Here is a 224,494-nt window from a genome sequence, read left to right as displayed (position 1 = left end):
AGGCGCTCGCGCTCATCGTTCAGCCGCTCGGTGAGCTCGCGCAGCTGGGTCACGTCCCAGTTGGTGCCGATCATCCGGGTCGGCTTGCCCTCGGCGTCGAGGGCCAGGCTACCGTGCCCGCGCAAGGCACGCGCCTCACCGTTGGGCAGGAAGATGCGGAACTCGACATCCAGCCGCGCCAGGCCTTCGCGCACCCGCTGCAGTTCGCGGTGCAGGGCTTCGGCGTCGGCCGGGTGGACGAAGCGCGACCACTCCGCGTAGCTCACCGGGCGCCCCAGGGGCTGCATGCCGTAGAGGCGGAACAGGCTGTCGTCCCAGATCATGTCGTCGCTGACCAGGTCCCACTCCCAGACGCCCACGCCGCTGGCGCCGGTGGCGAGGGAGTAACGCTCGGCCAGCTCGGCCAGCTCGGCTTCGGCGCGCTTGCGCCGGTCGATGTCCTCGATCTGCGCGATGAAGTACAGCGGCCGCCCTTCCGCATCGCGCACCAGCGACACCGCCAGCAGCGCCCAGACCGCGGAGCCGTCGCGGCGCAGGTAGCGCTTCTCCAGCCGATAGTTGTCGCGACGGCCGGCGAGTGCGTCCTGTACCAGCTCCAGGTCGCCGGAGAGGTCCTCGGCATGGGTGATGCCCTGGAAGCTCTTCGCGCTCAGCTCGTCCGGCGAGTAGCCGAGCATCTCGCACAGGGCGCGGTTGACGCGCTGCAAGCGACCATCCAGCCCTACCAGGGCCATGCCGATGGCCGAGTGCTCCATGGCGTCGCGAAAGCGCGCTTCGCTGGCGGCCAGTTCGCGCTGGCGTCGCCGGCCCTGCTCCACGGCGGCGGCCAGCAGCAACGGTGGCAGCAACGACAGCAGCAGCGGCAGGTAGAGCGTGATTTCCTGCCACAACGGCGTTACCGGCGGCAGCTGCAGCCCGCCCATGGCGACCATCAGGCCGCCGCTGAAGGACGTCAGGGTCACCAGCAGGGCGGTGCCGGCGAAGGGCAGCCGCACCGCCGCCAGCAGCAGCGGCAACGACAGGTAGACGAAGGGCGAAGGCAGCAGGCGCAAGGCCACAAGGGTCACCAGCAGCACCAGCGGCACATAGAAGAGCAGTTCGTGGGGGCGCTTCGGCGAGCGCAGGGACTGCAGGCCATGCTGCTGCAACTGCACCGTCAGCGGCAGGATCGACAGGGTGCCGAGCACCGCGCCTTCGTACCAGGACAGCCAGACCCGGCCGAAGCCGGCGTAACCGATGCTCTGCACGATCAGCGCACCCAGGGTGGAGCTGACCAGCGGCGGCACCATGGCCCCAAGCAGGATGAAGCGGAGAAAGGCCGACGGGCTGCGGCTCATGTTCAGCGCCACGCCGGTGCGGCGCAGCAGGAAGGCGGCGAGGGTCATCTCCAGCATGTTGGCCGGCAGGAAGCTGGCGGACATCGCGAGGGTGTCGCCCATCACCTGCCCGGCCAACATGTTGGCCACCAGCATCACGCCGAGCAGCGCCGGCCAGCGACGCAGCGGCTGGTTCCAGAGGAAGGTGATGCCGAAGGCGTTGGCGTACCAGAGGGTGGCGATGGTGCCCGGCTGGCGCGCCAGCCAGACGGCGCCCAGGGCGAGCACCAGGTAGCCGAAGAAGACCAGCGCCAGGGTCGGGCCGAGGCGCGCCGGAGCGGGCGGCAGGGCGTTCACGACCATGCGCGTCGACACGGGCAAGGGGCTGGACGACTGGGGATCACGGCTCATCTCCAGGGCTGGACGGCGGATAGGTGGGCTCGCCCTAGCAACAATAGCGAATGACGCGGCCCGCACAACAGCTGGCTGTGACGCTCAGCGCACTAGCCGGGCCACGCCCTCCCAGGGCGCGCCGACCAGCAGCTCGCCGCAACGCTGGCGAAGGAACTCGCGCAGCAGGTTCACCGGCTTGCTCAACTGGGCGCGATGGGGGCAGATCAGGTTCAGCGGCGTGGGCTCGCCCAGGTGATCCTCCAGCGCCAGCTGCAGGCGCCCGGCCCGTACATCGGCGGCGACGTCCAGCCAGGACTTGTACACCAGCCCCTGCCCGGCCACCGCCCAGCGGCGCACCACGTCGGCGTCATCGCAGACCCGGTCGCCGGCCACGGTGACGGTCTGGCTGCGCCGGCCCTCGTGGAATGTCCACTGGTCGTGCACGCGGCCACCCAGCACATAGAGCAGGCAGTTGTGCCGGTGCAGCTCCTCCGGCGTGCGCGGTTGGCCATGCCGGGCGAAGTAGCTCGGTGCGCCGCAGAGCACGCGTCGGTTGCCGGGAGCCAGGGGCAGCGCCACCAGGCTCGAGTCCTCCGGCTCGCCGGAGCGGATGGCGATGTCCACCGGCTGGCGGAACAGGTCGGCCACCTGGTCACTGAGGAACAGACGGACGGCGAGGCGCGGGTGCTCGGCCTGGAACTCGTCCAGCCAGGGCAGCAACACGTTGCGGCCGAAGTCCGAGGGTGCCGACAGCTGCAGCAGGCCGCCGATATCGCTCTTGCCGCCGGCCAGCTGCCGGCGGCCTTCGTCCAGGCTCTGCAACGCGGCACGGGCATGCGCCAGGTACTGCTCGCCCTCGGCGGTCAGGCGCAGGCTGCGAGTGGAGCGCGCGAACAGCCGCGCATCGAGACGCTGCTCCAGGCGCTTGAGCGCCGCGCTGGCCACCGCCGGGGAGATCTCCAGCTCGCGCGCGGCGGCCGAGAGGCTGCCACGGTCGGCGGTACGGACGAAGACGGTGAGGTCGTCGAGGCGCAGCATTTTCAAAATTCCTTTGAAAGACTGTCGCCTTCTAGCTGATTTTTCTGCGCCGCGAAATAGCCCAACCTATGCGCCATCTTTCCCGGAGAACCACCATGACCACGCCGCTGCACCTGATCGCCCACATCGACGCCCAGCCCGGCCAGGCCGAGGCGGTGGAAGCCGCCCTGCGCGAGCTGGTCGCCGCCAGCCGCAGCGAACCCGGCTGCCTGCAATACGACCTGCACCGCGACCGCGCCGACACCCTGCGCTTCGTCATGCTGGAGACCTGGCGCGACGCAGCCGCCCTCGAGGCGCACAAGGCCACCGCCCACTACCGCCACTTCGGCGACGCCCATGGCAGCCGCCTCAACGGCGTCACCCTCACCCTTCTCGATCGCCTCGCCTGAGCCCAGGAGCCCCCGATGAAAGCCATCGCCTATTACCAGTCCCTGCCCATCGACCACGCCGACTCGCTGCAGGACGTCGAACTGCCCGCCCCCACCCCGGGGCCCCGTGACCTGCTGGTGGAAGTCCGCGCCATCTCGGTGAACCCGGTGGACACCAAGATCCGCCGCAACGTGCAGCCGGAGAACGGCCAGGCCAAGGTGCTGGGCTGGGACGTGGCCGGCGTGGTCAAGGCCGTGGGCAGCGACGTGACCCTGTTCCAGCCGGGCGACGAGGTGTTCTACGCCGGCGCCCTGACCCGCCCGGGCGGCAACGCCGAGCTGCACCTCGTTGACGAGCGCATCGTCGGCAAGCGCCCGCAGAGCCTGGACTTCGCCCAGTCCGCCGCCCTGCCGCTGACCGCCATCACCGCCTGGGAGCTGCTGTTCGACCGCCTGGGCATCGCCGAAGGCAAGGCCGACCAGGGCCAGAGCCTGCTCATCGTCGGCGCGGCCGGCGGCGTGGGCTCCATCCTCGTGCAACTGGCCCGCCAGCTCACCGGCCTGACCGTGATCGGCACCGCCTCGCGCCCGGAAACCCAGGCCTGGGTCCGCGAGCTGGGCGCCCACCACGTCATCGACCACAGCCAGCCGCTGGCGGCCGAACTCAAGCGCATCGGCATCGACAGCGTCACCCACGTCGCCAGCCTGACCCAGACCGACCAGCACCTGGAGCAACTGGTGGAAGCCCTCGCGCCCCAGGGCAAGCTCGCCCTGATCGACGACCCGGCCGGCCTCGACGTGCTCAAGCTCAAGCGCAAGAGCATCTCGCTGCACTGGGAGTTCATGTACACCCGCTCGATGTTCGAGACCTGCGACATGATCGAGCAGCACAAGCTGCTGGACCGCGTCAGCGAACTGATCGACGCCGGCGTGCTGAAGACCACCGTCGGCGAACACTTCGGCCGCATCGACGCCGCCAACCTCAAGCGCGCCCATGCGCTGCTGGAAAGCGGCAAGGCCAAGGGCAAGATCGTGCTCGAAGGGTTCTGAGATTCGTCCGTCGCTGGGGTGTCCTCCCGGGCGCCCCAGCGCGAATGAATTCCCACGACGGCGACCCCATGCGCGGACATGACCACTGCGTAGGGTGGAGGTCGCTTTTTACCTCCACCAAGCGAGGCCGGGAATGGCATATCGTTTTGCCTGAAGCTCTGCACCGATGGGTTTCGCCGGGCTCTACCCATCCTACGAATACGCCGAGCCCACGTGGGAGAGAGCGAGGCGAACCCCGTGCTGGCAGGGTGCACTTTGTGGGCCCAGCGCCCTCCGTCGACGGGCAAGGCACCACCAGTCGGCCACTTGACCCGGATCATTTTCTGTCATCTAACCGGGTCTACACTGGGGGCTCACTTTCTCAGGGAGAGGGCACCATGAAAATCATCGTCCGACCGCTCCGTACCACCCAGGGCAACAGCTGGCAGGTCTGCATGGACCAGCACGCGGTGAGTTTCCGCAGCGAGGCCGAGGCCCGGCGCTTCGTCGCCACCCTGGAGGCGCGGCTCAAGGCGCCTCATGTCCTGCCGGAACCGGCACGACGGGCCGCGAGCTAGCCGAGCACCGACGGCTGGCCCCGGGTCAGCCGCCAGGTGACCAGCGACGCACACACGGCTCCGGCGCCGCACAGGCAGATCACCATCGCCATCGGCATCGCCGAGCCATCGTGCAACACCCCGACCAGCGCGGCGGCGCCCGCCGCCACGCTGAACTGCAGGCTGCCCATCAGCGCCGACGCACTGCCGGCATGGCGGCCCTGGCCGGCCATGGCGCTGGCCGAGGCGTTGGGAATGATGATGCCCAGGCTGGCGATGCAGCCGAACAGCGGCACCAGCAATGGCCACAGCGCCTCGGTATGCGCGTTGGCCACCGCCAGCAGCGCCAGTGCGCACCCCAGGTAGAACCACACCACCCGCCGCATCCAGTAGGCCGGCCCGCCGAAGCGCATCAGCCAGGCGTTGACCTGGGCCACCAGGATGAAGCCCAGGGCGTTGCCGCCGAACAGCCAGCCGTAGTGCTCCGCCGGCACGCCGTAGAGTTCGATGAAGACGAAGGGCGAGCCGGCGATGTAGGCGAACATCCCGGCCATCGACAGGCCGCCGGTCAGGGCATAGCCGATGAACACCCCGTCCCCCAGCAACCGCTTGTACTGGCCCAGGGCACCGCGTAGCGGCGGGCGCTCGTCGCCAGTGGTCAGGGTCTCCGGCAGCCACAGGTAGACGCCGGTGAGCACCAGGGCGCTGAACAGGGTCAGCCCGAAGAAGATCGACGGCCAGCCGAACAGGTCCAGCAGCAACCCGCCGCCCAGGGGCGCGAGGATGGGCGCCAGGCCCATCACCAGCATCAGCTGCGAGAACACCTTGGCCGAGGCGATGGGGTCGCAGAGATCGCGCACCACCGCCCTTGAGACCACCATGCCCGCGCAACCGCCCAGGGCCTGGACGAAGCGCGCGCCGATCAGCCACTCCAGGCTCGGCGCCATCGCGCAGGCCACCGACGCCAGGGTGAACAGGCTCACCCCCACCAGCAGCGGCAGGCGCCGGCCAAAGCGGTCGGCGATGGGGCCGTAGAGCAACTGCCCGATGGCCAGGCCGATGAAGTAGGACGCCAGGCTCAGCTGCACGTGCTCCACGTCGGTGGAGAAGGCCAGGGCCAGCGCCGGGAAGCTCGGCAGGTAGAAATCGATGGCCATCGGGCCGAAGGCACTGAGCGACCCGAGGATCAGCAGGATGCGGAAATTCATGGTTCACCTGAAAACAGGGCGCCGCCCCGAAGGCGGCGCCGTGGACTGCAAAAAAGACCGTGAAGCGGGCATGCGGTTCGATGTTCAAGGGCGTCCCGCGCTGGCGGGAATGGCGCCGGGCGTCACTCGGCGACCGGTGCCTTCTTCTTGCGCCCCAACCTGTCGGCGGCGGATTCCACCAGCAGATAGAACATCGGGATGAGGAAGGTTGCCAGCAACGTGGCGGCAAGCATACCGCCAATCACGCCGGTACCGATCGAATGTCGGCTCGCCGAGCCGGCGCCGCTGCTGATGGCCAGCGGCACGCACCCGAGGATGAAGGCCAGCGAGGTCATGACGATGGGTCGGAAGCGCAGCTTGGCCGCCTCCAGCGCCGACTCGAAGATGCCCATGCCCTCTTCGCGGCAGAGCACCGCGAACTCGATGATGAGGATGGCGTTCTTCGCCGCCAGGCCGATCAGGGTCACCAGCCCGACCTGGAAGTACACGTCGTTGGACAGACCGCGCAGCCACACCGCGAGGATGGCGCCGAACACCGCGAAAGGCACGGCGGTGACCACGGCGATGGGCAGGGTCCAGCGCTCGTACTGGGCGGCGAGGATGAGGAACACCAGCACCAGGCCGAAGATGAAGGCCTTGCTGCCCGAGCCCTGGGTGGCCAGTTCCTGGTAGGCCGAGCCGATCCAGCCGATGCTGTAGTCCTCGCCCAGCACCTCGTCCGCCACCTCCTGCATCGCCGCCAGGGCCTGGCCGGAGCTGTAGCCCGGCGCCGGGCCGCCGAGGATCTTGGCCGCCGGGTAGACGTTGAAGCGTGCATAGGAGTCCGGCCCGAGGATGCGCTGCACACGCACCAGGGACGACAGCGGCACCAGGTCGCCGGAGGCCGAGCGCACGTACACCTGGCTCAGGTCCTCGGGCTTGCGGCGGAACTCGGATTCGGCCTGCAGGCTCACCTGCCAGGTGCGCCCGTAGAGGGTGAAGTCGTTGACGTAGTAGCTGCCGAAGGTGGACTGCATGGCGGTGAACACATCGTTCACCGCCACCCCCAGCGCGCGGGCCTTGGTGCGGTCCAGGTCGACGTAGTACTGCGGCACGTTGGCGTTGAAGGTGGTGTTGACCCCCACCAGCTCCGGGCGCTTGGAGATGGCGCCGATGAACTTGGTGACCGTCTCCTCCAGCTGCGCGACGCTGCCGCCGGAGCGGTCCTGGATGTACGCCTCGAAGCCGCCGGTGGTGCTCATGCCGGTGATCGGCGGCGGGTTGAAGGTCATCACCACGCCGTCTTTCTGCCCGGCGCCCATGGCCATGAAGGCCGGCGGCAGGTTGCGCGCATCCAGCTCGTCGGTGGTGCGCTCCTTCCAGTCCTTCAATGGCACGAAGGACACCCCGGCGTTGCTGCGGGTGCCGAAGGTGAGCACGTCGAAGCCGGCGAAGGTGACCACGTCCTGCACCGCCGGGTGCTTCATCAACTGCTGGGTCACCGCGCTGGTGACCTCCTCGGTGCGGGTCAGGGAGGCGGCCGGCGGCAGGAAGTAGGCGTTGATCACGTAACCCTGGTCCTCATCCGGCACCAGCGAGCCGGGCACCCGGCCGAACAGCATGACCATCAGCGCGATCATCCCGCCGAACAGCAGCAGGCCGATGACGCTGCGCTTGAGGAAGAAGCGCACGCCGGCGGTGTAGCCGTCGGTGGCGCGATCGAAGAAGCGGTTGAACCAGCGGAACGGCGCCGCCGGCTCCTCGTGGGTGGGCTTGAGCAGCAGGGCGCAGAGCGCCGGCGACAGGGTCAGCGCGACGATGCCGGAGATCACCACCGACACCGCGATGGTGATCGCGAACTGCTTGTACATCTGCCCCGCCAGGCCGCCGAGGAAACCCACCGGGATGAACACCGCGCACAGCACCAGCACGATGGCGACGATGGGACCGGTGACCTCCTCCATGGCCTTGATCGAGGCCTCGCGCGGGCCGAGCTTCTCGGTGCGCATCACCCGCTCGACGTTCTCCAGCACCACGATGGCATCGTCCACCACGATGCCGATGGCCAGCACCATGCCGAACAGGGTCAGCAGGTTGATCGAGAACCCGAGCATGTACATGCCGGCGAAGGTGCCGATCAGCGACACCGGGATGGCCAGCACCGGAATCAGCGTGGCACGCCAGTTCTGCAGGAAGATGAAGACCACCAGCATCACCAGCACCAGGGCCTCGACGAAGGTATGGATCACCTCCTCGATGGAGACCTTGACGAACTTGGTGGTGTCGTAGGGGATCTTGTAGGCGATGCCGTCGGGGAAGCGCTTCTCCAGGCGCTTCATGGTGTTCTCCACCGCCTCGGCGGTGTCCAGGGCGTTGGCACCGGGTTGCAGGTAGATGCCGAAGGCGGCGTTCTGCTGGCCATTCAGCGAGGTCATCAGCGAATAGTCCTGGGCGCCCAGTTCCACCCGCGCCACGTCCTTGAGCAGCAGGCTGGCACCGGTGGAGTCGGTACGCAGGATGACGCTCTCGAACTCCTTCGGCTCGGTGAAGCGGCCCTTGGTGGTGACGGTGTAGGTGAAGTCCTGGGGCTGGTTCAGGGGCTGCTTGCCGAAGCTGCCGGCGGCGAACTGGGAGTTCTGCTCCTGGATGGCCTTGACCACGTCGGTGGGGGTCAGGTCGTACTGCGCCAGCTTGTCCGGCCGCAGCCAGATGCGCATGGAGTAGTCCTTGGAGCCGAACTGGCTGGCATCGCCCACGCCGGGGATGCGCTTGAGCTCGTCGATCACGTTGATCAGCGCGTAGTTGCTGATGTAGATCGGGTCGCGGGAGTCGTCCGGGGAGAACAGCGTCACCACCTGGAGGATGTCGGAGGATTTCTTCTCCACCTTCACGCCCTGCCGGCGTACTTCCTCGGGCAGCTTGGCCAGCGCGGCCTGCACCTTGTTGTTGACGTCGATGGTGGCCTGGTCCGGATCGGTGCCCACCTGGAAGTACACGGTCAGGCTCATGGCGCCGTTGCTGTCGGAGTTGGACAGCTGGTAGATCATGCCCTGGACCCCGTTGATCTCCTGCTCCAGCGGCGCCGCCACGGTCTCGGCGATGACCTGGGAGCTGGCGCCCGGGTAGCTGGCGGAGACCGACACCTGGGGCGGCAGGATCTCCGGGTACTGGGCGATGGGCAGCGCACGCATGGCCGCGAGGCCGCCCAGGATGATGACGATGGAGATGACTGCGGCGAACACCGGGCGGTCGATGAAGAAGCGTGAGATCACGGCGGACGCTCCTCAGGACTGTTTCGGCTGGTCGGCGGGCTTGTCCTGCGCTTCGACGGCCTTGACGGGCGAGTCGGGCCGCACCTTCGGCAAGCCCTCGACGATGACCCGGTCGCCTTCGGCGACGCCGGACTCTATGACCCAACGCCCCTCGGAGGTGTCGCCGGTCTTCACCTCGCGCACCCGTGCGACACCGTCCTTGTCCACCACGTAGACGAAGGTGCCGCGCGGCCCCTGGGCCAGGGCTCGCTCGGGCACGGTGATCGCCCTGGGCCGGCTCAGGCCCTTGACCAGCACCCGCACGAACTGCCCCGGCAACAGCTTCTGCTCGGGGTTGGGCACCACGGCGCGGGCGCTGACGGTGCCGGTGCCGGTGTTGACGAAGCTGTCGGTGAAATCGACGCGCCCCTCCAGCGGGTAGGTGGAGCCGTCGCCGAACTTGAGCACGGCGGCCATCTTGCCGCCCTCGGGCAGGGTCAGCTTGCCGGTCTGCACGTCCTCGCGGATGCGCTCGGCCTCGGTGTCCGGGTAGCCGAAGTTGACGTAGATGGGGTCGAGCTGGGTGAGCTGGGTCAGCAGGCTGGAATTGGGGTCGCCGGCCACCACCAGGCTGCCTTCGGAGCGGGTCTCCTTGCTGGTCATGCCGGTGATGGGCGCCTCCACCGTGGTGTAGTCGAGGTCGATCTGCTTGGCCTGTACGTTGGCCTCGGCGGCCTGCACGTTGGCCTTGCTCTGCTCGAAGTTGGAGACGGCGTTGTCCAGCTCGCTCTCGCTGGCGAAGCCCTTCTTCTGCAGCTCGCGGATGCGCTTGAGGTCACGCTCGGTCTGGCGGTAGCGCGCCTGCTCCTGGGCCAGCGCGCCCTTGGCGCTGGCCAGGGCGGCCTGGTAGGTGCGCGGGTCGATGCGGAACAGCACCTGGCCCTTCTGCACCTTGCTGCCTTCCTGGTAGGTGCGTTCCTGGAGGATGCCGCTGACCTGGGCACGGACCTCCACCTCGCGGTAGCCGGCGGTACGCCCGGCGTATTCCAGGGTCATCGGCAGGGGCGCCGCCTTCACCGTTTCCACCAGCACTTCCGGGGGCGGCGGGGCCGCCTTGGCCGGAGCCTCGGCCGCCTTGGCGACCAGGCTCAGCGAGGCCAGGGCGAACGCGCAAAGCCGCAGGGAAAAGGCGAAAGAGGGTAATAGCGGCATCGTGCGTCTCCATTCCATGACAGCGCCTGGTTGGCAAAAACAGGAATCAGGTCAAGGCTGGATACATGCATTCACGTTGGTAAAAGCAGTATCCGACTGCAAAATCGGTAAACTCTGGCCCCCGAGCAAGAAGCCTAGACAGTATTCGTCCAACTGCTATGCGCAGAACCAAAGAAGAAGCGGAAAAGACCCGCACCGATATCCTGGCCGCCGCCGAGGTCCTGTTCCTCGAGAACGGCGTCGCCCACACGTCCCTCGAGCAGATCGCCCGGGCGGCGGGCGTCACCCGTGGCGCCGTCTACTGGCACTTCCAGAACAAGGCCCACCTGTTCCACGAGATGCTCAACCAGGTGCGCCTGCCGCCGGAGCAGATGGCCCAGCGCCTGCACGGCGCCGAAGGTCGCGACCTGCTGCAGTCGTTGCTGGAACTGTGCGTCGAGGCCATCACCAGCCTGGCGCTCGACCAGCAGCGCCATCGCATCTTCACCATCCTCCTGCACCGCTGCGAGTTCACCGAGGAACTGCGCGAGGCGGAGGATCGCCATAACGCCTTCGTCAACCAGTTCATCGACCTGTGCGAGGCGCTGTTCGCCCGCCCGGGCTGCGTCGAGCGCCTGCTGGACGGGCTCACCCCGCGCCTGGCATCGCGCGCCTTGCACGCGCAGATGATCGGGTTGTTCACCGACTGGACGCGCGACCCCGAGCTTTTCGACCCGCAGCGCGAGGCCGGCGTGCTGGTGGGCACCCTGTTCCGCGGGTTGTTCCGCGACTGGGACCAGGACGCCTGACCGGTCCTCAGGCCGCTTCGGCCGCGTAGCCTTCCTCGCGGATGGCCGCCAGCACCTCGTCCAGGGGCAGCCGGCTGGCCACGCGCACCTCGCCCGCGCCCAGGTCGACCTGGACCTCGGCCGCCGGGTCGCGGCTCTGCACCGACCGGGTGATGGCGCGGACGCAGTGGCCGCAGGACATGCCGCTTACCTTGAGAATCTGCATGATCGACTCCTTGCTCGATGGGACTGGAACCAGTCTCGGGCTTGCCACCGTGGCAAGGTCAAGCGTGCGGCGATCCCCTACACTCGATGCATGCCGTCCCGGAGTCGCCGCCATGTCCCCCACCCGCCTCTGCCTGATCGCCCTGCTCGCCCTCACCGGCTCTGCCCAGGCCCAATCCCCCATCGACTACGGCGTGCTGATCGTCAGCCGCGAACGCGTCGAACTGCCCACCAGCTGCGACGTCGGCCTCTACCTGCAGGACCAGCTCGCCGCGCGCCTGGTGCAGGGCGAAAGCATCGCCTTCAACCTGCCGCCAGGCCCGGTCGCCATCCGCCTCGGCCTGCTCGGCCCCGGCCGCTGCAAGCCCGGCATCGAGCAGCAGCGCCTGCAGTCCATCAGCCTGGAAGCCGGCGAAGTGCGCAGATACCGCCTGGCGATGAACACCGCCGGCCTGTACCTGACCCCGGCGCTGGCCAATCCCTGACCGACAGCGCCCGCCCAAGCGGGGCCTCCCGGCTCGCGAGGATGCAGATGAACGCACCGTCATTCCCGCGAACGCGGGAACCCACTGGGAAGGGGTGCCGGGCCATCGCGGATGAATCCGCTCCCACAAAGAAGCACGTGCTCATAAGGACGCCGTGCGCGCCGGGTAGATCGCCGGGCGAATGAATTCGCCCCTACAGATGGAGCGCTGCGACAACTCGCCGCTTGACCTTGCCCTCGTGTCAAGGTCGATCCTGTGGGCAATCCACGAGGAATTGCCCCATGAGCCCATCCGTTTCGTTCGACCTGCCGATTGCCGGGATGACCTGCGCCAGCTGCGCCGGGCGTGTAGAGCGTGCCCTGGCCAAGGTGCCGGGTGTAGAGAGCGCCAGCGTCAACCTCGCCACCGAGCGGGCCCGCGTGCAAGCGCCGGGCGACAGCCTGCCGGCCCTGCGCGCGGCGGTGGAGGCCGCCGGCTACGACGTGCCGGGCCAGCGCCTGGAACTGGCCATCGACGGCATGACCTGCGCCAGTTGCGTGGGCCGTGTCGAGCGCGCCCTGGCCAAGGTGCCGGGCGTCGGCGAGGTGGCGGTGAACCTCGCCACCGAGCGCGCCCACCTGCTGCTGCTCGGCGAGGTGGAACGCAGCACGCTGCTGCAGGCCGTCGAACGCGCCGGCTACCACGCCCGCGCCCTGGATACGGATGCGCCGCGCAGCGATGACAACGCCAGCCGCCTGCGTCGCGAACGCTGGGCGCTGCTCGTCGCCCTCGCCCTGGCGCTGCCCCTGGTGCTGCCGATGCTGGTGGCGCCCTTCGGCCTGCACTGGATGCTGCCGGCCTGGGCGCAGTTCGCCCTGGCCACGCCGGTGCAATTCATCCTCGGCGCGCGCTTCTACCGCGCCGCCTGGAAGGCCGTGCGCGCCGGCGCCGGCAACATGGACCTGCTGGTGGCCATCGGCACCAGCGCCGGCTACGGCCTGAGCCTCTACCAGTGGGCCACCGCCCACCCCGGCCACATGCCGCACCTGTACTTCGAAGCCTCTGCCGTGGTCATCGCCCTGGTGCTGCTGGGCAAGTACCTGGAAAGCCGCGCCAAGCGCCAGACCAGCGCCGCCATCCGCGCCCTCGAAGCGCTGCGCCCGGAACGGGCCATCCGCCTGCGCGACGGCCGTGAGGAAGAAGTGGCCATCGCCGAACTGCGCCTGGGCGACGAGGTGCTGGTGAAGCCGGGCGAGCGCTTCCCGGTGGACGGCGAGGTGCTGGAAGGCCAGAGCCACGCCGACGAGGCGCTGATCAGCGGCGAGAGCCTGCCGGTGCCCAAGCGCCCCGGCGACAGCGTCACTGGCGGAGCCATCAACGGCGAAGGCCGCCTGCGGGTACGCACCAGCGCTATCGGCGGCGAAACCGTGCTGGCACGCATCATTCGCCTGGTGGAAGACGCCCAGGCGGCCAAGGCGCCGATCCAGAAGCTGGTGGACCGGGTCAGCCAGGTGTTCGTCCCGGCAGTGCTGCTGATCGCCCTGGCCACCCTCGGCGGCTGGCTGCTGGCCGGCGCGCCTCTGGAAACCGCGCTGATCAACGCCGTCGCCGTGCTGGTGATCGCCTGCCCCTGCGCCCTCGGCCTGGCCACGCCGACGGCGATCATGGCCGGCACCGGCGTGGCGGCCCGCCACGGCATCCTGATCAAGGACGCCGAGGCCCTGGAGGTGGCCCACGCGGTCACAGCCGTGGCCTTCGACAAGACCGGCACCCTCACCTCCGGCACCCCGCGCATCACCAACCTGGCCGCCGCCGATGGCGACGAAGCCGCCCTGCTGCAATGGGCCGGTGCCCTGCAACGCGGTAGCGAACACCCGCTGGCCAAGGCGGTGCTCGATGCCTGCGACGAGCGCGGGCTGACGGTGCCGGAGGTGCACGACAGCCAGTCCCTGACCGGGCGCGGCATCCAGGGCGTGGTCGAGGACCGCCTGCTGGCACTGGGCAACCGTCGGCTGCTGGACGAACAGGGGCTCGATGGCGGCGCACTGCTGGAATCGGCCACGGCCTGGGAAGCCCAGGGCCGTACCCTGTCCTGGCTGCTGGCGCTGCAACCCCAGGCCCGGGTGCTCGGGCTCTTCGCCTTCGGCGACAGCCTCAAGGACGGTGCCCGCGAGGCCCTCCAGGCCCTGCGCGAGCGCCACATCGCCAGCCACCTGATCACCGGCGACAACCGTGGCAGCGCCCGGGTGGTGGCCGAGGCGCTGGGCATCGACGACGTGCACGCCGAAGTGCTGCCGGCGGACAAGGCCGCCGAGGTGGCCCGGCTCAAGGCCGGCGGCGCGGTGGTGGCGATGGTCGGCGACGGCATCAACGACGCCCCCGCCCTGGCCGCCGCCGATGTCGGCATCGCCATGGGCGGGGGGACCGACGTGGCCATGCACGCGGCCGGCATCACCCTGATGCGCGGCGACCCGCGCCTGGTCCCCGCCGCCCTGGAGATCGCCCGGCGCACCTATGGCAAGATCCGCCAGAACCTGTTCTGGGCCTTCATCTACAACCTGGTGGGCATCCCGCTCGCCGCCGCCGGCCTGCTCAACCCGGTGGTCGCCGGCGCGGCGATGGCGCTCTCCAGCGTCAGCGTGGTGAGCAACGCCCTGCTGCTGAAGACCTGGAAACCGGCCGGGGAGAAAACCAGGCGAGACTGAAACGGGAGGCTGTCTTCGAGTGGTCCCCCCGCGTTCGCGAGGGTGACGGTGCCGATGGACAGCCCGCCGCCTCCCGTCATCCCCGCGAACGCGGGGACCCACTGAACAGCTGCACGGGCCCAACCACGAGGAGCACCCCATGAACATCGGCCAGGCCGCGAAGAAGAGCGGGCTCACCGCGAAGATGATCCGCTACTACGAATCCATCGGCCTGCTGCCGGAGGCCGGTCGCAGCGACAGCGGCTACCGCCAGTACAGCCAGCAGGACCTGCACAGCCTGGCGTTCATCCGCCGCTCGCGGGACCTGGGCTTCTCCCTGGAGGAGGTCGGCAAGCTGCTGCAGCTATGGCAGGACCGGGGCCGCGCCAGCGCCGACGTCAAGGCACTGGCCCGCGACCATATCGAAGAACTTAACCGCAAGATCGCCGAGCTGGCGGGGCTGCGCGACACCCTGCAGGAACTGGTGGATCACTGCCAGGGCGATCACCGCCCCGACTGCCCGATCCTCAAGGACCTGGAGTCGGGTGGCTGCTGCCACTGAGCAGGCGGCCGAACAGCCCCTTGGGCAGCACGGTGATCGCCAGGCCGACGAAGACGATGACGCAAGCCAGCCAGCCCGCCGGGCTCAGCGCCTCGTCCAGCAGCAACCAGCCGGACAGCAGCCCGGAGATCGGCACCGCCAGGGCGAAGGGGGTGACCAGGCTCGCCGGGTGACGACTGAGGAGGAAGCTCCAGATGGCGAAGCCCAGGGTGGTGGCGCCGAAGGCCACGAACAGCAGCGAACCGTAGCCCACCAGGGTCGCGTGCTCGAACGCCGCGGCCATCGCCTGCGGCCCCTCGAACACCCAGGACAGCGCCAGCAGCGGCAAGGGCGGCACCAGGCTCACCCAGCAGATCAGCCGCAGCATGTCGCTGGCGCCCGCGCGCTTGGTGGCGATGTTGGCGAAGGCCCAGGCGAGGGCCGCCACCAGCACCAGCGCGAAGGCCAGCAGGCTGTCACCCATGGGCCGCTCCAGGCCGATCAGCACCAGGCCGGACGCCGCCAGCGCCAGGCCCAGCACGCCGCGCCGGCTGGGGCGCTCGCCCAGCAGCAGGGCGGCGATGAGGATGGTGAAGAACACCTGGCTCTGCAGCACGAGCGAGGTCAGCCCCGCCGGCATGCCGATCTTCATGCCGATGAACAGCACGCCGAACTTGAACACCCCCAGCAGCAGGCCGATCTGCACGATCCGCCACAGCGGCGCCGGCATCGGCCCGCGCAGGAACAGCAGCGGCGTCGCCGCCAGGGCGAAGCGCAGGGCGCAGAACAGCAGCGGCGGGAATTCCGCGAGGCCGAGCTTGATGACGACGAAGTTGACGCCCCAGACCAGGGTGACCAGCAGGGCGAGGAGGATGTGTGGCAAGGGCATGGCGTGCACTCGTAGGGCGAGCAGGCAACGCTAGCAGGTCATCGGACACCTGTATGGATACAGATGCCCGCAAATGGCGGAGTACAGGGATGCGCCCATGAAAAAGCCCCCGGAGGCGCGCCTACCTGGGTAGGCACCCCTCCGGGGGCTCGGCGTGAGCCGGTGCGGGCGCGATCAGGCCTGGGATTGCAGGTAGTTCTCCAGGCCCACGCGGTCGATCAGGCCCAGTTGCTGTTCCAGCCAGTAGGCGTGGTCTTCCTCGGTGTCCTGCAACTGCAGGGCGAGGATGTCGCGGCTGACATAGTCCTTGTGCTTCTCGCACAGGGTGATGCCCTTGCTCAGCGCGGCACGTACTTCGTATTCGAGATTGAGGTCCGAGCGCAGCATCTCCGGCACGGTGGCACCGGGGTGGATGGCCTTGGGCGTCATGTCCGGGGTGCTTTCGAGGAAGAGGATGCGCTTGAGCAGGGCATCGGCGTGCTCGGTCTCCTCCTCCATCTCGTGGTTGATGCGCTCGAAGAGCTTGGTGAAGCCCCAGTCCGCGTACATCCGCGAATGCAGGAAGTACTGGTCGCGAGCGGCCAGCTCGCCGCGCAGCAGATCCTTCAGGTATTCGACGACTTCGAGTTGCCCTTGCATGCGTGTTCTCCCCTGCAAACGCGGTGATCCGAGGGCGCAATGGTCCTGCGCGGATCGGCCCCGGTCAAGCGAGCCGATGCCGCAGTGTCAATTCTGCATCCAGGGCGGGGGTGGCGGCTCGTCGCGGGCCTTGTCCTCGTCCTCGTTGAGCAGCGCCTGGCGCCGGGCTTCCTCGGCCAATGCGGCCTTGATCTCGCGCATCACCGCGTCGACGTCGGCGGTGTCCTCCGGCTCGGCGAACTCGCCGGTGAGCTTCGCATCCGGAGTCAGCTTGCCGTCCTCGTAGAGCGCCCACATTTCCTTGGCGTAACGGGTGTAGAGCAACTCGGGGGCGAACTGGCCGAAATAGGACGCCATGTTGCCGACATCACGCTCCAGCATGCGGAAGGCGTGGTTGTTGCCGGCGGCATCCACCGCCTGCGGCAGGTCGATGATCACCGGGCCGTACGGATCGAGCAGGACGTTGAACTCCGACAGGTCGCCATGGACCAGGCCGGCGCAGAGCATCTTGACGATCTCGCCGATCATGAAGGCGTGGAATTCGCGGGCATCCTCGGGCGTCAGGTCGACGTCGTTGAGGCGCGGCGCGGCGTCCCCGTAGCCGTCGGTGACCAGCTCCATCAGCAGCACGCCATCGAGGAAGTCGTAGGGCTTGGGCACGCGCACGCCCGCCGCGGCCAGGCGGAACAGGGCCGCGACCTCGGCGTTCTGCCAGTTCTCCTCCTGCTCCTTGCGCCCGTACTTCGAGCCCTTGGCCATGGCCCGGGCGTCACGGCTGTTACGGACCTTGCGACCCTCCTGGTACTCGGCAGCCTGGCGGAACCCGCGCTTGTTGGCCTCCTTGTAGACCTTCGCGCACCGCAACTCGCCGCCACAACGCACAACGTAGACCGATGCTTCCTTGCCACTCATCAGGGGCCTGACCACTTCGTCGATCAGGCCGTCTTCCACCAACGGTTCAATGCGTTTTGGAGTCTTCATGCTGCTTTGTAGCCAATCCTCTGTTTGCGGGCGGACATCGTCCGACTTTATACGGCATGCGGGCCCGCGCGACTATCCGCGACGCGCCAGACTGTGGCGCAACGCATCCATGGCGTAACGCACCTTGGCCGGCTGGGCGTCGCGGCGCGGGGTGACGATGTAGAGCCCCATGGGGCCGGGCTGCCAGTCCGGCAGCACGCGCAGCAGGCGACCGCTGGTCAGCTCCTCGGTGATCTCCGGTTCCGGCTGCAGCGAGAGGCCGAAGCCGGCCAGGGTGAAGCTGCGGGTGGACAGGATGTTGTTGCACACCACCCGGCTCTCGATGCGCAGGCGCTGCACCTCGCCGCCCGGCCCGTGCAGGGTCAGCGGCCCCTGGTGGCGGTCGCTGCCGAGGGTCACCCAGTCCAGCGCCAGCAGTTGCTCCGGCCGCCGGATGTCGGGGTGTCGGGCCAGGTAGGCCGGCGCACAGCACAGCAGCATCGGCCAGTCGCCGACATGCCGCGCCACCAGGCTGGAGTCCTCCAGGGTGCCGACGCGGATGGCCAGGTCGATGCGCTGCTCCACCAGGTCGATCTGCTCGTCGTGGAAGAACAGCCGCAGGCTCAGCCCCGGGTGCGCCTCCAGCAGGGGCGCCAGGGCCTCGGTCACCACGCGGCCGGAGAAGCCCACGGGCGCGGCGATGCGCAACTCCCCCACCGGCGCGTCGCGCAGCTCCGCCAGGCGCTGCTCGGCCTGCTGCGCCAGCTCCAGCACCTGGGCGCAGCTGCGGTAGAACAGGCTGCCGGCCTCGGTCAGGGTCAGCTTGCGGGTGGTGCGATGGAGCAGGCTGACCCGGGTCGACTCCTCCAGCCGGCGGATCTGCTGGCTGACCGCCGAGGCACTCATGCCCAGCGCCTCGCCTGCGGCGACCATCGAGCCCTTCTCCACGACCATGGCGAACACCGCCATGCGTTTGAGCTGCTCCATTCGTAAGCCCTGCTTAATTGTGAAAGCGCTTTCTGCCACTTTTTCTGCCGATTATCCAGAAGTCATGATTCATCACCTCGAATCACCCACCTCGATCACTGGAGAACAGCATGAAGATCGCCCTCATCGGTGCCACCGGTTTCGTCGGCTCCGCCGTGGTCACCGAAGCCCTGCAACGTGGCCACCAGGTCACCGCCCTGGTCCGTCACCCGGAAAAGCTCCCCACCCACGAACGCCTGAGCGCGCTGCGGGCCGATATCCACGACAGCACCGCCACCGCGCGGCAACTGGCCGGCCATGACGCGGTGATCCACGCCTTCAATCCGGGCTGGGGCCGCGACGACATCCGCGAGCAATTCATCGCCGGCACCCGCTCGATCTTCGAAGCCGTCAACCGGTCCGGGGTCCGCCGCCTGCTGGTGGTCGGCGGGGCCGGCAGCCTCTATGTCGCCCCCGGCCTGCAATTGATCGATACCCCGGATTTCCCCGCCGAATACAAGGAAGGCGCCGAGGGTGCGCGCCAGGCGCTCAACCTGATCCAGGCCGAAACCGCGCTGGACTGGAGCTTCATCTCGCCGCCCGCCCTGCTGCAGCCCGGCGAGCGCACCGGCCGCTTCCGCCTCGGCGGCAACGAACTGCTGATGGACGGCGACCACCCGGCGAGCCTCTCAGTGGCCGACCTGGCCGTGGCCATCGTCGACGAACTGGAAAACCCGCAGCACATCCGCCAGCGCTTCACCGTGGGTTATTGACGGTTTCCAGTGGGTCCCCGCCTGGCGGGGATGACGGACTGCGCATGCGCGGGGCTCTCCAGCCGTACCGTCACCCTCGCGAAAGCGGGGGCCACTGAACGACCCGCCCGCTCCACACGACGAACAGGAACCCAGCATGAGCCTCACCGCCTCCGCCCATGTCGCCACCGACACCCCGGCGCGCTACATCAGCCGCCTGTGCAAGCACTTCGCCCACCGCATCCCGGTCAGCTTCGACGAGCACCAGGGGCGCATCGAGTTCGACTTCGGCCTCGGCACGCTGCACGCCGAAGCCGGCGGCCTGACCCTCAGGGTCGAAGCCGCCGACGACGAGAAACTGGAACAGATGAAGAACGTGATCGCCAGCCACTTCGAACGCTTCGCCTGGCAGGAAGCCCTGCAGCTCGACTGGCGCTGAACGGCGCCAAGGCGCTCACTCCGGCAACGTCAGCTCGATGCTCTCGGCGATGGAATCCTCCAGGCGCTGCAGCTCGCCCTCGATGGCGCTGCGGCTGTCGGCATGGCGTTCCGCGATGCGGGCGAAGCCATCGGCCACTTCGAGGAAGGCCAGCACCACCAGCGGGTCGAACTCGCTGCCGCTGCCGGCGCTGATGCGCATCACCGCCTCGTCGCCGCTCAGGCGGCTGCGGTAGGGGTGGTAGCGGGTGAGCTCGTCGTAGCAGTCGACCAGGGCCATCAGGCGTGCGGACAGCGGGATCTGGTCGCCACGCAGGCCCTGTGGATAACCCGAGCCGTCCCAGCGCTCGTGGTGGCCGTACTGGATCTCCTTGGCATAGGTGAGGAAGCTCTGCCCCACCCCACCCAGGCGCGCCTCGGCGCGCTCCAGCGCTTCGCGGCCGAGCCGGGTATGGCTCTGCATGAGGCGCAGGTCGTCGCCCTCCAGTTGCCCCGGGTTGAGCAGCACGCGATCGGGCAGCGCCACCTTGCCGATGTCGTGCAGCAGTGCCGACTTGGCCATCAGCGCGATGCGCTCCTCGGTCAGCTCGTCCGCCATGCCCGGCTGCTGCCGCGCCAGCGCGCCGCCCAGCAGGCGCATGTACAGCTCGACACGCAGCAGGTGATTGCCGTCGGGGTTGTCGCGCAGGTCGGCCAGGCCCGCCAGGGCTTCGATCGTGGCGTAGTGCAGGTGGTGGATCTCGCGGGTGCGGCGGCGCACTTCCAGTTCCAGGTACTCGCTCTTGTCGCGCAGGAAGTCGGCCGTGGCCTTGAGCTGCAACTGGGCCTGCACCCGCGCCAGGACGATGGGCGGGCTGATCGGCTTGGTGATGTAGTCCACCGCGCCCAGGTCGAAGCCCTTCTGCTCGTCCGCCATCTCGCTGCGGGCAGTGAGGAAGATCACCGGGATATCGCGGGTGGCGGCATCGGCCTTGAGCCGCGCACAGACTTCGTAGCCGTCCATCTCCGGCATCATCACATCCAGCAGGATCAGGTCCGGGCGCATGTTCCCGGCGGCGATCCTCAGCGCCTTGGCACCACTGCCGGCGACCTTGACCCGATAGCGGTCCATCAGCAGCTCGCTCATGAGCTCGAGGTTGTCCGGGGTGTCGTCCACCACCAGGATCACCTCGCGATCCGGTCTGTCCAGCATGCCGACCATGTGGCGCACCTCGTCAGAGTGAAATGTCGCGTTGCCCCGCCATCTCCCGCAGCACCGCCAGGGCGGTCTCGAAGTCGTAACCCCGCACCGCCGCCTCCAGGGGGCCATAGCCTTCATTGAAGGCGCTGCGCAGCAATTGCGCCTGTTCTTCGAAGAGCTTTCCGGCGCGCGGATCGTCGTCCTCGAAGAGCTGCGCCAGGCGCTTGCACAGGGGCGCCAGGTGCGCCGGGTCGCAGGGGGCGGCATCGGGCTCCGGGCGCTGCTCGCGCAGGAGCTCGTCGATGGCTCCGACCAGCGCCAGCAACGGCGGTTCCAGCTCCAGCAACTGGCGCTCCAGCTGGGCCAGGCGCGCGCCCTGGCCGATGCCGCGCTCCAGCGCCTCGGCCTGGGCCTGCAACTGCGCCGCCCCCAGGTTGCCGGCCAGCCCACGCAGGCTGTGGGCCAGGCGCTCGGCGCGCTCGCGGTCGCCATCGCCGAGGGCCTGGCGCAATTCGGCGGCGAACTGCCGCTGGCCCTTGGCGAACTTGCCCAGCAGTCCCAGGTAGGCCTGCTGCTTGCCCAGCACCCGGCGCAGGCCATTGGCGAGGTCGATGCCCGGCAGCCGCCAGTCCGGCAGGCCGACGGCGGCGGCCGTCTTCACCTCGCCCCGCGGCCCCTCGCTGCGCAGCCAGCGGCGCAGGGTGGCCCACAGCTCCAGGGGCTCGATAGGCTTGCCGACGTGGTCGTTCATGCCTGCCTGGAGGCAGCGCTCGCGGTCACCGGGCAGGGCGTTGGCGGTCATGGCGATGATCGGCAGGTCGCGCAGGCGCGGGTCGCGGCGCAGCTCGCGGGTGGCTTCCAGGCCGTCCATCTCCGGCATCTGCATGTCCATCAGCACCAGCGCGTAGTAGTCCGGCGGCTGCCAGCGCAGGCGGTCGATGGCATCCAGCCCGTTCTCCGCCTGGTCGATGCGCAGCCCGCTGTCCTCCAGCAACGCAGTGGCCACCTCGCGGTTCAGCGCGTGGTCCTCGACCAGCAGCACGCGCTGGTTCTCGAAGCGCGGCATGGCCTCCAGCAGCGCGGCGGTGCCGGTCGGCTCGGGGCTGCGCCGCCGACCCAGGCTGCTGAGGGAGGCCTCCAGCAGCACCGACGGGTTGAGGGGCTTGTGCAGCACCTCGTCGATGCCGGCCTTGCCGGTGTCGCCCAGGTCGTCGAAGCCATGGGCGGTGACCAGCAGCAGGCGCGGTGGCTTGGCCAGGCCCAGCAGTCGCAGGCGGCGGGCGGTCTCGACACCATCAAGCCCAGGCATCTGCCAATCGATGAAGACGATCTCGAACGGGTCTCCCTCGCGCTCGGCCTCGGCGACCCGCAGCAGCGCCTCCTCGCCGGACGGCACCGCATCGACCCGCAACGCCAGGCTGGCGAGCATGTCGTTGATCACCTGGCGCGCGGCGTCGTTGTCGTCCACCACCAGCACCCGGCGATCGAGCAGGTCGGGCTGCAGCAGCAATTCGTGGGGCTGGCGCGCGGAAACCTGCACCGGCAGCCGGCACCAGAACAGGCTGCCGACGCCCACCCGGCTGTCGACGCCGACCTCGCCGCCCATGGCCTCGGCCAGGCGCCGGCAGATGGCCAGGCCCAGGCCGGAGCCGCCATAGCGCCGGGTGGTGGAGTTGTCCGCCTGCTGGAAGGACTCGAACAGGCGCCCCTGCTGCTCGGCGTCGAGGCCGATGCCGGTGTCGCGCACCGCCAGGTACAACTCCAGCTCGCGCCCGCCGCGCGGCTCGCCCCGCACGATGACCTCCACCTCGCCCTGCTCGGTGAACTTGACCGCGTTGTTGGCGTAGTTGATGAGGATCTGGCCGATGCGCAGCGGGTCGCCCACCAGTTGCAGGGGCAGTTGCGGGTCGACGTTGAACACCAGTTCCAGGTGCTTGCAGGCGGCCTTCTCGCTGACCAGCCCGGAGAGGTTCTCCAGCACCAGCTGCAGGTCGAAGTCGATGCGCTCGATGTTCAGCTTGCCGGCCTCGATGCGGGAGAAGTCGAGGATGTCGTTGATCACCCCCATCAGGTGCTGGCTGGCCTGCTGGATCTTGCCCAGGTACTCGCGCTGCCGGGGTTCGGGGCCCGCCCGCAGGGCCAGGTGGGTCATGCCGATGATGGCGTTCATCGGGGTGCGGATCTCGTGGCTCATGTTGGCGAGGAAGTCGGCCTTCGTCCGCGCCGCTTCCTCGGCCAGTTCCTTGGCCTGGGCCAGGGCCTCCTCGCTGTGCTTGCGCGCGGTCACGTCGCGGCTGACGCCGACCAGGCCCAGCAACTGGCCCTTGTCGTCCTGGAAGGTGGCGCGGAGGGTGTCGAACAGCACCTTGCGTCCATCGCGCTGCACCACCCAGTCCTCGCTTTCGAACGGCAGGCTCAGGGCCAGCGCCGCCTGGTCCTGGATCAGCCGCATGCGCGCCCGTTCGGTGGGCAGCAGTTCGGCGTCGGTACGCCCCTGCAGCGCCTCGCGGCTCTGGCCGATGAGATCGGCGAAGGCCTGGTTGGCGCCCAGGTAGCGGCCCTCGGCGTCCTTGAACCAGATCGGATCGGGGATGGCGTTGACCAGTGCCAGCAGGGTGCTGCGCTGGCGTTCCGCCTCGGCCTCGGCGCGGCGGCGCTCCTCCACCTGCACCGCCAGCCGGCGGTTCCACAGCAGCACGAAGCCCACCAGGGCGATCACCCCCAGCGCATAGGGCCAGCCCACCTCCGCGGCCTTGCGCCAGTTGAACTCGGTGAGCGGCGGCAGCCAGCGATCCATGATCGCCTCGCGTTCCTCGCGGTCGATGCTGCCCAGGGCGTGATCGATCAGCCCGGCCAGTTGCTGCCAGTCGCGGCGGACCGCGAAGTGCAGCTGGCTGCTGCCCAGGCCGGACTCGCCACGCAGCTCCAGGTTGCTCAGGTTGAACTGTCGGATCAGGTAGCTGGCGACGATCATGTTGCCCACGTAGGCATCGGCGCGCCCGGACGACACGGCGCGCAGCGCCGCCTCGGTGTCGGCCGTCTCCACCAGCAACAGCCCCGGGGCACGCTTGCGCAGCTTGCCCTGCACCGCGTAGCCACGCTCCACCGCGACACGCTTGCCGGCCAGGTCGCCCAGCCCCTGCAACGCACTCTCGCGACGGGTGAAGAGCAGGCTGGTACTGACCAGGTAGGGCTCGCTGAAGGCCGCCCAGGATTCCCGCGAGGCCACCTTGGCCATGGACGGCAGGACATCGACCCGGCGCTCGCGCAGCGCATCCTGGGCCTGCTGCCAGTCATCGAAGAGCACCGGCTCGATGCCCAGGCCGAGGCGCTCCCCCACCAGGCGCAGGAAATCGGCACTGATGCCCTGGTAGCTGCCATCGGCGTCGACCAGGTCGAACGGCGGCCAGCCATGGCGCGGCACGCCGACGCGCACGCGCGGGTGGTCCTGCAGCCAGGCCGCCTCGCCCGCATCGAAGTCGAGCCGCTCGGACCCGCCCAGCACCAGGGGCGCCAGCAGCATCAGCACCAGCCAAACAGAGGCACGCAACATGGGTCGGTCCTTGCGCTCGTCCACCGCCGTTCAGCTTAGCCAGCGGCCGGCGGTTGGAAAGGCGGGGCCCGGCGTTCGATGGAGTCGAGCGCCCGAGTGCGCCTGCAACTTCGCAGGGTGGTCCGGTGAAGCGGGGTCCACCCTACAAGCCACCAGCCAGCCGGAGAGCCCCGAACAGGGGGGAGGCGTTGAGCCTCAGCGGAACAGCTCCCCCGGCGTCACGCCGAACAAGCCCTTGAAGGCGGCGATGAAGGCCGAGGGCGAGTCGTAGCCGCTGCCCAGGGCGACCCGGGTGACGCTGTCGCCCTGCTCCAGCGGTTGCAGGGCGGCGAGCAGGCGCAAGCGCTGGCGCCATTGGCGGAAGCTGAGGCCGGTCTCGCGCTGGAAGGCGCGCATCAGGGTCTTTTCCGAGGTGGCGAGCAGGCCGGCCCATTCGCTCAGGGGACGGGCCAGGTCGGGCTGGGCCACCAGTTCGTTGCACAGGCGCAGCAGGCGCGGCTCGCTGGGCATGGGCAGGGAGAAGCCCGCCTCCGGCAGGGCGCGCAGCTGGTCCAGCAGTACCGCCACCAGCCGGGCTTCGGGGCTGTCGCCCTCGGGGTACTCCACCGGCAGTTCGCAGAAGCCCTTGATCAGTTCACGCGCCAGTGGCGTCACCTCCAGCACCCGGCAGTGATCCGGCGCCCAGGTGCAGGCGTCGCGGCGTACATAGAGGCTGCGCATCTCGGCATGCATGGAGGTGACCACCTCGTGCTCCAGGCCCGCCGGCACCCAGATCGCCCAGTGCGGCGGGGCGAAGAAGCTGCCGGCGGCGGTGTGCACCCCGAGCACGCCGCTGATGGCGTAGGAGAGCTGCACCCAGTCATGGCTGTGGCGCGCCGTCCAGGAGCCGGCGCGCAGGCTTTCCGCACGGGCGTAGAGGGGCCTGGGCAGCGCGTCGAGGCTGGGGATGCTGCGCTGCAGGTCGAGCTGTCCGTTTGGCGACATCTTCTGATCCGCTGTCGTTAGACGGCCGGATTGTGCGCCCGTTAACCTGCCGCCTCAATCCCATCGGCCGCCCGGAGGTTCCATGTCGGCACTCAAACCCCTCAAGCGCCTGGTCACCGACTGGTTCCTCGGCGGCATGCTGCTGGCCGTGGCGCTGGCCTGGCTGTTCCCGGACATCGGCCGCCACGGCGGCACGCTGCACGCCGAGAGCCTGATCAACGCCGGGGTGTTCCTGGTGTTCTTCCTGCACGGCATCAACCTGTCCACCGAGCAGATCCGCAAGGGCCTGAGCAACTGGCGCCTGCACATCATGGTGCAGGTGTTCACCTTCGCCCTGTTCCCGCTGGTATGGCTGGCGGTGGACAGGCTGTTCGGCACGCACCTGCCGCCGGCGCTGATGCTGGGCTTCTTCTACCTCTGCGCCCTGCCCTCGACCATTTCCTCCTCGGTGGCGCTGACCGGCAGCGCGGGCGGCAACGTACCGGCGGCGATCCTCAACGCCAGCCTGTCGAGCCTCCTGGGGGTGTTCCTCACGCCCTGGCTGATCAGCCTGGTAGCCGACGCCAACGGCGGCATCGACCTGGGCGAGACGCTGATCGACCTGAGCCTGCTGCTGCTCCTGCCGCTGGTGCTGGGCCAGGCGCTGCGCCCGCTGTGGGGCCGCTTCTTCGCCCGCTACAAACGCTACACGGCAGTGTTCGACAAACTGGTGATCCTGCTGCTGGTGTTCGCCTCGTTCAGCGATTCGGTGGCCGGCGGCATCTGGCAACAGCAGGGGCCGGCAACCCTGGTCATCGCCTTCGTCGGCAGCGCCCTGCTGCTGGCGGCGATGCTCTGGGCCACCACCCGTTCGGCACGGGCACTGGGCTTCAACCATGAGGACGAGATCGCGGCGGTGTTCTGTGCCACCAAGAAATCCCTGGCGGCCGGCGCGCCCATGGCGGCGATCATCTTCGGCGCCAACCCGGCGCTGGGCCTGATCCTGCTGCCGATCATGCTCTACCACCAGATGCAGCTGATCGTCTGCTCGGTGATGGCCGAGCGCTACGCCAACCGCGGCCACGAGCTGGCCAGGGCGCAGGCAAGCGCCGCCTGATGCAGGTGGTCGCGCCGCGAGGCGCTCGGCGCCGCCCCGCAGCGCGCGTCACACCCGCGAAAAACGGGCGAAAAAAAGGGCGGCCCAACCAGTGGGCCGCCCTAAATCACGGAGTTGCTTACATCGCGCGGCCAGCGATGAATTGCGGCCACGGGTATTGGATTACTTTTCGAGGATCGCGGTCACACCTTGGCCGCCTGCGGCGCAGATCGAGATCAGCCCGCGGCCCTTTTCCGCCACCGAAAGCAGCTTCGCCAGGTTGGCGACGATGCGCCCGCCGGTGGCCGCGAAGGGGTGGCCGGCGGCCAGGGAGCTGCCCTTGACGTTCATCTTGCTGCGGTCGATCGAGCCCAGCGGCTGGTCGAGGCCGAGGCGGGTCTTGCAGTAGTCGGCGTCTTCCCAGGCCTTGAGGGTGCAGAGCACCTGGGCGGCGAAGGCCTCGTGGATCTCGTAGTAGTCGAAGTCCTGCAGGGTCAGGCCGTTGCGTGCCAGCAGGCGCGGCACGGCGTAGACCGGCGCCATCAGCAGCCCTTCCTTGCCACCGACGAAATCCACCGCCGCCGCTTCGCCGTCCTTGAAGTAGGCGAGGATCGGCAGCCCGCGCGCCTTGGCCCACTCCTCGCTGGCCAGCAGCACCACGGAAGCGCCATCGGTGAGCGGGGTGGAGTTGGCGGCGGTCAGGGTGCCGCGCGGGCCCTTGTCGAACACCGGCTTGAGGGTGGCGAGCTTCTCCGGGTTGATGTCCGCGCGCAGGTTCTGGTCGCGGGTCAGGCCGAGGAAGGGGGTCAGCAGGTCGTTCTGCCAGCTTTCGGCATAGGCCGTGGCGAGCTTCTGGTGGCTGGCCACGGCCAGGGCGTCCTGCTCGTCACGGGGAATGGACCAGGTCTGCGCCATCAGCTCGCAGGACTCGCCCATGGACAGCCCGGTGCGCGGCTCGCCATTGCGCGGGATATGCGGCGCCAGGTGGCGCGGGCGCACCTTGAGCAGGCTCTTGATCTTGTCGCCGGTGGTCTTGCCGCGGTTGGCCTCCAGGAGGATCTTGCGCAGCTCCTCGTGCACGCCGATGGGCGCGTCGGAGGTGGTGTCGACGCCGCCGGCGATGCCGCTGTCGATCTGCCCGAGGGCGATCTTGTTGGCCACCAGGATGGCGGCCTCCAGGCCGGTGCCGCAGGCCTGCTGGATGTCGTAGGCGCTGGTCTCCGGCGCCAGGCGCGAGCCCAGCACGCATTCGCGGGCCAGGTTGAAGTCGCGGGAATGCTTGAGCACGGCACCGGCGACGAACTCGCCGATGCGCTCGCCGTGCAGGTTGTAGCGCTCCACCAGGCCTTCCAGCGCGCTGGTGAGCATCTGCTGGTTGGTGGCGGTGGCGTACACCGTGTTGGAACGGGCGAACGGAATGCGATTGCCGCCGACGATGGCGACCCGGCGCAGCTGGGTCATGGGTGACTCCTTGCCTGGGGAATGGATTGCGGTGCGCAACGTTGGCCACAAGACTAGCCGCCCGCCTGGCCGTCGCATTGGCCGCCTTGCCAACAGAGTGGTCAACACGGTCAATTGCGCGATTGTGTTGTCTGCGTAGAGTGAGCCCCACTTCCTTATGCGTGCAGGAGCCTGCCCCCATGTCCGACCGTTATCTCGCCTTCGCCAACTCCAACGCCGGCCGACGCCTGGTCGGCGCCCTCGGGCTGCCCGCGCCGATGCGCCTGGAGCGCTGGATGGCGGGCCGCACCCGGCCGGTGGATGGCGCCCTGCTGCTGGGCGGTGAAGGGGCCCTGGCCGAAGCCGCCAGCACCGTGCTGAACAAGCTCACCGACCAGTCCTTCGCCACCGAGGAGGGCCGCTTCGGCCTGGCCCGCTGGACCGCCGAGCACGGCCCCAAACTCAAGGCGCTGGTGTTCGACGCCAGCGGCCTGACCCGTTTCGAGCAGCTGATCGAGCTGCGCAACTTCTTCCAGCCGGCCTTCAAGGGCCTGGGCAAGTGCCCGCGCGTGGTGGTCCTGGGCCGCCCGCCGGAGTCGCTGAAGGACACCGTGGCCGCCGCCGTGCAGCGCTCGCTGGAAGGCTTCACCCGCTCCCTGGGCAAGGAGATCCGCCGCGGCGGCAACGTGCAGCTGGTGTACGTCGGCAAGGGTGCCGAGGACCAGCTCGAAGGCGCCCTGCGCTTCTTCCTCTCGCCCAAGAGCGCCTACGTTTCCGGCCAGGTGCTGCGCCTCTCGGCCAGCAGCGCCCAGGTCAAGGACTGGAGCCGCCCGCTCAATGGCCTGAGGGCGCTGGTCACCGGCGCCTCCCGCGGCATCGGCGCGGCCATCGCCGAAACCCTCGCCCGCGATGGCGCCGAGGTGGTGCTGCTGGACGTGCCCCAGGCCAGGGAATCCCTCGACGCCCTGGCCGCACGCCTGGGCGGGCGCGGCATCGCCCTGGACATCTGCGCCGCCGACGCCGCCGCGCAGCTGGTTGAAGCGCTGCCGGACGGCCTCGACATCGTGGTGCACAACGCCGGCATCACCCGCGACAAGACCCTGGCGAAGATGAGCGACGCCTTCTGGGACTCGGTGATCAACGTCAACCTCAACGCCCCGCAGGTGCTGACCCAGGCCCTGCTCGACGCCGGCAAGCTGCATGACAACGGCCGCGTGGTGCTGATCGCCTCCATCAGCGGCATCGCCGGCAACATGGGCCAGACCAACTACGCGGTGAGCAAGGCCGGCGTGATCGGCCTGGCACAAGCCTGGGCCCCGGCCCTGGCCAAGCGCGGCATCACCATCAACGCCGTGGCGCCGGGCTTCATCGAAACCCAGATGACCGCCGCCATCCCGCTGACCATCCGCGAAGCCGGCCGCCGCATGAACTCCATGAGCCAGGGCGGCCTGCCCCAGGACGTCGCCGAAGCCGTGGCCTGGTTCGCCCAGCCCAGCTCGGGGTCGCTGACCGGGCAGGTGATGCGCGTGTGTGGGCAAAGTCTGTTGGGGGCCTAAAGGCAGCTGCAAGCTTCAAGTTGCAAGCGGCAAGTAAGAGCTCGGAGTGGCTGGGAGTGGGTGGCCCAGCCTGTGCATTTGAAGGGCTCGGATAGCTGGAAGCTGGAAGCTGGAAGCTGGAAGAAAGAGCGTTGGGGGCTGGGAGCGGGTTGTCACTTGTAGGGTGGGCTTCAGCCCACCAGCGATGTAACCGGTGGGCTGAAGCCCACCCTACGCGCAGAACCCTGCTTCCAGCTTCAGGCTTCTAGCTTCTAGCTTCTAGCTTCTAGCTTCCAGCTAGTTTCCTGCTGGCTTCCCCCGCCTGCGGAATTCCACCGGCGTCTCCCCCACCCAGCGTTTGAACGCACGGTAGAAGGTGCTCGGTTCGGAGAAGCCGGTGCGCTCGACTATCACTTCGATGCGCTCGTCGGTCTTGAGCAACAGTTCCTTGGCCAGGCGGCAGCGGTAGTCGGTGACCAGGTCGTTGAAGCGCACGCCGGCCATGGCCAGGCGTTCGCGCAGGCGGCGGGCGGGCATGTTCAGGCGCGCGGCGACCTGTTCCAGGGTGGCGCCGCCGTCCACCAGCAGTTCGCCGATCAGCTCGCGCACCTTGCGCACCAGGTCCAGGCGCTCCACTTCGGCCAGTTGGCGGCGGGCCAGGGATTCGTGCATGCGCAGCAGTTCCGGGGCGGCGTGGCGCGAGGGTTTGTCCAGCACCGCGGCGTCGAACACCAGCGCGTAGCGCTCGGCGCCCAGGCGCGCGGGGCAGCCGTACACCGCCAGGTAGCGCTCGGCGGCCGCGCCCTCGGTGTGCATCAGCTGCACTTCGCAGGCCTTGAAATCACCCTCGGTGAGGGCATCGAACAGGCGGATCACCGCGCCGGCGAGCATCTCCGGGAAATGGCGGTTGATGCTGGCGTCCTGGCCGAGGGAAAGCACGGCGCGCTCGCCCTCGACCTCCAGGCGCGCGTTGAGGGTGTCGGACAGCAGGCGCACGTAGCGCAGGGCGTGGCGCAGGCCTTCGCCGAAGGTCTCGCTGGAGAGGAAGAGGTATTCGAGCAGCAGCCCGTGGAAGGCCGGCAGGTGCCCGGCCAGGTGCAGGCCGACGTGTTCCTCGGCGCATTCCTCGGCGGCGGCCTTCCAGAACTGGGTCTGCGCCGCATGGGGGAAGCGGCCGGCGGGCAGCCCGCCCGGCGGCAGGCCGACACGCACCAGCACCTTGTCAGGGTCGGCACCGCTGGCTCGCAGGGCGTCGATCACCGGGCGCATCAGCGCCACGTCGTCGGTCAGATCACGCATCATTTTCGGAATGTTCTTGTTATGCGGGGCGGGGGCCATCTTATGCATCTTCAGGCCCCCCGCTCAAGGCGCGGATAGCGATTGCAGACGGATTGACTCGCCTGCCAGCGCCCCCTGCCCCACGGCCAATGCACCCCGCCTGCGGGCGGCTAAGCTGCACCGGTCCGCAACGAGGAGACTGCCCATGGCCACCGACTGGCTCGACCTGCCTGCCCCCCCCGCCCTGCCCGGCCTGTTCGCCCGCGCGGCCCTGCGCCGAGGCACCACCGGCCGCACCCTGCCGGACCTCGGCCTGCGCAGCCAGGTGGACGTGGACGCCCGGCACCTGGCGCGCTACCGGCAGGTCTGCGGCTTCAAGGACAACGGCCAGCTGCCGCCCACCTACCCGCACATCCTCGCGTTCCCGCTGCAGATGCAGCTGCTCACCGACAAGCGCTTCCCCTTCCCGCTGCTGGGCCTGGTGCACCTGGAGAATCGTATCCGCGTATTGCGCACACTCGGCGGCCTCGGGCCCTTCCGCGTCAGCGTCGCGGTGGAGGGCCTGCGCCCCCATGACAAGGGCGTGACCTTCAGCCTGATCACCCGCCTGGAAGACCAGCTCGGCCTGCTCTGGGAAGGTGACAGCCGCATCCTCTTCCGTGGCATGCGCCTGGACGGCAATGCCCCCGAGCGCGCGGAAAGCGAAGCGCTGGCGCTGGAGGAGATCGACCACTGGCGCGCCCCGGCGGACATCGGCCGGCGCTATGCCAAGGTCGCCGGCGACTACAACCCGATCCACCTCTCGGCGCCCACCGCCAAGCTGTTCGGCTTCCCCCGCGCCATCGCCCATGGCCTGTGGAACAAGGCGCGCACCCTGGCCGCCCTCGCCCCGCGCCTGCCCGATGCCGGCTACGAAGTGGAGGTGCGCTTCCAGAAGCCGGTGCTGCTGCCCGCCGAGGTGCGCCTGCTGGCCAGCGCGCCCGCCGCCGAGGGCCAGTTCGCCCTGCGCGGCAAGGACGACCTGCCGCACATGGCCGGCAGCTGGGGCCCGCTGCAGGGCTGACGGCCGACGCTTGCGCGGCGCCAGCCGCCGCACCAAGCTATGCGGCTCCAGGAGAGCCGCATGAACCTCGCAGAACTGACCCAACGCCTGCACGCCATCCGTGACCACAACGATTGGCGGCCATTCCACAGCCCGAAGAACCTGGCCATGGCCGCCAGCGTCGAGATGGCCGAGCTGGTGGAGATCTTCCAGTGGCTGAGCGAGGACCAGTCCCGCCAGCTGCCCGCCGACACGCTCGAACACGCCGGCCAGGAAGTGGGCGACATCGTCCTCTACCTGCTGCTGATGTGCAGCGAACTGGGCATCGACATGGAGCAGGCGGTCCGCGCCAAGCTGGCCGACAGCGAGAGGCGCTTCGTCCGATGAGCGCACCGACCCCCGACGACCGCCACTTCGACGAACTCGCCACGCGCTTCGCCGAGAAGATCTACGGCGGCGCCAAGGGCGCCATCCGCCTGGCGGTGCTCCAGGCCGACCTCGCCGAGGCCCTGCCCGAGCGCCCGCTGCGGGTGCTGGATGTGGGCGCCGGCCTCGGCCACATGAGCCTGTGGCTGGCCCAGCGCGGCCACCAGGTGACCCTCGCCGAACCCGCCGAGCCCATGCTCGAAGGCGCCCGCGCGCGCTTCGCCGAGGCCGGCGTCGAGGCCACCTTCATCCAGGCGCCCTGGCAGGACCTGCTCGGCCAGCTCACCGAGCCCTACGACCTGGTGCTCTGCCACGCCGTGCTGGAATGGCTCGCCGAGCCCCACGCCATCCTCCCCGTGCTGCACCAGCTGACGGCGCCGGGCGGCTGGTTGTCCCTGGCGTTCTACAATCGGGATGCGCTGATCTACCGCAACCTGCTCAAGGGCCATTTCCGCAAGCTCCGGCGCAACCGCTTCGCCGGCGAAGGCCAGAGCCTGACCCCGCAGCAACCGCTGGACCCACGGGAGCTGGCCGGGCAACTCGACGGCCTGTGGCAGGTCGAAACCCGGAGCGGCGTGCGGGTCTTCCATGACTACATGCCGAGTGAATTCCAGGCCAAGGCCGAGCTGGTCGACCTCCTGGAAATGGAGCTGGCCCACCGTCGTCACCCGAGCTTCATGGGGCTGGGACGGTACCTGCACTGGATCTGCAGACCCCAATAAGAGAGCCCCCACGGGCTCGCCTCGACGGAGGCCCCATGAAACGCACTGCCCCTGCTGCCCGCAACGCCCTTGCCGCCCTCGCCCTGCTGGCCCTCGCCGCCTGCCAGAGCCCCAACCCCTACAAGGCCGAATCCAGGCCGATGCCGCCGGCCCCGCCGGAAGCGGCCACCACCTTCGACCGCTCCGCCTACCCGGCACCGCCGCGCGACTTCGGCCGCTACCGCAACTGGACCTGGCTCAATGGCCGCCTGCCCGCCGGCAACAGCTGGGCGACGCCGGAGCAGATGGTCGACATCGTCAACGCCGGGCTCGACCAGCACGGCCTGCGCCAATCCCGCGAGCCCGCCGCCGCCGACCTCAAGGTCGCGGCCAGCCTGCGTTTCGAGAAGCGCCTGCGCCAGTACGACGACTCCAGCGGCGCCTACTACGGCAACGGCCCCTACCGCGACCAGTACGGCGCCTGGGCCACCGTGCCCCTGGTGCGCACCTACGAGCAGGAAGTGGCGGTGGTCTACCTGGAGTTCTACGACGCCCGCGACAACCAGCCGGTGTGGAGCGGCAGCGCCGAGAGCGACGCCAGCGGCAGCCGCAGCGACCGCACCAGCGCGCTGCGCGAAGCCATCAGGGAAGCCCTGGAAAACTACCCGCCGCGCTGAGCCCTCACGGCGACGCGCCCCCCGCTTCGCGGCCCGAAAAGCGGAACCGCCGCACGCCGTCACGATCCACATGCACGCCATTGCCGGCTTGCACGAAATCTTCTTGCCGGCCGCTCTGGCTTGCGCTTGGATAGTGATTCCGGCAGAGGAGATCCAACCATGTTCCGCCGTCTGTTCATCGCTTCCACCCTCCTGCTCCTGGCCGCCTGCCAGAGCTACGAGATCAACCGCGACTACGACCGCAACCGCGACTTCGCCGCCTACCGCAGCTGGAGCTGGAAGGAGCCCGCGCTGCAATACAGCCCCGACGACCCGCGCATCAAGAGCGACCTGACCGAGCAGCGCATCCGCGAGGCCGTGGCCCAGCAGCTCGACCAGCGCGGCCTGCGTCCCGCCGCCCATGGCGCGAGCGGGGACCTCAAGGTGCAGAGCTGGCTGATCGTCGACGATCGCCAGCAGCAGGTGACCACCGGCTACGGCGGCTACTGGGGGGGTTACTGGGGCAACTACTGGGGCGGCCCGGCGATGACCGAGACCCGCACCTACGACTACAAGGTCGCCACGATCCAGGTCGACCTCTATGACGGCAAGGACGGCAAGCTGGTCTGGCGTGGCAGCGCCGGGCAGATCATGCGTACCGATCCGCCGACCCCGGCCGAACGCGAAGCCGCGATCCGCGAGACCGTCGCCAAGGTCCTCGCCCAATACCCACCCCACTGACGGCCCCCGATGACAGCACCCAGCCCCGCCCTCAGCCACCGCCCCGCCCAGGCCGCCGATCTCGACGAGGTCGTCGGCTTCCCCCAGGACCGCGACGAACTCTTCTTCTGCTACCCCAAGGGCATCTGGCCGCTCACCGTCGGCCAGCTCGCCGCCGTGATGGCCGAGCGCCGCGACAACACCGTGGTGCTGCTGGAGGGCCGCGTGGCCGGCTTCGCCAACTTCTACCAGTGGCAGCACAACGATTTCTGCGCCCTCGGCAACCTCATGGTCGCGCCCTGGGCGCGGGGCCATGGCGTCGCCCAGTACCTGGTCGGCGTCATGGAGAACCTCGCCCGCGAGCACTACCACGCCACCCGCCTGCGCATCTCCTGCTTCAACGCCAACGCCGCCGGGCTGCTGCTCTATGCCCGCCTGGGCTACCAGCTCAACGGCATCGCCGAACGCCAGGACCCGGACGGCCGCCGCGTCGCCCTGGTACTGATGGACCGCGCACTGACCACGAGCGACTGACCGCCATGCCAGGAACAGGGATGACCCCGCCAGCCGATGAGCCCACCTTCGATGACACCCGCTGGAGCAATGCCGACAGCGACCGCATCGAGGTGGTCGACCCGGACCCCGACTGGCCCCGCCGCTACCGCGAGGAAGCCACCGCCATCAGCGAAGCGCTGGCGATCCCGGGCCTGCGCCTGGAGCACTTCGGCAGCACCTCGGTCCCCGGCCTGGCCGCCAAGCCGGTGATCGACATCCTCCTGCTGCCCCCGCCCGACTATGACTGGCAGCGCCTGGTCGCCCCGCTGGAAGCCCTCGGCTACCAGTTCTGGCACGACAACCCGGCCACCGACCGCCTGTTCTTCGTCAAGGGCATGCCACTCAAGGGCACAGGCCGTACCCACCACGTGCACGTGATGACCCAGGCCAACGCCGTGCGCCACCTGCTGTTCCGCGACCACCTGCGCTCCCACCCCGAGGACGCCGCCGAATACGCCCGGGTCAAACGCCAGCTCGCCGAGCGCTACCCCACCGACCGCGACGCCTACACCGCCGGCAAGGACGAGGTGGTCGGCGCCATCCTCGGCCGCGCCACGGCGGCCATGCATGAAGCGGGCGGGATTCAGGGTGGCGATGAAGGTGGGCCGGTGAGGGGCTGAGATCGAAAGCCAAGTGAGGTGCTGACGCAGAAAAAAATGAATCGGTGCCGCGACATCACCTATGATCCGCTGCCCTCTCAGGATCGTGGCCATGCTGGAATGGAATTCCCTCAACCTCAGTCAGCGCGTCTCGGTGCTCTGCCTTCTCGGCTTCGCCCTGACCTACGCGCTGATCACCCTGCCGTCCATCGCCGCCCTCGAAAGCCCGTCCAGGGTGGCGCGCAGCCTCTGTGAATGGCTGGCCATCATCGCCCTGTTCAGCGCCATCGCACTCGACCCGATGTTCGTCAGGGGGCACCTGCTGCAACTCCGCCCACGCCGCTTCCCGTTCGTCTGCAAATGCCTGTGGGTGGCGGTCATCCTGCTGTTCGGGCTGGGGAACATTGTCCGGCTCCTCGCCGGATGAGTGCGGAGGCCTCCGCCAGCCCAATCCAATCAGGGGCGCGAGCCAATCGGGGCATCGACGAGATCATCCGCTACCACCTGAGTGAAGACGCCGGGCATAGCCACCCTTGACCGAAATGCCCGGCGATGCCGTCAGCCGGGCCGTTCACCGCGCCTGCGCATCTTTCTATGGTGAGGGTCCGTTCCCCTTCCACGACGGCGCCCCATGCACAGCCCATCGCCCTACCCGCATCTGCTGTCCCCCCTCGATCTCGGCTTCGTCCAGCTGCGCAACCGCGTGGTGATGGGCTCGATGCACACCGGGCTGGAAGACCGCCTGTGGGACTTCGGCAAGCTCGCCGCCTACTACCGCGAGCGCGCCCGGGGCGGCGTGGGGCTGATCATCACCGGCGGTTTCGCCCCCAACCGCGAGGGCTGGTTGCTGCCCCTGGGCAGCAGCCTCACCGGCGGCATGGAAGTGCCCGCGCACCGGCGCCTGACCCAGGCGGTGCACGCGGAAGGTGGACGCATCCTGCTGCAGATCCTCCATGCCGGGCGCTACGGCTATCACCCGCTGGTGGTCTCCGCCTCGCCGGTCAAGTCGCCCATCAGCTGGTTCGCCCCGCGGGAGCTGAGCGAGCGCGGCATCGAGAAGACCATCCGCGCCTTCGTGCGCTGCGCACGCTTGGCCAAGGCGGCGGCCTATGACGGCGTCGAGGTGATGGGCAGCGAGGGCTACCTGCTCAACCAGTTCCTCTGCCCGCGCACCAACCAGCGCCGCGACCGCTGGGGCGGCAGCCTGGAGAACCGCATGCGCCTGGCGCTGGAGATCGTCCGGCGCATCCGCCGCATGGCCGGCGAGCGCTTCATCCTCGGCTACCGCCTGTCGCTGCTGGACCTGGTGGAAGGCGGCAACACCTGGGAGGAGGTGCGCGCGATCGCCCTCGCCCTGCAGGACGCCGGCCTCACCCTGCTCAACACCGGCATCGGCTGGCACGAATCGCGGGTGCCGACCATCGTCACCTCGGTGCCCCGCGGCGCCTTCGTCGAGGTCACCGCGCGGCTGCGCAAGGAGCTGCGTATCCCGCTGATCGCCAGCAACCGCATCAACACCCCGGAGCTGGCCGAGGCCATCGTCGCAAGCGGCCAGGCGGACCTGGTGTCCATGGCCCGCCCGCTGCTGGCCGACCCGCAGTTCGTGGCCAAGGCCGCCGCCGGCAGGAGCGAGGAGATCAACACCTGCATCGCCTGCAACCAGGCCTGCCTCGACCACGCCTTCGCCAATCGCCGCGCCAGCTGCCTGGTCAACCCGCGCGCCGCCCACGAGACCGAGCTGCGCTATTCCCGCGCCCGCCAGCACAAGCGCATCGCCGTGGTCGGTGCCGGCCCGGCGGGGCTCTCCGCCGCCTGCGTGGCCGCCGAGCGCGGGCACCGGGTCACCCTGTTCGAGGCTGCCGACACCATCGGCGGGCAGTTCGACCTGGCCCGACGCATTCCCGGCAAGGAGGAATTCGCCGAGACCCTGCGCTACTTCCGCACCCGCCTGCAGCGCCTGGGCGTGGAGCTGGTGCTGGGCCGGCGCATCGCCCCCGGCGAGCTCAGCGGCCACTACGACGACGTGATAGTCGCCACCGGCGTGCGCCCACGCCTGCCGGCCATCGAGGGCATCCACCATGCCAAGGTGCTGAGCTACCTGCAGGTGCTGCAGGGCGCCCCGGTGGGCCACCGGGTGGCGCTGATCGGCGCGGGTGGCATCGGCTTCGACCTCGCCGCCTACCTGCTTCACGGGCGCAGCCCCAGCCCGGAACAGTGGCGCGCTGAGTGGGGCATCGACCTCGGCGGCAGCACGCCGGGCGGCCTGGTGGCCGCCGAGCCAGCCACGCCACAGCGGGAAATCTGGCTGCTGCAACGCACGTCCGGCGCCCTCGGCAGCGGCCTGGGCAAGACCAGCGGCTGGGTGCACCGCGCCCACCTGGCGCGCAACGGCGTGCACATGCTCGGCGGGGTCGCCTACCGGCGCATCGACAATGACGGCCTGCATATCGAGATCGAGGGCCGGGAACAGGTGCTGCCTGTGGATAACGTGGTGATCTGCGCCGGCCAGGAGCCGCTGTGCGAGCTGCAACCGGTGCAGGGCTCCGACCACCTGCGCCTGCACCTGATCGGCGGCGCCCGCCGCGCTGGCGAGCTGGACGCCAAGCGGGCGATACGCGAAGGCGCGGAGTTGGCGGCGCGGCTCTAGGGGCAGCCTGCCACTCCGCTCGATGGGTTTCGCTTCGCTCTACGCCATCCTACGAGAGCCGCCATCAGCAGCATGCAGGTCGAGTGCAACCGGCAACGCCTTTCGCGGATGAATCCGCTCCCACAAGAGCCCGCTGCCAATGGCCATGTAGCACGGGCTCACAAATCCCAGTCGGGGTCGTCCTGCAGGCGTTCGGCCAGGTGGTCGAGCAGCAGACGCAGGGCGGCGGGCATCTGCCGGCGGGTGCCGTAGAGGGCGTAGATGCCCAGCTCCTGGGGCTCGTAGCCCGGCAGCAGGGGCACCAGGGCGCCGGAGCGCAGGTGCGCGGCCACCGAGTAGCGCGGCTGCAGGCTGATGCCCTGGTCGGCCAGGGTAGCCTCCAGCAGCACCATGGACTCATTGGCGCTGAGGCTGCCGTCCACCGGCACCGCGCAGGGTTCGCCGTCGCGGAAGAAGGCCCAGAGGCTGCGGCCGAAGAAGGAGTAGGTCAGGCAGTTGTGCCGGGCGAGGTCCTCAGGGCTGCGCGGCAAGCCGTGGCGGGCGAGGTAGGCCGGGGTGGCGCAGACCACCGAGCGGCAGGTGGCGAGCTTACGGGCCACCAGGTTGGGGTCGAGCTGGTTGGTGATGCGCAGGGCCAGGTCCACGCGCTCCTCGATCAGGTTCACCGCCTGGCTGCTGACCAGCAGGTCGACGCTCACGCCCGGGCAGCGCACCTGGAAGCGGCCGATCTCGTGCACCAGCCAGGCCTGCGCGAAGGACTGGCTGCAGGTGACGCGCAAGCGACCGCGCGGCGCCTCGCGGCTGTCCCGGCCCAGGTGCTGCATGGCCTCGGCCAGGGCACAGAGCTCACGACACTGCGGCAGCATCTGCTCGCCGGTGCCGGTCAGGCTGAGGCGCCGGGTGCTGCGGTGCAGGAGCCGCGCGCCGGCCCACTCCTCGAGTGCGGCGAGATGGCGCGAGACCATCGCCCGTGACATTTCCAGGGCTTCGGCGGCGGCGGTCTGGCTGCCCCGCTCCACCACCTCGACGAAGACCCGCATGGCGGTTATCCGGTCCATAGGAACGCTCGGAATGTGCAACAAACAAGTGCGGATTATGGCGTTTTTAGCTGCATTCCGAGCAACTATCCTGAGCGCCTCTTCCATCGAGGATTTCGCAATGGCCCCCTTCGCTTCCCTGCGCCGCCTGCTGGCCGGCGCCGCCCTGATCGCCGCCACCGGCAGCGCCCTGGCCCAGCCCCTGCAACTGCAGGTCTACAACCCCGGCGACAAGGCCGTGTTCCCGGTCACCTCGTCGCTGATCCTCGGCGAGCACGACGCCCTGCTGGTGGACGCGCAGTTCTCCAGCCACGAGGCCGACGAACTGGTGCGCCGCATCCAGGCCAGCGGCAAGCGCCTGACCACCATCTTCATCAGCCACGGCGACCCGGACTTCTACTTCGGCCTGGACACCCTGGTGCGCGCCTTCCCCGAGGCCGAGGTGCTGGCCACCGCGCCGACCATCGAGCACATCCAGGCCACCAAGGACCTGAAGCTCGCCTACTGGGGCCCGATCCTCAAGGACGGCGCGCCCAAGACCCTGGTGGTGCCGAAGCCGCTGGAAGGCGACAGCCTGGAGCTGGAAGGCCAGCGCATCGAAGTGATCGGCCTGGACAGCGCCGACCCGGCCCACACCAGCCTGTGGGTGCCCTCGCTGCGCACCCAGCTGGGCGGCGTACTGGTGAGCGGCAACATGCACGTGTGGACCGCCGACTCGCAGAGCGTCGAATCGCGCCGCAACTGGGTCGCCGCGCTGGATCGCATCGAAGCGCTCAAACCCGAGCAGGTGATCCCCGGCCACTACCTGGGCGAGCGCGCCGCCGGTCTCGGCGACCTGCACTTCACCCGCGACTACCTGAAGGCGCTGGAGCAGGAACTGCCCAAGGCCAAGGACGCCGCCGCGCTGATCACCGCCATGAAGAAGCGCTACCCGGGCCTGGCCGGCGAGGCCGACCTGGAGCTCAGCGCCAAGGTGCTCAAGGGCGAGATGCAGTGGCCCTGATGCGCTGACGGGCGACAGCCCGGGGGGCGGGCGGCATACTGTGCGCCCCCCGAGAACAGGAGATACCCATGCCCAGTGCCTGGTGGCTGCTTGCCCTGCCCTTCATCGCCGGTGCCTTCCTGCCGTTGCAGGCCGGTATCAACGGCCTGCTGTCGAAGCAGGTGTCCAGCGTCATGAGCGCCGCGCTGATTTCCTTCCTGGTGGGCACGGTGGCGCTCTTCGCCGTGGCCACGGTGCAGCGCGAGCTGCCCAGCTTCGCGGCACTGAAGGGGCTCACCTGGTGGCACTGGAGCGGTGGCCTGCTGGGCGCCGTGTTCATCGCCACCGCCGCCTTCGCCGGCCCCCGCATCGGCGCCATGCTGTTCATGGCCCTGGTCCTCGCCGGCCAGCTGAGCATGGCCCTGGTGCTCGATCACTACGGCTGGGTCGGCTACCGCGAGGCGCCCATCAGCCTCGGCAAGATCGCCGGGATGGTGCTGATCATCGGCGGCGTGTGGATGATCCGCCGCGGCTGACGAACTGCGATAGCCATGTGCTGCTATCGGCCGAGGAACGCGATAAGCTCTGCCGACCCAGCCGTATTTGTGATCACAGCACATGACTGACGCAGAGCTGCCGCAACACCCCGAGGGTTTCGCCCTCTGGCGCGAGATCCAGGACACCCGCATCCGCACGCGCCTCGGTGGCCTCTACTACCTGCTGGCCTGGGTGCTGGCCTGGCTGTTCAGCGCGACGCCCCTGCACGACCTCGGCCTCGGCCTCGCCGGCACCCTGTTCTTCGGCCTGATGCTGGCCGCGCGCGTCCTCCACGTACCGCCGAAGAACGGCTCGGAGCTGGAGCTGCTGGGCTGGCTCAACCGCCACTGGACGCTGATCCTCGCCACCTGCCTGGCCTGGGGCCTGGCCCACGCCTGGGTGCTGCTGACCCCCGACTTCGCCGACTCGCGGATCATCGCCACCCTCAGCACCATCGCCTTCAGCACCGCCATGGCCTTCAACTTCGCCATGCGCCGGCGCCGCGCCGTGGTCGCCATCCTGCTGCTCTACCTGCCGGGCCTGATCGCCCTGGGCATCCACCCCGAGCCGCAGCGGGCCGAGCTGGTGACCCTGGCCTTCTACCTCAGCTACCTGGTGCTGGCGCTGTCGCGCAGCCACCGCGAATACCTGGGCACCGTGAAGCTGGAGCTGCAACTGCTGGAACAGCGCCAGCGCCTGGACGCCCTGAGCCGCACCGACGGTCTCACCCAGCTGGGCAACCGCTACCAGTTCAACAACCTGTTCCCGGCCATGGTCGCCACCGCCTCGCGCCAGGACTCGCCGCTGTCGCTGGTGCTGCTGGACATCGACTTCTTCAAGCGCATCAACGACGAGCACGGCCACGCCATGGGTGACCAGTGCCTGCAGCAGTTCGCCGAGCGCATGCGCGAGGTGTTCCGCCGCGACAGCGATGCGCTGCTGCGCCTGGGGGGCGAGGAGTTCGGCGTGCTGATGCCCGACACCGGGCTGAAGCAGGCGTCCAAGCTGGCCGAGGATTTCCGCCGCGACCTGGCGGCCAAGGGCCTGGTGCTCAAGGGCGAGCGCTTGCCGCTCACCGCCAGCCTCGGCGTCGGCTGCTACGACGCGCAGCGCGACGGCGATGCCGAAGCCTTCTTCAAGCGCGTGGACGACGCGCTGTACCAGGCCAAGGAAAAGGGCCGCGACCGCCTGGAAACGGCCTGACCCTCCCCACCGGGCGGCCCGTCAGAGACGGAAGCTGCCCATCTGCCGGGCCAGGTCGTCGGCCAGGCGGCTGAGCACCTGGCAATCCTCGCGGCAGGCGCGTACCTCGCCTGCGGTGGCGCTGGCCAGGTCGGCGATGCCCTGGACGTTGCGGTTGATCTCCTCGGTGACCGAGGACTGCTCCTCGGTGGCGGCCGCCACCTGGTGGTTCATGTCGCTGATCTTCTCCACCTGCTCGGTGATCGCCGCCAGGGACGTGCCGGTGCGCTGGCTGGCCTCGACGCCGGTGCCGGTGGCCGACTGCCCGGCGTGCATGGAGGTCACCGCCGTCTCGGCGCCCGACTTCAGGCGCTGGATCATCTGCTGGATCTCGTCGGTGGAGGACTGGGTGCGGCTGGCGAGCGTGCGCACCTCGTCCGCCACCACGGCGAAGCCACGGCCCATCTCGCCGGCGCGTGCCGCCTCGATCGCCGCGTTCAGCGCCAGCAGGTTGGTCTGCTCGGAGATGCCGCGGATCACCGCCAGCACCTGGTCGATGGACGCCACCTGGTTGGCCAGCTCGGTGACGGCGCCCGCCGCGCCGCCGATCTCCCCGGACATCTTCTCGATATGGCCGATGGACTCGCCCACCACCTTGCGCGCCTGCAGGGCCTCGTCGCGGGCCTGCTGCGAACTGAGGGCGGCGTTGCCGGCATTGCGGGCGATCTCCTGCACCGTCAGGCCCATCTCGTGGACGGCGGTGGCGACCATGTCGGTCATCTCCTGCTGCTGCCCGGCGCGCCCGGCGGTGTTCTCCACCACCGTGGTCACCTGGCCGACGGCGGTGCGCAGGCTCTGGCTGGTGGCCAGCACCTCGCCGATCAGGCTGCGCTGGCCTTCGAGGAAACGGTTGAAGCCACGGGCCAGGTCGCCCAGTTCGTCGGCGCGGTTGTCGTCCAGGCGGCGGGTCAGGTCGCCGCCGCCACCGCCGATCTCCACCAGCGCGGAGGTCACCTGGCGGATCGGCCGCACCAGCCCCCGGGCGAGGAACACCACCAGCACCAGGAACAGCAGCGCCACGCCGATGCCCACCAGGCTGGTCATCACCAGGGCCTGGCGCGCGTCGCCGTAGATTTCCGCCTCGGGCACCTCGCTCACCAGCACCCAGTCGATGGACTGCAGCGGCTGGGCCAGGGCCAGGAAGACCTCGCCGTCACGCTCGAAGGTCACGGCCTTGCCTTCGCCGGCCAGCAACTGGCGGGCCGCGTCGGCGCTGGTCAGCTCCTGCAGCGTGCGGGTGTCGTTGAACTCGGATTGCGGGTGGATCTTCACCTTGCCGTCGGCGCTGGCCAGGTAGACGCGGCCGTTCTCGCCGAAGCGGAAGTTGCGGATCAGGTCGCTCATGCCGCTGAGGCTGTAGCCCAGCCCGGCGACGCCCAGGGTCTTGCCACCGGCGGAGACGCGCTGGTTGATGAACAGGGTCGGCTGGTGGGTGCTGGCGTCGACGTCGATGTCCAGCGAGCGGTCCTTGCTGCCGTCGACGAAGCCATAGAACCAGTTGTTCTCCTGGGGCCCGCGGGTGAGCGTGCGGTTGAGGCCCTTGTCGGTGTAGTAGTTGCCCGAGTCCAGCCCCACCAGGAAGGTGGTCAGCGCCTTCTGCTGCGCTTGCACGCCGGACAGATAGCGGACGAAGTCCTGTTGCCGGGCCGGGTCCTCGCCGGCGCCCAGCCAGTCGTGAACCAGGCTGTTCCGGGCGATGCCCTGGGCGGCGGTGAGCGGCTCGGCCAGTACCCGCTCGAGGTCGTTGCGGATCGCCAGCGTGCTCTTGGGCAGCGCTTCCCCCACCAGGTAGCGGTCGGTGAGGCGGTTGACCACGGCGGAGTAGATCCCCACCACGATGAGGATGCTGGCCAGCAGGGCCGCGCCCATGCTGAGGATCAGCTGCCACTGAATGCTGCGTTGCCAGAGGCGCATGGAGTTGTCTCCTGGAATTTTTATAGGGGCTCGGTGAAGGCGGCGGCAGATTGTATACAGAGAAGCGGACAATTCATCTTGTTGAAATGTACAAGCTCTTATCGCCCAAGGCCTATTCCTACTTGAGTCCAAACTCATTCGATCACGCTGAACTCCAGACGAGCGGTAGCGCCCGCCTCGTCAAGCAGGCTCAGCTGGTGCCGGCCGACCTCGTCGAGCACCTGGTCGAACGCCGCGTCCGCCGCCGTCTCGCCCAGGGGCCGGCCATCCAGGAACCACCAGCGCCGGCCGCTGCCGCCCAGCGCCGAGAGGCGTACCCGAAGCGGCCCGGCACTGGCGGCGGGGCGGCGCAACTGGTCGCCGGCGCGCAGGCCGACGATGGACAGCGCAGCGGCCGCCGGCGGCAAGGGTGGCGGGCAGTCCGGCGCGACCGCCGGCAGCCGCGCCGACCGACGCTCGCGACGGGGCAGCCAGGGCTCCAGCGGTGCCGGCCACAACGCCAGCTCATGGGCGCTGGCGCCCGGGCAGCCGGGGGCGGTGCGCAACCCGCGCGCATCCAGCCACACGCTCTGGCGCAGGCCGAGGCCCAGCGGCTGGTCGGCCGCCTGCAGGGTCGGCGGAACGGTGCCATCGAGGGTCCAGGCCAGGCGCTGGCGACGGCAATTGGCGTCATCGCGAGGCAGCGACTGGCCCAGGGGCCAGCAGATGGCGGCGATGCCCACCGAGTCGGGCTTGTCGTCCAGTGGCTGGGCGCTGCCGCGCTGGGCGTCGCGGTTGACCAGCACGTCGTGCACCTGCACCAGCAGCGGCGCCGCCGAGGCCAGGCCGAACTGGCCAGGCACCGGCGTGCCGTCGGGGCGGCCGATCCACACGCCGACCAGGTAGCGCGGCCCCACGCCTATGGCCCAGGCGTCACGGAAGCCGTAGCTGGTGCCGGTCTTCACCGCCAGCGCCGGGCGCAGCGGCGGCAGCGCCTGCGGGTCGCGGTCCGGGCGCGACTGGCCGGACAGGATGCGCCGCACGATCCAGGCCGCGCCGGGGGACAGCAGGCGCTTCTCACGCAGGGCGTCGTCGGGTTGCAGGCGCGGCGCCGCAGCGCGGCCCTGGCGGGCGAAGGCGGCGTAGGCCCCCACCAGGTCCTCCAGCCGCGCACCGGCGCCGCCGAGGATCAGCGCCAGGCTGGGCTCGGCGCCGACCGGCAGCACCAGCGGCAGGCCCGCACTGCGCAGTTCGCCGGCGAAGCGCTTCGGCCCGTAGGCTTCCAGCAGTTGCACGGCGGGCAGGTTGAGGGAGGTGGCCAGCGCCTCGCTGGCCGCCACCGGGCCGCTGAAGCCCGTGGAGAAGTTGCCGGGGCGGTAGTCGCCATAGCGACGCGGCACGTCCTGCAGCAGGGATTCGGAGTGGATCAGCCCGGCGTCCAGGGCCATGCCATAGAGGAAGGGCTTGAGGGTGGAGCCCGGCGAGCGCAGGGAACCGACCATGTCGACATGGCCGAAGCGACGGGCGTCGTCCATCTCCACGGAGCCGAGGTAGGCACGCACCGCCATGCTCGAGTGCTCCACCACCAGGATCGCCGCCGAGGTGCGCTCCGGCAGGCGCACGCGCCAGCCCAGCAGCAGGTCTTCCAGGCGCCGCTGCAGGTTGGCGTCGAGGGTGGTGCGGATCAGCTGCGGGCTGCCGGGGCGGTTGAGGCGGCGCGCCAGCAGGGGCGCAAGGCGCGGCTCCTGGCGCGGCGCCAGCAGCACCGGCTCCTCCAGCGCCTCGTCCACCGCCGCCTGGGGCCATACCCCGTATTCGGCGAGTCGGCGCAGCACCTTGTCCCGGGCGGCGGTGGCGCGTTGCGGGTGGCGGTCCGGGCGCAGCCGGCTCGGCGCCTGGGGCAACACCGCGAGAAGCGCCGCTTCGGCGCGAGTCAGCGTCGAGGGCGGCTTGCCCAGGTAACTCCAGCTCGCCGCCGCCACGCCCTGCAGGGTGCCGCCGAAGGGCGCGCGGTCGAGGTAGAGGGTGAGGATCTCGTCCTTGGACAGGTGCCACTCCAGCTGCAGGGTGCGCCACAGCTGGCGCAGCTTGCCGCCGAGGGTGCGCGGGTGCGGGTCGAGCAGGCGCGCCACCTGCATCGACAGGGTGCTGCCGCCGGACAGCACGCGCCCACCGGCGAGGTTCTGCCAGGCGGCGCGGCCGAGGGCCAGCGGGTTGACCCCGGGATGGCGGTAGAACCAGCGATCCTCGTAGGTGAGCAGCGCCTCCAGGTAGTAGGGCGAGACCTGTCGCGGCGTGATCGGGTAGCGCCACACGCCCTCGGCATCGGCGAAGCGCCACAGCGGCGTGCCGTCCTCCGCCAGCACCACCCGCGCCCGGTCGTCCGCCGGCAGGGGCAGCGGGAACAGCCGGTCGGCGCACCCGAGCAGCACCAGGAGCAGCAGCGGCAACGCGACCCAGCGGCGCTTCAGCAGGCGGCGGGCACGGTGCAAGGTGGAGGGGAACGACAAGAATGAGGGCTCCGAAGTGGGACGGTGCGACAGGTCGCTTCGAGGCGGCCTGGTGATGGGTTTCGCTTCGCGCTACCCATCCTGCGAATAAGCGGCGCGTTCGCGGGAATGACGGCACCTGACCGTCACCCTCGCGAACACCGCCCTGCTGGAAGCGCTTCAGCGGGCCTTGATCACCATCTCCTCCGGCGCATCGCCCAGCGCCTGCCATTGCGGGCGGTACATGGACTCCACCTGGGGCGGCGGCACGCGGTAGCGGCCGGGGGTGACGGCGCGGGCCAGGTAGAGCAGGTGGGTGCGGTCGTACTCGTTGATGTCCACCGCGGCCACGTAGCGGTCGTCACGGAACTCCTGGTGCTTGATCGCGGCGTTCTGCATCGCTTCCTGCCACTCCTTCACCTGGCTGCCGGCATCCTCCAGGCTCGCGGCGCCCTGCGCCAGGTTCTGGTTCTCCGGCTCCAGGCCGGCGGGCAGCAGGTCGATCACCAGGGCGTCGGGGGCACGTACCTTGGCCTCCACGCCCAGGTGCACCAGCACCAGCTGGCCGCTTTCCAGGTTGCGGATGTCCAGCGGCTTGCCGTCCATGCCCAGGTACTCGCGGTGGATGACGAAGTTCTCGCCACCCGCCTTCGGCGCCTCGGCCGGGTAGCCGGACAGGGTCAGGCGCTGGTACAGCGGCGCCTTGGTCTGGCTGGACAGGGTCAGGGGCTCGGCCACCTGGCTCTCGTCGAGCCTGACGCCGCCGTGGTCCTGGTCGAGGGCGCGCGCCTTCCCACCGACATCCAGGCTCGCCTGCCAGGCGGCTTCGGGCTTGCCCAGCAGGCCGCGCCCGGCGAGGAACAGCGCGTTGCGCTCCTGGGTCGACAGCCCGTTGTCCGAGCCCAGCAGATCGGCGAGGTCGAACAGGCGTGCTTCGCGGCGGTCGGCGGCGAGGTCGTTCTCTTCCAGCAGGGCGAGGATCATCGCCTGGTCACGCAGGCGGCTGCCGTAGTCGCCGAGCCAGAAGGTGTCGTCGCGCTGCACCGCCAGCCCGGCTTCCAGGGCCAGGTCGGCGCGGGGCTGGTCGCCCATGGCCCTGAGGGCCACGGCCAGTTGCACCAGGGGCAGGCCGGAGCGGGACTCGGCGCGGCGCTCGAACAGGCTGCGCAGGGCGCCCAGGGGTGCCTGCTGGCTGCGGGCGAGCACGTAGCCGGCATAGGCCTGCACGGCGAAGCGGCTGTGGTCGCTGTACTGGCTGTAGCTCACTTCGATCAGGTCGCGGTCCTGCAGGTAGCGCAGCAGCCGCTCGCTGGCCTTGGCCAGCGGCTCGGCCGGCACCGCGTAGCCCTGGTCACGGGCCCGCAGGAGGAAGTCGGTGACATAGGCGGTGAGCCAGAACTCTTCCTCGCTCTCCGCGCTCCACAAGCCGAAGCCACCGTTGTAGCGCTGCATGCCCAGCAGGCGCTCGATGCCCACCTCCATGGCCTTGCGCCGCTGCTCGTCCGACTCGCCCGCGATGCCCAGCCGCGAGAGGGTCGCGGCGTCGGCGTAGAGCGAGGGGTAGAGGCCGCTGGTGGTCTGCTCGGCGCACCCATAGGGATAGGCGCGCAGCGCGCGGATGTGTTCGCCGATGTTCAGCGGCGGGCGCGCGGAGACCGCCAGCAGCGCTTCGCGGCCGGTCGGCTGGAAGGCGTCCAGGGTGCCGGCGGGCAGGCTCCAGCTGTCGCCCTTGAGCACCGCGCGGAAGTTCTTCACCAGCGCCGGCCAGGCTGGGCGGATGCCCAGGGTCCAGTCGCGGGCGAAGGGCGCCAGGGTTTCGCCGGGCAGCTCCAGGCCATTCACCAGGACCTTGATCCGCCCCTGGCCGTAGCCGCCAAGGGCACGTACCGGGATGCGCAGGGTGGTCCGCTGGCCGTCGGCCAGTTGCAGCGGCGCAGTCTGGCTGCCGGGGCTGTCGGCGAGGCGCAGTTGGCCTTCGGCTTCCAGGCGCACGTCCAGCGCCTGGGGCTTGCCGGAGAGGTTGGTCAGGTCCAGCGCGACGGTGCTTTCGTCACCTCCGGCGAGGAATCGCGGCGCGGAAAGTTCGGCCACCAGGGGCGCGGCCACCACCGTCCTGGCTTCGGCCATGCCGTAGCGGTCCTCGCTCCAGGCCTGGGCCATGAGGCGCAGCTCGCCGTTGAAGTCGGGGATGTCGAGGCTGATCTCGCCCTCGCCCTTGTCGTCCAGGGCCACGGGCACGCTCTGCAGCGCCACCAGGCGCACTTCGGTGTTGGGCCGCTTGCCGCCGGCCGCGAGACCGGCGTCACCGCCGAAGGCGATGGAGGCCAGGCGCCCCTGCCCCGCTTCGATGAGCTGGCCGTAGACGTCGAGCTGGTCGGCGCCATAGGCCTTGCGCCCGAACAGCGTGGCGAAGGGATCGGGGGTGGCGTAGTCGGTGATGCTGAGGATGCCGGCATCCACGGCGGCGACCAGCACGCGCACCTGGCGCGCCGGGCTGCCGTCGGCATTCTTCGCCTGCACGTGCACCGCCAGGGGCTGGCTGGGGCGCATCTTCTCGGGGGCGCTCAGGGTCAGCGCCAGCTTGCGCTGGGCCCGCTCCAGGGGCAGGTGCAGCAGGCCCACGGCGCGCTTGGGTGTGACCCGCTCCTTGCGCTCGCCGGGACGCACCACCAGCGCGCTGACGTACAGGTCGTGGCGCGTCCACTCGCGAGCCACGGGGATGTCGAAGGTCTTGCCCTCGGCCGGCACCTCGATGCTCTGCCACCAGAGCGGGCCGTCGGCCGATTCCACCAGCAGGTAGCCGCTGCCTGCGGCGGGCGGGGTGACGGTGACCCTGGCCACCTCGCCTTCGGCGTAGGCGGGCTTGTCCAGCGCCAGCTTGACCTGGTCCGGGCGCACGGCACCGCCGGCGGCGTTGTCCTGCCAGCGGTAGCCGGCCCAGAAGCGCAGGCTGCTGGTGACGCCGCTCTGCGGGTCCTCGACTTCGACGCGGTAGGGGCCCCATTGCACGGGGAAGCTGACCCGGGCGGTGGCGTTGGCGGCGACGTCGACCTGCTGTTCGTCGACGTTCAGGTACTTCTCGTTGTAGTGGTAGCTCCAGCCCGAGCCGTCGGAGTAGCTCCAGTAGTAGTCACGGCGCTCGCGAACCAGGCGGACCTTGAGTCCCTTGGCTTCCAGCTTGTTGCCGGCGGGGTCGGCCACCAGCAGCTCCACTTCGGCGGTGCCGTTGCTGTCGATCTCGTCGCCGTCGAACAGGCCACGCAGGCCGGGCAGGCGTGGCGCCGGCCACATCGGCTGCTCCAGGCGCCGGGTGACGGGCCGGCCACCGGATTCCTGCAGGCTGGCCTGCAGGGTCAGCTCCAGCGGCGAGCGTGCGTTGGCCCAGCGGCTTTCGATCTCCAGGGCGCCCTTGCCCTCTTCGTCGAGCTTGGTTTCGTCCAGTTCGATGTCCTGGCTCAGGTCCTCCTCGGTCACCGAGCCGAACTGGTAGCCGGGCAGCGACTTCACCGCCTCGCGCAGCGGGCGCACGTAGAGCTGGCCGGTCATGCGGTTGCCGGCGGCCGGCGCGCCATAGAGGTAGCGGCCTTCGACCTGGAAGCGGGCGGCATCGCCGGGGGCCAGCGGCTCGTCGCTGCCCTTGAGCTCCAGGGCCATGCGCTCGGGGAGGAAGTCCTCGACCAAAAATTCATAGAGCTGTTTCTGGCCGTTGCCGAGGTCGATCAGCAGTTGCCAGTGGCCGGTGGGGGAATCGCCGGAAAGCGCCAGCTGGTACTGGTAGAGACCGCCCTCGTCGGGGTTCCAGACGAAGCGGCGGCTGACCTGCTCGTCCGGGCGGCGCACCTCCACGTTCACCGGCTGGGCGGGAACGGCGCGGCCATCGGCATCGCGCAGCAGGGCGTTGACCAGCACGGTCTCGCCGGGGCGGTAGAGGTCGCGCGGGCCGAAGACGAAGAACTGCAGCGGCTCGGCGGTCGCGCCGGTGACCTCGAACTCGGAGAGGTCCAGCGCCGGGGCATCGAGGCGCAGCAGGCTGGTCTGTTGCCCCTGGCGCGCCACCAGCACGCGGGCCTTGTTGGTCAGCGGCAGCTGGGCGTGGCCCTGGCCGTCGGTCTTGCCCTGGGCCAGCGACTGGCCGTTCTCGTCGAGCAGTTCCAGGCCGATCTCGCCCTGTGCCTTGCCGCCGTCCAGGGCCTGGGCGAAGACGTCGAGGCGATCGCGGAAGCGGTGGGCGGAGAGGCCGATGTCGCTGAGGCTGAACAGCGTCGCCGGGTTGGTGTAGTTGAAGCTGCCGGCGCGGCGCATCAACGCGATGTAGACGCCGGGCTGCTTCAGCGGCTCGATGCCGGCGATGGGCAGCAGCAGGTTCTCGCGGGTGTTGCGCGCGGGCTTGAGGTCGAAGCGACCGCTGTAGGCGAGGTCGGCCATCTTCAGGATGGTGTCGGCCTCCCAGTAGTCCAGGTTGCTGCGACGGCCCCAGCGCGACAGCAGCTTCGGCAGCGCGTCGGGGCGCACGCGGAAGAAGTCCACATCCACCGCGTCGACGTTGAGGGTGATCACCGGCAGCCCCTCGGCAAGCCGGGTCGGAAGCAGCGAGCCCTGGCTGGCGAATCCGACGCTGGGCTGCTGGTCACGAGTCTCCAGGCGGGTGACGCTCTCCTGCGCCAGGCGCGAGTCGTTCACCGCGCGCAGGCCGGGGTCGATGGTCAGGACCAGCTGGCGATTGGGCTCCAGGTGGCGCAGGCGCAGTTCCATGAGGCTGTCGTCGAGCTCCCAGGCACCGTCGACCTTGCCCGTTTCCTTGTCCACCAGGTGCAGGCGCTCGGCGAACGGCTGCTCCGGGTCCAGGGGCACGGAGAGGCTCACCGACAGCGTGCTGGCGCCATCGACCTGGGTTTCGGAAACATCCACGACCTTGAGTTCGCGACCGGCGTAGCGCTTGGCCAGCGCAGCGACGTCGGCCGGTGCGCGCTTGGCCTCGGCGACCGTGGGTGCGGCGGCGGGTTTCTCGGCGGCATGTTCGGGGGTGGAGGAATCGCAGGCGGCAAGCAGCCCCAGCGAGAGGGCCAGTAACAATCCTTTGTACGACATGGAGGAGCTCCGGGGAGGGGACGCGCAGGTGCGCGCGCGGCAACTATAGACGAGCCCCGGCAGCCGTAAAGCCACCTTCTTCGCACTTTTGCACGGCTATACTGCGCAGCCCTTCCGGAGCCCCGTATGAGCGCATTAGCCGACGCCTGGCGGCACGCCCCCACCCATCGCCGGGTCTGGGCACTGGCCGCGCCGATGATCCTCTCCAACATCTCCGTGCCCCTGGTGGCACTGGTGGACAGCACCGTGGTCGGCCACCTGCCCCATGCCCACCAGTTGGGCGCCGTGGCGGTAGGCAGCACCCTGTACATGCTGCTGCTCGGGGTGCTGGGCTTCCTGCGCATGGGCACCACCGGCTTCGCCGCCCAGGCCGCCGGGCGTGCCGATGGCGGGGCCCTGCGCCAGGTGCTGCTGCAGGGGCTGGGCCTGGCATTCGGCCTGGCGCTGCTGCTGGGGCTGCTGGCGGTGCCCTTCAGCGGCCTGGCCCTGGGCTTGATGAATCCCTCGGCCGAACTGGACGCCATGACCCGCGAGTTCTTCCACCTGCGCCTGCTGGGGCTGCCGGCGGCGCTGGCCAACTACGCGCTGGTGGGCTGGTTCCTCGGCACCCAGAACGCACGCGCACCGCTGGCCATCCTTTTGGGCACCAACCTGACCAACATCGCCCTGGCGCTGTGGTTCGTCCTCGGGCTCGACCTGGGCGTGGCCGGTGCCGCACAGGCGGCGGTGGTCGCCGAATGGAGCGGTGCGCTGATCGGCCTGGCACTGACCCGTGGCGCTTTGCGTCGCCACCCGGGCCGCATCGACTGGCCGGCACTGCGCCTGTGGAGTGCCTGGCGCCCGCTGCTGGCGGTGAACCGCGACATCTTCATCCGCTCGCTGGCGCTGCAGCTGGTGTTCTTCCTGCTGACGGTGCAGGGCACGCGCATGGGCGACGCCACCGTGGCGGCCAACGCGCTGCTGCTCAATGGCCTGCTGGTCACCGCCTACGCGCTGGACGGCCTGGCCCATGCGGTGGAGGCCCTGTGCGGCCACGCCATCGGTGCGCGCAACCGCCTCGAGCTGCGCCGCTCGCTGCTGGTGGCCGGCGCCTGGTCGTTGCTGGCGAGCCTGGCCTTCGCGCTGTTGTTCGCCGTCGCCGGAGGGCCGTTCATCGACATGCAGAGCGACATCGGGGAGGTGCGCGCGGTCGCCCACGTCTATCTTCCTTATCTGGCGGTGTTGCCGTTGGTGGCGGTGTGGAGCTACCTGCTGGACGGCCTGTTCATCGGCGCGACCCGGGCTCGGGAAATGCGCGATGCCATGCTCCTGGCGGTGCTCCTCGGCCTGCCCGTCGGCCTGCTGCTGCAACCATTCGGAAACCATGGCCTGTGGTTGGCGTTCCTATGTTTTATGCTGTTGCGCGGCCTGAGTCTCGGCGCCCTCGCCTGGCGCCTGTCCCGACGAGACGCCTGGTTCACGCATGCGAACTGACTGGAGAAATCCCATGCTCGCCGCACCGTGCCACCCCGATGAAGACCGTCGCCAGAAGGCCCTGGACGAACAGGACATTCTCGACACCCCCGCCGAGCTCTACCTCGACACCCTAGTGCGCCTGACCCGTGAACTGTTCCGGGTGGAAACCGTGCTGATCAGCCTGGTGGACCGCAATCGCCAGTGGTTCAAGGCGCGCATCGGCCTGGAGACCTCGGAGACCCCACGCGACATCTCCTTCTGCGGCCACGCCATCCTCGGCAACGGCCCGCTGCTGATCCCCGATGCGCTCGCCGACGCCCGCTTCAGCGACAACCCGCTGGTGGTCGGCGCCCCCTTCGTCCGCTTCTATGCCGGCCAGCCGCTGCTCTCCGGCAACGGCATGCCCATCGGCACCCTGTGCATGCTCGACCCCAGGCCACGCACCCTGGACCAGGAGGAGCTGTTCCGCCTGCGCGACCTGGCGACCCTGGCCGAGGGCTACCTGCAGCTGCGCGGCATGGCCCAGCAGACGCAGAACCTGCGCCGCGCGGTGGACCGCGAGCAGCGCAAGGCGCTGATCGACCCGCTGACCCAACTGTGGAACCGGGGCGCCCTGGCGCAGTTCTTCCCCAAGGAAATGGCCCGCGTCACCAAGGCCGGCCTGCGCCTGGGGGTGATCTATGCCGACCTCGATCACTTCAAGCGCGTCAATGACCAGCATGGCCACGCCGCCGGCGACCAGGTGCTGTGGGAGAGTTCGCGGCGCATGACCGCGGCGCTGCGCCCGGACGACCTGCTGGTGCGCATCGGCGGCGAGGAGTTCGTCGCCCTGGTGGCGGTGCATGACGACGAGGAGCTGCAGCACATCGCCGAGCGCCTGCGCCGCTGCATCGCCGATAAGCCGGTGCGCGCCGCCGGCCAGGAGCTGGCCCAGACCCTCAGTGCCGGCACCCTGCTGGTGAGCCCCGAGCAAACGCAGAACGAAGCCCTGGACCTGGCCGACCGCGCCCTGTACCGGGCCAAGCAGAACGGCCGCAACCGCGTGGAGAGCGCCAACTAAAGGCAGCCGCTCCCCTATAAGAACACCCCCTGATGACCGCAAAGGAGTTCACATGGCTCAAGCCATCGCCGCGTACCTGCACTACCTGTCGATCTTCATCCTCTTCTCGCTGCTGGTCCTGGAGCATCGCCTGTTCAAGCTGCCCCTGGACCTGGAGCGCGCGCGCAGCCTGATCCGGGTGGACATCGCCTATGGCCTGAGCGCCGGCCTGGTGCTGGCCACCGGCCTGGCGCGGGTGCTGTGGTATGGCAAGGGCACCGAGTACTACCTGAAGAACAGCGTGTTCCACGCCAAGATCGGGCTGTTCATCCTGGTGGCGCTGCTGTCTGCGCTTCCGACCTTCGTCTTCCTCAACTGGCGCAACGCGCTGAAGGCCGGGCAGGTACCCGAGGTCAGCCCGAAGACCGCCAGGCTGGTGATCATGGCGATCCGCCTGGAGCTGCTGGCGGTGCTGGTCATCCCGCTGCTGGCCGCACTGATGGCGCGCGGCTTCGGCGTCATCTCCTGAGGCCCCTCACTGGCGCATGCCCACCGCCAGGCGGTTGAAGGCGTTCATCAAGGCCACGGCGAAGCTCAGGTCGGCGATCTGGGGCTCGCTGAAATGCGACCGCAGGGGCTCGAAGGCCGAGTCCGGCGCACCGCTCGCCTCCAGGCGGGTGAGCGACTCGGCCCACTCCAGCGCCGCCCTCTCCTTCTCGCTGTACAGACCACTGACCCGCCAGCCGGCCAGGGCGTCGAGCCGCGCCTGCTCCTCGCCACGGGCACGCAGGGCCTTGCTGTGCATCTCCAGGCAGAAGGCGCAGCCGTTGATCTGCGAGATGCGCAGGTAGACCAGTTCGATGAGGCCCGCGCCGAGGCTGCTGGCTTCGAGGGCCTTCTTGGTGGCGGCCAGGCCCTGGTAGGCCTCGGGGGAGAGTTGGTAGTAGGGCAGGCGCAGCGTGCTCATGCGGGGACTCCGGGGAAGGGGGCGGCGGCGAAATAGGGGTTGTTGGCCAGGCGCGTGCGCGCCTGCTGCAGGGTCTCGGCCACGGCGTCCGGGCCCTGGGCCAGGCCCTGCAGGTGGACGAACTCGACATGGTGCAGGCCGATCACGCCGAGGATGTGGCGCAGGTAGGGCGAGAGGAAGTCCGCCTGGCTGGCCCTGGCGCCCAGGTAGTTGCCACCCGAGCTGACCACCACGAAGGTCGGGCGGTCTTCCAGCAGGCCTTCCTTGTTGCCATCGACCAGGGTGAAGCTGCGCTGGATGCGCACCACGTAGTCGAGCCAGAGCTTCAGCGCCGCCGGCACCATGTAGTTGTGCATGGGCGTGGAGATCAGCAGGTAATGGGCCTGCTCCAGCTCGTCGATCAGTTGCTCGGACAGCGCCAGGGCCGGGTCGTCGCGATGGGCGCGGCCGGTGACGGCGCGGGCGTAGTCGCCGGACAGGGGCGGCAGGGGCTCGCGCACCAGGTTGCGCACGGTGACCTGCGCGTTGGCGTGGATGCGCTCGGCCATCTCCCGGGCCAGTCGGCCGCCGGGGGACGCGTCTTCATTGGGGCTGCATTCGATCAGCAGGACACGGGGCATGGTCAGTTCTCCTGGGAGGGGTGCGTGGCGGCGACGGGCAGCGGCCGGCTGAAGTGCAGGCCGGTGGACAGCAGGCCCTGGCGGAAATAAAAGCGCTGCGCCAGGGAATTGGCCAGTGCCGTATCCAGCACCAGGCGCTGGCAGCCGAGCCCGCCACCGATCAGCGCCAGTTCGTCCAGCAGGCGGGCGCCCAGGCCCTGGCTGCGACGCTGCGGGTCGGCCACCAGGTCGTCGACGTAGATGAAGCGCCCGTGGATCAGGTTCTCCAGCTCGCGGTAGCCGGCCAGGGCCAGCACCTGGCCGTCGCAGCAGGCGCCGAGCAGGCGGTAGCCCTGGCGGGCCTGGCGGCGTACGCGGGCGACGAAGGTCGCGGCATCGGGCAACTGCGGGCGCAACTCGCGCATGACCGGGAAGGCGGCACGCAACTGGGCGTCGTCGTCCAGGTGGAGCAGTTCGATGGGGGGCTGTGGATCGGGCATGGCCACTTTCCTCTTCTGGCGGAGCCGCTACTCTAGGCAGGCCATGGACCAGCCAACAGGTCCAAGAATCACCAAAACGACTGGGACATGAGCATGCCAGGCCACCCCCTGCCCCTGCACCTCGACCGCGGCCTCGACACGCCGGTCTACCTGCAGCTGTACCAACGCTTCCGCGAAGCCATCGACCAGGGCCGCTTGCCACCCGGCGCCCGCGTGCCCTCGCTGCGCAGCCTGGCCAGCGAGCTGAACCTGGCGCGGGGCACGGTGGAGGCGGCCTACCAGATGCTCATCGGCGAAGGCTACCTGCTGGCACGCGGCCCGGCCGGGACCTGCGTGTCGCCCCGCCTCGCCACGGCGCCCCGGCCGCCCTCGCGCAACATCAGTCCAGCGCGCACCGAGACACCGGTCGGAACGGAAGCGGCACCGCAGCCCTTCCAGCTCGGCCTGCCGGCGCTCGACGCCTTCCCGCGCAAGCTCTGGGCGCGCCTGGCGGCCCGGCGCCTGCGCGAGATGGGCGGCAGCGCGCTGATGGTGCCGGACCCGGCCGGCCATGGCCCGCTGCGGGCGAGCCTGGCCGGCTACCTCGGCATCTCCCGGGGCATCCACTGCCGGCCGGAGCAGGTGTTCATCACCGCCGGCCACAGCGCCAGCCTGGCGCTGGTGCAGCGCGCCCTGATGACGCCGGGCGATGCCATCTGGCTGGAGGACCCGGGCTACCTGCACGCCCGCCAGTTGCTGCAGGGCCTCGGCGTGCGCTGCGTGCCGGTCCCGGTGGATGGCGAGGGGCTGGTGGTGGACGCGGGCCAGCGCCTGGCGCCCGATGCGCGCTTCGCCCTGGTCACGCCGACACACCAGAGCCCCACCGGGGTCGCCCTCTCGCTGCACCGGCGCCTGGCGTTGCTGGAACGGGCGCAGCGGGTGGGCGGCTGGGTGCTGGAGGACGACTACGACAGCGAGTACCGCTACCAGGGCCGCCCGCTGCCGGCGCTCAAGAGCCTGGACCGCGAAGGCCGGGTGCTCTATGCCGGGACCTTCAGCAAGGTGCTCTACCCTGGCCTGCGCCTGGCCTACCTGGTGGTGCCGGACCGGGAGGTGGAGCGCTTCCGCGAGGTCGCCGCGCAGTTCGGCGGCGGCTGCAGCGAGCTGTTGCAGGCCACGACGGCGGACTTCATCGACCAGGGCCATTTCGCCCGCCACCTGAAGAAGATGCGCAGCCTCTACGCGCGCCGCCGCGCCCATACCTGCGAGGCGCTGCTGGCGCAGTGCGGGGAGCACCTGGAGATCGACCTGCAGGCCGGCGGCATGCACCTGCTGGCCCGCCTCGCTGCGGGTAGCGACGATCGCCACATCGCCGGGCGTGCCCAGGCGGCGGGGCTCGCCGTGATCGCGCTGTCGCCCTGGTACCTGGGCGACGGCGGCGCGCCGGGGCTCTTGCTGGGCTTCACCAATGTCGCCACGGCGGAAGAGGCAAGGGGGTTGGCAGGAAGGTTGCGGGAGGTGTTGGAGGGTTGTGGGCAGCCAAGCGAATGAATTGGCTGTGCTGGTCGTTGTGGACTCAACGCAAAGGCTCAAAACGGTGTTTCTAGGGCTTTTCTGGACTCATGGCACACCCACCGCATGGGTTTCGCTTCGCTCTACACCCTCCTACGAAAGCCGCCAGCCGCAGCGATGAAGCAGAGGGTCGGGCGGGGCTGGGCACGGTGGCTCCTCCCCCCGTCATCCCCGCGAACGCGGGGTTCCACAGAACAGCCCCATGAAAAAGCCCGGCGCTGGGCCGGGCTCGTTCGTGGAGCGGTGGATCAGGACGACAGGTAGGACGAGCGGGTCAGGCCGAGACGCAGGGCGTCGACGTACTGGGTGCGCTCGCGGGCGCTGAGCTTGGCGCCGGAGACCTTGTCGCGGTAGAGCGCCATCAGCTCCTCGGGGGACAGGTGCACGTAGCGCAGCATGTCCTCGATGGTGTCGTGGGTCTCGATGCCGCCGTGGTACACGCTGCCATCCTCGCGCTGGTAGACGTTCACCGAGTCGGTGTCGCCGAACAGGTTGTGCATGTCGCCGAGGATCTCCTGGTAGGCACCGACCAGGAACACGCCCAGCAGGTAGTCCTCGCCGTCGCGCACTTCGTGCACCGGCAGGCTGGTCTCGATGCTCTGCTCATCGACGTACTGCTTGATCTTGCCGTCGGAGTCGCAGGTCAGGTCCTGCAGCACCGCGCGGCGCACCGGTTCCTCGTCGAGGCGGTGCAGCGGCAGGATCGGCAGCACCTGGCCGATGGCCCAGGTGTCCGGCAGGCTCTGGAACACGGAGAAGTTGCAGATGTACTTCTCGGCCAGCTTGTCGTTCAGCTCGTCCAGCACCTGGCGGTGGGAACGCTGGCGGGCCTTGAGCTGGTTGTGCAGGCGGCGGCAGATGGCGAAGTAGGTCTGCTCGGCCAGGGCCTTCTGCGCCAGGGTCAGCTTGCCTTCGGCGTACTGGGTGGCGGCGTCGCTGATGTAGTGGGTCGCGCGCCAGTAGGTCTCGGTGACCATCTCGGCATCGGTCGGGCCCAGCAGGTCGGCGAGCCAGCGGACGATCTCCGGCTGCTCCTCGAGGTTGGCGATCTTCGGCACTTCGTCGTTGTGGCGCTCGACGTCGGTCACCTGCATCACCAGCACGGCGTGGTGCGCGGTCATGGCGCGGCCGCTCTCGGAGAAGATGTGCGGATGCGGCAGGCCCTGCGCGTCGCAGAACTCCTTGAGCATGCCCACAACGACGCCGGCGTAGTCGTCCATGTCGTAGTTGATGGAGCTGGCGTTGCGCGAGTGGGTGCCGTCGTAGTCGACGCCCAGGCCGCCGCCGACGTCGATGTGGTCGACCGGCAGGCCGAGGCTGCGCAGCTCGGCGTAGAAGCGGATGGCTTCCTTGAAGCCGTGCTGGTAGTCGGCCAGGTTGGCGATCTGCGAGCCCATGTGGAAGTGCAGCAGGCGCACGCCTTGCTCGATGCCGGCCTTGCGGAAGCGCTCGACCACCGACAGCAGCTGGGCGGCGGAGAGGCCGAACTTGGATTTCTCGCCGCCGGTGTCGGCCCACTTGGACGAGGCCAGGGACGACAGGCGCACGCGCAGGCCGACCTGGGGCGCGACCTTGAGTTCGGCCGCCTCCTCGATCACGTACTGAACCTCGGATTCCTTCTCGATCACGATGAAGACGTTGTGGCCGAGCTTCTGGCCCATCAGCGCCAGTTTGATGAACTCGCGGTCCTTGTAGCCGTTGCAGACGATGGTGCCGCCCTTGGGCGCCAGGGCCAGCACGGCCAGCAGCTCGGGCTTGGAGCCGGCTTCCAGGCCGATGGAGACGTCCTGGGTGGCGATGATGTTCTCGACCACCGCTTCCTGCTGGTTGACCTTGATCGGGTACAGCGCGGTGTAGCGGTTCTGGTATTCCAGGCGCGCGATGTTGGCGTCGAAGGCGCCGGTCAGCTGGCGCACGCGGTCCTGCAGGATGCCGGGGAAGCGCACCAGCAACGGCAGGGACAGGCCTGCCTCGCGCAGGTGGTCGACCTGCTCGAAAAGGTCGATCGGCTCGCTGGCGGCGCCGCCCGGGCGCACTTCCACGCGCCCGGCGTCATTGATCGCGAAATAGCCGGCGCCCCAATGGCGGATGCCATAGACGCTGCGGCTGTCCGCTACTGTCCAGCTGCTGCCATCGTCCTTGCGCGTACGTCGTGCAGACATCGGAGTCCCCCTGTGGGATAGAAAAGTGCCAGGCCCGCCGGTCATGCCGGGCGGGCCTGAGCAGGTTAATTCGGTCGTATGACGTTGGGGTGTTGACCGCAACCGGTGCAGTCAGTTTAGAAAGCCGGCACTCAGCCGCCGGATTTCTTGGCCTTGAAGCCGCGCTTGGCGAGCTCTTCGAGCAGCAGGTCCACGTGATCGCCCTGGATCTCGATCACACCGTCCTTCAGGGCGCCACCGGTGCCGCAGCGTCGCTTGAGCGCGCTGGCCAGCTCCTTGAGGGCGTCCTCGTCGAGCGGCACCCCGCTGACGCTGGTGACGGTCTTGCCACCGCGGCCCTTGGTTTCACGGCGCACGCGGGCAATGCCGTCGCCAGCGGGCACGGTGGCTCGCTTGCAGGTGCACGCGTCGATGGGCTGGGTGCAGTCCGGGCAATGCCGGCCGCTGTCGGTGGAGTACACCAGGCCGCCCAGGGCGGCGAAGGACGAAGCTTTCTTGACCACCGGCTTTCCTCGTAGGGGTCAGGATAGCGACTGGTCGGCGGGAGCCGACCGCGAAGCCCCACTCTGGCAGGGGCAGCGCAGACCCGGCGGGGAAGCCGGGCTTGAAAGGCGGCGAAATTTAGCAGCATTCGGCGCGAATGCTAAGTACGAAATTGCGCCATTGGTCGACAGAATCGCGACCTTCGCGCTTCGCTGTGCAGCATCCCGCACGAAAGGGTCCGGGATATTGCACAAACCCGCGCCTGGCGCGGGTTCGGCAGGGGAAAATGGGGTGCCCACAGGTTGGCGTCGAGCGAGAGCGGTGGGCTGAAGCCCACCCTACGGCCAGCGATGGCACATCGTAACCAGGGGCGCCGATCGGTGGATGAGAAGAGCGTCATCCACCCTACTCAAGGCATGCCGTCGTAGCTGGGTCAGGCACCGAGGTAAAGCTGCAGGGCGCGCTGGGAGTCGGGGCAGCAGGGCTGCATGGCAGCGGCTTCCGCCAGGTCGACGAAACGCGCCTCGAGCACCTCTTCAGGCTGCAGCCGCAACGGTGCATCGGAGACGGCGGAGAACACCGCGCACCAGAGGCGGTTGCCCGGCTCGTCGAAGAAGAAGCGCCCGTGCTCGACCAGCGGCACGCCGGCGATGCCCAGTTCCTCCGCCAGTTCGCGCTCGGCCGACTCGGCGTAGCCCTCCCCGGCCGCGACCATGCCGCCGGCGGCAAGATCCCAGTATCCGGGGTACACGGCCTTGCTCAGGGCGCGTCGGTGCACGCAGAGGCGCCCGGCGGAATCGAAGAGGAGGATGAAGGTGCCCCGCCCGATCAGGCCACGTTCGCGCAGCTCGGCGCGGGGCAGTTCGCCGAGGAGGCGGTCCTGTTCGTCGACCCAGGCGATGCGCTCGGCATCGGAGGCGGCGCGGTGCGCCGCCTCGCGTTCGCTGATGGCCATCAGCCCTGCTCGAGCAGCTGGCGCAGGTCGATGATCGCGGCGTTGGCGCGGGAGATGTAGTTGGCCATCACCAGCGAGTGGTTGGCCAGTACGCCGAAGCCGCTGCCGTTGAGCACCATGGGGCTCCACAGCGGCTCCTGGGCGGCCTCCAGCTCGCGGATGATCTGGCGCACGCTGATGGTGGCGTTCTTCTTCGCCAGCACGTCGGCGAAGTCCACTTCGATGGCACGCAGGAGGTGCGAGAGCGCCCAGGCCTGGCCACGGGCCTCGTAGAAGACGTTGTCGATCTGCAGCCAGGGCGTCTCGACGATCTCCTCGCTGACCTTAGGCACCACGCCTTCCTGGACTTCCTGGGCCTTCACGTCGGTGTTCAGGCGCACCCGGCCGACGCTGGCGGACAGGCGCTGGGACAGCGAGCCCAGGCGGGTGGCGACGTCACCCAGCCAGTTGTTGAGGTTGTCGGCGCGGGTATAGAACTGCGCGGAGGACTGGTTCGGGTCGGAAAGACGGGCGAGGTAGCGGTCCAGGGCGCGGATGCCTTCCTGGTACTCGGTCTCGGAAGCCGGCAGGGCCCAGCTCTTGTTGTCGAAGTTGAAGCGCGGCTCGGCTCGGGCGAGGTCGGCGTCCTCGGTGGATTGCGACTGCGAGCGGGCGAAGTCCTTGCGCAGGGCGCGGGACAGGTCGCGGACCTGCACCAGCACGCCGTATTCCCAGCTGGGCATGTTGTCCAGCCAGAGGCCGGGCGGGGCGAGGTCGTTGGAGAGGTAGCCACCGGGCTTGTCGAGCAGCGTCTGGCCGACCTGCTTGAGGGTTTCCACCGTGGTGTAGCCGGTCACCAGCTTGCGCTGGGCGCGCTCGGCGGCGGCCTGGGCATTCTGCTGCACCGGGAACAGGCCGGGCTCCTGGCTCCAGTACCAACCCACCAGCAAGGCTGCCAGCAGGTAGACCACCAGCAGCGAGCCCAGGGCGCGGCTCAGCCAGATGCCGCCCAGGTAGCTGCGGACATCGTCCACCGAATCATCGACGCGATCTCGTGCCTGGCCCGCACGCTTCTTCCAGTCCAGCATGGCAATGTCCTTAAACTCATCAACTCGGCGAATTCGACAGCAACCTGCGGCGAGGGTGCCATCCGGGTCATGCACTATAAGTGAAGCGCCGGACCTTGCCAGCGGCAAATGGCCAAACCAAGAGTGGGCGGCAAGCTGAGACGGGGCGCACAGGGCAACTGTGACCCAATGGTTCCCGTTGAAAAAATACTGGCGCCAGTAGATCGGCGGTACTAGCGTACGCACTATCAGGTGCTAGCATAGCGCCACCATTCTGACCGCTGTCTCAACGTACTGCGGTCGAGCATTAGAAGCAGTGCCATGACCGAGCAAGAAGATCCCAGTCGCGATCGCCTCAAGAATCACTTCGCACAGCGGGTGATCCACCAGGCACGGCATCTTCTGGAAGTCTGGCAGCGCCTGCAGCGCGCCGAGTGGACCAGCGCCGACCTCACCGAGCTGACCGAGGCCAACGCCTACCTGCTGCGCTATGCGGAACGCTTCGAGCAAACCGAACACACCCAGCTGGCCCACGGCATCGCGGGCTGCCTGCGCGCCATCCAGGCCAACCGCGGCCGCCTCTCCAGCGACCTGATCACCGAGCTGAGCCAGTTGATGCAGCGCCTTTCGCGCACCGGCCTGCGCCATGGCGACCAGCTGGAGCAGACCTTCCTGCCGCCCCTGCGCAAGCCGGTCTACCTGGCCCTGCAGGACCAGGAGCGGGCCCAGCGCCTGGCCCAGCAGATGGACTTCTTCGGCCTCTTCGTGCAGACCTGCGACAGCGCCAACGCCTTCCGCGCCGCCATGGCCGAGCGCCATCCCGCCGCCATCGTCATGGAAGTGGATTTCGCCGGGCGCGGCCTCGGCCTTGAGCTCGCCCTGGAGGCGCAGAAAGGCCTGGAGCCCAAGCTGCCGGTGCTGTTCTTCAGCCATGAGGAAACCGATACGCCGACCCGCCTGGCCGCCGTGCGCGCCGGTGGCCAGGAGTACTTCACCGGTGCCCTGGACGCCTCCAGCCTGCTGGAGAAGATCGAGACCCTGACCCGCACCGCCCACTATGAGCCCTACCGGGTGCTCATCGTCGACGACTCCAAGGCCCAGGCGATGCACACCGAGATGGTGCTCAACAGCGCCGGCATCGTCACCCAGGCCATCACCGAGCCGGCCCTGGCCATGGGTGCGCTGGCCGAGTTCCAGCCCGACCTGATCATCCTCGACATGTACATGCCCGAGTGCCTGGGCACCGAGCTGGCCAAGGTGATCCGCCAGCACGAGCGCTACGTCAGCGTGCCGATCATCTACCTCTCGGCCGAGGACGACCTGGACAAGCAGCTGGATGCGATGAGCGAAGGCGGCGACGACTTCCTCACCAAGCCGATCAAGCCGCGCCACCTGATCGCCACGGTGCGCACCCGCGCCAAGCGCGCCCGCAGCCTGAAGGCGCGGATGGTGCGTGACAGCCTTACCGGCCTGTTCAACCACACCCACACGCTGCAGCTGCTGGAGGACGCCCGCTCGCGCGCGCGTCGCGACGGCACCCCGCTGACCTTCGCGATGATCGACATCGACCACTTCAAGAAGGTCAACGACACCTACGGCCACCCCATGGGCGACCGGGTGATCAAGAGCCTGGCGCTGTTCCTCAAGCAGCGCCTGCGCAAGACCGACCACATCGGTCGCTATGGCGGCGAGGAGTTCGCCATCGTCCTGCCCGACACCGACCTGCAGGCCGCCCACCGCGTGCTGGACGAGATCCGTCGGCGCTTCGCCGAGATCCACTACCCGGCGCAGCCCCACGACCTGTCGTGCACCTTCAGCTGCGGCATCGCCGAACTGCGCGACGGTGCCGACGGCAACCTTCTTTCCAAGCAGGCCGACGAAGCGCTCTACCGCGCCAAGCACGGCGGTCGCAACCGCGTCGAACTGTTCACCTGACAAGCCGACCAAAGGGCGTGACGCAGTTCACGCTGTCATCAGGCTGAAACCGAACCGCAATATCTTTCAGGGCCTGTCCGTTCTGTAGTCGGTCGAGGCCCCGATGCGCCTGAAACAGCTCACCAACCTCAACACCCTGCTCCTGGTCACCGTCTGCCTGGCGCTCGGCGTCACCCTCTGGTGGTCCCAGCGCGCCCTGGAACGCCCCTACCAGGTGATGGAGCAGTACATGGACCTGGCCCAGCGCTTCCAGCGCGATGTCAGTGCCAACATCGAGGCCTACCTCGCCAGCGGTGACGCCCTGCGCCACAGCGCCGCGATCCAGAGCCTGGACGAACTCGACCAGCGCATGGCCCAGCTGCCACCGCAGCTGGCGACCACCCTGCGCGCCAGCATCGACGACCTGCGCGCCTTCAGCGGCGACCAGCTGCTGGCCGCCGGCAAGCTGGCCGGCGACCCGCAAGGCCTGCTGCTGCAGGCCGAACGGGAGATCGATGGCGCCCTGGAGCAGCTGGCCCGCTACGCCGACGAGGGCGACGCCGCCCAGGCCACCGACTACCGCAAGCCGCTGCTCGCCGCCGCGCAGCACCTGACCCGCCTGGCCCACGCCCGGGCCAAGCTGGTGGAAAGCGGCCGTGACGAGCTGGCCGCCGATGTCGAGCGCGAGCTGGCCGCCCTGGCCCAGGAGTCCGCGCGCCTCGACGCCCTGCCGCTGCTGGGCGTGGCCGACGCCTCCAGTTCCGCTTCCGATGATTTCGCCGCGATGATGGGCCTGGCCGCCGACACCCAGGAAAAGCAGGCCGAAGACAGGGGCATCGCCCTCAAGCGCGACCTGGGCAGCCTGCTCACACGCTACCCGGCCGAGCTGCAACGCACCCGCCAGCTGATCACCAGCCGCGCCGAACTCGCCGGCACCACCCGCGCCCGCCTCGACGCCCTGCGCCAGGCCCTGGCCGCCCTGGAGCCGCTGGTGCGCTCCGAGCACGGTCGCATCCAGGGCGAAGTGCGGGTGATCCAGGGGCTGATGATCGGCCTGATCCTGCTCATCGCCCTGGCCGTGGACCGTATCCAGCGCAACCTCACCCGCGTGCTCGGGCGCCTGGTGCAGTCCCTCTCCGCCTGGGCCGCCGGTGATTTCAGCCAGGCCATCGCCCTGGATTCGAAGATCGACGACCTGCGCGGCATCGAACAGTCCCTGGGCCGCCTGCGTGCCTACCTGGGCGAGCTGGTGGGCACCATCCGCCACCACGCCGAACAGGTGGCCGGCAGCAGCCATACCCTGGCCGAGCTCAACGGCGGCCTGCACGCCGGCGCCGAGCGCCAGGCCGGCGGCACCGCGCAGATCCGCGACGCCCTGGGCGAACTGGAGGCGACCATCCAGCAGGTGGCCGGCGATGCACGCCAGGCCGCCGCCGCCAGCCACGACGCGGGACGCGCCGTGGAGCAGGGCCAGCGCATCATCGGCCAGAGCCTGGAAGGCATGCACAGCCTGGTCGGCGAGGTGCAGGGCAACGCCGTGGCCATCGAACGGCTGGCCCAGGAGTCCGCCACCATCGAGAGCGTGCTGGTGGTGATCCGCGGCATCGCCGAGCAGACCAACCTGCTGGCGCTCAACGCCGCCATCGAAGCGGCCCGTGCCGGCGAGCAGGGCCGCGGCTTCGCCGTGGTCGCCGACGAAGTGCGCACCCTGGCGCAGCGCACCGCCGGCGCCACTGGCGAGATCCAGGAACTCATCGGCCGGCTGCAGACCGCCGCCCACCAATCGGTACAGGGCATGCGCGCACAGGTCGAGCACGCCGAGGCCACCGCCGCCCGCGCTGCCGCCGCCGATGGCGCGCTGGACGAGATAGTCGCGGCCATCCGCACCATCGCCGACACCGCCGGGCAGATCGCCGAGGCCACCGCCAACCAGAGCGGCGCGGTCACCGAGATCCGCGGCTACAGCGAGGAGATCCACCAGCTCGGCGACGACAACCTGCAACGCATCGGAAGCAGCCGCGACCAGGCCGAGCAGCTGCTGCAGCTGGGCGGCGACCTGACCCGCGCGGTGCAGGCCTTCCGCGTCTGACCCCTGCGGCGACGTGTCGCGGGTGGCGGCGGTGAAGCCCGCTGCCGCCGGCCCGCCCGACGCCACCGCGCCATGACCATCGGGACGGTCGAGAAAACCGCTTACAGGATCGGCGCTGCATGGCGGCGGCCGGCTCCGCTATCATGCCCGGCACCTTCGCCTGCCGAGACTTCCATGCGCCGTCTGCTGACCCTGATCCTGCTGCTGGTCGCCCTGCCCGCCAGCGCCGGGCTGCTGGATAACCGCCCCAGCTCCACCCTCGGAGCCGCGCTGAACAACAGCAAGGACTTCCTCCCCGTGCGCGAGGCCTTCCGCCTCAGCCTGGTGGACAGCTCGCCGACCTCGATCAAGCTGCGCTTCACCAACGCCGAGGGCTACTACCTCTACAAGCACCGCTTCCAGTTCCGCACCGAACCGGCGGACATCGCCCTGGGCGATGCGCAGCTGCCGGCCGGCAAGCACAAGACCGACGAATACTTCGGCGACGTGGAGGTGTACTACGAAGTCCTCGACGTCGACCTGCCGCTGAACAACCCGTCCAATCGTCCCTTCAAGCTGCTGGTGACCTACCAGGGCTGCGCCGACAAGGGCCTGTGCTACCCGCCGGAGACCGAAACCCTGCAGATCGGCGACGCCCCGGCGGCGCTGGAGGGCGCGATCCCATCCGAGGGCAAGGGCTGGAGCTGGCACGAGCTGGCGCTGTTCTTCCTCGCCGGCCTCGGCCTGACCTTCACCCCCTGTGTGCTGCCGATGCTGCCGATCCTCTCCGGCGTGGTGCTGCGCGGCCAGGTGGGCGGCAGCCGCGGCCTGGTGCTGTCGCTGGCCTACGTACTGCCGATGGCGGCCTGCTTCGCCGTGCTAGGCGCGCTGATGGGCGTGTTCGGTGCCGAACTGAACCTGCAGGCGCGCCTGCAATCGGCCTGGGTGCTGGTGCCCTTCGCCGCCTTCTTCGCGGTGTTCGCCCTGGCCATGTTCGGCCTCTACGAACTGCGCCTGCCACAGTTCATCAGCGGCCCGCTGGATCGCCTGGCCGGCAACACCCGGGGCGGCTCGATCTGGGGCGCGGCGGCACTGGGGGTGTTCTCCAGCCTGCTGGTCTCGCCCTGCGTGTCGGCCCCGCTGGCCGGTGCCCTTCTCTATATAAGCGCCAGCGGCGATGCCCTCGGCGGCGGCCTCAAGCTGTTCGTGCTCGGCCTCGGCATGGGGGCGCCCCTGGTGCTGTTCGCCGTGGGCGGCGGCACGCTGCTGCCGAAGTCCGGCAACTGGATGGTCGCGGTGCGCAACGCCTTCGGCGTGCTGCTGCTGGCCGTCTCGGTGTGGCTGCTGGAGCGCGTGCTGCCCGGCCCGCTGTCCCTGGCCCTGTGGGGCCTGCTGGCCGGCGGCGTGGCGCTGTTCCTCGGTGCCCTGGAATTCACCCCGAAAACCGCCCGCCAGCGCCTGGCGCAACTGGCCGGCCTGGTGCTGCTGGTCTACGCGGTGGCTGCCTGGACCGGCGCCCTCAAGGGCGAGTCGGACCCGCTGCGCCCCCTCGGCCGTCCGGGTGCTGCAGCCGTCACCACCAGCACCGCCGGTGCCTGGCAGACCATTACCACCCCGGCCGAGCTGGCCGCCGCCCAGGTCGAAGCCAAGGCCGCCGGCAAGCCGCTGCTGCTGGACTGGTACGCCGACTGGTGCATCAGCTGCAAGGTGATCGAGCGCGAGGTGCTGACCGCCCCCGAGGTGGCCAGCCAACTGGGCGCCTACCGCCTGGTGCGCTTCGACATGACCGCCAGCACGCCCGAACAGCGCGCCCTGCTGGACCGCTACAAGCTGTTCGGCCCGCCCGCGATCCTGTTCTTCGCCCCCGATGGTGACGAATGGTCGGAATCGCGTGTCGTAGGTGAGATCAACGCGGCGGACTTCGCCGCCAGGCTGCAGGGCGCTGCCCAGCGGCTCTGAGCCGGATTTTCACAAATCTGCCGCAAACTACGGGCATCGTGTCGGCTACTACCGGCATATGGACAGCCTCTCGGGCTTTCCTGCATAGTCCCGCCTGGCCCCCAATAAGGAAGACACCGCATGGCCACCCTGCTCGTCCTGCACGGCCCCAACCTCAATCTGCTGGGCACCCGCGAACCCGACAAGTACGGCGCCACCACCCTGGCCGAGATCAACCAGGACCTGGAGCGCAGGGCCCGCGAGGCGGGCCACCACCTGCTCTACCTGCAGAGCAACGCCGAGTACGAACTGATCGATCGCATCCATGCCGCACGCAACGAGGGCGTGGACTTCATCCTGATCAATCCCGCCGCTTTCACGCATACGAGTGTCGCCCTACGTGACGCGTTGCTCGCGGTGAGCATCCCATTCATCGAAGTGCACCTCTCCAACGTGCACAAGCGAGAACCTTTCCGCCATCACTCCTACTTCTCGGACGTTGCAGTGGGAGTGATTTGCGGTCTTGGCGCCACCGGCTACCGCCTGGCCCTGGACGCGGCGCTTGAACACCTTGAACGCCCCTGACCTCACCCTTGGGAGTTGATAATTAATGGATATCCGTAAAGTCAAAAAACTGATCGAGCTGCTGGAAGAGTCCGGTATCGACGAGCTGGAGATCCGCGAGGGCGAAGAGTCCGTGCGCATCAGCCGCCACAGCAAGCAGGCCGCCATGGCCCAGCCGATCTACGCCGCCGCCCCGATGGCCGCCCCGGCACCGGCCCCGGTAGCCGCCCCCGCCGCCCCGGCGGTCGAAGCCGCTCCGGCCGCCAAGAAGCTCAACGGCACCGTGGTGCGCTCGCCGATGGTCGGCACCTTCTACCGCGCCGCCTCGCCCACCTCGGCGAACTTCGCCGAAGTCGGCCAGACCGTTAAGAAGGGCGACATCCTGTGCATCGTCGAAGCGATGAAGATGATGAACCACATCGAGGCCGAAGCCAGCGGCGTGATCGAATCCATCCTCGTGGAGAACGGCCAGCCGGTTGAGTACGACCAACCGCTGTTCACCATCGTCTGAACCGCGGAGAGCTGAGATGCTGGAAAAAGTCCTGATCGCCAACCGTGGCGAGATCGCCCTGCGCATCCTGCGCGCCTGCAAGGAGCTGGGCATCAAGACGGTGGCGGTGCACTCCACGGCCGACCGCGAACTGATGCACCTGTCCCTGGCCGATGAGACCGTATGCATCGGCCCGGCCCCGGCTGCGCAGTCCTACCTCAATATCCCGGCGATCATCAGCGCCGCCGAAGTGACCGGCGCCACGGCGATCCACCCGGGCTACGGCTTCCTCGCCGAGAACGCCGACTTCGCCGAACAGGTGGAGAACTCCGGCTTCGCCTTCATCGGCCCGAAAGCCGACACCATCCGCCTGATGGGCGACAAGGTGTCGGCCAAGGACGCCATGAAGAAGGCCGGCGTACCGACCGTCCCGGGCTCCGACGGCCCGCTGCCGGAAGACGAAGCGACCGCCCTGGCCATCGCCGAGGAAGTCGGCTACCCGGTGATCATCAAGGCCGCCGGTGGCGGTGGTGGTCGCGGCATGCGCGTGGTGCACAGCGCCGACGAGCTGATCAAGTCGGCCAAGCTGACCCGCACCGAGGCCGGCGCGGCGTTCGGCAACTCCATGGTCTACCTGGAGAAGTTCCTCACCAACCCGCGCCACGTCGAAGTGCAGGTCCTCTCCGACGGCCAGGGCAACGCCATCCACCTGGGTGACCGCGACTGCTCCCTGCAGCGCCGCCACCAGAAGGTGCTGGAAGAGGCCCCCGCTCCCGGCATCGACGAGAAGGCCCGCGCCGAAGTGCTGGCCCGCTGCGTCCAGGCCTGCGTCGAGATCGGCTATCGCGGTGCCGGTACCTTCGAGTTCCTCTACGAGAACGGCAGCTTCTACTTCATCGAGATGAACACCCGCGTCCAAGTGGAGCACCCGGTCACCGAGATGGTCACCGGCATCGACATCGTCAAGGAGATGCTCAGCATCGCCGCGGGCAACAAGCTGTCGATCAAGCAGGAGGACGTGGTCATCCGTGGTCACGCCCTGGAATGCCGGATCAACGCCGAGGACCCGGACAACTTCATGCCCAGCCCCGGCAAGGTGCAGTACTACCACGCACCCGGCGGCAATGGCGTGCGCGTCGACTCGCACCTGTACAGCGGCTATGCGGTTCCGCCGAACTACGATTCGCTGATCGGCAAGCTGATCACCTACGGCAAGGACCGCGACGAGGCCATGGCGCGCATGCGCAACGCCCTCGACGAGCTGGTGGTGGACGGCATCAAGACCAACATCCCGCTGCACCGCGACCTGACTCGCGACAAGGGTTTCCGCAAGGGGGGCGTGAACATTCACTACCTCGAGCACAAACTGGGCAAGAAGTAAGCCCGGCAACCCTGGAAGGGCCGCATAATGCGGCCCTTCTTCATTTCACGCGAAGGATCGCCATGTCCCTGAAGTCCCGCATCCTTGCCATCGGCCCGGCCTTCGGCGAAGCCTTCATCTGCCTCGGCCTGGCCCTGCGTTCCAGCCTGCGCCCCGGCATCCTCCTGCGCTCCTCCGGGCTCTGCCTGCTGACTCTGGTTTTCTGGAGCTGGGTCTTCTACGCCCATGCCGAAATCATCCTCAAGGCCGCCGGACTGCTGTCGTTCTTCGTCATCTCCGGCGCCGCCATGTTCGGCCTGATGCCCAGCCTCACCGGCGGCCCGGCCACCGTCAGCGGCATGGCCGGCATCGCCCCGGCAGTGGGGCTGATGCTGGTGTATTCCGCTCTCCTGGCACTGGCCATGGTCGGCGTGCTGTTCGTCGCGGCCGTCGTCATCAGCATCCGCCTGGCCCTGCGCTGGGTGCTGATGGGCAGCCTGCGCGAGCGCGCCCTCAAGCCCTACCCGGGCCTGGCCTCGCGCAGCCCGGCGGCCAGCGACCTGCTGCGCGCCGGTCGCTACCACCTGGGCCCCTGGCTGGGCATCGGCCTGGGCCCACTGCTGTGCCTGGCGATACCGGTTATAAACGGCGTGCTGCTGATCATTCTCCTGGGCTACCTCAACGTGCGCTTCCTGGTGCCCGCCGCGCTGTCGGGCCTCGCCAGCGGCGCCGAGCAGATGCAGGCGGTGCGCCGCCAGCGCGGGGCGATGATCGCCTTCGGCCTGCTCATCCTGCTGCTGGCGATGGTGCCGGTGCTCAACCTGTTGCTGCCCGCCCTGCTCGGCGGCGGCGCCTGCCACCTCGCCTATCGCGGCCTCGACCGCCCGGAGCGCCCGGCTGGCGCGGCATCGGAGCCTCAAGTAAGCTTGCCCGCCCCATGAAGCCATCTCAAAAACCACCTGCGCTGCCATCGCCGCGTTAAACACAGGCTAAAAATGCTCAGTTGCACCCCGTAAACTGCGCTTTTTCGCCTGTTCTTGCCTTGCGCTGCCGGCCTCGCCGACGTTTTTACAGGCGCCCATAAGGGCCATATTTTCACCGCATCGAGGTTCCGCCATGCCCTGGTTACAAGTCCGTCTCGCCATCACCCCGGATCAGGCGGAAACCTATGAAGACGCGCTGCTGGAAGTCGGCGCCGTCTCCGTGACCTTCATGGATGCCGAAGACCAGCCGATCTTCGAGCCCGACCTCGGCACCACCCCGCTCTGGTCCAACACCCACCTGCTGGCCCTGTTCGAAGCCGATACCGACGAAACCAACCTGGTCGCCCATCTGGAGCTGCTCACCGGCGGCGCGCTGCCCGAGCACCAGATCGAGCGCATCGAAGACCAGGACTGGGAACGCAGCTGGATGGACAACTTCCAGCCCATGCGCTTCGGCCGCCGCCTGTGGATCGTGCCCAGCTGGCACGAAGCCCCGGAGCCGGACGCGGTGAACCTGCTGCTGGACCCGGGCCTGGCCTTCGGCACCGGCACCCACCCGACCACCGCACTGTGCCTGGAATGGCTGGACGGCCAGGAGCTGGACGGCTGCGACCTGATCGACTTCGGCTGCGGCTCCGGCATCCTCGCCATCGCCGGCCTGCTGCTCGGCGCGCGCCAGGCGGTGGGCACCGATATCGACCCGCAAGCCCTGGAGGCCTCCCGCGACAACGCCTCGCGCAACGGCATCGACCCGGCCCTGTTCCCCGTCTACCTGCCCGCCGACATGCCGCAGCAGCAGGCAGACGTGGTGGTGGCCAACATCCTCGCCGGCCCGCTGGTGTCCCTGGCGCCGCAGATCACCGCACTGGTCAAGGCCGGCGGCCGCCTGGCGCTGTCGGGCATCCTCGCCGAGCAGGCCGAGGAAGTCCGCGCCGCCTACGCCGACGCCTTCGCCCTCGATCCCACCGCCGACAAGGACGGCTGGGTGCGCATCAGCGGCGTACGTCGCTGAGCAGAGCATGAGCAGACCCGCGCCAGCGCGTTGCCGAGTTGGTAGACTGGCGCCTTGTTTCGCACGGACCGCCGCATGACCGAAAGCTTCGTCACCCAGTGCCCCCATTGCCAGACCAGCTTCCGTGTGAGCCGCGCCCAGCTGGGCGCAGCCCAGGGCGCCGTGCGCTGCGGGGCTTGCCTGCACGTGTTCAACGCCGCCAAGCAGCTGCTCGGCGCGATGCCGCCCAGCGAGCCGAAGCCCACCACGCCCGCCCCACAGGCGCCACGCCCTGCCGCGCCGCCCCCCGCGAAACCCGCCACCCCCGGGGCCCCGGCAGCACCTGCGCCCACGGCGCAGCCGGCCAGCCCGGTGCCCAGCGTCGCCGCCCTGCTCAAGACGCCGCCGCCCCCAACCGCCGCACCGCCGGGCAAGACCGCCGACAAGAACACCCTGTGGATCCACGACGACCTGGACCTCGACAGCCTCGACCTGGACGAGGAACTGGCCAAGCTGGAGCAGGAAGAACTCAAGCTGTCCCAGGAATTCCTCGCCCTGCAGGCCGCCCCCAAGCCGGGCGAGCAGCTGTACGGCCAGCGCGACGAGGTGACCGACCGGCATGACGAGCGCTGGGCCGAAGCGCTGCTGCGCGAGGATGCGCCCCGCGCGCCCTCCCCCGCACCACGCCCCACGCAACCGCCCGTCGGTGAAAGCCCGCGCCCCAGCGAGCCTGTGGCTGCGCCACGCAGGGAGCCCGCGCTGTCGCTCGACGACGAAGCGGACGATGAACCGGTGCCGAGCCTCGGCCTCGCCGCCGACCGGGAAGCCCCCGAGCAAACCCCGCCGCCGCACGCAGCCCTCTCCGCTGCGGACGATGAAGACGAAGACCTCGATACGCCCGTCGCCCCGCCGGCCCGCAGCGCTCCGCGCAACGAGCCCGGCCTGCGCGGCAGCAACCTGCTGGACATCGACGACGAGCCGCTGCAACTCGACTGGCAGCAGCCGAAGAAGCCCTGGGGCCGCTGGATCGGCTGGGGCCTGCTAAACCTGCTGGGCGCCGTCGCCCTGGCCGGCCAGTACGTCTGGTACCACTTCGACGAACTGGCGCGCTCCGACCAGTACCGCCCCTGGTTCGAACAGCTGTGCCCGGAACTCGGCTGCCAGCTGCCGTCCAAGGTCGACATCGCGCTGATCAAGAGCAGCAACCTGGTGGTACGCAGCCACCCGGACTTCACCGGCGCACTGGTGGTGGATGCCATCCTCTACAACCGCGCGCCCTTCTCCCAGCCGTTCCCGCTCCTGGAATTGCGCTTCGCCGATATCAGCGGCCAACTGCTTGCCAGTCGTCGCTTCAAGCCGGGCGAGTACCTCGCCGGCGAGCTCGCCGGGCAGTCCGAAATGCCACCGCAGACGCCCATCCACATCTCCCTGGACATTCTCGATCCGGGCACCAAGGCCGTGAACTACAGTCTCAGCTTCCACTCTCCCGAGTGACCCGCCGGCGACGCCTCGACGTCGCCGGCACCGCCGCCAGAACCGCCGGCGATAAGCTCCCCACTGTTCAGAATTTGTTCAAAACGACCTTTATCCGGTCATCGAGAGCGGGTATCATGCCCACCCTTTTTCGAAGACCAAGATCCGGCCCCACAGGCAGGGAAGACCCATGTCGGCGGTACGCATCGGCCCATACGCACTACCCAATCAGGTGATACTCGCCCCCATGGCGGGCGTGACCGATCGTCCGTTTCGTCTGCTTTGCCGCCGCCTCGGCGCCGGCTTGGTAGTCTCCGAAATGGTCACCAGCGATGTGCGCCTGTGGAATAGCCGCAAGTCGAAACTGCGCCTGCTGCACGAAGGCGACCCGGAGCCGCGCTCGGTGCAGATCGCCGGTGGCGACCCGCAGATGCTGGCCGAGGCCGCCGTCGCCAATGTGGCGCTCGGTGCGCAGATCATCGACATCAACATGGGTTGCCCGGCGAAGAAGGTCTGCAACAAGGCCGCCGGTTCCGCGCTGATGAAGGACGAGGCCCTGGTGGCCGCGATCCTCGAAGCGGTGGTCGGCGCCGTGGACGTGCCGGTGACCCTGAAGATCCGCACCGGCTGGGACCGGGACAACAAGAACGGCATCGCCGTGGCAAGGATCGCCGAACAGTCGGGGATACAGGCGCTGGCCGTGCATGGCCGCACCCGTGCCGACCTGTACACCGGCGAGGCCGAGTACGACACCATCGCCGCGATCAAGCAGGCGGTGTCGATCCCGGTCTTCGCCAACGGCGACATCACTTCGCCACAGAAGGCCAGAGAGGTCCTCGACGCCACCGGCGCCGATGCCCTGCTGATCGGTCGAGCGGCCCAGGGGCGACCCTGGATATTCCGCGAGATCGCGCATTACCTGGAAACCGGCGAACTGCTGCCGGCGCCGGGCTTGAAGGAAATTGAACAGATCCTGCTGGAGCACCTGGCCGCATTGCACGCCTTCTATGGCGACCTGATGGGCGTACGCATCGCCCGCAAGCATGTCGGCTGGTATCTCGCAACCCTGCCGGGCGCCAGGGAGTTTCGCGCCCAGTTCAATCGTTTGGAGTCCACGGACGCGCAGTGCGCCAACGTTCGAGAGTTTTTCATCGAACGTCACAACGACGGAGAACAGGCCGCATGACGACGATGACCGAGAATTTTTTTGATGGGGCAACACCCGTGAGCGACAACGCCAACCTTAAACAGCACCTGACGACACCGACCGCCGAAGGCCAGACCTTGCGCGGCAGCGTCGAGAAGGCCCTGCACAACTATTTCGCCCATCTCGAGGGCGCCGCGGTCACGGATGTCTACAACCTGGTGCTCTCCGAAGTGGAAGCCCCGCTGCTGGAGTCCGTGATGAACTACGTGAAGGGCAACCAGACCAAGGCGTCCGAGATGCTCGGCCTGAACCGCGGCACCTTGCGCAAGAAGCTCAAGCAGTACGACCTCCTTTAAGAACAGCTGGAAGCTGAAGGCCTGAAGCTGGATGCACGTGGCTTCGGGCGTTTGACTTCAAGCGCTGAGCTTCAGGCTTCCGGCTTCACCACCGACATCCCCCTGCACGATGGCCTTCAGATGACCGACCAGACCACCCGCCTCCCCGTTCGCCGCGCGCTGATCAGCGTCTCCGACAAGACCGGCATCCTCGACTTCGCCCGCGAGCTCGTTGCCCTCAACGTTGAGATCCTCTCCACCGGCGGCACCTACAAGCTGCTGCGGGACAACGGCATCGCCGCCGTGGAAGTCGCCGACTACACCGGCTTCCCGGAAATGATGGACGGCCGCGTGAAGACCCTGCACCCGAAGATCCACGGCGGCATCCTCGGTCGCCGCGCGCTGGACGGTGCGGTCATGGACCAGCACGGCATCAAGCCGATCGACCTGGTGGCGGTCAACCTGTATCCCTTCGAAGCCACCGTCGCCAAGCCTGACTGCGACCTGGCCGACGCCATCGAGAACATCGACATCGGCGGCCCGACCATGGTCCGCAGCGCCGCCAAGAACCACAAGGACGTCGCCATCGTGGTCAACGCCAGCGACTACGCCGGCATCGTCGAGTCCCTCAAGGACGGCGGCCTGACCTACGCCCAGCGCTTCGACCTGGCCCTCAAGGCCTTCGAGCACACCTCGGCCTACGACGGCATGATCGCCAACTACCTGGGCACCATCGACCAGGCCCGCGACACCCTGTCCACCGAGGCACGCGGCGCCTTCCCGCGCACCTTCAACAGCCAGTTCGTCAAGGCCCAGGAAATGCGCTACGGCGAGAACCCGCACCAGAGCGCGGCGTTCTACGTGGAAGCGAAGAAGGGCGAAGCCAGCGTCTCCACCGCCGTCCAGCTGCAGGGCAAGGAACTGTCCTTCAACAACGTGGCCGACACCGACGCCGCCCTGGAATGCGTGAAGAGCTTCGTCAAGCCGGCCTGCGTCATCGTCAAGCACGCCAACCCCTGCGGCGTTGCCGTGGTTCCGGAGGACGAAGGCGGCATCCGCAAGGCCTACGACCTGGCCTACGCCACCGACACCGAGTCCGCCTTCGGCGGCATCATCGCCTTCAACCGCGAGCTGGATGGCGAGACCGCCAAGGCCATCGTCGAGCGCCAGTTCGTCGAAGTGATCATCGCCCCGAAAATCTCCGCCGCCGCCCGTGAAGTGGTGGCCGCCAAGGCCAACGTGCGCCTGCTGGAATGCGGCGAGTGGCCGGCCGAGCGCGCCCCGGGCTGGGACTTCAAGCGCGTCAACGGCGGCCTGCTGGTGCAGAGCCGCGACATCGGCATGATCGCGGCAAGCGACCTGAAGATCGTCACCCAGCGCGCCCCGAGCGAGCAGGAGATCCACGACCTGATCTTCGCCTGGAAAGTGGCCAAGTTCGTCAAATCCAACGCCATCGTCTACGCCAGGAACCGCCAGACCGTCGGCGTCGGCGCCGGCCAGATGAGCCGCGTCAACTCCGCCCGCATCGCCGCCATCAAGGCCGAGCATGCCGGTCTCGAGGTCAAGGGCGCGGTCATGGCCTCCGACGCCTTCTTCCCCTTCCGCGACGGCATCGACAACGCCGCCAAGGCCGGCATCACCGCCGTGATCCAGCCGGGTGGCTCCATGCGTGACAACGAAGTCATCGCCGCCGCCGACGAGGCCGGCATTGCGATGGTATTCACCGGCATGCGCCATTTCAGACACTAACAGCGAGCTGCAAGCCACAAGCTTCAGGCTGCAAGAGAAGCAGGATCCTGCCCGCTTTGACTTGTAGCTTGTAGCTTGAAGCTTGCCGCTCTCTCCGCAGGAGAGCTCCATGAACGTACTGATCATCGGCAGCGGCGGTCGTGAACACGCCCTGGCCTGGAAAGTGGCCCAGGACCCGCGCGTCGCCAAGGTCTTCGTCGCCCCGGGCAACGCCGGCACCGCCACCGAAGCCAAGTGCGAGAACGTCGCCATCGACGTGCTGGCCATCGAGCAACTGGCCGACTTCGCCGCTGCCAACGTGCAGCTGACCATCGTCGGCCCCGAGGCCCCGCTGGTCAAAGGCGTGGTCGACCTGTTCCGCGCCCGTGGCCTGGCCATCTTCGGCCCCACCGCCGGCGCCGCCCAGCTGGAAGGCTCCAAGGCCTTCACCAAGGATTTCCTCGCCCGCCACAAGATTCCCACCGCCGACTACCAGAACTTCACCGAAGTCGAGCCGGCCCTGGCCTATCTGCGCGAGAAGGGTGCCCCCATCGTGGTCAAGGCCGACGGCCTGGCCGCCGGCAAGGGCGTGATCGTCGCCATGACCCTGAGCGATGCCGAGGACGCCGTGCGTGACATGCTCTCCGGCAACGCCTTCGGCGACGCCGGTGCCCGCGTGGTGATCGAGGAGTTCCTCGACGGCGAGGAAGCCAGCTTCATCGTCATGGTCGACGGCCAGAACGTGCTGCCCATGGCCACCAGCCAGGACCACAAGCGCGTCGGCGACGCCGACACCGGCCCCAACACCGGCGGCATGGGCGCCTACTCCCCCGCCCCGGTGGTCACCCCCGCCGTGCACCAGCGCGTGATGGACGAGGTGATCTACCCCACCGTCCGCGGCATGGCCGAGGAAGGCAACGTCTACACCGGCTTCCTCTATGCCGGCCTGATGATCGACAAGAGCGGCGCGCCCAAGGTCATCGAGTTCAACTGCCGCTTCGGCGACCCGGAGACCCAGCCCATCATGGTGCGCCTGGAAAGCTCCCTGGTCCTGCTGGTCGAGGCCGCCCTGGCCAAGGCCCTGGACAAGGTCGAAGCCACCTGGGACCCGCGTCCCACCGTCGGCGTGGTCATCGCTGCGGGCGGCTACCCGGGCGACTACGCCAAGGGTGACGTCATCGAAGGCCTGGCCGACGCCGCCGCGCTGGACGGCAAGGTGTTCCACGCCGGCACCGCCCTCAAGGACGGCCAGGTGGTCACCGCCGGTGGCCGCGTGCTCTGCGCCACGGCGATCGGCCCGACCGTCTCCGAAGCCCAGCAGCAGGCCTACCGCCTGGCCGAGAAGATCAGCTGGAATGGCAGTTTCCATCGCACGGACATCGGCTACCGCGCCATCGCCCGCGAACGCGGCGAGGATTGAAGGTAAATAACCGGTAAACCTGCGGAAGAGGCGGCCATATGGCCGCCTTTGTCATATTCCGCAGGCCGGTGCTTGGCTATAATCCCGCCACTCACCCACGAAGGGACTTCGCCCGTGCGCCGGCTCAGGATTGCCATCGGTCTTAGCGTCAGCCTGCTGCTGACCCTGCTCTGCCTGCCCTCGGTGCAAGCCGGGGAGCGCGCGCACTGGAGCATGCTTCTCGACCCCACGGCCAGCCTGCAGCTCGAAGACATCCGCGCCCAGCAATCCGCCTCGCAGTTCACCCCCGTCGACCTTCAGCGCCTCTACACACCCGGCGGCACCAGCGCCCTCTGGCTGCACCACCGTCTGCAACCGGGCGATCACGAGCAGTTGCTGCGGGTCTTCGCGCCCTACCTGTCCCTGCTCGACCTGTACGTCGTCCGTGGCAACGAGATCATCGACCACACCCGCACCGGCAGCCGCCTGCCCTACAGCGACCGCCCGCTGCCCAGCCGTGACTTCCTCCTGCCGCTGCCCATGCGCAGCGAGCCCCTGGACCTGTACCTGCGGCTCGCCTCCGAGCACGCCCTGCGCCCGACCATCGCCCTGCAATCGGCCGTGGAAATGGCCGCCGATGACAGCCGCCCGCTGCTCTTCGGCCTGCTCATCGGCAGCCTGCTGATGCTCGTGGTGCACAACCTCCTGCGCTTCGGCTATGCCCGTGCCACCAGCGGCCTGTGGCTGGCCGCCACCCAGCTGTGCCTGGTGGGCACAGCGCTCAGCCTGCTGGGCATCAGCGCCCCCTGGCTGCGCGGCTGGCAGAGCGCGCAGCCGCAGATCGCCAACCTGTCGATGCTGCTGGCGATGCTGTGTGCCCTCGCCTTCACCGGCAGCTTCTTCCGCAAGGTGCGCCCCAGTACACCGCTCAACGGCATCCTCATCGGCGAGATGGTGCTCATCGGGGTCATCGGCATGCTGCTGATGATCGCCACCGACCTGATGTTCAACCAGCTGGTCTACGCCATGGCGGCGCTCACCGGCCTGAGCATCCTCGTCGTCTCCACGCACCACTGGCGTCGCGGCTACCGCCCGGCACGCATGTTCACCGTGGCGCTGCTGGTCTACTGCATCGCCTTCATCGGCGCCCTGCCGGCCCTGTTCGGCTACTGGTCGGTGCAGTCCGACTGGCTGGCCTTCGCCCTGCTGGGCGTGACCGCCATCAGCGGCGTGCTGATGAGCATCGCCATGAGCGAGCGCCAGCGGCGCATCCTCCTCGACGATTTCAGCGTCAGCCGCGAAGCCGCCGCCAGCTCCGCCGAGCTCAAGGCCAAGGGCGAGTTCCTGGCCAAGATCAGCCACGAGATCCGCACCCCCATGAACGGCGTGCTGGGCATGACCGAGCTGCTGCTCGGCACCCCGCTGTCGGCCAAGCAGCGCGACTACGTGCAGACCATCCACAGCTCCGGCAACGAGCTGCTCACCCTGATCAACGAGATCCTCGACATCTCCAAGCTCGAATCCGGGCAGATCGAGCTGGACGACGTGCAATTCGACCTCAACGCCCTGATCGACGACTGCCTGGACATCTTCCGCGCCAAGGCCGAGCAGCAGAAGGTCGAACTGATCAGCTTCATGCAGCCCCAGGTGCCGCGCGTCATCAGCGGCGACCCGACGCGCCTGCGCCAGGCCCTGCTGAGCCTGCTGGACAACGCCTTCAAGCAGACCGACGAGGGCGAGATCCTCCTCGTGGTGGCCCTGGACACCAGCGGCAACGAACCGCGCCTGCGCATCGCCGTGCAGGACAGCGGCCGCCCGCTCGAAGCCAGCGAGCGCGACGCCCTGCTCAACGCCGAGCTGCACAGCAAGGACTTCCTCTCCGCCACCAAGCTCGGCGGCCGCCTGGGCCTGATCATCGCCCGCCAGCTGGTGCGCCTGATGGACGGCGAGTTCGGCGTGCAGACCGGCGGCAACCAGGGCAGCACCCTGTGGCTGACCCTGCCGCTGGACAGCGAGCGCCTGGAACAACCCGCCTCCGACTTCGACGGCCCGCTGCAGGGCGCACGGCTGCTGGTGGTGGACGACAACGACACCTGCCGCAAGGTGTTGATGCAGCAGTGCAGCGCCTGGGGCCTGCACGTCAGCGCCGTGCCCTCCGGCAAGGAGGCCCTGGCCCTGCTGCGCACCAAGGCCCACCTGCGCGAGTACTTCGACGTGGTGCTGCTGGACCAGGACATGCCCGGCATGACCGGCATGCAGCTGGCCGCCAAGATCAAGGAAGACCCGAGCCTCAACCACGACATCCTGATCATCATGCTCACCGGCATCAGCAACGCGCCGAGCAAGATCATCGCCCGCAATGCCGGCATCAAGCGCATCCTCGCCAAGCCGGTGGCCGGCTACACCCTCAAGACCACCCTCGCCGACGAGCTCAACCAGCGCGCCGCCGGCGGCGCGGCGGCCCTGCCCGGCTCCCAGGTCAGCACCCCGCTCAACGTGCCCAACGACTTCCGCATCCTGGTGGCCGAGGACAACAGCATCTCCACCAAGGTCATCCGCGGCATGCTCAGCAAGCTCAACCTGCAGCCGGACACCGCCAGCAATGGCGAGGAAGCCCTCAGCGCGATGAAGAACCAGCAGTACGACCTGGTGCTGATGGACTGCGAGATGCCGGTGCTGGACGGCTTCTCCGCCACCGAGATGCTGCGCAACTGGGAAAGCGAGGAACAGCGCCCGCGCACCCCGGTGGTCGCCCTCACCGCGCACATCCTCACCGAACACAAGGAACGCGCCCGCCAGGCCGGCATGGACGGCCACATGGCCAAGCCGGTCGAACTGTCGCAACTGCGCGAGCTGATCGAACACTGGGTCGCCGAAAAGGAAATGCGCCGCCAGCACGAGCCCGACAGCGCGCTGCACTCCTGATCCCCCGTAGCCCGGGCTTCAGCCCGGGGCTCCGCCCGCGAATGAATTCGCTCCTACGAGAGCGGCGGCGCTGCGCACCGCTTGGCGACCGAAGTCGCCCCTACAAAGGCCTCACGCCCGCGCGCCGGACATGACCGCTGCGTAGGGTGGATGACGCTCTTTTCATCCACCAGGCGGGGTCGGGCCTGGCATGCCGATGAGCCTGGGAGAGCGGTGGGCTGAAGCCCACCCTACGCCCACCCTACGCCCGCTCTACGCCCGCTCTACACCACGCCCTCGCGCTGACACGACGCACCCCACATCTGGCGGCGTGCCGGCGTATGATTGCCCCTCGCCAGGGCGACCCGGATCAACGGGCGCAACCCTCGGCACCTCCTACAATCACAGCACTCACCCCTCACGAGCCCGCCCGATGCTCTCCATGATGTTCAGCCTGTACCTGAAGATGCTGGTGCTCTACAGCCCCTTCTTCGTCCTTTCCTGCTTCATCGGCCTGACCCGAGGCTACACGGTCAAGGAGCGCAAGAAGCTCGCCTGGAAGGTCGCCCTCGGCACCCTGGTGGCCAGCGCCCTGCTGTACCTGTTCGGCCAGGCCATCTTCAACGTCTTCGGCATCACCATCGACGCCTTCCGCATCGGTGCCGGCGCCGTGCTGTTCATCTCCGCCCTCGGCATGGCCCAGGGCAAGCCGGCGGTGCAGGCCGACAACGTCCAGCAGGACGTCACCATCGTGCCGCTGACCATCCCCCTCACCGTCGGCCCCGGCACCATCGGCGCCATGCTGGTGATGGGCGCCGGCCACGTGCACTGGAACGACAAGTTCACCGCCCTCGTCGCCATCGCCTTCGCCAGCGCCACCGTCGGCGTGGTGCTCTACCTCTCCAACCGCATCGAACGCATCCTCGGCGAGCAGGGCCTGCAGATCGTCAGCCGCCTGATGGGCCTGTTCGTCTGCGCCCTCGCCGCGCAGATCATCTTCACCGGGGTGAAGAACTACCTGGCGCCCTGAAAGCGTGCACCCCGCTACCTGACCGACCGTTCAGCTTGCCGCCGCGCACCGCAATGGAGCGCGGCGAATTCCGACGAATTCGCCGAAAAAACCCGCGAAGCCCTCTGAATCAAGCCTTTAGCGCCCTTGGCACGGATGCTGCCAATGCACTGACAGCAGTACAGATGACCGTACTGATGACCCCATTTCGGTCCCATCCCACTGTCATTGCATGGACAGCCAAGGAGGCTCTACATGAAACGCCGTCCCTTCCTGAAATCGACCCTCGCCGCCAGCGCCCTGGTGCTGACCGGCCTGTTCCCCTTCTCCCTGCAGGCCGCCGAGACCATCAAGGTCGGCATCCTGCATTCGCTGTCCGGCACCATGGCCATCTCCGAGACCTCGCTTAAGGACATGGCGCTGATGACCATCGACGAGATCAACGCCAAGGGCGGCATCAACGGCAAGAAGCTGGAACCGGTGGTGGTCGACCCCGCGTCCAACTGGCCGCTGTTCGCCGAGAAGGCCCGCCAGCTGCTGACCAAGGACAAGGTGGACGTGGTCTTCGGCTGCTGGACCTCGGTGTCGCGCAAATCCGTGCTGCCGGTGTTCGAGGAGCTCAACGGCCTGCTCTTCTACCCGGTGCAGTACGAGGGTGAAGAGCTCTCGCCCAACGTCTTCTACACCGGCGCCGCACCGAACCAGCAGGCCATCCCGGCGGTGGAATACCTGATGAGCGAAGACGGCGGCGGCGCCAAGCGCTACTTCCTGCTGGGCACCGACTACGTCTACCCGCGCACCACCAACAAGATCCTGCGCAGCTTCCTGCACAGCAAGGGCGTGGCGGACAAGGACATCGAAGAGGTCTACACCCCCTTCGGCCACAGCGACTACCAGACCATCGTCGCCAACATCAAGAAGTTCTCCGCCGGCGGCAAGACCGCGGTGATCTCCACCGTCAACGGCGACTCCAACGTGCCCTTCTACAAGGAGCTGGCCAACCAGGGCATCGAGGCAACCGACATCCCGGTGGTGGCCTTCTCCGTGGGCGAGGAAGAACTGCGCGGCATCGACACCAAGCCGCTGGTGGGCCAGCTGGCCGCCTGGAACTACTTCGAATCCGTGGATAACCCGGTGAACAGCAAGTTCGTCACCGACTGGAAGGCCTACGCCAAGGCCAAGAACCTGCCCAACTACCAGACCGCCGTCACCAACGACCCCATGGAAGCCACCTACGTCGGCATCCACATGTGGGCCCAGGCGGTCGAGAAGGCCGGCACCACCGATGTCGACAAGGTCCGCGAAGCCATGGCCGGCCAGACCTTCGCCGCGCCGTCCGGCTACACCCTGACCATGGACAAGACCAACCACCACCTGCACAAGCCGGTGATGATCGGCGAGGTCCAGGAAGACGGTCAGTTCTCCGTGGTGTGGCAGACCGAAGGCCCGCTGCGCGCCCAGCCCTGGAGCCCCTTCATCCCCGGCAACGACAAGAAGCCGGACTATGCGGTGAAGAACTAAGCCGGAAGTCTTAGCCGGAAGCCTGAACCTGAAGCCGGAAGCCGGAAGCCTGAAGTACCTCACTTCCAGCTTCTAGCTTCTAGCTTCTAGCTTCCAGCCTCTAGCTTCCAGCTTCCAGCTTCCAGCTTCCGGTCCCCGCCGATAACGGAGCCTCCCTCTCCATGCCCACCTGCCTTCTCCGGATCTTCCTGTCCCTGGCCCTGTTGCTGCCCCTGGCGGCCCGGGCCGGTGACGCCAACGACTTCGCTGCCGCCAATCCGAGCCAGCAGGCCAAGCTGCTGGAACGCTGGGCCGCCCAGCCCGACGCCGCGCGCCAACCGCTGCTCGATGCGCTGCAACAGAATCGCTTCGCCATCGACGCCAAGCTGGCCTACTTCGAACAGGACGGCACCTGGCAGGCCGCCGAGGGCGACGCCGCCCCCGCCGCCACGCCGAAGAAGCTGCGCCTGAACAACCGCCTGCGCGGCCTGTTGATCATCACCCAGGCCAGCCACCAGCTGCTCGCCGCCGAACCCGCCGCACGCCTGGAGGCCGCCCGCCAGTTGCAGAAGAGCGCCAAGCCCGCGCAACTGCCGCTGCTCAACCAGCGCATGGTCGCCGAGGACGACTCCGCCGTGCGCGATGCCCTCAGCCTGGCCCTGGCCAACCTGCAACTGGTCGACCCCGACCCGGCCATCCGCCTCAACGCCGTGCGCCTGCTGGGCGAGACCGGCGACCCGCTGGCCCGTACCCGCCTCGAGGCGCTGCTCGACCCGTCGGTGGAAACCGACGCCACCGTGCGCACCGCCGCCGAGACCAGCCTGGCCCAGGTCAAGCGCCGGCTGGCGCTGGGCGAGGTGCTCGGCCAGGCCTTCAGCGGCCTGTCCCTGGGCTCCATCCTGCTGCTGGCCGCCCTGGGCCTGGCCATCACCTTCGGCCTGCTCGGGGTGATCAACATGGCCCACGGCGAGATGCTGATGCTCGGCGCCTACTCCACCTACATCGTGCAGCTGATGTTCCAGCGCCTGGCACCGGACCTGCTGGCCCTCTACCCGCTGGTGGCGCTGCCGGTGGCCTTCTGCGTCACCGCCGCCATCGGCATGGCCCTGGAGCGCACGGTGATCCGCCACCTCTACGGCCGCCCGCTGGAAACCCTGCTGGCCACCTGGGGCATCAGCCTGATGCTGATCCAGTTGGTGCGCGTGGTGTTCGGCGCGCAGAACGTCGAAGTGGCCAACCCGGCCTGGCTCTCCGGCGGCATCCAGGTGTTGCCCAACCTGGTGCTGCCGTACAACCGCATCGTCATCATCGGCTTCGCCCTGTTCGTGGTGGCGCTGACCTGGCTGCTGCTCAACCGCACGCGCCTGGGCCTCAACGTCCGCGCCGTCACCCAGAACCGCAACATGGCCGCCTGCTGCGGCGTGCCCACCGGCCGCGTCGACATGCTCGCCTTCGGCCTCGGCTCCGGCATCGCCGGGCTCGGCGGCGTGGCCCTCTCGCAGATCGGCAACGTCGGCCCCGACCTCGGCCAGAGCTACATCATCGATTCCTTCCTGGTGGTGGTGCTCGGCGGCGTCGGCCAGCTGGCCGGCAGCGTGCTGGCGGCCTTCGGCCTGGGCGTGGCGAACAAGATCCTGGAGCCTTCGATCGGCGCCGTGCTGGGCAAGATCCTGATCCTCGCGCTGATCATTCTCTTCATCCAGAAACGCCCGCAGGGCCTCTTCGCACTGAAAGGACGGGTGATCGACTGATGAACCAGCCCCTGACCCTCACCGCCGCGCAGAAGGCCGGCCCGAAAGTCACCCTGGGCGTCGGCGCCCTGGTGCTCGCCGTGCTGATCGCCCTGCCGCTGCTGCACCTGCTGCCGGCCGACAGCCCGCTGCAGGTCTCCGCCTACACCCTCACCCTGGTGGGCAAGATCCTCTGCTACGCCATCGTCGCCCTGGCCCTGGACCTGGTCTGGGGCTATGCCGGGCTGCTGTCCCTGGGCCATGGGCTGTTCTTCGCCCTGGGCGGCTACGCCATGGGCATGTACCTGATGCGCCAGAGCGCCGGCGACGGCCTGCCGGCCTTCATGAGCTTCCTCGCCTGGAGCGAGTTGCCCTGGTACTGGGCCGGCACCTCCAGCTTCCTCTGGGCCCTGTGCCTGGTGGTGCTCGCCCCCGGCCTGCTGGCCCTGGTGTTCGGCTTCTTCGCCTTCCGCTCGCGGATCAAGGGCGTGTACTTCTCGATCATGACCCAGGCCCTGACCTTCGCCGGCATGCTGCTGTTCTTCCGCAACGAGACCGGCTTCGGCGGCAACAACGGCTTCACCGACTTCAAGCGCATCCTCGGCTTCGACATCACCGCGCCGGGCACCCGCGCCGTGCTGTTCCTGGCCACGGTGGCGCTGCTGGTGTGCGCCCTGCTGCTCGGCTGGCGCCTGTCGAAGAGCAAGTTCGGCCGCGTGCTCACCGCCCTGCGCGATGCCGAGAACCGCCTGATGTTCTGCGGCTACGACCCGCGCGGCTACAAGCTGTTCATCTGGGTGCTGTCGGCCGTGCTCTGCGGCCTGGCCGGCGCGCTGTACGTGCCCCAGGTGGGCATCATCAACCCCAGCGAGATGTCGCCGACCAACTCCATCGAGGCCGCCGTCTGGGTGGCCCTGGGCGGGCGCGGCTCGCTCATCGGCCCGCTGCTGGGCGCCGGCCTGGTCAACGGCATGAAGAGCTGGTTCACCGTGGCCTTCCCGGAATACTGGCTGTTCTTCCTCGGCGCCCTGTTCATCGTCGTCACCCTGTTCCTGCCCAAGGGCCTGTTCGGCCTGCTGCGCAAGGAGAAGGATCAATGAGAGCGACCCCGGTACCCGAACTCATGCTCGAACCCGCCTACGACCCCAACAGCGACGCCGGCACCGGCCGTGACGCCCTCGGCCTCGGCCAGAGCGCCGGCAAGGGCCTGAACACCCGCCACGGCACCATCCTCACGCTGGAGGACATCAGCGTCAGCTTCGATGGCTTCAAGGCGCTCAACGACCTCAACCTGTACATCGGCGTCGGCGAGCTGCGCTGCATCATCGGCCCCAACGGCGCGGGCAAGACCACGCTGATGGACGTGATCACCGGCAAGACCCGCCCCACCACCGGCAGCGCCTGGTTCGGCGAGACCCTGGACCTGACCCGCATGAGCGAGGTCGAGATCGCCCAGGCCGGCATCGGCCGCAAGTTCCAGAAGCCCACGGTGTTCGAGGCGCTCAGCGTGTTCGAGAACCTGGAGCTGGCGCAGAAGACCGACAAGTCGGTGTGGGCCAGCCTGCGCGCCACGCTCACCGGCGAGCAGAAGGACCGCATCGACGAGGTGCTCGCCACCATCCGCCTGCAGGACTCGCGACGCCGCCCGGCGGGCCTCCTGTCCCACGGCCAGAAGCAGTTCCTGGAGATCGGCATGCTGCTGATGCAGGACCCGCAACTGCTGCTGCTCGACGAACCGGTGGCGGGCATGACCGACGCCGAGACCGAATTCACCGCCGAGCTGTTCAAGGGCCTGGCCGGCAAGCACTCGCTGATGGTGGTGGAGCACGACATGGGCTTCGTCGGCAGCATCGCCGACCACGTCACCGTGCTGCACCAGGGGCATGTGCTGGCGGAAGGGTCGCTGGCGGACGTGCAGGCGAATGAACAGGTGATCGAGGTTTATCTGGGGCGCTGACGCGCCAGCTGCAAGCTGCAAGCTGCAAGCTGCAAGCTGCAAAACGATGCTGACCCGCTTTTTCTTGTGGCTTGAAGCTTGGCGCTTGAGGCTGCAGCCACTGAGGAATTCAACCGTGCTTCAAGTCCATCAGCTGCATCAATACTACGGCGGCAGCCACATCCTCCGCGGCCTGTCGTTCGAGGTGAAGGTCGGCGAGGTCACCTGCCTGCTCGGGCGCAACGGGGTGGGCAAGACCACCCTGCTGAAATGCCTCATGGGCCTGATCCCGGCCAAGGAAGGCGCGGTGAACTGGGAGGGCAAGCCGATCACCGCTTCCAAGCCGCACCAGCGCGTGCACGCCGGCATCGCCTACGTGCCCCAGGGCCGCGAGATCTTCCCGCGCCTGACGGTGGAGGAGAACCTGCTGATGGGCCTGTCCCGCTTCAGCGCCCAGCAAGCCAAGGCGGTGCCCGAGTTCATCTACGAGCTGTTCCCGGTGCTGCGGGAGATGAAGCACCGCCGCGGCGGCGACCTCTCCGGCGGCCAGCAGCAACAACTGGCCATCGGCCGCGCCTTGGCCAGCCGGCCGCGCCTGCTGATCCTCGACGAGCCCACCGAAGGCATCCAGCCCTCGGTAATCAAGGAGATCGGCGCGGTGATCCGCAAGCTGGCCGAACGTGGCGACATGGCCATCCTGCTGGTGGAGCAGTTCTACGACTTCGCCGCCGAGCTGGCCGACCAGTACCTGGTGATGAGCCGTGGCGAAATCATCCAGCAGGGGCGCGGGAAACACATGGAGGCCGAGGGCGTGCGCGGTCTGGTGACGATCTGACCGCGGGCGCGTGCACCGGATGGGTTCAGGGCACGCCTCTTGCTTTGCCCGGTCGGTCAACTATTTCGCGGATGCCCCCACAGCCATGAACCTGCCCGCAGCCCTGTTCACGCCGAGCTGGCACGCCGAGCTGGAGCTGGGTTACGCCCGACGGGACGAACGCACCATTCCGGTGCTGCGCCGCCACCTCGGCCCCCTGAGGGTGCAAAAGCACCTCCATGCCGAGGGCCCCGAGGTGTGCCAGCACATCATCGTGCACCCGCCCGGCGGCATCGCCGGGGGTGATCGCCTGGACATCACCGCCCAGGTAGGCGACGGCGCCTGGGCCCAGCTCACCAGCCCCGGCGCGGCCAAGTGGTACCGCGCCCGCAGCCCGGCCTTCCAGACGCTCGCCCTGCGCGTCGAAGCCGGCGCCACCCTGGAATGGCTGCCCCAGGAAACCATCGTCTTCTCCGGCGCCCAGGCCGAGCTGTCCACCCGCATCGACCTGGCCGCCGACGCCCGCCTGTTCTACTGGGACGTGGTCGCCCTCGGCCGCCCCGCCGCCGGCGAGCGCTTCGCCGGCGGCCACTTCCAGGCCCAGCTGGATATCCGCCGCGATGGCCGTGCCCTGTGGCACGAACGCCAGCGCATCAGCGGCGACGACGGCCTGCTCGACTCGCCCATCGGCCTCGCCGGGCAACCGGTGTTCGCCACCCTGATCGCCACCGGCCAGCTCGACCCGGAGCGGCTGGAACGCTGCCGCGAACTGTCCTCTTCCGTGCGCGGCGACCTGACCCAACTGCCCGGCCTGCTGGTGGCCCGCTGCCTGGCCGGCGAAGCCCTGCATGCGCGCGCCTGGCTGATCGACCTCTGGCGCCTGTTGCGCCCTGCCCTGCTCGGCCGCGAAGCCGTGCCACCGCGAATCTGGAGTACCTGATGGACCTCACCCCGAGAGAGAAAGACAAGCTGCTGATCTTCACCGCCGGCCTGGTCGCCGAGCGGCGCCTGGCCCGTGGCGTGAAGCTCAACTACCCGGAAGCGATGGCGTTCATCTCCGCCGCCCTGCTCGAAGGCGCCCGCGACGGTCGCACCGTGGCCGAGCTGATGCACGTCGGCACCACGCTGCTGAGCCGCGACCAGGTGATGGAAGGCGTGCCGGAGATGATCCCGGAGATCCAGATCGAAGCCACCTTCCCCGACGGCACCAAGCTGGTGACCGTCCACCAACCCATCGCCTGAGGACGTCGTCCCATGCCTACTGCGCTTGCCCATGCTGCGCTCGCTACGGCCTTGAGCGACCTCCTGGAGACCCGAAATGATCATCCGTGACGCCAGCGAAGCCGACCTGCCCGGCATCCTGGCCATCTACAACGACGCCGTGGAGCACACCACGGCGATCTGGAACGAGACCCTGGTGGACCTGGCCAACCGCCGCGCCTGGCTGGCCGAGCGCACGGCAGCGGGGTTCCCGGTGCTGGCGGCGCATGACGCTGCCGGCGAGGTGGTCGGCTACGCCAGCTACGGCGCCTGGCGACCCCATGACGGCTACAAGCACACCGTCGAGCACTCGGTGTACGTGCGCGCCGACCAGCGCGGCAAGGGCCTCGGCCCGCAGCTGATGCAGGCACTGATCGAACGGGCCCGGTCGGCCGGACTGCATGTGATGGTGGGGGCCATCGAGTCCGAGAATGCCGCCTCCATCCGCTTGCACCAGCGCCTCGGCTTCACCACCACCGGCCAGATGCCCCAGGTCGGCCGCAAGTTCGGCCGCTGGCTGGACCTCACCTTCATGCAACTCATCCTGGAGTGACTCCCATGATTCCCGGCGAATACCAGATCCAGGACGGCGAGATCGAACTCAATGCCGGCCGCCGCACCCTGAGGCTCTCCGTGGCCAACAGCGGCGACCGGCCGATCCAGGTCGGCTCGCACTACCACTTCTTCGAGACCAACGACGCCCTGGCCTTCGACCGCGCCGCCGCGCGCGGCATGCGCCTGAACATCCCCGCCGGCACCGCCGTGCGCTTCGAACCGGGCCAGAGCCGCGAGGTGGAACTGGTGGACCTCGCCGGCGCGCGCCGGGTGTTCGGCTTTGCCGGAAGGGTAATGGGCGATCTTTGATAGAGCGCTGAAAGCCGGAAGCTCGAAGCTGGAAGCAGACCGCGCCGGCTGATGCTTCCAGCTTCTGGCTTCAAGCTTCCAGCTATTCGGGAACCGAGATATGAAAATCAGCAGAAAGGCATATTCCGACATGTTCGGCCCCACCGTCGGCGACAAGGTGCGCCTGGCCGACACCGAGCTGTGGATCGAGGTCGAGAAGGACTTCACCACCTACGGCGAGGAAGTGAAGTTCGGCGGCGGCAAGGTGATCCGCGACGGCATGGGCCAGGGCCAGCTGCTGGCCGCCGAGGTGGTCGACACGCTGATCACCAATGCGCTGATCATCGACCACTGGGGCATCGTCAAGGCCGACGTGGGCCTGAAGGACGGGCGTATCGCGGCGATCGGCAAGGCCGGCAACCCGGACATCCAGCCCGACGTCACCATCGCCATCGGCGCCAGCACCGAGGTGATCGCCGGCGAGGGCATGATCCTCACCGCCGGCGGCATCGACACCCACATCCACTTCATCTGCCCGCAGCAGATCGAAGAGGCGCTCATGAGCGGCGTCACCACCATGATCGGCGGCGGCACCGGGCCGGCCACCGGCACCAACGCCACCACCTGCACCTCCGGCCCCTGGCACATGGCGCGCATGCTCCAGGCCGCCGACGCCTTCCCGATGAACATCGGTTTCACCGGCAAGGGCAACGCCTCGCTGCCCGAACCCTTGATCGAGCAGGTGAAGGCCGGCGCCATCGGCCTCAAGCTGCACGAGGACTGGGGCACCACCCCGGCGGCCATCGACAACTGCCTGAGCGTCGCCGACCTGTACGACGTGCAGGTGGCCATCCACACCGACACCCTCAACGAGTCGGGCTTCGTCGAGACCACCCTCGGCGCCTTCAAGGGCCGCACCATCCACACCTACCACATCGAAGGCGCGGGCGGCGGCCACGCCCCGGACATCATCAAGGCCTGCGGCTTCTCCAACGTGCTGCCCAGCTCCACCAACCCGACCCGGCCCTTCACCCGCAACACCATCGACGAGCACCTGGACATGCTCATGGTCTGCCACCACCTGGACCCGAGCATCGCCGAGGACGTGGCCTTCGCCGAGAGCCGCATCCGCCGCGAGACCATCGCCGCCGAGGACATCCTCCACGACCTCGGCGCCTTCAGCATGATCAGCTCCGACAGCCAGGCCATGGGCCGCGTGGGCGAGGTGATAACCCGCACCTGGCAGACCGCCGACAAGATGCACAGGCAGCGCGGCCCGCTGGAAGGCGACGGCGCCGGCAACAGCAACTTCCGGGTCAAGCGCTACATCGCCAAGTACACCATCAACCCGGCCATCACCCATGGCATCAGCCATGAAGTGGGCTCCATCGAGGTGGGCAAGTGGGCCGACCTGGTGCTCTGGCGCCCGGCCTTCTTCGGCGTGAAGCCGACGCTGATCCTCAAGGGCGGGGCCATCGCCGCGAGCCTGATGGGCGACGCCAACGCCTCCATCCCCACCCCGCAACCGGTGCACTACCGGCCGATGTTCGGAAGCTTCGCCGGCAGCCGCCATGCCACCAGCATCACCTTCATCAGCCAGGCCGCGCTGGAGGCCGGCGTGCCCGAACAACTCGGCCTGAAGAAACGCATCGCCGTGGTCAAGGGCTGCCGCAGCGTGCAGAAGCAGGACCTGATCCACAACGACTACACCCCGGACATCGACGTGGACCCGCAGACCTACCAGGTCAAGGCCGACGGCCAGTTGCTCTGGTGCGAACCCGCCGAGGTGCTGCCGATGGCGCAGCGGTATTTCCTGTTCTGAAGGCTTGCGCCCATCCCCCTGTCGCCACGGCGGGGGATGAACACCCTGTGCTAGGTTTCGCCATTTCCCCGCACCGGGAGCCCGTCATGCCCCAGCCCCGCCCCGCCCTCCCCGACGCGTTGCTCAAGCTCCCGCCCGCTGAACGCATCCAGTTGGCCGAAGACCTCTGGGACAGCGTCGCCGCCCACCCCGAAAACCTCCCGCCGTTGACCGACGAGGAACGTCGCGAAATCGACCGGCGCCTGGCCGCCCACGACACCGCCCCGGAAACCGCCATCGACTGGGAAGACGTGCGCAAACGGCTCTGGTCCGGCCAGGCGTGAAGGTCAGGTTCCGCCCGGAAGCCGAACTCGAGCTGATACAGGCCCGCGACTGGTATGCCGCCTGCGCCCCGGCCTCGGCCGCGAATTCCTCGGGGCGCTCGATACCTGCCTGGAAGGGGTCCTGCTTTATCCAAAGGCCCACCCTCTCGTACACGGCGAAGTCCGACGTGCCCTGTTCCGACAATTTCCCTACAGCCTGGCCTTTCGCGTCGAAACCGACGGCATCCGGTGATTTCTTGCCGGCATTACCGGCAAAAGCCCATTTTCCGGGGCTGAGCGCCGCGCCAGAATTGACTCGATGGCAATTTGCCGTGCCGTGAACTCCCCCACGCAATGCCTTGTTACGAAACGCTATAGTCAGGCAACTACACCGGACGGTGTAGGCCGAGGCCTTGCCAGGTACACGAAAAATGCCGCCAAGCGCGGCCTAAAAAGGGAGTTTTCTATGGAATGGTATTTGAAGTGCATCAAGCAGCATTACTTCGACTTTAACGGTCGCGCGCGTCGCAAGGAGTACTGGATGTTCACCCTGGTGAACGTCGTGATCTCCATCGCGCTTTTCGTGATCCTCGGCCTGATCAGCGAAAACCTGGCCCTGCTGGCCAACCTGTACAGCCTCGCGGTGCTGCTGCCGGCCCTGGGCGTGACCGCGCGTCGCCTGCACGACATCGGCAAGAGCGGCTGGTGGATGCTGATCGCCCTGGTTCCGATCCTCGGCAGCCTGTTCCTGCTGTTCCTGCTGGTCCAGGACAGCGTGCCGGAGACCAACGCCTACGGTCCCAACCCCAAGGCCTGATGGCGGGTTCCCGTCGCCCTGGCGGGAACCTACGGGACAGACGCCTGTCCCAGCGCAGTGGCCGGGAGTTCCCCCGGCCATGCCCATGGATGACCAGGAACGCCACAGGATGTCCGATACCCCCCTCCCCCGTTTCAAGGGCGGCCTCTTTGCCCTGATCGGCCTCGCGCTGCTCGCTGCGATGGCGATCCAGACCTCTTCCCGCGTGGGATTCCTGCAATCGGCCCTGGAGGCAGATGGCAGCGTCGTCGCGCTCAATGCAGGCGGCTCCCACCCCGAAATCGCCTTCACCGATGGCACCGGTACGCGCATCTCCTACCCCCAGGGGGGCTGGATCTACGGCTACCAGGTCGGCATGCAGGTGAAGGTTCACTACCAGGCCGACGCGCCGGCCACCTCGGCCGTGATCGACGATTTCGGCGCACTCTGGGGCACCCCGGCCTTCCTCGGCCTGCTGGGCTCCGTCTTCACGGTCACCGGACTGATGACCCTCTTCAGGCGCCCCCGTCACGACATCGCCTGAACCGCACCGCACAAGGAAGCAGCAATGCCGAAGATGCCCATTCCCCTGCCCGTCAATCCGAGCCGCTGGGGCTATGTCACCGCCAGTGGCGGCGGCCTGACCATCGCCTTCGTCGCCGGTGGCGGCGGTTCCATCACCCTGCGCTCGCCCGCCGGCGAGAACGTCAACCTGCGCTACGGCGGCCTCGGTGCCGGCGTGGGCATCGGTGCCAAGCTGCCGCGCTTCGGCAAGGTGGACATCAAGATCAAGGGCAAGAGCATCGGCGGTGCCGGCGCAGCGGAAGCCTTCCCCAGCGACGGCGCGGTCTTCGTCGCGGACGATCTGGTGGAGCGCGACCTGACCCGTGACGACATCACCGGCCCCTGCATGTACGTGGAAGTCGGCGCGGGCGTCGCCGTCGGCGTGTCGGGCACGGCGATGCTGTTCGGCCTGGACCCCAAGCTCTTGGCCGCGGTGATGCTGATGAACGCGAGCCCGGTGACCAGCCTCACCGTCTCGCCGATGCTGACCCGCCAGCTGATGCAGTCGGCGCGCGGCGCCCTGCTGATGGGGGGCGCCAATGTCGGCATCCAGGCCGGTGCCGGCGGCGCCGTCTACCTCGGCGCGCTGTTCTGAGCCGTCAGCGCAACTGGCTGTCCTTGCTGCCGCGCCGGTTGTAGCCGGCGTAGGCGGCGTTCTCGCGGTCGTGCTCGGCCTGGCATTTCACGCACAGCCGCACGCCCGGCACCGCCTCGCGGCGCGCCTGGGGAATGGGTGCATCGCATTCTTCGCAATGCGTCAGGCTCTCGCCCTTCGGTAACTGGCTGCGTGCCCGTTGCACGGCGTCTTCGATGGTGCTGTCGATCTGTTCCTGGACTGCGCCATCTCCCGCCCAACCACTGGCCATGCCGGCCTCCCATGCTGTCGAGGATTGACCCGATCAGTTATGGGGGCGGCGCTCGGCCTTTTGCAACACCCGGGGCCGGTGGGCGACAAGCGGAGGTCGTTCCGGGCTATTCCTTCACGTCCATGTATTCCCGCGCCCAGATGATGTAGTCCTCGGGCAGGGTGTACTTGTGGGTCAGCTCGGTGGCGCTCAGTTCGGAGGCGGCGGTGTCGATCTGGCGCTGCTCGCGCAGGCAGTCGTAGGTGGCCTTGATGGCGGCGAAGTAGGCGGCGTGGCCGTTGACCACGATGCGCACGCCCAGGTCGGCCAGGCGCTGGTTGTCACGCAGTTGCGGGTTGCCGTAGGTGACCAGCATCAGCGGCACGCTGAGGTGCGCGGCGATGGCTTCCAGGTGCTCGAAATCGGCGACGCCGACCATGCAGATACCGTCGGCCCCGGCAGCCTGGTAGGCCTTGGTGCGGGCGATCACCTCCTCGGTGGAGAGCACGCCGGCATGGGTGCGGGCGATGATCGACAGGTCCGGGTCGACACGCGCTTCCAGGGCTGCACGGATCTTGCCGACGCCCTCCTCGACGCTGATCAGGTCGGTGGACTTGCGCCCGAACTGGGCCGGCAGCAACGTGTCCTCGATGGTCAGCGCGGCGATGCCGGCACGCTCCAGCTCCACCACCGTACGCATGACGTTGAGGGCGTTGCCGTAGCCGTGGTCGGCATCGGCGATCACCGGCAGGCGGCTGACGCGGCCGATGCGCACGGCCTGCTCGACGAACTCGCTGAGGGTGATCAGCGCGAAGTCGGGGGCGGCCAGGACCTGCAGCGAGGCGACCGAGCCGCCGAGGATGCCGACTTCGAAGCCGAGGTCGGCGGCGATGCGGGCGGACATGGGGTCGAAGACGGATGCGGTGTGATAGCAGGTCTTCGAGTTCAACAGCGCACGAAAGGCCGTGCGCAACTCGTGGTGAGAGGCTCTTCGCATAGAGGTTCCAAACGACAGGTGCGGATAGTTGAAACGGGGATGCAAGTATCGCACCCCCGGTCACATTGTCCGACAACGATGGCAGCGGGATTACAGATTCTAGCCCCCGGGGCTTTCACCTGCCTTTAGCCGACCGGGCCTTGCACCGGTCGTAGGCACACGCCCTTGCCCAAGTGACGCGTTGCCACACCGGGTTCAACTTTTCCGGCGCCCCGACTACATTGCGCGCCCCGGCGAACGAATCGCCGGATGGAATACCCCGGGAGAACGACATGAAACACAGCATCAAGATGATCGCCGGCCTGCTGGCCGCACTGGCCATCGCCGGTTGCACCGGCACCCCGATGAAGACCCGGAACCTCGACAGCAGCCAGTACACCGTGATCGGCCACAGCGAGGCCAGCGCCACCGGGCTGCTGGTCGCCGGCTTCATTCCGGTCCGCCAGAACAGCCGCTTCGTGCGTGCCCAGAACGCCGCGATCAAGGCCAAGGGCGGCGATGCGATGATCAACACCCAGGTCCAGGAAGACTGGTTCTGGGCCTGGGTCCTGACCGGCTACACCACCACCGTTTCCGGTGACGTGGTCAAGCTGAACGGCAGCCACTAAGCCCTGTGCGAGGGCCGCCCGGCCCTCGCCCCGACCGCTCCGGAACCCCGCCCGATGCCGGACCTGATCCCCTACCTGAGCCTCTTCCTCGTCGCCTTCGGCGCCGCCACCCTGCTGCCGCTGCAGTCGGAAGCGGTGCTGGCCGGCCTGCTGCTGGCCGGTGGACAGCCAGCCTGGGCATTGCTGCTGGTGGCGACCCTCGGCAACGTGCTGGGCTCGCTGGTGAACTGGGTGCTGGGGCGGTTCCTGGCGGACTTCCGCCACAGGAAGTGGTTTCCCGTGTCCGAATCCGCCATCGAACGGGCGCAGACGACCTACCGCCGCTACGGGCGCTGGACCCTGCTGCTGTCATGGCTGCCGGTGATCGGCGACCCGCTGACCCTGGTGGCCGGGCTGATGCGCGAGTCGCCCTGGGTGTTCCTGCTGCTGGTGACCCTGGCCAAGGCCGGCCGCTACCTCGCGGTCGCGGCGCTGACCCTGGGCCTGGCCTGAGGCTATTTCTTCTTCAGGCACTCGCTGAGGAAGGCCTTGCGCTCGTCGCCCTTGAGCGCCTTCTCGCTGGCGGTCTTGTTGCAGCTGATCATCTTCTCCTGCTGGGTCGCCTTGAGGCAGTTGCTCATGAAGGTCTTGCGTGCATCGCCCTTGAGTTCCTGGGCGGTGGCCTCGGCGTTGCAGCTCTTCATCTTTTCCTGCTGGGTGGCGGCGAAACCCTGGCTGGCGGCCAGCATCGCGAGCAGGAGCAAGGGCAGGCGGATCGACTTCATGGGGCGGTCTCCCGGGGTGTCCGTGTGGGGGTGACGGGGGCGTCGCCTGGAGTCTAGCCACTGCGACGAACTGCGCCTCGCCGCCTGAGCAAAGCGCGCCCGGCTCGCGTACACTGCGCGGCCGTTTTTTCCACCGGACCTCTCGCGCCATGAGCAACCTCACCGCAGCCCGTGCCCTGGGCATCGACTTCGGCACCTCCAACTCCACCGTCGGCTGGTGGCGCCCGGACGTGGAGCCGCTGATCGCGCTGGAGGACGGCAAGATCACCCTGCCCTCGGTGATCTTCTTCAACATCGAGGAGCGTCGCCCCGTCTACGGCCGCCTGGCCCTGCACGAATACCTGGAAGGCTACGAAGGCCGCCTGATGCGCTCGCTCAAGAGCCTGCTGGGCTCGACCCTGCTCAAGAGCGAGACCACGGTGCTGGGCAGCGCGCTGCCGTTCAAGGACCTGCTGGGCCTGTTCATCGGCGAGCTGAAGAAGCGCGCCGAAGCCACCGCCGGCCATGAATTCGAGCAGGTGGTGCTGGGCCGCCCGGTGTTCTTCGTCGACGACGACCCGGCCGCCGACCAGGAAGCCCAGGCGACCCTGGTGGCGGTCGCCAACAAGCTCGGCTTCAAGGACGTCTCGTTCCAGTACGAACCCATCGCCGCCGCCTTCGACTACGAACGCGGCATCGCGCGCGAGGAACTGGTGCTGATCGTCGACATCGGCGGCGGCACCTCCGACTTCTCCCTCGTGCGCCTGTCCCCCGAGCGCCGCGACCTGGCCGACCGCCAGGCCGACATCCTCGCCACCGGCGGCGTGCACGTGGGCGGCACCGACTTCGACAAGCAGCTCTCGCTGGCCGGCGTCATGCCCGAATTCGGCTATGGCAGCCGCATGAAGAGCGACGCCTTCATGCCCACCAGCTACCACCTCAACCTGGCCACCTGGCACACCATCAACGCCGTCTACGCACAGAAGTCGCAGCTGTCTTTGAAGAACATGCGCTACGACATCGTCGACACGCGCGGCATCGACCGCCTGTTCCGCCTGATCGAACAGCGCGCCGGGCACTGGCTGGCGATGCAGGTGGAGGACAGCAAGATCGAGCTGACCGAGGCGCGCCACCGGGTGATCGACCTCGAGCGCATCGAGCCGGGCCTGCGCGTGGAACTGACCCGCCACCTGTTCGAGGACGCCATCGAGCCGTTGCTGCAACGCATCCGCGACAGCGTCACCCAGTTGCTGGCCGACGCCGGAGTGGGTGTCGAGCAGGTCGACACCGTGTTCTTCACCGGCGGTTCCAGCGGCATCCCCGCCCTGCGTGGCAGCGTTGCCGCGCTGCTGCCCAACGCCCGCCACGTCGAAGGCAACACCTTCGGCAGCATCGGCAGCGGCCTGGCCATCGAGGCGAAGAAGCGCTACGGCTGAACCGGGCGTCGGGCGCCCCGCGACGTTCGTGCGACGCTCCTGGCGCCCCCCTTGCCGGTGGATTAACGTCACCGGCATCGCCCACCCGAGGTCCTTTCCATGAAACGCCTGCTCACCTGCCTTCCCTTCCTCCTTCTCGCCGGCTGCGGCCTCGGCGAGACCGCCGCCACCGGTGCGGCCCAGGCCAAGCTGCAAGCCGAGCAGGCCCAGCAGGCCCAGCAGCAGATGGACCAGCTCAAGCAGCAGATCGACCAGGCCAACGCCGTCAACCAGCAGCGCCTGCAGGACGCCGAGAAGGCGGGCCAGTAGCGCGACGGCAAATTCTTCGAACTCGCCTGGCCCCTCGCCACTCGAAACTCGTGAAGCCAATCAGGCCGTTGAAGATCAGCTCACACGAGGAACCCACCATGTACAAGGAAACGCTCGCCGCAGTGTTCGTGCTGGCATCGGTAGCAGGTTGCAGCACCAAGTTCGAGAACCCCACCGACTACGTCACCTACCGCCACGAACCCCTGGTCGAGAAGGTGCAGGACGGCATGAGCAAGGACGAGGTGCTGACCATCGGCGGCCCGCCGTCCACCGAGATCCAGCGCACCGTGCACCCCGGCACCTGCAACAACTACGTGCTGAACAAGGAAGGCCACCAGCAGGCCTACTACGTCAGCTTCAACGACGCGGGCCGGGTCGACAGCAAGGGCTTCATGACCTGCGAGCAATGGCAGAAGCACGAAGCCGAGGCGGCGAAGATCTGATGCTTCGCGGCGCCCGGGCTGCCGGGCGCCGCAGTGGCCAAATGCCAGAATTGCCAACGAGCGCACAGCCCCGAAGCGAATAAATAGCGAACCGGCGCGCCTCGCTGATGTCCAAGCGCTGTTATTTACAGCGGATCATCAAGGACCTTCAGCATGTTCATGCGCGCGCTCCTGCTCGCGGCCGCTCTGGGCTCGATGTCCGGCTGCGCCACCAAGATCGAGAACCCGACCGACTACATCACCTACCGCAACGAACCCGTGGTGCGGCAGGTGGAAGAGGGCATGACCAAGGAGCAGGTCCAGGCCATCGGCGGGCGCCCCTCCTCCATCGTCCAGCGCAGCGTCCACCCCGGTTCCTGCAACAACTACATCCTCAACCACGAGGGGCACCAGCAGGCGTATCACGTCAGCTTCGGCGCCGCCGGCCGTGTCCAGCACAGCGGCTTCATGACCTGCCGCCAGCGCGAGGACGTCGAGCGCCAACGCCTCGACTGAACGCCCTGCCGGCCACAGATTTCCTAAACTTTCCCGCTTCGTATCACTCACATTCCAGGTAGGGCCGCAACGCCAATGGCCGCCAGAGCCAGGCACCAGGCCCGATTAGCCAAGGAGAAACGTGATGAGTGACGTACAACTTACCGATGTGAACACCCTGCGCCAGCGCGCCCGGCAAAACGTGCTGGACGGCGCTGTGACCGAGGGCTACCACGCAGACCGCCCCACCGTGCTGCGCCTGCTCAACGAGGCGCTGGCCACCGAGCTGGTCTGCTACCTGCGCTACAAGCGCCACTACTACATGGCCACTGGCCTGAAGGCGAGCATCGCCGCCAGCGAGTTCCTCGAACACGCGCAGCAGGAACAGCAGCATGCCGACCGCCTGGCCGAACGCATCGTGCAACTGGGGGGCGAGCCGGACTTCAACCCCGCCGGCCTGGAAGCCCGCTCCCATGCCCAATACGTCGCCGGAGAAAACCTGCGCGAGATGGTCACCGAAGACCTGATCGCCGAGCGCATCGCCGTCGACAGCTACCGCGAGATCATCCAGTACCTCGGCGACAAGGACCCGACCACCCGCCGCCTGTTCGAGGAAATCCTCGAGCAGGAGGAAGAACACGCCGACGACATGGCCGATATCCTCGCCGACCTGAAGTAACCCCTCCCCCGCCTCGTAGCCCGGGCTCCGGCCCGGGTCACGGCCCCCCGCTATCCCGCGCACGCGCCTTCCGCAGGTTGCGGTAGAGGCACGAAACCCAACGCAGCGACGCCGAGCATCACCTCGTTGGCCTCGCTACGCCCGGCGCCAACCTACGTAAATTCCCAACCCGCCCCGGAACGCGGCTTCAATTGGCCTTGCGCATCTTCTCCAGCAGCGGTGTGCAGGTGTTGGTGACATCGTCGCCGCCGCTCGGCGCGACCAGCGCCAGCAGCCCGGCAGCGGGGGCCACCACGGCGCCCAGCACCACCATGCCGGCCCCCCGGGCGATCAGCGGCACCGCCTTGACCCCGGCGTCCGGCTTCTTGAAGGTGCCGCGCACATAGAGCGGCGAACGCAGGGAGAAGATCCGCACCCCCTTGGACTCCGGGGTGATGGTCAGGTCCAGGCGCTCGCTGGCGAGGTTGGCCGAACCGTCGACCTGGATCAGCGCGTTCTCGGTATCGAAGATGAACACCCGTGGCGTCACCAGGCCCTTGGCCAGCTCCAGGTCGGCAGCGGCGCAGTTGATCCTCACCTCGTCGTCGCCGAACAGCTTGCCCACCAGGTAGTTGCCGACGTTGAGCCCGGCGATCTCCATCAGCCCGCGGCTCACCGCGCCGTCGTTGACCAGCAGCCTGAGGTTGCCGTTGGCCGTGCCCAGCAGAGCCGCCACCGAGTTGCCGGTGCCGGCCAGGTCGGCGTCGCCGTTGAGCTCGCCGAAGCTGGTGCGCATCGGCTCGAAGGTGGGAAACAGCTGCTTGAGCTTGAAGTGCCGCGCGCTGAGGCGGGCGCGGCCCTGCAGGGGCACGCTGCTGCCGTCCAGGTGGAGGCTGGAGTCCAAGGTGCCGCCGGCCATGCCGAAGCGCAGGGGCTCCAGGCTCAGCTTGCCGTCGTCGAGTACCACGTGGGTGTCGAGGTCGTTGAAGGGCAGCTTGTCGCTATGGACGATGCGCTTGCCGGTGAAGCGCACGTCGGCATCCATCTGCCGCCAGCGCTCGGTGCGGAATTCCTCCACTGGCAGCACCTTGTCCGCCGGCTGCTTGCCGGCCACGCCGCGCGCCTTCTTCTCGGCGTTGGAGTCGGCGCCGATCAGCGGCGCCAGGTCGGCGAAACGCAGCTGGTTGGAGGTCAGCGCACCGGAGAGCTTGGGCCGGGGCTGGCGGGCGACGTAGTGCAGGTCACCATGGATATCGCTGTCGCCGATGGCGCCGTTGAAGCCTTCGTAGTGGAACTGCGGGCCCGCGGGGTCCTGCAGCTGCGCCACCAGGCGGCCGTCGGTGGAATAGGCCGGCGTATCGGGCAGGGTCACGCCGGTCAGCGGATAGAGGTTGCCCAGGCTGTTGCCGGCCAGCTTCAGGCGCAGGTCCAGGGCGCCCAGGTGAGTCGGGTCGGTGAGGGTGCCGGCCAGGGCGATGCGCGTGGCGCCGATGCGCAGGTCGGCCTGCAGGGGAAATGGCTTGCGTGCATCCTTCAGGGCCAACAGCCCGCCGATCTTGCCGCTGCCGTCCAGCGCCTGGCCCTTGTAGCTGCCCTTGGCCGTCCAGCCGAAAGCGTAATCCTGGGGCGCATCGCCCTGCTCCGCCACCTTGCCGGCGGCCTTCTCGCCGACGATGTCGCTGAACGGAATCGGCTTGCCCAGCGGGTCGACCAGCAGCTCCAGGCGCGTCTGCGAGGGCTGATCGTCGATCTTCACCTGGCCCTTGTCGAAGCCGATGGCGCCGATGTCCAGGGTCCAGGCGGAGGGTTTCTCGTCGGCCTGCTCGGGGGTGCTGGCGAGCTTTTCGAAGGTCCAGTTGTCGCGGCCGTCGGCGCGGCGCTTGAGGTCGGCGCGGGGCTCGGTCAGGTCGATGCGCGGGATGGTCACGGTCTTCCACAGCAACGGCAGCGGCGACAGGCTCGCCTCCACGCGCGCGAGGGTGACGAACTGCTGCTCCCTGGCCCATTCGGGGTTGCCCAGGGTCAGGTCCTCGGCCGTCACATGGGGCCAAGGCACCCAGGCACGCAGCCCGGGCTCGGAGGGCTCGCGCTGCCAGCGCACGCTGAGATCGCCCTTGATGGCGAAGGGGCGGCCCAGGGTTTCCGAAACCCGGGCATTAAGCGTCGGCTTGATGCGGTTCCAGTCGAACGTGGCGACGAACACCACCAGGGCGACCAACAGCAGCACCAGGCTGGCGGTGGTCCAGGCGAGGATCCTGCGTCCACGCGACATGCACGTCTCCTTCTTATGGCGGCATCGACCCCGGAATGCAGGCTCGATACACGAGGCTTGTTGATCTATCGACTGGCAAACGCGGCGGATGACTCCGGTAAATACAGACGGAAATTCACCGGGGCGCGCAGCTTAAACCGCCCGCGGCCCCCTCAGGAAGCGCCATGAAAACAAGCAAACAATTGATTCGAAAGCGCTTTTCCAATCATCACCGGCGTCGATGCCGACTATCGCGAGTGATCACTTTTTAATCGCCTGGCCGTCCGTAACATGGGCCCCGTAGCCACTTGCTACCCCCCACACCCCAGGAGATACCGACATGAAAACCCAAGCCCTCGCCACCCTGTTCCTCACCGGCCTGTTCGCCATCCCGGTCGTCCAATCCGCCGTTTCCTATCCGCTGGTCGCCGAAGGCGAAGGCGCCTATATGGTCATCGACCGCGTCGCCGAGGGCGGTGCAGAGCGCACCCTGAACCGCGTTGCCGAGGGTGGCGCCGAACGTACCCCGGGCTTCCGTGTCGCCGAAGGCGGTGCCGATCGCACCCCTGGCTTCCGCGTCGCCGAAGGCGGTGCCGACCGCACCCCGGGCTTCCGTGTCGCTGAGGGCGGCGCTGAACGCACCCCGGCTTTCCGTGTCGCCGAAGGCGGTGCCGACCGCACCCCGGGCTTCCGCGTCGCCGAAGGCGGTGCCGACCGCACCCCGGGCTTCCGCGTCGCCGAAGGCGGTGCCGACCGCACCCCGGGCTTCCGTGTCGCCGAAGGTGGCTCCGACCGTTTGCTGCAAGCCCACGGCGTGGTCTGAATCCACACCGGCTTCACCCAGTAGTCAAAGCCCGGCACCGGCCGGGCTTTTTATTGCCCGCCGCTCAACCTCACTCCGACAACCCGCCCCCCCCCCCGGCACCCACACACTCGCGGGTTTCACCCGCCCTAGGGGCTGCCCAGGCCCCGCATCGGTAACCGGAACCTGCAGGTCGGGTGCCACCCGGCACGCGCGTCCGTCGCTCACCGTCTGCCACGCCCGCATCACCGCCATCGATGAGTAGCCCGCAAAGCCTGTGCAAAGCCTGCGAAGAAGCGCCAAAGGCACCCTCGACCCATTGATCTGAAATGGAAAAATCAACCATTAAAGAGATCGATGCTTACTATTGGCCGCCTTCACTTCTGGGCTTTCCGGGGGCTCCGTAACATGGGCTCCGTAGTCACTTACCAGCCCCCCACGAGGAGCCACAGATCATGAAAGCCCATGCCATTGCCGCCCTGTTCCTGACCAGCCTTTCCGCCACCGCCTTTGCCCTGCCCTCCGAGCCGCAACCGGTTCTGGGCGAATCCCGCGACAACAGCGGCTTCATCCAGGTCGTCGAGCCGGTTGCCGAAAACGGCTCCGATCGCACCCCCGGCCTGCGTGTCGCTGAAGGCGGTGCCGAACGCACCCTGAACCGCGTTGCCGAAGGTGGCGCCGACCGCACCCCGGGCTTCCGCGTCGCCGAAGACGGTGCCGACCGCACCCCTGGCTTCCGCGTCGCCGAAGACGGTGCCGACCGTACTCCTGGCTTCCGCGTCGCCGAAGACGGTGCCGACCGCACCCCTGGCTTCCGCATTGCCGAAGACGGTGCCGACCGCACTCCGGGCTTCCGCGTCGCCGAAGATGGTGCCGACCGTACTCCTGGCTTCCGCGCCGTCTGAAGTGGGTTCGCTCACTGAGGCGAGAACAGATGCGCCGCCCACACGGCGTCCCTCCACAGACTGAAAGCCCGGCACACGCCGGGCTTTCGCATTTCTGGGGTCACACCGGGACGGCGGCCGGTGGCGAACGGTAGATCCAGATGCGCTTGAGCACGGTGGCGAACTGCACGGACAGCCTGCCGCTGTTGTAGACCTGGCCGTAGCGCCGGGCGATCTCCTTCACCTCCACCGCCAACGCGGCGTAGCGACGGGCCGGCAGGTCGGGGAACAGGTGGTGCTCGATCTGGTGGCTGAGGTTGCCGGTGAGGATGTGCAGCAGCGGCCCCCCGGCGAGATTGCTGGAACCGCGCAGCTGGCGCAGGTACCACTGGCCGCGGGTTTCGCCCTCCAGCACTTCGGGGGGGAAGACCACCGCCTGCTCGGTGAAGTGGCCGCAGAAGATCACGGTGAAGGTCCACAGGTTGCGGATCAGGTTGGCCAGGGCATTGCCCGCCACCACCGCCCAGGCGTTGGCACCCAGGGCCAGTGCGACGAGGGGGAAGAACAGGTAGTCCTTGACCAGCTGGCGCAGCACCTTGGCGTTGAACTGGCGCAGGCGCGGGCGCAGCTCCTCGCGGCTCATGCGGCCCTTGAAGTACTGGTCCAGGCGCAGGTGCTGCACGGCCACGGAAAACTGGAACAGCAGCGCCTGCAAGGTCACCCACAGCGGTTGCCAGCGGTAGAAGGGCTTCCAGCGCTGCTCGGGGAACAGCCGCACCAGCCCGTAGCCGACATCGTCATCGCGGCCGAGCACGTTGGTGTAGGTGTGGTGGACATGGTTGTGGGTGTGCCGCCAGAAGTCGGCGGGACCGACGATGTCCCACTCATAGCGCTGCCCGGAGAATTCCGGGTCGTTCATCCAGTCGTACTGGCCGTGCATCACGTTGTGGCCCAGCTCCATGTTCTCGAGGATCTTGCCCAGCCCCAGCAAGGCGCTGCCCAGGAGCCAGGTGGGCGGGAACCAGCCGAGCAGCAGCAGAAGCCGGCCGGCCCAGCAGCACAATCGGGTCACGCCACGGATGCGGCGGATGTAGCGGGCGTCCGCCTCGCCCAGGTCGTCCAGGGTGCGCTGGCGCAGGGCGTCCAGCTCGGCGGCGAAGGCCCGCAGTTCCTCGGGGCCCAGTTCTCGGTCGATACGCATGTCGTTCTCGCTCATCGAGGCGTTGTCGGCATGACGCCGGTTCAGAGGTCGAGCACCAGGTCGCCCATGGGAGCGCTGACGCACAGGCGGATGGGCTGGCCCGGTTCGGCGGCCAGCGCGCCGGTTCGCAGGTCGCGCACCGTGCCGCTGACCAGCTTGCAGGTGCAGCGGGTGCAGACGCCCTGGCGGCAGCCGTGGGCCGGGCGCAAGCCATGGGCCTCGGCCTGCTCCAGCAGGTTGTAGCGGCTGTCGCCCTGCATCTCGCTGCGCGAGCGGGCGAAGCCCAGGCGCACCTGGCGCGCGGGCTCGTCCGGGTTCAGCGCCGGCGCGCTGAAGGCTTCCAGTTGCAGAGCGCCCCGCCGGGGCTCGGCCTGCCACCACTGGCGCACCGTCGAGACGAAGCCGTGGGGCCCGCAGGCCAGCAGGTCGCTGGCGTCGATGTGCTGCACAGCGCCCGCCTGGAACCGTCCGGCCAACTCGTCGGCTGCCGGCGGCTCGCCGCTGATCGCCCAGCGCACGCTGAAATTCGGATGGCGCCGCGCCAGGGCCTGCAGCTCCTCGGCGAAGGCCCGCTGGCCGCGCCGGCGCACGTAGTGCAGCAGCGTCACCGGCGCCGCGAAGCCTTGCGCCAGGGCCTCGCGCAGCAAGCCCAGCAGCGGTGTGAGTCCGCTGCCGGCTGCCAGCAGCAGCACGCCATCGGCCCCCTGCGGCCAGCGCAGCTCGCCCTCGGCCTGGCCCATCTCCACCTGCGAGCCGATCTCGAGGAAGTCCAGCAGGCGGTTGGACAGGCGCCCACCCGGCTGGCGCTTGATCGCCAGCTCCACGCGGCCGTCGGCATGCACCGCGGTCAGGCTGTAGCTGCGCCCCAGGCGTACGCCATCGAGGCTCTGGTGCAGTTGCACATGCTGACCGGGGCGCCAGCCCCTGGCATTGCCGTTGACGCGAAAAGTCAGCGCGAGCATGTCGTCCGCGACCCAGTGGCGCGCCTCCAGGCGGGCGAAGACCCGGTTGAGACGCAGCAACGGGTGCACGCGGGCCAGGAAGAAATCGACCTCGGCTTCGCGCAGCCAGGCGCGCTCGGCGAGCGCCCGCAAGGGCTTCAGGGCGGGCGCCAGGTGGCGGGCGAGGGACAGGGGAATGAGGGGCATCGGCAACACCAGTGAACACTTGTTCACTAGCCTGCATGAGCACCCCGCTTTCAGTCAACAACCGTTCACTGAATGCGGTTCGCACCGGCAGGGGGCATTTGCTAGAGTGCGGCGCATCCACACCCCGCGAACCGGCTCCATGACCCCACGCTCGGAACAGAAACAGCAGACCCGCCAGGCCCTGATGGATGCAGCGCGCCTGCTGATGGACAGCGGCCGCGGGTTCGGCAGCCTGAGCCTGCGCGAAGTCGCCCGCACCGCCGGCATCGTGCCCACCGGCTTCTACCGCCACTTCGCCGACATGGACCAGCTCGGCCTGGCCCTGGTCAGCGAGGTGGGCGAAACCTTCCGCGACACCATCCGCGTGGTCCGCCACAACGAATTCGAGATGGGCGGGATCATCGACGCCTCGGTGCGCATCTTCCTCGACGCGGTGAAGGCCAATCGCGGCCAGTTCCTCTTCCTCGCCCGCGAGCAGTACGGCGGCTCGCAACCGGTGCGCCAAGCCATCGCCGCCCTGCGCGAGCGCATCACCGACGACCTCGCCGCCGACCTCAAGCTGATCAACCGCATGCCGCACCTGGACGACCCGGCGCTGGACGTGGTCTCCGACCTGGTGGTCAAGACGGTATTCGCCACCCTGCCCGAGCTCATCGACCCGCCCGCCAAGGGCCTGGCCCCGCACCTCACCCCGGCGGCCAAGATGATCCAGCAACTGCGCTTCATCATGATCGGCGGCAAGCACTGGCAGGGCCTCGGCAGCGCCAGAAGCTGACCGACCCGTCAGCGCGCACCAAAACGATCCATCGCGCACCACGACGAAGCATTCCGGCGCCCCAGGAACTGTCAGCCCGCGCCCCATGCCCCGCAACACAAGGCCTCGCACCCTCTTGGCAAGCACCTTGCTCTAGCACCGGCATTGCACACTGCCGGGACCTCCCATGCTGGTCATCCAGGAAAGAATCGAACCCCGCGAAAGCTGGGACGCCGAACTGCTGCTCACCTATGAGGCGCGCAGCAAGAGCCGCCTGCGCTGCTTCAGCGTCGCCGGCGAAGACGTCGGCCTGTTCCTCGATCGCGGCCAGCCGCCCCTGCGCGACGGCGACTGCCTGCTGGCCCAGGACGGCCGCGTGGTGCGCGTCACCGCCCGCCCCGAGGCGCTGCTCCACGTCACCTGCGCCAACGCCTTCGAACTGACGCGCGCCGCCTACCACCTGGGCAACCGCCACGTCGCCCTGCAGATCGGCGAGGGCTGGCTGCGCCTCCTGGACGACTACGTGCTGTTGGCGATGCTCGAACAGCTCGGCGCACGGGTCGAGCGCATCGAGGCCGGCTTCCAGCCCGAGCACGGCGCCTATGGCGGCGGCCACCACCACTCCCACCACGGCGACGCCGACTTCAACTACGCGCCGCGCCTGCACCAGTTCGGAGTGCGCACGTGAACCCGGCCTGGCAACTGCTGCGCCTGGCCAGCCCCCAGCTGCCCATCGGCGGCTACAGCTACTCGCAAGCCCTGGAGCTGGCGGTGGACCAGGGCCTGGTGGACGACCCGCAGAGCGCCGAACGCTGGATCACCGACCAGTTGCTGCTCAACCTCGCGCGCTTCGAGGCGCCACTGCTGCTGGCCCTGTGCGAGGCCGCCGCCGACGCGGACTGGACCCGCTTCAGCGACCTCGGCGAGTGCCAGCGTGCCAGCCGCGAAACCCGCGAACTGCAGCTGGAGAACCGGCAGATGGGCTACTCCCTGCAGCAGTTGCTCGAAGGCCTGCCGGAGCTGGATGCCCCGGCCCGCAGCGCCCTTGCCGCCCTGCACGAGCCCGTGCTCGGCTGCGCCTGGGCCCTGGCCGCGCGCACCTGGCGCATCGCCCCGCAGGACGCCCTCGCCGCCTGGCTCTGGGGCTGGCTGGAGAATCAGCTGGCCGTTTTGATGAAGACCCTGCCGCTGGGCCAGCAAGCCGCCCAGCGCCTGACCTCCGCGTTGTTGCCGGCCCTGCAGAAGGCGCAGGACACGGCCAGCGAGACTCCCGAAAACCAGTGGGGCAGCGCCGCCTTCGGCCTGGCCCTGGCGAGCATGGCGCACGAGCGCCAGTACAGCCGTCTGTTCCGTTCCTAGGAGAGCAACATGCACAGCCAACCCCTGCGCGTCGGTATCGGCGGCCCCGTCGGTTCCGGCAAGACCGCCCTCACCCTGGCCCTCTGCCGCGCCCTGCGCGACCGCTACAACCTGGCCGTGGTGACCAACGACATCTACACCCAGGAAGACGCCCAGTTCCTGGTGCGCAACGAGGCCCTGGACCCCGAGCGCATCATCGGCGTGGAGACCGGCGGCTGCCCGCACACCGCCATCCGCGAGGACGCCTCGATCAACCTCGAGGCCGTCGACCAGCTCAACCGCCGCTTCCCCGGCCTGGAGCTGATCATCGTCGAGTCAGGCGGCGACAACCTCTCCGCCACCTTCAGCCCGGAGCTGTCGGACCTGACCCTCTACGTGATCGACGTCTCCGCCGGCGACAAGCTGCCGCGCAAGGGCGGCCCGGGCATCTGCAAATCCGACCTGCTGGTGATCAACAAGGTCGACCTGGCGCCCATGGTCGGCGCCTCCCTCGAGGTGATGGACCGCGACGCCCGCAAGATGCGCGGCGACAAGCCCTTCGTCTTCAGCAACCAGAAGGTCGGCCAGGGTCTCGACGAGATCATCGCCTTCATCGAGAAGCAGGGCCTGCTCGGCGCTGCCTGACCCGCACAACAAGGAGCTTCACATGACCCTTCGCAAAGCCCTCTACGCCCTCGCCCTGTTCCTCACCCCGGCACTGGCCTTCGCCCACCCCGGGCATGATTCCTCCGGCCTCATGGCCGGCGTCGCCCACCCCATCACCGGCCTCGACCACCTGCTGGCGATGCTCGCCGTGGGCCTCTGGGCCGCGCAGCAGCAAGGCGCCGCGCGCTGGGCACTGCCGGTGGCCTTCGTCGGCACCATGCTGCTCGGTGGCCTGCTGGGCTTCGAAGGCCTGGAACTGCCCTTCATGGAAACCGGCATCGCCGCCTCGGTACTCGCCCTCGGCCTGCTGGTGGCCGTGGCCGTGCGCCCGCCGATGTTCGTCGCCGTGGGCCTGACCGCCCTGTTCGCCCTGGCCCACGGCGTCGCCCACGGCCTGGAACTGCCCGAGCTGTCCAGCCCCTGGGGCTACGCCACCGGCTTCGTCGCCGCCACCGCCGCCCTGCACGCCGCCGGCTACGGCCTGGTGCGCGTGCTGCCGCAAGCCGCCGCCCCCCTGGTACGCGTTGCCGGCGGCGCCTCCGCCGTGGCCGGCGCCTGGCTGCTGGCGGGCTGAACCACCGCGTTGCACCGGCCGGCCGGGGGCTCCCCCATCCTCCCCCGGCCGGTCGCCCACCGCGCCCCCCTCGAAGACGCCCCCACGCGAAAGCGCAGCGGCGGGCATCGCCTTGGCGTCACGCTTTTGTCATAGTCCTCGCGTCTGATTCGGCACGCCCGTCCCTCTTCCTCGGAATATCGCCATGCGCTTCGCCCGTTTCCTGCTCGTCCCCCTGCTGCTGATCGCCATCGCCCTGGCGGTCCTCGTCCTCACCAGCAAACCGGCGTCGCCACCGGCGGTGATCCAGGCGCTGGGCGACAAGCCGCTGGTGATCGCCCACCGGGGCGGCCGCGGGTTGTGGCCGGAAAACACGCTGTTCGCCTTCGAGCGCGCCAGTGCCCTGGGCGTGGACATGCTGGAGATGGACATCCGCCTGACCGCCGACGGCAAGGTGGTCGTGCTGCATGACGCCGACGTGGACCGCACCACCGACGGCAGCGGCCCCATCGCCGGGCTGACCCTGGAACGCGCCCAGGCGCTGGATGCCGGTTACCACTGGACCGCCGACGGCGACGAGAACCACCCGTATCGCGGCCAGGGCATCCGCATCCCGACCCTGGACGCGGTGCTGCAGGCCTTCCCGGAACAGGCCAAGGTCATCGAGATCAAGGTGCCCGACGTGGGCCTGGAGGATCGCCTCTGCGAGGCGCTGACGGAGGCGAAGCAACGCGACAAGGTGATAGTCGGCAGCTTCTACGAGCGCAGCCTGAAACGCTTCCGCGAACAGTGCCCGGACGTGGCCACCTCGGCCAGCCCGGGCTCGGTGAAACTGCTGGTGGCGCTGAACTGGCTGGGCCTCGGGCGCCTGCTGTCACCCTCCTACCAGGCGCTGCAGATTCCCGAGCGCAGCAGCGGCCTGGAAGTGGCCACGCCGAGCCTGCTGGCCACCGCCATCGACCGTGGCCTCAACGTGCAGATGTGGACCATCAACGAGCAACCGGCCATGCGCCACCTGCTGGACATGGGCGCGCACGGCCTGATCACCGACTACCCGGATCGCGCCCTGCAACTGCTGGGGCGATCCACCCGCATCACTTCGCTGAACGATCAATAGCGAAGCCGGCCCAGGTCTGGCTCACGGGCATCAGCTCCAGGGTGTTGATGTTGATGTGCGCCGGCTGGTTCAGCACCCAGAAGATGGTCTCGGCGATGTCCTGCGGCTGGATCGGCTCGGCGCCGGCGTAGGTGGCGTCGTACTTGGCCTGGTCGCCACCGAAGCGCACCAGGGAGAACTCGCTCTCGCACAGCCCCGGCTCGATGTCGGTGACGCGCACGCCGGTGCCGACCAGGTCGTTGCGCAGGTTCAGCGAGAACTGCCGGACGAAGGCCTTGGTTCCGCCGTACACGTGGCTGCCCGGATAGGGGTAGCTGCCGGCGATGGACCCCAGGTTGACGATGCCGGCGCCGCGCCCGTGGGCGATCAGCTTCGGCAGCAGCAGGCGCGTGGTGTAGAGCAGGCCCTTGATGTTGGTGTCGACCATGGTGTCCCAGTCATCCAGGCTGCATCTGGGCGCCGGGTCGGTGCCCAGGGCCAGGCCGGCGTTGTTGATCAGGCCGCGCAAGGTGCCGAAGCGCTCCGGCAGGCCACCGATGGCCGCCTCCATCGCCGCGCGGTCACGCACGTCGACCACCAGCGGCAGCACCTCGACCTTCTCGCCAAGCTCCTCGGCCAGCGCCTTCAGCCGCTCCTCGCGGCGGCCGGTGATCACCAGCGACCAGCCCGCCTCGGCGAAACGCCGGGCACAGGCCTCGCCAAAGCCGGAAGTGGCACCGGTGATGAACAGGGTGGACGTCATGGGAATCTCCTCGAATCGATGGCAGCGGCACGCACTTCAGGCGTCGCCCGCCGGTTGGGCAGGAAGGCGTCCACAGTGCCAGAAACCGGCCGCTCTCTCCTAGCCCGGGCGCCGCTTGCCGGACGCGTGCCGCACCGTTCGGCAGAGCCCTTGCCAGGCCTGCTTCCGGGCCATCCATACCCAGCTTATCCACAGCTCGATAACAGCTTGGTCCACAGTTTTCGGGGACAAGCCCGGGCATGGTGCGGACGCCTGCGCAGAATGTTCCCGTTTTTCTCAAACCCAGCAGCTGCGGCGCTTGCAGGCCCGCGCAGCAGATGGCAATGGCTGATTTTCGACCAGCCAGCGCCAGCCCCTGGCGGTACTGGCGCCTGGCCAGGGCTCCAGAGCTTGCCCACAGAGTTATCCACAGCGTGCGGGGATAACTGCGAGGGCACTTCAAGGGGCATTGGCAAGTAACTGTTCCGCTTGAAAAAAGCATGACTGTACGAATCTCGACCAGACCGCCCGGACGACCGCCCATCCGGCCCGACAGCCACCTGCCCACATCTTTTCCACAGTTCGCTCCACAGATTTTGTGGGTGGCCCGGCTCGGTCCAAGGCGTGATGGCCGACCTACCTTGCGCCACCAAACCCGTAGGCTGGTGCCGAGCGCAGCAAGGCCCAACGGCACCATGCCAGCTCCGAATCCAACGCATCGCCCGGCACCTGTAGGGGCAAATGCATTGGCTCGGTCTGCGTTAAGTGTTGCTGGAGGATTTGAGTCCAGCTGATTGCCGAGCTCTGGTGATGTTTCTGGTTTCGCCCCCCGGGCGAGTCCCTTTTCTCAATCACCAGAAAAGGAACCAAAAGGGCTTGCCCCATCATCCGGCCCCGGCTTCGCCGCGGTGCCCTCACTCCATCGTCGCTATCGGGGGCCGGCGCGATGGACCATCCATGGCCTGGCGCGCCGCTCGCGGCATCCATGCCGCTCGTTCCCCGGCGCAACGACTGCGTTCGGCCTCCTGGAGGGGCGTTGGCGGCTGCTCCAACTTTCTTCGCTCAAATCCATACATTGATGTGCGCAGTAACCCAGCGCACGTTCGTAGGATGGCGTAGAGCGAAGCGAAACCCATGCGGTGGCGGTGGCACGAACCCTTGGGCGCCCGAAAAGGGCCATGCTTGAGCGCTTGCATTAAAACCACAACAGCTAACGCAGACAGAACCAATGCATTCACCCAGGCAGCACAAGGCGCCGCCCAGAGGCTTCGCGAGCAGAGCTCGCTCCTACAGGGCGCGTCCCGGTGTGGGGTGAGTGGTGGAATCGAACTCCGTTTGGTGGATGAAAAGAGCGTCATCCACCCTACAAAGCCCCTAGATCAGGCGCTGGCCAGCAGCAGGCGCGCTGCCACCAGGTCTTCCAGGGCGTAGCCGACCGACTTGAACAGGGTGATTTCCTCGGCATTCCGCCGGTGGCCACGGCCGTGCAGGAGCTCGCGCAACTCGGTGCCGATCGCGTCCTCGTCGAGCAGGCCGTCGGCGATGGCGAACAGCAGGTCGCCGGCCTCCTCCAGGGCTCCCTCGCGGGTGTCGACGACGATGCGCGCACGGGCCACGGCGGCGGAGTCGGTCTCGCGCATGCTCGGCAGGAAGGCGCCCACCAGGTCGAGGTGGGTGCCGGGGCGCAGCCAGTCGCCCAGCACCAGCGGCGAGCGCGAGGTGGTGACGCAGCTGATGCAGTCGGCCTGCTGCACCAGGCCTTGCAGGTCGCCGCCGACCTGCACCGGATACCCCTCTTCACGCAGGGCCGCCACCAGCCGGGCGGACTTGTCGGCGTCACGCCCCCAGATATCCACACGCCGGTAATCACGCACCTGGCAATGAGCGCGGACCATGTGCGTTGCCAGGGTGCCGTTGCCCACCACCAGCAAACGCTCGGCGTCTTCGCGCACCAGGTGAGCGGCCGCCAGGGCCGAGGTGCAGGCGGTGCGGCGCGCGGTGAGCTCCGAGGCCTCGAGCATGGCCAGCGGACGGCCGGTGTCGTCGTCGAACAGGGTGAACAGCGCCGCCACCGACGGCAGCCCGCGCGCACCGTTGCCGGGGAACACGGTCACCAGCTTGACGCCGATGCCCTGCCCCGCCTGCCACACCGGCATGGTCAGCAGGGACGCGCCATCCGGCAGCTCATGGCAGCCCCGCACAGGCGCCGCACAGGGCTCGGCGAGCCCGACCCGCAGCGCTTCGATCAGGGCGGGGTAGCCGAGCGCAGCGGCGACATCGGCGTTGGTGAAGAAACGCAGATAGGACATGGCATTCTCCGAATGGGCTGGAAGCCAGAAGCTCGAAGCCGGAAGCGAGCGACACCACCTCCAGCTTCCGGCTTCCGGCTTCCAGCTTCCAGCTTCCAGCTGCTTTAGTGCCCCCCCAGATACGCGTTGCGCACGTCCTGGTTGCCGAGCAGTTCCTCACCCGTGCCGCTCATGCGGATCTCCCCGGTGACCATCACGTAGGCGCGGTCGGAGAGGCGCAGGGCGTGGTTGGCGTTCTGCTCCACCAGGAAGATGGTCATGCCGCTCTTCGCCAGCTCGCGCAGGGTCTGGAAGATCTGCTTGACCACGATGGGCGCGAGGCCCAGGGAGGGTTCGTCGAGCAGCAGCAGGCGGGGACGGCTCATCAGCGCGCGGGCGATGGCGAGCATCTGCTGCTCGCCGCCGGACATGGTCATGGCGCGCTGGTTGCGCCGCTCCTTGAGCCGCGGGAAGAGGTCGAACATGCGCTGCATGTCTTCGTCCGCATGCTGGGCGCCGATGGGGATGGTACCCATCAGCAGGTTCTCCTCCACGCTCATGTCGGGGAATACCCGGCGCCCCTCCGGCGACTGCGCGATGCCGTTGGAGGCCACGTAGTGCGGGGACTTGCGCGAGATATCCACACCGCCGTAGAGGATCTCCCCGGCGCTGGCGCGGGGCTGGCCGAAGATCGACATCAGCAGCGTGGACTTGCCCGCGCCGTTGGAGCCGATGAGGCTCACCGTCTCGCCCTCGTTGATGTGCAGGCTGACCTTCTTCAGCGCCTGGATGGGGCCGTAGAAGACGTCGACGTCCTTGAATGCCAGGAGGGGTGCCGTCATGCCACTTCCTCCTCGTCGGCGCCCAGGTAGGCGGCGATCACCTTCGGGTCGTTGCGGATCGCCTCGGGGCCGCCCTGGGCGATCACTACGCCGTGGTCCAGCACCACGATGTGGTCGGAAATGCTCATCACCATGCCCATGTCGTGCTCGATCAGCAGTACGGTCAGTTCGTGTTCGTCGCGCAGCTTGCGGATGATCCGGCTGAGCGCCTCGGTCTCCGCCGGGTTGAGGCCGGCGGCGGGTTCGTCCAGGCAGATCAGTTGCGGCCGCGTGCACATGGCGCGGGCGATCTCCAGGCGGCGCTGCTAGCCGTAGGAGAGTTCACCGGCCAGCCGGTTGGCGCAGTCCACCAGGTCCACCACCTCCAGCCAGTAGAAGGCGTGGTTCAGGGCGTCCTCCTCGGCGCGGCGGAAGCCGGGGGTGTTGAGGATGCCGGCCAGCAGGTTGCGGTTGACCCACATGTGCTGGGCCACCAGCAGGTTCTCCACCACCGACATCTCCCGGAACAGGCGGATGTTCTGGAAGGTGCGTGCCAGCCCGGCGCGGTTCACCAGGTGGGTGCCGCCGAACATCTTGAACCAGAGCCGGCTGCCGAACTGCGCCGGGTTGACGAAGTCGGTGGCCTGGAAGGGCTCGCCCAGCACCTTGATCACGTCGGTGCAGGTGCCCCGGGCGTTGAGGCGGATGCTGCCGCCGGTGGCCTTGTAGAAGCCGGTGAGGCAGTTGAACACGGTGGTCTTGCCGGCGCCGTTGGGGCCGATCAGCGCGGAGATCGAGTGGCGCTTGATCTCCAGGCTGACGTCGTTGAGCGCCTTGATGCCGCCGAAGTGCATCATCAGGCGTTCGACGCTGAGGATGTTGTCGTCGCTCATGGCGCTACTCCTTTACGCGGGGTGAAGCCGCTGCGGCTGATACGGATCAGCCCGCGCGGCCGCCAGATCATCATCAGCACCATGAGGATGCCGAACAGCAGCACGCGGTAGTCGGCGAAGCTGCGCAGCAGCTCCGGGGCGACGGTGAGGACGAAGGCCGCGATGACCACGCCCACCGTCGATCCCATGCCGCCCAGCACCACGATGGCGAGGATCAGCGCCGACTCGAAGAAGGTGAAGGAGGACGGGTTGACGAAGCCCTGGTAGCTGGCGAAGAACACCCCGGCGAGGCCGGCGGTGGAGGCGCCCAGGGTGAAGGCGGAGAGCTTCACCAGCACGTGGTTGAGGCCCAGGGAACGGCAGGCGATCTCGTCCTCGCGCAGCGCTTCCCAGGCGCGGCCGACGGGCATGCGGGTCAGGCGGTGCTTGATGTAGAGCACCAGCATCACCACCAGGAACAGCACCACGTAGATGAACAGGAACTTCAGGTTGGGGTTGTAGGCGATGCCGAAGAACTCGTGGAACGGCACGCCCCCGTCCTTGGCGCGACGGCCGAACTCGAGGCCGAAGAAGGTCGGCGACGGCACCGGCATGCCATTGGGGCCGCCGGTGAAGCTCAGCCAGTTGTTGAGCACCAGGCGGATGATCTCGCCGAAGCCCAGGGTGACGATGGCCAGGTAGTCGCCGTGCATGCGCAGCACCGGGAAGCCCAGCAGGCAACCCGCCAGCGCCGCGGCCAGCGCCGACAGCGGCAGCACCGACCAGAAGCCCAGCCCCAGGTGCTGGTAGCCGAGCGCGAGGCCGTAGGCGCCGATGGCGTAGAAGGCCACGTAGCCGAGGTCGAGCAGGCCGGCGAGGCCGACCACGATGTTCAGGCCCAGGCCCAGCAGCACGTAGATCAGCCCGAGGATGACCACGGTGAGCAGGTACTTGCTGGCGAAGAACGGGAAGATCACCGCCGCCACGAGAATCAGCGGCAGCACCCAGCGCAGGCTGCTCTTGAAGTCCGGCGCGCGCACGTGCACGCCCGAGCCGCTGCTTTCGAAGCGCTCCAGCAGCACGGAACCACGGGCGCTCTGCAGGTACAGGCTGAGCAGGAAGCGCCCGAGCATGACGATGCCGATCATCCAGCCGACGCGGCCGAACTCCAGGTTGAAGCTGTAGCCGTCGAGCACCACGCCGACGATGGGGCCGAAGACGATGAGCGCCAGCAGCCCGGCGAGCACCGCATCGAGGAGGCTCTTCTTGATATCGATGGGTTTTCCAGAAATGGCAGAGGACATGCTTACACCTTGGCGACATGCGGGCGGCCAAGCAGGCCTTGGGGACGGAAGATCAGGATCAGCACCAGCAGGGAGAAGCTGAAGACGTCCTTGTAGTCGGTGTTGACCATGCCCGAGAACTGCGCCTCGGCGACGCCGAGGATGATCCCGCCGAGCATCGCGCCGGGCAGCGAGCCGATGCCGCCGAGCACCGCCGCAGTGAAGGCCTTGATGCCGATGATGAAGCCCGCATAGAAGTCGAAGGTGCCGTAGTTCATGGTGATCAGCACGCCGGCCAGCGCGGCCATGGCGGCACCGATGACGAACACGTAGGAGATCACCCGGTCGGTGTTGATGCCGAGGATCGAGGCCATCTTGCGATCCTGCTGGGTGGCGCGGCACATGCGCCCGAGCTTGGTGCACTGGATCACGTAGGTCAGCACGCCCATGCCGATGAAGGCGGCCACCAGGATGAACACCTTGGTGTAGGTGAGCTGGACGAAGCCCTCGCCGACGTGGAACTTCAGCGCGCCGTCGAGCAGCGTCGGTACGCCTTGCTGGCGGGCGCCCTGGGACAGCTGCACGTAGTTCTGCAGGATCAGCGACATGCCGATGGCGGAGATCAGCGGCGCCAGGCGCGTGGAGTTGCGCAGCGGCCGGTAGGCGATGCGCTCGATCACGAAGCCGTACACGCCCGTCACCGCGATGGTGAACAGCAGGGTGCCGAGGATCAGCAGCGGGAAGGACTCGAGGCCGAAGAACGCCAGCAGCGCGAGGGTGATGGCAGAGAGGTAGGCGGAGATCATGTACACCTCGCCGTGGGCGAAGTTGATCATGCCGATGATGCCGTAAACCATGGTGTAGCCGATGGCGATCAGGCCGTAGACCGACCCGAGGGTCAGGCCGTTGATCAGCTGTTGCAGGAAGATACCGTCCATCATTCAGTCTCGTCTTCTGGGGGACCGGCCTGGGGTTCGGCCAGCCTCCGCGAGTGGAATCAGACGGGTACCACTGAACTGGACCACTGGATTACGTCGGCAGTCATCTGCGCGGCACAAGCAGGGAGAGGTTTCAGCAGCCACCCGGAATACACCGGCTGGCCGAGCGCGTGTGGCGCCTGGTCAGCCGGCCGAGCCAGTACAGCAAACGAAGAGCCGGGGCTGAGCGAGCCGGAGCCGAGCGGCCCCGGCCGACGCGCAGCCAGCCCCGCGCTTACTGCTGGTGGTACTTGCCTTGCTCATCCCACTCGTAGATCACGTAGTCGGAGACCTTCAGGTCGCCCTTGCCGTCCCACTCCTTCTTGCCCATCACGGTCTGCACCGGGTGCGCCTTCAGCCACTCGCTGGCCTTGGCGCCTTCGTTGGCACCGGCGCCATTGAATGCGGCGGCCAGGGCCTGCAGGGAGGCGTAGGCGTAGAGGGTGTAGCCTTCCGGCTCGAAGCCGCCGGCGCGGAACTTCTCGATCACGGCCTTGCCGTCGGCGATCTTGCGCGGGTCGGCGCCGAAGGTCATGAGCACGCCCTTGGTGTACTGCGGGCCGCCGGCGGTGGTGACCAGCTCGTCGGTCACGATGCCGTCGCCGGAGAGGAACTTGGCGGTCAGGCCCTGCTCGCGCATCTGCCGGACCAGCGGGCCGGCCTCGGGGTGCAGGCCACCGAAGTAGACGACCTCGGCGCCGGTGGCGCGGATCTTGGTCACCAGGGCGTTGAAGTCCTTCTCGCCACGGGTCAGGCCTTCGTACAGCACTTCCTTCACGCCGCGCTTGGCCAGCTGCGCCTTGGTGGCGTCGGCCAGGCCCTGCCCGTAGGTGTCCTTGTCGTGGATGATCGCGACCTTCTTGGCCTTGAGCACGTCGACGATGTAGTCGCCGGCGACGATGCCCTGCTGGTCGTCACGGCCGCACATGCGGAACATGCCGGTCAGGCCGCGCTCGGTCACCTGCGGGTTGGTGGAGCCGGGGGTGATGGCGATGATGCCGGCCTCGTCGTAGATCTCGGATGCCGGGATGGTGGAGGACGAGCAGAAGTGGCCGACCACGCCGATCGCCTTGTCCTGGTCGACCAGGCGGTTGGCCACGGCCACGGCCTGCTTGGGCTCGCAGGCGTCGTCCGCCTTGACCAGCTTGATCTTCTCGCCGTTGACGCCACCGGCGGCGTTGATGTCCTCGGCGGCCTGGCTCGCGCCACGCCAGTACTGCTCGCCGAAGGAAGCGTTGGCGCCGGTATGAGGCCCGGCAACACCTATAACCACGTCAGCGAAAGCAAGGTTGGTCAAGCTCAGAACACTGGTAACCGCAACAGCCAAAATACCTTTCTTGAAAGTCTTGTGAGGCATGGGAGTTTTGCTCCTGAGGGGTTATGTGATTGGCGCGATAACTCGACCTAACGTGAGCAAGCGTCGTGCCACTCGTTTTTTGTTGTAGGAAAAAACCCGGGGCCACCCGCGCGTCCGCCCTGGAATGCGAGACGGCGCGCACGTGCAACCCTGCCGAACCAATAGGTGCAACCCTTTGCAACCAATCGCCGAATGGCCTTCTCAAGGGAATAGCAACCCACGGCGCGAAAAGCGCAACCTGCCGTAACCGTCACTGTCACCGAAGTGCACACCACTGGTGCGCGGCAAGCGCGCTGACGCACCAATACAGGCTAGTGCATGGCGGCCGAGGCAGCCGCTCCGCGTCGATGCAGCATGAACAAAACCAGCCTCAGATGACCACGCGCAGGCACTGGCCCGCGTGGTACAGGGAGAAGCCCAGCTCGTAGAGCCCGCTGCGCAGCGCAGGTGCGCCGACACCGCGCATGCTCTGCAAGGGCATGGGCAGCGATTCGGCCGAACCGCTCATGAGGAAGTCGGCGAAGGCCCGACCCACCACGGTTCCGGTGGTCACGCCCCGGCCGTTGTAGCCGGTGACGGCCACCAGCCCCGGCGCCGGTTCGAACAGGCGCATCAGGTGGTCCGGGGTGAAGGCGATGCAGCCGGTCCAGGTGGATTCCCACTGCACCTTGCCCAGGTAGGGGAAGTAGTGGCCCTGGATGCGATCGGCCCAGGCCTTGAGGAACCACAGCGGCTTGCGCGCGCCGTTGCCCAGGCTGCCCAGCAGCAGCCGGCCATCGGCGTCGCGGCGGATGCTGCTGAGCACCTGGCGCGTGTCCCAGGAGCCCTGCCCGCCCGGCAGGATGCGCGCCGCCGCCTCGCCGTGCAGGGGCTCGGAAGCGACCTGGTAGTAGTAGCCGGGGAAGAAGTTGCGGCGCAGCTCGGTCCACTCGCCTTCGGTGTAGGCGTTGGAGGCGATCACCACCTGCGGGGCGATCACGCTGCCGTGTTCGGTGAGCACGCACCAGGCATCGCCCTGGCGCTCCAGGCGGGTGACCGCGCTGTGCTGGAACAGCGAGCCGCCCAGGTAGCGCACCGCCTGGGCCAGGCCGCGGGTGTAGGCCATGGGGTTGAGGGTGCCGGCGCGACGGTCGAGCAACGCGGCGGCGATGCGCTCGGTGCCGGTGGCCTCGCGGCAGGCCTGGCCGGTGAGCAGCTCCACCGGTGCGCCACGGCGCTGCCACTGCTCGCAGCGGCTGGCCAGGTCGGCCTGGCCCCGGGCGTTGTGGGCCATGTGCAGGGTGCCTTCGCGGCGCAGCTGGCAGTCGATGCCGTACTTCTCGATCACCGCGAACACCTGGGCCGGCGCGCCGCCCAGGGTGCGGTTGAGCTGGGCGCCGACCTGCTCGCCCAGGCCCGCCTCGATCTCGTCCGGCGCAATCCACAGCCCGGCATTGACCAGCCCGACGTTGCGCCCCGAGCCGCCGTGGCCCACCTCATGGGCCTCCAGCACGCAGACCCGCCGGCCCTGCTCCAGCAGGCGGATGGCCGCGTTGAGCCCGGTGATGCCACCGCCGATGACGCAGACATCGGCGCGGACCTCGCCGTTCAGCGTCTCGGCCTTCGGCAGCGCCGGCGTCAGATACTCCCAGAGGCACTCCTGGCGCAGGGGCATGGACGGCATTCCTTAGGGCGATGGCCCGGTCAGTCGAAGGTGATGCCCTGGGCCAGCGGCAGTTCGTGGGAATAGTTCACCGTGGCGGTCTGCCGGCGCATGTAGGCCTTCCAGGCATCCGAGCCGGACTCGCGCCCGCCACCGGTCTCCTTCTCGCCGCCGAAGGCGCCGCCGATCTCCGCGCCGCTGGGGCCGATATTGACGTTGGCGATGCCGCAGTCGCTGCCCACCGCCGAGGTGAACAGCTCGGCCTCGCGCACGTCGGTGGTGAACAGGCAGGACGACAGCCCCTGGGGCACGGCGTTGTTCAGCGCCACAGCCTCGTCGAAGTCGCGGTAGCCGATGACGTAGAGGATCGGCGCGAAGGTCTCGTGGCGCACCACCGCGCTCTGCCCGGGCATCTGCACGATGGCCGGCGAGACGTAGTAGGCGTCCGGGAATTCGCCGGCCAGCTGGCGCTCACCGCCGAACACCACGCCACCCTCGGCGCGGGCCTGTTCGAGCGCGCGCTGCATGGCGTCGAAGCCGGCCTTGTCGATCAGCGGGCCGACCAGGTTGCCCTGCAGCGGATGACCGATGCGCACCTTGGCGTAGGCGGCCTGCAGGCGGCGGACGATTTCCTCGCGCACCGACTCATGGGCGATCAGCCGGCGCAGGGTGGTGCAGCGCTGGCCGGCGGTGCCGACGGCGCTGAAGAGGATGGCGCGCACCGCCAGGTCGAGGTCGGCGCTGGGGGCCAGGATCATGGCGTTGTTGCCGCCCAGCTCCAGGATGCTGCGGGCGAAGCGGGCCGCCACGCGTGGCGCCACTTCACGGCCCATGCGGGTGCTGCCGGTGGCGCTGACCAGGGCGACGCGGGGGTCGTCCACCAGCGCCTCGCCGGCCTCGCGATCACCGATCAGCACCTGGCTGAGGTGCGCCGGGGCACCGTCGAACTGCTTCGCCACGCGCTCGAACAGCGCCTGGCAGGCCAGGGCGGTGAGCGGGGTCTTCTCCGAGGGCTTCCACAGCACGGGGTTGCCGCAGACCAGCGCCAGCGCGGCGTTCCACGACCAGACCGCCACCGGGAAGTTGAAGGCGCTGATGATGCCGACCACGCCCAGGGGCTGCCAGGTTTCGCGCATGTGGTGGCCGGGGCGCTCGGAGGCGATGGTCAGGCCGTAGAGCTGGCGCGACAGGCCGACGGCGAAGTCGCAGATGTCGATCATCTCCTGCACTTCGCCCAGGCCTTCCTGGGTGATCTTGCCGGCCTCCCAGGACACCAGCTCGCCGAGGTCGGCCTTGTGCTGGCGCAGCAGCTCGCCGAACTGGCGCACCAGCTCGCCCCGACGCGGCGCCGGCACCTTGCGCCAGGCCTGGAAGGCCTCGGCGGCGAGGGCGATCTTGCCCTCGACCTCGGCGCGGCCTTCCAGTTGCACGCGGGCGATGCGGCTGCCGTCGATGGGGGTGTGCACGGCGTGCTCGCCCTGCTGGTAGAGCTTCGGGTCGACGCCTAGGCGGTCTAGCAATGCAGCAACCATTGGAACTCCTGGAAAGCGCTTCGGAAAAAGGTCGGCGCCAGTATTAGCCGCACCGGGGGCTTGCCAACAAACGACCTTTGCTCCACATATCATTCCTTTTGCTCATGAACCCGCGGACCCGAACATGCTCAAGCGCCACATGCCCTCACTCACCGCCCTGCAGTGCTTCGAAGCCGTGGCGCGCCACCTCAGCTTCACCCGCGCCTCCGAGGAGCTGGCCCTGACCCAGAGCGCGGTCAGCAAGCAGGTGGCGCAGCTGGAGGAGATGCTCCAGCACCTGCTGTTCCGCCGTGTGCGCCGACGCCTGCAACTGACCCCGGCGGGCTCGCTGTACCTCTCCGAGGTGCGCAAGATCCTCACCCAGGTGGAGATGTCCACCCACTACATGCTGTCCTACGGCGGCGAGACCGAGGTGCTGCGCGTGGCCACCCCGCCGACCTTCGGCGCGCGCTGGCTGATTCCCCGCCTCAAGGGCTGGCGCCATCGCCATCCCAACGTGCACCTGGACGTGCGCAACGAGCTGGAGCCGGATGCCCTGCTCCAGGGCCGCGCCGACGTGGCGCTGTTCTTCGGCCAGGGCGCGCTGCCGGGCGCCGAATGCATCCGCCTGTTCAGCGAGGAAGTGGTGCCGGTCTGCGCGCCATCGAGCATGCCCGCCGAGCCCTTCACCGACCCCGCCCAGCTCACCACCCTGGTACTGCTGCAGAACGCCACCCGCCCGGAGGCCTGGCACGAGTGGTTCCAGAGCCAGGACCGGCACACCGAGCACAGCTATCACGGGCCGCGCTTCGACACCTCCTACATGTGCATCCGCGCGGCCCAGGCCGGCTGCGGCGTGGCCCTGCTGCCGCGCTTCCTGGTGGAGGAGGAGCTGGCCGAGGGCAAGCTGGTGATCCCCTGGAACCACGCCATGCCCAGCCGCAACGCCTACTACCTGGCCTACCCCGAGCACGCCGCCGAAGTGCCCAAGGTGCGCGACTTCGTGCGCTGGATGCTGGAGCAGCTGGAGAACGGCGCCCGGGGGCCGGCGTCGCATCAGGAAAAAACGGAATGAACCCGCCGGTTTTTTTCGTTTGCCCGGCGCCCGCGCGGCTGCTTGGATAGCAGGCCCGTACAGCCACAGCCGAGCCCCTGCCGATGAACGCCCGCGAACGCCTCCTGCCCCTGGTCGCCCATGTGATCGGCGAGCCCGCCGCCCGCTGGGTCGATGCCCATGTCGAGGTGCCCGCCGCCCTGGACGGTTTCGCGTTCGAGACGGGGCGCATCCATCGCGCCTGGCTGGCCGAGGCGCTCAACCTGTGCCTGTTCCACAAGCTGGTGGAGGCGGTGCCCATCGGCCGCACCTACGTCGAGGAACAACGGGCGGACGGCCGCCAGGTGCTGTTCGACCACGGCGCCATCCGCACCGTCGACTGGCCCGACAACGGCGCCCTGCCCCGTGGCCGCCAGGCCTTCGTGCGCATCCTCGAGCCCCTGGGCTTCACCGACGTGCGCACCTACCCGCTGACCCGCCTGAACATGACCGGCTACGCCTACCGGCAGATGGACCTGCCCGAGGACATCGCCCAGTTCTTCGTCTCCGAGCTGCACCCGGGACGCTTCAGCGAGGCCTTCCAGCTCGCGGTCAGCCGCGTGGTGGGCGCCAGCCGCGACCCGCTGCAACCCCGCCACCTGGCGACGCTCGATGAACTCTGGCGCACCCGCCATTGCAGCCGCGAGCAGGCCCTCGACCTGCTGCCCGCGCTGTTCGACGCCTTCGGCTGCCAGCACGGCGCGCCCCTGGAAAGCGACTACGAGCAGCTGCGCGAGGAAAGCGCCGAGATGGCCTGGATCGCCACCGAGGGCAACATGTTCAACCACCTCACCGACCGCGTCGCCGACCTGCAAAGCGTGGTCGCCGCCCAGAACGCCAAGGGCCGGCCGATGAAGGCCAGCATCGAAGTCTCCGCCTCCGGCCGCGTGATGCAGACCGCCTACCGCGCGGTGCAGGTCGAACGCGATTTCATCGACGCGGCCGGCTCCACGGTGCGGCGCCAGGTGCCCGGCTCCTTCGTCGAGTTCATCCAGCGCAAGGCCGACGAGGCCGATGGCCGCATCGACCTCGCCTTCGACAGCAGCAACGCCCAAGGCATCTTCAAGATGACGGCGGGGGCCTAGCAGGGCCTCCCAGCCCACGCAGGGTGGAGTCGCTTCACCTCCACCAAGCGGACTCGCCCCGGACACAGACTGTGTGCGAATTCATTCGCGATGGAGTATCCCCACACTCGAAGAGCGTCATTGCGCGCATTCATCCAGGACCGGGCGCAGAAAAGAGCGGTGGGCTGAAGCCCACCCTACGCCCACCCGACCCTGCAAGGTGCTCGCCGGCGAGGAGTACATGAGACGAAGCTCCGCCCGGTGGATGAAAAAAGCGTCATCCACCCTACCCAGCTACCACCCTTGTGCTGGCGTGAGCGGCTTTCGCCGGGCATGAAAAAGGCCGCTTCACGGAGCGGCCTCTTGTCATTGCCTGTCGGGTCAGTCGACCAGGGCCAGGGTGCCCTTCATCATCGAGACGTGGCCGGGGAAGGAGCAGAAGAACTCGTAGCTCTCGCCAGCGGCCAGCTTGGAGACGTCGATAGTGGTGGTCGCGGTCTCGCCGCCGCCGATCAGCTTGGTGTGGGCGATGATGCGGGCGTCGTCGGCCTTGAGGTAGTCCTTGTCGACACCGGCGGTCATGCCTTCGGTGGCGATGGCCTGGGCGTCGGCGGTCTTGCTCAGGACCCAGTTGTGGCCCATCACGTTCTTGGGCAGCTTGCCGACGTGCTTGAGGTTCACGGTGAAGGTCTTGCAGCTTTTGCTGACCTTGATTTCCTTCGTGTTGAAGGTCATCTGATCAGTGCCTTCCACGTCCACCGAACATTCAGCAGCCAGCAGAGGGGCACTGGCCAGGGCCAGCACGGATGCAACGACGAGCTTGCGAATCATTGGAGTCTCCTTGGCAGGTAGGGCCGGATCAGCCCAGAGGGGAGACTGCCTGAGTCGGCGTGGAGTTCCCATAACCTGCGTCAACAAACCGCAGGAATCCCGCGCCCTGCGCAGGGGCTATCACGGCCATCGAGACAATCAAACGGCGCCCCGCCAGCGCGGCGCGGAGAATGCCGGCATCGCATACCGAGGAGCGCCACCATGAACTTCCTGCAAAGCCTGCTCGCCGCCTACGCCGCCGGAGCCAGCGGCAGCTGCGACGACTGATCCCGCACACCCGCCTTGCCCCTACCGTTCGGAAGCTGCGTCCACGCGCCGCTTCCGGGACGCCACGCGAGCCGTTAACCTTGCCGACTTTTTTCGGGAGTCGACCATGACCTTGCGCTCCGTGTGCGTATTCTGCGGTGCCAGCCCCGGCGCCAACCCCATCTACCAACGTGCCGCCAGCGACCTGGGTCGCACCCTGGCCGAACGCGGCCTGACGCTGGTCTACGGCGGTGGCGCGGTCGGCCTGATGGGCACCGTGGCCGACGCCGCCCTGGCGGCCGGAGGCGAGGTGATCGGCATCATCCCGCAGAGCCTCAAGGAGGCCGAGATCGGCCACAAGGGCCTGACCCGCCTGGAAGTGGTGGACGGCATGCACGCCCGCAAGGCCCGCATGGCCGAGCTGGCCGACGCCTTCATCGCCCTGCCCGGCGGCCTGGGCACCCTGGAGGAACTCTTCGAGGTATGGACCTGGGGCCAGCTCGGCTACCACAGCAAGCCCCTGGGCCTGCTGGAGGTGAACAGCTTCTACGGCAAGCTCACCGAATTCCTCGACCACCTGGTGGAAGAGCGCTTCGTGCGCGACCAGCACCGCGGCATGCTGCAGGTCGGCGGCACCCCGGACATCCTGCTGGAACGCCTGGAAGCCTGGCGCCCCACCGTGGCGCCCAAGTGGGTCGACCGCAAACCCCACTGATCCCTCTGGACAGCCCTGACGGCCGTGCCCCAGCATGCCGCCTGGGCTGACCCGGCCCGCCGAACGGACGTGGCCCGCCCCATGAAGAAGCTTTTCATCGCCCTGCTCCTGGGCCTTGCACTCTATGGCGTGCAGCAGCGCCACCCAGGCTGGCTCCAGGGCCTTGCCGGCGCCCCCGCCACCACCGCATCCAGCACCAGCGCCCAGCTGCGCCAGGCCTTTGAGGATCGCCGCAGCGACCTGCAGGTCGAGGGTCGTGCCGTGGTCACCCGCGTGTTGCGCGACGATCTCAAGGGCAGTCGCCACCAGCGCTTCCTGATGCGTACCGACGACGGCCTGAGCCTGCTGGTGGCGCACAACATCGACCTGGCGCCACGGGTCGAGGGCCTGCGCGAAGGCGACACGATCGAGTTCGCCGGCGAATACGAATGGAACGACAAGGGCGGGGTGATCCACTGGACCCACCACGACCCACGCGGCCGCCACCCGGGTGGCTGGCTGAAGCACAACGGCAGGACCTACCAATAGGGAGCGGGCGATGAGCGAGGACGAAGGGCGCATCAAGGTCTACTACAACAGCGCCTGCCCCGTGTGCCGGGCGGGCATCGAAGGGCAGAAGGGCAAGACCACCGCCTGCGAGATCGAGTGGGCCGACGTGCATGCCGACAACCAGGCGGTGGAGGAAATCGGCGAGGCGCTGGAGTACGTCCGCGAGCGCCTGCACCTGGTGGACGAGCAGGGCGTGAAGCGCATGGGCGTGGACGCCTTCATCGTGCTCTGGCGCCACTCCCCCAGGGAGCGCTGGAAGGCCCGCCTGCTCTCACTGCCGCTGATCCACGGGCTGGCGCAGCTGGGCTACAAGGCCTTCGCCCGACTGCTCTATCTCTGGAACCGATCGAAACGACACTGGTGAACATGGACATACTCGAACGCATCGACGCCAACGACCGCCAGCGCCTGGTGGAGGTCTGGGAAGCCGCCGTGCGCGCCACCCACCACTTCCTCGGCGAGGACGACATCCAGTTCTTCAAGCCGCTGGTGCGCGACGCCTACCTGGATTCGGTGAAGCTGGCCTGCAGCCGCGACGCCGACGGGTACATCCAGGGCTTCATCGGCACCGCCGAAGGCACGGTGGAGATGCTCTTCGTCGACCCGATGCGGCATGGCCAGGGCATCGGCCGCGAACTGCTGCGGCACGCCATCGACCACGAAGGCGCCACGGCGGTGGACGTGAACGAGCAGAACCCCCAGGCGGTGGGCTTCTACCTGCGCATGGGCTTCGAGGTGGCCAGCCGCTCGGAGCTGGATGGCTCGGGCAAGCCGTTTCCCATCCTGCACCTGCGTTTGAAAGGGTCGTAGCGTCGGGAGCAGCAGCGTTTCGTAGGTTGGCGCAGAGCGCAGCGAGCGCCCAACGGTGCAGGGTTCAGGCCCGCCAGACGCTCCCGGGCTGAAGCCCGGGCTACGCTGCTGCGTTCGTCGCGAACGGAGCCCGGCGGGAGCACCGCTGGTGGATGAAAAGAGCGCCATCCCCCCTACAAAAGCAAGACTCCGCGCCGATCACTTCATTCGCCCGGCCTAGCCCTGCTGCACGATCACCGTCTGCGCCGGCATGGGTGCGGGGAAGTCGGCGCCCAGGGCGTCCTTGATGGTGCGGTTGGTGTCGAAGTACACCTGCCAGTAGTGGTCGTTGTGGCAGTAGGGGCGCACCGCCAGCACCGGGCCCACCAGGTTGAATTCGAGGATCTCAACTTCCACCGCCGGCTCGGCCAGCACGTTGGCGATGGCCGCCACCCGCGCCTTGAGCAACGCCACCGCGGCAGCATGGTCCGCCGAGCCGGAGAGCTGCGCCTTGAGGTCGACGCGGCGGTAGGCGTTGTGGGTGAAGTTCTGGATGTTGTCGGTGAATATCTTGTTGTTGCCCACCAGGGTCAGCACGTTGTCCGGCGTGTTGATGGCGGTGGCGAACAGGCCGATCTCCTTCACCGTGCCGACGACGCCGCCGGCGCTGATGAAGTCGCCGACCTTGAACGGCCGCAGCACGATGATGAAGCCGCCCGCCGCGAGGTTGGCCAGGAGCCCCGACCAGGCCATGCCGATGGCCAGGCCGACCGCTGCGATCAGTGCCGCGAGGCTGGTGGTCTGCACGCCGAAGTAGCCGAGGATGCCCACCACCAGGAGGATGTTCAGGGTCACGGTGATGAACGAGCCGACGTAGCGCAGCACGGTCGGGTCGACCCGCTGGCGCTCCAGGGATTTCTGCACCAGGCCGACCGCGAAGCCGATCAGCCAGCGCCCCACCACCCAGAAGACGATGGCGACGAGGATCTTCACGCCGAAGCTGGTGGCGTATTGCATGACGGTGTTCATGAAGGCGCTGACCTTCTCGGTCCCGACCGTCACTATCGTTGTTTCGTCCATGGCGAGCGCTCCGTGGGAGATGGCTCGTTTGACGCTAGCAACGCCCGGCCCAAGCGCAACGGCAGGCGCGCAAAATATCGCCCCGCCGGTGCCGCCGCCGGGCCCCGTGTTTCAACCATGAGACAGAAGCGCGGGCGAACCCGGTCAGATCGCCATCTCCCACAATGGCATCACCGTCACCCGCACCTCCGGGTCATGGCTGCCCCCACCGAGGATCACCCCGCGCAGGGGCGATACGTCGGAGAAGTCGCGACCCCAGCCCAGGGTGATGTGCTCCAGGTCCGGGAGGATGTTGTTGGTGGGGTCGAAGTCCACCCAACCATTGCGCGGGCAGTACACCGACACCCAGGCGTGGGAGGCGTCGGCACCGATGAGCCGGGGCTGCCCGGGCGGCGGCTGGGTCAGCAGGTAGCCACTGACGTAGCGTGCGGCCAGGCCCCTGGAGCGCAGGCAGGCGAGCATCAGGTGGGCGAAGTCCTGGCACACGCCGCGACGGCGCTCCAGCACCTCGGTCAGCGGGGTCGCCACCTGGGTGGCCTCGGCGTCGAAGTCGAAGCCGGTGAAGATTTTCTCCATCAGCGCGGCAGCGCAGAGCAACAGCGGCCGGCCGAGGGGGAAGCAGTCCTCGGCGAAGTCGGCGAACTGGCGCTTGATGCGCACGTAGGGCGACTCGACCCGGTAGCGGCAGGCCTCCAGCACCTCGGCCCCCAGCGGACGCCCGGTGAAGGCCTGCCCGGCCAGGGCCAGCTCCCAGGGGGGCGAGCTGTCCAGCGCATGGGGGCCGCGGGGCAGCACGTCCACCAGCAGCCGCGCGTTGACCTGCAATTCGTCATGGGGCCGCTCGAAGGCCAGGCGGCACAGCGGGTTGCCGAACACGTCGAGCCCTTCGCTGCGCGAGGACGGCGCCGGGTTGATCTCCAGGTCCTGCCCGCTGCACAGCTGCCAGGGGCATTCGCGCGGCCACAGGTGCACCAGCTGCTGGGCCAGCGACACCGGTGCGGCGTAGCGGTAGTGGGTGTCGTGGAACACCTGGTAGCGCGCGCCCTGGGGGGCGACGGAGGCGGCTTGGGAGTGCATCAGGTGGATACCGTTTGCTGGCTGACGTCGTCGACATGAGCAAAATAGCGCAACGCGAGGCGATCCGAGACCTGGCCGACCATCTGGCCGATTTCGCCGAGCAGTTGCGCCAGCCCCTCCAGCACCTCGTCGAGGCTGTCGCTGCCGAACAGCGGGTTTTCCAGGGTGCCCAGGTCGAAGGCCAGCAGGCGGCCGATCAGGCCGCTCAGCATCAGCTCCTGGGGTGCGCCGAATTCCTCGTGCAGCCGGCCCAGCGACCGCTCCAGGGCCTGCAGCTGGAAGCGCAGTGCATGGGGGTTCTGCTCGTGCAGCAGGAGCAGGTCCAGCACTGGGATCAGCTGCGGCGAGGCCAGGTAGCGCGAGCGGTAGGTGATGGTGCTGTTGCCCAGCTCCAGCAGCCACTCCAGGGCACCCGGGTCCCAGGCCGCACCGCCGCGCAGGAAGCCGGCGATGCTCTCGGCGAAGAAGCCCACCCGCTCGATGCGCCGGCCGATCATCAGGAAGCGCCAGCCGTCGTCGCGGGTCATGTCGTCGAGGGCGAAGCCGGAGAGCGCCGCCAGTGACATCAGCAGGCGGCTGAGGAAGTCCAGGGCGTCGCCCAGGTCCATGCGTGCCGGGTCCAGCCCCTGGGCTTCCTGCTGGAGTTCCAGCACCGCGTGCCAGTTCTCCCGCGACAGGCGGCCGCGCACCTGGGCCGCCGCCCAGTGCAGGCGACGCAGGTTGGCGCTGAGGCTGAAGGCCCAGTCGTCACTGAGCAGCGCCTGGAGCAGCCGTCGGTCCAGGGGCTCGTCGCCGGGCGGCAGCTGGCCCAGGGCCTCGGCCAGCTCCAGCGCGGCCTGCCGGGCCCGCTCGTCACCGTCTGCGTCGACGTAGCGCGAGAGCACCACGCGCAGCAACCGCGCGGCGTCATCGCAACGTTCGGCATAGCGGCCGAACCAGAACAGGTTCTCCACCACCCGCGAAGGCAGGTAGGGGTCCTGGCGGATCAGGTCGCGCACACCGAGGGTGCGCGGGCGCAGGGGCTCTCCGGTCACCGGCCGGTCGGCGAGCACCCAGGTGTCCTTGCTGGCACCGCCGCGCTGCATGGACACCACTTCGGCATCCGCCTCGGAGGCCACGCGCGTGAGGCCGCCGGGCATCACCCAGTAGCCGCCGTCGGCGGTGGCCACGGCGAACACGCGCATGCCGATGGCCCGCGAATGCAGGGCGCCGCGCTCGCCTTCGGCCTGCCACACCGGTGCCAGGGACAACTGCGCCTGGCGTTGGGCGACATAGGCGTGGGGGCGTGCCTGCAGGCGCTTGCGCAGCGCATCCAGCGCGTGCGGCGCCAGGTTGTGGCCGAACACCGGCTCGAAGCTCTGCGAGGGGAAAGCCGGCTTGATCACCAGGCCCTCCAGGGCGCCGAGGGTTTCCTGCAGCACGCCGGGGGTGCCGCACCAGCGGGTGCCGACGGTGGGCAGCAGGAGTTCCTCGCCGAACAGACGGCGGTTGACGGCGGGCAGGAAGCCCAGCAGGCCGGGGGACTCCAGTACGCCGCTGCCCAGGGCATTGGCCACCAGCACGCGGCCACGGCGCACGGCGTCGAGCAGGCCGGGCACGCCGAGGGCCGAGTCGGTGCGCAGCTCGAGGGGGTCGCAGAAATCGTCGTCCAGCCGGCGCAGCACGGCGTGCACGCGCTTCAGGCCGCCCAGGGTCTTGAGGTAGAGGGTGGCGTCGCGCACGGTCAGGTCGTGGCCCTCCACCAGGGGGAAGCCCAGCTGGCGCGCGAGGTAGAGGTGCTCGAAGTAGGTTTCGTTGAAACGTCCCGGCGTGAGCAGCACCACCAGGGGCGTCTCGCCGTCGCTGGGGGCCTGGCGGATCAGCGTCTCCTGCAGCGCGCGGAAGTAGCCGGCCAGGTACTGCACGCGCAGGTCGCGGTACAGCTCCGGGAAGGCGCGCGAGACGATCTGCCGGTTCTCCAACGCATAGCCGGCACCGGAGGGCGCCTGGGTGCGGTCGGCGAGCACGTGCCACTGGCCGTCGGCATCGCGCGCCAGGTCAACGGCGTAGCTGTGCAGGTAGGTGCCGCCGATGGCCTGTACGCCCTGGCAGGGCCAGAGGAAGCTGGTGTGGCCGAATACCAGCTCGCTGGGCAGCAGGCCTTCGGCGATGAGTTTCTGCTCGCCGTAGACGTCGGCCAGCACGGCGTTGAGCAGGCGCGCGCGCTGGGCCACGCCCTGGGCGATGGGCTGCCATTGCTCGGCGGAAATCAGGTTGGGCAGCAGGTCCAGCTCCCAGGGGCGGTCGGTGCCCTTGGGATCGGCGTAGACGTTGTAGGTGACGCCGTTTTCCTGGATCTGCCGCGCCAGCAGTTCCTGGCGCTGGCGCAACTGGGCGGCACTGCTGCGCTGCAGCTGGAGGTACAGGCGCAGCCAGTGCGGACGCACCTCGCCGGTGGCGTCGAGCAGCTCGTGGTAGGCCGTGTCGGTCAGGGGGTAATGGGCAAGCAGGTCGGACATCTGGTACTCGCGAATGGATGCGCCCGTTCTCAATTGTAATCCTGGGTGCCGCCGCAGCCGGCCGGACGCCAGGCTGCGGCGGCGCACAGCTTAATGGCGACGCAGGTCCAGGGTCATTGGCAGCTCGTCGTTCCTTTGCGGCTGTTGCACCTGCAGCTTGCCGGGGCTGTGGCCGAGGCGGAAGAAGCGCGCCAGGCGCCGGCTTTCGGCCTCATAGGCGTTGACCGGGAAGCTGTCGTAGCTGCGCCCGCCGGGGTGCGCGACGTGGTACTGGCAGCCGCCGAGGGAGCGCTGCATCCAGGTGTCCACCAGGTCGAACACCAAGGGCGCGTGGACGCCGATGGTGGGTTGCAGGCAGGAGGCCGGCTGCCAGGCGCGGTAGCGCACGGCGCCGACGAATTCGCCGACCCGGCCGGTGCTCTGCAGGGGCACCGGCTCGCCGTTGCAGGTGAGCACGTAGCGGTCCGGGGCCAGGCCGCCGAGCTTGAGCTGCACCCGCTCCAGGGACGAATCGACGTAGCGCACGGTGCCGCCGCCGGCGCCCTCCTCGCCCAGCACGTGCCAGGGTTCCAGGGCCTGGCGCAGTTCCAGCTCGATGCCCTTGACCATGAAGTCGCCGTACTTGGGGAAGCGGAATTCGAAGTGCGGCGCGAACCACTCGCCGCGCACCGGGTAGCCCGCCTCGTTGAGCTCGTGCAGCACGTCGTCGAAGTCCTGCTGGACGAAGTGCGGCAGGAGGAAACGGTCGTGCAGCTCGGTGCCCCAGCGCGCCAGCTTCGGCGGCGCGTAGGGCTGCTCCCAGAAGCGCGCCACCAGGCCTCGCAGCAGCAGTTGCTGGGCCAGGCTCATGCGAGCGTGGGGCGGCATCTCGAAGGCGCGCAACTCCAGGAGGCCGAGGCGGCCGCTGCTGCTGTCGGGCGAGTAGAGCTTGTCGATGCAGAATTCGGCGCGGTGGGTGTTGCCGCTGACATCCACCAGAAGGTTGCGCAGCAGGCGATCCACCAGCCAGGGCGGGCAGTCGGCACCGGGTTCGGGCATCTGCGCGAAGGCCACCTCCAGCTCGTAGAGGGCGTCGTTGCGCGCCTCGTCCACCCGGGGGGCCTGGGAGGTGGGGCCGATGAACAGGCCGGAGAACAGGTACGACAGCGAGGGGTGGTTGTGCCAGTAGCTGATCAGGCTGCGCAGCAGGTCGGGTCGGCGCAGGAACGGCGAGTCCGCCGGTGTGGCGCCACCGAGGACGAAATGGTTGCCGCCACCGGTGCCGACATGACGGCCGTCGACCATGAACTTCTCGCTGGCCAGGCGCGTCTGCCGCGCGGCCTCGTAGAGGAACTCGGTGCGTTCGACCAACTCCTCCCAACTGCTGGAAGGGTGGATGTTCACCTCGATGACGCCCGGGTCCGGGGTGACGCGGAATACGTTCAGGCGCGGGTCGCCGGGTGGCTCGTAGCCCTCCAGCAGTACCGGGCATTCCAGCTCGCGCGCCGTGGCCTCGATGGCGGCGACCAGTTCCAGCCAGGGTTCGAGTTCCGCCAGTGGCGGCATGAACAGGTACAGGCGCCCGTCGCGGGGTTCGGCGCACAGGGCGGTGCGGACCACGCCGGCAGCCGACTGGTGGAGGCCGGGCACGGCCTCGGCCTGGCCCTTGCCCGGCGCGCCCTGGCGCAGCTGGGTGCGGATCTGCGCGGCACGACGCAGCGGCGGGAAGACCTGGCTGGGGTCGGCGGCGTGGATGTAGGGGTAGTCGGCCTCGCTGACCCAGGGCTGCGAATCCAGCGGCAGGCGGTAGCCCATCGCCGAATCGCCGGGCAGCAGGCGGCAGTGCTCGTCGCGCAGGAACCAGGAACCGGTCTGCCAGCCGTCGCCACTGGCGCTGCGCCCCAGGGGCAGTACCTGGCCGACGATCTCGCCCAGGCCCTGCTCGAAGACCTTACGCAGGCGCTCGCGCTCCAGCGGGTCGGCGAGGCGGGCGTCCTCGGGGGTGACGTTGACCGGCAGCCGGCGCTCGCGCCAGAGGTAGTAGTACCAGTCCTCGTAGGCCGGGAAGATGCCGTCGGCGGCCAGGCCCAGGCGGCCGGCCAGTTGCGCGAGGAAGCGCCCGGCCAGCTCGGCGCTGGCGTCGTAGCCACGGCCCTCGTCGGCCAGCAGGGCCGGGTCGTTCCAGATCGGCTCGCCATCGCGGCGCCAGAAGCAGTTCAGCGACCAGCGCGGCAGTTGCTCGCCGGGGTACCACTTGCCCTGGCCGAAGTGCACCAGGCCGTTGGGGGCGTAGTGGTCGCGCAGGCGGTGGAACAGTTCGGCGGCTAGGCGGCGCTTGTTGGGACCGAGGGCGGCGGTGTTCCACTCCGGGTCGTCGGGGTAATCGATGGCGACGAAGGTGGGCTCGCCGCCCATGGTCAGGCGTACGTCGCGGGCCAGCAGGTCGCGGTCGATGCGCCGGCCGAGGTCGAGGATCGCCGCCCATTGCTCGTCGCTGTAGGGCCGTGTGACCCGGGGCGCCTCCCAGATGCGCTCGATGCGCATGTCGTGGGAGAACTCGCACTCGCACTCGTCCACCGCGCCGCTGATGGGCGCTGCCGACGATGGCTCGGGGCTGCAGGCGAGCGGTACGTGGCCTTCGCCGGCGAACAGGCCGGAGGTGGGATCGAGGCCGATCCAGCCGGCGCCGGGCAGGTACACCTCGCACCAGGCATGCAGGTCGGTGAAGTCCACCTCGGTGCCGCTGGGGCCGTCGAGGGCCTTCTGGTCGGCGGTGAGCTGGATCAGGTAGCCGGAGACGAAGCGCGCCGCCAGGCCGATATGGCGCAGCAGCTGCACCAGCAGCCAGGCGGAGTCGCGGCAGGAGCCGGAGCCCAGCTCCAGGCTCTGCTCGGGCGTCTGCACGCCGGGCTCCATGCGGATCAGGTAGCGGATGTCGCGGGAGACGCGCTGGTTGAGTTCCACCAGGAAGTCGACGCTGGCGCGCGGGGTGAGGTCGATGGCGGCGAGGTACCTGGCGAACAGCGGCGTGGCCGGCTGGCGGCTGAGGTAGGGCGCCAGCTCGCGTTGCTCCTCGGCGGTGTAGGCGAAGGGCGCCTGCTCGGCGTAGGGCTCGAGGAAGAAGTCGAAGGGGTTGAACACCGCCATCTCGACGACCAGGTCGACCTCGACCTTGAGCTCACGGGTCTTGTCCGGGAACACCAGGCGCGCCAGGTAGTTGCCTTGCGGGTCCTGCTGCCAGTTGATGAAGTGCTTGCCCGGCTCGACCTTCAGCGAATAGCCGAGGACGCGCGTGCGGCTGTGGGGCGCCGGGCGCAGGCGGACGATCTGCGGACCGAGGGCGACCTCGCGGTCGTAGCGGTAATGGGTGACGTGGTGCAGTGCGACGTGGATCGACACGGCGTGCCTCCTGCGAGCCTGAGCGATGGCCTTGCTGCGCAAGTCTCATGCCAGCGCGCAAGGTGCTGTTTTGTCGATGGGTGCGCCCCGCGCCGGCACTGGAACGGGGCTCGGGACGCACTGCTTCGAACGGCGTGCACGAAAATGGTTCGTGTCGCGTGCCGACGACCATGAAGTGCGAGTGAGCATAGACAGGGAAGATGACGGGGATGGTGCCCTGTGGGAGCGAATTCATTCGCGATCAGCGCCGTGCACGCCCATCGCGGTTGAAACCGCTCCCACAGAGGCCCCGGTGCCTGCCGCTAGCTGCGGCAGGTGCCGGGCAGGCCGGCGATCCAGCGCTCCAGCAGGTCGAGGCCCTCGCGGTGGACGGCGGAGCGGCCGAGCTCGGGCATCATCACGCTGGGGTCGGTGCTTTCGACGCGGTAGGTGAGGACCGACTCCTCGGGCTTGCCCGGGTGGATGTCCACCAGGCGGTCGCCGGAGCCCTTGCCGGCGGCCACGGGCTGCTTGCACAGGCCGAAGTTGATGCCCATCGGCGCGGCGGCGTCGAGGAACAGGCCGGAGGTGCGTGCCGGGCCCTTGGGGTTGTGGCAGTGGCCGCAGTTGGCGTCGAGGTAGCTGCGGGCCTGCAGCTCCAGGCTCTCGCCATCGCGCGGCTGGCCAAACAGGGCGTTGCGCGGGACGCTGGCCACCGCTGCCGGCAGGCCGCTGAGGAAGCCGCGCTTGTGCCAGTGGACGAGTTGGTTGTCGGGCCCGTCGGCATAGACCAGGTCCTTGTTCAGGTGCCGCGCCTTGGGGCCGAGGGGGCGCACGCCCTCGCCGTGGCGCTCCTCGTGGCAGCCGGCGCACTGGTTGGCGTCGGGCACCTGGTAGTCGACGGCGAGGCGCTCGCCCTTCGCGTCCAGCAGCTCCAGGTCGAAGCTGGCCCCGGCCCATTCCAGGGTGGCCTCCTTCTGCGCCTCGTCCCAGACGTAGGGCAGCGCCACCCAGCCGTCCTTCTGCCGCAACAGGATGCGCGTCTCCACCAGGCGCACGCGATCCAGCGCCAGGCCGGCAGCCGGGTCGCGGTCGTCATCGGCGTTCTTCAGCAGGCGGCCCTGCGCATCGCGGGGGTAGTAGAAGGTCTTGGTCAGGACGGTGCCGACGGGGTAGTCGAAGTGGTCCTCGCCGTACTTGGCGGCCTGGCCTTCGGGCATCCACAGGGTGCGCATCTTGTGCGCGTAGTCGGTGAACAGTGGTGTGTTGAGGTCATAGGGCAGCACGGCGGCAACCGGCTGCAGGTGGCCGTCGGCCAGGCGCAGCATGCCCCACTCGCTGAGTTTCTCGGGGTAGGCATCGCCTTCGGGCATGAAGCGCGGCTCCGGCTGCCGGCCGCAGGCGGCGAGCAGCAGGAGGGCGATCAACAGCAAACCGCGCTTCATGCGCCGGGGGCCTCCTTGGCCGAGCCGAGGACGATTTCCGGCAGCGCCGGCAGCTTGCAGCGGTGGGCGGACATGTCGGTGGTGATGTTCTTGTAGCCGTTGGGGCCGTCGACGTTGATCAGCGTGGCGTCGCCGTTGTCGACGCAGATGCCCAGCTCCGCCGGGAGCTTGCCGTCCACCAGCTTGTCCGGGTTGACGTAGCCGTCCCAAAGGATGTCGGGCAGGCGCCCGCCGAGGCCGAACTTGGCCACCTTGAGAGCCTTGAGTTCGAGGTTGTCGGGGCTGTCGCCACCGGGGCCGAAGCGGTTGCCGTGGATGGCGATGCGCTCGGGGTAGGGGTCGAAGTTCTCCGAGGTGGAGAGGTTGGTGTAGCCGGTACTGAAGTAGCTGCTGACGATGACGTTGGCGGTGCGGTGGCCGCTGATGTCGTTGTCGAAGATCTCCACATCGTCGTTGGAGTTGATCACCACGCCGGAGCCCGCCGGCACGCTGGCCACGGGGGTGCCCTTGTGGCCGAAGTTGTCGTGGTCGTTGTCCTTGACCTGGTTGCGGTAGACGCGGGTGCCGTGCCCCGGCTGCTGCAGGTTGGGCATGTTGAACACGAGGATGCCGCCGGTGTTGCCGGTGGCGAGGTTGTCGTAGACGTCGGCGCCGATGGTGTTCTCGATCTCGATGCCGGCGACGTTGCGTTCGGCGCGGCTGTTGCGCACCACGACGTTGCGCGACTGGCCGACGTAGATGCCGGCGTCGGAGGCGCCGATGGCCACCGCGCCTTCGATCAGGGTGTTCTCGGTCTGCACCGGGTAGATGCCGTAGGCGCCGTTCTCGGTGGCCGGGCCGTTGGTCCATTCGGTGCGCACGTTGCGGATGACGATGTTCTTGCCGCCCACCACCTTGAGCGCGTCGCCCTTGGTGTCTTCCAGGGCCAGGTCCTCGATGGTGAAGTCGGAGGCGTCCACCAGCAGCCCCTCGGCTCCGGCCTTCTGGCCCTTGAAGTTGAGGATGGTCTTGTCCATCCCGGCCCCCTTGATGGTCACGCCACTGGCCTTGAGGCTGAGGCTGCGGTCGAGCTGGTAGGTGCCGGCGGGTATCTCGATGACGGTGCCCGGCTTGGCCTTGATCAGCTTGGCCTGCAGCTCCTTCTGGAAATCCACGTGGGTGGTGGGCGTCTTGTCCTGCTCGCCGCAGCCGGCCAGCAGCACCGAGAGCGCGAGAAGGGAAAGGGAGGCGATACGCATGGCGGGCTCCGTCGTTGTTCTTATGAGATTGGAACTATAGTGCCAAAAACATTTTGTAACCAGTCCCTTCGAGTAACCATCCGGGGCGAGAAGGCGGGCGACTGATGTCGCCCTACACCCCGTGGACGGTGGCTGGAAACGAAGACGCCAGCACGGGGCTGGCGTCTTCATTTAACGGCACGGCGGATCAGCGCGGTACCGGGGGGCGCTTGCCGGGCTTCTTGGCCCCCTTGCCGGCGCCGCTCTTCTCCGCCTGGCGCCGGGCCTGGGCTGCGGCCTTGGCTTCCTCGCGCTTGTCCCAGGGCTTGCTGCCGTCGCTGGCACGGGGCGGCAGGCCGGTGTGCTGGGTGAGCATGGCCTTGCCGACCTTCTTGCTGCCGGCCGGGGTGGAGTTCTTGCGGCGGGCGCTCTGGTAGCCGTCGGTTTCCGGCTGGTGGGTGGGGATCAGCTGGTGCTTGCCGTTGCCGATGAGGTCGGCGCGGCCCATGCGCTCCAGTGCGGCACGCAGCATCGGCCAGCCCTTGGGATCGTGGTAGCGCAGGAAGGCCTTGTGCAGGCGGCGCTGCTCCTCGCTCTTGACGATCTTCACCCCTTCGCTCTTGTAGGTGACCTTGCGCAGGGGGTTCTTGCCCGAGTGGTACATGGCGGTGGCGCTGGCCATGGGCGAGGGGTAGAAGGCCTGCACCTGGTCGGCGCGGAAGCCGTTGCGCTTGAGCCACAGGGCGAGGTTCATCATGTCCTCGTCTGTGGTGCCGGGGTGGGCGGCGATGAAGTACGGGATCAGGTACTGCTCCTTGCCCGCCTCCCTGGAGTACTTCTCGAACATCTGCTTGAAGCGGTCGTAGCTGCCGATGCCGGGCTTCATCATCTTGTCCAGCGGGCCGCGCTCGGTGTGCTCCGGGGCGATCTTCAGGTAGCCGCCGACGTGGTGGGTGACCAGTTCCTTGACGTACTCGGGCGACTCCACGGCCAGGTCGTAGCGCAGGCCCGAGGCGATGAGGATCTTCTTCACACCGGGCAGGGCGCGGGCCTTGCGGTACAGCTCGATGAGCGAGCTGTGGTCGGTGTTGAGGTTCTCGCAGATGCCGGGGAACACGCAGGACGGCTTGCGGCAGTGACGCTCGATCTCCGGGTCCTTGCAGGCGATGCGGTACATGTTGGCGGTCGGCCCGCCGAGGTCGGACACGACGCCGGTGAAGCCGGGCACCTTGTCACGCATCTCCTCGATCTCGCGCAGGATCGAGTCGTGGGAGCGGTTCTGGATGATGCGGCCTTCGTGCTCGGTGATGGAGCAGAAGGTACAGCCGCCGAAGCAGCCACGCATGATGTTCACCGAGAAGCGGATCATCTCGTAGGCGGGGATCTTTTCCTTGCCGTAGGCCGGGTGCGGCACCCGCGCGTAGGGCATGCCGAAGACGTAGTCCATCTCCTCGGTGGTCATGGGGATGGGCGGCGGGTTGAACCACACGTCGGTCTCGCCGTGGCGCTGCACCAGGGCTCGGGCGTTGCCCGGGTTGGTCTCCAGGTGCAGCACGCGGTTGGCGTGGGCGTAGAGCACCGGGTCGTTGCGCACCTTCTCGAAGGACGGCAGGCGGATCACGGTCTTCTCGCGGGTCAGGCGCGGGTTGGGCAGCAACTGCACCACCTTGGCCTCGTTCGGGTCCTCGACCGGGCCCTTCTCCTGCTCGATGGCGCAGGCAGCGGTGTCCTGGGTGTTGACGTAGGGGTTGATGATCTTGTCGACCTTGCCCGGGCGGTCGATGCGGGTGGAGTCGATCTCGAACCAGTCCTCCGGGGTGTCGCGACGGATGAAGGCGGTGCCGCGGATGTCGGTGATCGAGTCGATCGTCTCGCCATGGGCCATGCGCTGGGCGATCTCCACCACGGCGCGTTCGGCGTTGCCGTAGAGGAGGATGTCGGCGCAGGCATCGATCAGGATCGAGTGGCGGACCTTGTCCTGCCAGTAGTCGTAGTGGGCGATGCGGCGCAGCGAGGCTTCGATGCCACCCAGCACGATGGGCACGTGGGTGTAGGCTTCCTTGCAGCGCTGGCTGTACACCAGGCTGGCGCGGTCCGGTCGACGGCCGGCGACACCGCCCGGGGTGTAGGCGTCATCGGAGCGGATCTTCTTGTCGGCGGTGTAGCGGTTGATCATCGAGTCCATGTTGCCGGCGGCGACGCCGAAGAACAGGTTGGGCTCGCCGAGCTTCATGAAGTCGTCCTTCGAGCGCCAGTCCGGCTGGGCGATGATGCCGACGCGGAAGCCCTGGGCCTCCAGCAGGCGGCCGATGATCGCCATGCCGAACGAAGGATGATCGACGTAGGCATCGCCGGTGACGATGATGATGTCGCAGGAATCCCAGCCAAGTTGGTCCATCTCCGCCCGGCTCATTGGCAGGAAAGGTGCAGGACCGAAACATTCGGCCCAGTACTTCGGATAGTCGAACAGCGGCTTGGCGGCTTGCATGGCAGGGACCGTCGGATCTCAGGTGAAAAAGCGGGCGCGAAATATAGCACAAAAAATGAACAAGTCCGACTTTGGCAGTAGGTTTTCCGATGCCTTTTTCCAGCCGGCGACATATAGCTGTCATCACTTTGATACCTAATGGCTATACTCCTGCCGATAACAATACCGCCCGCCCCCAGTGGTTACGGGCACAAGGAGCGTGCGGTGCTTCGCCTAATCCATCTGACAATGATTCTGCTGGGCATCCTCGGCTTCTGCGGCCAGACCAGCGCAGCTCCCTTCCAGTTGCAGGCCGACAGCAGCGGCACCCCCTTGAACGCCCACATAGAGCTGCTGGAAGACGCCAGCGGGACACTCGGCATCGCCGACATGGCCGATCCGGCCGTGCAGTCGCGCTTCGTTCCGGCGGATGGACGCGCCTCCGTGGGGCAGAGCCGCAGTGCCTGGTGGGTAAAGGTGCAACTCAGCCGCAGCGCCGATGCGCCCGCACAGTGGTGGCTGGAGAACTCGGGCATCACCGTCTACCGCGTGCGCCTCTACCTGCCCGATGGCCGGGGCGGCTGGAGCGAGCGCGAGACCAGCGAGTCGGTGCCCTTCGCCGAAGGCCGCGACTTCGACTACCGGCGCATGGTGTTCCGCCTCCCGGAGCTCGGCACGGAGCCGCTGACCTTCTACTTCCGCAGCTACGACCCGGCGGGCAACTCCTTCCCGCTCAAGGTCTGGCAGCTGGATGACCTGCAGGACCTGCGCGCCACTGAGGACATGGGCTTCGGCCTGATCTACGGGGTGATCCTGGCGCTGTTCCTCTACAACCTGTTCATCCTCGTGGCCCTGCGTGACAAGGCCTACCTCTGGTACGTGCTGGCCACCGGTTGCGCCCTGGTGTTCATCCTCAGCATGACCGGCCACGGCTTCCAGTACTTCTGGGGCGGCTCGCCGGTGCCCTTCTGGCTCGACCGCATCAGCCTGCCGTCGCTCTGGGGCATCTTCGTCATGCGCTTCACCCAGGAGCTGCTGTACACGCGACGCGGGCTGGTCTGGGCCGACCGCGCCTTCAACGTCAGTTGCGTGCTCTACGCCATCGCCATCCTGATCAACGCCTTCGGCTACCGCGCCGAGGGTGCCCTGCTGATCGCCATCACGCCCATCGTCACCGTGCCCACCGCGCTGGTCAGCGCCGGCGTGCGCTGGTACCAGGGCTTCATCCCGGCGCGCTTCTACCTGGTCGGCTACGGCACCGTGCTGGTTAGCACCGCAGTGCTGGTGATGCGCGCGGCGGGGATCATCCAGCCCACCAACTTCACTGCCTACATGTTCCCCATCGCCGTGGCGGCGGAGTCGATCCTGTTCTCCTTCGCCCTCGCCTACCGCATCCAGATGCTCAAGCAGGAGAAGGCCGCCGCACTGGAACAGGTGGACCGCGAGAAGACCGCGCGCCTGGCGCAGATGCAGGCCAGCGCCGACGAGCTGCAGGCTGCGGTGGCCAACCGCACCGCCGAACTGGCGGCCGCCAACCAGCGCCTGTGCGAGCGCGAGCAGGAGCTGGAGCACGCGGCCTTCCATGATGCCCTGACCGACCTGCCCAACCGCCGCTACCTGATCGAGCGTGCCGAGACCGCCCTGGCCAACGCCGGCCGGCGCGGCGAGACGGTGGCGCTGATGCTGATCGACCTGGACCACTTCAAGCCGATCAACGACAAGTACGGGCACGATGCCGGCGACGCGATGCTGCGCAGCATCGGCCAGCGCCTGCGCGAGCACGTGCGGGGCGGCGACAGCGTGGCGCGCCTGGGCGGGGACGAGTTCGCGGTGCTGATCTGCGGGCCGGACGCCGAGCCCCACGCCCGGGAGATCGCCGAGCGCCTGCTGGCCGAGCTGGCGGAGCCGGTGCACTACGGCGCCCAGAAGCTGACGGTGACCATCAGCATCGGCGTGGCGCTCTATCCCCAGCACGCGCGCCAGTTCGCCGGCCTCTACAAGACCGCCGACCAGGCGATGTACAAGGTCAAGGAGAAGGGCCGCTCGGGCTTCGCGATCTTCGGCGCGGACGGCGAGCTGTCCAGCGAGGCACGCCTGGAGCTGGACGTGCTGAAGGTGCCGAGCGGCCTGGTCTGAGCCTCAGCTCAGGTAACGCCGCGGCACCCGTGCGGTGACCTTGGTGAGCAGCTCGTAGCCGATGGTGCCGCAGGCGGCGGCCAGCTCGTCAACCGGCAGTTGCTTCCCCCACAGCTCCACCGCGTCGCCTTCGGCGGCCTCGGGCAGGTCGGTGAGATCCACCGCCAGCATGTCCATCGATACCCTCCCCGCCAGCGGCGCACGCTGGCCACGGATCACCACCGGCGTACCGCTGGGCGCGTTGCGCGGGTAGCCGTCGGCGTAGCCGCAGCTGACGATGCCGATGCGCGAAGGACGCTCGGCGACCCAGGAGGCGCCGTAGCCAACGCTCTCACCCACCGCGACATCACGCACGGCGATCAGCTCGGCGGTCAGGCTCATGGCCGGCTTGAGCCCCAGTTCGCGGGCGGTGAGGTCGGTAAAGGGCGTGGCGCCGTAGAGCATGATGCCGGGGCGCACCCAGTCCATGTGGGCGGCGGGAATGGTGAGGATGGCGGCGGAGTTGGCCAGGCTGCGCTGGTCGAAATCCAGGTCCAGCAGGCCGAGGAAGCATTCCACCTGCTGCTCGGTAAGTGCGTGGCCACGCTCGTCGGCGCAGGCGAAGTGGCTGATCAGGTTGAGCTCGGCCACCTTGCCGGCGCCATGCAGCAGCCCGTGCCACTGGCGCAGGGCGTCGGCATCGAAGCCCAGTCGGTGCATGCCGGAATCCAGCTTCAGCCAGACATTCAGCGGGCGGCTGGTCTCGGCCACGAGCAGGGCCTCGGCCTGGCGCTCGCCCTGCATCACGACATCCAGCCCGAGCTGGGCGGCGATCAGGTACTCGCGGGGCTCGAAGCAGCCTTCCAGCAGCAGGATGCGCGCGCGGTCATCCATGGCGCGGACTTCCGCCGCCTCTTCCAGGCATGCCACCGCATAGCCGTCGGCGACGTCGTGCAGGACGCTGACCACCTCCCGCACGCCGTGCCCATAGGCATTGGCCTTGACCACCGCGAACACCTGGCGCCCCGGGGCACAGCGCTTGGCGACGGCATGGTTGTGGCGGATGGCGGAAAGGTCGACGGCGGCGATCAGCGGACGCATGGAAGGGGCTCATGAACGAAAACGGGCGCCCATGATAACGGCACGGCGCCCATCTTCATTGATCCATGGCGGGATTGGAGCTGGAAGCTGGAAGAACCTGGGGGATTGGCGGATACCGTCAACGCCTGGACTTATTTATTTCCGCACCCCGCACGTAGCCCGGGCTTCAGCCCGGGACAGCGCCGCATCAAAGCTTGGGGAACAAGTAAGTTAAGCCTGACCACGATGTAACCGGTGGGCTGAAGCCCACCCTACGCGCGCGCATCCAGCTTCAGGCTTCAGGCTTCAGGCTTCAGGCTTCAGGCTTCAGGCTCAAGCCTTACTCATCCTCGAAGTTGTAGCTGCCGGGCGCCAGGTTCTCGAAGCGCGAGTACTTGCCGAGGAAGGCCAGGCGCGCGGTGCCGAGGGGGCCGTTACGCTGCTTGCCGATGATGATCTCGGCGACGCCCTTGTACTCGGTCTCGGGGTGGTAGACCTCGTCGCGGTAGACGAAGAGGATGATGTCGGCGTCCTGCTCGATGGCCCCGGATTCGCGAAGGTCGGAGTTGATCGGGCGTTTGTTGGGGCGCTGTTCCAGGCCACGGTTGAGCTGGGACAGGGCGATCACCGGGCAGTTGAATTCCTTGGCCAGGGCCTTGAGCGAGCGGGAGATCTCGGAGATCTCGTTCACCCGGCTGTCGCCGCTGGAACCCGGGATCTGCATCAGCTGCAGGTAGTCGACCATGATCAGGCCGATCTCGCCGTGCTCGCGGGCCAGGCGGCGGGTGCGTGCGCGCATCTCCGACGGCGAGATGCCGGCGGTGTCGTCGATGAACAGCTTGCGGTCGTTGAGCAGGTTGACCGCGGAAGTCAGGCGCGGCCAGTCGTCATCGTCCAGGCGGCCGGCGCGGACCTTGGTCTGGTCGATGCGGCCGAGGGACGCGAGCATACGGATGACGATGGACTCCGAGGGCATTTCCAGCGAGTAGACGAGGATCGACTTGTCGCTGCGCATCAGCGCGTTCTCCACCAGGTTCATGGCGAAGGTGGTCTTACCCATGGACGGGCGGCCGGCGACGATGATCATGTCGGCCGGCTGCAGGCCGCTGGTGAGGTTGTCCAGCTCGTCGAAGCCTGTGGACAGGCCGGTGATGGCATCGCCGTTGTTGAACAGCTCGTCGATGCGGTCGATGGCCTTGACCAGGATGTCGTTGATCCCCACAGGACCACCGGTCTTCGGACGCGCCTCGGCGATCTGGAAGATCAGGCGCTCGGCTTCATCGAGGATCTCCTCGCCGGTGCGGCCCTGTGGCGCGTAGGCGCTGTCGGCGATCTCGGTGCTGATGCCGATCAGTTGGCGCAGGGTCGCGCGCTCGCGAATGATCTGCGCATAGGCCTTGATGTTGGCGACCGAGGGGGTGTTCTTCGCCAGCTCGCCCAGGTAGGCCAGGCCGCCCACCTGGGACAGCTGCCCTTCCTTGTCCAGCTGCTCGGACAGGGTCACCACGTCGAAGGGTGCGTTGCGCTCGGCGAGCTTGAAGATGGCACGGAAGATCAGGCGATGGTCATGACGGTAGAAGTCGCCATCGGACACCTGGTCGAGTACCCGCTCCCAGGCGTTGTTGTCGAGCATCAGGCCCCCCAGCACCGCCTGCTCGGCCTCGATGGAGTGCGGTGGCACCTTGAGGGCGGAGGTTTCCAGGTCGAACTGTTCGGGAAGGCTGATTTCGTTCATGGGCTCGGGAATGCATGCGGTAGAAAGACAACGGGCACGTCACCGCTCTCGCAATGACGTGCCCGATTGTTAGCGTGCCCGCACCTGAGTGCAAGCATGCTCCGTCCGGTTGCCCGGACGCGCCGACTTAGGCAGCGATGACGATCAGCTTGACGGTCGCTTCAACGTCGGTGTGCAGGTGCACAGCTACGTCGTACTCGCCAACCTGACGGATGGTGCCGTTCGGCAGACGAACTTCGGACTTGGCAACCTCGACGCCGGAGGCGGTCAGGGCGTCAGCGATGTCGTGGGTACCGATGGAACCGAACAGCTTGCCTTCGTCACCGGCGGTGGCAGTGATGGTCACTTCCAGCTCAGCCAGTTGGGCAGCGCGAGTTTCAGCCGAAGCTTTCTTCTCGGCAGCCAGTTTTTCCAGCTCAGCGCGGCGAGCTTCGAACGCAGCGACGTTCTCGGCGGTAGCAGCGGTGGCCTTGCCTTGCGGCAGCAGGTAGTTACGACCGTAACCAGCCTTGACGTTCACCTTGTCGCCCAGGTTGCCCAGGTTGGCGATTTTTTCCAGCAGAATGATTTCCATTTGGGAATCCTCTTAACTATTAACCTTCACCGTTCGCGGGGCCGGCGCCGTTCTTGCGAGCCAGGCGTCCACGAAAATCAAACAGGCTGTCGATCACAGCCAAAAGACAGATCAAGTTCCCGATCAGCAGCACGGCCAGGTACAGCACTATCAGCCAGCCACCCGAGAGGCGCTTGAGGGCGATCAGCCCGTGCCCGAGGGCAGCACCTGCGAACAGCAGCGGCACGCTGCACAGCGGCCCGAGCAACGCGGCTCGTGCATCCAGCGCCGGGATCAGAATGCATCCCAGCAGCAGGGCCACGGCAACCGCGGGCCTCAGGCGCAGACTCCGGAATTCGCGACCGAAGCCGCCCGGGTTGTACAACGCCGCTTGCCAATAGCGCGCCAGCACCAGGCAGAGAAGACAGGTGGCCTGCAGCGAGGACGCCATGACCCCGGTCAGAGTCGGCACCATCGCGGCCTGCAACCTGTCGAGCTCCTCGCCCGACAGCTGGGCATCGCCGCGGACCTGGGCCAGCACCTTGGTGACCTCGGTCGCCAGCACCCCGATCATCTCGGAGTAGGCGTTGCCGAGCACCAGTGCGAACACCAGGCCCAATGCGACGCTGCCGATCAGCACATGGCTCCAGGACTCGCTGACGCGCAGGATCTGCGCCAGCAACAGGGTCCCGAGCAGGGCCAGCAGGATGCTCGGATCGCCCAGGTACCACCAGCACGCAGCCGGCAGTACCGCCCAGGCCAGGATGCCGGCGGCATCACTGAATCCCCTTCGCAACAGCACCAGGCTGCCTGCGGAGGCACTCAGCCAGAACAACAGCGGAACCAATGCAGCGCCGGCCACGGCCAGCGTTGCCTGCATGCGGCCTCGCATGGTGAATTCAGCCAGTGCGCGCATGCGATCTATCCCTTGAAGCGTCGACTACCCGGTCTCAACGGCCGTGGCTGTCGGTGTAGGGCAGCAGGGCCAGGTAGCGGGCGCGCTTGATAGCGGTAGCCAGCTGACGCTGATACTTGGCTTTGGTACCGGTGATACGGCTAGGAACGATCTTGCCGGTTTCGGAGATGTACGCCTTCAGGGTGTTGAGATCCTTGAAGTCGATCTCTTTCACGCCTTCAGCGGTGAAACGGCAGAACTTACGACGACGGAAGAAACGTGCCATGAACTTGGCTCCTCAATAGATCCGTGGATTACTCGTCAGCGTTGTCGCTGTCGTTGTCGCTGTCATCGCCATCAACGGCGGAGTCAGTTTCAACGCGCTCACGGCGCTCGCGGCGCTCGTTGCGGTTTTCCTCGGCCTTGAGCATCTCGGACTGGCCGGTAACGGCTTCGTCGCGACGGATGACCAGGTTGCGCAGGACGGCATCGTTGTAGCGGAAGTTGTCTTCCAGCTCGGCCAGGGCCTTGCCGCTGCACTCGACGTTCAGCATCACGTAGTGAGCCTTGTGAACGTTGTTGATTGCATAGGCCAGTTGACGACGGCCCCAATCTTCCAGGCGATGAATCTTGCCACCGTCTTCTTCGATCAGCTTGGTGTAGCGCTCGACCATGCCACCAACCTGCTCGCTCTGGTCCGGGTGAACCAGGAAGATGATTTCGTAATGACGCATAAATGCTCCTTACGGGTTGTAGCCTGCCAACAATGTGGTCAGGCAAGGAGTGAATGTTTCGTTTTGGCTTGCCGGCGAGGAAGGCGCGCGAGCGCCTGCCGTAGCGGCAAGGGGCGACATTCTAGAGAAGCGCCCAGGGCCGCGCAAGAAGAACTGGTGAATATTTGAACAGCAGCTGCAAGCTGCAAGCTGCAAGCTGCAAGCTGCAAGCTGCAAGCTGCAAGCTGCAAGCTGCAAGCTGCAAGCTGCAAGCTGCAAGCTGCAAGCTGCAAGAGCCTGGGGGATCGGTGGAGAGCGTCAACACCTGGGCTTATTTGTTTCCGCAGCCCGGGCGTAGGGGGGACCACGCTTCACCGGTCCACCTTTTCGGAGTCACGCCGAACACCGCTCCGCGTGGGTTTCGCTCCGCTCTACCCACCCTACTTACAGGCTGCAAGCGAGGATGGCGGCGCCTACCCGCCCGATACCGCCCTTACTTGTCACTTGCGGCTTGGCGCTTGGCGCTGCCCCGCTGGCGCACCGCCTCGAACAGGCAGACGCCCGTGGCGACCGAGACGTTGAGGCTGCTGACGCTGCCGGACATCGGCAGCTTCACCAGGTAGTCGCAGTGCTCGCGGGTCAGCCGGCGCATGCCCTTGCCTTCCGCGCCCATGATCAGCACGGTGGGGCCGGTGAGGTCCTGCTGGTAGAGCTCCTGCTCGGCCTCGCCAGCGGTGCCGACGGTCCACAGGCCCTTCTTCTGCAGTTTCTCCAGGGTGCGCGCGAGGTTGGTCACGGCGACCAGGGGGATCACTTCGGCGGCGCCGCAGGCCACCTTGCGCACGGTGGCGTTGAGGGTAGCGGACTTGTCCTTGGGCACGATCACCGCCAGGGCACCGGCAGCATCGGCGGTACGCAGGCAGGCACCGAGGTTGTGCGGGTCGGTCACGCCGTCGAGCACCAGCAGCAGCGGAGGCCCTTCGGCGCGCTCGAGCAACTCGTCGAGCATGTTCTCGCCCCAGACCTGGCTGGGGCTGACCTCGGCGACCACGCCCTGATGGACGCCTTCGGCCCATTCATCCAGCTCGCGCCGATCCTTCTGCCCGACGGGCACGCGGAACTGCCCGGCCAGGTCGAGCAGCGCCTGGACGCGCGGGTCATGCCGGCTTTCCGCCAGCCACAGCTGCTTGACCCGCTTGGGATGGTGACGCAACAGCGCTTCCACGGCATGCACGCCGTAGACCTTTTCCAACTCACTCATGGTTTGACCTTGGCTTTACTGTCGCCGGCGGCTTTCGGCTTGGGCGGCCCCTTGCGGTGTTTGCTCGGCTTGCCGGGCTTGTTCGCCGGCTTGGCCTTCTTCGGTTTGCCACTGCTCGGCTTGCCGTCGGGGGCCTTGGCGGCCGAGTCCTGGCCACCGGCACCGAAGGGCGCGCCCTTGGCGGGGCGGGACTGGCCCTTGCCAGCTTGCCCCTTGCTGCCGCGCGGCTTCTCGCCGCCCTGGCGGGCCTCGCTGAGCAGCGCCTGCTTCAGCGCACGACTGCGGCTGACATCGGTATTGCCGAGCATCTCTTCGGCCTGGGCCAGTATCTCCGGCGATACCGGGGGCAACGCCTGGACCTTGCCGGCCTTGCTGCGGCGCGGCGCCACGGCGACGCCCGGAGCCACCTGTTCGGGCTCGGGGTTGCGCGCAGCTTTCTTCGCCAGCGCAGCAGGCTTGCTACCCCGGCTGCGGGTCTTCGGCCCCTTGGCGGGCTTGACCTCGGGCGCGGGTGCCGACTTCTCGGCGCCCCGTTTCTTGCGGCCGACCGGCGCGCTGAGTGCATTCTCGGCCAGCTCGAAGTCGATCTTGCGCTCGTCCAGGTCGACGCGGGCGATCAGCACTTCGATCGGGTCACCGAGACGGAAGCTGCGGCCCGTGCGCTCACCGGAAAGGCGATGGTGGATCGGGTCGAAATGGTAATAGTCGCCCGGCAGCGCGGTGACGTGCACCAGGCCTTCCACATAGATGTCGGTCAGCTCGACGAACAGGCCGAAACCGGTCACTGCGGAGATCACCCCGGGGAAGGTCTCGCCCACGCGCTCGCGCATGTACTCGCACTTCAGCCAGTTGGTGACGTCGCGGGTGGCTTCGTCGGCGCGGCGCTCGGTCATCGAGCACTGCTCGCCCAGTTTCTCCAGGGCGGCCTCGTCGTACGGATAGATGCGCGCCTTGGGCATGGCTGCAGCGCCGGCCCGCTTGACGTGCGCGGTTTCGCGCTTGGAGCGGATCACGCTGCGGATCGCACGGTGCACCAGCAGGTCCGGATAGCGACGGATGGGCGACGTGAAGTGGGTGTAGGCGTCGTAGTTGAGGCCGAAGTGCCCCTGGTTGTCGGCGCTGTAAACCGCCTGGCTCAGGGAGCGCAGCATCACCGTCTGGATCAGGTGGTAATCCGGGCGCCCACGGATGGTTTCCAGCAGGGCCTGGTAGTCGCTGGGGGTCGGTTCGCCCTTGCCGCGATTGAGGGTCAGGCCCAGCTCGCCGAGGAACAGGCGCAGCTTGTCCAGGCGCTCGGCCGGCGGGCCGTCGTGCACACGGTAGAGCGAGGGGATGTCGTGGTCCTGCATGAAACGGGCGGTGGCCACGTTCGCGCAGAGCATGCACTCCTCGATCAGCTTGTGGGCGTCGTTGCGCTGGGTCGGACGGATCTCGGAGATCTTGCGGTCGGCACCGAAGACGATCCGAGTTTCCTGGGTCTCGAAATCGATGGCACCGCGCACCTGGCGCGCCGCCAGCAGCACCTTGTAGAGCTTGTAGAGCTGCTGCAGGTGCGGAACCAGTTGTGGAAGCTGCTGGGCGAGCTGCTGGCCTTCGACCGAGTCGGGCGTCTCCAGCAGTTGGCTGACCTTGTTGTAGGTCAGGCGTGCATGGGAGTGGATGACCGCTTCGTAGAACTCGTAGCCGGTCATCTTGCCGGCGCGGGAGAGGGTCATCTCGCAGACCATGGCGAGACGGTCGACCAGCGGGTTCAGCGAGCAGAGGCCATTGGAAAGCACCTCCGGCAGCATCGGGATGACTTTCTCGGGGAAGTACACCGAGTTGCCGCGCCTGGCCGCTTCCTCATCCAGCGCCGAGCCCACCTTTACATAGTGGGAGACGTCGGCGATGGCGACGAACAGACGCCAGCCACCGCCCTTGCGGGCCTCGGCGTAGACGGCATCGTCGAAGTCGCGGGCATCTTCGCCGTCGATGGTGACGAGGGGCAGGTGGCGCAGGTCGATGCGCTTCTCCTTGTCCTTCTCGGCCACTTCCGGCTTGAGCTTGGCGGCTTCCTTGATCACGCCCTCCGGCCATTCATGGGGGATGTCGTAGCTGCGCAGGGCGACTTCGATCTCCATGCCGGGCGCCATGTAGTCGCCCAGCACCTCGACCACCTCGCCCTGGGCGACGCGGAAATTGCTCGGCCACTGCTCGATCTTCACCTGCACGAACTGCCCGTGCTTGGCGGCGCCCTGCTTGCCCTGGGGCACCAGGACTTCCTGCTGGATCTTCGGGTTGTCGGCGACCACGCGGGCGATGCCGCTCTCTTCGAAGAAGCGGCCGACCAATGTCTCGTGGGCGCGCTCGATCACCTCGACCAGGGCGCCTTCGCGGCGGCCACGACGATCGAGGCCGGAGACACGCGCCAGGGCGCGGTCGCCGTCGAACACCAGGCGCATCTGCGCGGGGCTGAGGAACAGGTCGTCGCTGCCGTCATCGGGGATGAGGAAGCCGAAGCCATCGCGATGACCGCTGATGCGGCCACGGATCAGGTCGAGCTTGTCGACCGGTGCATAGGTACCACGACGGGTATAGATAAGCTGGCCATCGCGTTCCATGGCGCGCAGGCGCCGACGCAACGCCTCCAACTGATCCTCGGTGGTCAGACCGAACTCTTCGACCAGCTGCTCGCGGCTGGCCGGGGCGCCGCGCTCATCGAGTCGCTGCAGGATGAGTTCACGGCTGGGGATGGGGTTCTCGTACTTTTCCGCCTCGCGGGCGGCCTCGGGATCGAGGTTTTGCCAATCGGCCATCAGAGGGGATTCACCTTTTCATTCATAGTTATGTTTGCCATCTGTCTATTGAAGCGCGAAATCCGTTCAGCGGTCAGCTTTCATCCAAGAATAATTTTTTCACTGTCAGGGGTTTACAAGCAAAAAGTCGAACCGTATAGTTCGCGCCCACAGCGTTGCTGAGACGCTGTGAGTGCCCAGGTGGCGGAATTGGTAGACGCACTAGGTTCAGGTCCTAGCGGTGGCAACACCGTGGAAGTTCGAGTCTTCTCCTGGGCACCATTATTCAAGAAAGCGAGTCTTTTGCTCGTTTTCTCGCTTAGAGGGTAGCAGCACACCCTGTCGACAGAGTCGACCAAGTGCAGCAAAGAAGTCGATGAGCGATCATCGCAATGTGCCCAGGTGGCGGAATTGGTAGACGCACTAGGTTCAGGTCCTAGCGGTGGCAACACCGTGGAAGTTCGAGTCTTCTCCTGGGCACCACTATTGAACACAAAGCCGAGCTCTGCTCGGCTTTGTGCTTTCTGGCATCCAGGCATCAAGCCTTGAACTGACCGAGGCTGGATTTCAGCTGCGCCGCCAGGCCATCGAGCACGCGCCCGCTGCTGGCGGTGGCCGCCACGGCCTCCGCAGCCAGTCGCGCCTCGGCATGGATCACATCGACCCGACCACGCACGGCATGCGCCCCTTCGGCCTGGTGCTCGGCTGCACGCGCGGCCGCACGAACCGCTTCGTGAACCCCTTCCACCGCCTGCTGCACGCTCTGCTGCAGGCGCTCGCTGTCACGCAAGGCGTCGATGCCTTCAGAGGCACGGGCGCGCGCCTGGGAAATCGCCGCGACCGCCTCCTTCGCCCCCTTCTGCAACGCGCCGATATGCGCCTGGATATCGCCGGTGGACTGCTGGGTCTTGCTGGCCAGCGCACGCACCTCGTCGGCCACCACCGCGAAACCGCGACCACTCTCTCCCGCCCGCGCCGCCTCGATCGCAGCATTGAGGGCCAGCAGGTTGGTCTGCTCGGCGATGCCATGAATGACCGAAAGCACCACCTCGATCTGCTCGCTCTGCCGCGCCAGGCGCTCGATCACCTCGGCACCGTTCTGCACGCGCTCCTCCAGGGTCTCGATCAGGCCGCCGACCTTGCGGGCGATGGCGGCGTTGTCCTGGGTCGCCTGGCGAATCTCGCCGACCTGCTGCAGCGCCGTCTGCATGGCCTGGCTCTCGGCCTGGGCCTCGGCGGTCATCTGCGCCAGGGCATCGAGACTGCCGGCCACCTCGTTACGCTGGCGATCGGCAGCTGCCTCGGCCGCCAGGCTGCGCTCGGACAGCGAGCGGATCTCGCTGCCGGTGCGCACCGCCACATCACCCGCCTCACGCACGATGGGCTGCAACTTGTCGATGAAGCGGTTCACCGCCGCGGCCATCTCGCCCAGCTCATCGGTGCTGTCAAGCCGTACGCGCCGGGTGAGATCGCCCTCGCCGGCCGCCAGGTCGTTCAGGGCCGCGATCAGCAGGCGCAGGCGGTTGACCACGCGATGACCGAGTACCACGGCGAGCACCAGCAGCACGCCGAGCCCTACCAGCACCAGGGCCAGCCCGATGCGCCAGCGCAGTTCGTGGGCAGCGTCTTCGACGGTCTTCTGGGTGCCGGTGCTCATGCCATTGGCTGCCTCCTGGGCAGACTTGAGGCGGGCGGTCAGCACTGCGGTGCTGTCGGTCGCCGCACCGGAAAGGCTCTGCCCCACCAGTTCGCCGCCGCTGGCGATCAGCGCACTGAAGCGGGAGTCCAGGGCCTTCAGCTGATCCTCGATGGTGGCGGTCGACACCCCCAGGCGCACCTTGCCGATCTCCACGCCGTTGGGGCTGATCGAGGCTTCGACCATGTACACGGACGGGTCGCTGGCAGCGGCGTTGAGCACCTTGTCCAGCGCGCGCTCGCCCTGCCCCTTGGCCAACAGCGCCTTGATCGCGGCATTCTCGCGATTGAGGTAGCGCGTGAGGTGCTGACCCTGGGCATCGTCATAGACCACGAACAGCACGTTGGGATTGCGCTGGGCGCGGCGGGCGAACTCGGAAAGCGTGGGGATGTCGTTGTCCCACATGGCGCGCGGCGCGACGGCAGCGAGCAATTGGGCGAGATCGGTGGCGGAGGCCTTGAGGTTCTCCTCCAGGGTGGCACGCAACTGCCCCTGCTCGGCCTTGAGGCGCTCGGAGAGAGAAGCACTCAGGCGCTCACGGGTCTTGCTGGAGAGGCTGGTCAGGCTGCCGGAGACTTCACGCCCCGCCTGCTCCAGTTCGCCCGACAGGCGGCGGGTGTCATCACCCAGGCGCCGACCGAGGTCCTCGACCAGCGAGTCGACCGTGCCCCGAGTCAGGGCAACGGCGACCACCACTTGCACCAGCAGGGAGATGCCGAGGGCGAGAAAGACGGGCCGCAGCAGGCGGCTTCTGAGCAGGGACAGGATGGCGGACACGACGATGCTCCTCTACGACCGTTCTTCTATAACGGCGACTTCAGGGATTTATAGAGGCCCAGCAAGGGACGTGCCGCAATATTTTCTTGCGTGCATGAAAAAGGGCCGCACGAGGCGGCCCTTCTTTTCGAGTCCGATGACTCAGGCGTACGGGTGACGCAGGACAATGGTCTCGTTGCGATCCGGCCCGGTGGAGATGATGTCGATGGGGGCACCGACCAGCTCCTCGATACGCTTGATGTAGGCACGGGCGGCCGCCGGAAGCTCTTCGAGCGACTTCACGCCAACGGTGGATTCGCTCCAGCCCGGCATGTCTTCGTAGACCGGCTGCAGGCCGATGTAGCTGTCGGCGTCGGTCGGCGCATCAACCATCACATCACCATTCTGGTCCTTGTAACCAACGCAGATGCGGATGGTCTCGAGGCCATCGAGCACGTCCAGCTTGGTCAGGCACAGGCCGGAGATGCTGTTGATCTCGATGGCACGACGCAGGATGACGGCATCGAACCAGCCGCAACGACGGGCCCGGCCGGTCGTGGAACCGAACTCGTGGCCACGCTTGGCCAGGAAGGCGCCAGTCTCATCGAACAGCTCGGTGGGGAACGGGCCCGAACCCACGCGAGTGGTGTAGGCCTTGGTGATACCAAGGATGTAGTCCAGGTACAGCGGACCGAAGCCGGAACCGGTGGCGGTGCCGCCCGCAGTGGTGCTGGAGCTGGTCACATAGGGATAGGTGCCGTGGTCGATGTCCAGCAGCGAGCCCTGAGCACCTTCGAACATGATGTAGGCGCCCTGCTTGCGCAGCTCGTGGAGTCGGGCGGCGACGTCGGTGATCATCGGCTCCAGCAGGTCGGCGTAGCCCAGGGCCTCGTCGAGGGTCTTCTGGAAATCGACGGCCGGCTCCTTGTAATAGTTCTGCAGGACGAAGTTGTGGTAGTCCAGCAACTCGCCGAGCTTGGCGGCGAAGCGCTCGCGGTGGAACAGGTCGCCGATGCGCAGGCCGCGACGAGCCACCTTGTCTTCATAGGCCGGGCCGATACCGCGGCCGGTGGTGCCGATCTTGGCATCGCCACGAGCCTTCTCACGCGCCTGGTCGAGGGCGACGTGGTACGGCAGGATCAGGGTGCAGGACGGGCTGATGCGCAGGCGCTCGCGCACCGGTACGCCCTTTTCCTCGAGTTTGGTGATCTCGCGCATCAACGCATCCGGCGCGACGACCACGCCGTTGCCGATCATGCACTGCACGTTCTCGCGCAGGATGCCGGACGGGATCAGGTGGAGCACGGTCTTCTCGCCGTCGATCACCAGGGTGTGACCGGCATTGTGGCCGCCCTGGTAGCGCACGACAGCGGCTGCCTGATCGGTCAACAGGTCGACGATCTTGCCTTTGCCCTCATCACCCCACTGGGTGCCCAGGACCACGACATTCTTACCCATAACACTTGTCCTCTTCGGAAGCTCGATGCCGGCAACGGCCGGCGGGAAAACCTTTAGGAAACCAGGGGCGCAACCTGCCAGCGCCCATCACGCAGGCACAGCTGGCGGTCGCAACCCACCTCCTGCGCACTGTCCACATCCTGCCCCGGCAATGCCTGGACCACGCGCTGGCCTTCGCCGCGCAGGCGCTTCACGGCCTGCCAAAGGTAGACGTCATGGACGTCGGGCGCCCAGATTCCGGTCGGGACTTCATCCAGCTCCATCCGCCCCAGGGTGACCAGGGTCTTCAGGTCGGTGGAGAACCCTGTCGCCGGACGGGCGCGACCGAAATCGGCGCCGATGTCGTCATAGCGACCACCCTGGGCGATGGACTGGCCCTCGCCCGGCACGAAGGCAGCGAACACCACGCCCGTGTGGTAGTGGTAGCCACGCAGCTCGCCCAGGTCGAAATACAGGGGCAGCTCGGGGTAGCGGAGTTCCAACTCGTCGGCGATGGCGATCAGCTCGTCGAGCGCGACGTGCACCTCGTCCGGCGCATCCATCAGCACACCCTGGGCAAGTTCCAGGACCTGGCGGTCGCCACAGAGCTCGGCGAGCGCGCGCAGCATGGAAGCCAGCTCGCCAGGCAGGGACTCGGTCAGTTCGGCGACCTCGTCGACGGCCTTGCGCTGCAGGGCGTCGAACAGCTGCTGCTCGACCTCGCCGGACAGCTCTGCGGCACGGGCGAGGCCACGGTAGATACCGACGTGGCCGAGGTCCATGTGCACGTCGGGCACATCGGCAAGCTCAAGCATCTCCAGCATCAGGCTGATGACTTCCACATCGCTCGCCGGGCTGGCGTCGCCATAGAGCTCGGCGCCCAGCTGGATCGGGCTGCGCGAGGTGGAAAGCGCACGCGGCTTGGCATGCAGGACGCTGCCGGCATAGCACAGGCGGTTCGGCCCCTCACGACGCAGCGTGTGAGCATCGATGCGCGCCACCTGCGGCGTGATATCGGCGCGGAAGCCCATCAGGCGGCCGGATTGCGGGTCGGTCACCTTGAAGGTGCGCAGGTCCAGGTCCTGGCCGGCACCGGTCAACAGGGACTCGAGATATTCGATGTGCGGGGTGACCACGAAGTCGTAGCCCCAGCGCTGGAACAGGTCCAGCACCTGGCGGCGGGCTGCTTCGATGCGCGCCGCTTCGGGCGGCAGTACTTCTTCGATTCCATCTGGCAGCAGCCAGCGATCTACCGTTGCCATTACGCCATTCCCCTCTCAGCCGGGCGGCAAGCCTTCAGTGAAGCAGATACAGGAGGCCGGTCCCCAGCAACATGCTGGCGAGGCCCATGAGGCGAAGCTGGCGGTCCTTCAACCCTGCCAGCCCGTGCACCGCGGCGCGCCAACGGCGCGGATAGAGGAAGGGCAGGATGCCTTCCAGCACCAGCACGAAACAGAAAGCTATGCCGATTTCCTGCCACATGATTCTCGCGGACGCAAAAAAGCCGGGATTTCCCGGCTGACGCATGATACCACGTTTTCCCGGTGGGTCACCCCGACGGACAGGACCGTCCGCCGGGGAAAACCATCACTTGGCCTTGTTGAGGAACTGGAAGAACTCGCTGCTCGGGTCCAGAACCATCACGTCGCCCTTGCTCGAGAAGCTCTCGCGGTAGGCCTTGAGACTGCGGTAGAAGGCGTAGAACTCCTGGTCCTGGCCATAGGCCTTGGAGTAGATCGCGGCTGCCTGGGCGTCGCCATCACCACGGGCCTCTTCCGCCTCGCGATAGGCCTCGGCCAGCAGCACGCGGCGCTGGCGATCGGCATCGGCACGAATGCCTTCGGCCAGCTCGCTACCCTTGGCGCGGTGCTCGCGGGCCTCGCGCTCACGCTCGGTGCTCATGCGCTCGAACACGCTGCGGTTCACTTCCTTGGGCAGGTCGATGGCCTTGACGCGGACGTCCACGACCTCGATACCCAGCTCCTTGCTGGCCATGGTGTTCAGCGAGCGGGTGATATCGGCCATGAGCCCGTCACGCTCACCGGATACCACTTCATGCAGGGTGCGCTTGCCGAACTGGTCACGCAGGCCCGCTTCCAGGCGACGGGACAGGCGCTCGTCGGCGATCTGCTTGAGGCCGGAAGTCGCGGTATAGAAGCGCTCGGCATCAGCCACACGCCACTTGGCGTAGGCGTCCACCATCACCGCTTTCTTTTCCTGGGTGAGGAAGCGCTGGGTCGGCGAATCCAGGGTCAGCAGGCGAGCGTCGAACTTGCGCACCTGGTTGACGTACGGAATCTTCACGTGGAGGCCCGGCTTGACGTCGGCCTCGACGATGCGACCGAACTGCAGCAGCACCGCACGCTCGGTCTGCGCCACTATGTAGAAGCTGCTCCAGGCCACCAGGGCGAGGACGACGGCCCCGATCAGGGCGATCAGTGATTTGTTACCCATCAGCGACTCTCCCTAGAACGCAGATCGCGCTGCTGCAGATCGGTGGTGACACGCGAACCGAGATCGGCCGCACCGCTCGCGGCGGCGCCAGGCACGGCACCACCGCTACCGCCACGGTTGTCGATCATCTTGTCCAGCGGCAGGTAGAGCAGGTTGTTCTGCCCCTTGTCGCCGGTCAGCAGCACCTTGCTGGTGTTGCTGAAGACTTCCTGCATGGTGTCCAGGTACAGGCGCTGGCGAGTAACCTCGGGGGCCTTGCGATACTCGGCGACCAGCTTGGTGAAGCGATCCGCCTCACCCTTGGCGCGGGAGATCACTTCGTCGCGATAACCGTTGGCGTCCTCGATGATGCGCTGCGCCTGGCCACGGGCCTCGGGAATCACGCCGTTGGCGTAGGCCTCGGCCTGGTTCTTGGCACGCTGCTCGTCCTCGCGGGCGCGGATCACGTCGTCGAAGGCTTCCTGCACTTCACGCGGCGCGGCGGCGCTCTGCACGTTCACCTGGGTCACGGTGATGCCGGTGCCGTAGGTATCGAGGAAACGCTGCAGGCGCTCCTTGATCTCGCTGGCCATCAGCTCACGGCCCTCGGTCAGGACCTGATCCATCTCGGTGGAGCCGACCACATGGCGCAGGGCGCTTTCAGTGGCGTGCTGCAGGCTCACCTCGGGCTGGTCGACCTTGAGCACGAAGTCCTGCAGGTTGGTGATCTTGTACTGGACGGTGAGCGGCACCTCGACGATGTTCTCGTCCTCGGTGAGCATCTGACCCTGCTTGCTGTATGCACGCTCGCGGGTGACGTTTTCCTGGTACTTGCGATCGATGGGCGGGAAATAGATGTTCAGGCCCGGGCCGACGGTTTCGTAGTACTTGCCGAAGCGCAGCACCACGGCCTGCTCCTGCTCATCGACCACGTAGACGGCGCTGTAGAGCCAGACCATGGCGAGCAGGAAGAGGGCGATACCGACCAGGCCGAAGCCGCCGCCCTTGCCACCGCCATCGCCACCACCACGTTTCTTGCCGCCGAACAGCCCATTGAGACTGTCCTGCAGTTTGCGGAAGGCTTCGTCCAGATCCGGCGGCCCCTTGCGATCGCCACCACGGCGTCCACCCCAGGGGTCCTGATTGTTCGAGTTGCCACCCGGCTCATTCCAAGCCATAGCGCTCTCCATACTGATAAAGCAAAGACGCACCCACGGCACGCCCGCCAATGCTACCGAAAGCCCGCCACCCGCGGCAAAAAGCGCACCCGCGGGCTTTATTGCAAAGTGTGTTGCTCCAGGAACTCCTGCGGCTTCCAGCCTTCACGACTGACCAGACGGTTGAGTTCCACACGCGGCAATCGGACGGCAAGGAGAAATTCCCCGGCCTCGTCATGCGTCTCGCTCTGCACGGCACCGAGGGCGAAGAACTGCGCTCTCAGCCTGCCGAGTTTCTGTGGCAACTTCAGGGTTCCCACGAAGAGATCATCCCCCAACAGCTCGGCGATCGCCTGCTTGAGCAGGTCGAGTCCGAGGCCGTCGCGGGCGGAAAGCCAAACCCGCTCAGGCTTGCCCTGCTCGTTGCGCTGGATCTGTGGCTCCATGCCTTCGAGCAGGTCGATCTTGTTGTACACCTCGAGCATCGGCAAGCCATCTGCGCCGATTTCGTTCAGCACCGCCATGACCTGCTCTATCTGCGCCATGCGCTCAGGCTCATGGGCGTCGATCACATGCAGCAGCAGGTCGGAGTTGCTGGACTCCTCAAGGGTAGCCCGGAAGGCCTCGACAAGCTTGTGCGGCAGGTGCCGGATGAAACCCACGGTATCGGCCAGGACGATAGGCCCCAGATCGTTGAGTTCGAGACGGCGCAAGGTCGGGTCCAGCGTGGCGAACAACTGGTCCGCAGCATAGACCTCGGACGAAGTCACGGCATTGAACAGCGTGGACTTACCGGCGTTGGTGTAGCCGACCAGCGAAACGGAGGGAATATCGGCGCGCTTGCGGCCACGTCGAGCCTGCTCGCGCTGGCTACGCACCTTCTCGAGGCGCTGCTTGATCTGGCGGATGCGCACGCGCAGCAGGCGACGGTCTGTCTCGAGCTGGGTTTCACCCGGCCCACGCAGGCCGATACCGCCCTTCTGCCGCTCGAGGTGAGTCCAGCCACGGACCAGCCGGGTGCTCATGTGCTCGAGCTGGGCGAGCTCCACCTGCAACTTGCCCTCATGGGTACGGGCGCGCTGGGCGAAGATGTCGAGAATCAGCCCGGTGCGATCGAGAACGCGGCATTCGAGCGCTCGCTCGAGGTTGCGTTCCTGGCTGGGCGTGAGGGTGTGATTGAAGATGACCAGTTCGGCCTGTTCGGCCTTGACGAGGTCGTGGAGCTCTTCGACCTTGCCGCTACCGATCAGATATCTCGCTGTTGGCTGGTGGCGCGACACGGAGATGAAAGCTGCCGTGTCGGCGCCAGCCGACCGAGCCAGTTCCTGGAATTCCTGCGGGTCTTCTCGCGCCTCGGGATCGTGGCCGTCCAGATGAACCAGGATGGCCCGTTCACCACCACCAGGGCGTTCGAAAAACAATGCAGACTCCTATCAGGCGTTACCAGGCTCGGGGGTTTCTTGCTCGGTGGCACTCGGCAGACGCACGGGGCGGCTCGGCACCACGGTGGAGATTGCGTGCTTGTAGACCATCTGGCTGACAGTGTTCTTCAGCAAAATCACGAACTGGTCGAAGGATTCGATCTGGCCCTGCAGCTTGATGCCGTTGACCAGATAGATGGAAACCGGTACGCGTTCCTTACGCAAGGTATTCAGGTAAGGGTCTTGTAGCGAATGCCCTTTTGACATATGCCGCACTCCTGTAGGGATATAAATCGTTTTAGTTGTCAAATGACGAGAAAGTTAGGCCGCCCTACCCCCAAGGATAGACGGTAACTGGTGAGGTCTCAGCCCAATATGGAGACCGACTCCAGGTATTTCAAGGTACGCGGCAGATTGTCGCAAGCCAGGCTGTCCAGCCAGTGTAAATCAGCCCAACCCCGTAACCAGGTGAATTGCCGCTTGGCCAATTGGCGCGTGGCGATGATGCCTCGCTCTTCCATTTCGGCCCGCGTCAGGTCGCCGTCCAGGTATTCCCATACCTGGCGATAACCGACAGCTCTTATAGACGGCAGTCCGGCGTGCAAGTCACGTCTTTCGCGCAGAGCTTCGACCTCTTCGACAAAGCCCTGTTCCAGCATCAGACGAAATCGTTGCGCGATACGCGCGTGCAAAACCTGGCGTTGCGCCGGAGCGATCGCCAAGTGGGCGACAGTATAAGGCAAATGTCCCTGGCCAGAGGGCCCCGAGTCGGGATTTTGCAACGCCTGTCGCTGACGATGTGCTGTCATCGTCAAACCGCTCACCCGGTACACCTCGAGGGCGCGGGTGAGCCGCTGGGGGTCGTTGGGATGGATGCGCGCGGCCGACTCAGGATCCACCTCCGCCAGCTCGCGGTGCAGGACGTCCCAGCCCTCGCGCTGCGCCCGCGCCTCCAGCTCCGCGCGTATGGCCGGGTCGGCGCTGGGCATGTCCGCCAGGCCCTCCAGCAGCGCCTTGTAGTAGAGCATGGTGCCGCCGACCAGCAGCGGGATGCGGCCCCGGGCGGTGATCTCGGCCATGGCCTCCAGGGCATCGGCGCGAAACTCAGCGGCGGAATAGCTCTGGGCCGGGTCACGGATGTCGATCAACCGATGCGGGAAGGCCTCGAGCACGGACTTGTCCGGTTTGGCGGTGCCGATGTCCATGCCACGATAGACCAGCGCCGAGTCGACGCTGATCAGATCGCAGGGCAGGTGGCGCGCCAGTTCCAGGGCGAGGTCGGTCTTGCCGGCAGCGGTGGGCCCCATCAGGAAGATGGCCGGTGGCAGGCGTTCGCCCATGTCAGCGGCCACGCAGGAACAGCTTGTCCAGGTCGTCCATGCCCAGCTGCGTCCAGGTCGGACGGCCATGGTTGCACTGGCCGCTGCGCTCGGTGTGTTCCATATCGCGCAGCAAGCCGTTCATTTCGGGCTGGGTGAGCCGGCGATTGGCCCGCACGGCGCCGTGGCAGGCCATGGTGCCGAGCAGCTCGTTCAGATGAGCCTGGATACGGTCACTGGTGCCGTACTCCAGCAGGTCGGCCAGCACGTCACGTACCAGCTGAGTCGCTTCGGCCTGCTTGAGCAATGCCGGGATCTGGCGGATGGCCAGGGTTTCCGGACCAAGCCGCTGCAGCTCGAAGCCCAGGCGCTGGAACCAGCTGCCGTGCTCTTCGGCGCAATCGGCCTCGCGCTGGCTGACCGCCACCGACTCGGGCACCAGCAGCGGCTGCCCCTTGAGTCCCTCGCTGGCCATCGCGACCTTCAGGCGCTCGTAGGTGATGCGCTCATGGGCCGCGTGCATATCCACCAGCACCAGCCCCTGGGCGTTCTCGGCGAGGATGTAGATACCCTTGAGCTGCGCTAGGGCGTAGCCCAGTGGCGGAATGTCCCCCTGGCTGTCCGGCAGCGCCGCCACAGGCTGATTGGCCATCGGAGCGAAGTATTCGCGGTAGGCGCCCTGGGCCTCGGCGGTGGCGAGCACAGGAGATGACCGCGGCGCCTGGTATCCGGCACCGGCACCGCCATGGGACGGCGACCAGGCAGGCTGGCTGACGGGCTGTTCCAACACGGTCGCCGCCAGGCTCATTTCACCCTGGGGTCCGAATTCACCCGCCTCGATGCCTGTGGTGCGAACCATGCCGCCGACCGCGGCGGGGGCCGCGAGCTGGTCCTCGGGCCGCACTTCGCCAAGAGCGCGGTGCAGGGTGCCATAGAGGAAGTCGTGGACCATGCGGCTTTCGCGGAAGCGCACCTCGTGCTTGGTCGGGTGAACGTTGACGTCCACCACAGCAGGGTCCACTTCCAGAAACAGCACGAAGGTCGGGTGCCGGCCGTTGTAGAGCACGTCGCGATAGGCCTGGCGCACCGCGTGCACCACCAGCTTGTCACGCACCATGCGGCCGTTAACGTAGAAATACTGCAGGTCCGCCTGGCTGCGGGAGAAGGTCGGCAACCCGACCCAGCCCCACAGGTGCAGGCCGTTGCGCTCCACTTCGATGGGCAGGGCCTGCTCCAGGAAAGCCGGGCCGCAGACGCTGGCCACGCGCCGCGCACGTGATATCTCGTCCTTCGCCTCGTGCAGGGCGAAGACCGTCTTGTTGTTGTGGCGCAGGTGGAAGGCGACATCGAAGCGGGCCAGGGCCAGGCGCTTGATCACTTCCTGCAGGTGGTCGAATTCGGTCTTCTCCGCACGCAGGAACTTGCGCCGCGCCGGCGTATTGAAGAACAGGTCGCGGACCTCCACCGAGGTGCCCACGGGGTGGGCGGCGGGCTGCACCCGCGCCTCCATGTCACGCCCCTCGGTCTCGACCTGCCAGGCCTGCTCGGCATCAGGGGTACGCGAGGTCATGGTCAGGCGCGCGACGGAACTGATGGACGCCAGCGCCTCGCCCCGGAAGCCCAGGCTCATCACCCGCTCCAGGTCCTCGAGGTCACGGATCTTGCTGGTGGCGTGGCGCGCCAGGGCGAGCGGCAGGTCGTCGGCCGGGATGCCGCCGCCGTCGTCACGGACCCGCAGCAGCTTGATACCACCCTGCTCGACCTCGACGTCGATGCGCCGCGCGCCCGCGTCGAGGCTGTTCTCCAGCAGCTCCTTGATCACCGATGCGGGGCGTTCGACCACCTCGCCAGCGGCGATCTGGTTCGCCAGCCGGGGGCTGAGCAGCTGGATGCGACGCAACTCGGTCATGGCTGGGCTGCCAGGGCGGTAGCCGGGATATCGAGGGTCTGGCCGACCTTGATGTTGTCGTTCTTCAGGCCATTGGCGCTGCGCAAAGCGGCCAGGCTGACCTGATAACGCTGTGCGATCAGCGCCAGGCTTTCGCCGGAGGTGACCAGATGCTCGCGCGGGCCAGCCGCGATCTTGCCCTGGTCACGCTGCGAGGCGATGTAGGTGCCGGGTGGCGGGTTCTGCTGGAAGAACTGCTTGATGCCGCTCTGGATGGAGCGTGCCAGCGCCTGCTGGTGGCTCGCGCTGGCCAGCTTCTGCGACTCGTTGTGGTTGGAGATGAAACCGGTCTCGACCAGGATCGACGGGATGTCCGGCGACTTCAGCACCATGAAGCCCGCCTGCTCCACGCGGCGCTTGTGCAGCGGCGTGACACGGCTGATGTTGGTCAGCACCTTCTGCCCGACGTTGAGGCTGGAGGACAGCGAAGCGGTCATCGACAGGTCCAGCAGCACGCCGGCGAGCATGCGGTCCTTGTCGTCCAGGCTGACGCTGCCGACACCGCCGATCAGGTCGGAGCGGTTCTCGTTGTCCGCCAACCAGCGCGCGGTTTCCGAGGTGGCGCCACGGTCCGACAGGGCGAACACCGAGGCCCCGAATGCGCTGCGGCTGGGCGCGGCGTCCGCATGGATGGAAACGAACAGGTCGGCGCCCTTCTTGCGGGCGATCTCGGTGCGCTTGCGCAGCGGGATGAAGTAGTCGCCGGTACGCACCAGTTCGGCCCGGAAGCCCTTCTCCTGATTGATCTGGCGCTGCAGTTCCTTGGCGATCGCCAGGGTCACGTCCTTCTCATGCTGGCCCTTGGGCCCAAGAGCGCCCGGGTCCTCGCCGCCGTGACCGGCATCGATGGCAATGATGATGTCGCGATTGCCGCCCGGCACCGGCGGCAGCTTGTTGGTTGAAGGCTGGGTCGGCGAGACCGGCGGCTGCGGCGTGCTCGGCGCTACCGCCACTTGAGGCGAGGAGGCTTCGTTGGCGGCGGCTTCCTGGTCGAACAGGTCGACCACCAGACGGTTGCCGTACTGCTGGTTGGGCGCCAGGGAGAAACTCTTGGGCACGACGGCGGCGGAAACGTCGATCACCACCCGCAGCTCGGTCGGGCTGCGCTGGGCCGATCGCACGCTGGTGATGGGCGTATTGCTGAGCGACAGCTGCTCCAGCTTGGTGGCCAGCTGGGCACCGGTGATGTCGATGACGATACGGTTGGGCGCGGCCAGGGTGAACACACTGTGCTGCACGGGGCCGGAGAGGTCAAACACCAGCCGGGTATTGTCGGGGGCGCGCCAAAGCCTCACGCCACGGACCTCCGCAGCGGCCAGGACATCGGCGGCAAACGCCGCAAGCAGAACCCCAATCCCGGCTAACAGCGCGCGCGAGCGCATACCCCACCCCATTCTCTTGTTCATACTCCCGTGGCCAAGGCGGCGCACCAGGAATCGCCGCGCTCGGAATGCGGCGACAGATGCAGCGTACGGCCGCCTGCATGGGGGCTAATGGTAATGTCCATGTCGGCCTTTGGCAAAATGCCGCTGCCCCTTTCCGGCCACTCGATCAGGCACAGGGCGTCGCCCTCGAAATAGTCACGGATGCCCAGGAATTCCAGCTCTTCGGGGTCGGCCAGGCGATAGAGATCGAAGTGGAAAGCGCGCAGTTCACCGATCTCGTAGGGCTCGACCAGGGTGAAGGTCGGGCTCTTCACCGCACCGCCGTGGCCCAGCCCGCGCAGGATCCCGCGCGACAACGTGGTCTTGCCCGCCCCCAGGTCACCATGCAGATAGATGATGCCGCAACCTCCCGTGGCCTGCGCCAGGCGTGCGCCCAACGCCAGCATCGCGTCCTCCCCCTCGGCAAAAAGACTCAACTCCGGCACGGTGAACACTCCTCGAGCAGCTGACGAATGGTAGGAATCAGGTCACTGGCCGCCAGCCCGCGCCCCTGGGCGCCAAGCTGCTGACCCGCACTGGCGTGCAGCCAGACGGCGAGGCAGGCCGCATCGAACGCCGCCATGCCCTGCGCCAACAGGGCGCCGATGACGCCGGCCAGGACATCGCCCAGCCCGGCACCCGCCATCGCCGGATGCCCTCGGTCACAGAGCGCCAGGCGGCCGTCGGCACTCGCCACCAGACTGCCGGCGCCCTTGAGCACCACGGTGGCGTTGTAGCGATGGGCGAGCGCATGGGCCGCAGCGGGGCGATCCGCCTGGACCGCAGCGATGTCGAGCCCCAGCAGGCGGGCGGCTTCTCCAGGATGCGGGGTGATGATGCAGCCGGCAGGCAGTGCGACCCGCCCGGCCGCCAGCAGGTTCAGGGCATCGGCATCCCACACCTGGGGCACTTCGTGCGCCACCACCGCGCTCAGCAGGCTGCGCCCCCAGGCGTTCTGCCCGAGCCCCGGGCCGACCACCAGCACACTGGAGGCGGCGGCCAAGCCACGCAATTGATTGGCGGACGCCACGCCGACGCTCATCACCTCGGGCATCCGGGCCAACGCCGCGGCGACGTGCTCGCCGCGGGTCGCCAGCGAAACCATGCCGGCGCCACTGCGCAGGGCGCTTTCGGCACTCAGCAGAGCCGCGCCGCCGGTCCCGAGGTCACCGCCGACGACCAGCAGGCGCCCGTAGCGCCCCTTGTGCGCGGTCGCCGGACGCGGCCCTGGAAGCGCCATGCCCTCGAGGCCCAGGCGACGGCCGGCAACAGGATGGACCGCGACCAGCCCGTGATCCGCCTGCAGTCCGTCGAACGCCAGTTCGCCCACCTGCTCGGGCGCATCGCCCGTGAACAGGCCGAGCTTGAGGCCGATGAAGGTCACCGTCAGGTCGGCGCGCACCGCGACACCCAGCACAGCACCACTGTCCGCGCTCAAGCCGGACGGAATATCCACCGCCAGCAGGGGCAGGCAACTGGCGTTGATGCAACGAATGGCCTGCGCGTATGGCTCGCGAACCGCCCCGACAAGGCCCGTTCCCAGCAGCGCATCCACCACCACGCCGCGCAGGTCCGCGTCCTCGCTCCAGGGCCGGATGGCCACGCCTGCCGCGTGCGCCTCATCGCGGGCTAGGGCGGCGTCGCCCTGCAAGGCCGAACTGTCGCCGACCGCCAATACACCGGCTCGCCATCCGGCACGCAACGCGAGGGCGGCGATCAGGTAACCATCGCCAGCGTTGTTGCCACGACCGGCCAGGACCGTGATTTCCCCCGCGTTGGGCCAGCGGCGACGCAGCGCGCGCCACGCGGCGTGGGCGGCACGCTGCATCAGCTCGAAGCCCGGGGTTCCGGCAGCGATCAGGCGCGCATCCAGCTCGCGCACCTGGGCGGATGAATAAAGGGCGAGTGGCAGGTCATCGATTCGATCGGGCATGCGATTCGGTGTTCAGGGCTAGGTCTGGCAGAATTATACGCACCTCGTTTCCGGTTTCCCTCCCAGCATGTCCTTCTCCCCCGATCAACTCGCCACCCTCGCGCAGTCCATCAAGGACTGGGGCCGCGAACTCGGCTTCCAGCAGGTGGGCATCACCGGGGTGGACCTGGGCGAGCACGAGGCGCACCTTCGACGCTGGCTGGAGGCGGGCTACCAGGGCGAGATGGACTACATGGCCGCCCACGGCAGCAAGCGCTCCCACCCGGACGAACTGGTCCCCGGCACGCTGCGGGTGGTGTCGCTGCGCATGGACTACCTGCCCGGCGACACGCGCATGGCCCAGGTGCTGGGCCAGCCGGAGAAGGCCTATGTCTCGCGCTACGCACTGGGCCGCGACTATCACAAGCTGATCCGCAAGCGCCTGCAGCAGTTGGCCGAACGCGTGCAGCAAGCCATCGGCCCCTTCGGCTACCGCGCCTTCGTCGACAGCGCACCGGTGCTGGAGAAAGCCATAGCCGAGCAGGCGGGCCTCGGCTGGATCGGCAAGAACACCCTGGTGCTCAACCGCAAGGCAGGCAGCTATTTCTTCCTCGGCGAACTGTTCGTCGACATGCCGTTGCCGGTGGATGCCCCGCACGGCACGGAGCACTGCGGCCGCTGCACCGCGTGCATGGACATCTGCCCCACCGCCGCCTTCGTCGCGCCCTACCAGCTGGACGCACGGCGCTGCATCTCCTACCTGACCATCGAGCTCAAGGGCTCGATCCCGGAAGAGTTGCGCTCGATGATCGGCAACCGGGTGTTCGGCTGCGACGACTGCCAGATGGTCTGTCCCTGGAACCGCTTCGCCCGCCCCACCGACCAGGGCGACTTCCAACCGCGCCATGGCCTGGATAACGCCGCTCTGGCAGAGCTCTTCGGCTGGAGCGAGGAGGAGTTCCTCACCCGCACCGAGGGCTCGCCGCTACGTCGCGCGGGCTATGAGCGCTGGCTGCGGAACCTGGCGGTCGGACTGGGCAACGCGCCCTCGACCATCCCCGTGGTGGAGGCCCTGCGCGCCCGGCGCGAGCACCCCTCGGCGCTGGTGCGCGAACATGTGGAGTGGGCGCTCGCCCGGCACCAGGCGGCCTGACGGGCTCAGGCCTTGATGAAGTGCTCGCGGTAGTGACGCAGCTCGGCGATGGAGTCGCGGATATCGTCCAGGGCCAGGTGGGTGCTGCTCTTCTTCACACCGTCACGCACATGGGGCGCCCAGCGCGCGGCCAGCTCCTTGAGGGTGGAGACGTCGAGGTTGCGGTAGTGGAAGTAGCCCTCCAGCTTCGGCATGTGGCGGTAGAGGAAGCGACGGTCCTGGCAGATGCTGTTGCCACAGATCGGCGACTTGCCCTTCGGTACCCACTGCTCCAGGAAAGCCAGGGTCTGCGCCTCGGCCTCGGCCGCGCTGATGCGGCTTTCCCGCACGCGCTGGGTCAGGCCGCTCTGCCCGTGCTGGCGGGTATTCCACTCGTCCATGCCGGCGAGAATCTCGTCGCTCTGGTGCACGGCGATGGTCGGGCCCTCGGCGAGCACGTTGAGGTCGCTGTCGGTGACGATGGTGGCCATCTCGATGATGACGTCGTTATCAGGGTCAAGCCCGGTCATTTCCAGGTCGATCCAGATCAGGTTCTGTGCGTTCTGCATGTTCGCTCTCCAAGGCAAGGCGCGCATTCTAGCTTAGAGCCAGGCGCGCCGGGCCGCCCGTGCTAAACTCGCCGCCGTTTTCAACCAGTGGAAGTTCCATGGCCAAACGCCACCTCAGTCGCCGGCAAAACTGGCGCATCGAGAAGATCCAGGAAGAGCGCGCCGCCCGTGCGGCAAAGCGTGAATCGCGTGCGCTCGACGAGCTGGAAGGCGGCGACCTCGGCCCCGAACAGACCGGCCTGGTGATCGCCCACTTCGGTGTACAGGTCGAGGTCGAAGCGCTGGAAGGCGAGATCGCCGGCCAGGTATTCCGCTGCCACCTGCGCGCCAACCTGCCGGCGCTGGTCACCGGCGACCGCGTGGTCTGGCGCTCGGGCAACCAGGGCAGCGGGGTGATCGTCGCCCAACTGCCACGCACCAGCGAGCTGTGCCGCCCGGACATGCGCGGCGTGCTCAAGCCGGTGGCGGCCAACGTCGACCTGATCGTCATCGTCTTCGCCCCCCTGCCCCACCCGCACGCCAATCTCATCGATCGCTACCTGGTGGCCGCCGAGCACGCCGGCATCCAACCGCTGCTGCTGCTCAACAAGGCCGACCTGGTGGACGAGGACAACAGCGCGATGCTCGACGCCCTGCTGGGCGTCTATCGCCAGCTCGGCTACCCGTTGCTGGAGGTCTCGGCACACGGCGGCGGAGGCATGGAGGATCTGCAGACGCGCCTCGACGGCCATGTCAGCGTCTTCGTCGGCCAGTCAGGCGTCGGCAAGTCGTCGCTGGTCAACAGCCTGCTGCCTGGCGTCGACACCCGTGTCGGCCCGCTCTCGGAGCTGACGGGCAAGGGCACCCACACCACCACCACCGCGCGCCTGTTCCACTTCCCCGGCGGCGGCGAGCTGATCGACTCCCCCGGCATCCGCGAGTTCGGCCTCGGCCACGTCAGCCGTGACGACGTGGAGGCGGGCTTCATCGAGTTCCGCGACCTGCTCGGCACCTGCCGCTTCCGCGATTGCAAGCATGACCGCGAGCCCGGCTGTGCCCTGCTCAAGGCGCTGGAGGACGGACGCGTGCAGCCACAGCGCATGTCGAGCTACCGGCACATCCTCGAAAGCCTGCCCGAACCCGATTACTGACAGGCAAGGCACCAACGAAAAGGCCACGCGATCGCGTGGCCTCGTTCATTCCGGGCGGCTCTGCGGTCGATCAGGGCTGCTTGTTCTCTTCCATCTTCAGCACGCCGTCTTCGAAGATATTCAACTTCTGCTGCAACTCCTGGGGCTGCAGCGGTGCGGCGCCAGCGGGCGGCGTAGCCTGGGTGCCCGACGCCGCGCCCGGCAGGGCCGGCTGGGTGCCACTGGCGGGCATGGATGGCGGGGCATCGACTTCGGCAGGCGCATTCTGGTCGCCATGGGAGCCTTCGATGTCCCGCTGCGCCTTCTTGGTCAGCACGATGATGTCGATGCGGCGGTTCACCGGATTGAAGGGGTCCTCGCGATCGAACAGTGCCGAGGAGGCGTAGCCGACCACCCGCGCCACCTGATCGTCCGGGTAGCCGCCGGCCACTAGGGTGCGACGCGCGGCATTGGCGCGGCCGGCGGAAAGCTCCCAGTTGCCGAAATCCCCGGTACCCGCGAACGGTTTGGCATCGGTGTGACCGCTGATGCTGATCTTGTTCGGCACGGCCTTGATGGTCTCGGCCATGATCAGCAGGATGTCCTCGAAATAGGGCTGCAGGCGCGCGCTGCCGAGGTCGAACATGGGGCGGTTGGCAGCGTCCATGATCTGGATGCGCAGGCCGTCCTGGGTGATCTCGAAGAGGATCTGGTCCTTGAACTTGCGCAGCTCCGGGTTCTCGTCGACCTTGTTCTGCAGTTCCTGCAGCAGCATCTCGAGACGCTCCTTCTCGATCTGGTCGGCCAGGGTCTCGACCTGCTTGGCGTCGACCTGCTGGTTGGTCGAATCGATGGCCGCTTCCTGCGCGTCGGGCGCGTCCTTGAGTTCCGGATTGAGCGTGCGATCAGGTGCCGGCGTCGGCGTGCCGCCGAGGTCGATCACATAGGGGCTGGCGCTTTCGGTGAAGCCGATGGGGTCCTGGAAGTAGCCGGAAATGGCCTTCTTCTGCTCGGGCGTCGCCGAGGACATCAGCCAGAGCACCAGGAAGAACGCCATCATCGCCGTGGCGAAGTCGGCGAACGCGATCTTCCACGCACCGCCGTGGTGCCCCGCCGCGTACTTCTTGACGCGTTTGACGATGATCGGCTGGTTGTTGTCCATGACTCAGTCTTCAGCTACCGCGCACGGCCTGCTCGAGCTCGCTGAAGCTCGGCCGGTGCGCAGGGAACAGGACCTTGCGCCCGAACTCCACCGCCAGCGAGGGCGGCATGCCGGAAGCCGATGCCACCAGGCAGGCCTTGATGGCTTCATAGACGTTGAGTTCTTCCTTGGCGTCGTGCTCCAGGGACACGGCAAGGGGGCCGAAGAAACCATAGGCCGCGAGAATACCGAGGAAGGTACCCACCAGGGCCGCGCCCACGTGCTGCCCCAGCGCCGACTGCTCGACCTGGCCGAGCAGCGCCATGGTCACCACGATGCCCAGTACCGCCGCCACGATGCCGAAGCCCGGCAGGCCGTCGGCGATACGGTTGACCGCATGGGCCGGATGCTCGAACTCCTCCTTCAGGCTGCCCAGCTCCATGTCGAACAGGCCTTCCAGTTCGTGGGGCGCCATGTTGCCGGAGGACATGATGCGCAGGTAGTCGCTGATGTAGGCGACCATGCCCGCGTCCTTGAGGATCGCCGGGTACTTGCTGAAGATCGGGCTGGCCGCCGGGTCCTCGATGTCGGCCTCGATGGCCATCATCCCTTCACGGCGGCTCTTGTTGAGGATTTCGTAAAGCAGGCGCAACACTTCCAGGTAGAACGCGTGGGTAAACCGCGAGCCGAACATCTTCAGCGACTTCTTCAGCACATGCATGAAGGTGCTGCCCGGGTTGGCCTGGAGGAAGGCCCCGAGCGCAGCGCCACCGATGATCAACACCTCGAAAGGCTGTATCAGGGCACCAATCTTGCCGTGGGAAAGGACATATCCGCCGAGAACGGTGGCGAATACGACGATGATGCCGATTATTTTTGCCATAAAGTGAGACTTGAAGGGTCAGTAATAGGGTTATGAAAACAACCCTTCTAATTATCGGAACTTATGCGCCAGACTATAGCCAGTTAAGGCGAAAAGCCAGTTTGGCTCAACCCGCATGAAGACGCAGATGGCCCTACCACGCACCCTCGACGCCTGGATCAAACAACTGGATGGCGTCCGTCTACCGATCCCGGCCGAGAGTCACGAACGGGTGCGAAGGGCGCTGGGCGACAGCCGCCGTTCCATGCGCGAGATCGCCGACCTGATTCAGGATAGTCCCGCCCTGGCCCTGAGCATCATGCGCGAGGCGAACCGCTCCGGTTCTTCCCTCGACAGCCCGGCAGAAAGCCTCGAAGTCGCCCTCACCCGCCTTGGCCTGAAACGCTCGGAAGAGCTGCTCGCGCGCCTGCCCGCCGTCGACGAAGCCAACATTCCCCCGGCGCTGCGCCAGTTGCAGCTCATCAGCCAGCACGCCTCGCAGCAGGCCAGCGGCCTGTTCGCCGCCCGCCTCGCACGCCTGTGGCAGGAAATCCACTGGAACAGCCTGCTCTTCCTCTCACCGCTGTGGCCGCTGCTGGCGTTGCACCCGCACCTGTTCGCCGCCTGGGAAACCCGCGTCATCGTCCGCGGCGAGCCGGCGCTCAAGGTGGAAGTCGAACTCCTCGGCGTACCGCTGCTCAAGCTGTGCCAGGCCCTGGCCGAGCACTGGAAGCTGCCGGACTGGATCACCTACGGCTACCGCCTGCTCAACGCCGACCGGCGCATGCTGGTCAAGGCCTTGCACATCGCCCGCGACAACGAACACCCGTTGCACCAGCAGCAACTGCTCGACGCCGATCCGGCCCTGCGCCGCTGGCTCACCCAACCCGGCAACACGGTCCTGCTGGCCAACGGTCTGGCCGTCTCCGCCCACGACTCCTGGGCCTGCGACCACAGCCTGCGCTGGCAACGCCTGACCGGCCTCTATATGCAGCTGCCGCTGACCGAGTTGCAGCAGCTCATCCACCAGCACGCCGTGGACAGTGCCCGCAAGCACGCCCGCAGCGACCTCTGGCACCCTGCACAAGCGCTGATCTGGCCCTGGGACTGCAGCCGCTGGCCGACCGAGGAAGTGAAACCGACGCCGCCTCCTGCCGCCGCACTGACCGAGTGGCGCCAGCATTGTGGCCAGTTGCTCAAGGAGCCCAGCGCCTTCGCCAACATCGTCCAGCTCACCGCCTGCGCCCGCGATGCGCTGGCTGCCTGCGGCATGCGCCGCTGCCTGATCCTCCTCGCCGACCGCACCCAGAGCAGGCTGACGGTGCAACAGAGCGCCGGCCTGCCCAAGGAGGCCGCCAGCCTGGCCCTGGACCCCGCGCAGAGCCAGGTGCTGCGCCGCCTGCTCGCGCAGCCCGGGCAACTGCGCCTGACGCCGGAGAACGCCGCGCAGTACTCGGCGCTGTTTCCCGGCAACCTCAAGGCCTTGTTCCCCGCCGACCACCTGTTGCTGCGCTCCATCCCCGCCAATGGCCGGGTCGCGCTGCTGGTGATCGCCGACCAGGGCGGCCAGCCCTTCGCCGACGTGAGCCTCCAGGCATTCGGAAAGACGGTGCAATGCATCGAGCGCGCCCTGACCAGCTTTGCCACGCGCGGCCGCTGACCTTTCCGCTACAATCCGCCTTTTTTCACCCATCCCCGGAGTCTTCAATGTCCGCCTTTACCGGCTTGCCGCTGGTCATCGAACCGGCCGACCTGGCAGCGCGACTCGATGCGCCCGACCTGATACTGGTGGACCTGACCAGCGCCGCGCGCTACGCGGAGGGCCACATTCCCGGAGCCCGCTTCGTCGATCCCAAGCGCACCCAGCTCGGCCAGCCCCCCGCGCCCGGCCTGCTGCCCGCCAAGGCCGACCTCGAAGCCCTGTTCGGTGAACTGGGCCAGCGCACCGACGCCACCTACGTCGTCTACGATGACGAGGGCGGCGGCTGGGCCGGCCGCTTCATCTGGCTGCTGGATGTGATCGGCCACCGCCGATACCACTACCTGAACGGAGGCCTGCACGCCTGGCTGGCCGATGGCCGCGAGACCTCCACCCAGGTCCCGGACGCGGACGGTGGCCCGCTGCCGCTGGTGATCCACGACGAACCCACCGCCACCCGCGAGTACCTGCAAGGCCGTCTCGGCGCCGCTGACCTCGCCATCTGGGACGCCCGTGGCCCCGGCGAATACGCCGGCACCAAGGTCCTGGCGGCCAAGGGTGGCCACATCCCGGGCGCGGTGAACTTCGAATGGACCGCCGGCATGGACCCGCAGCGCGCCCTGCGCATCCGCGAGGACATCGCCGAGATCCTGCAGTCGCTCGGCATCACACCGGACAAGGAAATCGTCACCCACTGCCAGACCCACCACCGCTCCGGCTTCACCTACCTGGTGGCCAAGGCGCTGGGCTATCCCCGCGTGAAGGGCTACGCCGGCTCCTGGTCGGAGTGGGGCAACCACCCGGATACCCCTGTCGAGGCCTGAGCCTCCGGTAAACAAGGAACACCCATGAAAGAACGCCTGTTCATCATCAGCCAGTACCTGCTGCCCCATCACCTGCTCTCGCGCCTGGCCGGTTGCGTGGCGGAATGCCGCGTGCGCTGGTTCAAGAACGCCTTCACTGCCTGGTTCGCCCGACGCTACCAGGTGAACATGAGCGAGGCCCTGGTCGAGGACCTCACCGCCTACGAGCACTTCAACGCCTTCTTCACCCGCGCCCTGAAAGACGGCGCACGCCCGCTCGACCCGACGCCTGGCGCCATCCTCTGCCCTGCCGACGGTGCGGTCAGCCAGCTCGGTCCCATCGAGCACGGTCGCATCTTCCAGGCCAAGGGCCACAGCTTCAGCGTCCTCGAACTGCTGGGCGGCGACGCCGAGCGTGCGGCGCCCTTCATGGGCGGTGACTTCGCCACCATCTACCTGTCGCCGCGCGACTACCACCGCGTGCACGCGCCGCTCGGCGGCACCCTGCGCGAGATGATCTACGTGCCGGGGCGCCTGTTCTCGGTGAACCAGAGCACCGCCGAAAACGTGCCCGAGCTGTTCGCCCGCAACGAGCGCGTGGTCTGCCTGTTCGACACCGAGCGCGGCCCGATGGCCGTGGTGCTGGTGGGCGCCATGATCGTCGCCTCCATCGAGACGGTCTGGGCCGGCCTGGTGACGCCGCCCAAACGCGAGCTGAAGACCTTCCGCTACGATGAGGCCGCACGGGCACCGATCAGTCTGGAAAAAGGCGCGGAACTGGGCCGATTCAAGCTGGGCTCCACTGCCATCGTGCTCTTCGGGCCTCAGCAGATCCGCTGGGCCGAAGGCCTCGCCGCCGGCAGCGCGGTCAGCATGGGCGAGCTTCTCGCCCTGCCCGCACAGGCCTGATGAACCGGGCGGGCCGGGTGGAACGCAAGCCTGCGACCGAATGTCCAACCGTGCAGGGCAGCCATCCCGGCCCGTCGCCCATCCACTGGCAGCACTTGGCCACACCAGCCCCGCGATGGGCTGCGATGGGCAAGGGATGCTGCTAGAGTGCGAGTGAATTTACCGTACGTCTCGCCCGGCGCAGTTGGAGCATTCGAGCTACATGGACAAACAGAGTCCCCACCTGTTATTGCGTGTTCCTACTCCGAACAAGCAGAACCTGTCCTTCTGCGACGCCACCCCGCGTGACCTGAAGCGTTGGATATCCGGCCTGCCCAAGGCCAACCTCGGCGAGACCGCACGCCAGCTCTACCAGGCCCTGGTGGAACTCAACCAGCTCGTCACTGCCAGCGACAACCGCCTGCAACTGCTCGAGCTGCTGCGCCCCGAGGTGTACTACGTCTGCCAGCACCTGGAGCGCCACTTCCTCAACCAGGCCATCGTCCTCGACGAGCGCCCGCGCAAGGTCGCCAACCTCTGCCAGGCCCTGCAGAACCACCTCGCCATCGGCTACAAGCAGATCGTCGCCCATGAGTCGGCGCGTCAGTCGAAGGAGGGCGCGCAACTGCTGACCATCGCCCTGCAACGGGCCATGCACAGCCTCAATGGCGCGCTGATCCGCGCCAGCCAGCTCTACTGTCCGGTGCCCGAGGGGCTGTGGCTGGAGCTGCACCAGCTCTACCAGATCGCTGCATCCCGCCAGGCCCAGCGCGCCATCATCCGTGACAACCTCGCCCGCCATACCGACGGCCTCAGCGTCGAGCAGACCTACCTGGTCGCGCTGCTGCTGGGCTGCGCGCGCTGCAACCAGATGCGCCAGAACAACATCGCCCGCCTCGCCGAAGTGCTCGAGCCCTGGAGCAGCCTGGTGCGCCTGCAGCCCGGCGACGCCCCCTCGACGCTGTTCGCCGTCGCCACCCAGGTGGATGGCCCGCCGCGCTACAAGTCGCTGTTCCAGGACAACGAGCTGCACAACCTGCTGGGCATCGACCCGCTGCCGCTGGTGGATGCGATCAAGGAATACCTGCTGCTGCCCAGCGAGAATCGCGAAAAAGCCCGCCTGCTGCTGCCGGAAGGCATCAGCCTCGACCTGCTTCAGCACCTGAGTTCAGCCTGGGGCGATATCTCCGAGCGCACCTTCCAGCGCAACCCGGGCCGCGGCAATCTCACGCTGTGCATCGGCATGAGCGCCCTGCACTTCTTCATTTCCGGCAGCAAGCCGTTCAGCGAGGTCCTCAAGCTGCCGGTCGAGATCGGCCAGGCCGTGTTCAAGCCGATCAACAAGGACGAGGGCGATGTCTGGGGCAATGCCTTCGACGCCCAGCCCAACCAGAACTGGGAAGCCGGCCTGCCCTACGAGGAAATCCAGTACAGCAAGCCCGTGGTCAGCGGCGACACCTCGCCGCAGCACGCGCCCGCCGCCCCCAGTGCGGAAAGCTACCCGACCTTCGCCCTGTCGATTGTCAACCACAGCCCCGGCGGCTACTGCCTGAGCTGGCCCAAGGAAGTCCCGAGCCAGCTGCAGGCTGGTGAACTGCTGGGCATCCAGGACGGCCCCGGCCAGGGCTGGAGCGTCGCCGTGGTGCGCTGGATCCGCCAGGTACGTGGTGGCGGCACGCAGATGGGCATCGAGCTGATCGCACCCCACGCCCAGGCCTGCGGCCTGCAACTGCTGCGCAAGGCCGACCAGCACAGCCACTACCTGCGCGCCTTGCTGCTACCCGAAATCAGCGCCATCTCGCGCCCCGCCACCCTGATCACGCCGCGCCTGCCTTTCCAGGAGGGCAACAAGGTGCAGATCAATATCCACGGCAAGGAGCGTCGTGCCGTGCTCACCAGCCGCCAGACCACCACCGGCAGTTTCAGCCAGTTCGAATATCGCGCGTTCGAGCAGGAAAACGAGAATCCCGGGAAGCCCGTCACAGCTTCCAGCGAGCAGAGCCCGGCTGGGGAGGAAGATTTTGACTCCCTCTGGAAGTCGCTGTAGATTCCCGTGCCATCACCATTTGTCGCCTATTAGCGCCCGTTCGGCGCGGTCTAAGCACACGCCATGGCAATCGAAAAGAAAACCATCCGTCTGCTGATCCTGGAAGACTCGCAGAACGAAGCCGAGCGCCTGGTCAGCCTGTTTCGCAACTCCGGTCGCGCGACCCGCGTTCACCGCCTCGTCTCCAGTGACGACCTCGCCGAGGTCCTCCAGCAGAGCTGGGATCTGCTCATCGCCGCCCCCGAGAGTGACAACCTCTCCCCCGGCGAAGCCCTCAACGCCATCCGCCGCCAGGCCAAGGACATTCCGTTCATCCAGCTGGTAGCGGAGAACGATTCCGACCTGATCACCGAAGCCCTCGCCCTCGGCGCCCAGGATGCCCTGCCCCAGGGCGAGGACGAGCGCCTGGTGCTGGTGGCCAACCGCGAGCTGGCCAACCTCGAGGAGCGCCGCTCCCGTCGCGCTGCCGAAGTTAGCCTGCGCGAGGCCGAGAAGCGCTGCCAGTTGCTGCTGGACAGCTCCGTGGACGCCATCACCTACGTCCACGACGGCATGCACATCTATGCCAACCGCGCCTATGTCGAGATGTTCGGCTACGAGGACGCGGAAGAACTGGAAGGCATGCCGATGATCGACCTGATCGCCGGCAGCGACCAGAGCGCGTTCAAGGACTTCCTCAAGAACTACCGCAGTGGCGACGGCAGCGCCGAACTGACCTGCTCCGGCGCCAAGGTCGACGGCCAGAGCTTCCAGGCCCGCATGAGTTTCTCGCCCGCCACCTACGACGGCGAGCCCTGCATCCAGGTGGTGATCCGCGCGGAAACCGCCAGCGCCGAACTGGAAGAAAAGCTGCGCGAGATCAGCAGCCAGGACCTGGTCACCGGCCTGTACAACCGCAACCACTTCAGCGAACTGATGGACGCCGCCGCCGACCGCGCGGTGAATGCCGGCCAGCCCGCCTCCCTCGCCTACATCCGCGTCGACCGCTATTCAGGCCTGCAGGCGGATGTCGGCATCGCCGGCAGCGACCTGCTGCTCACCGACCTGGCCAACCTCCTGCGCGCCCACTTCCCGGCCGATGCCCAGTTGGCTCGCTTCGGCGACGACGTGTTCAGCGTGCTGCAACCCGGCCAGACGCCGGAGCAGGCCCGCGAAGGCCTGAACACCCTGCTGAAGAAGGTCGAAGGCCACCTGTTCGACGTCAGTGGCCGCACCGTACAGATGAGCCTGTCCATCGGCGTCGCCGGCCTCAACGAGACCACGCCCAAGGCCCAGGAAGTGATCGACCGCGCCCATCGCTGCGCGGACGAAATCACCGATGGCAACGAAGTGCGGCTGTACAACCCGGCCAGCGAACTGGCCGCCGCCGCCAACCGCGGCAGCCTGGTGGCCATGGTCCAGCAGGCCCTGGAGAACAACAGCTTCCGCCTGCTGTTCCAGCCGATCATCAGCCTGCGCGGCGACAACTTCGAACATTACGAAGTCCTCCTGCGCCTGCTCAGCCCCCAGGGCGAGGAAGTGCCGCCGGCCGATTTCCTCGGTGCCGCCAAGGACGCCGGGCTGGCCGAGAAGATCGACCGCTGGGTGATCCTCAACTCCATCAAACTGCTCTCCGAACACCGCTCGAAGGGCCACAGCACGCGCCTGTTCGTGCACCTGTCCGGCGCCAGCCTGCAGGACCAGACCCTGCTGCCGTGGCTCAGCGTCGCCCTCAAGGCCGCTCGCCTGCCGTCCGACGCGCTGGTCTTCCAGTTCAGCGAACCGGATGCCATCGCCTACCTGAAGCAGGCCAAGGCGTTGACCCAGGGCCTCGCCGAGCTGCACTGCCAGGTCGCCCTGAGCCAGTTCGGCTGCGCGCTCAACCCCTTCAACACGCTCAAGCACCTGACCATCGACTTCGTGAAGGTCGACGGCTCCTTCACCCAGGACCTGAGCAAGGCCGAAAGCCAGGAAGCCCTGAAGACCCTGCTGGCCAGCCTGCACTCCCAGGCCAAGCTGACCATCGTGCCCTACGTCGAGAGTGCCAGCGTGCTGGCCACCCTCTGGCAGGCCGGGGTCAACTACATCCAGGGCTACTACCTGCAGGGCCCGAGCCAGTCGATGGACTACGACTTCTCGTCAGGCGACGAGTAAGCCGTTCACGGCGCCCCAAAGAAAAAGCCGCCCTCGGGCGGCTTTCTCGTTTCCGAGGTGCCGATCAATCCTGGCCGTCGCGGTCGCGGAAGCCCAGCAGGTAGAGGATGCCGTCCAGGCCCAGCGTGGAAATGGCCTGCTTGGCCGATTGCTTGACCAGCGGCTTGGCGCGGAAGGCCACGCCCAGCCCGGCCAGTGCCAGCATCGGCAGATCGTTGGCGCCATCCCCCACGGCAATGGTCTGCTCCAGGCGCAGCCCTTCCTTCTCCGCCAGCTCGCGCAGCAGGTCGGCCTTGCGCTGGGCGTCGACGATCGGCTCGACGGCGACGCCGGTCAGCTTGCCGTCCTCGATCTGCAGCTCGTTGGCGAACACGTAATCGATGCCGAGCCTGGCCTGCAACTGCTTGGCGAAGTAGCTGAAGCCACCGGAGAGGATCGCGGTCTTGTAACCCAGGCGCTTGAGCTCGGCGAACAGCGTCTCGGCACCCTCGGTCAGGCGCAGGGAGGCACCGATCTCCTCCAGCACGTCCTCGGAGAGGCCGCGAAGCAGCGCCAGGCGCTCCTTGAAGCTGGCGCGGAAGTCCAGCTCCCCGCGCATGGCGCGCTCGGTGATCTCGGCCACCTGCTCGCCGACGCCGGCAGCCTTGGCCAGCTCGTCGATCACCTCGGCCTCGATCAGCGTGGAGTCCATGTCGAACACCGCCAGGCGGCGGTTGCGGCGGAACACCGAATCACGCTGGAAGGCGATGTCGACGTTCAGCTCCTGGGCCACGCTGAGGAACTCGGCCCGCAGCGCCGCCGGGTCGGCCGGCTCGCCGCGCACGGAGAACTCGATGCAGCCCTTGCCCTGGCTGGCCGGCATATCGAGCGGCATGCGCCCGGAGAGACGGTCGATGTGATCGATGTTCAGGCCGTACTTGGCGGTGATGGCGCTGACGCGCTGCAACTGCTCGGCGGTGACCTTGCGGGTCAGCAGGGTCACCATGTGGCGGGGCTTGCCCTGGCCACCGACCCAGACCTGGTAGTCGCTCTCGGAAACCGGGGTGAAGCGCACCTGCTGGTCCAGCTTGTAGGCGGTGAACAGCACGTCCTTGAGCACGGACGACGCCTGCTCGTTGTCCGGTATCTCCACCAGGATGCCGAAGGACAGCGTGTCGTGGATGACCGCCTGGCCGATGTCGAGGATGTTCACCCCGCCCTGTGCGAGAACACCGGTGATCGCGGCGGTGAGGCCGGGACGGTCTTCCCCGGTGATGTTGATCAGGACTATTTCGCGCAAGGCGCACCTCCCGCAGTGGAAAAGGCGCACATTCTACCCACTTTCACGGTCTGACGAGCATGCCGGGCGCTTTGCCCTGCTAGGGGGCGCCGTTATACTGCGCCACAATTCCGTCCGAGAAGAGCCGAGCTCTGTGAACCGGCCTACGCCCGTCAAACCCGACAACTTCTTCCTGCTGATCTACCACGCCCTGCGCCAGCGCCGTGTGCCGATCGCCTTGCGCATCGCCAGCCACAGCCTCCTGCTGGTCGCCCTGGCCCTGGTGATCTACGCCTGGGTGATGGGCATGCAGTTCAAGCAGGCGATGCAACAGCAGGCCGACGCCCTGGGCCAGAGCCTGACCGCGCAGACCGCCGCTTCCGCCACCGAGCTGCTGGTGTCCAACGACATCCTCAGCCTCAACGTGCTGCTCAACAACCTGGTGAAGAACCCCCTGGTGGCCCATGCCGCCATCTACAGCGTGGACAACCGCATCCTCGCCGAAGCCGGTTCGCGTCCCAAGCAGGGCCTCCTGGGCGAAGTCGAAGGCCTGTACTCCACGCCCATCACCTTCCAGGAGGTGATCGCCGGGCACTTGCGCCTGAGCCTGGACATGCAGCAGTTCCAGCAGCCCATGACCATCAGCCTGCAGAGCATGGGCCTGCTCAGCCTGATCCTCCTCGCCCTGGCACTGTCCCTCAGCCTGCGCCTCGGCCGACACATCTCCACCCCGCTGCTGCAACTGCGGGTTTGGTTGCGCGATCCTGACGACCCCGCCCCCGGCGCCGGCCGCCAGGACGAGATCGGCGACCTCGCCCGCCAGTTGCAGGTGCGCCTGGTGCCGGAGAAGCCCGAACCTGAGCCCGAACCCGAGATCGAGGAGGCTTACCTGGACGAGGAAGAAGGCTTCCTCGAAGACGACCAGGAACACGGGGAAGAGGGCTTCGAGATCCGCAACCTGCGCGATGACAGCTTCGACGGCGACAGCGCCGAGGAAAGCCCGAGCCGCCTGTTCACCCCGGACGAGGACGACCCCTTCGCCGACCTGCGCCCGCGCGAGGAAGAACCACCCGCCACAGCCCCGGCGCTCGAACCCGAGGAGAGCGAGGACGACCTGCACCGCAGCGCCGTGCTCGCCGTGCAGCTCGGCGCCCAGGACCAGCTGCGCCGCCTGCCCCGCAGCCGGCTGCTGGACCTGCTGCAGCGCTACCGCGACTGCCTCGAGCAGGCCGCCGAGCTGTACCAGGGCGAGCTGCATACGCTCAATGACGGCAGCAGCCTGATGCTGTTCCACAGCGCCGACAGCGGCGAGGACCACCTGACCCATGCGCTGTGCTGCGGCGAGCTGCTGCGCGCACTCGGCCATGCCCTGCAGATCGAAGTGGCCGACAGCGGCATCACCCTGCAGCTGCAACTGGGCCTGACCCTCGGCGACAGCCTCGCCGGCCTGGGCCAGGGCGACCTGCTGCTGGACGACACCACCCAGAGCGCACTGGCGCTGAGCCAGCACAGCCGCAACCTGCTGCTGGTGGAGCGCGCCATCGCCGACGATGCGCTGGTTCGCCAACGCGCCCGCGTACGCCCCATCGCCAGCCCGGAAGGCGCCTGCTGCGTCGAGCGCCTGCTGGAACCCTACCCCTCGCTGCTGGAACGCCAGCTGGCCCACATGCACGACGCCGGGCGCCACTGAGCCCGGCAGCCAAGGACAGGCGCCATGACCACCCTCATCACCCATCCCCTGCCCGTCCTCGCGGTGGGCATCGCCCTTGGCAGTCGCGTCATCCCACCGTGGCTGCTGCTGGCGGGGCTGTTCTTCGCCTGCCTGCCCGACGCCGATGTCGCCGCCTTCAAGCTCGGCATCGCCTACGCCGACGCCTTCGGCCACCGGGGTTTCAGCCATTCACTGCTGTTCGCCGCCTGCTGCGGCCTGTTCGGCGCCCTGATCCATCCGCTGCTGCGCTGCGGCCCCCTGAAGGCGGGCCTGTTCATCGGCCTCGCGACCCTCAGCCACAGCCTGCTCGACGCCATGACCGACGGCGGCCTGGGCGTGGCCTGGTTCTGGCCCTGGGACATGCAGCGCCATTTCCTGCCCTGGCGCCCCATCGAGGTGTCCCCCTTCATTGGCGGCTTCTTCACCCAGCGCGGCATCGACGTGCTGCTCTCCGAAGCCCGCTGGGTCGGCCTGCCCTGCCTGCTGCTGGCACTCGGCGGCCTCGGCGTACGGCGCCTGTTCGGCAGGCGCCCGGCCACCTGAAGCGCCATCGCCCAGGCATTCGACGATCCAACGCGAAACCAATAAAAAGCCCGCATTAAGCGGGCTTTTTCGTCGATCGGCGGCGATCAGAAGCGGAACACTTCCACATCGGTACGCACCGGTGCGGCCAGCGGGATCTTCGGAGGCGTCGGCCCGCGCGAGCGCGCCGGGGCGGCATTGGCCTTGCGAGGCTCCTCGGCGGCGGCCGTGGGCTGGCCCGCAAGCGGCTTGACCGCACCGGCCAGTTGTTCGGCCAACTGCTGCAGCAGCTGGCTCTGGGCACGGACCTGGTCGGCCGCGCTGCCGCTGTGGGGCTGCTCCAGGCGCACCAGGCGGCTGTCACGCAGCTGGCCGGCCTTGTCCAGCAGGCGCCACTGGGCCTCGAGCACGGCAGGCCGCTGGGGGCCGGAGTCGAGGCGGCTGATGGTCAGCAGGACCTGGATCTCGGGGGTGAAGCCGGGGGTGGAGGGCGCCAGCACCAGACGCTGGCTGTCCAGGCGCCAGGACAATTGGCGCAGCAGCAGTTGATCGATATCACCCGCCAGGCTGCCGGCCCAGCGACCATCGGTGGAGGCGGTGAGGCTGCCATCGGGCTGGCGCTGCAGCAGGGTTTCGCGCTGCAGGTAGTCGGCAACCGAAACCGGCCCGAGCAGGACGGCCATGCCGGCGGACTGGTCCGGCAGTTCGGCGGTGCCGCTATCGAGCTGGTACATGGGTACCGGTGCATTGTGAACGCAGCCACCCAGGCCCAGAAGGCTGGTGAACAGCGCCAACAAAGGAAGACGTTTCATCTTTCTCACCCAGGGCCACCATACGGCGACCCACAGTCGGATTCATTGATGTTCGGGGCGTTCGCCACAACCGCGCGCGGCCCGAGGGGACATATCATCCGCCAATGTGATGGATGACTCCAGCCTCGGGCGTCGAATGGCAACCGACGGGCGGCGAGCGCCGATTCAGCCCTGGACTTCGACCAGCAGCGCGTCGACGCGCTGGAAACCGCGCGGCAGCTTGTTGCCACGTCGGCCCCGCTCGCCCTTGTAGTGCTCCAGGTCGTCGGCCTTGAGCGACAGGGTGCGCTTGCCGGCCTGGAGCACCAGGGTGGCACCGGCCGGCAACACGGCCAGGTCCGCCAGGTACTCCTCGCGACTGGCGACGCGATCGCCGGGGATGCCGATGATCTTGTTGCCCTTGCCCTTGGCCAGTTGCGGCAGATCGGCCACTTTGAACAGCAGCAGTCGCCCTTCGGTGGTGACGGCTGCCAGCCAATCCTCCTCCAGGCTCGACAGCGGCCTTGGCGGCACGACACGGGCGCCATTGGGCAAGCTGACCAGGGCCTTGCCGGCCTTGTTCTTGGCCTGCAGGTCCTCGCCCTTGACCACGAAACCGTAGCCGGCGTCCGAGGCGATCACATAGAGCGCGTCGTCCTCGGGCAGCAGCACGCATTCGAAGGTCGCCCCCGGCGGCGGGGCCAGGCGGCCGGTCAGCGGCTCGCCCTGGCCACGGGCCGAGGGCAGCGTGTGCGCCGCCAGCGAATAGCTGCGTCCGGTGGAGTCGATGAACACGGCGTACTGGTTCGAACGGCCGGGCGCGGCGGCCTTGAACTCGTCGCCGGCCTTGTAGGAAAGGCTGGTGGCATCGATCTCGTGGCCCTTGGCGGAACGCACCCAGCCCTTTTCCGACAGCACCACCGTGACCTTCTCGTTCGGCAGCAGGTCGTGTTCGGTCAGTGCCTTGGCTTCGGCACGCTCGACGATCGGCGAGCGGCGGTCATCGCCGTATTTCTCGGCGTCCTCGAGGATTTCCTTGCGCACCAGCTTCTTCAGCTTGGCTTCGCTGCCCAGCAGCGCCAGCAGCTTCTCGCGCTCCTTGGCCAACTCTTCCTGCTCGCCACGGATCTGCATCTCTTCCAGGCGGGCCAACTGGCGCAGGCGGGTCTCGAGGATGTACTCGGCCTGGACCTCGGTGAGGCCGAAACGCTCCATCAGCACCGGCTTGGGCTGGTCCTCGGTGCGGATGATGCGGATCACCTCGTCGAGGTTGAGGAAGGCGATCAGCCGGCCTTCCAGCAGGTGCAGGCGGTGCTCGACCTTGTCCAGGCGGAACTGCAGGCGGCGGCGCACGGTGCCGACGCGGAAGGTCAGCCACTCGGTGAGCAGGGTGCGCAGGTCCTTGACCTGGGGCTTGCCGTCCAGGCCGATGATGTTGATGTTCACCCGGTAGGTGGACTCGAGGTCGGTGCTGGCGAACAGGTGCTGCATCAGCGCCGCGTGGTCGACGCGACTGCTGGTGGGGATGATCACGATGCGGCAGGGGTTCTCGTGGTCCGACTCGTCGCGCAGGTCGGCGATCTGCGGCGCCTTGGAAGGCTTGGCCTGCATCATCGCGGCGATCTGCTCCAGCACCTTGGCACCGGAGACCTGGTGCGGCAGCGCGGTGACGACGATGTCGCCGTCCTCGACGTGGTACACGGCACGCATGCGCACCGACCCACGGCCGGTCTCGTAGATCTTCAGCAGGTCGGCGCGCGGCGTGATGATCTCCGCCTCGGTCGGATAGTCCGGCCCCGGAATGTGCTCGCAGAGCTGCTCGACGGTCGCCTTGGGCTCGTCGAGCAGGCGCACGCAGGCGTTGGCGACCTCACGCAGGTTGTGCGGCGGCACATCGGTCGCCATGCCCACGGCGATGCCGGTGGTGCCGTTGAGCAGGATGTTCGGCAGGCGCGCCGGCAGCACCAGCGGCTCCTCCAGGGTGCCGTCGAAGTTCGGCCCCCAGTCCGCAGTGCCCTGGCCCAGTTCACTGAGCAGCACCTCGGAGTAGCGCGACAGGCGCGCCTCGGTGTAGCGCATGGCGGCGAAGGACTTGGGATCGTCCGGGGCGCCCCAGTTGCCCTGGCCGTCCACCAGCGTGTAGCGGTAGCTGAAGGGCTGGGCCATCAGCACCATGGCTTCGTAGCACGCCGAATCGCCATGGGGGTGGAACTTGCCGAGCACGTCGCCCACGGTGCGCGCGGACTTCTTGTGCTTGGAGTCGGCGTCCAGGCCCAGTTCGCTCATGGCGTAGACGATGCGCCGCTGCACGGGCTTGAGGCCGTCGCCGATGTGCGGCAGGGCGCGGTCCATGATCACGTACATGGAATAGTTGAGATAGGCCTGTTCGGTGAACTCGGCGAGGGAGCGGCGCTCCACGCCTTCCAGGCTGAGATCGAGGGATTCGCTCATGCGTGCCTCACGGTGACATGTGTTGGCGCAGCACCAGGGTGCCGTCGCGCTGGGTGAATTCGAGTTGTTTGAGGGCGCTCATGCCGAGCAGCACCTCGTCGCCATCCATGCCGGGCGCGATGATCGCGGGCACGTCGGCGAGGACGATCTCCCCCAGCTGCAGCTCGCGCAGCCGGGTGCGATGGCCATTGCTGCGGCCATTCGCGGTGCTCAGGGTGATGGGCTCGCCCGGGGCCAGGCCCAGCTCGTCGGCCAGGGCCTCGGGAACGGCCACGGCGGTGGCGCCGGTGTCCAGCAGGAAGGTCACCTGGCGACCATCGATGCGCCCGTTCATCAGGTAGTGCCCCTGTCGGCTGCTGGCCAGGCGCACCTCCACGTAGCCGTCGCCGCGCAGGGACTCCGGCACCTGGTTGGGGTTGCGCTGGCCGTCTTCCCAGCGACCGAAGAAGTGCGTGGCCAGGAGCATGGCGATGCCCCAGGCGAGGATCAGCATGACCCTGCCTGCACGCTTGCCCGGCGCCTGCTCGCTCATGGCTGTTCCCAGCCGCCGCTCGGTTTGGCGAAGCGCCAGACGATCGGTCGCTGTTCGCCGTCGGCCCGGGTCTTGTCGCCGTTGTCGAGCACGATCCAGGCGCCCTCGGCATCGACCCACAGGCCTTCGGCCATGCCCCAGTCGGCGTCGTAGCGACGCGGCTCGGCCAGTGCCTCGGCGGCGAAGGACCAGCACCGCTCGACGCTGCCCTTGCTCGGATCGCGGCGGCAGATGCGGTGGGCAAGACGCTCCAGCGTGAACAGCTTGCCGTCGTGGAAGGCCAGGTCGGAGAAGTCCCTGGACATCGGCACGCCGCTGCCCAGGCCGGGCGGCGGGACATCCTCGCCGGCTTCGCTGAAGAGCACGCAGCCACCGGAGCAACCCCAGGTGGACTGCTTGCGGTGCAGCACCATCAGGCCACGCCGTTCGCGCTCTGCGCCGAGCCACAGGCGTTCACCGGAAGGTTCGACGGCGATGCCTTCCAGCAGGGCATTGAAGTGCAGCAACATGCCGCTGGCGCGGGCCTGGCGGACCAGGCTCTCCGGCAGGCGCAACCAGTCGGCGCTGCCGGCGTGCGGTACCTGCAGCACCGCCGCATGGGTTTCGCTCACCAGGTAGCGGTTGCCAGCGGCGTCGCAGGTGATGCCTTCGAAGTCCAGTTCGTTGCCGCGCACCCTGCTCATCGCCCAGTTGCGCACTCGAACGCCCCACGGCAGGCCGCTGGGTGGCGGTGGCGGGGCGACGAAGCGCTCGGCCTCGGCCTTGAGCACGCCTTCCGACGGCACCAGGCGGAACAGGCGGTCATCGACCCGGTCGGAGACCGCCAGCAGCTCCTTGCCACACAGGGCGATGCCGGAGAGGTTGCCCTCGGCGACACCATCCACCGGGTACTCGGCGCTGAGCTTGAGTTCCTCGACCGGCGGGGCGGCCAACAGAGGCGAGGCGGTCAGCAGCAGGGCGATAAGGACGCTCGCCCTCACACCAGGACCTCGGCCAGGTTGCCCTTGGACTCCAGCCAGGACTTGCGGTCGCCGGCGCGTTTCTTCGCCAGCAGCATGTCCATCATCTCGTGGGTGCCTTCGCCATCTTCCAGGGTCAGCTGCACCAGACGCCGGGTGTTCGGGTCCATGGTGGTTTCGCGCAGTTGCAGCGGGTTCATCTCGCCCAGGCCCTTGAAGCGGGTGACCTGCGGCTTGCCGCGCTTCTTCTCGGCCGCCAGGCGATCGAGGATGCCATCGCGCTCGGCGTCGTCGAGGGCGTAGTAGATCTCCTTGCCCAGGTCGATGCGGTACAGCGGCGGCATGGCCACGTAGACGTGCCCGGCTTCCACCAGCGGGCGGAAGTGACGGACGAACAACGCGCACAGCAGGGTAGCGATGTGCAGGCCGTCGGAGTCGGCGTCGGCGAGGATGCAGATCTTGCCGTAGCGCAGTTGCGCCACGTCGGGGGTGCCCGGGTCGACGCCGATGGCGACGGCGATGTCGTGCACTTCCTGGCTGGCGAGCACTTCGCCGCCATCCACTTCCCAGGTGTTCAGTATCTTCCCGCGCAGCGGCATGATCGCCTGGAACTCCTTGTCACGCGCCTGCTTGGCCGAGCCGCCGGCAGAGTCACCCTCCACCAGGAACAGTTCGGAACGCATCGGGTCCTGGCCTGCGCAGTCGGCCAGCTTGCCGGGCAGCGCCGGGCCCTGGGTGATCTTCTTGCGCTCGACCTTCTTGCCCGCCTTGAGGCGGCGGCCGGCGTTGCTGATGGCCAGCTCGGCCAGTTGCAGGCCCATGTCGGGGTGGGCGTTGAGCCAGAGGCTGAAGGCGTCCTTGGCGACGCCGGCGACGAAGGCGGCCGCCTCCCGGGAGGACAGCCGCTCCTTGGTCTGTCCGGAGAACTGCGGGTCCTGCATCTTCATCGAGAGGACGAAGGCGATGCGTTCCCAGACGTCTTCCGGAGCCAGCTTGACGCCACGGGGCAGCAGGTTGCGGAACTCGCAGAACTCGCGCATCGCATCCAGCAGGCCCTGGCGCAGGCCGTTGACGTGGGTGCCGCCCTGGGCGGTGGGAATCAGGTTGACGTAGCTTTCCTGCAGGGACTCGCCGCCCTCGGGCAGCCACAGCAGCGCCCAGTCGACGGCCTCCTTGTTGCCGGCCAGGCTGCCGACGAAGGGCTCGTCCGGCAGGCGCTGGAACTCGCTGACCGCGTCCACCAGATAGGAACGCAGGCCATCCTCGTAGTGCCACTCGATGCGCTCGCCGCTGGCCTTGTCCTCGAAGCTGACCAGCAGCCCCGGGCAGAGCACGGCCTTGGCCTTGAGCACGTGCTTGAGCCGGCTGACGGAGAACTTGTGCGAGTCGAAGTACTTGGCGTCGGGCCAGAAATGCACGCTGGTGCCGGTGTTGCGCTTGCCGACGGTGCCGATCACTTCCAGGTCGCTGGACTTGAAGCCGTCGGCGAAGGTCATGCGGTATTCGTTGCCATCGCGCTTGACGCGCACCTCGACCAGGGTCGAGAGGGCGTTCACCACCGAGATGCCCACGCCGTGCAAGCCGCCGGAGAACTGGTAGTTCTTGTTGGAGAACTTGCCGCCCGCGTGCAGCTTGGTGAGGATCAGCTCGACGCCGGGCACCCCCTCTTCGGGATGGATGTCCACCGGCATGCCGCGGCCATCGTCGATCACCTCCAGCGAATTGTCCTCGTGGAGGATCACCTGCACGCTCTTGGCATGGCCGGCCAGGGCTTCGTCGACGCTGTTGTCGATGACTTCCTGGGCCAAGTGGTTGGGCCGGCTGGTGTCGGTGTACATGCCCGGGCGCTTGCGCACCGGGTCGAGGCCGGAAAGGACTTCGATGGCGTCTGCGTTGTAAGCGTTCTGCTGGGCCATGGGGTCTCTTCGTCAAAGGGTGGAAAAGTCGATATCCCGCCACAGACTGGCGGGAAAACCGGCGTACGCCAGCAGGGCCGGCAGGTGGGCAGGGAAATGCTGGAAACCATGGTCGCCACCGGCCTCGATGCGCAGGGCACAGGCACGGTAGTAGCGCTCGGCGTGGCGGTAATCCAGGGTTTCATCGGCCGTCTGCAGCCAGACCTGGTAGCGGGCCGGGTCCTGCGGGGGCGCAACCTCCAGCTCGGCCAGGGCATCCACGTGCGCCTGCGTCAGCTCCCAGGTCTCGCCGCTGTAATAGTTCTTCTGCGGTCCCAGTTGGCCGTCGAACAACCGGTGCGGGGCCACCGCAGGGTTGATCAGTACGGCCCTGAGCCCGTGCCGCTCGGCCAGGAGGGTCGCATAGTAGCCGCCCAGTGAGCTGCCGACCAGCACCGGCCGCCCCAGCTCGGCGAGGGCCGCTTCGAGCTGGGCGATGGCCTCACGCGGATGATGATGCAGCGCCGGGACGCGCAGTCGCCCGGCCAGGCCCAGGCGCTGCATGAGCGCGGCGAGCTGGCGCGCCTTCTGCGATTCGGGCGAGCTGTTGAAACCGTGGATATAGAGAAGGGAGGGCTGTTCGGTCGACACGCGGCATCCTGGCAAGTCTGGCGGGCAAGCTGTACTTCTTGCCGTGCCGCAGCGCTAAGGTCAATAACCTTTGACGCTGTAATCCACTTCGAAGTCGATACCGGTGACCCGCGATACGCCGGTTTCCAGCACGCCATCGGCCTGCAGGCGCAGCCAGCGATAACCCGGCGCCTCGGTGTCGACCTGGAATTCCTCGCTGCCCGGCGCGAACTGCACGCAAGTGGAAGGCGAGGCCAGCAGGCGCACGCCATTGCGCATCTGGTCGAACTCCTGGTGCACATGGCCCCAGAGCACGGCACGCACCTGCGGAAAACGGTCCAGCACGGTGAACAGGGCGTCCGGGTTGCGCACGCCGATGGGGTCCATCCAGCGGCAGCCGATCGGCACCGGATGGTGGTGGAAACTGATCAGCACGTGCTTGTCCGACGCCTCGCTCACCGCCCGCTCCAGCAGCGCCAGCTGTTCCGGCGGCAGGTGCCCGGGAACGGCGCCACCGATGGTGGAGTCCAGCAACACCACGCGCCAGGCGGGGAAATCGATGATCGGGTCGAGCAGCTCGGTGCCGGCACAGACCTGCTCCATCACCTGGACTTCGTCGTGGTTACCCGGGAACCAGCGGCTGTCGGCGGGGATCACCGCGCAGAGGTCGCGGAAACGCTCGTAGGATTCGACGCTGCCATCCTGGGACAGGTCCCCGGTGGCCAGTACCAGGTCGATATGCGGCTGCTCTTCCAGCACCCGCTCGATCACCCGCTGCAGGCTGTCGGCCGTGTTCATGCCCAGGAGTCGTCCGTCCTCTTCGGCAAATAGATGACTATCGGACAGCTGCACCAGCAGCACCGATGAATCAAAGGCGAGAGTGGACGCGCTCGACAAGGCGGTCTCCTTGGGCGGAATGAGATGAATTATGGTGGTTCAGGCGTGAAACGGTAAACCCGAGAAGCGGGACTGGATCACATTCGCGAGCGCCAGGAAATCGGCAGGGAGCGGATTTTCTAGAGCACGGGCTCCAGTTCGTGGCCACAGGCCAGGCAATGGCTCAGCCATTCGCCGAGGAAGACATTGAGCTGGCTCTTCTCGTCGGGCTGGTGCATGTCGGCGTTCGGATAGGGGTAGAAGCTGCGCAGCCGCCGTGCATTCTCGGCCCCGACCACCTCGGCCATGCGCGCATCGTGGTAGACGCGCACCTCCAGCTGCGGCGAGGGCAGCCAGGGCAGGCTGAGCTCCTGCCGCACCTTCAAGGTGGTGGTGTACGGGCAGGCTTCGACCACCTCCAGCGCCAGCACGCCCACCAGCCGCTCGCCCTGGCTCAGGGCCACGCGGCGCGAGGACTGGACCTCGCGCATCTGCGGCAGCAATCGCATCAGCCGGGCGTAGTTCGCCTCGCAGGCCGCTTGCAGCCCGACGAGGTCCACCCGGTAGCGATCGCGCAACAGATTCACGTCCACATCCCCCGTACTTCATCCCGGTTCAGTGCCAGCCATTGCAGGGCGATGATGGCCGCGGCGTTGATGATGCGTCCGTCACGCAACGCAGCCAGCGCATCGGCGAAGGACAGCACGTGGACGCGGATGTCCTCGCCCTCCTCGGCCAGACCGTGCACGCCACCGGCGCCGCTGCTGTCGCAACGACCGACGTACAGGTGCACGTATTCGTCCGATCCCCCTGGAGAAGGATAATAGGCGGTGATCGGCCATAGCGACGTCAGCGTCAGGTCGGCCTCCTCGACGGCCTCGCGGCGCGCCACCTCGTCCGGCTCCTCGTCCTTGTCGATCAGCCCGGCCACCAGCTCCAGCATCCAGGGATTGGCGCTCTTCTGCATGGCGCCGACGCGGAACTGCTCGATCAGCACGACCTGGTCGCGTTGCGGATCGTAGGGCAGCACGCACACGGCATCATGGCGCACGAACAGCTCGCGGCTGAGCGTCGGCCCCATCTCCCCGGAGAACTGGCGATGACGCAGGTGCAGGCGATCCAGGCGGTAGAAGCCACGGAAGCACTCCTCGCGCTCGATGATCTCGACCGCGTCCGGCCCGGGTTTGAAGGTATCTATCATCTACGCCTCACTCGATCTGATGGTCCCGCGTTTCGCGCATCCTACTCTGGCGATTCGCCTCGCGCAGCCTCTTTGCAGATGGATTTGCGGCTGGGATCATGCGCTCCTGCGAGCGAACTCGAACCGCCACCGGCAGTCGAAGCACGCAATCCATAACGACTCCCCACCCGATGACGAATTCAATCCCGATGCACAAGAAACTGCTCCTCCTCGGCTGCGCCCTCCTCCTCGGCGCCTGCCAGGCGCTGACGCCCGGCGACAAGGGCCTGGCCGTCAAGCGCGATGCCTGGGAACACCTCAAGCCCGGCTGCCAGGGCGACAGCTGCCCGCTGGTGAACATCGACGTCATCAGCTTTCCCGATCACCCGCAGCTCAGCGAGCTGGTGACCCAGCGCCTGCTGCGCATGACCGCCGACGCACCGGATGCACCGCTGCCGGCCTCGCTGCAGTCCTACGAAAAGGACTTCCTGCAGCGCGCCGAGCCCGGCTGGGCCAGCTACCTGCAAGCCAAGGTGCGGGAACAACGTGACCAATTGACCATCATCGAGCTGTCCAGCTACCTGGCCACCGGCGGCGCCCACGGCATGCCCGGGCGCGGGCTGATCAACTACGACCGCACGCAGGACAAGGTGCTGACCCTGCGCGACATGCTCATCCCCGGCCAGGAAGCCGAGTTCTGGAAGCTCGCCGAGCAGGCCCACCAGCGCTGGCTGGCCGTCAACAAGCTGGACCAGGACCCGGAATACGCACGCACCTGGCCCTTCCAGCGCACCGAGCACATCGCCCTCGGCCGCGGCGCGCTGCTGCTCAAGTACGACGTCTACAGCATCGCGCCCTACGCGGGCGGCCACCCCGAGCTGACCATTCCCTACCCGCAGCTCAACGGGGTACTGAAGCCGCAATACTTCCCCGGCCGCGGCTGAGGGAGCCCAGCACGAACTGCAGCCCGCCGGCCAGCAGCAAGGCCGGCAGGGTGGCGCCCACCTCGGGCAGGAAGTTCGCCAGCAGGTGGTACACCGCGACGCCACAGAACCAGGCGGCCAGGGTGTCCCAACGCAGTGCGCGGCGCGGCGCCAGCTCCTCGCGACGGCGGCGCAGCACGAAGTGGTCCACCAGCACCACGCCGAACAGTGGCGCGAACACCGAGCCAATCAGCAGCAGGAAGTTCTGGTACTCGGCCAGCGGCGCGAACCAGGCGATCAAGGTGCACGACGCGCCGATGGCCAGGGCCAGGCGTTCCACCTTCACCGGCACCAGGATGCCGCTGGAAACCGCCGCCGAGTGGATGTCGGCGAAGGCGTTCTCCGACTCGTCCAGCAGGATCAGCAACAGCGGGATACCCAGCCCGGCGCCAGCCAGCGCCAGCAGCAATGCGTTGACCTCACCGCTCGGCGCGAAGGCCAGGGTGTAGGCGACGCCCAGGCTCATCAGCCAGAAGTTGCCGAGGAAGAAGCCCACCGCAGTGCCGCCGAACACGCTGCGCGCGCACTTGCCGAAGCGCGAGTAGTCGGCGATCAGCGGCAGCCAGGACAGCGGCATGGCGATGGCGATGTCGAAGCCCAGGGCGAAGGGCAGCGAGCCGTCGCCGCCACGAGCCCAGATCGCGCCCAGGTCGGCCTTGTCGAACAGGTTCCAGGTCAGCCAGACGCAGGCGCCCAGCAGCAGCCAGATGCCCCACTTGCGCAGCACGCGACGCACGAAGGTGAGCGGGCCGGTCACCGCCAGCAGGGTCGCCAGCGCACCGAAGAACAGGGTCCATAGTGCCGGCGAGGCCAGCGCGCTGCCTTCGCCCCAGGCGCGGGTGGCCAGCAGGCTCGCGGCGTCACGCATGACGATGATCTCGAACGCGCCCCAGCCCACCAGTTGCAGGAGGTTGAGCAGCGCCGGCAGCACCGCGCCGCGCTTGCCCAGGGCCAGGCCGAGGGTGCCCATGGCCGAGAGGCCGGTGTCGCTGCCGATCACCGCCGCGGCGCCGAGCAGCAGCACGCCGACGGCTGTGCCGCAGGCGATGGCCGCCAGCGCCCCGGCCAGGCCGAGCCCCGGCGCCAGCAGCGCACCCAGCTGCAGCACCATCAGGCCGACGCCGAGGGAGAACCAGAGGGAGAACAGGTCGCGCGCGCCGAAAACGCGCTGGCCGGCGGGAACCGGCAGGGACGGCGAGTAGCTGGGGGTGGTCACGTTGAAGGCCCTGGAGAGTGGACGAAGAAGGCCCGGCGCAGTGCGCCGGGCCCGTGGGTGCAGCCACGAGGTCGGTCAGACCTGCTTGTAGATCACCGAGCCTTCGTCCTTGAAGCGCGCCGCCTGCTCCTGGAAGCCCGCCTCGATGGCCTGGCTCTCCTCGGAGAGGCCATTTTCCTTGGCGTAGTCGCGCACTTCCTGGGTGATCTTCATGGAACAGAACTTCGGCCCGCACATGGAGCAGAAGTGCGCCACCTTGGCCGAGTCCTTCGGCAGGGTCTCGTCATGGAAGGCGCGAGCGGTGTCGGGGTCGAGGCCGAGGTTGAACTGGTCCTCCCAACGGAATTCGAAGCGCGCCTTGGACAGGGCGTTGTCGCGGATCTGCGCGCCCGGGTGGCCTTTGGCAAGGTCGGCAGCGTGGGCGGCGATCTTGTAGGTGATGATCCCGGTCTTCACGTCATCCTTGTTCGGCAGGCCCAGGTGCTCCTTGGGCGTCACGTAGCAGAGCATGGCGCAGCCGAACCAGCCGATCATGGCGGCACCGATGCCGCTGGTGATGTGGTCGTAGCCGGGGGCGATGTCGGTGGTCAGCGGGCCCAAGGTGTAGAACGGCGCCTCGTCGCAGCACTCCAGCTGCTTGTCCATGTTCTCCTTGATCAGCTGCATGGGCACGTGGCCCGGGCCTTCGATCATGCACTGCACGTCGTGCTTCCAGGCGATCTTGGTCAGCTCGCCGAGGGTCTCCAGCTCACCGAACTGCGCAGCGTCGTTGGCGTCGGCGATGGAGCCCGGACGCAGGCCATCGCCCAGCGAGAAGCTGACGTCGTAGGCCTTCATGATTTCGCAGATTTCCTCGAAGTGGGTGTAGAGGAAGTTCTCCTGGTGATGCGCCAGGCACCACTTGGCCATGATCGAGCCGCCCCGCGAGACGATGCCGGTGACGCGCTTGGCGGTCAGTGGCACGTAGCGCAGCAGTACGCCGGCGTGGATGGTGAAGTAGTCGACGCCCTGTTCGGCCTGCTCGATCAGCGTGTCGCGGAACAGCTCCCAGGTCAGGTCCTCGGCGATGCCGCCGACCTTCTCCAGCGCCTGGTAGATCGGCACGGTGCCGATGGGCACCGGCGAGTTGCGAATGATCCACTCGCGGGTCTCGTGGATGTGCTTGCCGGTGGACAGGTCCATCACCGTGTCCGAGCCCCAGCGGATGCCCCAGGTCAGCTTGGCCACTTCTTCCTCGATGGAGGAGCCCAGGGCCGAGTTGCCGATGTTGCCGTTGATCTTCACCAGGAAGTTGCGGCCGATGATCATCGGCTCCAGCTCGGTGTGATTGATGTTGGCGGGGATGATGGCGCGGCCACGGGCGATCTCGTCACGCACGAACTCGGGGGTGATCACCGCAGGGATGCTGGCGCCGAAGCTGTGCCCGGCGTGCTGCTCCTTGAGCAGGCCGGCAGCGCGCGCCTCGGCCAGCTTCATGTTCTCGCGGATGGCGACGAACTCCATCTCCGGGGTGATGATCCCCTGGCGGGCGTAGTGCATCTGGCTGACGTTGCGCCCGGGCTTGGCCCGGCGCGGGTTGCGCACGTGGGCGAAGCGCATGGCGGTCAGCTCGGGGTTGGCCAGGCGCTCCTGGCCGAAGCTGGAGGACAGGCCGGCGAGCAGCTCGGTGTCGCCACGGTCCTCGATCCACTGCGAGCGGATGTCGGCCAGGCCCTTGCGCACGTCGATGGTCACGCTCGGATCGGTGTAGGGGCCGGAGGTGTCGTAGACCATCACCGGCGCGTTGATCTCGCCGCCGAAGGCGGTGGGGGTCACGTCCAGGCTGATCTCGCGCATCGGCACGCGGATGTCCGGGCGCGAACCCTGCACGTAGACTTTCTGCGAACGGGGGAAAGGCTGGATGGATTGCTGGTCGACCTGGGCGCTTTCGCTCAGGTTCGCTTGTTGTTTTGCAGTCATCGGCTAGCTCCTGGGTGATGTCGGAGCGAACCTGAGGGGCAGAGTGCACCGGGACCGGTGCCGAGAGGAACCTCCCAGGAATGCCGCAAGGCGCGGGAGGCGCATCTTGTTCCCTACGCAGGCCTTAACCTGATCAGGTTCAACGGGATCCGGAACTTTCCGATCTCAGCCTCCGATTCGAGGCACCCCGACAAGAACGGGGCCAGTCTAAACAAGCCCCTTCCACAAAACCAACCCCAAGGTCAGAAATAAATGACCAGCCCGTCCGAAACCGACGCACGGACCGCGTCACGCATTCATTGTTCCCGGCAAGCAACATAACGTGTTGCAAACTACACTGACCCCGCCATGGAGCCGTCTTGACCGCGTACCATGGCAGCCGTAGCCTTGCCCGACTCCACTGAATCTAGGATTGATCATGCTGCGCAGACTCTCACTGGCTGTTGCCGTGGCCTCCGCTTTCGCGGGTAGCGCCTGGGCAGCAGAGGCCCCGCTGTCAGCCAAGACGGATCTCGTGACCGTCTACAAGGACGCCGTAGACAACAACGCCGATCTCGCCGCCGCGCGCGCCAACTTCGAGGCCGTGCGCGAGGCCGTGCCCCAGGCCCGGTCCGGCCTGCTGCCGCAGATCAATGGTGGTGCCACCGCCAACGACACCCGCACCAAGCTCGACGAGCCGTCGGCCACCAGCTCGCGCAGCGGCATCGCCTACCAGGCCAGCCTGAGTCAGCCGATCTTCCGCGCCGACCGCTGGTTCCAGCTGCAGGCTGCCGAGGCCAGCACCGAGCAGGCCTCCCTGGAATTCTCCGCGACCCAGCAGAACCTGATCCTGCAGACCGCCGAAGGCTACTTCGCCGTGCTCCGCGCCCAGGACAACCTGGCCTCCACCAAGGCCGAGGAAGCGGCGTTCAAGCGCCAGCTCGACCAGGCCAACGAGCGCTTCGATGTCGGCCTCTCCGACAAGACCGACGTGCTGGAAGCCCAGGCCGGCTTCGACACCGCCCGCGCCAACCGCATCATCGCCGAGCGCAACGTGGATGACGCCTTCCAGGCGCTGGTCACCCTGACCAACCGCGAATACGCCTCCATCGAAGGCATCCAGCACACCCTGCCGGTGGTCGTGCCCGCGCCGAACGACGCCAAGGCCTGGGTCGACACCGCCGCCCAGCAGAACCTCAACCTGCAGGCCAGCAACTACGCCGTCGACGCCGCCGAAGAGACCCTGCGCCAGCGCAAGGCCGGCCACGCGCCGACGCTGGACGCCGTCGCCCAGTACCAGAAAGGCGACAACGACAGCCTCGGCTTCACCAACAGCGGCGCCAGCCCCGTGCGCTACGGCAGCGATGTCGAGCAGCGCACCATCGGCCTGCAGCTGAACATCCCGATCTACAGCGGCGGCCTGACCAGCTCCCAGGTGCGCGAGTCCTACCAGCGCCTGAACCAGACCGAGCAGCAGCGTGAAAGCCTGCGTCGCCAGGTGGTGCAGAACACCCGCAACTACCACCGCGCGGTGAACACCGACGTGGAGCAGGTTAAGGCCCGCAAGCAGTCGATCATCTCCAACCAGAGCGCCCTGGAAGCCACCGAGATCGGCTACCAGGTCGGCACCCGCAACATCGTCGACGTGCTCGATGCCCAGCGCCAGCTTTACAGCTCCGTGCGCGACTACAACAACGCGCGCTACGACTACATCCTCGACAACCTGCGCCTGAAGCAGGCGGCCGGCACCCTCAGCCCGTCGGACCTGGAAGCCCTCGCCAGCTTCCTCAAGTCCGACTACGACCCGGACAAGGACTTCCTGCCCCCGGACCTGGCCAAGGCCGCGGAAGCCAGCCTGAAGAACAAGGCCAACTACTGAGTCATCACTGTCCCATGAAAAAGCCCGGCTCGTGCCGGGCTTTTTCATGGGCGATCTCGGCATGACCTGACGAACGCCATCCACACCCGCCGATTGGCGGCCCGCGACCGGTATCAGACCCTGATACCATGAACAGCAAACAGTGCGGCACCCTCGAAGCGATCTTCGCCCGCCCCACGGCCCGAACTCTGGAATGGGTCCGCATCGAATCGCTTTTTCTCGCCCTCGGCGCCCTATCCATCGAAGGCAACGGTTCCCGTGTGCGCTTCGAGCTGAACGGCGTGGTCGCCAGCTTCCACAGGCCGCACCCGGAGAAGGAAGCCAAGCCTTACCAGGTCCGCGACGCCCGCTTCTTTCTCGAGCAAGCAGGAGTGACTCCATGAACGTGATGAACTGCAACGGCTACTCCGCCCGCATCGAGTACAGCGACGAAGACGGCCTGTTCATCGGCCACATCGCCGGCATCCGCGATGTCGTGGGCTTTCATGGCGAGTCGGTCCAGGAGCTGCGCGCAGCCTTCCGCGAAGCCGTCGAGGACTACCTCGCCACTTGCGCGAAGCTCGGGCGCGAACCGCAGAAACCCTACTCGGGGAAACTCAGCCTGCGCATCGAGCCGGACGTCCACGCCAACATCGCGACCAAGGCCGCGCTGGCCGGCATGAGCATCAACCAGTGGATCGCCGACACGGTCAGGCGCGCCGCCCAGGGCTGATCAATCCCGATAATCCGGCGCCACCCGTTCCAGCAACCTCAACAGCGCCTGCCACGCCAGGTCCATCGCATCCGGGTCGGTCAGTTCCCCCTCCGCCACCGGCCGTGCGGGCTCGTTGAACTGGCGCTGGGTGTGCTCGCAGACCTCGTGGGGCGGCAGCAGCAGTTCGCCACCGGCCTGGGCCGCCACCTGGATGTCGCAGGCCTTCTCCAGGTAGTACATGCGCAGGAAGGCCTGGGCCGGCGTCTCGCCGACCGTGAGCAGGCCGTGGTTGCGCAGGATCATCACCGGCTTGTCGCCCAGGTCCGCCACCAGGCGCTTCTGTTCGTCGAGGTTGAGCGCCACGCCTTCGTAGTCGTGGTAGGCGACGCGGCCGTAGAACTCCATGGATATCTGGTTCACCGGCAGCAGCCCGGCCGGTTGTGCGGCCACCGCGCAACCGGCGCGGGTGTGGGTGTGCAGCACGCAGCGGGCATCCTCGCGTGCTACATGGATGGCACCGTGGATGACGAATCCCGCCGGGTTGACCTTGTAGCCCGTGGGCTCCACCGGCCGCCCCAGCAGGTCGATCTTCACCAGGTCGCTGGCGCGGATCTCGTCGAACATCAGCCCATAGGGATTGATCAGGAAATGGTGCTCCGGCCCCGGCAAGCGCACCGAGATGTGGGTGAAGATCAGGTCGGTCATGCGGAAATGGGCGATGAGCCTGTAGCAGGCTGCCAGCTCCTGGCGCAGGACACGCTCCTCTGCGGTGCAGGACGAAGGCGGAAGCGGGGCGTGCAGGGGCGTCATGGCGATCTCCGTGGGAACTGGCGCAGGTTCGGCCGCCAGCGATGGCGGCCTCGGGAATGCAGGCAAGTATCACGCCGACCTAGCGCACCGCCCAGGCATTGAAACGCTCTTCGAGTTCCTCGCCGTGATCGACCCAGAACTCCACATCCATCGGCAGGCTCGCCGCCAAGGCCTGCGGGGTCGCCGGTATCCAGCGGGCCTGCTCCGCGTCCAGCGCGGCTGCGGCATCCCGGTTGGTCGGCCCGTAGGGAATGCGCTGGATGTAGGCCAGCTGAGGCTCCTTGCGATTGGCGAAGGCGATCAGTCGCTCGGCCCGCTGCGCATGCCGGGAGCCCTTGATGATCGCCCAGTAGTCCATGCCGTAGAGGCTGCCCGGCAGGACCAGGTCGAGGTTGCGCCCCGCCCGATGAGCCGCCGCCACGCGTCCCGAATAGGACGAAGTCATCACCACGTCACCCGCTGCCAGCCATTGGGCGGGCTGGGCACCGGCCTCCCACCACTGGACCTGCGACTTGATCTGGTCGAGCTTGGCGAAGGCCCGGTCGACGCCACCCGGGCTGGCCAGCACCTTGTAGACCTCTCCCACCGGCACACCGTCGGCCAGCAGGGCGAACTCCAGGTTGTAGACCGCACGCTTGCGCAGCCCGCGCTTGCCGGGGAATTTCTCCAGGTCCCAGAAATCGGCCCAGGAGGTCGGCGGGGATGGCAGCCGGTCGGCGTCATAGGCCAGGGCGACACCCCACACCAGCGCGGCGGAACCACACTCCTGGGCGGCATCGTCGACCAGCCGGTCGCGCCCGCCGATACGCTGCCAGTCCAGGCGCTCGAACAGACCGCTCTCACAGCCCCGCACCAGATCGGGCCCTTCGATCTGCACCAGGTCCCAGTCGACGTGGCCGGTATCGGCCATCACGCGGATGCGCGCCATCTCGCCGTTGTATTCGCTCTGGATGATCGGCTTGCCGTCCTCGGCCGCGAAGGGTTTGAAGAAGGCCTCGTCCTGGGCCTTCTGGCCGTCACCTCCATAGCCGACCACCACCATGTCGGGGGCACCTTGAGCCGCGAGGGCATGCGCCAGCAGGGCGAAGAGGAGGACGAGGCGAGGCAGGCCGGTCGAGTGACGCGGAAAGTCGTGTCGCATGGTGTTTCTCCCATTGTTCTTGTTGTACGGGGATGGCCCGTCGAGGGGCAGGGATCACGCTAGATGCGCACCAGTAAAAAAACAAGTTGATTTTTTACCATGGATAAACAAGTAATGAATTCATAAGAACTCCAGCAACCCCGCGAGGATTGCCATGCACGCCTTTCCCCACCTGTTCGAACCCCTGCAGATCCGTGGCAAGCGCCTGAAGAACCGCATCATGTCCAGCGGGCACGACACCAGCCTGCCCACCGACAACCGGGTCAACGACGCCCTGGTCGCCTACCAGCGCACCCGCGCCGAAGGTGGCGTGGGCCTGATCGTGCTGCAGGTGGCGGGGGTTCATGACAGCGCCCGCTACACCTCGCACGTGCTGATGGCCACCGAGGACGCCTGCATCGCGGGCTATCGCGAACTGGCCGAAGCCTGCCATGCCCACGGCACCCTCGTGCTGTCGCAGCTGTTCCACCCTGGACGAGAGATCATGGAGACCGCCAGCGGCCTGCTGGCGGTGGCCTACGCCCCGTCCGTAACCCCGAACGAGCGCTTCCGCGTCATGCCCCGTGCGCTCGACCAGGGGATGATCGACGAGATAGTCGCAGGCTACGGCGCCGCCACCCGCCGGCTGCGCCAGGCCGGCCTCGACGGGGTGGAGGTGGTGGCCAGCCATGGCTACCTGCCGGCGCAGTTCCTCAACCCCCGGGTCAACCGCCGCGAGGACGGCTACAACGGCGACCTCGGGGCCCGCCTGCGCTTCCTTCGCGAGATCCTCGCGGCGGTGCGCCTGGCCGGGGGCGAGGACTTCATCGTCGGCCTGCGCATCTCCGCCGACGAGCGTGATCCCCAGGGCCTCAGCGAAGACGAGTCACTGCAGGCGGTACTCGCCCTGGAGCAGGAGCTCGACTACGTGCACCTGGTGGCCGGTACGTCCGCGTCCTTCGGCGGGGCCGTGCACATCGTCCCGCCCATGGCAGTGGAGCCGGCCTACCTCGCACCGACCGCTGGCGGATTCAAGGCGCGCCTGGGCATCCCGCTGTTCGTCACCGGGCGCATCAACCAGCCCCAGGAGGCGGAACGGATCATCGCCAGCGGCCAGGCCGACGTCTGCGGCATGACCCGGGCACTGATCTGCGACCCACTGATGCCGGAGAAGAGCGCCAGCGGCCGGGTGGATGACGTGCGCGCCTGCATCGCCTGCAACCAGGCCTGCATTGGCCATTTCCACAAGGGCTACCCGATCTCCTGCATCCAGCACCCGGAAACGGGCCGCGAGCTGCGCTACGGCCAGCCCCGCATGACCCGCAGGGCGCAGCGGATCATGGTGGTCGGCGGCGGCCCGGCAGGCATGAAGGCCGCTGCAGTCGCCGCGCAACGGGGCCATGAGGTGACCCTCTACGAAGCGAGCACGCAGCTCGGCGGCCAGGTGCTGTTGGCGCAACTGCTGCCCCGGCGCAGCGAGTTCGGCGGCGCGGCCACCAACCTGCAGCGGGAGATGGAGCTGGCTGGCGTGAAGGTGGTGCGCAGCACCCGCGTCGACCGCGCATTCGTGGAACGCGAGCGGCCTGACCAGGTGATCATCGCCACCGGCGCACGGCCCTACTGGCCGGATATCGAGCGCGACGGTGAACTGCAGGTGGTGGATGCCTGGCAGGTGTTGAAGGGGGAGGTGCAGGTCGGCCGCTCGGTGCTGGTGGCCGACTGGCGTTGCGACTGGATCGGCCCCGGCATCGCCGAGCGCCTGACCCGCCAGGGCCATTCGGTGAGGCTGGCGGTGAATGGCACCCATTGCGGTGAAAGCCTGCCGCTCTACGTGCGTGACCAGATGGCCGGAGAACTGCACCGCCTCGGGATTGCGATCACCCCTTACACGCGCCTCTACGGCCACGACGACAGCACGGTGTACATGCTGCATGCGGCCAGCGGCGAGCCGCTGCTGTTCGAGGACGTCGACACCCTGGTGCTGTGCCAGGGCCACCAGCCGCTGGACGAGCTTGGCGCAACGCTGGACGGCCTGGTGCCCTTCCAGCGCATCGGCGACTGCCTGGCCGCGCGCACGGTGGAAGAGGCGATATTCGAGGGGCTGCAGGCGGCCTGGGAAATCTAGGGCGCGAGGGGCACGCCGCTGCTTTACAATGCCGCGTTCGCGCGGGGCCAGCCCTCCGCCCAGCCCCAAGGACCGGAGGGATCATGAGCCCCAGCCTGCCGCCGCCCGGCACCGCCAATGCGCCCGAGAGCCAGTTCCTCGGCACGCGCATCCGCGCCTTGCGCAAACGTCGCGACATGACCCTCGCCGAGCTGGCCGAACAGAGCTCGCTGACCGCCGGCTACATCAGCCAGCTGGAACGCAACCTGGCCTACCCTTCGATCCCCGCACTGTTCAATATCGCCCGCAGCCTGGGCGTCACCATCCAGTGGTTCTTCGCCAGCGAAGCACCCACGGCCGAAGCGGACAAGGGCTATGTGGTACGCAAGAACAGCCGCATGAGCGTGCATTACGACGACGGCATCATCGACGAGCTGCTCAGCCCGCAGCCGAGCCGCTCGCTGGAAATCCTCCATTCCCGATTCCCTCCCGGCACCTACAGCGAAGAGAGCTACAGCCATGAAGGCGAGGAAGCCGGCTACGTACTCAGTGGCGAATTCGAGCTCTGGGTCGGTGAGCGGCATTTCCTGCTGGCCGAAGGCGACAGCTTCTCCTTCTCCAGCCAGGAACCCCACCGCTACGGCAACCCTGGCGACAGGGACACGCTGATCATCTGGATCATCACCCCGCCGACCTTCTGAGGCCCCGGGCTCACCCCAGCAGGCGGGCGAGCCCCGCAAGCAGGCGCTCCAGGGCCCCCTGGTTGGCCCGCAGCACCGCCAGCCCGGCGTCGTGCATGCGGGTTGCGGCAGCGCTGTCGCGCCACAGGCTGGCCACGGCGCTCTCAAGCGCTTCGGCGTCGGCCACTTCGACCAGGGCGCCGTTGTCGCGCAACTGCGCGGCGATATCGAGGAAATTGAACAGGTGCGGGCCGCTGAGCACCGGCTTGCCCAGCGCGGCCGGCTCCAGCAGGTTGTGCCCGCCGTTGGGCACCAGGCTGCCGCCGACGAAGGCGATGTCGGCCAGGGCGAAGAGGAACAGCAGCTCGCCCATGGTGTCCCCGACCAGCACCGAGTCGCTCGCCGTCAGCGTCTCGCCGCTGGAACGGCGCACGGCGGAGAAGCCTTCACGGCGGCACAGCTCGAACACCGTGTTGAAGCGCTCCGGATGGCGCGGCACCAGGATCAGCAGCGCGTCGGGGCGCTCGGCCAGCAGTTGGCGGTGAGCCGCGAGGATGATCTCGTCCTCCCCCGCGTGGGTGCTGGCGGCGATCCAGACCGGGCGCCGCATGGCGCCCCACTGCTCACGCAGGGCCGCAGCACGGACGGGGAGCTCCGGGTCGATGCGCAGGTCGAACTTGATCGAGCCGGTCACCGCCACCGCCTCGGGACGGGCGCCCAGGCTGCGGAAGCGCTCGGCTTCGGCCTCGGTCTGCACCGCGAGCCAGCTCAGCTCGGCGAGCATGGGCGCGGTCAGCTTGTGGAAGCGTGCGTAGCCACGGGCGGAACGCTCGGACAGCCGCGCATTGGCCAGCACCACCGGCACGCCACGCCTGTGGCACTGGTGGATGTGGTTGGGCCACAGCTCGGTTTCCATGATCACCGCCAGCTTCGGTTTCAGCAGGCGCTGGAAGCGCGCCGCCGCCCAGGGCAGGTCATAGGGCAGGTAGCAGTGCTGCACCTGGTCGCCGAACATCGCGCGGATGCGCTCGGAGCCGGTGGGGGTCATGCAGGTGACGGTGATCGGTAACTGCGGGTGGCGTTCGCGCAGGGCGCGGATCATCGGCGCCGCGGCGATGCTCTCGCCCACGGATACCGCGTGGACCCAGATGCCGCCCGGTTGCAGGGGCGGCAGGCCGAAGGCGAAGCGCTCGGCGATGCGCCGGGCATAGGCCGGCGCGCGCCAGGCGCGCCAGGCCAGGCGCAGGGCGATGAGGGGCAGGCCGAGGTGGAACAGCAGGGTATAGAGGGTGCGATTCATGGGCGCGGAGCTTATCAGAGCGACGGCGCAGGATCAGCCGATCGCCTTGAGGTGCTCGGCGAAGCAGTCGGCCAGCCACAGCGCCGCCGGGCCCAGTGACTCGTCGCGGCGGCAGACCAGCTCCACCACCAAGGGCGGCGGCGTCCAGTCGCTGCTCAGTTCCACCAACTGGTTCTGGTAGGTCGGGTACTGCACCACATGGCGCGGCAACCAGGCCCAGCCGAGGTTGCGCATCAGCAGCTCGGCCATGGTGTAGAAGCTGTCGGTGCGCCAGATCGAGGGACTGAGCTGCTCGCCGCCGGGGTAGCGGCTGTCCTGCGGGGCCATCAGCAACTGGCGGTGGCGGGCCAGTTCGCGACGGTCGACATGTGCCACACCCGCCAGGGGATGACCGACGCCGCAGACCGTGACCATCTCGATGGTGCCCAGGCGCTGGCGCTCCAGCGCCTCGGGCATCTGCTCGTGGTGGAACAGCAGGCCCAGGTCGGCGCGGCGCTCCAGCAGCTTGCGCGCCACGTCACCCTGGGCGCCGCTGGCCAGTTGAACTTCCAGCAGGGGGAACGCCTTGGCCAGCGCTTCCAGGCTGTCGAGCACCGGTTGGTAGGGCATGGCCTCGTCCTGGGCCAGGCGCAGGCGCACCTCTTCACCGCGCACCAGCCCGAGCGCGCGCCCCTCCAGGCGCTGGCACTGGCGCAGGACCTCGCGGGCCTCCTCCAGGAGGGTGCCGCCGGCTGCAGTGAGGCGCGGCTGGCGGCCGCTGCTGCGCTCGAACAGCGTCACCCCGAGATCGGCCTCCAGCATGGCGATGGAGCTGCTGACCGCCGACTGCGCCCGGTTGAGCCGACGCGCCGCCGAGGAAAACGACTGGCCTTCGGCGACGCTGACGAACAGGCGGATCTGCTCAAGGTTCCACTGCATGACCTATCTCCATTACAGATGGGTAATCACTTTATCCCATCATCGCGGCGGCTAGAATCGGCAGCCGGAAAACCCAGGAGGCCACCATGACCGGCTATCTCTACCTCGCCATCGCCATCACCGCCGAAGTGATCGCCACCACCTCCATGAAAGCCCTCGACGGCTTCAGCAAACCCCTTCCGCTGCTGCTGGTGGTGGTCGGCTACAGCATTTCCTTCTGGATGCTCAGCCTGGTGGTCAAAAGCATCCCGGTGGGTATCGCCTATGCGATCTGGGCGGGCCTCGGCATCGTCCTGGTGAGCATCGCCGCGGTCTTCCTCTACCAGCAGAAGCTGGACATCCCGGCCATGCTCGGCATGGGCCTGATCGTCTCGGGCGTCGTGGTGATCCAGCTGTTCTCCGGCAGCACCGGCCACTGATCCACGTCAGCCCCGCCTCACGGCGCGCGTTATACTGCGCGCCGGTTTTCTTCGAGGCAGCTTCCATGTCCCAGGTTCTCAACACCGACGTCCTCATCGTGGGCGGCGGCGTCGCCGGCCTCTGGCTCGCGGCACGCCTGCGCAGCCAGGGCTTCGCCACCCTGCTGGTGGAGAACGCCAGCCTCGGCGGCGGGCAGAGCGTGAAGTCCCAGGGCATCATCCACGGTGGCGCCAAGTACGCCCTGCACGGCGCGCTGACCGGCGCCTCCGAAGCCATCGCCGACATGCCGCGCCGCTGGCGCGAGGCCCTGGCCGGCAACGGCGAGCTGGACCTGCGCCCGGTGCGCCTGCTGTCCGACGCCCACTACCTGTGGTCGCCCGGCTCCCTGGCCGGCAACATCACCAGCTTCTTCGCCAGCAAGGCGGTGCGCGGCCGCGTCGACCAGGTCAAGGGCGAGGCCCTGCCCCCGGCCCTGCAACACCCGAAATTCAAGGGCAAGGTCTATCGCCTCGCCGAACTGGTGCTGGACGTGCCGAGCCTGATCCAGCGCCTGGCCGAGCTCGCCGGCGACGGCCTGCTGGCCGGGCGCAGCATCGAACCGCTGCGCGAGGGGGATGAGCTCGTCGGCCTGGTGGTCGACGGTCGCAGCATCCGCGCCCAGCGCATCGTGCTCAGCGCCGGTGCCGGCAACGAGGCGCTGCTGCAGGCCCTCGGCATCCAGCAACCGGCCATGCAGCGCCGCCCGCTGCACATGGTGATGGTCAAGGCGCCCGGGCTGAAACCGCTCTACGCCCACTGCCTCGGCGGCGGGCCCAAGCCGCGCGTCACGGTCACGACCCATCCCGCCGCCGATGGCCAGTGGGTCTGGTACCTGGGGGGCGACATCGCCGAAGCCGATGGCGTGGCGCGCACCGAGGCGGAGCAGATCGCCGCGGCCGAGAAGGAGCTGCACGACCTGCTGCCCTGGATCGACCTGAGCGCCGCCCAATGGGCGACCCTTCGCGTCGACCGCGCCGAGCCGGTGCAGACCGGCCTGGCGCGCCCGGACAATGCCTTCCTCGCCGACCAGGGCCGCCTGCTGGTGGGCTGGCCGACCAAGCTGGCGCTGGCGCCCGACTTCGCCGACCGGGTGATCGCCGCCCTGGAGCGCGACGGACTACGGCCGACGCAGCCCGCCGCCCTGCCCGGGCTGCCGCGCCCGAGCCTGGCGCAACCGGTCTGGGAGGAACTGCTGTGATCCAGAGCAGCCTGCATCACCTGCACCGCCCCCTGGGCGATACCGGCCTGATCGTCTCGCCGCTGGGCCTGGGCACCGTCAAGCTGGGCCGCGACCAGGGCGTCAAATACCCCTCGGGCTTCACCATCCCCGATGACGACGAAGCCGGCCGCCTGATCGGCCTGGCCCATGAGCTGGGCATCAACCTGATCGACACCGCGCCAGCCTATGGGCGCAGCGAGGAGCGCCTCGGCCCGCTGCTGCGCGGCCGGCGCCAGGACTGGGTGATCGTCAGCAAGAGCGGCGAGGAGTTCGAAGCGGGCCGCTCCAGCCACGACTTCAGCCCGGCGCACACCCGCCGCTCGGTCGAGCGCAGCCTGAAGCGCCTGGAGACCGACTACATCGACCTGCTGCTGCTGCACTCCGATGGCGACGACCTGCGCATCCTCCGCGAGAGCGGCGCCTACGAGACACTCGCCGAGCTCAAGCGCGAGGGCAAGATCCGCGCCTTCGGCCTTTCCGGCAAGACCGTGGAAGGCGGCCTGCTGGCGCTGGAGCGCGGCGACTGCGCGATGGTCACCTACAACCTCGCCGAACAGGGCGAGAAGCCGGTGCTGGACTATGCTGCCAGTCACGCCAAGGGCATCCTGATCAAGAAGGGCCTGGCCAGCGGCCATGCCTGCACAGGGGCCGGCGTCGACCCGGTGAAAGCGAGCTTCGAGCTGATCTTCGGCCACCCCGGGGTCGGCAGCGCCATCATCGGAACCATCAATCCGCTGCACCTGTCCCATAATGTCGCGACGGCCGCCGAGGTGCTGCAAGGCCGTCCCTAGAGCGCCGCAACTGCGGCCGACCCCGACGCAAGAAGGAGCCGACATGCCGCGAATCCTGGCCCGTAAAGACCCGGGGGCCTTCAAGACCCTGCCCCTCCACGTCGAAGCCACCCCCGACGGCCTGACCTACCAGGCCCTTGGCCTGCCGCTTAACTTCACCCAGATGCTGGAACGCCGTCGACGCCCGGTGGAGGTCGCCGACAATCAGCGCTTCGCCGTCGAGCTGGCCAACCTGGGCGTCTCCGTGCGCCTGACCCTGGAGCTGCAGGGGCGCGAATACTGGGTGCTGGTGCGCCAGCGCCGTCTGGATCGCGGCGACACCGTGCTCAAGCTGATCTCCGGCTACGTACCGGCCCATGAACTCAACCTGCCGCTGCTCACCGCCATCCAGGAAGTGGCCGAGGAATGCCTGATCGAGACGCCGGACGGCTGGCTCGGCGGGCGCTTCGCCGACACCTGGCTGCCGACGCCCTACCAGCGCCAGTTGCACTACCGCGAAGCCAGCCACTTTCGCCTCAGCCCCCTGTCGGGCGCCGCACGCCCGGTGCAGACCGGCAGCCTGACGCTGCTGGAGCGCCCGCGTGCCTATGTGCACCTGCCCACCGCTTCGTTGCAGCTGGTCTACGACATGAGCCTGGAGCTGCCGCGCGATGCCCGCCAGGTGAGCTTCTTCCATGTAGACGAGAGCCTGCACGACGGCGAACTGGTTGCCGCCCTCGAACGTCGCCGCCCGGACATCTACCTGCTGCCCCGCGACCATGGCAAGCCCACCGGCGAGCTGCTGACCCTGCGTAACGGCGAGTTCAAGCCAGCCAGCACCCGGGGTGTCTGGCTTTCGGAAAGCTTCGCCGAACAGGACGGCTGGCTGGTGCGTGACGAACGCATCCGCTGGAAGGACTGGCTGGCCCGCGTGGGCACCGCCGAACGGAGCAGGCGCCTGGCCTGCTGAAGGTCCGAGGATCGAGCCCCGCGCTCGCCCGGGTGACGGCCCGTTCACCAGCCCCAACGCCGCATGCAGCGAGGGCGAGCGCCGTGATATGCCCTCAGGCGCCGCAAAAAAGAACCCCGCCGGAGCGGGGCCAATCGGGCACTACAACAGAATCACTTGAGCTCGCTGGAGCTCTTGCCCAGCAGGCGGCGGGCGACGATCAGCAACTGGATCTGCTGCGTCCCCTCGAAGATGTCGAGGATCTTCGAATCCCGCGCCCACTTCTCCAGCAGCTCGTCCTCGCCATACCCCAGCGCGCCGACCAGTTCCACGCACTTGAGCGTCACCTCGTTGGCCACGCGCCCGGCCTTGGCCTTGGCAATGGAGGCCTCCTTGGAGTTGGGCAGCTTGTTGTCCGCCATCCAGGCAGCCTTGAGGGTCAGCAGGCGCGCGGCCTCCCACTCGGCCTCCAGCCGGTAGAGGGTGGCTTCGGCGTGGGTCACGCGGAGCAACGGCTTGCGGTAGTCGAACGTGCAGCCGGCCTTCTTCAGCAGCTCACGGGTACGGTCCAGCGAAGCCTTGGCCACGCCGATGGCCATGCCGGCCACCAGCGGACGGGTGTTGTCGAAGGTTTCCATGACCCCGGCGAAACCCTTCTGTACATCGATCTCCGCGTTGCCCAGCAGGTTGGCCGCCGGCACCCGGCAATCGCTGAAGCTGATCGACGCCGTGTCGGATGCCTTGATGCCCAGCTTCTTCTCCAGGCGGGTGACGCTCATGCCCGGCGTGCCCTTCTCCACCACGAAGGACTTGATCGCCGCGCGGCCCAGGCTCTTGTCCAGGGTCGCCCAGACCACCACCGCATCGGCGCGCTCGCCGGAGGTGACGAAGATCTTCTCGCCGTTGAGCACGTAGTGGTCGCCATCCTTCACCGCCGTGGTGCGGATGGCGGCCGAGTCCGAACCGCAACCCGGCTCGGTGATGGCCATGGCCGCCCAGGTGCTGCCGAAGCGCTTGAGCTGCTCCTCGTTGGCCACCGCCGCGATGGCGGCGTTGCCCAGCCCCTGGCGCGGCATGCCCAGCAGCAGGCCGACATCGCCCCAGCAGAGCTCGATGACACCCAGCAGCGCCGAGAGATTGCCGCCGTTGCGCACGCCCTCCTCCGCCTGGCCGCTGCCGCGCTTGCTGGCGGACGTGGCGCCGACGGCGTCGGGGGAGCCGGCGTTCATGCCGTCCAGCAGGGCGGCGAGCAGGTCCAGCTCCTTGGGGTAGGCGTGCTCGGCCTTGTCGTACTTGCGGGAGATGGGGCGGAAGTAGTTGGCCGCCACCTGGTGCGCCTGGTTGGCCAGGCCACGGAATTTCTTCGGGGTTTCAAGGTTCATAGTCATCCCCTCAAAGGTGCAAGCCGCCGGCCATGATGGCCACGGCGCGGAGGTCGCGGTACCAGCGCTCGGCCGGGTGCTCCTTGGTGAAGCCATGGCCGCCCAGCAGCTGCACCGCGTCGGTGCCGATCTTCATCGCCTTCTCGGCGCACAGCAGGCGCGCCAGGTAGGCCTCGCGCTGGAAGGGCTCGCCACGCTCGGCCCGGGCGCAGGCGCGCCAGACCATCATGCGCATGGCATCCAGCTCGATGGCGATGTCCGAGACCATGAAGGCGACACCCTGGCGGTGGCTGATGGGCTCGCCGAAGGCGACGCGCTCGTTGCAGTAGGTGACGACGTAGTCCAGCGCCGCCTGGCCGGTGCCCAGGGCCAGGGCACACCAGGCGAGGGTGGTGAAATCGAGAAAGCGCGGGTAATCGAAGTCGGCGGCGGCCAGGCGGTTCTCCGTCGGTACCTTGACGCCCTTCAGCAGCACCCGCGCCGTCGAACAGGCCTTGAGCCCCATGGCGGGCTCGGCCTGGCGCTCCAGCCCCCTGGCGCCGCCCTCGACGAGGAACAGCGCCGGGCCATTCTCGGCCTCGGCGGCGACGATCAGCTGGCTGGCATTGAGCCCTTCGAGCACCAGGCATTTCTCACCGGTGAGCTGGTAGTGCTTGCCCTTGCGCCGCGCCTTGGTGGCCAGGCGGTGGGGGTCGGACAGCACGCCGGGCTCGCTGACGGCGATGGCCACCAGCGGCGGACGTTCCTCGCCGACGAAGGCCGGCAGCCAGCGCACCTGCTGCTCGGGCGAGGCCCAGCGGCGGATGCAGTTGGCGGCGGACAGCGGCACCAGCAACGAGGCGGCCAGGGACAGGTCGCCCTGGCCCAGCGCCTCGGCGATCAGCGCGTTGCTGACAGTGGTGCGCTCGCCAGCCATGCCGCCGTGCACCTCGCCGACGCCGTAGTGGGCGAGGCCCAGCTCCAGCGCCTGGTTGAGCAGGTCGGCGGGAATGGCACCGCGCGCATCGGCGTCGTGGGCAGCCGGGCGCAGCACCTCCAGGGCGAAGCCCTGGAGCATCTCCCGGATCATCTGCTGCTCGTCGCTCAGGGACAGGTCGAAGAGCGTATCCGGGTCGGCCTTGCGCGGCGTCTTGGCCGCCTTGCCGGACCGCTCGGCGACCATCTGGAAGCCGGCGCGGCTGCCGGTGTAGAGAAGCTTCTCGAAGGGCTTGCGCAGCTTGAGCCGGTCCGGCCAGTCGGCCTGGGCGACGCGGTTCAGCACGGACAGGGCGCGTCCCTGTGCATCGGTACTCATGGGCATCTCGCTCCACGCGGGGTGAGGATGCCGGGATGATGCGCGCCGGAAGGCAGCGCGCCTATGACCGACGGGACGCGGGCGAGTGGCACGACGGCCACCCGCCGGGACGAGGATCAGCGGCTGCGGATCTTCTCGACAATGGCGGTGGTGGAGCTGTTCTCCACCAGGCCGAGCACGCGCACTTCGCCGCCGTAGGCCTTGACGATGTCGGCGCCCACCACCTGCTCGATGCCGTAGTCGCCCCCCTTGACCAGGATGTCCGGCTTGACCTGGCCAAGCAGGCGCTCGGGGGTGTCTTCGCTGAAGCTCACCACCCAGTCGACGGCGCCGAGGCCGGCGAGCACCGCCATGCGCCGGTCCACCGAGTTGATCGGACGACCGGGCCCCTTGAGGCGGCTGACCGAGGCGTCGTCGTTGACCGCCAGCACCAGGCGATCACCCTGGGCGCGGGCCTGCTCGAGGTAGGTCACGTGGCCGGCATGGAGGATGTCGAAGCAGCCATTGGTGAAGACGATCTTCTCGCCGTGGGCGCGGGCGTCCTCGATGGCCAGCAGCAGCTGGTCGAGGCTCAGTACCCCACGTTCGGAGCCCTGCTCGCGCTGTACGGCGCGGCGCAGTTCGGGGGCGCTGATGGCGGCGGTGCCCAGCTTGCCGACCACGATGCCGGCGGCCAGGTTGGCCAGGGCCACGGCCTGGGGCAGCTCCTCGCCGGCAGCCAGGCTGGCGGCCAGGGTGGAGATCACGGTGTCGCCGGCGCCGGTGACGTCGAAGACCTCGCGGGCGCGGGCCGGCAGGTGCAGGGCGGGCTGGTCGGGGCGCAGCAGGGTCATGCCGTGTTCGCCACGGGTCACCAGCAGGGCGCCGAGGTCCAGTTCGCGCATCAGTTGCGCGCCCTTGGCGACCAGGTCGGCCTCGTCGGCACAGCGCCCGACTATGGTTTCGAATTCGTTGAGATTGGGGGTGATCAGGCTGGCACCGCGGTAGATGCCGAAGTCCTTGCCCTTGGGGTCGGCGAGCACCGGGATGCCCTTGCGCCGGGCGGCCTGGATCAACGCCTGGTGGTTCTTCAGCGCACCCTTGCCGTAGTCGGACAGCACCAGCACCTTGACCCCGGAGAGCAGGCGCTCGACCTCGACGGCCAGGGCCTCGGCGTCGGTCTCGAAGGGTTCTTCGAAATCCATGCGCAGCAACTGCTGGTGGCGGCTCATGACCCGCAGCTTGACGATGGTCGGCTGGGTGGCGATGCGCTGGAAGCGCGCGTCGACGCCAGCAGCGCCCAGGCTGGCGAGCAGGCTGGCGGCGGCCTCGTCTTCACCGGTCACCCCCACCAGGGCGGCGGGAGCACCCAGGGCCGCGATGTTCAGCGCCACGTTGGCGGCACCGCCCGGGCGGTCTTCGATCTGGTCGACACGCACCACGGGCACCGGCGCCTCGGGGGAGATGCGCGAGGTGCCGCCATGCCAGTAACGGTCGAGCATGACGTCGCCCACCACCAGAACGGGGGCCAGATCGAAACGGGGCATGGTGAGCTTCATGAAGACTCCAGAGCATGAAAAAACGGCGCGGATCATAACATAGCAGCTGACCCACCCCGTCGCCGGAGGCCGTCAATCGGAAAGGCGTCTCACCCAGAAAAGCTCGTGGCGGCGCACCGCCTTGCGGAAGAAGTCGTCCTCGCCGCTCTCCGGCCAGCGACGGGCGGCGAGCAGCCACTGGATGGTCCGGCGCAGGCGCTTCTTGAACGACAGCGGCACCTGCAGGTCATGCTGCATGGCCAGCGCCTGGGCCTTGTCCAGGCGCACCTGGTCGCACAACACGGGACTCCACAGGTGATCCGCCGGCAGCGGCTCGATGCAGGGTGGCAGGGCGATACCGCCACCGGCCGGGCCCATGGGCCAGCGGTCGTTGTCCACCAGATGGTTGGCATAGAGCAGTTGCACCGGAGGGGTCCAGCCGCTCTTGCGGATGGCCTGGTCGAGGGCGCGGCTGGCCTGGACGTGATCCGGATGCGGGTCGAGCTGCGGGTGCGGCACCACCACAACGTCGGGCTGCAGGCGGGCCAGCAGGGCCGCCAGGTCACCCACCAGGTTGTTCCAGGTCGGCGCGCCATCGAGATCGCCGGGCAGTGCCAGGGCATTGAAGCGGCGGACGCTGCGGATGTCCGCCTCCCCGGACTCCAGCGAGGCGAAGGGTTTGTCCGGCTCGGCCTCCATGGCTTCCAGGCGCAGGCAGTAGTAGCCCAGCTGCAGGCACCGGGTGGCCGGTACGCCGCCCCAGAGCGGCACCGCCAGGCTGCTCCAGCTGCGCAGGCGCCCCTTGAGGCGTGCAGCGGCAGCGGTGTCCAGCCCAAGGCGACGATAGACCTGGGCCTCGATCTCGCCCTGGGTCAGGGTGACGATGTGCACGTCGCTGCAACGGCTGTAGAGCCCGAAGGCCGCCAGCTCGGCATCGTCCGCATGAGGCGCGATGACCAGCACCTTCTTCCTGGCGTAATCGGGGTTGCTGAAGGCATGCAGCGTGGCGCTCGGCGCCAGCCGGCAGAAACGCCCGCGCAGGCGCAACGTGCCGGCGGCCAAGGCGGCCTGAGCCCCGGAGAGATTGATGTAGCGGCGCCCGTTCACGCCCCGCTCGAAGTCCTGGCGGTCGAGACCTTCGCCACATTCGACTAGCACATGGGGGTCGAGCAGGCGACCGAGCCAGCGGCTGCGGATCACCACTTCCAGCACCAGCGTCTCCGCGCCCTCGGGCCAGGCCGCACCGCCCGGGTCCAGGCGGCCGTCCACCAGGCCCACGGGCAGCGCCCGGGCACTGCCGGGGAAGCGGTACTGGTAGTCATCTCGCGGGGAATAGAAGAGGTGATCGGCGAACCAGGCCTCGTGGGCGATCCAGCCGAGCACGAGGAGAACGGGCGTGGTGCTCCAGGAGCCGAACCAGTCCAGCGCCATAAGCACCAGCAGGGCACCGAACATGAACAAACGCTTGTGGCGCCGATGACGGCGCAGGAGCAGCTGCTTGCGTGTTTCCATTCACTCACACCCGAAAGACGGGAACCTTGTTGCACCAACGATCCTTGTATTCCACATCTGCGCGCCCGAACGAATAGCGCAAGGCCTTGCCTCTGGCCCGGGCATCTTCCCAGGCGGCCTGCGTATTGACGAAGCTGAGGACGCTGCCGGGGCTGAAGTCCCGGCTTTGCGGATCGACGCCGCCGTTGATGTATTCGGCGCTGATCCATTCTGGAGATTCGACCCTGTACACCACCTGAACGGCGATGGGCGCTCCCTCCAGCAACAACAGGCTGCCGCTGAGGAATTCCCTCAGTAACCCGAACACCTCTTCCAGATGTCCTTTGCCGGGCACATCGAAGCCCCAGCGACGCTCGAACAGTTCGGTGTAGACGGCCGCCAGTTCGGCGGGAGCGAGTTCCGCGATCGGCTTCAGGGTGCCACCGGCCTCCTCCAGCAGGCGCAGCTCGCGGCGCTGGTTGTAGCGGAATTTCCTGGAGAATTCCTCAGGCTCACGGCACAGAGCCAGCGAGTCCTTCTGCAGGCGCAGCCCCTGCAGGCGGCTCTGGTTGGGTTCGCCCAGGTAGGCGCCGCGATGGCGCAAGACCGCTCCACTGTCCGGTCGCGCCGGCAGGAGCACCTCGGCATTGCCGAGATCGAAAAGATGGCGCTTGCCGGCACGCTTGAGCGCATCCCTCGACAAGGCGAGGTGCCGTCCCCAGGTGGGGACCGCGGCTACCGGCTCGTCACCTTCGAACCAGCCGAGGTAGCGCACAGGGATGCCGGCCATCGCGGACAGGCGCTCCACCACATCCGGGTGGGTCACCAGGCTGCCGCCGAAACGTGACCAGACGGCGGCATATTCGACGGCATTCAGTGGGCGCCAGCCACGTTCACGGCAGGCGCGTATCAGGTTCAGCACAGCCCGGTCCCTGGGTTTGGAAATCTCATCGTCATGCACATATCAGGCACAGGTACCGCTCAGCCGCGCTCCGCCACGTGGGCCTTGTCCTCGGCGAACTGGTTGGCGTGCAGGCGCGCGTAGTAGCCATCCAGGGCGATCAGCTCGGCGTGGTTGCCGCGCTCGACGATGCGCCCCTGGTCCATCACCAGGATCAGGTCGGCCTTCTCGATGGTGGACAGGCGGTGGGCGATGACCAGCGTGGTGCGGCCATCCATCACCCGGTCCAGCGCCTTCTGGATGTGCCGTTCGGACTCGTTGTCCAGCGCCGAGGTGGCTTCGTCCAGCACCAGCAGCGGCGCGTTCTTCAAAAGCGCCCGGGCGATGGCCAGGCGCTGGCGCTGGCCGCCGGACAACAGCACGCCGTTCTCACCGACCTCGGTGTCCAGGCCCTGGGGCAGCTTCTCGATGAACTCGCTGGCATAGGCGGCCTCGGCCGCCCGCTCGATGTCCGAGCGCGGCGCCCCGGCGAGGTCGCCGTAGGCGATGTTGTTGGCCACCGAGTCATTGAACAGGTTGACCTGCTGGGTCACCAGCGCGATGTGTCGGCGCAGGTTGCGCAGGCGGTAATCCTGGACCTCGACGCCGTCGAGGAGGATCTGCCCTTCGCTGTGCTGGTAGAAGCGCGGGATCAGGTTGGCGAGCGTCGACTTGCCACTTCCGGAGCGGCCCACCAGGGCAACCATCTGCCCCGGTTCGGCAGTGAAGCTGATGCCATCGAGCACGGACTTCTCGGTACCGGGGTAGCGGAAAGTCAGGTCGCGCACCTCCAGCCTGCCCACCACCCGCTCACGCTCGACGGTGCCGGTGTCGGTCTCCGGCACTTCGTCGAGCTGCTCGAAGATGCTCTCGGCACCCGCCACGCCCTTCTGCACCGTGGAGCTGACTTCCGACAACTGACGGATGGGCTTGGGCAGCATGCCGGCCACGGTGATGTAGGCGACCAGCTCGCCTGCCGAGGCATCACCACGCAGGAACAGCACGAGGAACATCAGCACCGCCATGGCGGAGAAGATCACCAGTTGCAGCATCGGCGTGTAGACGGCACCGGTCTTGGTCATGCGCAGCTGCTTGTCGGTATTGCTCTGGCTGGCGTCGAGAAAGCGCGCCTCCTCGTAGGGCTCGCCACCGAAGCTGCGCACCACGCGATAGCCCTGGATGGTTTCGGACGCCACGTGGGTGACATCCCCCATGGCCACCTGGATCTTCTTGCTCTGCTTGCGGAACTTGCGGCTGGCCGTGGTCACCATGAATGCGATCAGCGGCAGGATCGCCACCATCACCAGGGTCAAGCGCCAGTTCATCCACAACAGGTAGGCGAACAGGCAGACCACCGTCATCCCCTCGCGGATAACCACCTTGATGGCATCGGTCGCGGCCCCCGTCACCATGGTGACGTTGAAGGTGATACGCGAGATCAGGTGCCCCGAGTTGTGGTTGTCGAAATAACGGTTGGGCAGCACCAGCAGGTTATTGAACAGCGCCACCCGCAGGTCATGCACGAGCCCGAGGGAAACCTTGGCCAGGTAGTAGTTGCCGAGGAAGGAACCAACGCCCTGCCAGGCGGCGATCAGCACGATCAGCAGCGGCACCATCTGCAGCAGCTGCAGGTCACGCAGCACCGGCACATTGGGGAAGAGCACCACGCTCGGGTCATTCAGCCCATCGACGAAGTACTGCAGGATCGCACCCAGCATCGGCTGGGTCGTGGCGAAGATCACGAAGCCGACGATGCTCAGCACGAACTGCCAGATGTAAGGGCGGACGTAGCTCAGCAGCCGCAGGTAGATCTTCATGCTGGACGGCTGGGATTGCGTCGGATGTTGCTCGGTCATTCGCTCGGCCTGGGGGTGGCAGAAAAGGCGGAGAGCTTATCACAGCGCGGGCTGTGTCTTCGTGGGGGATGCTTTAAGATGGCCCCCTCTTAACCAGACAGGCCCAGGCCAATCGTGCCGTTCCCGAATACATTTTTCGTTGCGCCCGCCATCCGCGACCGGCTGGCGAATATTCTTGAATGCTGGTTGCTGCTGGGATTGTTGGTCCTATTGACAGGCCTGTTCTGGACCAAAGGCGGCAGTCAGTACACCAAGCTGTTCTACGGACTATTCGCTGTGCCTGCGCTACTGAGCATCCTTGTGGCGCCTCATACCGCTGCCAGGCTCCTCAGGGAGCCGACCATGTGGGTCTTCCCTCTATTGTGTCTGTGGTTGTTGACGAGCCTTTACTGGAGCACCAGCGACGATGACATCTCCGGCTTGGGCAAACGCCCCTTTTACGTTCTATTGCTGTTCGTAGGCTGCGCCTTCCTGGCGCAACGAGATGAGCTTCGCTTCTGGAACGCCTTACACTTGAGCGCTGCCCTGGGCGCCCTGGCTGCCTTGGTGTGTCTGGTGCAGTTTTTCACAACCCATCTACCCACACAGCGCTTGGTCGGCACCGGTGCGCTCAGCAACCCCCTGCTGACTTCCCACGTATTGGGTTTCCTCTGCACGTTCTGGCTCTCGTCCTGGCTGGTCTGCAGCGAAAGACACAATTGGGTTCCTGTACTCATGTTCGCGCCGCTCTTCGCCGCGCTGATAGCAACCGGATCCCGCACCCCTATGCTCGGCCTCACTGCGGTGACATTGTTCATGCTCGTACGCGCACCCAAAGGAGCTTCGCTGGTACTCGCCTTCGGTGCGCTGGGAGCACTGGTCAGCGTTCTACTCTACCCTGACATCCTGCTTCAGCGCGGACTGTCGTTCCGCCCAGAGCTGTGGATGGATGCACTGCGCCAGGCAAGTGAGCATCCTATCCTCGGCTACGGTTATGACACTCGATTTGCCTTCGACATTCCTGCTGCCGGTGGAGTACTCAGCGATCCTCACAACGTGGAGCTAGCCGTTCTCCTTGAACTTGGAGCCGTGGGGCTTTGCCTGTGGTTCGCGATGTATGGATGCATTTTCCAGAGGTGCTTCGTGCATCGCCATCAGCAGAAGATCAAGGTGGCTTCAGCGTTGGTCATCTACGGCCTGGCAGCAGGTATGACGGAGGGAAGCAGTTTCCTTTCCCGGCCCAATGAAAGCTGGTTCATCATCTGGATTCCTCTTGCCATCACGGTCGCGCTCACAATTAGAAAGGACCGATCGATAACAGCATGAAAACGATCAGCGAAACGGAACTACAGGCCCTTCTTCTGGAGGCAACTCCCATTGAGTCAGATGGACTGGGCCTGAAGGTTGCACGACTCAAGGATGGCAGTTTCCTTAAACTCTACCGGCGCAAACGCATTATCTCCTCGGCGCTTCTCTCTCCGCCGGCAAAGCGCTTCGCACAAAACGCAACCAAACTCCAAAGTCTGGACATCGCGGCACCCGATATCGAGGATCTGCTATCGATCCCGTCCCTCAACCTGAACGGTGTCCGCTATATCCCCCTACCGGGGGACACATTGAGGAGTAGATGGGAAGGCGCCCAGGATGCGCAGATAGCAGAGGAAGTGCAACGCTTCGGCGCCTTCCTAGCGCGACTGCACAATTCAGGGGTCTACTTCCGTTCTCTGCATCTCGGCAATGTGATCCTGCTACCCGATGGCCGTTTTGGACTGATCGACCTCTCGGACATGTGGATCAGCAGGAAAGCACTCTCGCGGCAGAGGCGCGCGCGCAATCTCAAGCATATCCTCCGCTACCCGGAGGACATACGCTGGCTGGCAGTTGAGCACAGGGACGATTGGGTTCGAGGCTACGCGTCAGCCAGCAGCGATACAGAAGCGGCACGGTTCGCCGAGAACTTGGTCAGATTCGGCGCCTAGGTCGGCTGAATGCCAGGCGCCCTATGGCTCGCAGAGTCTTGGCGTTCCAGTGACGCAAGGGCAATTGCGCCAGCAGCTCCTTGGCCAGCGACTTGTCATCCACAGCGCACTTCAGCAGCATCGAGTTGCGAAAGCGCGCGCAAACCAGAGGGTGCGCTGGGTGATCGCGAAAATGATCGTAGGTAGCCAAGACTGCCTCGATCATGAATCGCCGGTTCTTGTAGGTGTTGGTCTGATGGACACGGTAATACGCCAGCACGTCGGGCAGCACATCGATGAAGTATCCGGCGCGGGTGATCTTCAACTCAATCAGGAGGTCCTCAAGTTTGACGTTCGGATCGAATCCGCCCACGAGTTCCAGCGCCTCGCGACGGAACAATAGCGTGGGCGCCGGGGCGCCATCCTTGTTAGCAAGGAATATGTCGTCGAAGTCCAGCCGCCGGAACTCCCGGCGTTTATCACGGCGCGTAAGAGGCTCTCCGCTCGCGTCGACATGGATGATTCCCCCTGCGCAGATGCCGACTTCCGGCTTGCCCTGGAGATAGGCCACTTGCTTCTCAATGCGCTGGGGCAGCATGACATCGTCGGAGCCGAAGGGCGCGATCAGGCTGCCCCTGGACCTGGCGATGCAGTCATTGAGCGTCGGCGCCAGTCCCTTGTTCTCCTGCTCTCGAAAATCGAAGCCATGCCTGCGTTGCAAAGCACGCAGTTTCTCGACGCTACCATCATGCGAACCGTCGTCTACCACGAGCAACTCGATACTCGGATAGGACTGGGCTAGCACGCTTTCTATACAGGCCTCGATGTACGGCGCATGGTTGTATGACGAGATGATCACACTGACCAACGGACTCGACTCGCACTTAGTCATCGTCATTCCAAATCTCACCAAGTAGCGCCAGGTAGTGGCTACGGAAGTCGTCGATATCGTGCTCACGACAGAGGTAGCTGTACGCTCGCTCGCCCTCCGCTTCTCGAGTTGCTGTAGGAGCGGAAAAGACCGCATTCATGTGTTCGGCAAGAACGTCAATCTGACCAGGCGAATAGAGCCGTGCCTGCGCGCCCTCAAGCAGCGGCCGCATGCTAGGGATATCGGTACCTATGATTGGCAGTCGACCGCTCATCGCCTCCAGAAGCGCCAGCGGCAGCCCTTCGCTTCGCGAGGGCATGACAAACGCATCGAATGCCCTGATGTACTGCAGTGCATCATCACGCGCGCCGAGGAGCAGCACTCGCCCTTCCAATTGGTACCCCCGTATGGCAGCTTCGAGCACTGGCCGCTCTCGTCCTTCACCAATTATCGCGACGCAAGCTCCAGGGAGGTGAGGGGCAAGTTTGGCGAATGCAGCGATGAGATCCACATGCCCCTTCACAGGGACCAGGCGGCCAATGCTTCCGAACACGAATCCAGCCCGGGGCATCCCCAGAAGCTGACGCGCCTCTTCACGCTCGCGCTGCAACTTCTCAGCACGGGGAATATCAATGGCGTTATTGATACAGAGGGTGTTTGTCGGCGTGAAGGCGCTATCGAGCGCCAACAAATACGAACGAACGGCCTGGGAAACCGCCACATAGCAGCAATTGGGTTTCGCTATATGCCTGAAGAGCCATTGTCTAGAGGGCCGGTCATAGTCGCCAATCCCGTGTACGACGCCAATGCACAACTTCAGCTTTAGTAATAAATTCACCCACAGTATCAAGCTCAAGGGCTTGAAGCGGTGGGCGATGATCACGTCATAACCTTCATTGCGAATGTGCCGAAACAACCGCCATAGGACCACAAGGCGCACCCCCCCCATCTGGTGGCGCGCAAAGTCAAAGTAGTGGGTCTTCTCGGCGCCACTCACTGCCTGCCCTGCCGCCGGCCGGCCCGACAGAAAAGCGGTCGTTACCTCGAAACGCTCGACCGGGAGTGACTTGATGATCTGTTCCGCAAGATCGGAAGCGTTCACGTTGTAATAGTTCTGCAGTTGCAGAACCTTAAGGCGATTCTGACTCACCTGATCCTTCCATATCCCACACAGCTTGATGATGCTCACCGCGCCGAAAACAGACACATCCTATATATGATCCCTGAAGAGAAATCAGCGCAGCGAGACCTGCTACGCATTGCGCTGCCGTGAACCTGCCTCAGCGTAACGGCCCCAGAACTAGAACGCTCTGTCGCTTGGCGTTGCTGAACTGCGCCAGGACCGACTTCCCGTTTGCGGACAACCATTGCTCAAGCCAGGGCTCATCCGGCCTAGCTTCAATCACAAGGTAGGCGAACTTTCCAGCCCCGGCCCCCTCCAGTACCGCCTTCTGCTCGAATTCCTTCAGCTCGTATCCCCGCCCTGCGTAGTAGCCGATACGTGGATCCGAGTAATAAATGGATGCGCCCGGGTCTACGTGCTCGGCCACCCAGTGGCCGGCATCGACGTAGTGGGTCTTCTTTGCCGACAGGGAAATCACGTTGGCCAGCATCATCAATACGGCAACTGCTGCCAGAGCCTTGCCCGCCCTGGGGAAGCGCTGTGCGAACGCATACACACCAGCAACCACCAACGGTACCGCTAACCAATCGAGGAAACTGGCATAGCGCGAGTTGATGAACAGCTGCTGAACGAAGAAGAACATCAGCACCAGCAGGTAGCACAGCCAGGTCCAGGCAAAGAGATCGAAGGAACCCAGGCTGGCCCTTGCTCCGCGCCACCCCGTCCGAGTCAGGAAGGGTATGACGAACGGCCCGAGGAGCTTGGCAAACATCAGCAGAGTGACGCCCAGCATACCGAACACCAATATCTTGCCGGCATCGTCCGCCGAGTACTTCATCAGCACCGTGCTACCGAGACGATCGCTGACGGCGTTGAATTTGGAGAACACCTGCTGCGGATCGACCATCGACAGGAAGTTCTCGATGCGGTCCAGATGCAGCACGCTACCCAGCAGTAGCGCCACGACGATAGCGGCGCAAAGCGGCAGCAGCACCAGTTGAGTCATACGCCCCCAACCCTCGCGGGTGCGCAGGCCGGGCGCCAGCCAGAGAACCAGGGCCGGCATCAGCAAAACCGCCTCGAAGCGGAACAGCGCCGCGAGCCCGATGGAACCCTGGATACCCAGCGCACCCAGCCACCCGCCACGATCCCGCCAACGCAAGGCGCACCAGAGCGTCAATACGCTGAAGAACCAGAAACCGAATTCACGCAGGATTTCGCCACGGAAAGCATTGAACGCCGGCATCGCCAGCACGACCACACAGGCCCAGAACCCCGAGCCTGGTAGACGGCGGACGACTATGCCTACCATCAGGGCGCAAGCTCCGGCCATGAACAGGGCGCACCAGAGAAAGGCGGCGGTTTCCAGCCCGATACCGGTGACGGCATGACTTGTCCCGATGAGCACGGAGAACCAGGGCCAGTCGAAGCGGCTAAATGCGCCAGTCAGGCCCTGATCGAGGAAATGCTGGGATACATCGAGATAGAAAGCTGCGTCTTTACCAACCACGGGCTGGAAGTGCATGGCCAGCCCGGACAGCAGCAGACTTATAACGAAAGTCCACTGCATTGCGGATAGGCGTTTCAACTGGAGCATGATTCCTTGCATATCCTCTCCCAAGGATCGAAATCGGCGCCCTGCCGATGCAGTGCAGGCCTTACGGCTCAGCCGCGGAACAGCAGGCGCAACGCCTTGCGGGTATAGGAAAATTTCAGCAGTACGCGAAGATCGGTACGTAACGCTTCCAGGTAGTAGTGACGAGCCCCCGACTTGTCCCCGGCAAGCATGCAAGTCCGAAACAACGAAAGGCAGCGCTGTGCCTTGTAACGGAGTCGCAGCTCTTCGCCCACCTCGGGCAGTCCATCGAACACCTCATCCACCAGTTTCAAGTCCACCTTCCGTGCCGCCTCCGCACTATGCCGCAGGCTGCCGGGGTGCTTGTGGATGCGCGCGAGGGAAAAATCCAGGCGCCGTACCGGGCCATGAGCCAGGGTGTAGGCGAACACGGGGATATCTTCGCTATGACGCAGGTGCTCCGGATAGGGACGCTGGAGCAGAAGGTCACGCCGGAACACGCACGCGCCGTGACTGATGGCGACGGTCTTGTCCAGCAGGTAGGCAGACAGCCGCTCGGCGA

General features: G+C 67.7%; 197 protein-coding genes, 2 tRNA genes, 2 pseudogenes and 1 riboswitch (2 of these 202 cut by a window edge). Of the genes and pseudogenes, 101 read left to right on the top strand and 100 right to left on the bottom strand.

Features of this window, described 5'->3' with window-relative positions; translation table 11 throughout:
- Positions 1 to 1,727, bottom strand: the 5' portion of a protein-coding gene (locus tag ACYJSS_RS05275) for a PAS domain S-box protein (RefSeq protein WP_111262005.1). 889 nt of this gene lie to the left of the window's left edge; 1,727 of the gene's 2,616 nt are visible here — the first part of the coding sequence; its start codon is at positions 1,725 to 1,727; its stop codon lies off the left edge, out of view.
- A gap of 84 nt (positions 1,728 to 1,811) precedes the next feature.
- Positions 1,812 to 2,747: a LysR family transcriptional regulator gene (locus ACYJSS_RS05270; protein WP_111262006.1), complete on the bottom strand. Its 936-nt coding sequence runs from the start codon at positions 2,745 to 2,747 to the stop codon at positions 1,812 to 1,814.
- Between the two features lie 95 nt (positions 2,748 to 2,842).
- Here ACYJSS_RS05270 and ACYJSS_RS05265 point away from each other — a divergent pair, with 95 nt between their 5' ends.
- The 3 genes from ACYJSS_RS05265 (at position 2,843) to ACYJSS_RS05255 (ending at position 4,722) form a co-directional block, all read left to right on the top strand.
- A complete protein-coding gene (locus tag ACYJSS_RS05265; protein ID WP_111262007.1) occupies positions 2,843 to 3,136 on the top strand; it encodes a putative quinol monooxygenase in 294 nt (97 codons plus the stop codon).
- Positions 3,137 to 3,151: 15 nt separating this feature from the next.
- Entirely contained in the window at positions 3,152 to 4,165 is a 1,014-nt protein-coding gene (locus ACYJSS_RS05260) for a zinc-binding alcohol dehydrogenase family protein (protein ID WP_111262008.1), read from the top strand.
- 377 nt (positions 4,166 to 4,542) lie between these two features.
- Positions 4,543 to 4,722 carry a hypothetical protein gene (locus ACYJSS_RS05255; RefSeq protein ID WP_111262009.1) on the top strand — a complete coding sequence of 60 codons (180 nt, stop codon included), beginning with the start codon at positions 4,543 to 4,545 and terminating at the stop codon, positions 4,720 to 4,722.
- Here the strand turns inward: ACYJSS_RS05255 and ACYJSS_RS05250 are convergent.
- The 3 genes from ACYJSS_RS05250 to ACYJSS_RS05240 all read right to left on the bottom strand — a co-directional run bounded on the left by ACYJSS_RS05250 (position 4,719) and on the right by ACYJSS_RS05240 (position 10,351).
- Positions 4,719 to 5,909 (bottom strand): multidrug effflux MFS transporter, encoded by a 1,191-nt coding sequence (locus tag ACYJSS_RS05250; protein WP_111262010.1) that lies wholly within the window; start codon positions 5,907 to 5,909, stop codon positions 4,719 to 4,721. The two genes, ACYJSS_RS05255 and ACYJSS_RS05250, sit on opposite strands and share 4 nt — an antisense overlap.
- 122 nt (positions 5,910 to 6,031) lie before the next feature.
- A complete protein-coding gene (locus ACYJSS_RS05245) occupies positions 6,032 to 9,160 on the bottom strand; it encodes an efflux RND transporter permease subunit (protein ID WP_111262011.1) in 3,129 nt (1,042 codons plus the stop codon).
- A 12-nt stretch (positions 9,161 to 9,172) separates the two neighbouring features.
- Positions 9,173 to 10,351, bottom strand: coding sequence for an efflux RND transporter periplasmic adaptor subunit (locus tag ACYJSS_RS05240; RefSeq protein ID WP_111262012.1), 1,179 nt, complete (start codon positions 10,349 to 10,351; stop codon positions 9,173 to 9,175).
- 158 nt (positions 10,352 to 10,509) lie between these two features.
- Here ACYJSS_RS05240 and ACYJSS_RS05235 point away from each other — a divergent pair, with 158 nt between their 5' ends.
- Entirely contained in the window at positions 10,510 to 11,139 is a 630-nt protein-coding gene (locus ACYJSS_RS05235) for a TetR family transcriptional regulator (protein WP_111262013.1), read from the top strand.
- Positions 11,140 to 11,146: 7 nt separating this feature from the next.
- On the opposite strand, the gene ACYJSS_RS05230 is transcribed toward ACYJSS_RS05235, so the two are convergent.
- Entirely contained in the window at positions 11,147 to 11,344 is a 198-nt protein-coding gene (locus tag ACYJSS_RS05230) for a heavy-metal-associated domain-containing protein (RefSeq protein WP_111262014.1), read from the bottom strand.
- A gap of 112 nt (positions 11,345 to 11,456) precedes the next feature.
- On the opposite strand from ACYJSS_RS05230, the gene ACYJSS_RS05225 reads away from it, so the two are divergent.
- The 3 genes from ACYJSS_RS05225 to cueR all read left to right on the top strand — a co-directional run bounded on the left by ACYJSS_RS05225 (position 11,457) and on the right by cueR (position 15,053).
- Entirely contained in the window at positions 11,457 to 11,828 is a 372-nt protein-coding gene (locus ACYJSS_RS05225; RefSeq protein ID WP_111262015.1) for a hypothetical protein, read from the top strand.
- Between the two features lie 281 nt (positions 11,829 to 12,109).
- Positions 12,110 to 14,512, top strand: coding sequence for a heavy metal translocating P-type ATPase (locus ACYJSS_RS05220; RefSeq protein ID WP_111262017.1), 2,403 nt, complete (start codon positions 12,110 to 12,112; stop codon positions 14,510 to 14,512).
- A 139-nt stretch (positions 14,513 to 14,651) separates the two neighbouring features.
- Complete coding sequence (cueR, locus tag ACYJSS_RS05215; protein WP_021219733.1) at positions 14,652 to 15,053, top strand: Cu(I)-responsive transcriptional regulator; 402 nt, start codon at positions 14,652 to 14,654, stop codon at positions 15,051 to 15,053.
- Here the strand turns inward: cueR and ACYJSS_RS05210 are convergent.
- The 4 genes from ACYJSS_RS05210 to ACYJSS_RS05195 all read right to left on the bottom strand — a co-directional run bounded on the left by ACYJSS_RS05210 (position 15,019) and on the right by ACYJSS_RS05195 (position 18,507).
- Complete coding sequence (locus ACYJSS_RS05210; RefSeq protein ID WP_111262018.1) at positions 15,019 to 15,921, bottom strand: EamA family transporter; 903 nt, start codon at positions 15,919 to 15,921, stop codon at positions 15,019 to 15,021. The two genes, cueR and ACYJSS_RS05210, sit on opposite strands and share 35 nt — an antisense overlap.
- A 174-nt stretch (positions 15,922 to 16,095) precedes the next feature.
- The gene (bfr, locus tag ACYJSS_RS05205; protein ID WP_111262019.1) at positions 16,096 to 16,560 is read right to left on the bottom strand and encodes a bacterioferritin; all 465 of its coding nucleotides are present in this window, start codon (positions 16,558 to 16,560) and stop codon (positions 16,096 to 16,098) included.
- Between the two features lie 87 nt (positions 16,561 to 16,647).
- On the bottom strand, positions 16,648 to 17,541 hold the full coding sequence (locus ACYJSS_RS05200) for a PA4780 family RIO1-like protein kinase (protein ID WP_236204283.1): 894 nt from the start codon (positions 17,539 to 17,541) through the stop codon (positions 16,648 to 16,650).
- Positions 17,542 to 17,613: 72 nt separating this feature from the next.
- Entirely contained in the window at positions 17,614 to 18,507 is an 894-nt protein-coding gene (locus ACYJSS_RS05195) for a LysR family transcriptional regulator (RefSeq protein ID WP_236234078.1), read from the bottom strand.
- Between the two features lie 110 nt (positions 18,508 to 18,617).
- Between ACYJSS_RS05195 and ACYJSS_RS05190 the strand changes: the two genes are divergently transcribed.
- The gene (locus ACYJSS_RS05190) at positions 18,618 to 19,259 is read left to right on the top strand and encodes an NAD(P)-dependent oxidoreductase (RefSeq protein WP_236204285.1); all 642 of its coding nucleotides are present in this window, start codon (positions 18,618 to 18,620) and stop codon (positions 19,257 to 19,259) included.
- 136 nt (positions 19,260 to 19,395) lie between these two features.
- Positions 19,396 to 19,677 (top strand): DUF2218 domain-containing protein, encoded by a 282-nt coding sequence (locus tag ACYJSS_RS05185; protein ID WP_111262023.1) that lies wholly within the window; start codon positions 19,396 to 19,398, stop codon positions 19,675 to 19,677.
- 15 nt (positions 19,678 to 19,692) lie between these two features.
- Here the strand turns inward: ACYJSS_RS05185 and ACYJSS_RS05180 are convergent, their stop codons facing one another.
- The 3 genes from ACYJSS_RS05180 to ACYJSS_RS05170 all read right to left on the bottom strand — a co-directional run bounded on the left by ACYJSS_RS05180 (position 19,693) and on the right by ACYJSS_RS05170 (position 25,393).
- The gene (locus ACYJSS_RS05180; protein ID WP_111262024.1) at positions 19,693 to 20,877 is read right to left on the bottom strand and encodes a two-component system response regulator; all 1,185 of its coding nucleotides are present in this window, start codon (positions 20,875 to 20,877) and stop codon (positions 19,693 to 19,695) included.
- 13 nt (positions 20,878 to 20,890) lie between these two features.
- Positions 20,891 to 24,409 carry a response regulator gene (locus ACYJSS_RS05175; protein WP_236204286.1) on the bottom strand — a complete coding sequence of 1,173 codons (3,519 nt, stop codon included), beginning with the start codon at positions 24,407 to 24,409 and terminating at the stop codon, positions 20,891 to 20,893.
- 195 nt (positions 24,410 to 24,604) lie between these two features.
- Positions 24,605 to 25,393, bottom strand: coding sequence for an AraC family transcriptional regulator (locus tag ACYJSS_RS05170; protein WP_111262025.1), 789 nt, complete (start codon positions 25,391 to 25,393; stop codon positions 24,605 to 24,607).
- Positions 25,394 to 25,475: 82 nt separating this feature from the next.
- Here ACYJSS_RS05170 and ACYJSS_RS05165 point away from each other — a divergent pair, with 82 nt between their 5' ends.
- The gene (locus ACYJSS_RS05165) at positions 25,476 to 26,489 is read left to right on the top strand and encodes a bile acid:sodium symporter family protein (protein WP_236204287.1); all 1,014 of its coding nucleotides are present in this window, start codon (positions 25,476 to 25,478) and stop codon (positions 26,487 to 26,489) included.
- 162 nt (positions 26,490 to 26,651) lie between these two features.
- Here the strand turns inward: ACYJSS_RS05165 and ACYJSS_RS05160 are convergent, their stop codons facing one another.
- Entirely contained in the window at positions 26,652 to 27,929 is a 1,278-nt protein-coding gene (locus ACYJSS_RS05160) for an acetyl-CoA C-acetyltransferase (RefSeq protein WP_236204288.1), read from the bottom strand.
- A 179-nt stretch (positions 27,930 to 28,108) separates the two neighbouring features.
- Here ACYJSS_RS05160 and ACYJSS_RS05155 point away from each other — a divergent pair, with 179 nt between their 5' ends.
- Positions 28,109 to 29,464, top strand: coding sequence for a 3-oxoacyl-ACP reductase (locus ACYJSS_RS05155; RefSeq protein WP_111262028.1), 1,356 nt, complete (start codon positions 28,109 to 28,111; stop codon positions 29,462 to 29,464).
- Positions 29,465 to 29,740: 276 nt separating this feature from the next.
- Here the strand turns inward: ACYJSS_RS05155 and ACYJSS_RS05150 are convergent, their stop codons facing one another.
- Positions 29,741 to 30,742 (bottom strand): AraC family transcriptional regulator, encoded by a 1,002-nt coding sequence (locus tag ACYJSS_RS05150; protein WP_236204420.1) that lies wholly within the window; start codon positions 30,740 to 30,742, stop codon positions 29,741 to 29,743.
- Between the two features lie 184 nt (positions 30,743 to 30,926).
- Here ACYJSS_RS05150 and ACYJSS_RS05145 point away from each other — a divergent pair, with 184 nt between their 5' ends.
- The 9 genes from ACYJSS_RS05145 to ACYJSS_RS05105 all read left to right on the top strand — a co-directional run bounded on the left by ACYJSS_RS05145 (position 30,927) and on the right by ACYJSS_RS05105 (position 38,067).
- Positions 30,927 to 31,784 (top strand): MaoC family dehydratase, encoded by an 858-nt coding sequence (locus ACYJSS_RS05145; protein WP_236204290.1) that lies wholly within the window; start codon positions 30,927 to 30,929, stop codon positions 31,782 to 31,784.
- A gap of 60 nt (positions 31,785 to 31,844) precedes the next feature.
- Positions 31,845 to 32,150, top strand: coding sequence for a nucleotide pyrophosphohydrolase (locus tag ACYJSS_RS05140; RefSeq protein WP_111262031.1), 306 nt, complete (start codon positions 31,845 to 31,847; stop codon positions 32,148 to 32,150).
- Positions 32,147 to 32,911, top strand: a complete 765-nt coding sequence (locus tag ACYJSS_RS05135) for a methyltransferase domain-containing protein (protein WP_236204291.1) — start codon at positions 32,147 to 32,149, stop codon at positions 32,909 to 32,911. The genes ACYJSS_RS05140 and ACYJSS_RS05135 overlap by 4 nt, the downstream gene beginning before the upstream one ends.
- Positions 32,912 to 32,946: 35 nt before the next feature.
- Positions 32,947 to 33,567: a DUF4136 domain-containing protein gene (locus ACYJSS_RS05130; RefSeq protein WP_236204292.1), complete on the top strand. Its 621-nt coding sequence runs from the start codon at positions 32,947 to 32,949 to the stop codon at positions 33,565 to 33,567.
- Between the two features lie 159 nt (positions 33,568 to 33,726).
- A complete protein-coding gene (locus ACYJSS_RS05125; RefSeq protein WP_236204293.1) occupies positions 33,727 to 34,287 on the top strand; it encodes a DUF4136 domain-containing protein in 561 nt (186 codons plus the stop codon).
- 9 nt (positions 34,288 to 34,296) lie between these two features.
- Positions 34,297 to 34,800 carry a GNAT family N-acetyltransferase gene (locus tag ACYJSS_RS05120; RefSeq protein ID WP_236204294.1) on the top strand — a complete coding sequence of 168 codons (504 nt, stop codon included), beginning with the start codon at positions 34,297 to 34,299 and terminating at the stop codon, positions 34,798 to 34,800.
- Positions 34,801 to 34,820: 20 nt separating this feature from the next.
- Positions 34,821 to 35,441, top strand: a complete 621-nt coding sequence (locus ACYJSS_RS05115; RefSeq protein WP_236204295.1) for a GrpB family protein — start codon at positions 34,821 to 34,823, stop codon at positions 35,439 to 35,441.
- A 91-nt stretch (positions 35,442 to 35,532) separates the two neighbouring features.
- On the top strand, positions 35,533 to 35,847 hold the full coding sequence (locus ACYJSS_RS05110) for a hypothetical protein (RefSeq protein ID WP_236204296.1): 315 nt from the start codon (positions 35,533 to 35,535) through the stop codon (positions 35,845 to 35,847).
- A 204-nt stretch (positions 35,848 to 36,051) separates the two neighbouring features.
- Entirely contained in the window at positions 36,052 to 38,067 is a 2,016-nt protein-coding gene (locus tag ACYJSS_RS05105) for an NADPH-dependent 2,4-dienoyl-CoA reductase (protein ID WP_236204297.1), read from the top strand.
- Between the two features lie 158 nt (positions 38,068 to 38,225).
- Here the strand turns inward: ACYJSS_RS05105 and ACYJSS_RS05100 are convergent, their stop codons facing one another.
- Positions 38,226 to 39,125 (bottom strand): LysR family transcriptional regulator, encoded by a 900-nt coding sequence (locus ACYJSS_RS05100; protein ID WP_111263866.1) that lies wholly within the window; start codon positions 39,123 to 39,125, stop codon positions 38,226 to 38,228.
- Positions 39,126 to 39,225: 100 nt separating this feature from the next.
- Between ACYJSS_RS05100 and ACYJSS_RS05095 the strand changes: the two genes are divergently transcribed.
- The 3 genes from ACYJSS_RS05095 to ACYJSS_RS05085 all read left to right on the top strand — a co-directional run bounded on the left by ACYJSS_RS05095 (position 39,226) and on the right by ACYJSS_RS05085 (position 41,826).
- Positions 39,226 to 40,107: an MBL fold metallo-hydrolase gene (locus ACYJSS_RS05095; RefSeq protein ID WP_236204298.1), complete on the top strand. Its 882-nt coding sequence runs from the start codon at positions 39,226 to 39,228 to the stop codon at positions 40,105 to 40,107.
- A gap of 68 nt (positions 40,108 to 40,175) precedes the next feature.
- Positions 40,176 to 40,622, top strand: coding sequence for a DMT family transporter (locus ACYJSS_RS05090; protein WP_236204299.1), 447 nt, complete (start codon positions 40,176 to 40,178; stop codon positions 40,620 to 40,622).
- 82 nt (positions 40,623 to 40,704) lie between these two features.
- Positions 40,705 to 41,826 (top strand): GGDEF domain-containing protein, encoded by a 1,122-nt coding sequence (locus ACYJSS_RS05085; protein WP_111263869.1) that lies wholly within the window; start codon positions 40,705 to 40,707, stop codon positions 41,824 to 41,826.
- Between the two features lie 21 nt (positions 41,827 to 41,847).
- Here ACYJSS_RS05085 and ACYJSS_RS05080 read toward each other — a convergent pair whose 3' ends face one another.
- The 4 genes and pseudogenes from ACYJSS_RS05080 to ACYJSS_RS05065 form a co-directional block, all read right to left on the bottom strand.
- Positions 41,848 to 42,576, bottom strand: coding sequence for a methyl-accepting chemotaxis protein (locus ACYJSS_RS05080; protein WP_373874102.1), 729 nt, complete (start codon positions 42,574 to 42,576; stop codon positions 41,848 to 41,850).
- A 138-nt stretch (positions 42,577 to 42,714) separates the two neighbouring features.
- Positions 42,715 to 43,734 (bottom strand): annotated as a pseudogene (locus ACYJSS_RS05075) (HAMP domain-containing protein); the annotation flags it as partial.
- Positions 43,735 to 43,913: 179 nt separating this feature from the next.
- Positions 43,914 to 46,268: a peptidoglycan glycosyltransferase PbpC gene (pbpC, locus tag ACYJSS_RS05070; protein WP_236204300.1), complete on the bottom strand. Its 2,355-nt coding sequence runs from the start codon at positions 46,266 to 46,268 to the stop codon at positions 43,914 to 43,916.
- A gap of 159 nt (positions 46,269 to 46,427) precedes the next feature.
- Positions 46,428 to 51,335, bottom strand: coding sequence for an alpha-2-macroglobulin family protein (locus ACYJSS_RS05065; RefSeq protein ID WP_236204301.1), 4,908 nt, complete (start codon positions 51,333 to 51,335; stop codon positions 46,428 to 46,430).
- Between the two features lie 126 nt (positions 51,336 to 51,461).
- Here ACYJSS_RS05065 and ACYJSS_RS05060 point away from each other — a divergent pair, with 126 nt between their 5' ends.
- Genes ACYJSS_RS05060 through ACYJSS_RS05050 form a run of 3 tightly spaced genes read left to right on the top strand, consistent with a single transcriptional unit; the run spans position 51,462 to position 54,358 of the window.
- The gene (locus ACYJSS_RS05060; RefSeq protein WP_236204302.1) at positions 51,462 to 52,808 is read left to right on the top strand and encodes an MATE family efflux transporter; all 1,347 of its coding nucleotides are present in this window, start codon (positions 51,462 to 51,464) and stop codon (positions 52,806 to 52,808) included.
- A 13-nt stretch (positions 52,809 to 52,821) separates the two neighbouring features.
- Entirely contained in the window at positions 52,822 to 53,850 is a 1,029-nt protein-coding gene (locus ACYJSS_RS05055) for a GGDEF domain-containing protein (protein ID WP_236204303.1), read from the top strand.
- Positions 53,851 to 53,902: 52 nt separating this feature from the next.
- A complete protein-coding gene (locus tag ACYJSS_RS05050; RefSeq protein ID WP_111263874.1) occupies positions 53,903 to 54,358 on the top strand; it encodes a DUF2214 family protein in 456 nt (151 codons plus the stop codon).
- A gap of 6 nt (positions 54,359 to 54,364) precedes the next feature.
- Here the strand turns inward: ACYJSS_RS05050 and ACYJSS_RS05045 are convergent, their stop codons facing one another.
- The 3 genes from ACYJSS_RS05045 to ACYJSS_RS05035 are packed head-to-tail and all read right to left on the bottom strand — an operon-like array spanning position 54,365 to position 55,895.
- Entirely contained in the window at positions 54,365 to 54,796 is a 432-nt protein-coding gene (locus tag ACYJSS_RS05045; protein WP_236204304.1) for a carboxymuconolactone decarboxylase family protein, read from the bottom strand.
- Positions 54,793 to 55,416 carry an FMN-dependent NADH-azoreductase gene (locus ACYJSS_RS05040; protein ID WP_236204305.1) on the bottom strand — a complete coding sequence of 208 codons (624 nt, stop codon included), beginning with the start codon at positions 55,414 to 55,416 and terminating at the stop codon, positions 54,793 to 54,795. Before ACYJSS_RS05040 ends, ACYJSS_RS05045 begins: the two co-directional genes overlap by 4 nt.
- Before the next feature lie 2 nt (positions 55,417 to 55,418).
- Positions 55,419 to 55,895 carry a GNAT family N-acetyltransferase gene (locus ACYJSS_RS05035; protein ID WP_236204306.1) on the bottom strand — a complete coding sequence of 159 codons (477 nt, stop codon included), beginning with the start codon at positions 55,893 to 55,895 and terminating at the stop codon, positions 55,419 to 55,421.
- A 93-nt stretch (positions 55,896 to 55,988) separates the two neighbouring features.
- Between ACYJSS_RS05035 and pdxR the strand changes: the two genes are divergently transcribed.
- Positions 55,989 to 57,425: a MocR-like pyridoxine biosynthesis transcription factor PdxR gene (gene pdxR, locus ACYJSS_RS05030; RefSeq protein ID WP_373874600.1), complete on the top strand. Its 1,437-nt coding sequence runs from the start codon at positions 55,989 to 55,991 to the stop codon at positions 57,423 to 57,425.
- Positions 57,426 to 57,694: 269 nt separating this feature from the next.
- On the opposite strand, the gene speA is transcribed toward pdxR, so the two are convergent.
- From speA to ACYJSS_RS05010, 4 genes are all read right to left on the bottom strand, one after another.
- Positions 57,695 to 59,608, bottom strand: a complete 1,914-nt coding sequence (speA, locus tag ACYJSS_RS05025) for an arginine decarboxylase (RefSeq protein ID WP_111263878.1) — start codon at positions 59,606 to 59,608, stop codon at positions 57,695 to 57,697.
- Positions 59,609 to 59,739: 131 nt separating this feature from the next.
- Positions 59,740 to 60,111, bottom strand: a complete 372-nt coding sequence (locus ACYJSS_RS05020) for a translation initiation factor Sui1 (protein ID WP_111263879.1) — start codon at positions 60,109 to 60,111, stop codon at positions 59,740 to 59,742.
- 413 nt (positions 60,112 to 60,524) lie between these two features.
- On the bottom strand, positions 60,525 to 61,046 hold the full coding sequence (locus ACYJSS_RS05015) for an NUDIX hydrolase (RefSeq protein ID WP_111263880.1): 522 nt from the start codon (positions 61,044 to 61,046) through the stop codon (positions 60,525 to 60,527).
- A complete protein-coding gene (locus tag ACYJSS_RS05010) occupies positions 61,046 to 62,113 on the bottom strand; it encodes a DUF2333 family protein (protein WP_111263881.1) in 1,068 nt (355 codons plus the stop codon). The genes ACYJSS_RS05015 and ACYJSS_RS05010 overlap by 1 nt, the downstream gene beginning before the upstream one ends.
- A 300-nt stretch (positions 62,114 to 62,413) precedes the next feature.
- On the opposite strand from ACYJSS_RS05010, the gene ACYJSS_RS05005 reads away from it, so the two are divergent.
- From ACYJSS_RS05005 to ACYJSS_RS04865, 29 genes are all read left to right on the top strand, one after another.
- Complete coding sequence (locus ACYJSS_RS05005; protein WP_111263882.1) at positions 62,414 to 64,027, top strand: response regulator; 1,614 nt, start codon at positions 62,414 to 62,416, stop codon at positions 64,025 to 64,027.
- 103 nt (positions 64,028 to 64,130) lie between these two features.
- Positions 64,131 to 66,095 (top strand): methyl-accepting chemotaxis protein, encoded by a 1,965-nt coding sequence (locus ACYJSS_RS05000; protein ID WP_111263883.1) that lies wholly within the window; start codon positions 64,131 to 64,133, stop codon positions 66,093 to 66,095.
- A 174-nt stretch (positions 66,096 to 66,269) separates the two neighbouring features.
- Positions 66,270 to 68,033: a protein-disulfide reductase DsbD gene (locus tag ACYJSS_RS04995; RefSeq protein ID WP_111263884.1), complete on the top strand. Its 1,764-nt coding sequence runs from the start codon at positions 66,270 to 66,272 to the stop codon at positions 68,031 to 68,033.
- A gap of 120 nt (positions 68,034 to 68,153) precedes the next feature.
- A complete protein-coding gene (gene aroQ, locus ACYJSS_RS04990; RefSeq protein WP_021222377.1) occupies positions 68,154 to 68,597 on the top strand; it encodes a type II 3-dehydroquinate dehydratase in 444 nt (147 codons plus the stop codon).
- Positions 68,598 to 68,622: 25 nt separating this feature from the next.
- A complete protein-coding gene (gene accB / locus ACYJSS_RS04985; protein WP_173171517.1) occupies positions 68,623 to 69,087 on the top strand; it encodes an acetyl-CoA carboxylase biotin carboxyl carrier protein in 465 nt (154 codons plus the stop codon).
- Between the two features lie 16 nt (positions 69,088 to 69,103).
- On the top strand, positions 69,104 to 70,447 hold the full coding sequence (gene accC / locus ACYJSS_RS04980; RefSeq protein WP_111264845.1) for an acetyl-CoA carboxylase biotin carboxylase subunit: 1,344 nt from the start codon (positions 69,104 to 69,106) through the stop codon (positions 70,445 to 70,447).
- A gap of 62 nt (positions 70,448 to 70,509) precedes the next feature.
- Positions 70,510 to 71,367 carry an EI24 domain-containing protein gene (locus ACYJSS_RS04975; protein WP_111264846.1) on the top strand — a complete coding sequence of 286 codons (858 nt, stop codon included), beginning with the start codon at positions 70,510 to 70,512 and terminating at the stop codon, positions 71,365 to 71,367.
- A gap of 175 nt (positions 71,368 to 71,542) precedes the next feature.
- Positions 71,543 to 72,421, top strand: a complete 879-nt coding sequence (gene prmA, locus ACYJSS_RS04970; RefSeq protein ID WP_111264847.1) for a 50S ribosomal protein L11 methyltransferase — start codon at positions 71,543 to 71,545, stop codon at positions 72,419 to 72,421.
- Between the two features lie 75 nt (positions 72,422 to 72,496).
- The gene (locus ACYJSS_RS04965) at positions 72,497 to 73,894 is read left to right on the top strand and encodes a DUF3426 domain-containing protein (RefSeq protein WP_236204308.1); all 1,398 of its coding nucleotides are present in this window, start codon (positions 72,497 to 72,499) and stop codon (positions 73,892 to 73,894) included.
- Between the two features lie 169 nt (positions 73,895 to 74,063).
- Positions 74,064 to 75,059 carry a tRNA dihydrouridine synthase DusB gene (gene dusB / locus ACYJSS_RS04960; protein ID WP_111264730.1) on the top strand — a complete coding sequence of 332 codons (996 nt, stop codon included), beginning with the start codon at positions 74,064 to 74,066 and terminating at the stop codon, positions 75,057 to 75,059.
- Complete coding sequence (gene fis, locus ACYJSS_RS04955) at positions 75,056 to 75,376, top strand: DNA-binding transcriptional regulator Fis (protein WP_031288889.1); 321 nt, start codon at positions 75,056 to 75,058, stop codon at positions 75,374 to 75,376. The genes dusB and fis overlap by 4 nt, the downstream gene beginning before the upstream one ends.
- A 120-nt stretch (positions 75,377 to 75,496) precedes the next feature.
- Complete coding sequence (gene purH, locus ACYJSS_RS04950; protein ID WP_111264729.1) at positions 75,497 to 77,104, top strand: bifunctional phosphoribosylaminoimidazolecarboxamide formyltransferase/IMP cyclohydrolase; 1,608 nt, start codon at positions 75,497 to 75,499, stop codon at positions 77,102 to 77,104.
- Positions 77,105 to 77,213: 109 nt separating this feature from the next.
- Positions 77,214 to 78,503 carry a phosphoribosylamine--glycine ligase gene (gene purD / locus ACYJSS_RS04945; protein ID WP_111264728.1) on the top strand — a complete coding sequence of 430 codons (1,290 nt, stop codon included), beginning with the start codon at positions 77,214 to 77,216 and terminating at the stop codon, positions 78,501 to 78,503.
- A 114-nt stretch (positions 78,504 to 78,617) separates the two neighbouring features.
- Entirely contained in the window at positions 78,618 to 81,407 is a 2,790-nt protein-coding gene (locus tag ACYJSS_RS04940; protein WP_111264727.1) for a hybrid sensor histidine kinase/response regulator, read from the top strand.
- Between the two features lie 412 nt (positions 81,408 to 81,819).
- Positions 81,820 to 82,416, top strand: coding sequence for a MarC family protein (locus ACYJSS_RS04935; protein WP_111264678.1), 597 nt, complete (start codon positions 81,820 to 81,822; stop codon positions 82,414 to 82,416).
- A gap of 234 nt (positions 82,417 to 82,650) precedes the next feature.
- Entirely contained in the window at positions 82,651 to 83,916 is a 1,266-nt protein-coding gene (gene urtA / locus ACYJSS_RS04930; protein ID WP_111264677.1) for an urea ABC transporter substrate-binding protein, read from the top strand.
- 161 nt (positions 83,917 to 84,077) lie between these two features.
- The gene (gene urtB / locus ACYJSS_RS04925) at positions 84,078 to 85,646 is read left to right on the top strand and encodes an urea ABC transporter permease subunit UrtB (protein ID WP_111264676.1); all 1,569 of its coding nucleotides are present in this window, start codon (positions 84,078 to 84,080) and stop codon (positions 85,644 to 85,646) included.
- Positions 85,646 to 86,725 (top strand): urea ABC transporter permease subunit UrtC, encoded by a 1,080-nt coding sequence (gene urtC, locus ACYJSS_RS04920; RefSeq protein ID WP_111264675.1) that lies wholly within the window; start codon positions 85,646 to 85,648, stop codon positions 86,723 to 86,725. The genes urtB and urtC overlap by 1 nt, the downstream gene beginning before the upstream one ends.
- Positions 86,722 to 87,582, top strand: a complete 861-nt coding sequence (gene urtD, locus ACYJSS_RS04915) for an urea ABC transporter ATP-binding protein UrtD (RefSeq protein WP_111264674.1) — start codon at positions 86,722 to 86,724, stop codon at positions 87,580 to 87,582. Before urtC ends, urtD begins: the two co-directional genes overlap by 4 nt.
- 115 nt (positions 87,583 to 87,697) lie before the next feature.
- The gene (gene urtE, locus ACYJSS_RS04910; protein WP_111264673.1) at positions 87,698 to 88,396 is read left to right on the top strand and encodes an urea ABC transporter ATP-binding subunit UrtE; all 699 of its coding nucleotides are present in this window, start codon (positions 87,698 to 87,700) and stop codon (positions 88,394 to 88,396) included.
- Between the two features lie 85 nt (positions 88,397 to 88,481).
- Positions 88,482 to 89,315 carry an urease accessory protein UreD gene (locus tag ACYJSS_RS04905; protein ID WP_111264672.1) on the top strand — a complete coding sequence of 278 codons (834 nt, stop codon included), beginning with the start codon at positions 88,482 to 88,484 and terminating at the stop codon, positions 89,313 to 89,315.
- Positions 89,315 to 89,617 (top strand): urease subunit gamma, encoded by a 303-nt coding sequence (ureA, locus tag ACYJSS_RS04900; RefSeq protein WP_111264671.1) that lies wholly within the window; start codon positions 89,315 to 89,317, stop codon positions 89,615 to 89,617. Before ACYJSS_RS04905 ends, ureA begins: the two co-directional genes overlap by 1 nt.
- Positions 89,618 to 89,693: 76 nt before the next feature.
- Complete coding sequence (locus ACYJSS_RS04895) at positions 89,694 to 90,188, top strand: GNAT family N-acetyltransferase (RefSeq protein WP_111264670.1); 495 nt, start codon at positions 89,694 to 89,696, stop codon at positions 90,186 to 90,188.
- Between the two features lie 5 nt (positions 90,189 to 90,193).
- Positions 90,194 to 90,499, top strand: coding sequence for an urease subunit beta (locus ACYJSS_RS04890; protein ID WP_111264669.1), 306 nt, complete (start codon positions 90,194 to 90,196; stop codon positions 90,497 to 90,499).
- 100 nt (positions 90,500 to 90,599) lie between these two features.
- Positions 90,600 to 92,300 (top strand): urease subunit alpha, encoded by a 1,701-nt coding sequence (gene ureC / locus ACYJSS_RS04885; protein WP_236204309.1) that lies wholly within the window; start codon positions 90,600 to 90,602, stop codon positions 92,298 to 92,300.
- An 86-nt stretch (positions 92,301 to 92,386) separates the two neighbouring features.
- A complete protein-coding gene (locus ACYJSS_RS04880) occupies positions 92,387 to 92,623 on the top strand; it encodes an addiction module protein (protein ID WP_236204310.1) in 237 nt (78 codons plus the stop codon).
- Between the two features lie 445 nt (positions 92,624 to 93,068).
- Positions 93,069 to 93,419, top strand: a complete 351-nt coding sequence (locus ACYJSS_RS04875) for a DUF805 domain-containing protein (RefSeq protein WP_111264633.1) — start codon at positions 93,069 to 93,071, stop codon at positions 93,417 to 93,419.
- A gap of 109 nt (positions 93,420 to 93,528) precedes the next feature.
- Positions 93,529 to 93,942, top strand: a complete 414-nt coding sequence (locus tag ACYJSS_RS04870) for a DUF3592 domain-containing protein (protein WP_111264634.1) — start codon at positions 93,529 to 93,531, stop codon at positions 93,940 to 93,942.
- A 24-nt stretch (positions 93,943 to 93,966) separates the two neighbouring features.
- Positions 93,967 to 94,557 carry a hypothetical protein gene (locus ACYJSS_RS04865; RefSeq protein ID WP_111264635.1) on the top strand — a complete coding sequence of 197 codons (591 nt, stop codon included), beginning with the start codon at positions 93,967 to 93,969 and terminating at the stop codon, positions 94,555 to 94,557.
- A 4-nt stretch (positions 94,558 to 94,561) separates the two neighbouring features.
- Here the strand turns inward: ACYJSS_RS04865 and ACYJSS_RS04860 are convergent, their stop codons facing one another.
- Both ACYJSS_RS04860 and ACYJSS_RS04855 read right to left on the bottom strand, forming a co-directional pair.
- Entirely contained in the window at positions 94,562 to 94,828 is a 267-nt protein-coding gene (locus tag ACYJSS_RS04860; protein WP_111264636.1) for a DksA/TraR family C4-type zinc finger protein, read from the bottom strand.
- Positions 94,829 to 94,934: 106 nt separating this feature from the next.
- Positions 94,935 to 95,804 (bottom strand): isocitrate lyase/PEP mutase family protein, encoded by an 870-nt coding sequence (locus tag ACYJSS_RS04855; RefSeq protein ID WP_111264637.1) that lies wholly within the window; start codon positions 95,802 to 95,804, stop codon positions 94,935 to 94,937.
- A gap of 272 nt (positions 95,805 to 96,076) precedes the next feature.
- Between ACYJSS_RS04855 and ACYJSS_RS04850 the strand changes: the two genes are divergently transcribed.
- On the top strand, positions 96,077 to 96,412 hold the full coding sequence (locus ACYJSS_RS04850; RefSeq protein ID WP_236204311.1) for a hypothetical protein: 336 nt from the start codon (positions 96,077 to 96,079) through the stop codon (positions 96,410 to 96,412).
- Between the two features lie 54 nt (positions 96,413 to 96,466).
- Positions 96,467 to 96,904: a YqaA family protein gene (locus ACYJSS_RS04845; protein ID WP_111264638.1), complete on the top strand. Its 438-nt coding sequence runs from the start codon at positions 96,467 to 96,469 to the stop codon at positions 96,902 to 96,904.
- Between the two features lie 2 nt (positions 96,905 to 96,906).
- On the opposite strand, the gene ACYJSS_RS04840 is transcribed toward ACYJSS_RS04845, so the two are convergent.
- The gene (locus ACYJSS_RS04840; RefSeq protein ID WP_111264639.1) at positions 96,907 to 97,176 is read right to left on the bottom strand and encodes a PsiF family protein; all 270 of its coding nucleotides are present in this window, start codon (positions 97,174 to 97,176) and stop codon (positions 96,907 to 96,909) included.
- A gap of 149 nt (positions 97,177 to 97,325) precedes the next feature.
- Here ACYJSS_RS04840 and ACYJSS_RS04835 point away from each other — a divergent pair, with 149 nt between their 5' ends.
- From ACYJSS_RS04835 to ACYJSS_RS04815, 5 genes are all read left to right on the top strand, one after another.
- The gene (locus ACYJSS_RS04835) at positions 97,326 to 98,591 is read left to right on the top strand and encodes an Hsp70 family protein (RefSeq protein ID WP_111264640.1); all 1,266 of its coding nucleotides are present in this window, start codon (positions 97,326 to 97,328) and stop codon (positions 98,589 to 98,591) included.
- 99 nt (positions 98,592 to 98,690) lie between these two features.
- Complete coding sequence (locus tag ACYJSS_RS04830) at positions 98,691 to 98,900, top strand: hypothetical protein (protein ID WP_111264641.1); 210 nt, start codon at positions 98,691 to 98,693, stop codon at positions 98,898 to 98,900.
- Positions 98,901 to 98,998: 98 nt separating this feature from the next.
- Positions 98,999 to 99,343 carry an osmotically-inducible lipoprotein OsmE gene (gene osmE / locus ACYJSS_RS04825; protein ID WP_111264642.1) on the top strand — a complete coding sequence of 115 codons (345 nt, stop codon included), beginning with the start codon at positions 98,999 to 99,001 and terminating at the stop codon, positions 99,341 to 99,343.
- 153 nt (positions 99,344 to 99,496) lie between these two features.
- Positions 99,497 to 99,838 (top strand): osmotically-inducible lipoprotein OsmE, encoded by a 342-nt coding sequence (osmE, locus tag ACYJSS_RS04820; RefSeq protein WP_236204312.1) that lies wholly within the window; start codon positions 99,497 to 99,499, stop codon positions 99,836 to 99,838.
- Between the two features lie 124 nt (positions 99,839 to 99,962).
- Positions 99,963 to 100,496, top strand: coding sequence for a ferritin-like domain-containing protein (locus ACYJSS_RS04815; RefSeq protein ID WP_111264644.1), 534 nt, complete (start codon positions 99,963 to 99,965; stop codon positions 100,494 to 100,496).
- Positions 100,497 to 100,683: 187 nt separating this feature from the next.
- On the opposite strand, the gene ACYJSS_RS04810 is transcribed toward ACYJSS_RS04815, so the two are convergent.
- Positions 100,684 to 102,747 (bottom strand): AsmA family protein, encoded by a 2,064-nt coding sequence (locus ACYJSS_RS04810; RefSeq protein WP_111264645.1) that lies wholly within the window; start codon positions 102,745 to 102,747, stop codon positions 100,684 to 100,686.
- Between the two features lie 319 nt (positions 102,748 to 103,066).
- Between ACYJSS_RS04810 and ACYJSS_RS04805 the strand changes: the two genes are divergently transcribed.
- Positions 103,067 to 103,549, top strand: a complete 483-nt coding sequence (locus ACYJSS_RS04805; protein WP_111264646.1) for a hypothetical protein — start codon at positions 103,067 to 103,069, stop codon at positions 103,547 to 103,549.
- Between the two features lie 434 nt (positions 103,550 to 103,983).
- Positions 103,984 to 104,433: a phage infection protein gene (locus ACYJSS_RS04800; RefSeq protein WP_111264804.1), complete on the top strand. Its 450-nt coding sequence runs from the start codon at positions 103,984 to 103,986 to the stop codon at positions 104,431 to 104,433.
- Positions 104,434 to 104,533: 100 nt separating this feature from the next.
- On the opposite strand, the gene ACYJSS_RS04795 is transcribed toward ACYJSS_RS04800, so the two are convergent.
- Together ACYJSS_RS04795 and ACYJSS_RS04790 are read right to left on the bottom strand one after the other, a co-directional pair.
- Positions 104,534 to 105,613 (bottom strand): fatty acid desaturase family protein, encoded by a 1,080-nt coding sequence (locus ACYJSS_RS04795; RefSeq protein WP_111264805.1) that lies wholly within the window; start codon positions 105,611 to 105,613, stop codon positions 104,534 to 104,536.
- Positions 105,614 to 105,654: 41 nt separating this feature from the next.
- Complete coding sequence (locus tag ACYJSS_RS04790) at positions 105,655 to 106,761, bottom strand: ferredoxin reductase (RefSeq protein WP_236204313.1); 1,107 nt, start codon at positions 106,759 to 106,761, stop codon at positions 105,655 to 105,657.
- 139 nt (positions 106,762 to 106,900) lie between these two features.
- Here ACYJSS_RS04790 and ACYJSS_RS04785 point away from each other — a divergent pair, with 139 nt between their 5' ends.
- The 6 genes from ACYJSS_RS04785 to ACYJSS_RS04760 all read left to right on the top strand — a co-directional run bounded on the left by ACYJSS_RS04785 (position 106,901) and on the right by ACYJSS_RS04760 (position 111,189).
- Positions 106,901 to 107,536 (top strand): TetR family transcriptional regulator, encoded by a 636-nt coding sequence (locus ACYJSS_RS04785; RefSeq protein WP_111264802.1) that lies wholly within the window; start codon positions 106,901 to 106,903, stop codon positions 107,534 to 107,536.
- A 166-nt stretch (positions 107,537 to 107,702) separates the two neighbouring features.
- Positions 107,703 to 108,203, top strand: coding sequence for an urease accessory protein UreE (gene ureE, locus ACYJSS_RS04780; RefSeq protein ID WP_111264801.1), 501 nt, complete (start codon positions 107,703 to 107,705; stop codon positions 108,201 to 108,203).
- The gene (locus ACYJSS_RS04775) at positions 108,200 to 108,874 is read left to right on the top strand and encodes an urease accessory protein UreF (RefSeq protein ID WP_111264800.1); all 675 of its coding nucleotides are present in this window, start codon (positions 108,200 to 108,202) and stop codon (positions 108,872 to 108,874) included. Before ureE ends, ACYJSS_RS04775 begins: the two co-directional genes overlap by 4 nt.
- Before the next feature lie 9 nt (positions 108,875 to 108,883).
- A complete protein-coding gene (ureG, locus tag ACYJSS_RS04770) occupies positions 108,884 to 109,498 on the top strand; it encodes an urease accessory protein UreG (protein WP_021222421.1) in 615 nt (204 codons plus the stop codon).
- Between the two features lie 22 nt (positions 109,499 to 109,520).
- Positions 109,521 to 110,093, top strand: coding sequence for a HupE/UreJ family protein (locus ACYJSS_RS04765; protein WP_236204314.1), 573 nt, complete (start codon positions 109,521 to 109,523; stop codon positions 110,091 to 110,093).
- Positions 110,094 to 110,277: 184 nt separating this feature from the next.
- Entirely contained in the window at positions 110,278 to 111,189 is a 912-nt protein-coding gene (locus tag ACYJSS_RS04760) for a glycerophosphodiester phosphodiesterase (protein WP_111263796.1), read from the top strand.
- Here ACYJSS_RS04760 and ACYJSS_RS04755 read toward each other — a convergent pair.
- The 9 genes and pseudogenes from ACYJSS_RS04755 to amaB form a co-directional block, all read right to left on the bottom strand.
- Entirely contained in the window at positions 111,167 to 111,931 is a 765-nt protein-coding gene (locus tag ACYJSS_RS04755) for an SDR family oxidoreductase (protein WP_111263797.1), read from the bottom strand. The two genes, ACYJSS_RS04760 and ACYJSS_RS04755, sit on opposite strands and share 23 nt — an antisense overlap.
- Before the next feature lie 1,358 nt (positions 111,932 to 113,289).
- Positions 113,290 to 114,219: a bifunctional Delta(1)-pyrroline-2-carboxylate/Delta(1)-piperideine-2-carboxylate reductase gene (gene lhpI / locus ACYJSS_RS04750; RefSeq protein WP_111263799.1), complete on the bottom strand. Its 930-nt coding sequence runs from the start codon at positions 114,217 to 114,219 to the stop codon at positions 113,290 to 113,292.
- Between the two features lie 104 nt (positions 114,220 to 114,323).
- Positions 114,324 to 115,040, bottom strand: coding sequence for an ABC transporter ATP-binding protein (locus ACYJSS_RS04745; RefSeq protein WP_111263800.1), 717 nt, complete (start codon positions 115,038 to 115,040; stop codon positions 114,324 to 114,326).
- A pseudogene (locus ACYJSS_RS04740) lies at positions 115,037 to 115,912 on the bottom strand (ATP-binding cassette domain-containing protein). The gene ACYJSS_RS04745 and the pseudogene ACYJSS_RS04740 overlap by 4 nt, the downstream one beginning before the upstream one ends.
- A complete protein-coding gene (gene livM / locus ACYJSS_RS04735; RefSeq protein WP_111263802.1) occupies positions 115,909 to 117,195 on the bottom strand; it encodes a high-affinity branched-chain amino acid ABC transporter permease LivM in 1,287 nt (428 codons plus the stop codon). Before livM ends, ACYJSS_RS04740 begins: the two are co-directional and overlap by 4 nt.
- A gap of 2 nt (positions 117,196 to 117,197) precedes the next feature.
- Positions 117,198 to 118,112: an ABC transporter permease subunit gene (locus tag ACYJSS_RS04730; RefSeq protein WP_111263822.1), complete on the bottom strand. Its 915-nt coding sequence runs from the start codon at positions 118,110 to 118,112 to the stop codon at positions 117,198 to 117,200.
- A gap of 274 nt (positions 118,113 to 118,386) precedes the next feature.
- Complete coding sequence (locus tag ACYJSS_RS04725) at positions 118,387 to 119,508, bottom strand: branched-chain amino acid ABC transporter substrate-binding protein (protein WP_111263803.1); 1,122 nt, start codon at positions 119,506 to 119,508, stop codon at positions 118,387 to 118,389.
- A gap of 370 nt (positions 119,509 to 119,878) precedes the next feature.
- Positions 119,879 to 121,162, bottom strand: a complete 1,284-nt coding sequence (amaA, locus tag ACYJSS_RS04720; RefSeq protein ID WP_111263804.1) for an L-pipecolate oxidase — start codon at positions 121,160 to 121,162, stop codon at positions 119,879 to 119,881.
- A gap of 29 nt (positions 121,163 to 121,191) precedes the next feature.
- Positions 121,192 to 122,682 carry an L-piperidine-6-carboxylate dehydrogenase gene (amaB, locus tag ACYJSS_RS04715; RefSeq protein WP_111263805.1) on the bottom strand — a complete coding sequence of 497 codons (1,491 nt, stop codon included), beginning with the start codon at positions 122,680 to 122,682 and terminating at the stop codon, positions 121,192 to 121,194.
- A gap of 124 nt (positions 122,683 to 122,806) precedes the next feature.
- On the opposite strand from amaB, the gene ACYJSS_RS04710 reads away from it, so the two are divergent.
- Both ACYJSS_RS04710 and ACYJSS_RS04705 read left to right on the top strand, forming a co-directional pair.
- Complete coding sequence (locus tag ACYJSS_RS04710; RefSeq protein ID WP_111263806.1) at positions 122,807 to 123,736, top strand: LysR family transcriptional regulator; 930 nt, start codon at positions 122,807 to 122,809, stop codon at positions 123,734 to 123,736.
- A gap of 83 nt (positions 123,737 to 123,819) precedes the next feature.
- On the top strand, positions 123,820 to 124,839 hold the full coding sequence (locus ACYJSS_RS04705) for a DUF1338 domain-containing protein (RefSeq protein WP_111263807.1): 1,020 nt from the start codon (positions 123,820 to 123,822) through the stop codon (positions 124,837 to 124,839).
- 360 nt (positions 124,840 to 125,199) lie between these two features.
- Here ACYJSS_RS04705 and azu read toward each other — a convergent pair whose 3' ends face one another.
- A complete protein-coding gene (gene azu / locus ACYJSS_RS04700; protein ID WP_111263808.1) occupies positions 125,200 to 125,649 on the bottom strand; it encodes an azurin in 450 nt (149 codons plus the stop codon).
- Positions 125,650 to 126,022: 373 nt separating this feature from the next.
- Here azu and ACYJSS_RS04695 point away from each other — a divergent pair, with 373 nt between their 5' ends.
- From ACYJSS_RS04695 to ACYJSS_RS04680, 4 genes are all read left to right on the top strand, one after another.
- Positions 126,023 to 126,610 carry an LOG family protein gene (locus tag ACYJSS_RS04695; RefSeq protein ID WP_111263809.1) on the top strand — a complete coding sequence of 196 codons (588 nt, stop codon included), beginning with the start codon at positions 126,023 to 126,025 and terminating at the stop codon, positions 126,608 to 126,610.
- An 81-nt stretch (positions 126,611 to 126,691) separates the two neighbouring features.
- Positions 126,692 to 127,138, top strand: a complete 447-nt coding sequence (locus ACYJSS_RS04690; RefSeq protein WP_111263810.1) for a DUF3465 domain-containing protein — start codon at positions 126,692 to 126,694, stop codon at positions 127,136 to 127,138.
- Between the two features lie 10 nt (positions 127,139 to 127,148).
- A complete protein-coding gene (locus ACYJSS_RS04685; RefSeq protein ID WP_111263811.1) occupies positions 127,149 to 127,523 on the top strand; it encodes a thiol-disulfide oxidoreductase DCC family protein in 375 nt (124 codons plus the stop codon).
- 2 nt (positions 127,524 to 127,525) lie between these two features.
- Positions 127,526 to 127,969 (top strand): GNAT family N-acetyltransferase, encoded by a 444-nt coding sequence (locus ACYJSS_RS04680; RefSeq protein WP_111263812.1) that lies wholly within the window; start codon positions 127,526 to 127,528, stop codon positions 127,967 to 127,969.
- A 216-nt stretch (positions 127,970 to 128,185) separates the two neighbouring features.
- Here the strand turns inward: ACYJSS_RS04680 and ACYJSS_RS04675 are convergent, their stop codons facing one another.
- The 7 genes from ACYJSS_RS04675 to ACYJSS_RS04645 form a co-directional block, all read right to left on the bottom strand.
- A complete protein-coding gene (locus ACYJSS_RS04675; RefSeq protein ID WP_111263813.1) occupies positions 128,186 to 129,028 on the bottom strand; it encodes a mechanosensitive ion channel family protein in 843 nt (280 codons plus the stop codon).
- 144 nt (positions 129,029 to 129,172) lie between these two features.
- The gene (locus tag ACYJSS_RS04670) at positions 129,173 to 130,105 is read right to left on the bottom strand and encodes a transglutaminase family protein (protein WP_111263814.1); all 933 of its coding nucleotides are present in this window, start codon (positions 130,103 to 130,105) and stop codon (positions 129,173 to 129,175) included.
- Positions 130,105 to 132,603, bottom strand: coding sequence for a circularly permuted type 2 ATP-grasp protein (locus ACYJSS_RS04665; RefSeq protein ID WP_111263815.1), 2,499 nt, complete (start codon positions 132,601 to 132,603; stop codon positions 130,105 to 130,107). Before ACYJSS_RS04665 ends, ACYJSS_RS04670 begins: the two co-directional genes overlap by 1 nt.
- 90 nt (positions 132,604 to 132,693) lie before the next feature.
- Positions 132,694 to 135,981, bottom strand: a complete 3,288-nt coding sequence (locus ACYJSS_RS04660) for a transglutaminase family protein (RefSeq protein WP_236204315.1) — start codon at positions 135,979 to 135,981, stop codon at positions 132,694 to 132,696.
- Between the two features lie 302 nt (positions 135,982 to 136,283).
- Entirely contained in the window at positions 136,284 to 137,405 is a 1,122-nt protein-coding gene (locus tag ACYJSS_RS04655; protein ID WP_236204316.1) for an SO2930 family diheme c-type cytochrome, read from the bottom strand.
- Complete coding sequence (locus tag ACYJSS_RS04650) at positions 137,402 to 138,643, bottom strand: parallel beta-helix domain-containing protein (protein ID WP_111263818.1); 1,242 nt, start codon at positions 138,641 to 138,643, stop codon at positions 137,402 to 137,404. The genes ACYJSS_RS04655 and ACYJSS_RS04650 overlap by 4 nt, the downstream gene beginning before the upstream one ends.
- Positions 138,644 to 138,830: 187 nt before the next feature.
- Positions 138,831 to 141,110 carry a YgiQ family radical SAM protein gene (locus tag ACYJSS_RS04645; protein WP_236204317.1) on the bottom strand — a complete coding sequence of 760 codons (2,280 nt, stop codon included), beginning with the start codon at positions 141,108 to 141,110 and terminating at the stop codon, positions 138,831 to 138,833.
- A gap of 228 nt (positions 141,111 to 141,338) precedes the next feature.
- Between ACYJSS_RS04645 and ACYJSS_RS04640 the strand changes: the two genes are divergently transcribed.
- Positions 141,339 to 143,225, top strand: coding sequence for a diguanylate cyclase (locus tag ACYJSS_RS04640; RefSeq protein WP_111263820.1), 1,887 nt, complete (start codon positions 141,339 to 141,341; stop codon positions 143,223 to 143,225).
- 3 nt (positions 143,226 to 143,228) lie between these two features.
- Here the strand turns inward: ACYJSS_RS04640 and alr are convergent, their stop codons facing one another.
- The 8 genes from alr to rnr form a co-directional block, all read right to left on the bottom strand.
- The gene (alr, locus tag ACYJSS_RS04635; protein WP_236204318.1) at positions 143,229 to 144,305 is read right to left on the bottom strand and encodes an alanine racemase; all 1,077 of its coding nucleotides are present in this window, start codon (positions 144,303 to 144,305) and stop codon (positions 143,229 to 143,231) included.
- 319 nt (positions 144,306 to 144,624) lie between these two features.
- Positions 144,625 to 146,019, bottom strand: a complete 1,395-nt coding sequence (gene dnaB / locus ACYJSS_RS04630; protein ID WP_111259902.1) for a replicative DNA helicase — start codon at positions 146,017 to 146,019, stop codon at positions 144,625 to 144,627.
- A 127-nt stretch (positions 146,020 to 146,146) separates the two neighbouring features.
- Positions 146,147 to 146,593: a 50S ribosomal protein L9 gene (gene rplI, locus ACYJSS_RS04625; RefSeq protein ID WP_111259901.1), complete on the bottom strand. Its 447-nt coding sequence runs from the start codon at positions 146,591 to 146,593 to the stop codon at positions 146,147 to 146,149.
- Between the two features lie 19 nt (positions 146,594 to 146,612).
- Positions 146,613 to 147,488 carry a hypothetical protein gene (locus tag ACYJSS_RS04620; RefSeq protein ID WP_111259900.1) on the bottom strand — a complete coding sequence of 292 codons (876 nt, stop codon included), beginning with the start codon at positions 147,486 to 147,488 and terminating at the stop codon, positions 146,613 to 146,615.
- Between the two features lie 34 nt (positions 147,489 to 147,522).
- Positions 147,523 to 147,753, bottom strand: a complete 231-nt coding sequence (gene rpsR / locus ACYJSS_RS04615; protein ID WP_003452992.1) for a 30S ribosomal protein S18 — start codon at positions 147,751 to 147,753, stop codon at positions 147,523 to 147,525.
- A gap of 28 nt (positions 147,754 to 147,781) precedes the next feature.
- A complete protein-coding gene (gene rpsF / locus ACYJSS_RS04610) occupies positions 147,782 to 148,201 on the bottom strand; it encodes a 30S ribosomal protein S6 (protein WP_111259899.1) in 420 nt (139 codons plus the stop codon).
- A gap of 472 nt (positions 148,202 to 148,673) precedes the next feature.
- A complete protein-coding gene (gene rlmB / locus ACYJSS_RS04605) occupies positions 148,674 to 149,441 on the bottom strand; it encodes a 23S rRNA (guanosine(2251)-2'-O)-methyltransferase RlmB (protein WP_111259897.1) in 768 nt (255 codons plus the stop codon).
- Positions 149,438 to 152,236, bottom strand: coding sequence for a ribonuclease R (gene rnr, locus ACYJSS_RS04600; protein WP_111259896.1), 2,799 nt, complete (start codon positions 152,234 to 152,236; stop codon positions 149,438 to 149,440). The genes rlmB and rnr overlap by 4 nt, the downstream gene beginning before the upstream one ends.
- A gap of 174 nt (positions 152,237 to 152,410) precedes the next feature.
- Between rnr and ACYJSS_RS04595 the strand changes: the two genes are divergently transcribed.
- Positions 152,411 to 152,497, top strand: a tRNA-Leu gene (locus ACYJSS_RS04595).
- 114 nt (positions 152,498 to 152,611) lie between these two features.
- Positions 152,612 to 152,698, top strand: a tRNA-Leu gene (locus ACYJSS_RS04590).
- A 55-nt stretch (positions 152,699 to 152,753) separates the two neighbouring features.
- On the opposite strand, the gene ACYJSS_RS04585 is transcribed toward ACYJSS_RS04590, so the two are convergent.
- The 13 genes from ACYJSS_RS04585 to ACYJSS_RS04525 all read right to left on the bottom strand — a co-directional run bounded on the left by ACYJSS_RS04585 (position 152,754) and on the right by ACYJSS_RS04525 (position 167,739).
- The gene (locus ACYJSS_RS04585; protein WP_236204319.1) at positions 152,754 to 154,688 is read right to left on the bottom strand and encodes a methyl-accepting chemotaxis protein; all 1,935 of its coding nucleotides are present in this window, start codon (positions 154,686 to 154,688) and stop codon (positions 152,754 to 152,756) included.
- 141 nt (positions 154,689 to 154,829) lie between these two features.
- The gene (locus ACYJSS_RS04580; protein ID WP_111259894.1) at positions 154,830 to 156,125 is read right to left on the bottom strand and encodes an adenylosuccinate synthase; all 1,296 of its coding nucleotides are present in this window, start codon (positions 156,123 to 156,125) and stop codon (positions 154,830 to 154,832) included.
- A 53-nt stretch (positions 156,126 to 156,178) separates the two neighbouring features.
- A complete protein-coding gene (locus ACYJSS_RS04575) occupies positions 156,179 to 157,366 on the bottom strand; it encodes an ATP phosphoribosyltransferase regulatory subunit (protein WP_111259893.1) in 1,188 nt (395 codons plus the stop codon).
- A 34-nt stretch (positions 157,367 to 157,400) separates the two neighbouring features.
- A complete protein-coding gene (locus tag ACYJSS_RS04570) occupies positions 157,401 to 157,586 on the bottom strand; it encodes a DUF2065 domain-containing protein (protein ID WP_111259892.1) in 186 nt (61 codons plus the stop codon).
- A 105-nt stretch (positions 157,587 to 157,691) separates the two neighbouring features.
- Positions 157,692 to 158,558: a protease modulator HflC gene (gene hflC, locus ACYJSS_RS04565; RefSeq protein ID WP_111259891.1), complete on the bottom strand. Its 867-nt coding sequence runs from the start codon at positions 158,556 to 158,558 to the stop codon at positions 157,692 to 157,694.
- Positions 158,558 to 159,715: an FtsH protease activity modulator HflK gene (gene hflK, locus ACYJSS_RS04560; protein ID WP_236234345.1), complete on the bottom strand. Its 1,158-nt coding sequence runs from the start codon at positions 159,713 to 159,715 to the stop codon at positions 158,558 to 158,560. Before hflK ends, hflC begins: the two co-directional genes overlap by 1 nt.
- A gap of 98 nt (positions 159,716 to 159,813) precedes the next feature.
- Complete coding sequence (gene hflX, locus ACYJSS_RS04555; RefSeq protein WP_111259889.1) at positions 159,814 to 161,115, bottom strand: ribosome rescue GTPase HflX; 1,302 nt, start codon at positions 161,113 to 161,115, stop codon at positions 159,814 to 159,816.
- A 12-nt stretch (positions 161,116 to 161,127) separates the two neighbouring features.
- On the bottom strand, positions 161,128 to 161,382 hold the full coding sequence (gene hfq / locus ACYJSS_RS04550) for an RNA chaperone Hfq (RefSeq protein WP_111259888.1): 255 nt from the start codon (positions 161,380 to 161,382) through the stop codon (positions 161,128 to 161,130).
- A gap of 98 nt (positions 161,383 to 161,480) precedes the next feature.
- Positions 161,481 to 162,455, bottom strand: a complete 975-nt coding sequence (miaA, locus tag ACYJSS_RS04545; protein ID WP_111259887.1) for a tRNA (adenosine(37)-N6)-dimethylallyltransferase MiaA — start codon at positions 162,453 to 162,455, stop codon at positions 161,481 to 161,483.
- 1 nt (position 162,456) lies between these two features.
- A complete protein-coding gene (mutL, locus tag ACYJSS_RS04540) occupies positions 162,457 to 164,343 on the bottom strand; it encodes a DNA mismatch repair endonuclease MutL (RefSeq protein ID WP_111259886.1) in 1,887 nt (628 codons plus the stop codon).
- Entirely contained in the window at positions 164,340 to 165,776 is a 1,437-nt protein-coding gene (locus ACYJSS_RS04535) for an N-acetylmuramoyl-L-alanine amidase (protein WP_111259885.1), read from the bottom strand. The genes mutL and ACYJSS_RS04535 overlap by 4 nt, the downstream gene beginning before the upstream one ends.
- A gap of 8 nt (positions 165,777 to 165,784) precedes the next feature.
- A complete protein-coding gene (gene tsaE / locus ACYJSS_RS04530) occupies positions 165,785 to 166,213 on the bottom strand; it encodes a tRNA (adenosine(37)-N6)-threonylcarbamoyltransferase complex ATPase subunit type 1 TsaE (protein WP_371921675.1) in 429 nt (142 codons plus the stop codon).
- 26 nt (positions 166,214 to 166,239) lie between these two features.
- Positions 166,240 to 167,739 carry an NAD(P)H-hydrate dehydratase gene (locus ACYJSS_RS04525; protein WP_111259883.1) on the bottom strand — a complete coding sequence of 500 codons (1,500 nt, stop codon included), beginning with the start codon at positions 167,737 to 167,739 and terminating at the stop codon, positions 166,240 to 166,242.
- Positions 167,740 to 167,806: 67 nt separating this feature from the next.
- Between ACYJSS_RS04525 and queG the strand changes: the two genes are divergently transcribed.
- A complete protein-coding gene (gene queG / locus ACYJSS_RS04520; RefSeq protein WP_111259882.1) occupies positions 167,807 to 168,871 on the top strand; it encodes a tRNA epoxyqueuosine(34) reductase QueG in 1,065 nt (354 codons plus the stop codon).
- A gap of 5 nt (positions 168,872 to 168,876) precedes the next feature.
- Here queG and orn read toward each other — a convergent pair whose 3' ends face one another.
- Positions 168,877 to 169,419, bottom strand: a complete 543-nt coding sequence (gene orn, locus ACYJSS_RS04515; RefSeq protein ID WP_111259881.1) for an oligoribonuclease — start codon at positions 169,417 to 169,419, stop codon at positions 168,877 to 168,879.
- A gap of 98 nt (positions 169,420 to 169,517) precedes the next feature.
- Here orn and rsgA point away from each other — a divergent pair, with 98 nt between their 5' ends.
- Positions 169,518 to 170,549 carry a small ribosomal subunit biogenesis GTPase RsgA gene (gene rsgA, locus ACYJSS_RS04510; protein ID WP_111259880.1) on the top strand — a complete coding sequence of 344 codons (1,032 nt, stop codon included), beginning with the start codon at positions 169,518 to 169,520 and terminating at the stop codon, positions 170,547 to 170,549.
- Positions 170,550 to 170,619: 70 nt separating this feature from the next.
- On the opposite strand, the gene motB is transcribed toward rsgA, so the two are convergent.
- Together motB and motA are read right to left on the bottom strand one after the other, a co-directional pair.
- Positions 170,620 to 171,690 (bottom strand): flagellar motor protein MotB, encoded by a 1,071-nt coding sequence (gene motB / locus ACYJSS_RS04505; protein WP_111259879.1) that lies wholly within the window; start codon positions 171,688 to 171,690, stop codon positions 170,620 to 170,622.
- Between the two features lie 10 nt (positions 171,691 to 171,700).
- Positions 171,701 to 172,552 (bottom strand): flagellar motor stator protein MotA, encoded by an 852-nt coding sequence (gene motA / locus ACYJSS_RS04500; protein WP_111259878.1) that lies wholly within the window; start codon positions 172,550 to 172,552, stop codon positions 171,701 to 171,703.
- A gap of 115 nt (positions 172,553 to 172,667) precedes the next feature.
- Here motA and ACYJSS_RS04495 point away from each other — a divergent pair, with 115 nt between their 5' ends.
- The 5 genes from ACYJSS_RS04495 (at position 172,668) to ACYJSS_RS04475 (ending at position 180,101) form a co-directional block, all read left to right on the top strand.
- Entirely contained in the window at positions 172,668 to 174,191 is a 1,524-nt protein-coding gene (locus ACYJSS_RS04495; protein WP_236204321.1) for an HDOD domain-containing protein, read from the top strand.
- A gap of 47 nt (positions 174,192 to 174,238) precedes the next feature.
- Positions 174,239 to 175,054 carry a thiosulfate sulfurtransferase gene (gene rhdA / locus ACYJSS_RS04490; RefSeq protein WP_236204322.1) on the top strand — a complete coding sequence of 272 codons (816 nt, stop codon included), beginning with the start codon at positions 174,239 to 174,241 and terminating at the stop codon, positions 175,052 to 175,054.
- A gap of 24 nt (positions 175,055 to 175,078) precedes the next feature.
- The gene (gene asd / locus ACYJSS_RS04485; RefSeq protein WP_236204323.1) at positions 175,079 to 175,942 is read left to right on the top strand and encodes an archaetidylserine decarboxylase; all 864 of its coding nucleotides are present in this window, start codon (positions 175,079 to 175,081) and stop codon (positions 175,940 to 175,942) included.
- 202 nt (positions 175,943 to 176,144) lie between these two features.
- The gene (locus ACYJSS_RS04480) at positions 176,145 to 177,968 is read left to right on the top strand and encodes a molecular chaperone (RefSeq protein WP_111259874.1); all 1,824 of its coding nucleotides are present in this window, start codon (positions 176,145 to 176,147) and stop codon (positions 177,966 to 177,968) included.
- Positions 177,969 to 178,031: 63 nt separating this feature from the next.
- Positions 178,032 to 180,101, top strand: a complete 2,070-nt coding sequence (locus ACYJSS_RS04475) for an EAL domain-containing response regulator (RefSeq protein ID WP_111259873.1) — start codon at positions 178,032 to 178,034, stop codon at positions 180,099 to 180,101.
- A 64-nt stretch (positions 180,102 to 180,165) separates the two neighbouring features.
- Here ACYJSS_RS04475 and serB read toward each other — a convergent pair whose 3' ends face one another.
- Positions 180,166 to 181,380, bottom strand: a complete 1,215-nt coding sequence (gene serB / locus ACYJSS_RS04470) for a phosphoserine phosphatase SerB (RefSeq protein WP_111259872.1) — start codon at positions 181,378 to 181,380, stop codon at positions 180,166 to 180,168.
- Between the two features lie 133 nt (positions 181,381 to 181,513).
- Here serB and ACYJSS_RS04465 point away from each other — a divergent pair, with 133 nt between their 5' ends.
- Together ACYJSS_RS04465 and ACYJSS_RS04460 are read left to right on the top strand one after the other, a co-directional pair.
- On the top strand, positions 181,514 to 183,049 hold the full coding sequence (locus ACYJSS_RS04465) for an AhpA/YtjB family protein (RefSeq protein ID WP_236204324.1): 1,536 nt from the start codon (positions 181,514 to 181,516) through the stop codon (positions 183,047 to 183,049).
- Between the two features lie 24 nt (positions 183,050 to 183,073).
- The gene (locus tag ACYJSS_RS04460; protein WP_111259870.1) at positions 183,074 to 183,613 is read left to right on the top strand and encodes a metal-dependent hydrolase; all 540 of its coding nucleotides are present in this window, start codon (positions 183,074 to 183,076) and stop codon (positions 183,611 to 183,613) included.
- 86 nt (positions 183,614 to 183,699) lie between these two features.
- Here ACYJSS_RS04460 and ACYJSS_RS04455 read toward each other — a convergent pair whose 3' ends face one another.
- From ACYJSS_RS04455 to ACYJSS_RS04415, 9 genes are all read right to left on the bottom strand, one after another.
- Positions 183,700 to 184,404, bottom strand: a complete 705-nt coding sequence (locus ACYJSS_RS04455) for a PqiC family protein (protein WP_111259869.1) — start codon at positions 184,402 to 184,404, stop codon at positions 183,700 to 183,702.
- 165 nt (positions 184,405 to 184,569) lie between these two features.
- Entirely contained in the window at positions 184,570 to 186,834 is a 2,265-nt protein-coding gene (parC, locus tag ACYJSS_RS04450; protein WP_111259868.1) for a DNA topoisomerase IV subunit A, read from the bottom strand.
- 7 nt (positions 186,835 to 186,841) lie between these two features.
- Positions 186,842 to 187,366: a retropepsin-like aspartic protease family protein gene (locus tag ACYJSS_RS04445; RefSeq protein WP_236204325.1), complete on the bottom strand. Its 525-nt coding sequence runs from the start codon at positions 187,364 to 187,366 to the stop codon at positions 186,842 to 186,844.
- Positions 187,363 to 188,346 (bottom strand): esterase-like activity of phytase family protein, encoded by a 984-nt coding sequence (locus ACYJSS_RS04440; protein ID WP_236204326.1) that lies wholly within the window; start codon positions 188,344 to 188,346, stop codon positions 187,363 to 187,365. The genes ACYJSS_RS04445 and ACYJSS_RS04440 overlap by 4 nt, the downstream gene beginning before the upstream one ends.
- Positions 188,343 to 190,241, bottom strand: coding sequence for a DNA topoisomerase IV subunit B (gene parE / locus ACYJSS_RS04435; protein WP_111259866.1), 1,899 nt, complete (start codon positions 190,239 to 190,241; stop codon positions 188,343 to 188,345). Before parE ends, ACYJSS_RS04440 begins: the two co-directional genes overlap by 4 nt.
- A 12-nt stretch (positions 190,242 to 190,253) precedes the next feature.
- Positions 190,254 to 190,871 carry a YqiA/YcfP family alpha/beta fold hydrolase gene (locus ACYJSS_RS04430; protein ID WP_111259865.1) on the bottom strand — a complete coding sequence of 206 codons (618 nt, stop codon included), beginning with the start codon at positions 190,869 to 190,871 and terminating at the stop codon, positions 190,254 to 190,256.
- A gap of 60 nt (positions 190,872 to 190,931) precedes the next feature.
- Positions 190,932 to 191,747 (bottom strand): 3',5'-cyclic-AMP phosphodiesterase, encoded by an 816-nt coding sequence (gene cpdA, locus ACYJSS_RS04425; protein WP_111259864.1) that lies wholly within the window; start codon positions 191,745 to 191,747, stop codon positions 190,932 to 190,934.
- A 119-nt stretch (positions 191,748 to 191,866) separates the two neighbouring features.
- On the bottom strand, positions 191,867 to 192,319 hold the full coding sequence (locus tag ACYJSS_RS04420; protein ID WP_111259863.1) for a DUF1249 domain-containing protein: 453 nt from the start codon (positions 192,317 to 192,319) through the stop codon (positions 191,867 to 191,869).
- Positions 192,310 to 192,927: an NUDIX domain-containing protein gene (locus ACYJSS_RS04415; RefSeq protein ID WP_111259862.1), complete on the bottom strand. Its 618-nt coding sequence runs from the start codon at positions 192,925 to 192,927 to the stop codon at positions 192,310 to 192,312. Before ACYJSS_RS04415 ends, ACYJSS_RS04420 begins: the two co-directional genes overlap by 10 nt.
- Before the next feature lie 188 nt (positions 192,928 to 193,115).
- Here ACYJSS_RS04415 and ACYJSS_RS04410 point away from each other — a divergent pair, with 188 nt between their 5' ends.
- A complete protein-coding gene (locus tag ACYJSS_RS04410; protein WP_236204327.1) occupies positions 193,116 to 193,850 on the top strand; it encodes an RsiV family protein in 735 nt (244 codons plus the stop codon).
- Here ACYJSS_RS04410 and cytX read toward each other — a convergent pair.
- Positions 193,807 to 195,105, bottom strand: a complete 1,299-nt coding sequence (gene cytX / locus ACYJSS_RS04405; RefSeq protein ID WP_236204328.1) for a putative hydroxymethylpyrimidine transporter CytX — start codon at positions 195,103 to 195,105, stop codon at positions 193,807 to 193,809. The genes ACYJSS_RS04410 and cytX overlap by 44 nt on opposite strands.
- A gap of 75 nt (positions 195,106 to 195,180) precedes the next feature.
- On the bottom strand, positions 195,181 to 197,064 hold the full coding sequence (gene thiC / locus ACYJSS_RS04400) for a phosphomethylpyrimidine synthase ThiC (protein ID WP_111259859.1): 1,884 nt from the start codon (positions 197,062 to 197,064) through the stop codon (positions 195,181 to 195,183).
- Positions 197,065 to 197,157: 93 nt separating this feature from the next.
- Positions 197,158 to 197,264: riboswitch (TPP riboswitch) on the bottom strand.
- Between the two features lie 218 nt (positions 197,265 to 197,482).
- Between thiC and ACYJSS_RS04395 the strand changes: the two genes are divergently transcribed.
- The 3 genes from ACYJSS_RS04395 (at position 197,483) to ACYJSS_RS04385 (ending at position 199,634) form a co-directional block, all read left to right on the top strand.
- A complete protein-coding gene (locus tag ACYJSS_RS04395) occupies positions 197,483 to 198,922 on the top strand; it encodes a TolC family outer membrane protein (RefSeq protein WP_111259858.1) in 1,440 nt (479 codons plus the stop codon).
- Between the two features lie 128 nt (positions 198,923 to 199,050).
- A complete protein-coding gene (locus ACYJSS_RS04390) occupies positions 199,051 to 199,305 on the top strand; it encodes a type II toxin-antitoxin system HicA family toxin (protein ID WP_111259857.1) in 255 nt (84 codons plus the stop codon).
- Positions 199,302 to 199,634 carry a type II toxin-antitoxin system HicB family antitoxin gene (locus ACYJSS_RS04385; protein WP_111259856.1) on the top strand — a complete coding sequence of 111 codons (333 nt, stop codon included), beginning with the start codon at positions 199,302 to 199,304 and terminating at the stop codon, positions 199,632 to 199,634. Before ACYJSS_RS04390 ends, ACYJSS_RS04385 begins: the two co-directional genes overlap by 4 nt.
- Here ACYJSS_RS04385 and ACYJSS_RS04380 read toward each other — a convergent pair whose 3' ends face one another.
- Together ACYJSS_RS04380 and ACYJSS_RS04375 are read right to left on the bottom strand one after the other, a co-directional pair.
- The gene (locus ACYJSS_RS04380; protein WP_111259855.1) at positions 199,635 to 200,426 is read right to left on the bottom strand and encodes a class II aldolase/adducin family protein; all 792 of its coding nucleotides are present in this window, start codon (positions 200,424 to 200,426) and stop codon (positions 199,635 to 199,637) included. It abuts the gene before it with no gap.
- Between the two features lie 79 nt (positions 200,427 to 200,505).
- The gene (locus ACYJSS_RS04375) at positions 200,506 to 201,567 is read right to left on the bottom strand and encodes an ABC transporter substrate-binding protein (protein WP_111259854.1); all 1,062 of its coding nucleotides are present in this window, start codon (positions 201,565 to 201,567) and stop codon (positions 200,506 to 200,508) included.
- 154 nt (positions 201,568 to 201,721) lie between these two features.
- On the opposite strand from ACYJSS_RS04375, the gene ACYJSS_RS04370 reads away from it, so the two are divergent.
- Entirely contained in the window at positions 201,722 to 203,671 is a 1,950-nt protein-coding gene (locus ACYJSS_RS04370) for an oxidoreductase (RefSeq protein WP_111259853.1), read from the top strand.
- An 83-nt stretch (positions 203,672 to 203,754) separates the two neighbouring features.
- A complete protein-coding gene (locus ACYJSS_RS04365) occupies positions 203,755 to 204,351 on the top strand; it encodes a cupin domain-containing protein (protein ID WP_111259852.1) in 597 nt (198 codons plus the stop codon).
- A gap of 10 nt (positions 204,352 to 204,361) precedes the next feature.
- On the opposite strand, the gene waaA is transcribed toward ACYJSS_RS04365, so the two are convergent.
- Positions 204,362 to 205,630 carry a lipid IV(A) 3-deoxy-D-manno-octulosonic acid transferase gene (waaA, locus tag ACYJSS_RS04360; protein ID WP_111259851.1) on the bottom strand — a complete coding sequence of 423 codons (1,269 nt, stop codon included), beginning with the start codon at positions 205,628 to 205,630 and terminating at the stop codon, positions 204,362 to 204,364.
- 33 nt (positions 205,631 to 205,663) lie between these two features.
- On the bottom strand, positions 205,664 to 206,548 hold the full coding sequence (locus ACYJSS_RS04355) for a LysR family transcriptional regulator (RefSeq protein WP_111259850.1): 885 nt from the start codon (positions 206,546 to 206,548) through the stop codon (positions 205,664 to 205,666).
- Between the two features lie 86 nt (positions 206,549 to 206,634).
- Between ACYJSS_RS04355 and ACYJSS_RS04350 the strand changes: the two genes are divergently transcribed.
- The 4 genes from ACYJSS_RS04350 (at position 206,635) to ACYJSS_RS04335 (ending at position 209,966) form a co-directional block, all read left to right on the top strand.
- A complete protein-coding gene (locus ACYJSS_RS04350; protein WP_236204329.1) occupies positions 206,635 to 206,967 on the top strand; it encodes a DMT family transporter in 333 nt (110 codons plus the stop codon).
- Positions 206,968 to 207,032: 65 nt separating this feature from the next.
- Positions 207,033 to 208,205 carry an NAD(P)/FAD-dependent oxidoreductase gene (locus ACYJSS_RS04345; RefSeq protein ID WP_111259848.1) on the top strand — a complete coding sequence of 391 codons (1,173 nt, stop codon included), beginning with the start codon at positions 207,033 to 207,035 and terminating at the stop codon, positions 208,203 to 208,205.
- A complete protein-coding gene (locus tag ACYJSS_RS04340) occupies positions 208,202 to 209,017 on the top strand; it encodes an aldo/keto reductase (RefSeq protein WP_111259847.1) in 816 nt (271 codons plus the stop codon). The genes ACYJSS_RS04345 and ACYJSS_RS04340 overlap by 4 nt, the downstream gene beginning before the upstream one ends.
- A 43-nt stretch (positions 209,018 to 209,060) precedes the next feature.
- On the top strand, positions 209,061 to 209,966 hold the full coding sequence (locus ACYJSS_RS04335; protein ID WP_111259846.1) for a metal ABC transporter ATPase: 906 nt from the start codon (positions 209,061 to 209,063) through the stop codon (positions 209,964 to 209,966).
- A 152-nt stretch (positions 209,967 to 210,118) separates the two neighbouring features.
- On the opposite strand, the gene ACYJSS_RS04330 is transcribed toward ACYJSS_RS04335, so the two are convergent.
- From ACYJSS_RS04330 to msbA, 6 genes are all read right to left on the bottom strand, one after another.
- Positions 210,119 to 211,327 carry an acyl-CoA dehydrogenase family protein gene (locus tag ACYJSS_RS04330; RefSeq protein WP_111259845.1) on the bottom strand — a complete coding sequence of 403 codons (1,209 nt, stop codon included), beginning with the start codon at positions 211,325 to 211,327 and terminating at the stop codon, positions 210,119 to 210,121.
- 10 nt (positions 211,328 to 211,337) lie between these two features.
- The gene (locus ACYJSS_RS04325) at positions 211,338 to 212,627 is read right to left on the bottom strand and encodes an acyl-CoA dehydrogenase family protein (protein WP_111259844.1); all 1,290 of its coding nucleotides are present in this window, start codon (positions 212,625 to 212,627) and stop codon (positions 211,338 to 211,340) included.
- A gap of 110 nt (positions 212,628 to 212,737) precedes the next feature.
- Complete coding sequence (gene hldE, locus ACYJSS_RS04320) at positions 212,738 to 214,159, bottom strand: bifunctional D-glycero-beta-D-manno-heptose-7-phosphate kinase/D-glycero-beta-D-manno-heptose 1-phosphate adenylyltransferase HldE (protein WP_111259843.1); 1,422 nt, start codon at positions 214,157 to 214,159, stop codon at positions 212,738 to 212,740.
- Positions 214,160 to 214,231: 72 nt separating this feature from the next.
- Positions 214,232 to 215,650, bottom strand: a complete 1,419-nt coding sequence (locus ACYJSS_RS04315) for a PIG-L deacetylase family protein (RefSeq protein WP_111259842.1) — start codon at positions 215,648 to 215,650, stop codon at positions 214,232 to 214,234.
- 4 nt (positions 215,651 to 215,654) lie between these two features.
- Positions 215,655 to 216,551: a GNAT family N-acetyltransferase gene (locus ACYJSS_RS04310; RefSeq protein ID WP_111259841.1), complete on the bottom strand. Its 897-nt coding sequence runs from the start codon at positions 216,549 to 216,551 to the stop codon at positions 215,655 to 215,657.
- 59 nt (positions 216,552 to 216,610) lie between these two features.
- Positions 216,611 to 218,425 (bottom strand): lipid A export permease/ATP-binding protein MsbA, encoded by a 1,815-nt coding sequence (gene msbA, locus ACYJSS_RS04305; protein ID WP_111259840.1) that lies wholly within the window; start codon positions 218,423 to 218,425, stop codon positions 216,611 to 216,613.
- Positions 218,426 to 218,539: 114 nt separating this feature from the next.
- On the opposite strand from msbA, the gene ACYJSS_RS04300 reads away from it, so the two are divergent.
- Positions 218,540 to 219,730 carry an O-antigen ligase family protein gene (locus ACYJSS_RS04300; protein WP_236204330.1) on the top strand — a complete coding sequence of 397 codons (1,191 nt, stop codon included), beginning with the start codon at positions 218,540 to 218,542 and terminating at the stop codon, positions 219,728 to 219,730.
- Positions 219,727 to 220,383, top strand: coding sequence for a BUD32 family EKC/KEOPS complex subunit (locus tag ACYJSS_RS04295; protein ID WP_111259839.1), 657 nt, complete (start codon positions 219,727 to 219,729; stop codon positions 220,381 to 220,383). The genes ACYJSS_RS04300 and ACYJSS_RS04295 overlap by 4 nt, the downstream gene beginning before the upstream one ends.
- Here ACYJSS_RS04295 and ACYJSS_RS04290 read toward each other — a convergent pair.
- The 4 genes from ACYJSS_RS04290 to ACYJSS_RS04275 form a co-directional block, all read right to left on the bottom strand.
- On the bottom strand, positions 220,367 to 221,260 hold the full coding sequence (locus ACYJSS_RS04290; protein ID WP_111259838.1) for a glycosyltransferase family 2 protein: 894 nt from the start codon (positions 221,258 to 221,260) through the stop codon (positions 220,367 to 220,369). The genes ACYJSS_RS04295 and ACYJSS_RS04290 overlap by 17 nt on opposite strands.
- Positions 221,247 to 222,383, bottom strand: coding sequence for a glycosyltransferase (locus ACYJSS_RS04285; RefSeq protein WP_236204331.1), 1,137 nt, complete (start codon positions 222,381 to 222,383; stop codon positions 221,247 to 221,249). The genes ACYJSS_RS04290 and ACYJSS_RS04285 overlap by 14 nt, the downstream gene beginning before the upstream one ends.
- 130 nt (positions 222,384 to 222,513) lie before the next feature.
- Complete coding sequence (locus ACYJSS_RS04280; protein WP_111259837.1) at positions 222,514 to 223,953, bottom strand: ArnT family glycosyltransferase; 1,440 nt, start codon at positions 223,951 to 223,953, stop codon at positions 222,514 to 222,516.
- Positions 223,954 to 224,021: 68 nt separating this feature from the next.
- A protein-coding gene (locus ACYJSS_RS04275; RefSeq protein WP_111259836.1) for a glycosyltransferase family 2 protein crosses the window boundary here: on the bottom strand, positions 224,022 to 224,494 show its 3' portion. Its footprint extends 430 nt past the window's final position; only the last 473 of its 903 coding nucleotides appear in the window; its start codon lies off the right edge, out of view — the gene reads right to left on this strand; it ends in the stop codon at positions 224,022 to 224,024.

Source organism: Pseudomonas sp. No.21 (genome assembly GCF_054558415.1).
Note: the sequence above shows the minus strand (reverse complement) of the source record. Positions and strands in the feature narration are given on the sequence as shown.

What these genes read in the sequence shown, in the direction of transcription:
- ACYJSS_RS05270 (WP_111262006.1), bottom strand. Translation starts at nt 2,747, where the DNA reads ATGCTGCGCCTCGACGACCTCACCGTCTTCGTCCGTACCGCCGACCGT.
- ACYJSS_RS05265 (WP_111262007.1), top strand. Translation starts at nt 2,843, where the DNA reads ATGACCACGCCGCTGCACCTGATCGCCCACATCGACGCCCAGCCCGGC.
- ACYJSS_RS05260 (WP_111262008.1), top strand. Translation starts at nt 3,152, where the DNA reads ATGAAAGCCATCGCCTATTACCAGTCCCTGCCCATCGACCACGCCGAC.
- ACYJSS_RS05255 (WP_111262009.1), top strand. Translation starts at nt 4,543, where the DNA reads ATGAAAATCATCGTCCGACCGCTCCGTACCACCCAGGGCAACAGCTGG.
- ACYJSS_RS05250 (WP_111262010.1), bottom strand. Translation starts at nt 5,909, where the DNA reads ATGAATTTCCGCATCCTGCTGATCCTCGGGTCGCTCAGTGCCTTCGGC.
- ACYJSS_RS05240 (WP_111262012.1), bottom strand. Translation starts at nt 10,351, where the DNA reads ATGCCGCTATTACCCTCTTTCGCCTTTTCCCTGCGGCTTTGCGCGTTC.
- ACYJSS_RS05235 (WP_111262013.1), top strand. Translation starts at nt 10,510, where the DNA reads ATGCGCAGAACCAAAGAAGAAGCGGAAAAGACCCGCACCGATATCCTG.
- ACYJSS_RS05230 (WP_111262014.1), bottom strand. Translation starts at nt 11,344, where the DNA reads ATGCAGATTCTCAAGGTAAGCGGCATGTCCTGCGGCCACTGCGTCCGC.
- ACYJSS_RS05225 (WP_111262015.1), top strand. Translation starts at nt 11,457, where the DNA reads ATGTCCCCCACCCGCCTCTGCCTGATCGCCCTGCTCGCCCTCACCGGC.
- ACYJSS_RS05220 (WP_111262017.1), top strand. Translation starts at nt 12,110, where the DNA reads ATGAGCCCATCCGTTTCGTTCGACCTGCCGATTGCCGGGATGACCTGC.
- cueR (WP_021219733.1), top strand. Translation starts at nt 14,652, where the DNA reads ATGAACATCGGCCAGGCCGCGAAGAAGAGCGGGCTCACCGCGAAGATG.
- ACYJSS_RS05210 (WP_111262018.1), bottom strand. Translation starts at nt 15,921, where the DNA reads ATGCCCTTGCCACACATCCTCCTCGCCCTGCTGGTCACCCTGGTCTGG.
- bfr (WP_111262019.1), bottom strand. Translation starts at nt 16,560, where the DNA reads ATGCAAGGGCAACTCGAAGTCGTCGAATACCTGAAGGATCTGCTGCGC.
- ACYJSS_RS05200 (WP_236204283.1), bottom strand. Translation starts at nt 17,541, where the DNA reads ATGAAGACTCCAAAACGCATTGAACCGTTGGTGGAAGACGGCCTGATC.
- ACYJSS_RS05195 (WP_236234078.1), bottom strand. Translation starts at nt 18,507, where the DNA reads ATGGAGCAGCTCAAACGCATGGCGGTGTTCGCCATGGTCGTGGAGAAG.
- ACYJSS_RS05190 (WP_236204285.1), top strand. Translation starts at nt 18,618, where the DNA reads ATGAAGATCGCCCTCATCGGTGCCACCGGTTTCGTCGGCTCCGCCGTG.
- ACYJSS_RS05185 (WP_111262023.1), top strand. Translation starts at nt 19,396, where the DNA reads ATGAGCCTCACCGCCTCCGCCCATGTCGCCACCGACACCCCGGCGCGC.
- ACYJSS_RS05180 (WP_111262024.1), bottom strand. Translation starts at nt 20,877, where the DNA reads ATGGTCGGCATGCTGGACAGACCGGATCGCGAGGTGATCCTGGTGGTG.
- ACYJSS_RS05175 (WP_236204286.1), bottom strand. Translation starts at nt 24,409, where the DNA reads ATGTTGCGTGCCTCTGTTTGGCTGGTGCTGATGCTGCTGGCGCCCCTG.
- ACYJSS_RS05170 (WP_111262025.1), bottom strand. Translation starts at nt 25,393, where the DNA reads ATGTCGCCAAACGGACAGCTCGACCTGCAGCGCAGCATCCCCAGCCTC.
- ACYJSS_RS05165 (WP_236204287.1), top strand. Translation starts at nt 25,476, where the DNA reads ATGTCGGCACTCAAACCCCTCAAGCGCCTGGTCACCGACTGGTTCCTC.
- ACYJSS_RS05160 (WP_236204288.1), bottom strand. Translation starts at nt 27,929, where the DNA reads ATGACCCAGCTGCGCCGGGTCGCCATCGTCGGCGGCAATCGCATTCCG.
- ACYJSS_RS05155 (WP_111262028.1), top strand. Translation starts at nt 28,109, where the DNA reads ATGTCCGACCGTTATCTCGCCTTCGCCAACTCCAACGCCGGCCGACGC.
- ACYJSS_RS05150 (WP_236204420.1), bottom strand. Translation starts at nt 30,742, where the DNA reads ATGCGTGATCTGACCGACGACGTGGCGCTGATGCGCCCGGTGATCGAC.
- ACYJSS_RS05145 (WP_236204290.1), top strand. Translation starts at nt 30,927, where the DNA reads ATGGCCACCGACTGGCTCGACCTGCCTGCCCCCCCCGCCCTGCCCGGC.
- ACYJSS_RS05140 (WP_111262031.1), top strand. Translation starts at nt 31,845, where the DNA reads ATGAACCTCGCAGAACTGACCCAACGCCTGCACGCCATCCGTGACCAC.
- ACYJSS_RS05135 (WP_236204291.1), top strand. Translation starts at nt 32,147, where the DNA reads ATGAGCGCACCGACCCCCGACGACCGCCACTTCGACGAACTCGCCACG.
- ACYJSS_RS05130 (WP_236204292.1), top strand. Translation starts at nt 32,947, where the DNA reads ATGAAACGCACTGCCCCTGCTGCCCGCAACGCCCTTGCCGCCCTCGCC.
- ACYJSS_RS05125 (WP_236204293.1), top strand. Translation starts at nt 33,727, where the DNA reads ATGTTCCGCCGTCTGTTCATCGCTTCCACCCTCCTGCTCCTGGCCGCC.
- ACYJSS_RS05120 (WP_236204294.1), top strand. Translation starts at nt 34,297, where the DNA reads ATGACAGCACCCAGCCCCGCCCTCAGCCACCGCCCCGCCCAGGCCGCC.
- ACYJSS_RS05115 (WP_236204295.1), top strand. Translation starts at nt 34,821, where the DNA reads ATGACCCCGCCAGCCGATGAGCCCACCTTCGATGACACCCGCTGGAGC.
- ACYJSS_RS05110 (WP_236204296.1), top strand. Translation starts at nt 35,533, where the DNA reads ATGCTGGAATGGAATTCCCTCAACCTCAGTCAGCGCGTCTCGGTGCTC.
- ACYJSS_RS05105 (WP_236204297.1), top strand. Translation starts at nt 36,052, where the DNA reads ATGCACAGCCCATCGCCCTACCCGCATCTGCTGTCCCCCCTCGATCTC.
- ACYJSS_RS05100 (WP_111263866.1), bottom strand. Translation starts at nt 39,125, where the DNA reads ATGGACCGGATAACCGCCATGCGGGTCTTCGTCGAGGTGGTGGAGCGG.
- ACYJSS_RS05095 (WP_236204298.1), top strand. Translation starts at nt 39,226, where the DNA reads ATGGCCCCCTTCGCTTCCCTGCGCCGCCTGCTGGCCGGCGCCGCCCTG.
- ACYJSS_RS05090 (WP_236204299.1), top strand. Translation starts at nt 40,176, where the DNA reads ATGCCCAGTGCCTGGTGGCTGCTTGCCCTGCCCTTCATCGCCGGTGCC.
- ACYJSS_RS05085 (WP_111263869.1), top strand. Translation starts at nt 40,705, where the DNA reads ATGACTGACGCAGAGCTGCCGCAACACCCCGAGGGTTTCGCCCTCTGG.
- ACYJSS_RS05080 (WP_373874102.1), bottom strand. Translation starts at nt 42,576, where the DNA reads ATGGTCGCCACCGCCGTCCACGAGATGGGCCTGACGGTGCAGGAGATC.
- ACYJSS_RS05065 (WP_236204301.1), bottom strand. Translation starts at nt 51,335, where the DNA reads ATGTCGTACAAAGGATTGTTACTGGCCCTCTCGCTGGGGCTGCTTGCC.
- ACYJSS_RS05060 (WP_236204302.1), top strand. Translation starts at nt 51,462, where the DNA reads ATGAGCGCATTAGCCGACGCCTGGCGGCACGCCCCCACCCATCGCCGG.
- ACYJSS_RS05055 (WP_236204303.1), top strand. Translation starts at nt 52,822, where the DNA reads ATGCTCGCCGCACCGTGCCACCCCGATGAAGACCGTCGCCAGAAGGCC.
- ACYJSS_RS05050 (WP_111263874.1), top strand. Translation starts at nt 53,903, where the DNA reads ATGGCTCAAGCCATCGCCGCGTACCTGCACTACCTGTCGATCTTCATC.
- ACYJSS_RS05045 (WP_236204304.1), bottom strand. Translation starts at nt 54,796, where the DNA reads ATGAGCACGCTGCGCCTGCCCTACTACCAACTCTCCCCCGAGGCCTAC.
- ACYJSS_RS05040 (WP_236204305.1), bottom strand. Translation starts at nt 55,416, where the DNA reads ATGCCCCGTGTCCTGCTGATCGAATGCAGCCCCAATGAAGACGCGTCC.
- ACYJSS_RS05035 (WP_236204306.1), bottom strand. Translation starts at nt 55,895, where the DNA reads ATGCCCGATCCACAGCCCCCCATCGAACTGCTCCACCTGGACGACGAC.
- pdxR (WP_373874600.1), top strand. Translation starts at nt 55,989, where the DNA reads ATGCCAGGCCACCCCCTGCCCCTGCACCTCGACCGCGGCCTCGACACG.
- speA (WP_111263878.1), bottom strand. Translation starts at nt 59,608, where the DNA reads ATGTCTGCACGACGTACGCGCAAGGACGATGGCAGCAGCTGGACAGTA.
- ACYJSS_RS05015 (WP_111263880.1), bottom strand. Translation starts at nt 61,046, where the DNA reads ATGGCCATCAGCGAACGCGAGGCGGCGCACCGCGCCGCCTCCGATGCC.
- ACYJSS_RS05010 (WP_111263881.1), bottom strand. Translation starts at nt 62,113, where the DNA reads ATGCTGGACTGGAAGAAGCGTGCGGGCCAGGCACGAGATCGCGTCGAT.
- ACYJSS_RS05005 (WP_111263882.1), top strand. Translation starts at nt 62,414, where the DNA reads ATGACCGAGCAAGAAGATCCCAGTCGCGATCGCCTCAAGAATCACTTC.
- ACYJSS_RS05000 (WP_111263883.1), top strand. Translation starts at nt 64,131, where the DNA reads ATGCGCCTGAAACAGCTCACCAACCTCAACACCCTGCTCCTGGTCACC.
- ACYJSS_RS04995 (WP_111263884.1), top strand. Translation starts at nt 66,270, where the DNA reads ATGCGCCGTCTGCTGACCCTGATCCTGCTGCTGGTCGCCCTGCCCGCC.
- aroQ (WP_021222377.1), top strand. Translation starts at nt 68,154, where the DNA reads ATGGCCACCCTGCTCGTCCTGCACGGCCCCAACCTCAATCTGCTGGGC.
- accB (WP_173171517.1), top strand. Translation starts at nt 68,623, where the DNA reads ATGGATATCCGTAAAGTCAAAAAACTGATCGAGCTGCTGGAAGAGTCC.
- accC (WP_111264845.1), top strand. Translation starts at nt 69,104, where the DNA reads ATGCTGGAAAAAGTCCTGATCGCCAACCGTGGCGAGATCGCCCTGCGC.
- ACYJSS_RS04975 (WP_111264846.1), top strand. Translation starts at nt 70,510, where the DNA reads ATGTCCCTGAAGTCCCGCATCCTTGCCATCGGCCCGGCCTTCGGCGAA.
- prmA (WP_111264847.1), top strand. Translation starts at nt 71,543, where the DNA reads ATGCCCTGGTTACAAGTCCGTCTCGCCATCACCCCGGATCAGGCGGAA.
- ACYJSS_RS04965 (WP_236204308.1), top strand. Translation starts at nt 72,497, where the DNA reads ATGACCGAAAGCTTCGTCACCCAGTGCCCCCATTGCCAGACCAGCTTC.
- dusB (WP_111264730.1), top strand. Translation starts at nt 74,064, where the DNA reads ATGTCGGCGGTACGCATCGGCCCATACGCACTACCCAATCAGGTGATA.
- fis (WP_031288889.1), top strand. Translation starts at nt 75,056, where the DNA reads ATGACGACGATGACCGAGAATTTTTTTGATGGGGCAACACCCGTGAGC.
- purH (WP_111264729.1), top strand. Translation starts at nt 75,497, where the DNA reads ATGACCGACCAGACCACCCGCCTCCCCGTTCGCCGCGCGCTGATCAGC.
- purD (WP_111264728.1), top strand. Translation starts at nt 77,214, where the DNA reads ATGAACGTACTGATCATCGGCAGCGGCGGTCGTGAACACGCCCTGGCC.
- ACYJSS_RS04935 (WP_111264678.1), top strand. Translation starts at nt 81,820, where the DNA reads ATGCTCTCCATGATGTTCAGCCTGTACCTGAAGATGCTGGTGCTCTAC.
- urtA (WP_111264677.1), top strand. Translation starts at nt 82,651, where the DNA reads ATGAAACGCCGTCCCTTCCTGAAATCGACCCTCGCCGCCAGCGCCCTG.
- urtB (WP_111264676.1), top strand. Translation starts at nt 84,078, where the DNA reads ATGCCCACCTGCCTTCTCCGGATCTTCCTGTCCCTGGCCCTGTTGCTG.
- urtC (WP_111264675.1), top strand. Translation starts at nt 85,646, where the DNA reads ATGAACCAGCCCCTGACCCTCACCGCCGCGCAGAAGGCCGGCCCGAAA.
- urtD (WP_111264674.1), top strand. Translation starts at nt 86,722, where the DNA reads ATGAGAGCGACCCCGGTACCCGAACTCATGCTCGAACCCGCCTACGAC.
- ACYJSS_RS04905 (WP_111264672.1), top strand. Translation starts at nt 88,482, where the DNA reads ATGAACCTGCCCGCAGCCCTGTTCACGCCGAGCTGGCACGCCGAGCTG.
- ureA (WP_111264671.1), top strand. Translation starts at nt 89,315, where the DNA reads ATGGACCTCACCCCGAGAGAGAAAGACAAGCTGCTGATCTTCACCGCC.
- ACYJSS_RS04895 (WP_111264670.1), top strand. Translation starts at nt 89,694, where the DNA reads ATGATCATCCGTGACGCCAGCGAAGCCGACCTGCCCGGCATCCTGGCC.
- ACYJSS_RS04890 (WP_111264669.1), top strand. Translation starts at nt 90,194, where the DNA reads ATGATTCCCGGCGAATACCAGATCCAGGACGGCGAGATCGAACTCAAT.
- ureC (WP_236204309.1), top strand. Translation starts at nt 90,600, where the DNA reads ATGAAAATCAGCAGAAAGGCATATTCCGACATGTTCGGCCCCACCGTC.
- ACYJSS_RS04880 (WP_236204310.1), top strand. Translation starts at nt 92,387, where the DNA reads ATGCCCCAGCCCCGCCCCGCCCTCCCCGACGCGTTGCTCAAGCTCCCG.
- ACYJSS_RS04875 (WP_111264633.1), top strand. Translation starts at nt 93,069, where the DNA reads ATGGAATGGTATTTGAAGTGCATCAAGCAGCATTACTTCGACTTTAAC.
- ACYJSS_RS04870 (WP_111264634.1), top strand. Translation starts at nt 93,529, where the DNA reads ATGTCCGATACCCCCCTCCCCCGTTTCAAGGGCGGCCTCTTTGCCCTG.
- ACYJSS_RS04865 (WP_111264635.1), top strand. Translation starts at nt 93,967, where the DNA reads ATGCCGAAGATGCCCATTCCCCTGCCCGTCAATCCGAGCCGCTGGGGC.
- ACYJSS_RS04860 (WP_111264636.1), bottom strand. Translation starts at nt 94,828, where the DNA reads ATGGCCAGTGGTTGGGCGGGAGATGGCGCAGTCCAGGAACAGATCGAC.
- ACYJSS_RS04855 (WP_111264637.1), bottom strand. Translation starts at nt 95,804, where the DNA reads ATGCGAAGAGCCTCTCACCACGAGTTGCGCACGGCCTTTCGTGCGCTG.
- ACYJSS_RS04850 (WP_236204311.1), top strand. Translation starts at nt 96,077, where the DNA reads ATGAAACACAGCATCAAGATGATCGCCGGCCTGCTGGCCGCACTGGCC.
- ACYJSS_RS04845 (WP_111264638.1), top strand. Translation starts at nt 96,467, where the DNA reads ATGCCGGACCTGATCCCCTACCTGAGCCTCTTCCTCGTCGCCTTCGGC.
- ACYJSS_RS04840 (WP_111264639.1), bottom strand. Translation starts at nt 97,176, where the DNA reads ATGAAGTCGATCCGCCTGCCCTTGCTCCTGCTCGCGATGCTGGCCGCC.
- ACYJSS_RS04835 (WP_111264640.1), top strand. Translation starts at nt 97,326, where the DNA reads ATGAGCAACCTCACCGCAGCCCGTGCCCTGGGCATCGACTTCGGCACC.
- ACYJSS_RS04830 (WP_111264641.1), top strand. Translation starts at nt 98,691, where the DNA reads ATGAAACGCCTGCTCACCTGCCTTCCCTTCCTCCTTCTCGCCGGCTGC.
- osmE (WP_111264642.1), top strand. Translation starts at nt 98,999, where the DNA reads ATGTACAAGGAAACGCTCGCCGCAGTGTTCGTGCTGGCATCGGTAGCA.
- osmE (WP_236204312.1), top strand. Translation starts at nt 99,497, where the DNA reads ATGTTCATGCGCGCGCTCCTGCTCGCGGCCGCTCTGGGCTCGATGTCC.
- ACYJSS_RS04815 (WP_111264644.1), top strand. Translation starts at nt 99,963, where the DNA reads ATGAGTGACGTACAACTTACCGATGTGAACACCCTGCGCCAGCGCGCC.
- ACYJSS_RS04810 (WP_111264645.1), bottom strand. Translation starts at nt 102,747, where the DNA reads ATGTCGCGTGGACGCAGGATCCTCGCCTGGACCACCGCCAGCCTGGTG.
- ACYJSS_RS04805 (WP_111264646.1), top strand. Translation starts at nt 103,067, where the DNA reads ATGAAAACCCAAGCCCTCGCCACCCTGTTCCTCACCGGCCTGTTCGCC.
- ACYJSS_RS04800 (WP_111264804.1), top strand. Translation starts at nt 103,984, where the DNA reads ATGAAAGCCCATGCCATTGCCGCCCTGTTCCTGACCAGCCTTTCCGCC.
- ACYJSS_RS04795 (WP_111264805.1), bottom strand. Translation starts at nt 105,613, where the DNA reads ATGCGTATCGACCGAGAACTGGGCCCCGAGGAACTGCGGGCCTTCGCC.
- ACYJSS_RS04790 (WP_236204313.1), bottom strand. Translation starts at nt 106,761, where the DNA reads ATGCCCCTCATTCCCCTGTCCCTCGCCCGCCACCTGGCGCCCGCCCTG.
- ACYJSS_RS04785 (WP_111264802.1), top strand. Translation starts at nt 106,901, where the DNA reads ATGACCCCACGCTCGGAACAGAAACAGCAGACCCGCCAGGCCCTGATG.
- ureE (WP_111264801.1), top strand. Translation starts at nt 107,703, where the DNA reads ATGCTGGTCATCCAGGAAAGAATCGAACCCCGCGAAAGCTGGGACGCC.
- ureG (WP_021222421.1), top strand. Translation starts at nt 108,884, where the DNA reads ATGCACAGCCAACCCCTGCGCGTCGGTATCGGCGGCCCCGTCGGTTCC.
- ACYJSS_RS04765 (WP_236204314.1), top strand. Translation starts at nt 109,521, where the DNA reads ATGACCCTTCGCAAAGCCCTCTACGCCCTCGCCCTGTTCCTCACCCCG.
- ACYJSS_RS04760 (WP_111263796.1), top strand. Translation starts at nt 110,278, where the DNA reads ATGCGCTTCGCCCGTTTCCTGCTCGTCCCCCTGCTGCTGATCGCCATC.
- ACYJSS_RS04755 (WP_111263797.1), bottom strand. Translation starts at nt 111,931, where the DNA reads ATGACGTCCACCCTGTTCATCACCGGTGCCACTTCCGGCTTTGGCGAG.
- lhpI (WP_111263799.1), bottom strand. Translation starts at nt 114,219, where the DNA reads ATGTCCTATCTGCGTTTCTTCACCAACGCCGATGTCGCCGCTGCGCTC.
- ACYJSS_RS04745 (WP_111263800.1), bottom strand. Translation starts at nt 115,040, where the DNA reads ATGACGGCACCCCTCCTGGCATTCAAGGACGTCGACGTCTTCTACGGC.
- livM (WP_111263802.1), bottom strand. Translation starts at nt 117,195, where the DNA reads ATGTCCTCTGCCATTTCTGGAAAACCCATCGATATCAAGAAGAGCCTC.
- ACYJSS_RS04730 (WP_111263822.1), bottom strand. Translation starts at nt 118,112, where the DNA reads ATGGACGGTATCTTCCTGCAACAGCTGATCAACGGCCTGACCCTCGGG.
- ACYJSS_RS04725 (WP_111263803.1), bottom strand. Translation starts at nt 119,508, where the DNA reads ATGCCTCACAAGACTTTCAAGAAAGGTATTTTGGCTGTTGCGGTTACC.
- amaA (WP_111263804.1), bottom strand. Translation starts at nt 121,162, where the DNA reads ATGCCCCTGCGCCAGGAGTGCCTCTGGGAGTATCTGACGCCGGCGCTG.
- amaB (WP_111263805.1), bottom strand. Translation starts at nt 122,682, where the DNA reads ATGGTTGCTGCATTGCTAGACCGCCTAGGCGTCGACCCGAAGCTCTAC.
- ACYJSS_RS04710 (WP_111263806.1), top strand. Translation starts at nt 122,807, where the DNA reads ATGCTCAAGCGCCACATGCCCTCACTCACCGCCCTGCAGTGCTTCGAA.
- ACYJSS_RS04705 (WP_111263807.1), top strand. Translation starts at nt 123,820, where the DNA reads ATGAACGCCCGCGAACGCCTCCTGCCCCTGGTCGCCCATGTGATCGGC.
- azu (WP_111263808.1), bottom strand. Translation starts at nt 125,649, where the DNA reads ATGATTCGCAAGCTCGTCGTTGCATCCGTGCTGGCCCTGGCCAGTGCC.
- ACYJSS_RS04695 (WP_111263809.1), top strand. Translation starts at nt 126,023, where the DNA reads ATGACCTTGCGCTCCGTGTGCGTATTCTGCGGTGCCAGCCCCGGCGCC.
- ACYJSS_RS04690 (WP_111263810.1), top strand. Translation starts at nt 126,692, where the DNA reads ATGAAGAAGCTTTTCATCGCCCTGCTCCTGGGCCTTGCACTCTATGGC.
- ACYJSS_RS04685 (WP_111263811.1), top strand. Translation starts at nt 127,149, where the DNA reads ATGAGCGAGGACGAAGGGCGCATCAAGGTCTACTACAACAGCGCCTGC.
- ACYJSS_RS04680 (WP_111263812.1), top strand. Translation starts at nt 127,526, where the DNA reads ATGGACATACTCGAACGCATCGACGCCAACGACCGCCAGCGCCTGGTG.
- ACYJSS_RS04675 (WP_111263813.1), bottom strand. Translation starts at nt 129,028, where the DNA reads ATGGACGAAACAACGATAGTGACGGTCGGGACCGAGAAGGTCAGCGCC.
- ACYJSS_RS04670 (WP_111263814.1), bottom strand. Translation starts at nt 130,105, where the DNA reads ATGCACTCCCAAGCCGCCTCCGTCGCCCCCCAGGGCGCGCGCTACCAG.
- ACYJSS_RS04665 (WP_111263815.1), bottom strand. Translation starts at nt 132,603, where the DNA reads ATGTCCGACCTGCTTGCCCATTACCCCCTGACCGACACGGCCTACCAC.
- ACYJSS_RS04655 (WP_236204316.1), bottom strand. Translation starts at nt 137,405, where the DNA reads ATGAAGCGCGGTTTGCTGTTGATCGCCCTCCTGCTGCTCGCCGCCTGC.
- ACYJSS_RS04650 (WP_111263818.1), bottom strand. Translation starts at nt 138,643, where the DNA reads ATGCGTATCGCCTCCCTTTCCCTTCTCGCGCTCTCGGTGCTGCTGGCC.
- ACYJSS_RS04645 (WP_236204317.1), bottom strand. Translation starts at nt 141,110, where the DNA reads ATGCAAGCCGCCAAGCCGCTGTTCGACTATCCGAAGTACTGGGCCGAA.
- ACYJSS_RS04640 (WP_111263820.1), top strand. Translation starts at nt 141,339, where the DNA reads ATGATTCTGCTGGGCATCCTCGGCTTCTGCGGCCAGACCAGCGCAGCT.
- alr (WP_236204318.1), bottom strand. Translation starts at nt 144,305, where the DNA reads ATGCGTCCGCTGATCGCCGCCGTCGACCTTTCCGCCATCCGCCACAAC.
- dnaB (WP_111259902.1), bottom strand. Translation starts at nt 146,019, where the DNA reads ATGAACGAAATCAGCCTTCCCGAACAGTTCGACCTGGAAACCTCCGCC.
- rplI (WP_111259901.1), bottom strand. Translation starts at nt 146,593, where the DNA reads ATGGAAATCATTCTGCTGGAAAAAATCGCCAACCTGGGCAACCTGGGC.
- ACYJSS_RS04620 (WP_111259900.1), bottom strand. Translation starts at nt 147,488, where the DNA reads ATGCGCGCACTGGCTGAATTCACCATGCGAGGCCGCATGCAGGCAACG.
- rpsR (WP_003452992.1), bottom strand. Translation starts at nt 147,753, where the DNA reads ATGGCACGTTTCTTCCGTCGTCGTAAGTTCTGCCGTTTCACCGCTGAA.
- rpsF (WP_111259899.1), bottom strand. Translation starts at nt 148,201, where the DNA reads ATGCGTCATTACGAAATCATCTTCCTGGTTCACCCGGACCAGAGCGAG.
- rlmB (WP_111259897.1), bottom strand. Translation starts at nt 149,441, where the DNA reads ATGAGTGAGTTGGAAAAGGTCTACGGCGTGCATGCCGTGGAAGCGCTG.
- rnr (WP_111259896.1), bottom strand. Translation starts at nt 152,236, where the DNA reads ATGGCCGATTGGCAAAACCTCGATCCCGAGGCCGCCCGCGAGGCGGAA.
- ACYJSS_RS04580 (WP_111259894.1), bottom strand. Translation starts at nt 156,125, where the DNA reads ATGGGTAAGAATGTCGTGGTCCTGGGCACCCAGTGGGGTGATGAGGGC.
- ACYJSS_RS04575 (WP_111259893.1), bottom strand. Translation starts at nt 157,366, where the DNA reads ATGGCAACGGTAGATCGCTGGCTGCTGCCAGATGGAATCGAAGAAGTA.
- ACYJSS_RS04570 (WP_111259892.1), bottom strand. Translation starts at nt 157,586, where the DNA reads ATGTGGCAGGAAATCGGCATAGCTTTCTGTTTCGTGCTGGTGCTGGAA.
- hflC (WP_111259891.1), bottom strand. Translation starts at nt 158,558, where the DNA reads ATGGGTAACAAATCACTGATCGCCCTGATCGGGGCCGTCGTCCTCGCC.
- hflK (WP_236234345.1), bottom strand. Translation starts at nt 159,715, where the DNA reads ATGGCTTGGAATGAGCCGGGTGGCAACTCGAACAATCAGGACCCCTGG.
- hfq (WP_111259888.1), bottom strand. Translation starts at nt 161,382, where the DNA reads ATGTCAAAAGGGCATTCGCTACAAGACCCTTACCTGAATACCTTGCGT.
- miaA (WP_111259887.1), bottom strand. Translation starts at nt 162,455, where the DNA reads ATGGGCGAACGCCTGCCACCGGCCATCTTCCTGATGGGGCCCACCGCT.
- mutL (WP_111259886.1), bottom strand. Translation starts at nt 164,343, where the DNA reads ATGACCGAGTTGCGTCGCATCCAGCTGCTCAGCCCCCGGCTGGCGAAC.
- ACYJSS_RS04535 (WP_111259885.1), bottom strand. Translation starts at nt 165,776, where the DNA reads ATGGGGTGGGGTATGCGCTCGCGCGCGCTGTTAGCCGGGATTGGGGTT.
- tsaE (WP_371921675.1), bottom strand. Translation starts at nt 166,213, where the DNA reads ATGCTGGCGTTGGGCGCACGCCTGGCGCAGGCCACGGGAGGTTGCGGC.
- ACYJSS_RS04525 (WP_111259883.1), bottom strand. Translation starts at nt 167,739, where the DNA reads ATGCCCGATCGAATCGATGACCTGCCACTCGCCCTTTATTCATCCGCC.
- queG (WP_111259882.1), top strand. Translation starts at nt 167,807, where the DNA reads ATGTCCTTCTCCCCCGATCAACTCGCCACCCTCGCGCAGTCCATCAAG.
- orn (WP_111259881.1), bottom strand. Translation starts at nt 169,419, where the DNA reads ATGCAGAACGCACAGAACCTGATCTGGATCGACCTGGAAATGACCGGG.
- rsgA (WP_111259880.1), top strand. Translation starts at nt 169,518, where the DNA reads ATGGCCAAACGCCACCTCAGTCGCCGGCAAAACTGGCGCATCGAGAAG.
- motB (WP_111259879.1), bottom strand. Translation starts at nt 171,690, where the DNA reads ATGGACAACAACCAGCCGATCATCGTCAAACGCGTCAAGAAGTACGCG.
- motA (WP_111259878.1), bottom strand. Translation starts at nt 172,552, where the DNA reads ATGGCAAAAATAATCGGCATCATCGTCGTATTCGCCACCGTTCTCGGC.
- ACYJSS_RS04495 (WP_236204321.1), top strand. Translation starts at nt 172,668, where the DNA reads ATGAAGACGCAGATGGCCCTACCACGCACCCTCGACGCCTGGATCAAA.
- rhdA (WP_236204322.1), top strand. Translation starts at nt 174,239, where the DNA reads ATGTCCGCCTTTACCGGCTTGCCGCTGGTCATCGAACCGGCCGACCTG.
- asd (WP_236204323.1), top strand. Translation starts at nt 175,079, where the DNA reads ATGAAAGAACGCCTGTTCATCATCAGCCAGTACCTGCTGCCCCATCAC.
- ACYJSS_RS04480 (WP_111259874.1), top strand. Translation starts at nt 176,145, where the DNA reads ATGGACAAACAGAGTCCCCACCTGTTATTGCGTGTTCCTACTCCGAAC.
- ACYJSS_RS04475 (WP_111259873.1), top strand. Translation starts at nt 178,032, where the DNA reads ATGGCAATCGAAAAGAAAACCATCCGTCTGCTGATCCTGGAAGACTCG.
- ACYJSS_RS04460 (WP_111259870.1), top strand. Translation starts at nt 183,074, where the DNA reads ATGACCACCCTCATCACCCATCCCCTGCCCGTCCTCGCGGTGGGCATC.
- ACYJSS_RS04455 (WP_111259869.1), bottom strand. Translation starts at nt 184,404, where the DNA reads ATGAAACGTCTTCCTTTGTTGGCGCTGTTCACCAGCCTTCTGGGCCTG.
- parC (WP_111259868.1), bottom strand. Translation starts at nt 186,834, where the DNA reads ATGAGCGAATCCCTCGATCTCAGCCTGGAAGGCGTGGAGCGCCGCTCC.
- ACYJSS_RS04445 (WP_236204325.1), bottom strand. Translation starts at nt 187,366, where the DNA reads ATGAGCGAGCAGGCGCCGGGCAAGCGTGCAGGCAGGGTCATGCTGATC.
- parE (WP_111259866.1), bottom strand. Translation starts at nt 190,241, where the DNA reads ATGGCCCAGCAGAACGCTTACAACGCAGACGCCATCGAAGTCCTTTCC.
- ACYJSS_RS04415 (WP_111259862.1), bottom strand. Translation starts at nt 192,927, where the DNA reads ATGATAGATACCTTCAAACCCGGGCCGGACGCGGTCGAGATCATCGAG.
- ACYJSS_RS04410 (WP_236204327.1), top strand. Translation starts at nt 193,116, where the DNA reads ATGCACAAGAAACTGCTCCTCCTCGGCTGCGCCCTCCTCCTCGGCGCC.
- thiC (WP_111259859.1), bottom strand. Translation starts at nt 197,064, where the DNA reads ATGACTGCAAAACAACAAGCGAACCTGAGCGAAAGCGCCCAGGTCGAC.
- ACYJSS_RS04395 (WP_111259858.1), top strand. Translation starts at nt 197,483, where the DNA reads ATGCTGCGCAGACTCTCACTGGCTGTTGCCGTGGCCTCCGCTTTCGCG.
- ACYJSS_RS04390 (WP_111259857.1), top strand. Translation starts at nt 199,051, where the DNA reads ATGAACAGCAAACAGTGCGGCACCCTCGAAGCGATCTTCGCCCGCCCC.
- ACYJSS_RS04385 (WP_111259856.1), top strand. Translation starts at nt 199,302, where the DNA reads ATGAACGTGATGAACTGCAACGGCTACTCCGCCCGCATCGAGTACAGC.
- ACYJSS_RS04380 (WP_111259855.1), bottom strand. Translation starts at nt 200,426, where the DNA reads ATGACGCCCCTGCACGCCCCGCTTCCGCCTTCGTCCTGCACCGCAGAG.
- ACYJSS_RS04375 (WP_111259854.1), bottom strand. Translation starts at nt 201,567, where the DNA reads ATGCGACACGACTTTCCGCGTCACTCGACCGGCCTGCCTCGCCTCGTC.
- ACYJSS_RS04370 (WP_111259853.1), top strand. Translation starts at nt 201,722, where the DNA reads ATGCACGCCTTTCCCCACCTGTTCGAACCCCTGCAGATCCGTGGCAAG.
- ACYJSS_RS04365 (WP_111259852.1), top strand. Translation starts at nt 203,755, where the DNA reads ATGAGCCCCAGCCTGCCGCCGCCCGGCACCGCCAATGCGCCCGAGAGC.
- waaA (WP_111259851.1), bottom strand. Translation starts at nt 205,630, where the DNA reads ATGAATCGCACCCTCTATACCCTGCTGTTCCACCTCGGCCTGCCCCTC.
- ACYJSS_RS04355 (WP_111259850.1), bottom strand. Translation starts at nt 206,548, where the DNA reads ATGCAGTGGAACCTTGAGCAGATCCGCCTGTTCGTCAGCGTCGCCGAA.
- ACYJSS_RS04350 (WP_236204329.1), top strand. Translation starts at nt 206,635, where the DNA reads ATGACCGGCTATCTCTACCTCGCCATCGCCATCACCGCCGAAGTGATC.
- ACYJSS_RS04345 (WP_111259848.1), top strand. Translation starts at nt 207,033, where the DNA reads ATGTCCCAGGTTCTCAACACCGACGTCCTCATCGTGGGCGGCGGCGTC.
- ACYJSS_RS04335 (WP_111259846.1), top strand. Translation starts at nt 209,061, where the DNA reads ATGCCGCGAATCCTGGCCCGTAAAGACCCGGGGGCCTTCAAGACCCTG.
- ACYJSS_RS04330 (WP_111259845.1), bottom strand. Translation starts at nt 211,327, where the DNA reads ATGAACCTTGAAACCCCGAAGAAATTCCGTGGCCTGGCCAACCAGGCG.
- ACYJSS_RS04325 (WP_111259844.1), bottom strand. Translation starts at nt 212,627, where the DNA reads ATGCCCATGAGTACCGATGCACAGGGACGCGCCCTGTCCGTGCTGAAC.
- hldE (WP_111259843.1), bottom strand. Translation starts at nt 214,159, where the DNA reads ATGAAGCTCACCATGCCCCGTTTCGATCTGGCCCCCGTTCTGGTGGTG.
- ACYJSS_RS04315 (WP_111259842.1), bottom strand. Translation starts at nt 215,650, where the DNA reads ATGGAAACACGCAAGCAGCTGCTCCTGCGCCGTCATCGGCGCCACAAG.
- msbA (WP_111259840.1), bottom strand. Translation starts at nt 218,425, where the DNA reads ATGACCGAGCAACATCCGACGCAATCCCAGCCGTCCAGCATGAAGATC.
- ACYJSS_RS04295 (WP_111259839.1), top strand. Translation starts at nt 219,727, where the DNA reads ATGAAAACGATCAGCGAAACGGAACTACAGGCCCTTCTTCTGGAGGCA.
- ACYJSS_RS04290 (WP_111259838.1), bottom strand. Translation starts at nt 221,260, where the DNA reads ATGACGATGACTAAGTGCGAGTCGAGTCCGTTGGTCAGTGTGATCATC.
- ACYJSS_RS04280 (WP_111259837.1), bottom strand. Translation starts at nt 223,953, where the DNA reads ATGCTCCAGTTGAAACGCCTATCCGCAATGCAGTGGACTTTCGTTATA.